The organism is Rothia sp. 27098_8_29, assembly GCF_041432785.1.
Lineage (GTDB): Bacteria > Actinomycetota > Actinomycetes > Actinomycetales > Micrococcaceae > Rothia > Rothia mucilaginosa.
On the sequence record NZ_JAPWAI010000003.1, the window covers coordinates 1 to 181,798 of the forward strand.

Here is a 181,798-nt window from a genome sequence, read left to right on the forward strand (position 1 = left end):
TCGGACACCCTGATGTCGCTTTCCGGAAGGGATAGCTACGCCGGTGGTTCCCTAAATCGCCGTGAGGCGCACCCCGTACTCGCCCGCCAGCTCCGCGTACGCCTGCACAAAGCGCTGTGCCCGTGCACCCGAGGCACAGAAAACGCCCACACGCTGATCACGCACCGACTCAAACAGGCTCAACAACTCCGCGGGTACGTCGGTTGCCGGCAGTAGCGACCCCTCCGCGTCACTCAGCTGCGACAACGGCACATGCAACGAGTCCTCATGCTTCACCGACTCCTCACGCTCGGGCACCTCACGCACATCCAACAGAACCTGCGGGACCTCATGCGCCGACAAATCCACCGGCACCACACGCGCCGGATCCGGCACCGCCCCAAACGACGTACACGTACCCGACAAGGCATCATACGTCAGCAGAGTACCCGCCGCAGTCGGCAAACCACTCACAAACTTGAGCACCTCCGTCGCCATCAGCGAACCAACCACAGCCGTCGTCGCACCCAACACCCCGGCAAGCGCACACGACTCAACCGTCTGCGGAATCGTCGGAAAAATATCACGCAAATGCGCGCCATCCGGCTCAAAAAGACTCACCGACCCGCCAAAACGCAAAACCGTGCCCCACACCAGCGGCAAACCCGCAACCTGCGTAGCATCCGCAATCAGATACTTCGACGCAAACGTATCCGTACAATCCACCACACAATCCGGTGCCGACGCGGCGAAAAGATCCAAAATCCAGGACGCATCCACATGCCGAATCGTTGTCTCAACCGTCAACGACGGGCACAAATCTAGGGCACGGCGCGCCGCAACCTCCGCCTTCGGCTCACCCACATCAGACACACCAAAAAGCGGCTGACGCTGAATATTCGACAGCTCCACCGAATCAGAATCCACAATATGCAGATACCCCACACCAGCCGCCGCCAACGCCTGCACCACCGGACAACCCAAACCACCAGCACCAATCACCAACACGCGGGCAGCCGCCACCGCATCCTGATCAAAGCCCGGCAGGCGACGCTGACGGTCCGTGCGCTCGCGATCCAGGCGCGCATGCTCCGGATTCACCGGGGTAGGGGAAAGGTTTACATCCACGAGACAAAACCCTCCGACGGCGACGACGCCTTCGCGTGCTCACGCACCGGAATACGGCCAGCCTCACGCGCCAACGCGCCCGCCTGCACCGCAAACTTCATCGCCTGAGCCATCGCCACCGGATCCTCAGCACGATTCACCGCCGACGCCAACAACACCGCATCACAACCCAGCTCCATCGCCAGCGCCGCGTCGGAGGCGGTACCCACGCCGGCATCCAGAACCACCGGAACCTGCGCGCGAGAAGCAATCAGCTCAATATTGTGCGGATTCAAAATGCCCAGACCGGTACCAATCGGCGCTCCCAACGGCATCACCGCCGCAACGCCCGCATCCTCCAGGCGAGCGGCAGCCACTGGGTCGTCAGAAGTGTACGCGAGCACCGTGAAATCCTCAGCGACCAGCTGCTCGCAAGCATTCAACAGCTCCACGGTGTCCGGCAACAGGGTGTCTTCGTCGTGGATAATCTCGACCTTCACCCAGGAAGTGCCCAGCGCCTCGCGGGCGAGCATCGCGGTCATCACCGCATCAGCTGCGGTGCGGCACCCTGCGGTATTGGGCAGCGGCGCAATATTGAGCTTCTGCAGAAGCGGAAAAATGGGGGTGCCTGCGGCGTGACGGCGCATAGCGACGGTCGTCATTTCGGTGCCGGAGGCGATGAGCGCCTGTTCGAGCAGGTCCATGCTGGTTGCGCCTCCGGAACCCATGATGAGGCGGGATGTGAAGGTGCGGTCGCCGATGGTGAGCGGTGTGAGGCTCATGGTGTTCTCCTCTGTGGGAACGTCTAGATAACGGGGTTTGCTGGTTGGTGTTGGGTACTACGGTGCGCCCGGTTTAGGGAACAAAAACCGAGAATATCTGTTCTTTTTACCGGGGGTATTTGCTGGTACAGGCTGAAAGATTAGCCACCCTGAACGGCGGTGAGGGCATCCACCCTATCGCCCTCGTTCAGCGGCACATCCAGCCACGTGGAACGCGGCACGATACTGCGGTTGAGCGCCACAGCCACGCCATTTTCGGTACCGAACTGGTCCATGACAAGGTCAAATACGGTGGGGGCGTTGGTGGTTAGCGGCTCGCCGTTGTAGGTGATGATCATGCGAAATCCTTTCGTGAGGGCGCCGGGGTGCACCCGGCGGGGACTGTGTTTAGTGGGTGAATCGTGCCGGGTCGCACGCCTGCATGATGGGCAGAATCTCAGCCCCGCAGGCGACCTCCGCACCAACCTTGCCGGCGAGCGCGGCAAGCAGAATGCCGTGGCGGAAATAGCCCGTGGACACGAGCTGGCGGGTGCCGTCAGCGCGAGTGCGGTACCCGAAGATGGGCAGGTCGTCCGGGGTGCCGGGGCGGGCGCCGACGTTCGCCTCCAGAAGCTCGCACTCTTCAACCGCGGGCACCAGGCGGATTGCGTCACGTAGCAGCTGGTGTACGCCGTCAATGGCGGGTAGCGTGCGGTGGTCTTCACGGCTGGTTGCGCCGATGCACAGCTCCCCGTCAGGGCGGGGAATGAGGTAGACGGGGCGGGAGTTCACGTAGCCGCGCACCACATGCTTGAGGATGGGCCGCGGGGTGCGCAGACGCAGAATGTCCCCGTAGACGGGGCGTAGCGGGTAGTCCCCGTGCAGTGTTGCCCCTAGTCCGGTGCAGATAATGTCGCCCGCGTCCGGGTCGGTGACCCGTTCGGTGCTGAAGGTGACGCCGCGGCGGGTGAGGGCGTCTTTGAGGGCGCGCCTCATGAGCCGCGGGTGCAGCTGATGGTCGCTGGGGATGCTCACGGCGCCGGCAATACGCGGCGCCAGGAGCGGTTCGAGGGTGCGCGCCTTCGTGGGAGTGACGGGGTCTGCGGGGCGGTTCATGTCCCGGTAGTAGGCGCGGGTGCGTTGCAGGTGCTCGGCGTCGGCGCGGTCGGCTGCGACAATGAGCGTGCCGGTGGTGTCGTAGCCGGTAGGCAGGTCGGTGGCGCGGCTGAGCCTCTCCATGAGGGAAGGGTAGGCGTCGGCGCTGGTGGTCATGAGCGGGAAGAGCGCGTCCTGCTGAAATTGCACTTCTGCGATGGGCGCGAGCATACCGCCGGCGTAGTGGCTGGCGGCGGGGTAGAGTGCCGTACCGTCGTCGGCGGTGCCGTAGTCGCTGGTTTCGGCATCGATGAGGTGCACGCTTTCGCCGCGTTCGGTGAGCTCAAACGCGGTGGTGAGGCCAATGATTCCGCCGCCAATGATGGTGATGGTCATGGCTATGCCTGTAGCGCGGGGTTGTCGACGAAGGCGCGGACCATGGCGATTCCGGCAACTCCGGTGGTGCGGATGGCGGGGCAGTCTTCGGGGGTGATGTCGCCGATAGCCACGGTCGGCACGGCGGACAGTTCGGCAAGTTCGCGGAGCCCGTCAATGCCCAGGGGCGGGCGGTTGGACTGCTTGGTGGGGCTGGGGCGGAACGGCCCGGTGCCAATGTAGTCGATTAGGTGCGCGATTTTGTTGGATTCTTCGACGAGCTGCCGGGTGCCGGTGGTCAGACCGATAATCGCGTCGGCGCCGAGGAGGGCGCGGGCGTCGGCTACGGGCAGGTCGTCTTGACCGATGTGCACGCCGTCAACGCGTACGCCGCGGGCACGCAGCGCGAGGGCGACGTCTACACGGTCGTCGATGAGGAGGGTCTGGTGCGGCTGGATGATGCCGGCGATAGCTTCGGTGAGCTGGTAGAGCTCGCGCGCGCTGATGGGTTTGGACCTGACTTGGATGCAGGTGGCGTGTTTGGCTGCCTGGACGGTTTCGAGGGGGTTGTCGCCTGTGACGAGGTAGAGGTTCAGGTCGAGGGGGCGTGCGGGGGTGGTGTAGGGGTGCGTTTCGCGGGTCATGCGGGTCTACGATTCCTCGTCGAGTAGATGTTTTTTAGAAATTCTCTCATTGAATTTCTGTGGTTAGGTTAGCACAACTGTGTGGTGAGTTGAACATCCTTCAAGCGTTTTGAGGTGTGTGCGCTTGGCTCGCTATACACTTCCTTCGCTCCTACAGGGGCACCCGCCCTCGCAGAGCTCGGGCACCCTGATGTCGCTTCAGGAAGGTATAGCTGTGCTGCGCGCTCGTATGGGGCTACAACAAGCCCTGTCTCGATGAGCCCTCGGGAAGGCGCCCTGACCTCCCATACGGAGTCACCGCAATGCCCTCAACTTAATGTTCATTCTTGGCGAGCTGTTTGCGGTACCTAACCCCAGTATTCCCCCTCCCCGTTCCCGCACACTCTTCCCAAGCCGAGTCGCCTGCGGTTAGCCCCCTTACCGCGTAGCCGCACCCACTACTCCACCTGTCCGGAGGAGGGAGAGAGAAGTAGGGGAGAGGCCGGTATGTTCCGTCGCGACATCAGGGTGTCCGACGCGAAGCGAGGACGGGTTCCCTGCAGGAGCAAGGAACATACCGCCTCGACCCGCTTGACCTAACTCAAAATAAAAAGCCTCCTACCGTAGGGTAGAAGGCTTGTAGAGCGGCTGACGGGAATCGAACCCGCGTATCAGGCTTGGGAAGCGTGCGCTCTACCATTGAGCTACAGCCGCATCTTTTTCAGTGTATCGCGCTTGCTTGCCGGGGGTGAAATGTGTCGCGGTTGTTTATGTGCGGGGTGGCGGGGTTGAAATGTGATGTAGGCCTGTGTGCTGGGGCTGGTGGATGCCTGCACGTGGGTGGTGTTTGCCAGGTATCCTTTAAGCGTGCTTATTTCAGATCGCGATATTCGTCAAGAGATTGCTGATGGGCGCATCGTTCTTGATCCGTTCGATGAGTCGATGATTCAGCCTGCAAGTGTGGACGTGAGGATTGATCGTTTCTTCCGTCTGTTCGATAACCATAAGTACCCGCATATTGATCCTGCTCAGCCGCAGGAGGATTTGACGCGCCTGGTTGAGGTGGCTCCTGATGAGCCGTTTATTCTGCATCCGGGTGAGTTTGTGTTGGGTTCTACGTATGAGAAGGTGACTCTGCCTGATGATGTGGCTGCCCGTTTGGAGGGTAAGTCGTCGTTGGGTCGTCTGGGTCTTCTGACTCACTCTACGGCTGGTTTTATTGATCCTGGTTTTTCGGGGCATGTGACGCTTGAGTTGTCGAATATGGCGACTTTGCCGATTATGTTGTGGCCGGGTTCTAAGGTTGGTCAGTTGTGCTTCTTCCGTTTGAGTAGCCCGACTGAGCATCCGTATGGTTCTGGTGCGTATGGTAACCGTTACCAGGGTCAGCGTGGCCCGACTGCTTCGCGTAGTTATTTGAATTTTCATCAGACGATGATTCCTGCGGATGGTTCTGTGGAGTCTTAGTCTTTCCCGCTTTGGGGTGCGGGCGTGCAGGCTGTGTGTTTGTGCGCCCGCGTTGGGCGGTTTTTTCGCCTGTTGTGCTCGTGCGTTCACTCGCGTGCGGGTTTTTATCTCTCACTCTCTAAGGATTTTTGATGAATCTGAAGCCTGTTGTTCTGCGTGTTGCTGGCGCGGAAGTTTCTTTGTATCTGATTGATATGTCGGACTCTTTTGTGGAGCGTTTTAAGAAGGCGTGGGAGCCTCTTGCTCCGGAGTTTTTTGATACTCCTGATGAGGCGTATGCTTCGTTGTCTCGTTTTGATCAGGTGATGCTGGTGCATGCGCCGACTGATGAGTCGGTGATGGATTTGGCGAATCCGCTGATGGGTTCGTTTGATAAGGTTTCGACGCTGCGTGTGGCTGATGACGATTCGGGTATGCAGGATCTGACGAGCCGTATTACGTTGGCGATGATTGAGCAGCTGGTTGGTCGCGGTGTGATGCTGCATGCGGCTGTTATTGGTGACCCTGAGTCGAAGCGCGCTGTTGCGCTGGTGGGTGTTTCTGGTAGCGGTAAGACGACTGCGTCGCGTTTCTTGGGTTCGAAGTTTGCGTACCTGACTGATGAGACTGCGATTATTTCGGATGAGGGTGTTGTGTCGCCGTATCCGAAGCCGTTGTCTGTGATTGTTGACCCGAATGCGCCGAAGGATCAGCAGAACCCGGTGGACCTGGGCCTGAACGTGGTTGATCGTGATGACCTCAGCTATGAGCTGTCGCGTATTGTGTTCATTTCTCGTGATGAGTCGGCTTCGGAGCCGTATTTTGAGCGTGTTCCGCTGCACGAGGCTCTGGTGTTCTTGAGTGAGCAGAGCTCGGGCCTGGCGCGTCACCCTGAGGGTGTTGTGTCGCTGGCTAAGCTGGTGGAGCGTTGCGGCGGCGTGTGGCGCCTGGTGTACTCGGAGGTTGAGGATACTCTGCCGCTGGTTCAGGATCTGCTGAAGGGTGGTGAGCTGCCGAATGCTGATGAGGTTGAGAAGCTGGAGAAGTACACGGTTGAGGATCACCTGCCGGGTGTGTTCTTGAACGGTACGATTGCGGTGTCTCGTATGCCGGGTACTTCGGGTGTGCGTGTGGGTGAGGACGGCCCGTTCTTGCTGCTGTGTGACACTGAGCTGAATGAGCTGTCTGATTTTGCGGCTGAGTGCTGGCTGCAGGCTGAGGGCGACATTTCGTACGATGACCTGTTTGCGCGTTTGGCTGAGATCTTCGAGGGTCTGCCTGCGGAGGCGTATGACGAGAATTTGAGCGCTATGGCGGCTGGTTCGATGCTGTGGGTTCGTGTGATTGATGATCCGCTGATTGATGACGCGACCTGGGCTCAGATGACCGGCGATGAGGTTCTGGATGAGGAGGAGCAGCAGAATGCGCTGGATTCCTCTGAGGATGCTGTCTCTGATGATGAGGATGACGTGGTGGAGGACTAGCCACCGTGGCTTACTGAGTTCCGATTGATAGGCACTGCTTAAGCACGAGGGAGGGGCGGGTAGAAGAATGATCTTCTACCCGCCCCTCCCTGTGTGTTTGCGGGCTTGTATTTGCGGGGGGGGGGGCAGGACGCTTAGCCCCGCGACGCCTTACTGAGCAGCGTTACCGAGCAGCCTTACTGGGCTGCCTTGTCGCGGCGCTTCTGTTCACGCTTCTGCTCGCGGCGAGCCGCACGCATACGCAGCGGACCGGGCGCCTTCACCGGCAGCAGCAGGAGCAGACCCGCCACCACAACGATCAGAATACCGAGCACACCCCAAATCTGCGCGCCCATGATGCTCACGCACAGACCGAACAGCATCGGCGCCAGGAAGCTGGTGGCACGGCCGGTGGTCGAGTACAGGCCGAACAGCTCACCCTCAGTGCCGGGGTCCGCCAGACGCGCCAGGAAGGTGCGGGACGCCGACTGCGCCGGGCCCACGAACAGGCACAGCAGCAGGGCGCATACCCAGAACACGCCCGGTTCGGGGAAGAACATCAGCGGGGTAGCCGCCAAGATAATGCCGACCAGCGAGATAACAATAATCGCCTTCGGGCCCAGGTAGTCATCCAGGTAGCCGCCCAGGATCGCGCCAGCCGCCGCGACAGCGCTACCGGCAATACCGAACAGGATCACCTCGGAAGTGCTGAAACCGAACGTGCCCGCCGCGAGAATACCGCCGAACGTAAAAATACCGGACAGACCATCACGGAACACCGCCGAAGCAATCAGGAACCACAGAGTCTGCGGGGACGTCATCTTCAGCCGCTTAATGGTGCGCCACAGCGCCTTGTAGGAGGCGAGCAGACCGCCCTGACGAGCCGGGGAGAGACGCTCCATACCGAGCTCCAGGAAACGCAGTTCGCGGGTGGGCAGCACCTCCGGCAGGAAGCGCTCGCGGGTGCGCATACGCACCAGCAGCGGCACGCAGAAGATGAGGCACCAGGCGGCGGCGAATAGCGCGACCGCACGGATATTCAGGGCGTTATCGGTGGTCAGGCCGAGCACTTCGGGGGTAAGCACAAAACCCCACAGCACCACAGCCAGCGCCAGGATGCCGCCAATGTAGCCGGCAGCCCATCCGGCGCCCGAAATCTTACCGATATTCTCCGGGTGGGAGATGCGCGGCAGTACGGCGTTATAGTTCACGTACGCGAACTCGCTGAACACGCTTGCCGCAGAAATCAGGGTGACACCCAGCCACAGGTACTGCGGGGTGGGGCCCACGAAGAAGCACGCCGCCATCGAACCGACTAGTAGCATGGTGTTCACACCGAGCCAGAAGATGCCTCTGCCGGACTTATCGTTACGCTGACCGGTGACCGGTGCCAGAATCGCAATGAGGAAACCGGCAACGGTCAGACCCAGCGACAGTGCCGACGAAGTCTCTTCGGGCGTGCCGAAGTAGCTGCTGGTCAGGTACACGGTGAAGATGAAGGTCGTCATAATCGAGTCGAAGCTCGACGAACCAACATCCCACATGACCCAGGACGCGACCGAACGGCGGCTGTTCGCGTGGTCAACGACCCTACGCTGAGCCTTCGTCTTACGGCGGGGAGAAGAAATAGTCATAGTTGTGCTTTCGGATGCCGAGGTGGCGCTTCAGCGTAGCGGCGGCGTGAAACCGGCTGAAGTGGGGAGGGCGTGCTGAAGAGGGAACACCAGGCGGTACGTACCGAGCGAAGATACGTACCGCCTAGTTCATGAACTTTCGCGCGGAAGGCGCAAAGTCTTAGTTGAAGAAACGACGCTGCAGGCGAGCAATACCGAAGCTCACCACAGCACCCACGACGGAGGTCAGAACGGTCCAGAGGATGACCTGACGCAGGGTATCTTCAGACTCGTGGGAAATGGCGGGAGGCTGGTTACCGGTAGCTTTGGTCCAGGCTGCGCCCAGGCCCTTACCAACCAGGGCAGCAGCGCCCATGTTGATACCCGCAAGAGCAAGCTTAGCGACGGGGTTCATATGTATCTCCTTAGCTGTATACGATGCGGCGTCCTGCCCGTGAACCCCTTCGGGGTTGGGTGAGAAAAGAGCGCCACTCCCTAGCGTATAGGGTTTAAGGCGTTCGTGCCGCCTTGGAGCCTCTCCGTCCCAAAATTGTACACCGTGCAATTCTGTAATGTGGGCAGAAGAACGAAACAAAAAGCGGCAAATTGGCACGAACAGCCAGACAAGCCTACAATCGAACCTGGGTTCCCACCCGCACCACAACGGTACGGACAAGGAACCCCACACGACAGGGGAGCGCCACCGAGGCGCTGAGAGTGCTAAGCAGACCCTCGAACCTGATCCGGTTAGTACCGGCGTAGGGAGTCGAATTTCTTCTCAATGCCCTCGTCCAATCAGAGGGCGAGGACATTCCCCTTCCAACGACGGAAGGACCACCAATGTCACAGAACGCAACCCCCGCCTCCCAGGCATCTACCCAGGAAGAAGCGAAGAAGCCGAACCTGCGCTGGCGAGTCAACGAAATCGTTATCGCCGCAGTTATCGCAGTAGCCTGCGCCGTCATCTTCTGGATCTGGGACATCGCAGTCGGCCCCGCCGCCAAAACCGCACTCGTAGCAGCACCCGAATTCCGCCCCATCGTCGCCGGCGCATGGCTGCTCGGCGGTACCCTCGGCGGCCTGCTCATCCGCAAGCCCGGTGCCGCGCTCTTCGGCGAAATCGTCGCAGCGTTCATCTCCGTACTCTTCACCGGCGGCGCGTGGAGCGGCGAAATCCTGATCGCAGGCTTCTTCCAGGGCGTCGGCGCTGAAATCGCCTTCGCAATCTTCCGCTACCGCCGCTGGAACGCAACTATCGCCATCTTCGCCGGTGCGCTCAGCGGCCTGTTCATGGGTGTTAACGAAATCTTCATCTACTACCCCGACATGGAACCGCTCAAGGCAATCATCTACGTAGCGTGCGCCGTCATCTCCGGTGCAGTTATCGCAGGTTTCCTCGCGTGGATTCTCGTGCAGAACCTCGCCAAGACCGGTGTGCTCTCCTCGCTGGCATCCGGCAAGACCCGCCGCTAACCACCAGCAACTAGCCACTCACCACTCGGCACACTACAGCAGCCACACAAAAGGCTAAGGAACCATCATGGAAGCAACACCGCGCGGGGCGCGCATCGAGCTCAACAACTTCAGCTGGCACCACCCCGGACGCCCAGAACCCGTCATCAGCGGACTCAACCTCACCATCAACCCCGGTGAAAAAGTCCTGCTACTGGGCACCTCCGGCGCCGGCAAATCGACGCTCCTGCACGCCATCGCCGGTGTGCTCCACGATGACGACGGCGAATCCGCCGGCGGCACCATCACCATCAACGGGCAAGCCCCCGCCGAAGCGCGCGGCACCGCAGGCATGATGCAGCAGGACCCCGAATCCTCCATCGTCATGGCAACCGTCGGCAACGACGTAGCCTTCGGCCCCGAAAACCTGCGCGTACCCCGCGAAGAAATCTGGGGCCGCGTCACCGAAGCCCTCACCGCAGTAGGACTCAACCACCTGCCCCTCGACCACCCCAGCAGCGCACTGTCCGGCGGACAGAAGCAGCGCCTCGGCCTGGCGGGCATCCTCTCGATGCACCCCGGCGCCATGATCCTTGACGAACCCACCGCCAACCTCGACCCCTCCGGCGTGCAGGAAGTACGCGACAGCATCCTTGCCGCCGCGCAAGCCACCGGAGCGACCCTGCTCGTCGTAGAACACCGCGTGAGCATCTGGGCGCCGCACATGGACCGCATTATCGTGCTCGGCGAAGGCGGCACCATCACCCACGACGGCGCACCCGATACCGTACTCACCGAAGCCCGACAAGAACTCATCGACGCGGGTGTGTGGGTACCCAACTACGTACCGCGCGCGCCGCAGACTGCTGCGGGCGGCGACGTTGCGGGCAATAGCGTGCACGGCGAGGCGCTACTGCGCGCCGAAAACCTCAGCATCACCCGCGCACAACCCACCCCCAAACAACGACGCGCACGCCGACGCACCATCAAACGCCTCGGCGACACCCCCGCACCTGCACCCACCGACCTGCCCGTACTGCGTAGCGGCATCAACCTCACCCTGCACGCCGGTGAACACCTCAGCGTGCTCGGCCCCAACGGCGCCGGCAAATCAACCCTAGCCCTCACCCTCGCAGGGCTCCTCACCGCACCCAACGGTACCCTCACCGCCACCGACGCGCTGCGCAACTACGACGGTGGCAACCACAGCGGCGGCGAGTCCGAAAACCGCGCCCACTGGGACGTGCCCACCTGGACCCCCGCCCAAATGCTCAGCCGCATCGGCTACGTCTTCCAAGAACCCGAATACCAATTCATCCGCGGAACCGTACGCGAAGAACTCGAACTCGGCCCCCGCCGACTCGCCGCACTCACCCGCAACCCCCTCGACGAAGACGACCTCACCGCCCGCACCAACGAACTCGCAACCCACCTACGCCTCACCCACCTACTCGACGCCAACCCCTTCACCCTCTCCGGCGGCGAAAAACGCAGGCTCTCCGTAGCCTCCGCACTCGCCACCGCACCCAAAATCCTCATCCTCGACGAACCCACCTTCGGCCAAGACGCACGAACCTGGGCAGAACTCGTCGACCTCATCCGCGAACTCCTCGCAGGCGGCACCGCCGTCATCTCCATCACCCACGACGAAGACTACACCGCCGCACTCGGCGGCAACCACATCACCCTACCCGCCCTAGAACCCTCCGAAGCCACCGCAACCCCCGGAAAGGAGAACGCATGAACACCGACTTCTTCGGCACCATCGACCGAACCAGCTACTTCAGCAACCTCAACGCCGGCGTAAAACTCATCGTCTCCTTCACCCTCATCATCGCCGCACTCATCGTGCGCGACCCCCTCACCTCCGGAATCCTCTTCGCCCTCGAACTGCTCGGATTCATCCTCGTCGGATTCCGACCCGTCAACGTCCTCGCCCGCTTCTGGCCCATCCTCATCGCCGTCATCACCACCGGCTGGTCCGTCGCCATGCTTAGCGCCAAAAGCGGCACCACCATCCTCGACCTCGGCTTCAACACCATCACCACCGACTCCGCCGCCGTCGGTGCAGCCATGATGATCCGCTCCCTCGCCATGGTCCTACCCACCCTCGCATTCGTACTCACCACCGACCCGACCGACCTCGGCGACTCCCTCGCACAAACCTTCAAACTACCCTCCCGGTTCGTGCTCGCCACCGTCGCCGCCCTGCGCCTCGTCGGCATTCTCTTCGCCGAATGGAACGCCCTCGGCCAGGCACGACGCGCCCGCGGACTCGGCGCAGGCCAATCCCTCATTGGGCGTGCACAAACCTTCGGCGGTCAGAGCTTCGCCCTGCTCGTGCAGGCTATCCGCCGCGGCTCCCGCCTCGCCATCACCATGGAGGCGCGCGGCTTCGGCGCAGGCGAACGCACCTGGGCTCGTGTGCCGTCCTATTCGCCGCGTGACGTGCACGTGAGCATTGCCGCCGCCGTCATTATTGCTGTTGCCTACGGTGCATCTATTGCGGCGGGTACAATCCAGTTCCTCTGGGGCTAGTTTGCTCTTGCTGTAGTTTGTTCCGTTTTTGGTTCCGCTCGGGAGACGGTATTCGCCCTCGTTCCTACAGGGAACCCGCCCTCGCTTCGCTTCGGGCACCCTGATGTCACTACGGGCGATACCTTCTCCCCACGCTGGGACACGGATAGGGAGGCGCTTGTACTCTTCCTTCACTCCTACAGGGAGGCGGGGTGCCGCATATTTCCTCCGCGCCTAGCCCCCCACTTGGGACATGAGTAGGGAGGCGCCCGCACTCTTCCTTCGCTCCTACAGGGGCACCCGCCCTCGCAGAGCTCGGGCACCCTGATGTCGCTTCAGGAAGGTACACGCACCTCCTGCCTACGGTTCTGCTGCGAACGTACAATAAGACTATGTCTAGTACCGTAATTCTTCTGAACGAGCAGAACCCACAGGGCATCTTCGTTGACCCGTCCGTGCCCCTCATCAGCGTTGATGATCAGGGCTTCACCCGCGGCGACGGCGTCTTCGAAACCATGCTGTCCGTCAACCGCCGCGTGCGTAAGCTCGGCATGCACCTGTCCCGCCTCGAATCCTCGGCGCGTATGCTGGATCTGCCCGACCCGGAACCCGAGATTCTGCGTTCGGCGGTGGAGCGCCTCATGCGTGAGGCGACCGCCGGTGCCGAGACTGCGCTGGGTGAAGAGCACATCGTGAAGATCATTATTTCGCGCGGCCCCACCCAGGCGGTGACCTCCATGCAGCCGGGCCCGTACACGCTGATTATGGCGTCGCCGGTGCCCGCCTCCATCGTGAAGCGCCGTACCGAGGGTGTGAAGGCGATGCTGCTGCCGCGCGGCCACGAGCCGATGGACAACAGCGCCTACCCGTGGCTGCTGGCGGGTGCGAAGACCCTCTCCTACGCGGTGAACATGGCGGTCTTGCGGTACGTGCAGGAGCGCGGCGCGGATGACGCTATCTTCATCACCGACGAGCGTCGCGTGCTGGAGGGTGCCACCTCCTCGGTGCTGGTCGCCAAGATTGAGGACGGCAAGAAGGTGCTGTACACGCCCGAGCCGAGCCACGGCATCCTCCCCGGCACTACGCAGGGTGCGGTGTTCGAGGCGGCACGCCAGGCCGGTTGGGAGCTGGGCTTCGGACCGCTCTACCCGCAGGATTTGTTCGAGTCGGACGGCGTGTGGCTGGCGTCTTCGGTGCGTCTGATTGCGCCGGTGACCCACCTGAACGGCACGGCGCTGGCGCATGACCCGGAGCTGACTGCGACGCTGCTGAACTACCTGGCGCAGCAGAGCTAAACGCGTACAAAAAGGGACGGTATTATCCGAGCGAGAATAATACCGTCCCTTTGTGCTGTCTATGGTCAAGGGCAGGAGGTGCCTGTACCTTCCTGAAGCGACATCAGGGTGCCCGAGCTCTGCGAGGGCGGGTGCCCCTGTAGGAGCGAAGGAAGAGTACGGGCGCCTCCCTAACTACTACAACAAATACAGCAAAGCCCCGGACGCGCACCCCTTAGCGGGTCGCCCATCCGGGGCTTTAGCTACACAAAAATCAACAACAGGCTAGTGACCCGCCGCCGGAGCACCCTGACCTTCACCAGCGCCGTGGCTCAGACCGTCCGCCGAGTAGTCCGAATCCTTACGCGGCGTAGTCCACAGCACCAGCGCCGTCAGGACCGCGAAACCAAAAATGGAGAAGCCCATCGGCAGGTACTCATGCTCACCGGCAAACGACACCAGCGGCGCCGCCAACGCACCCAGCATCGCCTGAACCGTACCCATCACCGCCGAAGCACTACCCGCCATGTGGCGCGCCTCGTTCAACGCCAACGCCGAAGCATTACCAAAAATCAGGCCGCACGAGCTGGTCAGCAGGAACAGCAGAACCAACGTCGGCACCAGCGAAATACCGACAAGGAAGCTAACCAACAGCAGCGAAGACACCACCAGCAGGCTCACCACGCCGACATTCACGATGCGACGCTGCGCCACACGACCCACCAGCTTCGTCGCAATCGCGCTGAACAGCACAATACCAATCGAGTTCACACCGAACACGATCGTGAACTCAGTCTCGGACATGCCCAGAATCTTCTGCAACACAAACGTCGAACCGGAAATATACGAGAACAGCGCACCAAACGCGAAGCACATCGTCAGCATGAAACCCAGGTAGCGGCGAATCTTGAAGACCTTCGGCAGCTCCGAGTACACGCTCAGGGCGGTGCCCTGGTAGCGTTCCTCCACCGGCAGGGTCTCCTTAATCACGAAGATCACGCCGAGCATCATGATCGCGGTAATCACGCCAAGCACATGGAAAATATCGCGCCAGTTACCCCACGACAGCACCCAGCCACCAAACAGCGGCGCAAGCACCGGCGCGAAGCCGTTAATCATCATCATGACGCCCATGAGCTTAGCGGTCGCCAGACCCTCAGTCGTATCAGCCACGATAGAACGCGCCAGCACCGCACCAATCGAACCGGTGAAGCCCATCATGAAACGCGCAAAAATCAGCAGCTCAATATTCGGCGCAAAACCACACGCCACCGTCGCAATAAAGCAGATGACCGCACCAATCAGCAGCGGCTTGCGGCGGCCCGTCTTATCCGATAGGGGACCCACAATCAGCTGGCCGAGCGCCATACCCACCATGAACCCGCTCAACGTCAGGGAGGCGTTCGTGCTGGTGGTGTTCAGGTTCTCAGCGACCGCAGGCAGCGCCGCCAGGTACATGTCCGTAGCGAGCGGTGCGATAGCGGTCAGCAGCGCCAGAACTACGATAAAAATGGGCGAGAGCTCGAATGAGGTCTTAGTCGACTTCGAAGACATATGTCTTAGTTTTTCTTTCTGTGTGATGCGCGTGCAACGGCGCCTGCGGCTCTACAAGACGTGGATGCGGCGGTACCGCTCCGGGGGTGAGTTTGCGCAGGCTGGAAGCACAACTTGTTCACGGTAGCAGAATCGGGGGCGGCTTCGTAAGTTAAATGTTTGATATTTTTTTGATCCGGGAGAGACAGGATTGCAGAGGGTCCGCAGAAGGGGCGGTGTTATCTACACTCCTACAGGGGCACCCGTCCTCGCTTCGCTTCGGATACCCTGATGTCGCTTACGGATAACACCGCCCCTTAGCGGCTTGTTTTAGTTTGCCGCTCAGTCCCCAGTGCTGAAGAAATATTTGAGAAATATTCTTGAGAAGCATTGCTCGGCTCAACCGCATAACTTACGTTGGTCATACCACGCGATACGACCGGAGGGAGCACCTCAGATGCGCAACCACTATTACAAATATTTGCTATGCATCCTGCTGCTCATAGCTTGCGTCTTGCTCATAATCTTTGCCGTGCTTTCTAGCAACAACCCGGGTAGCGAAAAAGACGGCATTACCTCCACGCACGCGCCGAGCAATACCTCAACCTACTGGGATAAAGACCGCATGGAATCCGCTAGCCCGGCTCCCATGCCCGAATAAAACAGCGCCTGAATAAAACTGCCTCTAAATAGCCGTAGGGCCCAATGCTTCGAGATACACAAAGCATTGGGCCCTACTGTCTTGTAGGCGGCTGCTACTGCGCCGCGCTGTCGTAGATGAAGTCCACGGTCGCGTAGTCCTCCGGGATTTCGGCGAGCAGCGCCTCCTCCTGCTCCGCCCAGCGCTCCCAGTGCGGGCGGAACGTGTCACCGTCACGAGCCATGGCGCGTTCGTAACGCACCTCGTCCGGGGCGGAGGCGAGAATACGCACCTCGCAGGCGCCCGCAATCGCGCCGACACCCTCACAGATGATGACCTGCGTAGCCGCCGGGTCGACGGTGCGCACCTCACCGGGGGCGCCCGCCTCCCAATCCCACGGGGTGTAGGTTCCGGCAATACCTTCGGTCAGTTGCACGGATAGCGCGTCCCACGCCTCCACGCCGTCGAAGAGGCCGTCCCAGCCGGGGTAGAAGTCGTCCAGGTGCAGCACGTGCACGCTGTGCCCGGCGGCGGTGAGCTTCTGCTCAAGCTGCGCGGCGAGGCTGGTTTTGCCGGTGCCGCTACGGCCATCAATGCCGATAATCAGCGGAATCTGCGCGAAATCCGCGAGGAACTGGGCACGGAATTCGGTGAATTCGGCGGTGTCCATGTCAAAGTCGTTGCCGATGCCGTGCTCCAGGCGCAGCATGTCTTTGCAGAGCTCCAGGATTTCGGTGGTGCCGGTGACGCGGCGGTTCTGGTTCAGGGGAATACGCTGACTCACTGCGCGTCGCCTTCCTGCTTGAGGTGGTTGATGAGGCCGCGTGCGGCAGCGTCAATGAGGCCGGTGGTGTACACGAAGTCGCGTTCGCTACCGTACCAGGGGTCGTAGATGCCGAGCTGGTCCAGGTGGGTGGTGGTGACCTTCGGGTCGAAGCTGCGCATCATGCGGATCTTGGCCTTGTCGTCCTCGTTGCGGGCGAGGGCTTTGAGACGCAGGTAATGGGGTGCGTCCATGGCGAGGATGAGGTCGTTGCGGTCGAAGTCCTCGACGGTGAAGACGCTGGCGCGGTGCGCGGACGGGTCGATACCGCGGGTGGTGAGCTGCGCGGCGGCGCGCGGGTCGATGCGGTTGCCTTCTTCTTCGTTGCTGATGCCGCTGGAGGTGACGGTGACGGGCACGCCGGCTTCTTGGGCGTGCTGGCGGATGAGGTATTCGCCGACGGGGGAGCGGCAGATGTTGCCGGTGCAGACAGTCATGATTCGGTACATGGTTCTAGTGTATCGGTGGGGTAGCGGGTGGTTGGGCGCGGTGGGTGCTCGGGGTGGCTTTGTAGGCGGCGCTGTGACGGGTGGATGCGCTCGCCTCGGGGGAGCTAATGCTACCGGTCCCGGGCGCGAAAAGGCCCCGCCGATGTGGGGCCGGCGGGGCCTTTTAACAATGAGGCCTTATTTAGCGGGCTTTTCTTCCTCAGCATCGGAATTTCCAGGAGGCTTTGCAGGGGCACTGACCCGAGTGTATTTCTGCTTTTCTTCATCCCAGGAATCGGGGTCGAAGAGACAAGAACCTGCTGGAAGAATTCTGGTAATTACCTCATTATTAAGATTGAGAAGACTTGCAAATCCATATTGTAATTTAGGTCCATCTTGTCTCCTTATAAACTTCCAGTTATGCTCGCAATTGCATGAAAATTTCGAGTTTGAAAAATCTATATCACAGAATATTCTTGAACTCTCAAAACTTACGCAACCTGTGGATTTTGAGTTGACGAAATCGGCGCCTGCTTCAAAGGTTGTATACGAAAAATCTGCCCCATTATTAAAATATGTATTGTTGAATGTAATTTCGTCGTTAAAACGTCCTCCTGCAAAAGATATTTTGCGAAGGAACTGTGACGAGTCAAAACCTGTATCTCCAATAAAGATTGCGAATGAAAAGTCAGCTTCGGAGAACGAAAGGTTCCTGAGTGGGTAAAAAATCACTGACCTTGAAAAATTGTATGAAAAATTATTCCAATGTTTTTGGTTGCTTTTATTGAGAATCTCATCATTTATTCTTGAACTTATCTCTTTAAAAATTGATATTCTAGTGTCTTGCTCATCTATAAGTCTTGCTTGGTCTCCTCTATAATCACCTTCGTAATCTTCTGGGGGCATGTCGTAATTGATTCCGTCGTAGGCCATAATATTTCCGTCGATAGCAAGAGAGAAAGGTGAACGGATATAAGAGCAGAGGCTGTTGATAATAACCTGGCCTTCCTTCTGCTGATTTTCTGGGGTGAGAGTTTCATCAGTAATCCACTCATCAACCAAACCCACAAGGGTATAGATACCACCGAGGCGAACGGCCGCATTCTCGTTAGCCAGCTGTTCCACAGCCTTGGTGTAGCGGCTACGGCGTTCAGCGTGTACCTGGCGGGTATGGTCGTTCTCGTTTTTCTCTTTCTCTTGGTTATTCTTTCGGTGGGTTTCACCAAGAGTAATGACACCTAGAAGGCCGCCTGTTGCGTACAACAAAATTTGCCGGAGAACTGGCCCATCATCATCCTTGCGGAACCCTGAGTCTATCGCAATGGGAAGAAGGAACGACCATGTAGCGCCAATGATCGCTACAGCTGCAATCAAGTAGTAGAAGAAACGTGTCTTTCGATTGTTTTTCTTGAGCCTGTTCCAGACCCAACAAGCAGAAGGGGCGACAATAAAGAGAACAAATGTAAGGGAAGTTATCCACAAAATTGTCGACCACGCATCACCATATGCAAAGAAAGAGCTGGCAGAAGACATAAATGCTAGAGATGGTAGCTGCTCCATGAGAGCCTCCTATCTACTTTGAGAGGAACGATCACCTTTCAGCATAGTGCAAAGTGGCCTGTAGTGAGTCACCCTTGAACAGAAGTGAAGGCCCCACCGACGAGGGGCCGGCGGGGCCTTTTAGAGGTGAATATTATTCAGTAGAATCTTCGGGTTTGGGTGCGGGCAAAGGTTCGGGGTCGAAAAGCTCGCAACCCACCGGAACCGTGAATACTCTGCCGTCAGCTACGGTAATCTGCTCAATCTCAAATAGGGAACTATTTACTGATGACTTGAATTCATAGTCCCTTGGGGAGACTTTCGAAGAAAAGCAGGTCCGACCTGAAAAAGATATAGACTGCGTAACGCCATGATGTAAAAGTTTTTCTACGAAGTGTGCCGGGGCAGAAAAAATAATATTCGAAAAAACTACTGGGCTTTTGAAAATGCAATTGATGAAGTGTGTCTCTCCTCCGAATATCATGCGACCGAATCGTGGAGAATCTTTGAACGTAGATTTTTCAAAAAATGCGGAGTCCTCGAAGGTCGCATCAAAGAAAAATGCAGAGTCTTCGAACTTAGTGTGGAGAAATAAGGTCTCGTGTTTGAAGTTCGTCTCAACAAATGATGTTAATTTTTTGAAATTGCTAGAAATGAAGGATACGGCATCCATGAATTTTGCCCCTCTAAAAGAAACGGGGCTTTTGAAAGATGTAAGACTATACGATAAGGAGTCTTTGAAAATAGATTTTTCGAAGGAAACAAATGCCTCGAAGACACTTAGATTAAAGGAAACTGATTTCATGCCGTGCGGGTTAGTGTGTAGTTTATCCTTTTCAAAGGTAGTTTCCTCGAATGAAACGTAGCTTTTAAAAGTAGAGTTGTGAAAAGAAACCGTCTTACTGAACACTGCTCCCGAAAAAAGAAGTGGAGAGTTTATGATGCTATCATCAAAATTAACTTTATAAGGGAAAGATGCCCGAGAGAAATCGTAAGTAAAATCTGACCAGGGTCCTTCCTCTACAGTAGTTTCTTCTTCAATAACATCAAAGCTTCTAACGCCGAGTCGCGCTACAATTTCCCTCATAATTGCGCCACGTACGTCTTGCTCTTCGCGGAACTGTGCCCGCTTAGCTAGAAAACTATCCTTATGTTCTTCTGAAATTTGATTCTCGGCTTCTTTTTCTTCAAATAGCTGTCGATAATCTATATGAGGAAAGGGGGAACGAATATAAGCGCAGAGGTTATTGATAATAACCTGCCCTTCTTTTTGCTGTTCTTCTGACTCGAGGGTGTCGTCAGCAAGCCACTCATCGACTAAACCTACAAGGGTATAGATACCACCCAGACGAACAGCAGCTTTCTCGTTGGCTAGTTGCTCTACAGCAGTGGTATAGCGGCTACGGCGTTCAGCGTGCACCTGGCGGATGTGGTCATTTTTGTTCTTTTGGATATCATCTTCGACCTTGCGGCGGTCAACCTGGTTCTTCCAATTAGTCTGCAGAAGAGTCAGAATCGCAATAATTCCACCCGTGATGTAGAGGAAGTGCAAGCGTAAATCAGAGATAGATTTCTGCTCCGCTTCGCCGGATAGTCCACTCTGGCGTAGCCAATCAGTGCCGGAAGGAATCCAAAGAGCGGCTGCGCCTCCAATAAGCCCGAGTAAGACAAGTATTAGGAAGAAGCGCCGAATATAAAAAGGCGGTTTCTCTGTTGAGGTCTTATTGTCTGCCAAGACAATCTCCTATCGACTTTGAGAGGAACGGTCACTTTTCAGCATAGTGCAAAACTGTCTGACCTGTGCTTCTATCGGTCATGAACAGAGGCCCCACCACACGTTCAATGTGGCGGGGCCTTCGGGTATTACTTCGCAGGTTCACTGAAGCGGGTGTAATCCTGCTTATCTTCGTCCCATGAATCTGGGTCGAAGAGTATCGTTCCAAGAGGGACAGTGAACGACTTGCCGAGAAATGTAGCCATTCCGCACTTGATAGGTTTGCTTTCCGAAGAGACCGAGAAATCATAGTCTCGCGGCTCTGCCCCTGCGGAGAATTGAGCTTTGCGCTCTTCTGAATCAGCCATAGTGAAGATTGGCCCATATTGGGTGAAAGTTGTATGGAGGAAGATTACGCGGCGGGTGAAGGTTGCCTTACTGAAGCTCGCGATGCTGGTGAATCTCGCCCCCTGGAAGTCGGCGTTGCTGATAAAGGTCGTCCTGTGGAAGTCGGCGTTGCTGGTAAAGGTTGCCCAGCAGAAGTCCGCGTCGCTGGTGAATCTCGTCTCATGGAAGTCCGCGATGCTGGTGAAGGTCGCCGCGACGAAGTTCGCGTTGCTGGTGAAGGTTGCCCCGCTGAAGTTTGCATTGCTGATGAAGGTCGCCATGACGAAGTCCGCGTAGCAAGTGAAGGTTGCCGCTCTGAAGTCCGCGTTGCTGGTGAAGGTTGCCTCGACGAAATTCGCACCAGCGTAGAACCTTGCGCCCGAGAAATTACCCTTCTCAATTGTGAGGGTGTTGAGGGGGTAGAAGATGGGTGCTCGGCTGAAATCAAACTCGAAATCACTCCACATTCCTGGGAAAGTGTCGATTACCGTGCGAATCTCATCCCTAGTGAAGGTACTACTGCGCTTGCTTATCTCAACGAAGATAGTGCGGCGTACATCCTGTTCTTCGTGAAATGCGGCCTGATCTTTGGAGAAATCTCCTTCATAGTTATCAGGCTCTGAATCGCCCTCAAACATCTCTGCTTTTAATGCCAGAGGGAAGGGCGAACGAATGTAGGAGCAAAGGTTATTGATAATAACCTGTCCTTCTTTTTGTTGTTCTTCAACCTCGAGAGTGTCATCGGTTAGCCACTCATCGACCAAACCTATAAGGGTATAGATACCGCCCAGACGGGCAGTCGCTTTCTCGTTAGCCAGCTGTTCTACCGCCTTGGTGTAGCGGCTACGACGTTCTGCATGAACCTGGCGTATATGATCGCGTTCGTTCTTCTCTGCGTCCTGCTCATTCTTCTTGATATCGGCATCAATTTTGAGGCGGTCACCCTGATTCTTCCAGTTAGTCTGCAGAAGAGTCAGAACCGCAATAATGCCACCAGTGACGTACAGAAGATGCAGACGCAGCTGATCTGAACTGCCAGAGCTCATGCCGCAGAAAAACCACAACATCCAAGGCAGTAGAATCGCAACTGCACCGCCGCCCAGACCAAAGCCAATGAGGAGCTTAATAAAGTGCCGGATATACCAAGGATTCTCCTGAGCTTTCGGGATTACCGGGCTCTCTGGAGCGGATGATGCGTTATTGCGGGGCACTAGATTCTCCTGTCCTCTCTGATAGGAACGTTCACCTTCCAGCATAGGGTAAAGCTGCTTGCCGTGAGCCGCGCCCGGTCATCAACGAGGGGCCAGCCTGCTTGAGCTACGCGGATGGTGCTTCTGCTGTCCGCGGCAGGCAGTGAGGAATGGAAGTTTTCAAAATGACCGACATTGTTTCTCACGGTGGGTGCAATGGCTACGTAATTAGTGTTGCCGTGTTGTTATGTCTTAAGAAATGCGCTACATTATTAGGTATACGGTCATGCATATAGGGAATGTCCTTATGTGCAATGACAGTAAAATAAAAGTGGAGCCACCAGCGATGCGGCAACATCACCGGTAGCCCCACGAAAGAATGGTCTAGAAAAGACAGATAACCACGAACTGGATAGTCGCTACCAGACCAAGAAGTAGGGTAACCATATTGCTCCATCGTTCAACGAGGAGCCAGAAATGGTCCTTATCCATAGGAGTACACCTCCTCTCTATGCAATTAGAGGCAACGCGGAATTGCGTTGTCACTGCTGATTTTAGCAGATGACACACATTCCGCGGATTTTTGGTACCCAATTTAAGTTTTATTTATTTCAGACATGGCGTAATGCCGCTGGAAAGCGATAAACGAATCCGGGTAGATAAGATTCGAAAAACCCCGCTAGAGCCTACAGACTCAGCGGGGTTTTTCGCACCATTTTTATTTTTTCGATGCAGTTGCTCGGCAGCGTCCACCACGTGCGCGAAGGCCCCGCCACACGTTCAATGTGGCGGGGCCTCAAGATAATTACTGCGCGGGCTCACTCATGCGCGTGTATTCCTTCTGCCGTGCATCCCAGGACGCCGGATCGAAGAGTACCGCCCCGACCGGGATGCGGTAGCCCACGCCGTTCAGAATAGCCGTACCGAGCGGAATAGGCTGGCTATCCTCGTACATCGTGAAGTTATGCGCCTCCTGACCGGCAGACTCCGAACCAGCAGACAGCGCAGCGAACCGAGCCCGGCACATCTCGCCCGAGTCAGCATCCTCAATAGCGAAGACTGGCGGGCTCTTCACGAAAGACACATCGCAGAAATCTGCAACGCCCATAAAGGACGCGCCACTGAAGTTCGTATCCTGAGTGAATTTCACCCCGCTAAAATGCGCGTTCTGCATGAACTTCACCCCGTCGAAATATGCGCTCTGAACGAAGGAAGCTCCCCCGAAGTTAGCGCTCCGTGTGAAGGTTGCGTGGCTGAAGTTCCCCTCGCCAGCGAAGGTCGCGTCACCGAACCCCGCGATCCCTCCGAAGGTTGCGCGGCTGAAATCCACGGTTCCCACAAAAGCTGCCCCGCTGAAATCTGAACCGTTGCAGAACCTCGCCGCAGAGAAATTGGCGTTCTCAAGAGTCAGACCGTCGAGAGGGTAGAAGACGACCGCCCGGCTGAAATCGAACTCAAAGCCGCTCCACGCGCCGGGGACAACAGCCACCTCGCCCTTCTCATTTTCAGCAAGGGTGCTGCTGCGCTTACTCATCTCAACGAAGACGCTGCGGCGAACATCCTGCTCACCACGAAAAGCCGCCAGATCCGTAGCGAAATCACCCGCATAGTTAGCGGGCGGCGTATCGGAGTCAAAAGCTTCAGCCTTGAACGCCCGCGAGAACGGCGAACGCACATAAGCGCAGAGGGCATTGACGATGACCTGCCCCTCCTTCTGCCGCGCCTCAACGCTGAGCTGCTCGTCAGCGAGCCACTCATCCACCAGACCCGCAAGCGTGCTGATGGCACTCGCACGGACTGCCGGGTTCGGATACGCCAGCTGCTCAACTGCCTTGCTGTAACGGGTACGGCGCTCAGCGTGCACCCGCTGGGGGTGTTTCAGCTTTTTCTGGGCGTTCATGCGGTGGAACTCCCCAAGAAAGAGAACACCCAGCAGGGTGCCGGTGATGAAGAAAATGAACGGCTGAACCTCAAAATTGGCGATGTCAGTGCCAAAGGTGAAAGGCATAAAACCCGCCGTGACAATGCCCAAGAGAGCGATAGCCCAAACCCAGGTGCGGAAGCTCGACAGCTTCCCCTTGAGATTGCCGAACTGCGCGGCGAGCGGGAAAAACAGAATGACGACTGCGCAAGCTATCAGCCAAACCCACGCGGTGCTGGGTGCCAGATGCATGTGGTTCTCCTGTCATCGTTGAAAGGGGCGGGTCATACTCAGCATAGTGTAAAGCTGCCGGGCTTGGGCGGTTGTGGGTCAAAAGCAAGAACCCCGCCAGCGCTGGATGTGCGGGCGGGGTCTGTGTGTGGGAGCTTCCCCGGGGGGGGGGCTTCCCCGCTGGTAGGGGAGTGCTAGGTTTTACTGTGCAGGCTCACTAACACGGGTGTACTCCTGCTGCTCTTCGTCCCAGGAATCCGGGTCGTAAAGCACCGCACCAACAGGGAGAATGAACGTTCTATTAAGAAGCGTCGCCTCGCCGCAGCTGAAACCGTGCGGGCTCTCCGGGCGCGCCTCGAACAGGTAATCCTGCGGATCCGCCTGCGCCGAGAACCGTGCCCTCTGCAGCCGCCTATCCAAAGCCTCAAAGGACGGCTTAACATACATGAAGCTAGTCTGCCTGAAATCCGCCTTCTGACTGAACGTCGCATCCGCGAAGTAGGCGCCCTCAAAGCTCGCCTCGTTGAAGCTCGCCGCCCGCGCGAACGTCGCCTTGTAGAAGCCGACATGCGCCGTGAACGTCGCCTTACTAAAGTCGGCATCCTGCGCGAAGGTCGCGTTACCGAAGTTCGCTTGCTGCGGGAAGTCCATCTCATAGCGCGTCCTCGGAAGCGCGATAAAAGACGCCCGGCAGAACGTGGCGTCGCCGTCGAACCGCGCCCCACCAAAATCCTCGTACTGCGTGAAGGACGCCCCGCTAAAGTCCGCCGCGCTCGCAAAGCGTACGTTGCTGAACATTGCGGACTGCTTGGTGACTACACCGGTAAAGCGCGCGACCCCGCCGAACAGCGACTTGGAGAACACCGCCGGACGGTTGAAGACCGACGCGGCGAAGTGCGCTTCATCGTGGAACGTGGAGGCGGTGAATACTGCCTTTCCGTCGAAGGTGACCGCCGCGAAGCTGGCTATGCCCGAGGTGTTCAATCGTGAGAAGTTGGCGTCGGACTCGAAGGAGGCTACCGCGAAGTCAGCCGCAGCCGAGAAGACCGCGTCTGAGAAGTCAGCTTCGCCGGTGAAGGTTACGGTTGCGAAGCTTGCCGCGTCCGCAAAGCGTGCCCCGCTGAACTCTGCTGCGCCTGCGAAGTGCGCGGCGCTGAACCCCACCCAGTCGTTGAAGTTCGCGCTGTGGAAGGATGCGTCAGCGGTGAACTGTGCTGCGGAGAAGCTGGTGTCACCGTGGAAGGTTGCGCCGAAGAAATCCGCCGGGCCATAGAAGGTTGCGGAGGCGAAATCGGCGTTCTGAAAGTACAGCTGTTGTAGCGGGTAGAAGATGGGTGCGCCGCCAAAGTCGAAGCGCAGATCAGCCCATGTTGGCGATATTAGCGGCACCGCGTGCTGGCTTTCCTCGTTGCCAGTCTTGTTGCTTTCGGCGACGGCGGCGAGGCGACGGCTGAACTCCATGAAGACTGTGCGGCGCACCAGCTGCTCTTCGCGTAGCGCCTCCTGATCGCGCGTAAAGTCGCCTTCGTACCCTTCGGTGGCCTCGTCTGCTTCTAGGGCCTGCCGTTTCTGCGCGAGGGGGTAGGGCGTGCGGATGCACCCGGTCAGCGCGTCGATAATGGCCTGGGCTTCTTCGCGGCGTACCTGCTCGGGGAGGGATGCGTCGGTGAGCCATTCGCCTGCGAGGTTCGCGAGCGTGTACACCCCGCCGAGGCGTACGGCGGGCTGCCCGTCGAGGAATTGTTCGAGGGCGTGCGTGTAGCGTTCGCGCCGCTCAGCCTGCTGGTTGCGTGCCGGGGTGTTTTTGCGTTGCCGCAGCGCGGTGAAGAGTTTGTTTAGGTTCATGGTGGTGTGCCCTTCTTGCTCCGGTGCTGGCTTATAACCAGCATAGGGGAGGACCCACCCCTGTGCGCTTACGCTGGGCAAGGAGAAGCCCCGCCTGCACGAGATGAACTGCGCCCCGAAACTTGGACGCATTAAATAGTAGCCGCTATACGGCTTCCCGTAGGGCCTGAACCCGGTACTCTACCGGAGTCAGGCCCCTAAGCTTTACCTGGCGCCTTACCGTATTCCAATGCGTAATATAGGCGTCAAGGTCAGCTTTGAAACTCTCGAAGGTCTGCCAGTCCTGGCCGCGAAAAAACTCGTCCTTAAGGTGTCCAAAGACCTGCTCAGTGGCACCATTGTCGATGCAGTTACCCTTACGTGACATGCTCTGGATAAAACCATTATCGGCCAGCATACTGATATAGGTCTCGTGCTGATACTGCCACCCCATATCCGAGTGCAAAATCGGCTTAGCTCCCTCGGGTTTGGCCTCCATGAGTACCTGAAGCATCTCTTGCTGCTGGGCAAGATTAGGGCACATCGAGATGGAGTGGGCGACAATCTCTTTGCTGGCAAAGTCATAAACCGGCGCGAGGTAGGCCTTACCGAAGGAAAGCTTAAACTCGGTAACATCGGTGCCCAACTTCTGCCAAGGACCAGTCGCCGTGAAGTCGCGACCGATGATGTTCTCAAAACTTTGCCCCGCCTCCCCCTTGTAAGAGTTGTACCTGTGGTAGGCCCTCTCACGGCGTATACCGCAGCGCAACCCCATCTGACGCATCATCTTCAAGACCGTCTTATCGGCGATGCGCACCCCTTCCTCAGCGCGCAGGCACATAGCTACTTGTCTGTGACCGCACCCGTTGGGGGTTCGCGAAAAGATTTGCGCGACCTTGGGACGTAGCTGCACTCTGGTTGGCTGCTGGGGGTGAGCCAGTGCGTAGTAGTAGCTCGACCTGGCAAGGCCAGCCACCTCAAGGAGGTCGTACAGCTTGTGTCCCTGCCCTGAAAGCTCAGCGACCACTAGGGCTTTGTCCCGGTTTGGGAGCGCTTCTGCGCCTTCAGGGCAATCGATTTTTTGAGGTACGCCACCTGTGCCTCAAGCTTGCGCACACGCTCTTCGAGTTCCTCCTCACGCGTTGGTGGCACCGCCCGCACTGACCCCTTCGGCCTGCCCTTGGGCTTAGGCTTAAGCGCCTGCGCACCGCCCTGCCGGTACAGCCTGCACCACTGCTTCAACGGTGTCGCGCTTGCAATACCGAAACGTACCATCGCCTCAGGCTTACTCATCCCACCATCAACCACAGCCCTCGCTGCGGCAACCTTGGTCTCATAGTCGTATTTGGTGTGCTTTACTCCCATGGCAAGAAGCCCGCCCTTCCCGATGACGCGGTACATTTTCTGCCACTCTCTCACAGTCGCGGCAGACACACCAAGCCTGCTGGCGGTCAGACGATAGCCACGTCCCTTCTCAAACATTTGTACTGCCTGTTTCCGAAGCAAATGGTCATGCCTTGATCTCAGATGTTCAGACATGAAAAGCCTCCTGTTTCTTGGACTTTATTTTTGATGTCCAAGAAACGGGAGGCAGTTCAAGATGCGTAGACGGGGCTTCTTCATTTACCCACTTATTATGGGAGCCTTAAAATCTATATTGGCTTGTTCCAGGAACGGGGGTTTTTATAGAAAGGAGTTGAACTTTTATATACGCATTTTCCGCTGCTTGAGTTGTACCAATGTTTTGATTTATTAAATTTTTCAATATGGTACCCTTCTGTCGTTTTGACGTGAGTTTCAACAAGCTTGTTAGGATATAAAATTCCATCTTTCTTTTTTTCTGCGTACTTACCAGTATCTTCATTGCGAATAGGTGAAAATATATGTATTGATGAGTCTTTTGAGGATGCAATAATGCCAAATGCAATAGATTCAGACGAGTCTGGCTTGTCTAAAAATGCACATGAATAATATGTTTCTTCAGAATTATTTATAATTCTAGACGGGGATGAAATGGTTGCACCTAGGGAAGATAAATTTTTTACAATGGAATAAATTGTGGATTGGTGAAATACGAGTGAAAATATCACAGTGAAGAACAGTAAAAAGTTAAGGCATGATGAGTATAATATTTTTTTCACCTTCAATGGGTTATTTGATTTTTTTGATAATGCATTTATGTATGCATTTATGTATGCCGAAGCTGAAAATAATAGGATGTATACAGCTATGGACTGTGAAGCATTTACTGCTAGGATGCTTAGGATTACATGTAAAATAATTATGGTTATACTAATTAAAATAATGTTATTTAGTGTCGTCAAAATGATGCTGGAAAAGGCATGGTGTAATATCGGTTTGATATCACTAGGCAACTGAATGTAGGGGCTTTGTAGAGGTTTGAATAGCTGATTCTTCCAAATTGATCCGAAGCCCTCGTGTACAAGATTGAGGGCCAGCGAGGGGAGAAGGGTGGAATATATTATGAGAATTACTGTAAATAAAAAAGAGATCCATTCGTATTTACTTTGTGTAAATTCAATCGCAGTAAGATGTATTGCGTCACCTAAATTATTGTCTACCAATAATGTATTTTTAATCAATACAAACATGAATGATATTGAAATAATTATTGGTATTATTTGCGATGCTGATTTAATTTTCTCAAAAATGGTCTGGGAATCTTTTTTCGGGGAGGGTGGGATGTTTGTAATCGGTTGACTGTTTGATGTGTGGAAATGATATATTAGGATAGGTAAGAGGGGTACTAAGGATATTAGAAATATAGGGAGGTGGTAATCGCTGGGAATTTCGATATTACCTAGAGTAATGGTAATTGATGTATAGGTGAGTAAGGGGGCTAAAAAAAAGTTGAGTGTTTGTTTGACGGTTTCGTAGTGTAGATTTACGGTTTTATTTTTAAGTAGTTTTTCGTTTTCGGAAATTTTAGGGTGAATCGTCGAGGAGTTTAGGTGCAAGTCGATGATAAATAAGAGGATTATGAAAATTATTGAAATAGCAAATGGAAATATAGATGAGGAAAGGTCGGTATATATGATCCCTGAGGAGACTGCTGCAGCGATTACCGGAAACTTCCAATCTATAGTATTTGTGGTCTCCTCAACGGTTTGGGTTTCCGGGGTTAGGGATAATTGGGTGGAGCTCGTGTTTGTCTCCAGTGAAGTGTCTTGCTCTGACACAGGATTCTCCTATCTGCTTTGAGAGGATATGGTCGTAACCAGAATACGGCAGGTGGGTAGCCTCAAGCCACAGATGAGGGTTGGGGAATTACGGGCCGGACAAGCGGGGATACCCCATAAGGTGAGCGATGGAGCTCGCATGCAAGTCCTCTATATATAAGAGGAGCGAAACTCTGAGATCTCAGGCGTGTGCTCGTAGTTGAGGTGCCTGCACGAAGCGCACCCCTAGCAACGTTGCCAGAGGTCTAGCTTCCCGGCTCAAAAATCGCGCCTAAAAATTGCCCCGTATGCCCTATATAAGGTGCACCCAGGTCACCATCCAGCACCTCTCGCACTCCAATTTTTAGGTTTTCCGCCCCTCTTTTTAAAGATTTTTAAAAATTTTTCCGCCCCGAGTGCCCGGCACTGTCCGCCGTGCGCTGAATAGCCTCGCCGCACCCTCTCGCCACCCAAAAACCCCGGAATTCCGCGGCAAAACCGCCCATCCGCGCCTCGTTGCCGCCTCAAAATCGCCCGCAAAACACCCCTCCAGAGCCCCAAAAAACCCGCCCCTCACGCCCCTCCGCATAAAAAAGTTGAGTAAAGTTCGCTCAACCCTATTGACACACCCTCTGAGAGGGTGCATACTTGAGTACATGAGGCTCAAGGAAGCCGCGCAGACCACCCCACACGGGGCGGCACGCGTAGCACCGACCGCCTCCAAAACTTTCAAACTATCCCGCCTCGCATTAGAAGAAGCGGGGCACTGACACCTAAGGAGTGAATAAACATATGGCACGTGCAGTAGGTATTGACCTCGGTACCACCAACTCGGTCGTAGCAGCACTGGAAGGTGGCGACCCGGTCGTCATCGCTAACGCAGAGGGCACCCGCACCACCCCCTCCGTCGTCGCATTCTCCAAGGACGGCGAGGTTCTGGTCGGTAGCGTCGCAAAGCGTCAGGCAGTGACCAACGTCGACCGCACCATCTCCTCCGTCAAGCGCCACATGGGCACCGACTGGACTACCGAGATTGACGGCAAGAAGTACACCCCGCAGGAAATCTCCGCTCGTATCCTCATGAAGCTGAAGGGCGACGCAGAGGCATTCCTGAACGACAAGGTTACCGACGCTGTCATCACCGTTCCCGCATACTTCAATGACGCTGAGCGTCAGGCAACCAAGGAAGCCGGCGAGATTGCAGGCCTGAACGTCCTGCGTATCGTCAACGAGCCCACCGCCGCAGCACTCGCATACGGCCTGGACAAGGGTAAGGAAGACGAGCTCATCCTGGTCTTCGACCTCGGTGGCGGTACCTTCGACGTCTCCCTGCTGGAAGTTGGCAAGGACGACGACGGCTTCTCCACTATTCAGGTTCGCGCAACCAGCGGTGACAACCGCCTCGGTGGTGACGACTGGGACCACCGCGTTGTCGAGTGGCTGCTCGCACAGGTGAAGGCAAACACCGGTGCTGACCTGTCCAAGGACAAGATTGCTCTGCAGCGTCTGCAGGAAGCAGCTGAGCAGGCTAAGAAGGAGCTGTCCAGCGCTTCTAGCACCAACATCTCCCTGCAGTACCTGTCCGTGACCCCTGAGGGCCCCATCCACCTGGATGAGAAGCTGACCCGCGCAAAGTTCGAGGAACTGACCCGCGACCTGCTCGAGCGCACCAAGAAGCCCGTGCTCGACGTAATCAAGGAAGCTGGCGTGTCCATCTCCGAGATTTCTGAGGTCATCCTGGTCGGTGGCTCCACCCGTATGCCCGCTGTTGCTGAGCTCGTCAAGGAGCTCACCGGCCGCGAGCCCAACAAGGGTGTGAACCCCGACGAGGTCGTGGCAATGGGTGCAGCACTGCAGGCAGGCGTGCTGAAGGGCGACCGTAAGGACGTTCTGCTGATCGACGTCACCCCCCTCTCCCTCGGTATCGAGACCAAGGGCGGCGTGATGACCAAGCTGATCGAGCGCAACACCGCAATCCCGACCAAGCGTTCCGAGACCTTCACCACCGCAGAGGACAACCAGCCCTCCGTGACCATTCAGGTCTTCCAGGGTGAGCGTGAGTTCACTCGCGACAACAAGAACCTGGGTACCTTCGAGCTGACCGGCATCGCCCCCGCACCCCGCGGCGTGCCCCAGATTGAGGTCACCTTCGACATCGACGCAAACGGCATCGTCCACGTCTCCGCAAAGGACAAGGGCACCGGCGTTGAGCAGTCCATGACCATCACCGGCGGTACCTCCCTCTCCAAGGACGACATCGACCGCATGGTCAAGGATGCAGAGGCACATGCTGAGCAGGACAAGGCACGCCGCGAGGCTGCTGACACCCGCAACGAAGCCGAGTCCGTCGCATACACCACTGAGAAGCTCCTGAAGGAGAACGGCGACAAGCTGCCCGAGAACGTCAAGACCGAGGTCCAGGGCGATGTCGACGAGCTGAAGAAGGCACTCGAGGGCGACGACGACGCAGCAGTGAAGTCCGCATTCGAGAAGCTGCAGGCATCCCGATCCAAGCTGGGTGAGGCACTCTACGCAGCAGCACAGGCTGAGGCATCCGAGTCCAAGCCCGCCGCTGATGAGGATGTTGTCGACGCCGAGGTTATCGACGAAGACGAGAAGAAGTAATCATGGCTGAGCAGGAAAACATCACCCCCGACCCGCTGGAGGAGGCATTCAACGCCCCCGCAGCGGAAGGCCACCCCGAAGCTGAATCGGTCGAAACTGCCGAAGACGCTGCGGAAGCCGTCGAGGCTGAGCTCCAGGACGCCGTAGAAGCAGAATCTGCGGATGCGGCACTCGCCGCGGAGCGCCTGGACTCCCTGCTTCGCCTGCAGGCAGAGTTCACCAACTACAAGAACCGCACCGCCCGCGAAAAGGAGCAGCTGCGAAACTTCGTAATCGGTGACCTGGTCGGCGCACTGCTGCCGGTGCTCGACGACATCGACGCCGCACGCAAGCACGGCGACCTGCAGGAAGGCCCCTTCGCCTCCATCGCTGCGAAGCTCGAAGAGCTGCTCAGCAAGCAGGGCGTGGAGCGTTTCGGTGAAGTAGGCGACGCCTTCGACCCGAACATCCACGAAGCTGTACTGCAGCAGCCCACCGACGAGGTGGCCGAGGATCATGTCTCCATGGTTCTGCGTTACGGCTACCGCGTGAACGACCGTGTGGTTCGTACCGCTCAGGTGGCTGTGGCTGTCGCACCGTAAGGTGGTCGGCTCAGCAATGGCTGAATAACTAACGACGGGCGGGTGCTCTCCCTAGTGGGTGGGTGCCCGCCCTGTTGTTTGCCGGGGCTGCTTTACCCGGTGTGTTGGCGCGGGTTTCGGTGAGCTGTGGCGGCGGTTAAAAGGCTTGTAGGGGCGCTATTTTTTGGGCTCAACCCTTTCAAAATTGAGTCAAGTAGACTAAACTTTTATATAGAGCATTAAGACAAGCACGCGGTGCCCCTGCAAGCCGTCCCGTAACCGAGGAGGGCGGCGCATCACCGCAGAAGGAGAAACACAACATGGCAAGTGAAAACTGGCTAACCGACGACTTTTATAAGGCACTGGGTGTCAGCGAAGACGCAAGCGAAAGCGACATCAAGAAGGCGTACCGCAAGCTCTCCCGCAAGTACCACCCGGACCTGAACCCCGGCGACGCCGCAGCAGAGAAGAAGTTCAAGGAAATCTCGGAAGCATACGACGTGCTCTCCGATAAGAAGCAGCGCGAAGAGTACGACCAGATCCGCCGCTACGGCGCATCTGGTATGGGCGGCTTCGGCGGAGGTGGCTTTGGCGGTGGCAGCTACACCGGCTACCCCGGCGCGGACGCATTCGGCGGCTTCAGCAACGGCGGCGCAGGCATCAACATTGACGACCTGCTCGGTGGCCTCTTCGGCGGTAGCGCTGGCGGTTCCCGACGCTCCGCAGGCTTCACCAGCGCCGACTTCGGCGGCATGGGTGGCGGCTTCGGCGGTGCACAGCACGCAGCCCCCGAAGAAAGCACCACTAGCACCCGCGTCAGCCTCGCCCAGGCATACACCGGCGCAACCGTGACCGTGTTCCTGCCGGACGGCTCCCACACCGAGGCACGCATCCCCGCAGGCATTAAGGACGGCCAGAAGGTCCGCCTGCGCGGCAAGGGCCTGCGTGGCGGTGATCTGAAGGTCACCGTGCGCGTCTCCGATGACTCCGTGTACTCGCGCGAGGGTAACAACCTGATTATGCGCGCGCCCGTCACCCTCGCTGAGGCCGTCGACGGCGCAGTGATCGAGGTGCCCCTGCCCGACGCATCCACCGTGAAGCTGCGCCTGGCACCCGGCCAGGTTGGCCGCCGACTGCGCGCCAAGGGCCGCGGCTTCAAGGCTAAGGGCGGCGACGGCGACCTGCTGGTCATCCCGGAGATTGTACTGCCCACCGAGCTGAGCGCAGAGGCGCAGGAAGCATTCGATAAGTTCGTAAAACTGGCACCGCAGGAGAACCCGCGTAAGGATCTGTTGAAGAAGGCGAAGTAAACCATGGCATCTCGAGAATCATCATCTAAGTCCCGTAGCGGCAAGCCGTTGCACAGCGTGGACCTGCCGGTTTTCGTGATTTCTGTGGCGGCTGAGCTGGCGGGCATGCACCCGCAGACCCTGCGCCAGTACGACCGCATCGGCCTGGTCCAGCCTTCGCGTGCGCCCGGCAAAGCGCGCCGCTATTCGCAACGTGACGTTAACCGTCTGCAGCAGATTCAGCAGCTCTCGCAGGAGGGCGTCTCCCTGGAGGGTATTCGCCGCATTATTGAGCTGGAATCCCTCGTGGAGGAGCAGCAGGAGCAGATTGCGGCGTTGCAGCGTCAGGTTGAGGACGCGAAGGTGAAGTTGGGCATGGCGGAGCGCGTGTTCGCTGCCGGTACCAGTGGCGATGTGGTGCATATTGCTCGCGGTACCCGCCCGGCGCCTCGTCAGCGTTCTTCGGCTGTGGTGTTGTATCGTCAGCATCGCCAGCCGGCTACGGCGGATGATGCGAAACCGCAGCGCTAAACCGGCTAAACCCGCTACACTGGGATAAACGGTTCGGCTGTTTTAGCTCATTTGCGCTAGTCGGCCACCCATATAGGCTTGTGCGTCTTTGTGTATACGCCGCGAGAGGGAGGGTAGACCCCCGCCCGCATGCACTCAGACCCACACACAAGGAGGTGAGGCTCCCCGAATGATCGGGGAGCCTCACCTCCTTAACGTATATTCGCGCTAACCAGCTACACTAGGATAACGGCTCGGCTGTTTTAGCTCATCTGCGCTAGTCAGCCATCCATATAGGCTTGTGCGTCTTTGTGTCATACGCCGCGAGGGAGGTTGACTTCCTCCTCCTTGCGAGCAAAGAGGATTCCTGCCAGCCGCACACCCTATAGGTGTGCGGCTCTCGGTGGGTTAACAGCGTCAACAGTAACAGCGCCCGCAAGCAGGCGTCTTACGTCCCTCTTCTGTTCGTTTAGACTCTCCGCAAGCCCTGCGGCGAGCATAATATTCACACACGCATTCGTATCCCGGTCCAAGCACGTACCACACTTGGCACATGCCCATTCACGGATATTCAGCGGCTTTCTACCGCCCGGCTCGCCGCACACAGAACACAGCTGGGACGTGGGGGCAAATCGGTCAGCAAAGACCACCATGCGATGACGTTCAGTAGCCTTCTCTTCTATCAGACGGCGCAATAAACCCCATGAGGCATCCAATACGGACTTACCCAAACGGGTACGTGACAGACCAGCCACATTCAGGTTCTCCAGGGCGATGACTTGGTTCTCGTCCACCACCTTGTTTGCCACCTGATGCGCGTAATGGCTCCTTGTGTTGCGTACCTTGGCGTGAGCTTTGGCTACGCGGATTCGTTGCTTTTCGTAGCGGTTGCTACCGCGCCGTTTACGGGAGAGCTGACGTTGAAGCGTAGCAAGACGTGCCGCTGCCGCCTTCAAAGGGCGGGGGTTCTCGAAGAACATCCGTTCCCCCTCTGAATTGACAGCTGCTGCCAAGTGATTCAGACCTAGATCAACACCGACAGCGTACGCAGAAGGCTCCGGTACCTGAACATTTTCAGTAGGCATATCCACGACAAATGAGACGTAATACTTCCCATCTGGCTCACGGATGAGAGTGACCGAAGACGGCTCAGCAGGTAGAGGACGTGACAGTACGAACCGCACATTTCCAATTTTGGCTAAGCGCACAAAACCGACCCGATGAGTTGTTTCATGCACGCTAAACCCGGAGTTCTTCGTAAACCTTGCTGACTGGCGGTGACTGCGTTTCTTAAAACGTGGCGCATGAGCGCCACGCTTACCTTTGCGCTGACCAGTGACAGTATTGAAAAAAGCCTTGTAGGCTTTATCCAAATCACGTAAGGCTTGTTGTAAGGGCACAGAGGAGACCTCACTCAGCCAGAATCGTTCCTCGGATTTCTTTAACGCAGTCAGACGTGCGGACAGTTCAGCCGCTGAGGGTTTGACGCCAGTGAATCGGTAGGTCTCTGATGCGTAGGCTAAAGCGTCGTTGTAGGCTACGCGCACGCACCCAAAGAGCCGGGCAATAGGTTCGATTTGGCCCGGTTTTGGGTATGCGCGGTATCGGTAACGCTTCAACATAACATCTCCATTATATACTTGGTGTCATGACAGATAATGAAGACATTCGCACTGGAAGACAAGCTATCTGGGATCTTCACGTCCATTTGGTGTTTGTGACTAAATACCGTCGAGATGTCTTCATAAATGACATGCTGACAACCTGTGAAAACATCATGAGGGATGTATGTAAAAACTTCGGCGCAACCTTGGAAGAGTTCAATGGAGGACCCGACCACGTTCACCTGCTGGTGAGATACCCTGCAACAGTAGCTGTTTCCAAGTTGGTCAATTCTCTCAAAGGTGTTTCCTCGCGTGTCTTACGGCGAGATTACGCGGATGAGATTGCCCCATACCTACGGGGCGGGCATCTGTGGTCACGCTCGTATTATGCAAGCTCCGCTGGTGGTGCTCCACTGAGTGCAGTGGCGGAGTATATGAGGTCTCAGGCTTGTATTGAGGGATGATTAAATCTCTCCCCCAGAAAGGTGAAGCACTTCATGGCTGACAAAGTAGACCCCCGCCCCGCATGCACTCAGACCCACACACAAGGAGGTGAGGCTCCCCGAAAGATCGGGGAGCCTCACCTGCTTGGTTATATAGTTGGAGATAGCATAGTTGGACTAACAAGTTCGGGGTATTGAGATAGAGGAGGGGCTGGCAGAGTGAAAAATTTGTTCGTCTGGAACACCTTTATGCAGTGGAAGCCAGTAGCTATCAAAGAGCAGAAAGTTACTGAGAACCAGGCGAGGTCTGATGGCACGACAAATGATAAAAACCAGGCACCGGCTGAGACTCAAACACCAGCTCCGGTTGAGCAGGGTGTGAGTTATGAGGAGAGGTGGAGACTTGTTCAGTACTTCTCTGATTGGATTAAAAATGCTGACGTAAGAATCCAGATGCTGTTGGCTGTCCAGGGCTTTATCGTAGCGGCTTATGGCGCACTTATCCCGGCCACCGAGAAAGTCGGTAACTTTTGGAATTCATGGACATATATCTGGACTGCATTTTTTGTAAGTACTGTAATTATTTCATTTAAGATTGGTTTTTATCAGAGGCCAAATATGAGCGTTTCTGGCAGGGCTGGTAATATATTTTTCTACGGTTCTTATAATGCTGATGCGAAGATCCTGGATAGCATATCGCACACTGACAAGATGGAATACATCAATGATCAGATGTCTACTCTGGCCGGTATTGCTGATAAAAAATTTAAAAATGTTCAAAGGCTTCAGAGTTCTGTGTTTATGAGTTCAATTTTTCTAGTCTTATTCTCGGCTGGGTTTGTTCCGTGGTTTCATGAACATTCACTTCGAAAAGAAGAATGTTTGATTCTGTCTGTGATTGTCGCTGGTGTGCTCCTCCTAGTTTTATTTTACTCTGCGATTATGGATATGTGTCAGGGTTTGCTAGATGCTGATAAACAGTAAATGCTAAGGTGGATTATGGGTATTGGAAAAAATTTACCTGCATTTTTAGTGTGTGGTGTTGATATTAGTGAATCAACTGCTTTAAAAATTAAGTATCCTATTTCTGGTGTTGGCGTAATATCAACCTTTATGGAAAGCTTCGATAAAGGTCTGAGGGAGTCGAATCATCAGGTTGAATCTGCTGTTGATGCAGGGTGGTTCTTATGGAGAGTCAGGGGCGATGAGCTGGTGTATCTCCGAACGATACCTATTGGAGACGACGGCAAACCTGAGCCGGTAGCTATTGGAGAAGCGTTGCAGCAATTTATTGCATCTCTTGAATCAGTTTCTCCCAGTCAGATTCCTGGTTCGTCATACACCCTAAAACTGCGTAGCTATGCTTTTCTTCTTCATTCGCAAGGGAACCCCTGGGATTATCGCTGGAATCTTATGCCTAAGGATTGGAATAACAATCTAAAAGGTAAGGAGGGAGCAAAAAGTCTGGTAGGAAGTTTAGGTATTGAAGGTACCGTCGCACTGGAACTCTCCAGTCATCGTGGAATTAATCTCCGAGACATTCAAAAAGATTATTTCATAGATTTTATTGGGTGTGACGTTGATCTTGGATTTAGGATTGCAGAGCAATCTCAGGCACATCGAATGGTTCTGTCGCCCTATTTGGCTTACCTTGTAATGATGGGTCTTGAAAAAAATAAGATAAGTTCATTTAGTATATATTCTATGGGAGAACGTGAACTAAAAGGGTGCACCATTAAAGAAACTGGTCTTGTTGAGTACCCTCTGTATTATGTCCCTATAGGAAATTTCTCGATTCTTGAAGAACTCACTGGTGAACCCATGCCGATTAATATTTCGAAAGAAATAGAGAAATTGGAAGAGTTTGAAAAATTTAGAAATGACTCCTACCGATTTATCTACGAGAAGGCTTTGAAACATGCGTCGGCTGATGAATCCTAGGGTTTATCTATAGAAGATTTCGTATATGAACAAGCAGGTGAGGCTCCCCGAATGAACGGGGAGCCTCACCTGCTTTAACCTATATGCACTTTGCGCGCTGGCGGGAAACCACCTGGCGGTAACTGGCGCTGCTCCGCTTACTTGCGGCGGTGCTTACTTGCGGCGGTAGGTCAGATCGTGCGCGCGGCGGCCCGCCTCCTGAGCCTTACGCTCAAAGCTGGTGAGGGTACGACCCTCCCAACGCGGAGCCCAACCACCCTGCGGATCCTCCTCGGTCGCACCGGCGCCGGGGTTCACGTTCTCAAAGTCGGGGTGCGCCTCCAGAACCTCACGCATGACCAGGGCGTACTCCTCCCAGTCAGTCGCCAGACGCCATATACCGCCGGGCTTGAGCACGCGCGCAACCTTATCAGCGAACGCCGGGGACACCAGGCGGCGCTTGTGGTGGCGGGACTTGTGCCAGGGGTCCGGGAAGAACACCCACAGCTCGTCCACGGAGTTCTCCTCAAGCATGTTGTCGAGCAGTTCGGGTGCGTTCGCCTGAGCCACACGCACGTTCTCCACGCCGGCGTTACCCATCTTCAGCAGCAGGTCCGCGATGCCGGGGGTGTACACCTCAACGGCGAGGAAGTTCGCCTCGGGCACCTCAGCTGCGCGGTGCACGATTGCCTCGCCCAGACCGGAACCGATCTCGACGACCTGGTACGCCTCACGGCCGTAAATCTTCACCGGGTCGAAGGTCGCCTCGGGCGCGACGGAGGTGTCGGTGCGCAGGCGCGGGATGTCCAGCACGTGGGTGGGGGAGTAGGTGTCCCACGCCTTCTGGCGGCGCGCGGTGAGGCGGTCGCCGCGGCGGACGAAGGAGTAGGGCTGGCGGAAGAATTCCTCGGGAACCGGCTTCTTGGCCTTTTCTTCGGTGGATTCGGGTGCCTGGCTAGGCTGCGTGTTCTCAGTAGACATACCTAAAAGAATAGCGTAGCGCCGCTATACCGTGCGGTTTCGCGGCGTGCGGGGCTGGCGTGACGCTGAACTAGCCGGGCGTGAGACTGAACTAGCTGGGCGTATGCCGGTCTGAGAAACACAGAAATTCAGCGCGCAGACAAAAGTGCGGCGGGAGCGAATACTGTTCCCGCCGCACTTTCGTGAGGTTGTTGAGTGAGTTTAGTTTGTGGGGCTTACTTCTTGGAGCCCAGCAGTGCCAGACCCGCGCCGAGCATCACGATGTTGTTTGCGAGCTGCTGGCCGTCCTGGGTGGGGCGGAAGTACTTGTCGTGCATGTCCGGGTTGCGGAAGTACATGGTCATCAGGTTTGCCGCGAACGCGGTCAGGCCTACGCCCGCCAGGCGTGCGGGGATGAAGGGGGTCAGCAGGGTTGCGCCGAGTGCGGTTTCTGCGCCGGAGATGAGCTTGCCGAAGGTTGCTGCGTCCAGCTTGGAGACTGCGGGAACACCGGTTGCCGCCATCTGCTGCAGGAAGGCGTAGGTGCCTTCGTCTGCCTTGAGCTTCTTGACGCCTGCGTCGAGGATGAGCGCGCCGGCGGTGAGTCGCAGTGCTGCGTTGGAGAACTTGCCCATTGTTGTGTCCTTCTGTTCTGTAGTTGGTTGGTTAGGTTTTTGTTGAACGGTTTCTACTCTAGACCCGGTTTCTCGCTGTGTAAAGTTTTACACGTAAAGTTTCTATATATTTTTTGAAAACCCGGCAGAAGCGTGCAGAGAAGAGGTGCGATCTAAGAGCGGTGCGGGGCGTGTTCCGGGTGGAGGCTGAGAGATGCCGCAGACTCGCCCCGTCTCAAAAATCTGGTGATGTTGTATTCCTTGTACTTGTGTGGGTATGAGGGGGTAAAATTTGAAATTATGCATTCTCTGCATAACCCTTTATCGGCGATGCAAGAAAATCGGAAGCCCCGCGAAATCGGAGCCCACAAGCCCAAGCGCACCGCGCTGGCTCGGGAAGCGCGGGAACCGCCTCTTGGCGCGCCGTTCAGGATTATGCATGAATACCAACCACCCGGACTCGCCCCCGAGTGAAATTTAGGGCGAATCGACGCAGGAAAGAGAAATACGTGACACAGCAGCCAACGCAGCACAACTCCGTCACCGGCCTAGACTCTGAAGCTGAGCACTCCAAGCTTCAGCGTGGACTAAGCTACCGACACATCCAGCTGATCGCTATTGGCGGCGCCATCGGCACCGGCCTTTTCCTCGGCTCGGCAAAGACCATCGCCTTGACCGGCCCCTCCATCGTCTTTGTTTACGCCATTATCGGTAGCGTCATCTACTTTGTTCTGCGCGCCATGGGCGAGATTCTGCTCTCCAACCCCAAGTACAAGTCCTTCACCGACTTCATTACCGACATCCTCGGCCTGCGCGCCGGCTTCTTCGTCGGCTGGTCGTACTGGTTCTTCTGGGTCGTCACAGGTATTGCGGACGTCATCGCGATTACCGGCTACATCAAATACTGGTGGCCGGAAATCCCAGCCTTCATCCCGGCGCTGACCGTTATCGTGGCTCTGTTGCTGCTGAACCTGCCCTCGGTGAAGAACTTCGGTGAAATCGAGTTCTGGTTCGCCGTCATTAAAATCGTCGCTATTGTCGCCCTCATTATTGTTGGTGCGCTCATGGTTGCCTTTAGCTTCACTGCGCCCGACGGTACCGTCGCCTCTGTGGCAAATCTCTGGGATCGCCCCGGTCCCTCCGGTAGCGGTATCTTTACCCAGGGCCTGACGGGCTTCCTGGGTGCCTTCCAGATTGCGCTCTTTGCCTTCGTGGGCGCTGAGCTGGTCGGTACCGCCGTGGCGGAAACCGAACACCCTGAACGCACCCTGCCCAAGGCAATTAACGCGGTACCCTTCCGCATTGGCCTCTTCTACGCGCTGCCGCTGCTGACCATCCTCGCCGTCACCCCCTGGGACAAGCTGGATAAGTCCATGAGCCCCTTCGTGGGCATGTTCTCCCTGGCTGGCATTGGTGTTGCCGCCTCGCTGGTGAACTTTGTGGTGCTGACCTCGGCGGCGTCCTCGGCGAACTCCGGTATTTTCTCGACCTCCCGCATGGTCTACGGTCTGGCGCATGACGGTGCCGCCCCCTCCGCGCTGGGTAAGCTCACCAAGAACGGTGTGCCCGCCAACGCCCTGTACCTGACCACCGTGATGCTGCTGTTTAGTCTGGTCATGCTGTACGCCGGTAGCGGCATCATGGAGGCGTTCACCGTGGTGACCTCCGTGGCGTCGATGATGGGTATCTTCACCTGGAGCATGATCCTGATTGCGTACCTGGTCTACCGTAAGAAGTTCCCGGAGCGCCACGAGGCGTCCGAGTATAAGATGCCCTGGGGTATTGGCATGAGCTGGTTTGGTCTGGTCTTCTTCGCCGTCATGGTCTACGCCCTGAGCCTGTATCCGGACACCGCAATCGGTCTGGCGCTGACCCCCATCTGGTTCATCGCTCTGGCTATTGGCTACGAGATTCTGACCCGCCGTCACGCGGCGAAGCGTGCTCGTGCGCTGGCTGCTGGCAATGTTGTTGACAAGGCTGGTCAGCAGTAGTTTCTGTTCTTTCTGCGGCGTTTATGTAGTGTTTCTGCGGCGCTGTTGGTAAGCCCCGTTTCTGCATTCTTTTAGGATGCGGAGGCGGGGCTTTCGCGTGCCCTCGTGCCTGCCTGTTTACGTTCCGGGCGGCATTTTTTACACCGCTTGATATGACGTAAATAATAGAAACAGGTCACATTTTTGCCGTAAATCCTGTTTTCTTGCACTTAACACCTGTAGAATAACTATCCAAGTAGCTGTGAGGGCTCTCAGAAAAACTCCGCGTCAATCGATAGCGTGACACTTTCGAGCACCGCGCGGTAGCTGGTAGAGCCCCAGCCTCGCCCCGAAATCCGGGGACACCCCGCAAAGCAATGACCGCATATTCATGCACTAGCTATACCTCTGAATCTTAATGATTCTCATTACACTAGGGGTACATGCGGCACGGGGTACAACCGCTGAAAAGAGGACGTCGTGACTGAACAGAACAACGTCAGCCTGAATCCTAAAGCTCCCGAACAGGGAGAGCGACTGCACCGCGGTCTAAGCAACCGCCACATCCAGCTCATCGCAATCGGCGGTGCCATCGGTACCGGCCTGTTCATGGGCTCCGGCCGCGCTATCTCCATGGCGGGTCCCTCAGTTATTTTCGTGTACATGCTCATCGGCGCCGTCATCTTCCTGGTGCTGCGAGCTATGGGCGAGATTCTGCTCTCCAACCTGAGGTACAAGTCCTTCTCTGACTTCACCACCGACCTTGTCGGCCCCATGGCGGGCTTCTTCCTCGGCTGGTCCTACTGGTTCATGTGGGTGGTTACCGCCGTCGCGGACATCATCGCAATCGTCGGCTACCTGCACATGTGGTGGCCCGACCTGCAGCCATGGATCCCGGCGCTCGCCGTCATCGGCGTTCTGCTGACCCTGAACCTGGTCTCCGTGAAGAACTTCGGCGAAATCGAATTCTGGTTCTCCATGATTAAGATTGTCGCCATCGTCGCCCTGATTATCGTTGGTGGCGGCATGATCGCCGTCGGCTTCACCTCGCCCAGTGGTGCGCAGGCATCTGTCGCAAACCTCTGGAACGACGGCGGAATGTTCCCCAACCACCTGATTGGCTTCCTCGGTGCATTCCAGATTGCCGTCTTCGCGTTCATGGGCTCCGAGCTCGTCGGTACCACCGCCGCAGAAACCCAGGACCCCGAAAAGACCCTGCCCAAGGCAATTAACGCCGTGCCGGTACGTATTATGGTCTTCTACGTGGGCGCGCTCGCCGTCATCCTGATGGTCACCCCCTGGCGCCTGGTCAGCCCCGATAAGAGTCCCTTCGTCGCCATGTTCACTCTGGCGGGCTTGGGCATCGCCGCGCACATCATCAACTTCGTGGTGATTACCAGCGCAACCTCCTCGGCGAACTCCGGTATCTTCTCCACCTCGCGTATGGCATTCGGCCTGGCACGCGAGCGCAGTGCACCGCAGTTCCTGGGCAAGATCTCCAAGAACGGCGTGCCGCGTAACGCGCTGTTCCTTTCCGCCGTGATGCTGCTGTCCTCGATTGTGCTGCTCTACGCGGGTGACTCGATCTCTCGTGCGTTCAACCTGGTCACCACCGTGGCTGCGGTGCTCGTGATTTTTGCGTGGGCCATGATTATGGTCAGCTACCTGATGTACCGCAAGAAGTTCCCCTCGCGCCACAAGAAGTCGAAGTTCCGTCTGCCCGGCGGCCGTTTCTCCGCGTGGCTGGCTCTGGCGTTCTTCGCCTTCACCATTGGTGTGCTGACCATGAACGAGGAAACTCTCATGGGTCTGCTCGCGATGCCCGTCTGGTTCGTGATTCTGGGTATCGGCTGGGTCTTCAAGCGCCGCGCTGATGCCCGCCGCCACGAAGCAATCTCGACCCGCACCGCGCAGATTGCGATTGTGGAGGCGTCCGAGATTTTCTCGGCACGCTAAACACCCACGCTAAGCCACGCCGGCTATCGGTGCCGGTTATCTCGGTACCGGCTATCAGCGCATGCGTAAAGCCCGCGTCACCTGCTCCTCTCAGGGAGCGGGACGCGGGCTTTCGCTGTCTCTAGGGATGAACCCGACGAGAGGCTCGCGGGAGTGCGCGCTTAGAGGGGCGCCACCTCAGCCTCTTCGGCAAGCGGGTCGTTATCGTCATCGGTGCGGTAGAAATCCCAGCGTTCACAACCGCAACCCGAACGCATCGCCTCAATGACGGCGGCAGCTGCCTCCAGCGGGTCGAGCGCGTGCAGATTCCACAGCGCATGCACCGGTACCGGGTGCCTCCAGCCGTGCTCCTGCAGGAACTCCGGGTCGAAGGCGGGCAGCGCCTCGACGGTGGGTTCAAGCTCGCAGAGGAAACCGGTGGGGGAGCGGAAAACCGTCACCACGGGGGTCGGGTCGGCATCTTCCAGGCAGGCTCCGTCGAAGAAGTAGTAGGTGCTCAGGCGGCGGTTCCAGGCAAGCTGCGCGAGGCGTTCGCCGAAGACTTCCACCGTCTGTTCCCATTGGGTGCGGTGGTACGCCGCCAGGTCGGTGTGGGCGGTCTGCACCACGCCGATGCCCTGCTCGGTGAGTTCGCGGGCGCTCAGACGTGCGGGTTCTGCCGATTCTGCGGGAGCGCCCGCAGGGGAGCCGTCCGGGGTATCCAACTCTGCTAGTTCTGCTTCGGTGAGCTCCGCGTTAGCCAGCTCAGCGTCAGCATTAGTCAGCTCAGCGTCGAGGAGCTCAAGCTCCTCAGCGGCGCTCGCCTCGGCCTCGTTCGACTCAGCGGTGCTCGCCTCCACGGCAGCTACGCTGGCTTCGTTCTTCGTCCACAGGCGCAGCTCGCGGGCAATCTGCGTGCGTCCGCGATGCAGGGTCGTCTGCCAGGAGCCGAACTTGGCGCGTACCGCACCTAGCGGCGGCACCTGCTCAATGAGCGTGGGAATGGTAGACCAGTAGCCGTAGTTCAGCGCTGTCGGCTCGCGGTCGTAGCGGGCGCAATAGCTCAAGAACAGGCTCAGAGTCTTCGGCGCAAAATCCTCGGGTACCGCCGCGGCGTCAATGTACCATTCGTTTTCGAGTGCCTCCGCCGGGTAGATGCCGGTGCGGAGCATACCCAGGGACCAGTCGCCGTCGCCGAGGTAATCGTTGACCGTCTGTGCGGGGGCAGGCCACGCCGATTCGCCCTCCATACTGGAGGCGAGCAGGGTGTACAGGCTACCGCCCTCGGTGCCGATTTCTTCCAAGCCGCGCAGTCGGATGTCCTCGAGGGTCTGCGCGTAGGCTTCTTCCTCCAGCTGGGAGTAGGGGTGTGCGGCAAGGTACTTGAGCGTTGCGCCAATCTTCGCCAGAACGTGCGCAATGTCTTCATTGTTGAAGTGGCGTGCCTCCAGTGCGGACGGCAGGTCGTGAATAATATCGCAATCAAGAATTAGTGCCGCGTACTCGGGCTCCGGAGGCAGATCGTAGGCTTCCGCGAAAACGTACCAGAGGCCGCAGGCGAGCACCGTGTAGCTCGGGGCGTCTGCCGTGACCGGGCCAAACTGCCAGATGCCGGAGCTCAGCGCATAGTTCAGGTACTTCTTGTTGATGTGCGGGTACAGAAAGTTGAGGCGGCGGAGAACCTGGGTAGGGGTGAACCCAAGCGCGGCGAGTTCGGCGATGAGTTCCGCGTACTCGTCGTGAAAATCTAAGTAGCCCTCCGGCGCGTTTGATAGCGCGGCTTGTTCGCGCATGGGTCCCTCTTTCATCTGCGGGATGTGGCGGCACCATGTCGTACCGTGCCGCCGAAACCCTGAACGTGTGCACGCAGATAAGGGTGTTTGCGTGGTGTGAGGCCACCCCTTATCTGCACGAATAAGAGATATTTTTCAAAAAAATATGCTCTTTTATCTAAATTTATCGCTGAAACTTAGCACTATTCAAATATGTGAACCCCTAACACGGTTTCTTACGGAAAGATGACAATGTTTAGCGCACCCACAGGGCAAAATGTGCGTAAAGACTCGTAATCTGCGCTAGAAGATACGGTGGAAAAATACGCTTACCCGCACCCGCACAGGCGAGCAAAATACGCCCCGCGCTGACTCTTTCCTCAGCATTACCTGCCAACCCATGAGCCGCGGCGAAATATGCGAAACTGGAAGGATGAGCGAACACCCCCTCCCGAGCAGCATCCGCCCGCGCGCGGATCGAGCTGCATACCCCGCGCCCAGCAGCGCCGCCGGCAATGAACCCAGCAGCGCCGCACACCGTGAAAAACACGAAACCGGCGGCAAGACTGAGCAGCCCGCCGAGCACCTCATCAACGCGCTCGCCGTAGAAACCGGTATCGCGCCGCACCGCATCCGCGCAGCCGTGGCGCTGCTTGACGCCGACAACTCCGTACCCTTCATCGCCCGCTACCGCAAAGAAGCAACGGGCGCACTCACCGACACCCAGCTGCGCACCATCCAGTCGCGCCTGGGCCAGCTCCGAGCCCTCGAAGAGCGCCGCAACCGCGTGCTCGAAGCGCTCACCGAACGCGCCGACGAAGGCCTCATCGACCCGCTCACCCTGCTGCAGCTGCGTTCCTCGCTCATGAACGCCGCCACCATCGCAGACGTGAACGCCATCTACGCCCCGTACCGCAGCGAGCGTGTGACCCGCGCCCAGATGGCGCGTGCCGCCGGGCTTGATTCCCTCGTCGAAGACCTGCTGGAGGTGCCCCTCGCCGAGGCGCACGCCATCGCCGCCGCATACATTACCGACGGCACCGAAGACGACGAGGACGAGAGCATTGAGGTTGCAGAGGTGAACGAAGCCCTGCAGATTCACAGTGCCGAAGAGGCCCTTGACGGTGCCCGTGCGATCCTGGTTGACCGCGCCCTCACCGACCCGGTGCTGAGCGAAAAGCTCCTCAAGCGCCTGCGTGAAGGCGGCGTGATTGAGTCTCGCGTGATTGCCGGTCAGGAAAGCATTGGCGCGAAGTTCTCCGACTATTTTGCCTTCTCGGACCGTATTCGTTCCATTCCGCCGCACCGTGTGCTGGCGCTGCACCGCGCCAAGGACGCCGGCGTGGTGCGCCTCAAGGTGGATGTGGCACCCGCCCCCGTGGCGCTCAGCCGCCTGCGTGGTGCCGCCCGCGCCGAAGCTGAGGCCGCCGCAGAAAATTACGAGAACGTCCGTTCTGCATACGAGCGTGAAGTTGCCGCCGCGCTACGCATCCCCGTGCAGGTGCTCAACACCGTCGACGACGAAGACCGCGTGCTCGGCTGGCTTGCCGCGACCGTGCGCACCGCATGGCGCAGCCACCTGCGCCCGCGCCTTGCCGAACGCATCCGCCACCAGCTACTCGACGCCGCCGCACAGCACGCGACCGAGGTGTTCGCCTCCAACCTGCGCGATATTCTGCTCGCCGCACCCGCCGGACACAAGACCACCCTCGGCCTGGACCCGGGCCTGCGCCACGGCGTGAAATACGCCGTAGTCGACGGCACCGGTGAGCCGCTGCGCGTGGGCACCGTCTACCCGCACGCCCCGCGCAACCAGTGGGCAGAAGCACTGCGCGAGCTCGCCGCCGCCTGCCGCGAGCACGGTGTGGAACTCATCGCCATTGGCAACGGCACCGCAAGCCGCGAAACCGACAAACTCGCTAGCGAACTGATTCGCACCCTGCGTGAGGAAGGCGTAGAAGCACCCCAGAAGGTGACCGTCTCGGAGGCGGGCGCCTCCGTCTACTCCGCCTCCGCGCTCGCTGCCGCCGAGCTGCCCGACTACGACGTGACCGTACGCGGCGCCGTCTCGATTGCCCGCCGCCTGCAGGACCCGCTCGCCGAGCTCGTCAAAATCGACCCGCAGTCCATCGGCGTGGGGCAGTACCAGCACGACGTGCCGCCCGCTGCGCTGCGCCGCGCCCTCAACGACACCGTCGAAGACTGCGTGAACGCCGTGGGCGTGAACCTCAATAGCGCCTCCGTGCAGCTGCTCGCGCACGTGGCGGGAGTGGGCACCGCAACCGCCGAACGCATCGTCGCCTACCGCACCGAACACGGCGCCTTCGCGAACCGCCAGCAGCTGCTGAACGTGCCGCGACTGGGCGCGAAAACCTTCCGCCAGGCGGCAGGATTTATTCGCATCCGCGGCGGTGAGGAGCCGCTGGACGCCTCCGCCGTGCACCCGGAAGCCTACCCGCTCGCGCGCCGCATTATTGCCGACGCGCAGGCGCGCAACGGCGCCCACTGGGTTGCCGGCGCCCTGGGTACCTCGGATGGAACCGACCCGCTCGCCGGGCTGAACCCCGCCGACTACGTGCAGGACAGCCACGAGCAGGACGGCCACATGCCGGAGAGTGCGGAAGGCACCGCCGGCGTGTACACGGTCGAGGACATCTTCGCCGAGCTGCGCCGCCCCGGCCTGGACCCGCGCGGTAGCTTCCGCACCGCCCGCTTCTCCGAGTCCGTCTCGCATTTCGAGGACGTACGCCCCGGCATGGTACTCGAGGGCACCGTCTCGAACGTGGCGGCATTCGGTGCGTTCGTGGATATTGGCGTGCACCAGGACGGCCTCGTACACATCTCGCAGATGAGCCGCGGCTACGTGGCGAACCCGCACGATATTGTGCGTAGCGGCGACATCGTGCAGGTGCGCGTCGTGGAGGTCGACCCGGCGCGCCGCCGCATCTCCCTTTCCCTGCTGGTAGAGGACGAGAACTAGCGGGGGAGAGCACGAGCGTTCACTGACCTGTTGGGCAATCCGCGAATGATCATTCTCTAAAACCTTAGCTCCCGCAAGAGCACGCAAAAGCCCCGACAAGCACTATCCGTGCCTGTCGGGGCTTTATGTAGGTTCGATTCGAGCTCTACGTCCGAGCTGCACCTTAGAAGTCGATGTTCGCCGGGTCAGCGCCAATACGACCCTCGGGGGTGGAAAGCGCATCCACAGCCGCGATGTCCTCGGCGGTCAGCTTCACGTTCACCGACGCCAGGTTCTCCTCAATGCGGGAGGGGGTCACAGACTTCGGGATAGCCACGGTGCCCTTAGCCAGGTGCCACGCCAGCACAACCTGCGCGGGGGTTACGCCGTGGCGCTCCGCAATCTCAGCCAGCACGGGGTTCTGCAGCAGGTCACTACCGTTACCCAGCGGGCTCCACGCCTGGGTCGCGATGCCGTACTCGGCGTGAACGGCGCGCAGTGCCTCCTGCGAGAAGTAGGGGTGCAGCTCAATCTGGTGGATGACCGGAATTACGCCGGTCTCCTCGATAATCTCGCGCAGCTGCTCCTCGGGGAAGTTCGAAACACCAATGGAACGGACCTTACCCTGCTTCTGCAGCTCAATCAGCGCCCGCCAGGAATCCAGGTACAGGCCCTGCTGCGGCTTAGCCCAGTGAATCAGGTACAGGTCAACGTAGTCGGTGCCCAGCTTCTCCAGGGACGCCTCAAACGCCTCAAAAGCGCTCTCGTAGCCCTGATCGGAGTTCCACAGCTTGGTGGTGAGGAAGATGTCCTCACGAGCCACGCCGGAGTTAGCGATAGCGCGGCCTACGCCCGCCTCGTTGCCGTAAATAGCGGCGGTGTCGATGTGGCGGTAGCCGATCTCCAGGGCGGTGGCCACGACCTTCTCGGCGACCTCGTCCTCAACCTGCCACACGCCGTAGCCCAGCTGCGGAATGGATCGGCCGTCGTTGAACTTTACGTTGGGTACGTTGTAGCTCATGATGCTCCTTTGGAATCTATGGGGAGGCGGCGCCTCCGTAAGCAGTCCTTCAAGGCTACGCCTCAGAGCCCCCGTTGAGAAGGGCCGGGCCAGAATCGGGCGTGAATCTAGCCGGAGGCGTAACCAAATGACAAAAATGACGGGTGCCAGAAATACCGCTCAGACTCGAGGGCGGCTACCGCTCGACAGCCGGCACGAAGAGCTCGCGCACATCCTCAGCCGTCACCGCCGCGGAGGCGAACTCACCCTCACCGACCACCGCATCGAAGAGCGCCGCCTTCGACTCCTTGAGCTGCATGACCTTCTCCTCAATCGTGCCCTCGGCGACCAGACGGTAGACGTGCACCTCCTTGTCCTGGCCGATGCGGTGAATACGGTCCACCGCCTGCTGCTCGGCGGCGGGGTTCCACCACGGATCCATGATGAAAACGTGATCCGCCTCGGTCAGGTTCAGACCGAAACCGCCAGCCTTGAGCGAAATGAGGAACACCGGCTCCTGACCGCTCGTGAACGCCTCGATGACCTCGGCGCGGTTGCGGGTCGAACCATCCAGGTACAGGTGGCCGATGCCCTCCTCCGCCAGACGCGCCGAAATGCTCTTGAGGTAGCCGGTGAACTGGCTGAACACCAGCACACGGTGGCCCTTCTCGAGCAGATCGGGTAGCTGCTGAACCAGGTAGTCGCGCTTGACCGACGACACCCCGGCGTAGGCTTCCGGATCAATTAGCGCGGCATCAAGCGCCAGACGGCGCAGCAGGGTCAGTGACTGGAAGATCGTGAACCGGTTCTTATCCATATCCTCCAGCAGACCCAGCACCTTCTGGCGTTCACGCTGCAGGTGCGTGTCATAGATGCGGCGGTGACCGGGAGCCAGCGGCAGGTTCACGCGCGTATCGTTCTTCGCCGGAAGCTCCGCCGCCACCAGCTCCTTGGTGCGGCGCAGCATGAGCGGGCGGATGCGCTGGCGCAGACGAGCAGCCGTCGCCGCGGCGTGCGCCGGGTCCTCGCCGGATTCCGCCGGGCGAGCGTACAGGTCACGGAACGCACGGGCGGAGGGGAACAGGCCGTCCGCCACAATCGCCAGTAGCGCCCATAGTTCCATGAGGTTGTTCTCAATGGGCGTGCCGGTCATCGCGATTTTGGTGCGGGCGGGCATTGCACGGGCGATGGACCAGGCGCGGGTGCCGGTATTTTTGACGAATTGCGCCTCGTCCAGCAGGAGCGCACCCCAGCCTTCGGGGGCGGACTGCTCGCCCGTGGAATCGTCAACGGTGCACCCCAGCGTGCGGGCGTAGCCGGTGTAGGCCTCCTCGTCCATGCGTAGCAGCGTGTAGCTGGTCAGCACCAGGTGAGCCCCGGCGATGCGCTCAGCCAGCGGGGTCTTACCGGCGGTGGTTTCGGTGATGGTCACGACCTTAGCCTCGGGCAGGAAGCGTTCCGCCTCCGCCGCCCAGTTGGCGATGACGGAGGTCGGGGCAACCACGAGGAAGGGCGCGAACGGCTCGCCGGGAGCCGCGGTGCTGTGCTCCTCAATCGCGTGGGCGAGCAGGGCGAGAGCCTGCACGGTCTTACCCAGGCCCATATCGTCGGCGAGAATACCGCCCAGACGCTGCTCGTACAGGAAGGACAGCCACTGGAAACCCTCCACCTGGTAGGGGCGTAGGGTCGCCTGCAGACCGGTGGGTACCGGGCGCTGAGCGATAACCCGGCGGGATGCCTTCTGGGGTGCGGGAAAACCCTGAGCGCCCTTGTCAGAGGCCTTTTCAGCGCCCTTTTCGGGGTTCTCTTCGGCGCCCATTTCGGGGCTTTCCTCGGCATCCTCCAGGCCCTCAACCAGCTCCAACAGCGAACGCACCTGAGCATCCCACCGCGCGGTCGTATGCACGCTCGCCGCCAGCGACTCCAGCTCAGAGAACAGCCCCGCCTGGTGACGGTTAATGCGCAGCTCACCGCCCGCATCGTCGAGTTCGCGAGCCTCCGCAATGAGGGTGCGCAGGGTCTTAAACTCGGGTCGACGCAGCGAGAAATAGGTGCCGTTACCGAGCAGAATACGGTCCGCCCCGCGGTCGAGCGCCTCAAAAATCTGTGCGAACGGCACGGTCCAATTATTGACCTTTACCGCAATGCCCAGGCCGAACCAGTCACGAGAATTGCCCTCGCTCACGGTGATTTCAATCAGCGCGTCGGTTGCCTCCACGAACTCCGGTGGGGTGCCGTTAAAACGCACCTGAACAGCGGAAACACGGCGAAGCTTCGGCAGAATCGCGCTGAGCAGCTCGCGGGTTTCCCAGCCTTCGATGCGGCGCTCCTCCAGCCCGGAAAGCGCCGGGTGAGCGGCAAGAATGGCGCGCACCGAACGCAGTACGCGCGCCTCAAAACGCTCATCACGAATCTCGCCGCCCTCTTCACCGGGGTAACCGAAAACCGGCAGGGAGTACACGTCGGAGCCCGCCGCAGGATTCTGTGTGCTCGCCTCCTCTGCACTGTCCTCCGCGAAGGGGTTCAGCGGGTACTCCCAACGCCAGCTCAGCTGTGCGTCGTGGCGTACCTGCTCGTCAAAGCTGATTTCAAGCACCAGATGCGGCGGCTTCACGCGCGGCAGCGCTAGCGCCGGATCGGGGGTCAGCGAGGGAATGGAACGGCTGAGCGCGGGCAGATACTCCTTCTGGAACGTGGCGCGTTCCGCGGCGGGAACGTGCACGGTTCCGGCGCTAATGAGCGATTCGGAGGCGGCATCGAGCGGCTCGACCAGGGGAATGAGCGCCAGCTCCACGCCCTCGGGCAGTTCGGGCACGGCGGGGGAGTAGCGCACCCGTTCACCCTGCGCCGGGTTATTCTGAGCCGGGGCAATCGTCGGTGCGCTATTCTCAGCTTCCTCAGCCGGCGCCTCCTGCGCGTCCTTTTGCACGAAAGATTCGCGGCCCACTTCATCCAGCGCGCCGGGGCGCGCGGTCTTCCAGTGCACCGCCTTTGCCGCCTGTTCGTACTCCTGCTGGGCGAGCCCTCCCAGGGCAAAGAAGCCGGTGCGCGGGGTGCCGATGGGGTGGCAGTGCGCGGCGGGTAGCCAGAGCTGGCGCAGTAGTTCGCCTTCGCGTCCTTCCCAGCTGAGCGCGGCTTGAAGCTGCAGTCCGGCGCCTTCCGCGTGTTTCTCTTCGCTGGCGGCGGCGTGCAGGCGCACCTGTGCGGGGCTCAGCACGGCGTAGTTCACTTCGCGACCGTTGACGAGCAGGGGCAGGCCAATATCCTCCGCGCGGGCTAGTACATCCCAGAGCAGAGTGGAGGCAGAAGCGCTGATTGAGATCCAGTCGCGGTGCGAGGAGTACATGTTCTGCCAGGGGCGGGCAATCGAGTAGAGCTCGGCGAAGAATCGTTCGTGTTCGGGGTAGATTTCGTGCCGCCCGACGGGCCCGCCCACGCTGGAGGCGAAGGTTTCCCAGCTGAGTCCGCCCTTGATCCAGCGCCCGGTTTTGGACGCCATGAGCGGGCGGGCGAGCAGGTTAATGCTGGGGGTTGCGCCGGGCATATTGCGGCCGCGCGCGTAGGAACCGGAGACGCTCAGCGAGAAATCCAGGGCGCCGCTCACGCGCATCGAATCGATGCCCGCAAGGTCCTGACGTGCGGAAAGAATGGAGGAGAGGTCGCGCCGCCATGCCGAGATTTTGGTTGCGGATGCCTCTGCCTGCAGGCTCGGGGAGGCGCCTAGCTCGTTGAGTGCAAAGCTTCCCTGGGGGTTTGCGGGCTCGGCAGTCGCTGCATCGGGCGCGGGCAGTTTCGCCGCGGTGGTGAGCGCACCGGAGGCGCGCAGCGCCGCGAGCGGGTCGGCGGATTTCTTCGCCTCCGCAACGTCCGCGCTCTTTGAATCTGCGGGTCCCTTTGCCTCTGCCGCGTCCTTTGCCGCGGCACCGGGTACGCCGATCGGTCCGGGGTGTTCACTGAGTGCCTTTTTCGCTACGGAGGCGCGGTCGAGCGCGGTGAGCATGAGCGCTACGGCGTGCTTGCAGTCGGTGAGCACGGGGCAGGTGCAGCGGGCGGTGAAGGTTGCGGAGCCGCTGACGGCGGGGAAGAAGCGAATGGTCACTTCGTAGGGGATGATGGTGCTTCCGTTGACGAGCCCGGTGAGGGTTCGCTCGTCTTCGTCGTAGCTGTATCGGATGACTTCGCGGTTGCGCTGGTAGGCGAGGCCGCGCTGGTAGGTGCGGTGCCCGGCCTGGCGAATGATCTGCGGTACGGTGACGGGAATTTCGGGGAAGGGGTTGTTGGCGCTCACCAGCTCATTATCGCGTATTGTGCGGGTATGCGCCTTGTTGCCGGTCATTTGCTGGCGGCTGCCGGGCTGACTGTTGGATTGACTGTCGGGCTGGTTGCCGAGGCGACTATTGAGCGGTGGTTTGGGGTGTATTTCGTATTTGTGGTGGGGGAGTTTTTAACGCATAAAAACACCGGTATTCACATAAGATATTCCGCGCAGTATCAAAAATTCACGCCATTTAAAACGTTTTCACAAGCCAAAATGCTAATAATCTAAATCTCTTTCACAAAAAGCTTTACTTAACTTGAGAAAATGCTGTAAGCTAAACCCAGCTTCAAGAGTTTCGACTGATAAGCTCCGACTATGGTCGAACGCCAACCCCATGTTCACGGGTGGCTCGGATGACGAAGCGGTTTGTATTCACCACCGGAATAACCGGTGGTAATTGGTACAGACAAGAGCAACGCGAAAGGATCGCGCCACTCACGGCGCAGGTTGTCACATGTACAACGGCTCTGCAACCAAAGCAGCAATCTCTCTGAACCCCTCCCGCTCCTACCAGGAAAGCCTGCGTGCCGCAGCTGTCCCCGCGCGAGGCGGATACACCGCAGTCAGCATTGACGACTACTCCCGCATTTCTTCTAAGCGCGACGAGTTCCTGAACTTCCTTCTTCTGCCCAACCCCGAGGGCATCCCCGCTATTGAGTACGCCGGTCTGCGCGTAGCGTAGCATTAGGGGTATGAATTTCTCCGGTATGCTCCTGGACTCCGACGTTCTTGCGGAGATCCGTAAGGCGGATCCAGACCCCGCCGTGGTCGCTTTTCTGCGCCGCCGCTCGTTCCGGCACATGTACATTTCTGTGCTGAGCATTGGCGAGCTGAAGGGCCTGTACCCCTACCCGGAAACTGATCGCTGGATTACCGAACTTCTTGAGCGCTTTGGCGACCACGTTATTAATGTGGATGCGCGCGTGAGCCTCGAGTGGGCGGGCCGTCAGGCGCCGCGCGGCGTGCATGCCGTGGGTCGTGATGATGCCGGTCCGCTGCCTACCGCCGCCCTGGAGGGTCTGATGGCGGCGAGCGCGAGCGCCTATGATTTGGAGCTGATTTCTTCTAAGGCGCAGGTGTACCGCGCCTGGGGTGTTCAGGCTTCCAACCCGTGGACTGAGCAGTAAAACTTCGCCTGATACACGTCCTCGCGTGCGCGTCTGGATGAATACCTGTGTGAATAGTTGTGAGAACCCGCTTTCGAGTGTTAATCGGAGGCGGGTTTCGTCGTTAATTCGTGGCATGATTGAAGGACGATGAAAAGCACCTCACCTATCTCGCGTTATTCCATGCCCATGCCTCTGTGGCTTCAGGGTGTTGTTGAGCTAATTGTTACTGCCCTGTTCTCTGCGCTTGCTGTGTTTGCGGCGATGTCTGCCGTGTGGGCGACCAAGGGTTTTGGCGACATGGAGTTCTCCTCTGTGGCCGCCATGTCGGCGCACCTGTGGCTTCTGATTCACGGTGTTCCTTTGGATCTTGCGGCTGCTTTTGGTGCTTCTGCCGGCACGATGACGCTGGTGCCGCTGGGCTTGAGTATTCTGCCTCTGCTGCTCTGTTACCGTTCGGGTCGTCGCCTGGCGCGCGCCTCGTATGAGGGTGAGTTTTTGATTCCGGTGCTGTCCGGTTCGGTGACTTATGCGCTGATTAGTTCGGCGATGTACGGTTGGGCGAGCCCGCATCCGCAGCCTCTTCAGGCGTTGAATGCTGCCCTGGTGCCTTTGGGTATTGTGGTGGCTGGTCTGATGTGGGGTGGCTACCGTGAGGCGCGTTCGCTCTCGCGCATGGTGGGTGTTGATACTGCGGAGCAGATTTCGCAGATGAGTCAGTATTCGCGTTGGGCGGGTTCGTATGCCTGGGCTGTGGTGCGTGCTGCGGTGGTTGCTTTTGTGGCGCTGGTTGGTCTGGGTGCGGTGCTTTTGGGTATCGGTATTTTGGCGGGCTGGTCGCAGATTGTTGCCACCTACCAGGAGCTGCATGCGGGCGCTGTGGGTGATACTGCGGTGACTCTGTTGCAGCTGGGTTTCTTGCCGAACCTGGTGATTTATGCGATTGCGTGGTCGACCGGTGCCGGTTTCTCCTTTGGTGCGGGTACCTCGGTTGGTTTGACCAGTAGTGATGTTGGTACTTTGCCGATGCTTCCGATTCTGGGTGCTGTGCCCGAGTCAATGGGCACGTTCGGTCTGGTGGGTCTGCTGGTGCCGCTGGGTGCCGGTGCGATTGCTGGCTGGTGGTTCTTGCGTGAGGGTGAGGATCACCTGGATGAGTGGGTTGCCCTGAAGGTTCCGTTCCGCCCGCTGTCTGCGCTGATTTCTGCGGTGGTGCTGGGCATGATGACCGGTATTATGACGTCGTTTGGTGCCCTGTGGCTGGGCTGGATTTCGTACGGCTCTCTGGGTATTGGTCGTTTTACGGAGGTTGGTGCTGAGCCGCTGACTTTTGCGGCGCATACCGCGTTGACGGTGGGCGCCGGCGTGACGTTCGGTATGTTGCTGAGCCGCGCCCTGGTGCCGGATAGCAGCCGTGAGCTGCCTCGTTTTGCGGATGAGCGCCCGAACCTGGGTGAGCGTCTGATGAGTTTTACTGCCTCGACTCGTGAGCGTTTTGCACAGGGCCGTGAGCATTTTGCGGAGCGTCGTGAGCAGCGTGCGCAGGAGCGTGCGGAGCGTATGGAGCGTGAGGCTGAGGAAGCGGCCGCACGTGAAGCCGCTGAGCGTGAAGCTGCAGAGCGTGAGGCTGAGGAAGTCGCCGCTCGTGAGGCTACAGAGCGTGAAGCAGCTGAGCGCGAGGCGGAAGAGACGGCACGCGCGGAGGCTTCCGAGAACGTTGTTGAGGCCGAGCTGTCTGTAGCATCTGAGCAGTCTGTTGTATCTGAGGTAGCGACCGGTCATGTTCCGGTGCATCCGCAGGAGCCTGTGGTTGCCGTCCCCGTGGAAGCGACTGAGCAACTGGCGCAGCGTGCGGCGGCGGACGCTTTCGCAGACATCGTTGAAGAGCGTGGAGAGGCTGCTGAAGAGCCCGCCTCCGAAGAGGCTACTGCTGAGGAGAGCCCCGCTGAGGAGTACGAGCCGATTGAGGCCGTTCAGCAGGTCGATTACCTGCACTCTGCTCACGCTGACTCTGCACATGCTGAGGATTACGAGAGCATTGAAGCATCTGTTGAGCCTGCCTCCAACGAGTACACTGCTGACGAACACGGCACCTATGACCCCGCCGTGTACGCTCACGACCCCTCCGAGGAGGAGACTCGCGAGCTGATCCAGGAGCCTGTCTACGAGGCTGCCGAACCTGTAGCGGCTGAGCGTGAGAACGCTGTTGAAGAGCCCGCAGAGCAAGCGCCGCGTTCGAAGGGCCGCGCGAGCCGCATTATGGCGTACTTCGGTTTTGGTCTTGAGCAGCCCGCTGCAGCGCAAGGTGCGGAGCCGACTGAGGGTTCCCACGCTGAACCCGCCCCGCAGGATTCCGCTCAGGACCGCGCGCTTGAGCGTGCGCAGAAGCGCGAGGCGAAGAAGGCGGCTAAGGAGGCACGCAAGAAGCAGAAGAACGACCTAGAGCGTGATTTTGTGGATCGTGAGCTGGATGTCCTCTCTGCCGATCAGGCGATGAGCCGCATCTTTGAGGTTCGTAGCCAGACCGGCATTCTGCCGCTGGTGACCGATGAGGCGTCTACCGTGGAGCTGCCCCCGCTGGATGTCAGCTCCTCGAAGTCCCATGGCTCTAATGCGCAGGGTTCTAACGCCCGCAAGAAGAACTAGCGCGCAGAACCCCTAACGAGCTGCAGAAGAGCTAGAGCTGGACGTGCCGGTGAGCTTGTCCATCGTGCCCTGGAACTTCTGGTCGCAGCTGTACATGTCGGTCTGGGTCAGCGCGGCGGCGCGGCACTCGCGGTACTCCTGCGCGCCGGGCATGAGGGCAAGACCGACGCCGCCCAGCAGGGTCATTGCGCCGTAGATGATGCTGACGCCCGCGGCAATGTAGAAGAACCAGGGGCCGCGGTAGACCGCGGTGCGCACGATCGCAATAATGCTCAGGGTAATGCCGGCGAGCGCGAAGATGAAGAGCGCCAAGAAAAGCGGCATCGTGGAGAGTACGAAGGAAGACGCCGCAAAAATCACCAGCGCGGCAACAATCAGCATGAGTGAGGTGCGAATATTCGCTTTCTGCTGTTCGATGGGGTCGATGGGCTTGCTCGGCTTCTTGCCATGAGGTCCTCGAGGCTGCGGCATCATGTTCTGAGGTGCCTGCTGCGGCGCTCGCGGCGGAACCTGCTGGTTCTGCGGTGCACCGTTGTTCGGGGTGGGCTGCTGCGGTGCGTTGTTCGGTGCGTTGTTTGGAGTGTTCTGCGGGGGAGTAGACATACCTATAAGGGTACCGTCCCGTGCGCCCGCGACCTATTGAGTATGCGGCCTATTGAGTTCGCGACCTGTTGAGTTTGCGTCCAGTAAACCCCGGTGAACCCCCATAAACCCCCATAAACCCCCATGAACTCCAGTGAACCCCGGTGAGGATTTGTCCCGCCGGGGTTTCTTTGTGCTTACCTTTGGGCTTTGGGCCTGTTGTGAACCTCTTACCCCTTTGGATAAGGGTGTGAGATGGGTTATGCTAGTCGGGTGCGAATTGTGGTTATGGTATCCGGCTCCGGAACGAATCTTCAGTCCATCCTCGACGCTGTAGCAGCGGGCGAGCTTCCCCTCGACATTGCGGCAGTGGGCGCCGACAAGCCCTGTCTGGGTATTGAACGTGCCCAGGCGGCGGGTGTACCCACCTTCCTGGTTCAGCCCGGCGACTACGCCGACCGCCCCTCCTGGGACCGCGCGCTGGAAGAAAAGATCGCTTCCTACGACCCCGATTACATTGTGTTCGCCGGCTTCATGCGCATTGTTGACGCGCAGCTGGTCGAGCGTTTCAGTAGCCGCATCATCAACACCCACCCCGCCCTGCTGCCCTCCTTCCCGGGTGCGCACGGCGTGCGTGACGCCCTGGCGCACGGTGTGAAGATTACCGGCCTGACCGTCCACTTTGTGGATGCGGGCGTTGACACCGGCCCCATCCTCGCCCAGGCGGCAGTGCCCGTTCTGGACGACGATACCGAAGAGACCCTGCACGAACGCATTAAGGTGCAGGAGCGCCGCCTGCTCGTGCAGACCATCGCATCTCTCGCTGAATCCCACGGTGCTGTATCTGACGGCGCTGAATCCCGCGGCACTGCATCTGACAGCTAATTCCGCCCACTAAATTTTTCGCGGCGGAATGAGCCGAGCTCAAACCCCGCCGCCCATACACGTTCCGTTGTGCCCATTTGACGCGCTCACCTTAGCGTCACGCACAGCGGCGGGGAATACCCCCACACATATCCTGTCTATCCGGGCAGGCTACGTCCATCCACCAGCTGTGCCGCCGAGAACCGGCGTGCACGTCTAAAGCATCGGAGTATTTGTGTCTCTCATTGAGCTCGATCGCGTGCCCCTGCGCCGCGCCCTCATTTCCGTCTACGACAAGACCGGTCTGGAGGAGTTCGCCCGCGGCCTGCACGAGGCTGGCGTCGCGCTGGTCTCCACCGGCTCCACCGCATCCACCATCGCGGCAGCAGGCGTACCCGTCACCGAGGTCACCGAAGTGACCGGTTTCCCCGAGTGCCTCGAGGGCCGCGTGAAGACCCTGCACCCGCGCATCCACGCCGGTATTCTGGCGGACCGCCGCAAGCAGGAGCACATCGACACCCTTGAAGAGCTGGACGTTGAGGCGTTCGACCTGGTGGTTGTGAACCTGTACCCCTTCGTTGAGACCGTTGCCTCCGGCGCCGATCAGGACGCCATCATCGAGAAGATCGATATTGGTGGCCCCTCCATGGTTCGCGCTGCCGCGAAGAACCACGATGCCGTCGCTATTGTTGTAGACCCTGCCGACTACGCGCGCACCGTTGAGGCCGCTAAGAACGGTGGCTTCTCCCTGAACGAGCGCCGCCGCCTTGCCGCTGGCGCTTTCGCCCACACCGCCGCATACGACACCGCTGTGGCAACCTGGACCGCATCCCAGTTCCTGCAGGATGAGGATGCTAACTTCTGGCCCCCGTACGCTGGCCTGGGCTTTGAGCGCAGCGAGACCCTGCGTTACGGCGAGAACCCGCACCAGCGTGCCGCCCTGTACGTTGACCCCGCCGCTGCCCCCGGCATTGCTCAGGCGGAGCAGGTGCACGGTAAGGCGATGAGCTACAACAATTACGTTGATGCTGACGCCGCTCTGCGTGCCGCTTACGACTTCGACGAGCCGGCTGTTGCCGTTATCAAGCACAACAACCCCTGCGGTATTGCTGTGGCAACCTCCGGCGCGGCTGACCCGATTGCGGACGCTCACGCGAAGGCGCACGCATGCGACCCGCTGTCCGCATACGGTGGCGTGATTGCCGCTAACCGCCCGGTGACCGCCGCTATGGCTCAGACCGTCAAGGGCATCTTCACCGAGGTTGTCGTGGCTCCCGGCTTCGAGCCCGAGGCGCTGGAGATCCTGCGCGAGAAGAAGAACCTGCGCCTGCTGGTTCTGCCCGAGAACTTCGCCCGTGAGGCTATCGAGTACCGCCCCATTTCCGGTGGCGCACTCTTCCAGGAGGCTGACCGCCTGCAGGCTGAGGGTGACGACCCGAAGAACTGGACCCTGGTCGCCGGTGAGGCAGCTGACGAGGCAACCCTGCGCGACCTCGAGTTCGCCTGGCGTGCACTGCGTTCGCCCAAGTCCAACGCTATTCTGCTTGCCGATAACGGTGCCGCAGTGGGCATCGGCATGGGCCAGGTGAACCGCGTGGACTCCTGCAAGCTCTCGGTGGAGCGCGCGAACACCCTCGGCGGTGAAGGTAACGAGCGTGCCCGCGGTGCGGTTGCCGCATCCGACGCGTTCTTCCCCTTCGCTGACGGCCTGCAGGTTCTGCTGGACGCCGGCGTGCGTGCCGTCGTGCACCCGGGCGGTTCGATCCGCGACGAGGAAGTTATCGAGGCGGCTAAGGCTGCTGGCGTGACCATGTACCTGACCGGTACCCGCCACTTCTTCCACTAAACATGTGTAGCGGGCTCAGTACGCGCTGAGCTACCTGCTGTGAGCGGGGCATCCTGGGGTAAACCCGGGGTGCCCTGCTTTTATACCGGGTGCCCGTGCATCCGTATTGTGGGCACTCATATTTATAGAATTTTTGCTCTATTTTGCGCCGGATTTGCGCATGAGGGCGCGTCAACGGCGACCAGGATGCGCACGGATTGGCTAAAAGTTCGCTAGGATTAGGTTGTGCCTAAAGTCAGCGAAGAATACAAAAAGAACAGGCGTTCTCAGATTGTAGAGACCGCCCGCGAATGCTTCATCAAGCACGGTTATCAGAAGGCTTCGATGAGCGATATTATTGCGGCCACCGGCCTGTCTGCTGGAGCGATTTATAACCACTTCTCCTCTAAGGATGAGATCATCCTGGCGGCAGCCCGCATGGACATGGCGCCCTTCGACCGCATCCGCGCCGAACAGCCCTGGGACTACGTGTTCGGGTGCCTGAAGGTGCTGGACACCCCCAAGATTCGCCGTCACCTGCTCGTCACCTGGGGCGAGGCCGTGGCAATGCCGCAGCTGGCGACCGTGGTGTCTGAGCAGCTGAGCTACCTGCGCGATCAGTCCCTGGAACGCTACCGCGCCTGGGGTGCAGCTGAGCTGGACTTCACCGAAGAGGAGCTTGAAGAGTGGCTGACCGTTATCGGTGCCGCGGTGCTGTCGGTGCTGACCGGTTACGTGGTGCAGACCCAGCTGGTGGCTGGCGGTAAGAAGGAGAGCGCTCGTGAGGCGTACCTGGAGTATGCTTCCGCTATCCTGCGTCAGGCGTAGGGTGTGTAGACCCGCTTAACGGCCGCCGATAAGCCTGCCGGGGTGTGTTGTGCGCCCCTCGCCGGTGTTGCGCCGACGCCGTAAAAACTTCATCGTGATGCTTTGTAAAGCCCGTTTTCCTTCTCGAAGGAAAGCGGGCTTTACGGTATTATGAGGTGTAGCTCATATTTTTTCATTCAGGGTTTTCAACTGGATGCGCCCGCCGCCTCCTGAAGATCGCCCGGCGCATGCCGCGGCAACCCCGATGATGAGCGACCGAAGATAACGCAAAAACACTCCCAGGAGCGTAATGTCCGAGCAGAAGATCCTCGAGATGCCCCTCGCCGACCTCGACCCCGAGGTTGCAGAAGCCATTGAGCTGGAGCGCAAGCGCCAGCAGAACACCCTCGAGATGATTGCATCCGAGAACTTCGTCCCCCGTGCCGTCCTCGAAAGCCAGGGCTCGGTACTGACCAACAAGTACGCTGAGGGTTACCCCGGCCGCCGCTACTACGGCGGCTGCGAATTCGTTGACATCGTTGAGTCCCTCGCTATTTCCCGCGTGAAGGAACTCTTCGGCGCTGAGCACGCCAACGTTCAGCCCCACTCCGGTGCGCAGGCAAACAACGCCGTTATGCACGCGCTGCTGAACCCCGGCGACACCATCATGGGTCTGTCCCTGGCACACGGTGGCCACCTGACCCACGGCATGAAGCTGAACGTCTCCGGCAAGCTGTACAACGTTGTCGCCTACAGCGTGGACGAGAACGGCTACGTTGACATGGAGCAGGTGCGCGAGCTGGCCCTGGCCGAGCGCCCCAAGCTGATTATCGCCGGCTGGTCCGCGTACCCCCGCCAGCTGGACTTCGCAGCGTTCCGCGCGATTGCTGACGAAATCGGCGCGTACCTGTGGGTGGACATGGCTCACTTCGCGGGCCTGGTGGCTGCGGGTCTTCACCCGAACCCCGTCCCGCACGCACACGTGGTCTCCTCCACCGTGCACAAGACCCTGGGCGGCCCCCGCTCCGGCTTCATCCTCTGCACCGAGGAGCTGAAGAAGAAGATTGACTCCGCAGTGTTCCCCGGCCAGCAGGGCGGCCCGCTCATGCACGTGATCGCTGCGAAGGCTACCGCGTTCAAGGTTGCCGCATCTGATGCGTTCAAGGACCGCCAGAAGCGCACCGTTGAGGGCGCACAGATCCTGGCGAACCGCCTGCTACAGCAGGACATGAAGGACGCCGGCGTGTCGATCGCTTCCGGCGGTACCGACGTTCACCTGGTGCTTGTTGACCTGCGCAACCACGCCCTCAACGGCAAGGAAGCAGAAGACCTGCTGCACGATGCCGGTATTACTGTCAACCGTAACGCCGTGCCGAACGACCCGCGCCCGCCGATGGTGACCTCCGGTCTGCGTATCGGTACCCCCGCTCTGGCGACCCGCGGCTTCGATGCTGAGGGCTTCACCGAGGTAGCCGATATTATCGCTTCCGTGTTGCTGCCGAACCCGGACATCGCTGCGCTGCGTGCCCGCGTTGAGGCACTGTGCGCCAAGTACCCCCTCTACCAGGGCAGCGAGAACTGGTAGACCCATGAATGACCCCGTTCGCTCAACATTCCCTGTGGGTGCTGAGCGGGCGGGGTTATTTCGCCCTCTTACTTTTTGCCGCCCTGCCCGCTACATCCGTCGAGGGAGGTAGCGGGGGAGTGGCGCCCCTAGGCACACACCCTAGAACTCAACACACAGACCATCCGTTTCGGCGAACCCGCCGCAATCTATGGAAGGAAAAACAATGCCCCAGATTCTAGACGGTAACGCAACCGCCGCAGCCATCAAGGAAGAGCTGAAGGAGCGCGTCGAGGCGCTCAAGGCTAAGGGTATTACCCCCGGCCTGGGTACCGTGCTGGTCGGTGACGACCCCGCATCCCGCTCGTACGTGGGCGCAAAGCACCGCGACTGCGCAGAGATCGGTATTAACTCCATCCGTGTGGACCTGCCCGGTGACATCACTCAGGAAGAGCTCGACGCAGAGATCGACAAGCTGAACAACGACCCGGCGTGCACCAGCTACATTGTGCAGCTGCCCCTGCCCAAGCACCTGGACACCAACCGCGTGCTGGAGCGCATCGCCCCCGAGAAGGACGCTGACGGCCTGCACCCGACCAACCTCGGCAAGCTCGTGCTGAACGTTTCTGAGCCGCTGGATTCCCCGCTGCCCTGCACCCCCAACGGTGTCATTGAGCTGGTGAAGCGCCACGGCATCGACTGGAACGGTAAGAACGTTGTGGTGCTCGGCCGCGGCATTACCGTGGGCCGCCCGCTGGGTCTGCTGCTGACCCGCCGCGAGGTGAACGCGACCGCAACCCTGGCGCACACCGGTACCGAGAACCTGGACGAGGTGCTGCGCGAGGCTGACGTCATTGTTGCCGCTGTGGGTGTTCCTCACGTGCTGAAGGCTCACCAGGTCAAGGACGGCGCAATCCTGCTGGACGTTGGTGTTTCCCGCGCTGAGGACCCGGAAACCGGCAAGAAGAAGCTCTTCGGCGATGTCTCCCCGGAGGCTGCGCAGAAGGCATCCTGGGTTTCCCCGAACCCCGGCGGTGTGGGCCCGATGACCCGCGCGGAGCTGCTGGTGAACGTGGTTGAGACCGCGGAGCGTCAGGCGGCGTAAGGCCCGCAGCATTTTAGAGCTGAAATATTTCAGAGCTGATAACTCAAAAAGGGCGGTGCCCCGGTAGAACAATCTACCGGGGCACCGCCCTTCACACTGTCATCACAATCGAAAAGGCAGGTGCTAGAGAATCATCTCGTAGAAGTAGGCATCGGCAAGGTACAGGGTCTCTGCGTACTCTACGGGACTACCTTCTTCGGTGTAGCCGGTCGCGCAGACCTTGAACGCCGCCTCGCCCACGGGCACCTGCTGGTTGAACGCCTCGGCGTCGGCGTCGGTGAAGAGCGCCGCGCTGGTGCGTACGCGGGCGTGCTTAATGGCGTTGGGGGTGTCGGCAAGCTGGTCTAGCGAGCTCATCGCACCGGACATCTCCGCCATCATGGCGTCCAGGATGCTACTTGCGGCGGCCTTGACAAAGTAGGAACGCTCAAAGCCGATGACTTCGTGGTCGGCAAGACGCAGGCGGCGCACGAACAGCACCTGCTCGCCCACCGGCACGGATAGGTGGGTGGAGATCTCTTCGGTGGCGTCCACCCAGCGGGTCGCAATCATGCGGGTGGAGCCCTCAAAACCGCGGCGGCGCATATCGTCAACGAAGGTGTCCACGCGCGGAATGTAGGTGGCGTCGCTACGCTCGGCAACGTAGGTGCCGGAGCCCTGCACGTTGTAGAGCAGGCCGCGTTCAATCAGAACCTTCAGGGCGCTACGAACCGTCTGGCGGCTCACCCCAAAGTTCTGCTGAATCATGCGTTCGGTGGGCAGCTTATCGCCGGGCTTGCCGGGAATAATGTAGCGCTGCTCAATGTAGTGGATGACCTGCTCGTACTTCGGGCCGGGAATCGGGGGTAGCTCGTAGCGGCTCTCAGCGTTGTGAGCGGTACTTTCGGATGCGGTGGTGCCCGCAGAATGTGAGGGGGCACCGTGGTCGGTGGTCTGTGAGGAGTGTGAATTCATCACCCAATAGTTTACCGTTCAGCCAGAGAAAAAACGCGCACGAGTGAAAATTTCTCTTCCCTCAAACTGGCATAATTAAGACTATGCATTTTTCTAACACCCCTGCACCGCGCCCGAGCGGTCTGCTTCGCGTGGCAAGCGTGAATGTGAACGGTATCCGAGCCGCCTACAAGAAGGATATGGCGGCGTGGTTGGCGAGCCGTGACATCGACATTCTCTGCCTGCAGGAGGTGCGCGCACCCGACGCTATCGTGCGTGAGCTGCTGGACGAATCCCAGTGGCATATTCTGCACGCGGAGGCTGCCGCGAAGGGCCGCGCCGGTGTGCTGGTGGCGACCCGCCGCACCCCGAACTCGGCCGGTGAACTCCTGGAGAACCAGCCGGTAGCGACCCGTTCGAATATTGGCGAAGAGTACTTTGACGATTCGGGCCGCTGGGTTGAGGCGGACTACGTTCTGCCCAACGGCAAGACTCTGACCGTGGTCAGCGCCTATGTTCACTCCGGTGAGGTCGGCACCCAGAAGCAGGACGATAAGTACCGCTTCCTGGAGCGCATGCTGGTGCGCATGCCTGAACTGGCAAAGCACTCGGACCACGTACTCATCGTGGGCGATTTGAACGTGGGCCACACCGAGCTGGACATTAAGAACTGGAAGGCTAACCAGAAGCATGCCGGCTTCCTGCCGGAGGAACGCGCCTACTTTGACCGCTTCTTCGGCGATATCGGCTACCGCGATGTGGCTCGTGAGCTGGCGGGTCAGGTGCCCGGCCCCTACACCTGGTGGTCTTACCGCGGCAAGGCGTTCGATAATGACGCAGGCTGGCGTATCGACTACCACATGGCGACCCCGGCGCTCGCCGAAAGCGCCGTGGAAGCGGTCGTGGACCGCGCGGCAAGCTACGATGAGCGTTTCAGCGATCACGCGCCGCTCGTGATTGACTACCGCATCGGTGAGTAAGACGCGGACCCACCTACAGATAAGTTTTTTGAAGATGTGCTGCACCGTCCGCAGCACCGCACAGGAAGAACTGCACAGGAAATAACTATGGCAGACGAAAAGAAGCAGGATAAGTCCCTCATCCCTAACGCCTCTCAGCAGAAGGCGCGTATCTACTCGGGTGCACAGCCGTCGGCTGATTCGATGCACCTGGGTAACTACATTGGTGCTGTGAACAACTGGGTGGCGTTGCAGGACGACCCGAATAACGAATGTCTGTTCTTTATCCCGGATATGCACGCCATCACCGTTCCTCAGAACCCCGAGGAGCTGCGTGAGCGTACCCGCCTGACCGCGGCGCAGTACATCGCCTCCGGCATTGACCCGACCCGCACCCCGCTGTTCGTGCAGTCGCACGTGCCCGAGCACGCCCAGCTGGCGTGGGTTCTGAACTGCTTCACCGGCTTTGGCGAGGCGTCCCGTATGACCCAGTTCAAGGACAAGTCCCAGAAGCAGGGCGCCGAGAACGCCTCCGTGGGCCTGTTCACCTACCCGATTCTGATGGCTGCCGACATCCTGCTCTACCAGGTGGACGGCGTGCCCGTGGGCGAGGATCAGCGTCAGCACCTGGAGCTGACCCGTAACCTGGCTCAGCGTTTCAACTCCCGTTTCGGTGAGACCTTCGTGGTGCCCGAGCCGGTGATTCTGAAGGAAACCGCTAAGATTTACGACCTGCAGGACCCGACCTCGAAGATGTCCAAGTCTGCAGCGACCGACAAGGGCCTGATCAAGCTTCTGGACACCCCCAAGACAACCCAGAAGAAGATTAAGTCCGCCGTGACCGATGACGGCTCCGTCATCGCCTACGACCGCGAGGCTAAGCCCGGCGTCTCCAACCTGCTCTCCATCTACTCGGCAATGACCGGCGAGAGCATCGACGAGATTGTGGCACGCTACGAGGGCAAGATGTACGGCCACCTGAAGGTTGACCTTGCCGATATCGTGGTGGAGCGCCTCACCCCGGTGCGTGAGCGTACCCTCGAGCTTATGGACGACCCCGCCGAGCTGGACCGCCTGCTGGCTGTGGGCGCATCCGCTGCCCGCGAGATCGCTACGGTCACCATTGAGAACGTGTACAAGAAGGTTGGCTTCCTGCCTGCCGCAGCAATCTAGCGCGCTGTTCAGCCAAATCGGCTGAGACGCCGCATTACCTGCACGATTGAGATGACAGCACAAGAGAACTCTTTGAGCCCCACGACGGCTCCTGTATCCCCGACCCTGAAACCCGGTCGCCGCTACCTGAGCGTTATTGCGCACGTGAGCGGTGAGAATGCTCAGCGCCTGGAAAAGTGGAAGCGCGCGGTAGCCGGTGGTGCGGTGGCGCCTATCAGCACCCACGTGACCGTGTACCTGACGGAGCTGAACGAGTCTTTATTGGCTGCGGTGCAGTCCCCGCAGTTCCGCGAGGCACTGGACACGCCGCGTTTTGAGGCACGCTGGGGTTCGGTACACTCCTTCCGCCCGGTAACCGAGGTGGAGTACCTGAACCTGGAGGCGGGTAAAACCGAGTTCGAGCAGATTCACCAGAAGCTGGTTGAGCTATTCGGTGCCGGCGCGGCATCCTTCCCCTACGTGCCGCATGTGACCCTGGGCCACGGCTTGAGTGAGGAGCAGGTGGCGAACGCCCGCAAGGTGTTTGACGCTCTGCCCGCCGAGCAGCGTACCTTCACCGTGGATCACCTGCACTGCTACTCCTACGATGGGCAGAACTGGGAAGAAATTGGGGGTCTGCCGCTGCGTTAGTGGCTGGCGCATAAACCCTGCATGCACAAAGAGAGATGCGACCGATAGGTTATCGGTCGCATCTCTCTTTATGTTTTCGCTAGGTTTGCTTCAGCGTGAGAACCCTAGCGGGAGTGGCCCTCGTGAGGCTCGCCAGACTCGTGCGCGTCAGCCGAAGCCGAGGAGGAAGCAGCGCCGTGTGCCTCAGAACCGTGAGCCTCAGCCTCAACCGGTGCAGCGTTCGCAGAAGAAACACCCAGGATCTCGTTCGGGGTCTTCGGAAGCTCCACGCTCATCAGCTCCTTCGGAGCTGCCGGGTTCGACAGGGACACCGCAATGAGCTTCTTGGTCGCCGGATCGGTCACGTAGGCGGTCTTACCGTCCACCCACAGTGCCGGACGCTCGTCCTGCCACGTCTCAGACTCGGTCCACGCCTCCATGAGCTGTACGGAGCCCAGCTCCGCGCCGGTCGCCGGATCGAAGACGCGCAGCTTACCGTCGGTGGTCAGCAGCAGCGCCTCACCTTGAGGGCCACGAGCCAGCGAACGGAAGGTGTAGCTCACGCCAGAAGGCAGGGAGTAGACGGTGCGGGTTGCCGCAACGGTGTCGATAATGGAGAACTTCTCGGGGCGCTCCAGCTTAGCGTCCTTGTCGGTCTTGTAGTCCGCCAGAACGTACTGGGAGTCAGCCTTACCGGCCTGGTTACCCGAGCGGGAGTAGGGGTCCTCGGGGTTGGTGATCTTGGTGAACTTGCCGTCCTTGTAAACCAGCGCGCCGTCGGTGCAACCGATGGTGAACGCGCCGTCCTTAGCGATGGCTTCACCGTGAACGCCGGGGCAGGCGGGGCTCTCGGTGACGGTCTTGCCCTGAGCATCCACAACAGCGGCACCGGTGCGGGTCTTCGAGTCGCCGACCGCTACCAGGTACTGGTCATTGGGCAGCGGGATTGCGAAGCCGTGGTGCGGCTTCGGCAGGGTGACGATGGTGGTCTCCAGAGAGGAAGCGGTGCGCTTATCGTGGGTCAGCTTCGCCGGGTCGTACACGGCGAAGGAGCCGGTGCCGTCAGCGAATGCCGCGACCTTGCCGTTGTCCTTGATGACGTGACCGGTGTGGTCAGCCGCCAGAGACAGCGAGGACAGCGACGGGGAAGTGGTGTAGTAGTGCGAGTGGTCGCCGTGCGCTACAGACCATACGCCGGTGTCCAGGAAGGTGTAGCTGTTGCCGTCTGCAACGACGAGGTGGCGGTTATCGCCAGCGTCGGAGAGGCGCAGGAAGCCTTCCTTGGGGATGTCTGCGAGCAGCTTCATGTCCTTTGCGTCGTAAACGAGCACGCCGCCGTCGTAGGTGATGGCGACGCGGCTTGCCGCGCCCTTGCCTTCGGTGATGGGGGCGGGGGTTGCGCTCGCGGAGGTGGAGGCGCTGGGGTTGGTCTGTGCGTTCTGGGTGGTCTGTGCGTTCTGGGAGCCGCATGCGGCCAGGGCGAGGGCGGCTACAGCGCCGAGTGCACCGGCGCGGGTGAGGAAAAACTTACGGGTCATGTGCATGCACCAAGACTAACATGAGAATGGTTCTCTATAGCGGTTGATCCTTGGCTCGTATCAGACTCTGGAAGTGTAGCCCACGCCGGGTGCGTAAGGCATTCCGACCCCCGCCCAGCCGCAGGGAGCTTCCTTCCGCGCCCCACTAGGCAAAAGCCCTGAAACCGCCCGCAAAATGACCCATTAGGGCAAAAGAAAACCGGCTCCCTTCCGAAAAGAAGAGAGCCGGTCTCTAGAGGTATCTTTTGCTCGAGTAAGGCTCATGTGCCTACTCAGGGCTAAAAATTTAGAGGAGGTTGTTCAAGCCTCGCGCCTTGATCTCACCCACGGCATCCTTGACGGCCTGTGCCTTGGAGCGCGGTGCGACCAGCAGGGCATCGGGGGTGTCCACCACGACGATGTCGTCGAGGCCAATGATAGAGATCTTACGCTCGGTGTTTGCAACAACGATGCCGGAGCAACCGTGGTTAATGACGTTGTCCTTCTCGCCGAGGATAGTCAGCTCTTCGCCGCTCTTCTCGGTGTTCAGGCGTGCCACGGCGTCGAAGTCTCCAACGTCGTCCCAGCTGAAGGAGCCGGGAACCATTGCGACGTCGCCCGCTGCTGCTGCGGGCTCAGCCACAGCGTAGTCGATAGCGGTCTTCGGCAGGGTCTCCCACACGCGGTCCATAACAGCCTCACGCTCGGGGGTGTCCCAAGCATTAGCGATTTCCATAATGCCCGCGTACAGCTCGGGCTCGTTCGCCTCGAGGTGCTTGAGCATCAGGGCTGCCGGTGCCACGAACATGCCTGCGTTCCAGGTGTACTCACCGGAATCCAGGTACTTCTGTGCGGTAGTGGTGTCCGGCTTCTCCACGAAGGTGTCCACTGCGTGTGCATTGGGAGCACCCTCGATGCCCAGGGACTCGCTGGCATGAATGTAGCCAAACGCGCTGGAGGGCTCGGTGGGGGTAATGCCGATGGTGACAATCTTGCCGGTTGCCGCGGTGATGACAGCTTCGGTCACCACGCGGTGGAACTCGTCCACCGGGCTGATGACGTGGTCAGCTGCGAAGGAGCCGATGATGGCGTCCGGTTCGCGGCGGTGGATGATAGCGCAAGCCAGACCGATAGCTGCAGCCGAGTCCTTGGGGGAGGGCTCCAGTACCAGGTCAGCGGCACGCAGCTCAGGAATCTGCTGGGTAACCGCATTGGCGTGCGAAGTGCCGGTAACTACCATGACGGAACCGTTGCTGAGATCGATGAGACGGTCGTAGGTGTCACGCAACAGGGAATTGCCCGACGAGGTAAGGTCGAGCAGGAATTTCGGGGCATGCGCGCGGGACAGGGGCCACAAACGCGAGCCAACACCGCCGGCGGGAATAAGCGGGCGGAATCGAGTGAGTGCAGTATTCATCGCTTCAAGAATAGCGGGTGAATTTGTCATATATCGAATTCTTTTAGGTTTTAACAAAAAAGTGTCAGGCGGCTCTCATTTAGGTGATGTTTGAGGTTAGGTTAAGGTAAGTTCCGTACAAACACAGGGGATTAGGGGATATCGTAAAGAAAATGTGCCCTAATTTGCTTTTAGAACCTGTAAAAAAACCCTAAACAGGGTGTCAGTAAGCTGTGAATTTACCTGATATCTTGGAAGTAACAGACGAACAAAAGCAGTCGGTGAGCACACAGCTGTGCCTGGAAGCTGGGGCCTAAAAATGCGGTACCAGAACCCAGACGCTCGCCGTCGCAGCAGGAGGTTATTCAGTGTTGAATGGTTCTAAAGGAACCCTCTACCGCGGCCGCTGGGGCATGTGGTCCTGGGTTGCTCATCGCATTACCGGTATCGCGATTTTCTTCTTCCTTCTTGTACACATCCTAGATACTGCCGTCGTGCGTATCTCCCCGGAGGCCTACAACGGTGTACTGAGCCTGTACAAGAACCCCATCATGGGCCTGGGCGAGACCGCGCTTGTCGCCGCCATCGTCTACCACGCGTTCAACGGTATTCGTATTATCCTTATTGACTTCTGGGGTAAGGCAACCAACTCGCACGTGGAGCACATCCAGGCGAAGAACAAGGACGGCAACGTCGAAATCAGCCAGAAGGCAACCTACATGCACATCAAGATTCTCTGGGTTGTGCTTTTCCTCTGGGCAATCACCGTTGCTGGCTTTGCCGCACGTCACCTGCCGATCGTTTTCTCGCACATGGGAGGTCACTAAACTATGGCTACTCCGCTTAAGCCCCGCACCTATGTACCCCGTCTGCGTGACAACCGCATCGACGGTGTGAAGTACAACCGCTCCTCCTCCAAGCGCAACAACTTTGAGATGTTCGCTTGGCTGGGTATGCGCCTGTCCGGCGTCGTACTCGTCGTGCTGATTTTCGGTCACCTGTTCTCCAACCTCATGGTCGGTGACGGTATCCACGCCATCGACTTCGGCTTCGTGGGCGGCAAGTGGGCTAACCCCTTCTGGCAGGTCTGGGATCTGCTGTTGCTCTGGCTGGCTATGTTGCACGGTGCTAACGGCATCCGCGTCATCATCGATGACTACGCTGAGAAGGACCGCCTGCGCGTTTGGCTGAAGGTCATCCTCTTCGCAGCATGTGCATTCGTCCTGCTGGTTGGTACCCTCACCATCTTCGCGTTCGACCCCTGCCCCTCCGGCGCAGCGGCTGAACTGCTCCCCAGCTTCTGCTCGGCACGCTAACGGCGACGTATCCGAGACAAACGAAAACATCTAAAACACAGAAAGAACATCATGCAGGTACATAAGTACGATGTAGTGATCGTCGGTGCCGGTGGCGCAGGTATGCGTGCCGCCATTGAGGCCGGTCAGCGAGTTCGCACCGCGGTACTGACCAAGCTATACCCCACCCGCTCCCACACCGGTGCTGCACAGGGTGGCATGTGCGCCGCTCTGGCTAACGTTGAAGAGGATAACTGGGAGTGGCACACCTTTGACACCGTCAAGGGTGGCGACTACCTGGTTGACCAGGACGCAGCAGAAATCATGGCTAAGGAAGCTATTGACGCTGTGCTCGACTTGGAGAAGATGGGTCTTCCCTTCAACCGAACCCCCGAAGGCCGCATTGACCAGCGCCGCTTCGGTGGTCACACCCGTGACCACGGTAAGGCTGCTGTGCGCCGCGCATGCTACGCAGCTGACCGTACCGGCCACATGATTCTGCAGACCCTCTACCAGAACTGCGTTCGCCACAATGTGGAGTTCTACAACGAGTTCTACGTTCTCGACCTGATCCTGGTCAAGGACGAAGAGGGCAAGCCCCGCCCCGCCGGCGTTGTCTCCTACGACCTGGCAACCGGCGAGGTCCACGTCTTCCAGGCTAAGTCCGTGATTTTCGCATCCGGCGGCTGCGGCAAGATCTTCAAGACCACCTCCAACGCACACACCCTCACCGGTGACGGCATGGCTATCGCACTGCGCGCAGGCCTGCCCCTGGAAGACATGGAATTCGTCCAGTTCCACCCGACCGGCCTGGCCGGCCTGGGCATTCTCGTCACCGAGGGTGCTCGTGGTGAAGGCGGTATTCTCCGTAACGCTGACGGTGAGCGCTTCATGGAGCGCTACGCACCCACCATTAAGGACCTCGCACCCCGCGATATCGTGGCACGTGCAATGGCAAACGAGGTGCGCGAAGGCCGCGGTTGCGGTCCCCACAAGGACTACGTGCTGCTGGACCTGACCCACCTGGAGCCCTCCCACATCGACGAGAAGCTGCCCGATATTACCGAGTTCGCTCGTACCTACCTGGCAGTGGAACCGCACCACCAGCCCATCCCGGTGTTCCCCACCGCGCACTACGCAATGGGCGGTATCCCCACCAACAACGAGACCGAGGTCTACCACAACAGCGAAGAGACCATCCCCGGCCTCTACGCAGCTGGTGAGGTTGCTTGTGTGTCCGTCCACGGTGCAAACCGTCTGGGCACCAACTCCCTGCTGGACATCAACGTGTTCGGTAAGCGTGCAGGCCGCAAGGCTGCAGAGTACGCAGCATCCGCTGAGTTCGTGCCGGTTCCGGACGACGCTGCAGATCGCGTTCTCAACATGCTCAACGGCATCCTCGAAGGCAAGGGCACCGAGAAGGTCGGCGCTATCCGCGCAGACCTGCAGAAGGCTATGGAAGCTGACATGCAGGTGTTCCGTACCGACGAGACCATCCGCGCAGCACTGGCAACTATCGCTGAACTGGAAGAGCGCTACAAGAACATCGCCATCCAGGACAAGGGCAAGCGCTTCAACCTCGACCTGCTCGAGGCTGTTGAGCTCGGCTTCCTGATTGAGCTGGCAAAGGTCATGTCCGTTGGCGCGCTGCACCGTAAGGAATCCCGTGGTGGTCACTACCGCGAGGACTTCCCCAAGCGTGACGACGTTAACTTCATGAAGCACTCGATGGTCTACCTCGACCCCGAATCCGAGTTTGAGGGTGTCAAGGGTCTGCGATTCGAAACCAAGCCCGTTGTCTACACCCGCTACGAGCCGAAGGAGCGTAAGTACTAAAATGGCTGAAAACGAACTCCCCGAACCGGAATCCGTCAAGCTGTTTGAGGGTATGACCGGCGGCGACTCCGACTCCATCCCCACCTACGATGTGGTCATCAAGATTCGTCGCTACAACCCGGAAGTTTCCTCCGAGGCGTACTGGGACGAATTCCCGCTGACCATGTACCGCACCGACCGCGTGCTCGACGCTCTGCACAAGATTAAGTGGGAAGTAGACGGCTCCGTCTCCTTCCGCCGCTCCTGTGCACACGGCATCTGCGGCTCGGACGCGATGCGCATCAACGGCCGTAACCGCCTGGCTTGCAAGACCCTGCTGAAGGACCTTGACCTGACCAAGCCGATTACCGTTGAGCCCATCAAGGGTCTGCCCTGCGAAAAGGACCTCATCGTTGACATGGAGCCCTTCTTCCAGGCATACCGCGAGATCATGCCGTTCTTCATCAACGACTCGAACGAGCCTGAGCGTGAGCGCCTGCAGACCATTGAGGACCGTGCACGTTTCGATGACACCACCAAGTGCATCCTCTGTGCAGCATGTACCTCCTCCTGCCCGGTCTTCTGGACCGACGGTCAGTACTTCGGCCCCTCCGCTATCGTGAACGCACACCGCTTCATTTTCGACTCGCGCGACGATGCAGGCGACCTGCGTCTGGAAATCCTCAACGACAAGGAAGGCGTGTGGCGTTGCCGCACCACCTTCAACTGCACCGAGGCTTGCCCCCGTGGCATCCAGATCACCAAGGCTATTGCCGAGGTGAAGCAGGCAATCCTGAGCCGTTCGCTCTAATTTGAGTACGCGGTATCAGCTGATACAGCATTGACGATTCAAGCCGTCACCCACACCGGGTGGCGGCTTGAATTGTTTGACAGAACAAGTCTGATGGAAATGATGGAGTAGAGCATTTTCAGGGGATTGGGAGCGCACAAAAACTCTTCACAATCTGTCATAAAGTCATAGATATTCTCGAGTGCTGTCAGATAGGGGCAGTGGGTAGGTAAACCTCGGCGGGCGGCGTTATTCTACTGTGTATGGTTTTCGCTAATTCTCGCTACGATTTGTCCACCCCTGTCTTCGACGACTGGGTGGAGCGCATGATGGGTACCCTCGTGCAGTTCCGCCGCGAAGTGCACGCCAACCCGGAGCTTTCCTTCCGTGAAGTGGCGACCACTGAGCGCCTCATGAATCGACTGCGAGAAGCCGGCATGAACCCCGTCGCTTGCGAAGGTACCGGCTGCTACGTCGATATTGGAAGCGGCCCCTTCGCTGTGGCTCTGCGCGCCGATATTGACGCTCTGCCCATTGTTGAGCAGACCGACCTGCCCTACGCTTCTACCGTGCCCGGCGTGATGCACGCCTGCGGCCACGATATTCACCAGACCGTCATGCTCGGTGTGGCGCTGGCACTGCACGAGCTGAACGAGAAGACCCCGCTGGGCCGTAGCGTCCGCATTCTTTTCCAGCCCGCTGAGGAACAGCTGCCCGGCGGTGCGGTGCAGATGATTTCGCAGGGTCTGCTGAAGGACATTCCGCGCGCCTTTGCCCTGCACTGCGACCCGAAGGTGGACCTGGGCCAGATTGGTACCCGTATCGGTGCGATTACTAGCGCATCCGACACCATCAAGATTCACCTGAGCGGTCACGGCGGCCACACTTCTCGCCCGCACCTGACCGAAGACCTCATCTACGCCATGAGCCAGATTGCTGTGCAGGTTCCCGCCGTGCTGACCCGCCGCACCGACGTTCGTTCGGGTGTGCTGGTGGCATGGGGCCAGGTCAGTGCTGGCGTTGCCCCGAACGCTATTCCCGCCGAGGGCTACCTGGCGGGTACCATGCGTTGCCTGGACGTTGAGGTTTGGCGCCAGGCAGGCAACCTGCTGGACGAAGTGATCGAGCAGGTCGCTGTACCCTTCGGCGTGAAGGCGCGGGTGGAGCACATCCGCGGCGTACCCCCGGTCGTGAACACCGATCTGGAAACCACTATGCTCGAGAACGCAGCCCGCGCTGAGCTGGGCGAGGACTCCATCGTGCTGGTCGAGCAGTCCATGGGTGGCGAAGACTTCGCGTGGATGCTTCAGGAAGTTCCCGGTTCCATGTTCCGCCTGGGTACCCGTGCCCCCGGCGACCCCACCTATGATCTGCACCAGGGCGATTACGCCCCGAGCGAGCAGGCAATCGGCATTGGTGTGCGCGTCATGGCGGCAACCGCCCTGCGCGCCGTCCGCTTTGAACTGGCGAAGGCTGCGAAGGCTGCGAACCCCATCCGCGATGAGGCGCGCTAAAGAGCCACTCGAAAGCTTATGAGTCAGGTGTAAAGACGCGACTATTTCGCCACATCAAGCCTTGAAAGCTGTACAAGTTTCACCCCGTCACCTCTCACCGAGTGACGGGGTGAAACTCTATGCACGCGATAGAATTAAAGGGATTATGAGGACATTTGCGTTATGTTCCCGACCCCGTGCCCACACACCCTCGGGGGATGAAGGAAATGGCGCATCATCACACGGCGCACGCCGGAGGAGGACACCCAATGAGCTTCTTTGGAATCGGCAAGAAGAAGTTGGATGAACAGTCGCGCGAAGAACAGAGCGCCGAAACTGCCAAGGCTCAGAAAGAACAGGCAAGCGAAGACGCTCCCAAGAGCGCACGACTGAGCGAAAAGATTATGGAACAGCAGCAGTGGGAGGACTCCCTGCGCCGCTTCGTGAAGTCTGAGAGCGCACGCCACCAGAACCAGGACGATGAGCAGAGTGAAGAGCACCGTGCTGTTGAGGATCTCAAGCGTGCCCTCCTGCACGATGACGAACAGGTTGAAGAGAATCCCTCTGCTGAGGAACTGACTGAAGAGCAGGTTGAGGAGCAGGAGCGCCGTAGCCTGTTGGCGGCGCTTGGTGCTTTCCCCCAGGAATCTGAGGAACCTGTTGAGGTTGAGCAGGTCGCTGAGGTCCAGGACATTGAAGAAGATGCTGCTCCGGTTGCTGAAGCACCCGAGCCGGCTACCCCTGCGTTCCTGCGTGATGATGAAGAGGTTACCTCTGAGGCTGAGGAGCCGAAGGACGCTGCGGAGGATGCGCGATCCCAGTTTGAGAAGCACCTGCGTGCTGTGCGTGCTGAGAACACCGAAGATGAAGCCGATGAAGAACCTGAGGTGACTGCACCCGCAGCAGTAGAGGCAACTGAGGAAAAGTCGGAGAACACTCATTCTGTATCTGAGGCTTCTTCCGCCGATGCTGAGGAAACCCTGACTGTTGAAGACATGAAGGCAGCTCGTACCCGCGCCGCCGTCACCGAGGCACAGAACGCTGGTCTGGATGATTTGGCGGCAGCCTACGCGGCACGCCTGGGCATCACCCTCGATAGCGAAGAAGAGACCTTTAGCGAGGTTGCTTCCGACGAGGTGACCGCTGAGGAAACTACTACTGAGGTAGTTGCTGAGGATGCAGACTCTGCTGAATCCGCTGAGATTACTGAACCCGTCGAAGAGGCTGAAGAAGAACAGATTGAGGCTGTCGTTGAGGCACCCGAACTGTTGGCGGTTGAAATCACTGACGAGGAGAATGCGGTTTCTGACGAGACTGAGCTGATGTCTGCTGTATCCGTTGAGGAGGAACGTGAAGTATCCGCCTCTGAATCGTTCGAGGCTGAGAGCCTTGACGCTGAAGAAGAGAACACCGCTGAGCTAATTTTTGATGCTTCCGCTGTTGAAGAAAGCACAGCGGAAGAACCCGCTGTGGAAGAGACCGAAAAGGTAACCTCCGAGCCGGTAGCATTCGGAACCAAGGTTGAGGACTCTGCATCTGAGGAATCTGAAGACACCGACTCTGCGGACGACGAGCCCGCCAAGAGTACCTCTGCAGCTCCTGGTGTCGCGCTTGCCGCCGCTGTTGCGGCACCCGCCGCTGCGGTTGCTGCTTCGACTGCCTTCAAGAGCGAAAACGCGGATGAGAAGGCAGAGAAGGGCAACTCCCAGGGCGTCGCATTGACTGCAGAGGGCATCGACAAGAAGGAAGCCGAGAAGCACGAGGCTACCTCGGCTACCGGTGAAGAATCCGCTGAGGAATCCGCCGCTGAGCTGAAGGAAGCCGAGCAGAAGCTCAGCGAAGACGAAGCTGAACTGGTTGCCGAGTCCATCATCCTGAGCGAGCCCGCAGAGGGCGCAGCGACCCTGCCCGCTCTCCCCAAGCAGCGTGCCCTCTATGGCCTGGCGGAGCTCATGCGCACCCGCGGTTCGGGCACCATGAGCCTGGAACTGCGCCAGGTGGATGAGGATATGCACTACCGTCTGCTGCACCGCGGTCGCGAGGTCGAAACCGGCATTGTGGTGCCCGGCATTGACTGGTTCGCACCCGTGGCGGCACTGTACACCGAGGCTCAGCAGGCCGGCGCAACCTGGAACCGCGCGGCGGTCTCTCTGAACCCGCGTCTAGGTGACGGCCTGGAGGTTCACGCATCCTACCTGGGTATGGCGGACGGCCAGACCACCCGTGAGAGCTTCCTGCTGGAGGGCACCGCTGTCGAGGCTAAGCCCGTTGCAACCGCTGAGGCTGCTGAGGCTACTTCGCAGGAGGAGACTCAGGAAGCTGCTGTTCAGCGTGCTGACTCGGTTGAGGCTGAGCGTGAGGCTATCGAGCGTGAGCTGGAGGCTGAGCTTGCTCAGAAGCAGGCGGCTAACGAGGCTGAGGCCGCTGTTGAATCCACTGAAGAGCCTGTCGTTGAGGCTGCTGAAGAGGGTACCTCTTCGGGTCTGCTGCCTGCCGCCGGTCTTGCTGCGGCCGGTACCGTAGCGGCTGGTGCCGCTGTCGCCTCCGCACAGGAGAAGGAAGACGTAGAGGAATCTGTCGAAGCTTCTGACGAACCTGCTCAGACTGAGTTTGCGCCGGTTGAAGCTGAATTCGAGCACGATTACGAGAACGACCCGGTCTTCGGTGCGGCTACCGTAGAGCCCGAGACTGAGCAGGCTGAAGAGTCTGCCGCTGAGGCATCTGAGGCTTCTGAGACCTCCGCTGAGGAGCTTGATGAGTCTGGCGAAGACATGGAAGCCGCCCTGGCTGCCATCGTTGCCAACGCTCAGAAGAAGCTGGATGCAGAGGAAGAAGCTCCTGCCGCTGAGGAAACTGCCGCAGTTGCTGAGGAAGCACCCGCTGAGGAAGCTTCGGCTGTCGAGGAGCAGAAGGCTGCCGCTCCCGTGGTCGCAGAGTCCTTCACCCTGGACCGCACCCAGCCCGTTGAAGAAGCTGCAGAAGAGCCGGTCGCAGAGAAGGCTGAAGAGCCCGCCTTGCCCGCGTTCCTGGACGACTCTGAACTGCTGGCTGAGCAGGAGACCTCCGCTGCTTCCGCTGAAGCGCACGCTGAGGCACCTGCCCTGGAAGACGCTGAGCCCGTCGCTGAGAGCGCATCTGTGGCACCCGGCCTGGCTGGTGCTCTTGCCGCAGCTGCCGCAGTGGGCACCGCCGGTGCCGCTGCGAAGGCTACCGGCGTTCAGGAAGAGCCCGCTGAGAAGGTCGCTGAGCTCAAGATCGTTGAGGTGACCCCCGCAGCTAAGATTGCTGAGGCTCCCGTAGCGCTTGCGCCCGCCTCCGAGGCTACCGCTCAGACTGCACCGGCAGCACCTGTAGCAGAGGCGGCACCCGCTGCGGCGACCACCCCGGTTGCCCTGCCGGAGAGCACCCCGGCAGGTATCTCCTCCAGCATCTCGGCATCCGCGCTGAGCGAGCTCAACCAGCTGCCCACCATCGTGGCTGAGCCGGACACCCCCTCCGCCGCGGTGCAGAGCCCGCTGGTTCCCTCGGAGACTCAGCTGGCAGCCGGTAACCTGGTTCTGACCGAGGCTCAGGTCGCTCAGCGTCTGGCGCCGGTCGTCGAGCACCTCTTCAGCGAGAACGGCACCGCAAAGGACGCCACCACCGTGCTGATTCGTGTACGCGCTCTCGGCTCCTACTACGACGCCCTGACCCACGTGCGCCGCAACGGCTTCTGGGAGCAGGTCCGCACCTTCGAGCTGATTCCCGAAACCCTGCTGGACATTCCGGCACTGAAGACCGACTCGTACAGCGAGGGTGAGGGCTCGCCGCTGGCTATGAGCCTGACCTTCACCCCGGGCGTGCCGGTTCAGGCGGCATTCGATTATGCGAATGAGCAGGCGTTTGTCACCTACCCGCGTCCGCTGGATGCTGAGCGTTACGTTGAGGAGCTGCGCATGTTCCCGCGTCTGGGTTCGAAGATCCCGGCTCATATGACGAGCGCGCTTTCGCACTGGAACCTCTAAAACCTTGTAAGGTGCGCCGCGCCGGCTCCCCGTGTGGGGGTCGGCGCGGCGCGCTATGTTTGTCATTTTTTCGACGAGGAAGATTGTTATGACTGATACCCCTAATACTCCTGAGGCTTCTGCGGCGCAGAACGTTCAGGACACTGCTGCCCGCGCGGCTGAAGCTTTTGGCGCCCTGGTGGAAACCATGGCGCTGCTGCGTGCACCGGGCGGTTGCCCGTGGGATGCTGAGCAGACTCATGCCTCCCTAATCCGCTACCTGGTGGAGGAAGCCTACGAGGTTGTCGAGGCGGTAGAAACCGGTGGCGCGCCGAATATGCCGCTGTTGCGTGAGGAGTTGGGCGACGTGCTGCTGCAGGTGGTGTTCCATTCCGATATTGCTGCGGCAAACCCGCAGGGCTTCGACATTGTGCAGGTGGTTGAGGGCCTTGTGCAGAAGCTTCGTTCGCGCCACCCCGATGTGTTCGCAGCTGAGTCTGAGAGCTCTTCGGAGGCGCCCCGCACCGCAGCTGAGCAGCAGGCGGCGTGGGATGCGTTGAAGAAGAAGGAGAAGAGTGACCGTGGCGCGCTGGACGGTATTCCGCCGCATCTGCCGGCGCTCGCTATGGCTGAGAAGACTGCTGTGAAGGCACGTAAGGCGGGTATTATTCTGCCGCCGGAGCCTACGAGCATGGAGGACGACCTGCGCTATATGCACACTGAAGAGGAGTTCGGCGAGCTGCTCTTTGCGTTGGTGAGCCGCGCACAGCGTAATGGTTTGGATCCGGAGCGTGCCCTACGTTCGTACACTCGTCGCTATATTGCTCAGCATACGCATGATGAGCCGAGCTATTAGAAACGGTGGTTGAGTTCTTCTGTGAGGCGCTTTGAAATCTGTTCTCTGAGGGAATAAGAGGTTTCAAAGCGCCTTCTGTTTGTTTGGGGTTGTGTTGGGTGGCCGTGAGGATGCTCGTGGCACATGCCCCGGCATTTGGGCTCATGTTGTGCTTTGGTCGAGTACCCACACCCTCCCAATGTGGGGGAGTGTGGGTCTTGTTCCGCTTTGTAGCGCCTGACTAAGGGTTATTTAGACCTTCAATAAGGCAATAAAAAAGCGGTGGCAACTAGTGTGTTTGTGTGGGAGTTTTGCTAGAATTTAGGGGACGCGACTTGTCCACTACCGGGTGAGCCGTTCACATCCTTGACATCTCATAAGGAGAACAATTCATGGCTGTTATTACCGCAGTTCACGCACGCCAGATCCTGGATTCCCGTGGCAACCCGACCGTTGAGGTTGAGGTTCTGCTCGAAGACGGTGCTTTCGCACGCGCAGCTGTGCCCTCGGGCGCATCCACCGGTGAGTGGGAAGCTGTTGAGCGCCGCGATGGCGACAAGTCCGTATACCTGGGCAAGGGTGTTCTGGGCGCAGTGAAGTCTGTTATCGAAGAAATCGCTGAAGAGGTCATCGGCATTGAGGCTTCCGACCAGCGCGCTGTTGACGCAGCCATGATTGCTCTGGATGCAACCAACAACAAGGGCAAGCTGGGCGCAAACGCAATCCTGGGTGTCTCCCTGGCTGTTGCTAAGGCAGCTGCTGAGTCCGCTGATCTGCCCCTGTACAAGTACCTCGGCGGCCCGAACGCTCACGTTCTGCCCGTCCCCATGATGAACATCCTCAACGGTGGTTCTCACGCAGACTCCAACGTTGACATCCAGGAGTTCATGATTGCTCCCATCGGCTTCGACAACTACTCTGACGCTCTGCGCGCAGGTGTTGAGGTTTACCACTCCCTGAAGTCCGTGCTGCACGACCGCGGCCTGGCAACCGGCCTGGGCGACGAGGGTGGTTTCGCACCCAACCTGGAGTCCAACGCAGCCGCACTGGACCTGATCGTTGAGGCAATCGAGAAGGCTGGCTACAAGCCGGGCGAGCAGGTTGCACTGGCACTGGACGTTGCATCCTCCGAGTTCTACAACGACGGCGCATACGAGTTCGAGGGCCAGAAGAAGTCCGCAGCTGAGATGAGCGCATACTACGCTGACCTCGTTGCAAAGTACCCCCTGGTTTCCATTGAGGATCCCCTGGATGAGAACGACTGGGAGGGCTACAAGACCCTGACCGAGCAGATTGGTGACAAGGTCCAGATTGTCGGTGACGACCTGTTCGTGACCAACCCCGAGCGTCTGGCTCGCGGTATCGAAGAGGGTGCAGCTAACGCTCTGCTCGTGAAGGTGAACCAGATTGGTTCGCTGACCGAGACCCTCGACGCAATGGAGCTGGCACAGCGCCACGAGTACCGTTGCATGGTTTCTCACCGTTCCGGTGAGACCGAGGACGTCACCATCGCTGACCTGGCTGTTGCAACCAACGCTGGCCAGATCAAGACCGGTGCTCCCGCACGTTCCGAGCGCGTTGCTAAGTACAACCAGCTGCTGCGCATTGAGGAAGAGCTGGGCGAGGCAGCTGTTTACGCTGGCAAGTCCGCATTCCCCCGCTTCAAGGCATAAGTTACTGAAGCATCCGACCGCGTAAGCGGTTAGACGTCAAGGAGGCGGTGCTACCCCGTAGGGGAGTGGCACCGCCTCCTTCTCTGTGCGCGATCTATCAGCTCAGGTATGCCGTGGCAGGGTAGAATGTATCGCTTGCAACATAGAGCTGGGGAAGCCCTCCGAACCCGGTAGAATATGAAGGAAGCGTTTAGCGGCACAGAACGGAACGAGGGATAGAGCAATGAGCCAGCGAGCAAACCAGCAGACCCGGTCGCACTCTACGAGTTCCACTGCACCCGCTCAGGGCGCTACCGCCTCCGATGCGCCGCGTGGCGCCGCTAAGGAAGCCCGCACCTCCCTGATGAAAAAGGCTAGTGCCCTTTTCTTCGGCGTGGGCTTGAACCAGCGCCACCCTGAACGTGAACGTCAGGCGCAGGCTCGCCGTGAGGAGCGTGCCCGCCGCCGCGCCGCAGCCCAGCAGGGCAGTGAAGAGGGCGGATACGACGCCCCCGTGGCGGCTCATATGTTCTCCGGTCGTAGCTTCCTGACCGCTGTTGTGGTGGGCGTGATTGCGCTCGGTACCGCTTACCCGGTGGTCACCTACATTGACCAGGATCGGGAAATCAAGCAGATCAACACGCACATTTCCCAGCTGCAGCAGGAGAACGCCCAGCTGAAGGCGGAGCAGACCTGGTGGAACGACGACAACTACGTTCGTCAGCAGGCACGTAGCCGCCTCTACTATGTGAACCCCGGTGACACCCCCTACGTTGTCACCGGCATTACCGAGGACTCCACGAAGGCTGACGGTACTTCTGCGAATGCGAAGAACGCCCCCGAGGACGCCTGGACCACGAAAATCTGGGATTCTCTCGAAAAGAACTAGCTCCAGCCACCGGCAGGAACCCTGCCTTGGCAAGCACCCGGCACAAGCGGACGAGGTGACCCCTCGTTCCAGGAACTTAGGATTATGAGCACCGAAAACACCATTGAAGAGCTGAAGGCACGCACCCCCGGCGGCTTCGGCGTAACTGTTGAAACCCTGACCCCCACCGAGCAGGACATCCGCGTTCTCTCCGCGCAGCTGGGCCGTAAGGTCCGCGACGTGGTTGAGATTCCGGCACGCTGCGTGTGCGGTAACCCGCTTGTGGCTGCGACCGCGCCGCGCCTGAGCAACGGCACCCCCTTCCCGACCGTTTTCTACCTGGCGCATCCGGTGATTACCGCTGCGGCTTCCCGTCTGGAGGCGGGCGGCCTGATGTACGAGATGACCGACTCGCTGGCTGAGGACGCCGACTTGGCGGCACAGTACGCTGCCGCACACGAGAACTACCTGGCTGAGCGTGAGCGCATCCGCCTGATCAGCGGCACCGAAGAGGTCCCGGAGATTGACGGTATCTCTGCCGGCGGTATGCCGACCCGCGTGAAGTGCCTGCACGCTGTTATCGGCCACACTCTGTCGGTGGGTCGCGGCGTGAACCCGATGGGTGACCGCGGCCTGGACGCTATCGCCGAGTGGTGGACCCCCGAGGTCTGCTCCTGCGACCCCGCGTGGCGTGAAGAAGCCTAAATATTGATTCTGGTGCGCCCGCATCGTCTTGAAGGACGGTGCGGGCGCATAATAGATAGAAGAAAGAGCGCCGAAAAGCGAAAATTTTTCGCCTACGGCGCTCGCGTTGCCTTTTGGCACTGATTGGTATTGAAGACCTGAAAGGAACCCACCGTGCGCGTTGGAGCGATTGACTGCGGTACGAACTCTATTCGCCTGCTGATTGCTGATTCCACTACTGAGGTGGTGGACGGGGTCGAGAAGACCGTCCTGAAGGACGTTGTGCGTGAGATGCGCATTGTGCGTCTGGGTCAGGGTGTGGACGCGACCGGCTGGCTGGCGCAGGAGGCGCTGGACCGTACTTTCGCTGCGGCTCGTGAGTACGCGCAGTTGCTGAAGGAGCACGGCGCTGATTCGGTACGTTTTGTGGCGACCAGTGCGACTCGCGATGCGGGTAACCGTCAGGTGTTTGTGGACGGTATCCGCGAGATTTTGGGTATTGAGCCCGAGGTTATCAGCGGTGATGAGGAAGCTGCTCTGTCCTTTGCTGGTGCGGTGCGCGCTGTTGGTTACGGCGACGGTGACACCCTGGTGTTCGACCTGGGCGGCGGTTCGACTGAGTTCGTGCTCGGTGACGAGTCGGGTGTGAAGGCTTCCCGCAGCGTCAATATTGGTTGTGTGCGTCTGACTGAGCGTCACATGATGAGCGCCCCGTCGACTGACTCGCAGATTGCCCGTGTTGAGGCTGATACTGACGAGGCTCTCGAGGTGGCTCGTAAGACTGTGCCCCTGCAGGATGCACGCCGTGTGGTGGCTGTGGCTGGCACCGCGACCACTGTGGCTGCCGCTGCGCTGGGTCTGGACCGCTACGATTCTGAGGCTATTAACGCTCAAAGCTTCTCCGTAGAGACCGTTCAGAAGACCGCCCGCTGGTTGGCTTCGCTGAGCCGAGCCGAGCGTGAGGAGCTCGGCTACATGCACCCCGGCCGGGTGGATGTGATTGGTGCCGGCGCGACGATTTACGCTCGCATCCTGACCCGTCTGAATGAGATGACTGATGGTGCCGTGGATTCGGTGACCGTCAGCGAGCACGACATTCTGGACGGTATCGCTCTGTCCCAGCTGTAGGCTTGAGCGCTCGCGCCGTGAACCGATGGTGGTTCGCGGCGCGGCTCAGCTTGAGGAGTTTTAATGTTCCATTCTGAGCGTCGGCGAGGTATGCCCCTGCCCGGCTGGTCTGTTGCGCCGTCTTTCGCCTGTGCGTCTCGTGTATTTGGTGTGCGCGCTTCGGTTGGTTCTGACCGAGGCGCTACTCGCCGCATCCCTAAGGTTGCAGCTTTGGGCGCTAGTGCCGCGTTGACTCTTCTGCCGTTGTGGACTCCGCTGGCGCCTGCCGCTTGGGCGACTGACCCGACGCCTTCTGCTTCTGCGTCGCCGAGCCCTAAGAGGGAGGTGACGGCGACTCCTTCGCCGTCGGGTACTGCGGTGCCAAAGACTTCTGCGACTCCGAGTCAGGGCGCGTCAACCACGAATGGTGATGATGTCCGTCAGCGTGAGTACTGGCTGAAGGAGTACGGCATTACGTCCTTGTGGTCGCAGGCTACGGGTAAGGGCGTGACGGTTGCTGTGATTGATACGGGCGTGGACGGTACCCACCCGGATCTTGAGGGTAATGTTCTGCGCGGTTATGACGCCTCGGGCGTGGGCAGTGAGGACGGCTGGAAGGGCCTGGGCGCTGAGCCGATGCACGGCACGGAGGTCGCTTCTCTGATCGCCGGTCACGGTCACGATACGCGGGGCTATTCTGCAATTGCAGGTCAGCCGGGTAAGCCGACCGGTGTGATTGGTGTAGCTCCCGATGCGAAGATTCTGCCGATTTCGCTGAATATGGGTACGACCGGCGGTAAGAGCATTGATGAGCAGATCCCGGCGGCGGTGCGTTACGCGGTCGATAATGGGGCTCAGATTATTAACATGTCCATTGGCTCGAATAAGACGAGCTGGCCGCAGAGCTGGGATGAGGCGTTTGCCTACGCTGAGCAGAAGGGCGTGCTGATTGTTGCGGCTGCGGGTAACCGCGGTAGCGGCTTGACGCAGGTTGGTGCTCCGGCGACGATTCCTGGCGTGTTGACGGTGGGCGGTATTAACCGGAATAAGCAGGTTTCTGAGGGCTCGTCGACTCAGGGCATTTCGATTGCTGTGGTTGCTCCGAGTACGGATATGATTGCGGCTGCTCCGGGTAACGGGTACATGATTTGGTCGGGTTCTTCGGCTGCTGCTCCGTTGGTGACAGGTGTTGCTGCGTTGTTGAAGCAGAAGTATCCGAAGGAGTCTGCGGCTCAGTTGGCTCAGCGTTTGATTGCTTCGGCTGATGATGAGGGCGCTACGGGTCGTGATCCGCTGTACGGCTACGGTGTGTTTAACCCGCAGGATGCGATGGCTTTGGCGGCGCCTACGGTGACGGCGAATCCGTTGGGTTCTATTTCTGAGTGGATTGTGGTGCACCGTAAGCAGCAGGTGAGCGATCCGACTCCTAGCGATGCTGCGCCGGTCCATGAGGAGGGTGAGAGCATTGTGAAGGCGGCTGCGCCGGATGCGCGTCGCCCTCCGGAGGATCGTGGCTGGTTGCCGCCGGTGATTTTGGCGGCGCTGGTGTTGTGGCTGACGATTATTACGGCTGGTTCGGTGCATCGTTTGCACAGGATGCATGTGAGCGCGGGGCAGGCTACGCGGATGGCTCGTGCGGCGGCGCATCATCCGGGGTCTCATCGGGGTACTCGCCGCGTGTCGAAGAAGTCTCAAGAAGCTGCACGGAAGAGTGCTCGCCGGACCTCTCGTTAGTACTGTTTGATGACGTTTTTCTGTTGTACAGTGGCTTTTCTGTTCGCCCGGGGCTGACTTTTGAGTTGGCCCCGGGCTTTATTGTTTGGGTTGGGGGTTCTGGCAGGATAAGCAGTAATAAACGAAAATATCGAACACGCCGCGTAAAAATCAGAAAGGGTGTTTTTGACCGTAACCACCATTAAGGGGTGAACCCCGTTCAGATGCGCAAAACTTTTAACTTAGGGTGCGCCCTGAGACGGCATAAGTGCGAAATTACCTAAACAAAGGCGTAAAATAGAAGATAACAGGTATGTGATAGACAGGCTCGTGCTGCTAGCCACTTCGCGTTGCGCAAGGACTTCCAGAGCGGGCCGCTTTGTTCGTCAGGGGAGCTTTCGGAACGACCCGAAAGTTGCACATACCACCCTACCGGGGCTACCGAACCTCGGTACCTAAAGACTAGGAAGTAACAAAATGGCATTCACTAAGGTGGCACAGGACCGTCCTCGCGTCCTGATCGTCGGTGGCGGCTACGTCGGCTTCACCGTTGCTAAGAAGATCCAGAAGGCTATCAAGGAGACCGGTGGCGTTGTCACCATCGTTGAGCCGAACCCCTACATGACTTACCAGCCCTTCCTCCCCGAGGTTGCAGCAGGTTCCATGGAAGGCCGTAACGCAACTGTGCCGCTGCGCCAGCACCTGCGCGACACCGAGCTGATTCCCGGTCGCGTTGTCTCCATTGACCACGCAAACCGCACCGCTGTCGTGGAGCCCACCGATAACGGTGAGCCCTTCGAGCTGAAGTACGACGAGATCGTCCTCGGCGCAGGCGCTGTGACCCGTGCATTCCCGATTCCGGGTCTGGCAGAGGTTGCTATCGGTCTGAAGACCATTGAAGAGGCAGTCTCCGTTCGTAACTGGGTTCTGGACCGCATCGAGGTCGCGTCCATGCTGTCCGACGCTGAAGCACGTCGTCGTGCCCTGACCTTCGTCATTGTTGGTGGTGGCTTCGCTGGTGTTGAGACCATCTCCGAGCTCGAGGACATGGCACGCGTTGCTGTGGAGCGCAACGAGCGTCTCTCCGTTTCCGACCTGCACTTCGTCATGGTTGAGGCTGCACCGCGCATCATGCCCGAGGTCCCCGCAGACCGTGCAGAGAAGGTTGTTGCAGAGCTGCGTGCACGCGGCATCGAGATCCTGCTGAACACCTCCCTCTCCGACGCAACCGACGGCAACCTGCAGCTGATCAACATGGCTGACAAGTCCCCCGCAGGCGAGATCAAGACCGACACCCTGATCTGGACCGCAGGTGTGGCAGCATCCCCGATGCTGAAGAACACCGACTTCCCGATCGACGAGCGCGGCCGCGTTCGCGTGAGCGCAGACCTGCGCGTCACCGGCGACGACGGCGTGGTCGAGGGTGCTTGGGCTGCAGGCGACAACGCAGCTGTTCCGGATCTCTCCGGTGGCGGTGTGGGCGGCTTCTGCGTTCCCAACGCTCAGCACGCTTCCCGCCAGGCTGTTGTTCTGGCTAAGAACCTGCTGGCTGCTCGCCGCGGCGAGCCCCTGACCGACTACTACCACGAGACCATCGGTGTTGTGGCAGGTCTGGGCCTGTGGAAGGGCGTTGCAAACTTCAAGGGCAAGACCATTGGCGGCCCGCTGGCATGGATTATGCACCGCGGCTACCACGGCTCTGCAATCCCCACCACCGAGCGTACCGTTCGCGTTATGACCACCTGGGCTCTGAACCAGATCTTCGGTCGCGACACCTCCTCGATTCGCCACCAGCGTTCCCCGCGCCTGGCATTCCAGGAAGCAACCGGTACTGCACCGGCACGCCAGAAGGCAAAGCTCTAAAATAGCCTGACTTAGGGGTACGCCCCTGGGATAGCGCATTTGAGATAAAAGCAATGGGCGGTGCGGAAGACTTTGGTCTTCCGCACCGCCTATTTTGCGCCTGGATGCTTGCGAGCTGTCTAGCTTAGCTCCCCACCAGCGCTTTTGCGTGATGCTTGCTGCGGTGGGGTGCGGGGAACTGTTTGAAATGTGTCTCTGCTTAGATTCGGGTGCGTTTTCGTGGAATAATAAATATTTGTGTCCCGGACTGTTCGGGATACGCCCTCATAGTCCAATTGGCAGAGACAGAGGACTTAAAATCCTTGTGTTCTGGGTTCGAGTCCCAGTGGGGGCACTGCATAGACACGCGTAGATGCGCGGTATAGATAGGCGGCGGCTCTTCCCGTAGGGGAGGAGTCGCCGCTCGCGTGTTTGAAGGTTTACATGTCTGGGTTTTTTTGGGGGGGGGGTAAAAGACGATGCCCCCGACCAGTTCGGTTGCCATGGGGATGCCCACCTGCTCGAAGGAAGCGATGGTACCCGTGGGCTCCACTCTCAAAAACGCCCGCATACCGTCTTCTGGAGCCCAAAAACATGAGACCCTATATAGAGACACAGCCACAGACGCACCTCCGCCTGAATGGGGTAGTAGAGTCAGAAAGGCACAACATGCAGACTAAGCCCTCCATCATTGCCGTCGATATGGATGGCACCTTCCTCACCGACTCCAAAACGTTCGACACCGAACGTTTCTCGCGCATCCTATCCCGCCTGCAGGCGCAGGGCATCCACTTTGTTGTGGCGAGCGGAAACACCTACGCCAAGCTGCAGGACTATATGCGCGGCTTCGAGAACCAGGGTCTCATCTATATCGCTGAAAACGGTGCGTATCTTGCCGATGAGAGTGGCAAGCTTGCCGTGCATCCCTTTCTGGACGAAGATGTGCCGCGCATTATTGAGGTAGTGCAGGGATTGGACCGGATCGGTCTGCTGGTTTGCACCACCGAAGGTATCTACCTGCCCAAGGACCGTTGCGACCAGATTGTGCACATGATTCGCGGCTATTTTGAAGACACCGGTCAGGAGCTTCCCGAAACCCTCACGTTGGAGGACTTTGCGGCGTTCTTCTTCCCCGGCTCGGTCATGGTTGACTCTGTTGAGGATTTTGAGGGCGCACCCATTAAGTTCCCGCTGTTGACTCCGCCTAAGCAGACGCAGCAGTTGAGCGTTTACCTGCGTGAGGTTCTTCCGCAGACCGTCACTCCGATGGTTAGCGGCTTCGGTGCCATTGATCTGGTGCGTACCGGTGTCAATAAGGCGACCGGTCTGGAGGACCTGTGCGAGCGTCTGGATGCTGATCCGGCGGGCATTCTTGCCTTCGGTGACGGTGAGAACGACATGGAAATGCTCCGCTACGCGGGCTGGGGTGTTGCCATGTCTAATGCCCCGGAGGTTGTGCGAAATGCTGCTGATGAGGTGATTGGCTCGAACGAGGAACAGGCAGTTCTGGAGTATCTGGAACAGCTCCTGGACCGTTTGGAAGCTTCGCACTAGACGCTTCACAAAGAGACGCGCAGAAGCCTTTGCATGCGGGGCGGCGCGGGCCTGGGTGAACCTCAGGTAAACACCGCCCTGAAATATTCTGGCAAGGTCGCTAGAAGCCCATGCTGGTAACGAACAGCGCCCGTGAGCACAGAATCTATCCGATATAATTAACAGAATTAGTTTTGTACCCGTTTAAGGAGAGAAAGATGGCGGGAAACCCGCTTCTGAATTCAATGACGAAGAATGTCACTCAGGGTGACTCTCGTTTCGGTCGTTTTGGTGCGCAGCCGCAGCAGACCAGCCAGCAGGCGCAGTACGGTCAGCAGGCACAGTACGGTCAGCAGCAGACCTATGGCCAGTACGGTCAGCAGTATGATCAGCAGGGCTACGGCCAGAACACCTACGGCCAGCAGCCCTATGGCCAGCAGTATGGTCAGCCCCAGTACGGTCAGCAGGCACAGTACGGCCAGCCGTACGGTGAGGCTGACTACGGCGTAGCAGCCCCCACCTACTCGGAGCCCATCCCCGCCGGTGAGCGCCTGACCATGAACGATGTCTTGGTTAAGACCGGTATCAACCTGGGCCTGGTCGCTGTCGGTGCCGCTGTTGCATGGAATGCACCGGTGCTGCTGCTCCTGGGCATGGTTGGCGGTCTGGTCCTGGGTCTGGTGAACTCCTTCAAGAAGAAGGTTTCCCCGATTCTGGTCATGACCTACGCGCTCATGGAAGGTCTGCTACTCGGTGGTCTGTCCGCTGTTGTGGATATGCGCTACCCCGGCGTGGCAGTTCAGGCGGTTCTGGCAACCCTCGTGGTTGCGGGTGTGACCCTGGCTCTCTTCGCCAACGGCAAGATTCGCACCACCCCCAAGCTGAATAAGATTTTCATGATTGGTGCGCTCAGCTACCTGGGTTACGGCCTGGTGTCCATGCTGACCGCGGGTATCTTCGGTTCCTCGCTGAACAGCTTCTCCATCGGCGGTATTCCGCTGGGTCTGGTCGTTGGTCTGTTCGCTGTCGCGCTGGCAACCTACTCGCTGCTGCTGGACTTCACCACCACCTCCGAGGCTGTGGAGGCGGGCCTGCCCGAGCGTGAGTCCTGGCGCCTTGCTTTCGGCCTGACCGCTTCTCTGGTCTGGCTGTACGTTGAGATTCTGCGCGTTCTCATGTACCTGGCAAGCATCTTTAGAAACGACTAAAGCTCACTTTGAGGCGGCGGTACCGTGATGGTGCCGCCGCCTTTGCCGCTTTACTTCCCCGGTGCATCGAGGCGCGGGGAGAGCACACAATAACAACACCACACACCGCCTCCGATGGGGTAGCTGAAGCTACCCCGCACGAGTGCGACACCGATAACGATTTGGAGACACCGTGAAAATTACACCTGTTGCAGAAGAACATGTAGCCGAGGAGGAGCGCGGCTACCGGGTTCCTTTTGCCATGGAAGTTGCCGGTGCTTGGGCGTGGCGCATCATTATGATTGCCGGTGCCGGCTGGATCCTATGGAAGGGTCTGGGGCACGTCTCCCTGCTGGTTATTTCTCTTCTGGTGGCTTTGCTTCTGGCGGCTCTGTTGAGCCCCGCCGTGATGCTTCTGCGTAAGAAGGGTGTTCGTGCCGGTGGCGCGGCGGCTATTGCCGAAATCGGTATGATTCTGGTGCTCGCCGGTATTATTTCGCTGACCGGTCAGCAGATTCTGCGTGGTTTTGTGTCCATGGCGGATAAAGCGGTGCAGGGCTACCAGCAGCTGATTGGTTGGTTGAAGAACCTCGGCTACGAGTTCGGTGCCGACCAGATGAACCAGCTGTTGGATCAGATGGAGAGCGCTGTAACCAATAACCCCAGCTCCGTGCTGCACGGTGTATCTCAGGTGGGTTCGACTGCGGCTGAGGTTGCGACCGGTACCCTGCTGACCCTGTTTACCCTGGTCTTCTTCCTGATGGAGGGCGAGCGTATCTGGCTGTTCGTCACCCGCCTCTTCCCGAAGGATGCGCGTGCCGCAGTCAACGGTGCGGGTCGCGCGGGCTGGAAGTCCCTGGGCGCGTACGTGCGCGTTCAGATTCTGGTGGCGGCTATTGACGCTATCGGCATCGGTATTGGTGCCGCAATTCTGGGTGTTCCGCTGGCTATCCCGCTGGGTGTGCTGGTCTTCCTCGGCTCCTTCGTTCCGGTGATTGGTGCCCTCATCTCCGGTGCTGTGGCTGTGCTGTTGGCGCTGGTTGCTCTGGGGCCGGTGCAGGCGCTGATTATGCTCGGTATTGTTCTGCTGGTTCAGCAGCTCGAATCCCACATTCTGCAGCCGCTCATTATGGGTAAGGCTGTCTCCCTGCACCCGCTGGCGGTTATTTTCTCGGTGGCTGGTGGATCCATGATTTTTGGTGCCGTGGGCGCGCTGTTCGCGGTGCCGACGCTGGCCGTGGTGAACTCGGTGGTGCGCTACCTGGCGAATCGCGGTTGGGAACACGATCCCAGCCTGCGCGATGAGGAGTTCCTCTTCCCGCACGAGGTGGCTCGCCGCGAGCAGGCTGAGGAGAAGGCCCAGGAACGGCAGGAGAGCGTCAAGAATCTGGCCTCCCGGGTGCCGAGCCGTCAGAAGGCTGAGGAGCCTGAGAACCAGGCTTCCGAGGCTTCGGACTCCTCCGAAGACTAGGGGCCTGCATCGAGCGGGAGGTTTTGGCGTAGGGCACCCCGCCACCCTCGATAACGCACCGCTAACTCGTCCCGGCGATACCGCCGGCCGCGATGCCGTCTACGGCGGTGTCTCGCCAGGGGGCTACTTGCGACCGGGTAGCCCCCTTCGCTGTACCCATCCTCTAAAATGGGATGAGCAATACATCACCATCCCGCGCCCGCGGGACAACGCACCGTCAGAATGGAAAACCCGTGAGCGTAGATCTCGACTCCCTGCCCGTGACCATTACCGATATTGAACGTGCCGCAGAGCTGCTCGAAGGCGTTATTGAACGCACCCCCGTCGCTCATTCGCGTGCGCTGAGCCAGCGCCTCGGTTCAGAGGTTTTCTTCAAGTGCGAGAACCTGCAGCGTGCCGGTTCCTTCAAGGTGCGCGGCGCGTACGTGCGTATGGCGAAGCTTTCCGAGGAGGAGAAGAAACGCGGCGTCGTGGCGGCGAGTGCGGGTAACCACGCTCAGGGTGTGGCTCTGGCTGCTGACCGTCTGGGCATTAAGGCCCGTATTTACATGCCGCTGGGTGCGGCGCTGCCGAAGATTACCGCGACCCGCGATCACGGCGCGGAGGTTGAGCTGCACGGCGTGACCGTGGATGAGGCTCTGGCGGAGGCGAAGCGCTACGCCGAAGAGACCGGCGCGGTGTTCGTGCACCCCTTCGACAATGAAGACATTATTGCCGGCCAGGGCACTATCGGCCTGGAGATTCTGGAGCAGGTTCCGGACGTTGACACCGTCATTGTGGGCGTCGGCGGCGGTGGTCTGCTGGCTGGTCTGTCCGCTGCTATCCGCGCGAAGGAGCAGAAGCTCGGTAAGAAGATCAAGATTATTGGTGTTCAGGCGGAGCACGCGGCGGCGTACCCGCTGTCGCTGGCTGCGGATGCTCTGGTGCCGCTAAAGAAGGTTTCCACCATCGCTGACGGTATTGCGGTGGGCCGCCCCGGCCAGATGCCTTTCTCCATCATTAAGGAGCTGGTAGACGATGTGGCGACCGTGAGTGAAGACGATATCGCTCGCGCCCTGATCTTCCTGATGGAACGTAACAAGCTTGTGGTGGAGCCTGCCGGTTCGGTGCCCGTGGCGGCGCTGATGAACGGCAAGTTGAAGGAAGAGTACGGCGACCTGGGTACCGTCGTGTGCGTGCTCTCCGGCGGCAATATTGATCCGATGCTGATGCTGAAGGTAATTCAGCGTGGTCTGTCTGCGGCTGGCCGCTACATGACCGTGAAGATGATGCTGTCTGACCGTCCGGGTGAGCTGGCTACCATTTCCCGCATTATTTCTGAGAACGACGCGAACGTGACCGGTGTGGATCACACCCGTGTGGGTGGTTCGCTGTCCATGGGCGATGTGTCGATTACCATCGACATGGAAACCAAGGGTGTGGAGCATTGCCGCCAGGTGATTTCTGCCCTGGAGGATGAGGGTTTCAAGCCCATCATCGTCTACTAAGCCGATGAACTGCAATAGTTGCACCTGAGCCTTATAGGTAGAACGCAATTCAATAGATAAAAAACAGTGCGGGGTGCTGACCGTTATAGTCAGCACCCCGCACTGTTTGTTTTAAATCTAGCGCTGTCTCGCAGCCTAGCTTCTTAGCTAGTCTCTTAGCCCTGGTAGGGGGTTGCGGAGATAATCTTGGCGCTCAGTTCCTTACCGTTCGGAGCGGTGTAGGTGACTTCGTCACCCTGCTTAGCACCCATAATTGCTGCGCCGAGGGGGGACTTCTCAGAGAAGACCTTCAGGTCGCTACCTGCAGGCAGAGTGTCCTCAATTTCGCGGGAGCCGAGCAGGAACTTCAGGGTGCGGCCTGCAACCTCAGCTTCGATGACCATGCCGTGGCTTACCACGCCGTCATCAACGGGCGCCTCACCAATCTGTGCGGTTTCGAGCAGGTGCTTGAGCTGCTTGATACGCGCCTCGTTCTTAGCCTGCTCATCGCGTGCTGCGTGGTAGCCGCCGTTCTCGCGGAGGTCACCCTCATCGCGTGCCTGCGCGATGCGGTCAACGATTTCCTGGCGGTACGGGCCGGAGAGGTGCTCCAGCTCCTGGGTGAGGCGGTCGAAGGCGTCCTGAGTGAGCCATGCACCGGTGTTTTCAGCCATGCGTGTCCTTTGCTTATGCGCCGGCTCTGCCGGTGCGAAACGAATAAACCCGCTACCGCGTGCCGCGTTCAATGCGCGGCGGTGCCGGTAACGGAATGAATCAACAGACCTATTCTAGAGCACCGGAGGATTTTCGGCTGTTATGCCGGTCGTATCTTCCCCTCTGAACGCATCTTCGTCGGTACGCACGCCGGTAGCTGAACACTCCGCCAGCATCAGCCTGTTTCATGCCCGTGAATCTGCTGATATGACGGAACGTTTCACGACGTCACACGGCGTCATCTGCGCTAGTACACCGGCGCTATCCTTGGGTATCATACGAGAAGCTACAACCGTAAAATTTCTGCCGTGTAGCGCTCGCATTCGCGAGTCACAGACACATCATCGACCCCTGGCGCATCACCTAAAGGAGACCACCGTGAGCGAAGCCATTGAACAGCTGAAGGCAAACCTGCCGACTCACCCTCCCGTGGACTCCCTCAAACCGCTGGAGGAGGACTACACCGGTCTGCGCATCCTCGCGGTGCACGCCCACCCGGACGACGAGTCCTCCAAGGGCGCCGGTACCGCCTCGGCGTATATTGCCCGTGGCGCCCGCTTCATGGTGGCGACGATGACCGGCGGCGAGCGCGGTGACATCCTGAATGAGGAGATCGATAAGAGCCCGCGTGCGCACCGTGACCTGCCGGGTCTGCGCCGTGCTGAGATGGCGGCTGCCCGCGAGATTATGGGTATTGAGCACCGCTGGATTGGCTTCTTCGACTCTGGTCTGCCCGAGGGCGACCCCATGCCGCCGCTTCCCTTCGGTAGCTTTGGCACCATGCCCCTGGACCGTGCCGCCGCGCCGCTCGTGCGTCTGGTGCGTGAGTACCGCCCGCACATCATCATCACCTATGACGAGATTGGCGGCTACCCGCACCCCGACCACATCATGACCCACAAGGTTGCCGTGGAAGCATTCGAGAAGGCAGGCGACCCGGAAGCCTACGTGGGTGAGGGCGAGCCCTGGACCCCGCTGAAGCTCTACTACGACCGCGCATTCAACCCCGAACGCACCCTCGCCCTGCACGAGCATCTGCTCGATACGCACGGTGAGAGCCTGCTGAGCGGCTGGATTGAAAACATCGCGCACCGTGCCTCCTCGGGGGAGGCGCCTCGCCATGAGACTACGACCCGCATCCTGGTTCACGAGCACTTTGAGCAGCGCGATCAGGCTTTGCGCGCGCACGCCTCGCAGGTGGACCCGAACGGCGTGTTCTTCGCCGTTCCCAGCGAACAGCTGAAGGACATTTGGCCCTGGGAGGACTACACGCTGGCCGCCTCGCACGCTGAGGTTCAGCTGCCCGAATCTAGCCTGGACGAGGGCCTGAGCGACTACTACGTTATCTAGGCTGGGGCGCAGCGCCCCGCGCGTTACAATGATGCCCTTCACCCACGATATGAGTCGTAGGTGAAGGGCATCAACCATTCTTAGGCGCGCGATGCGTGCAGCCCCTGTACGCAACCCTGAATGCCGCCACCAGCCGCCACAAATTTTGAGCCGATTCTCAGCCCAACCGCGATGCCGATTGCCGCGAAGGTACGGCGCGGCGGCGTAGAATAAGAGCTTGGACTCTTTCGTTAGAGCCCGCTGAATTATCTGCCACGACAGCCGAATGAGGTATGAGCTATGAGCGCCAACGCCCTGCCCGTGATTACTGTGCACGGCCACGCCAGCAACCCCGGCACTGTCACTGAGCCTACCGTCTATGAGCAGGCTCTGGCGCGCTCGCTGAGCCCCGCATCCCTGCCGGCACATATTGGAGTGCTGGTGGACGGTAACCGCCGCTGGGCGGCTCAGCGCGGCTTGAGCACCCGTGAGGGCCACGCCGCCGGTGCGGAGCGAATTATTGATTTTCTGGCCTGGTGTACTGAGCTGTCGATTCCGCAGGTGAGCCTGTACATGCTCTCCACTGAGAACCTGAAACGCCCCGAGAAGGAGCTGACCGGTCTGGTCGCTGTGATTGATGCGTTCTTGGTGCGTCTGGTGGAGTCCGCCTGCGGTCCGGTGCGTGCCATCGGCAATATTCACCTAATTCCTCCTCAGCTGCACGAGCGCCTGGACTGGGCGATTGAGCAGACCGCGCACCTACCCGGTGTTCGCGTGAACATTGCGGTCGGCTACGGCGGCCGCCAGGAGATTGTGGACGCGGTCCGCTCGGTTCTGCGCGAGGCTGCCGCTGAGGGGGCATCCTTGGACTCGCTTGCCGAACAGCTGAGTGTGGAGGATATTTCTTCGCACCTGTACACCGCCGATATGCCCGACCCGGACCTGCTGATTCGCACTTCGGGCGAGCAGCGCCTGTCCGGTTTTATGACCTGGCAGAGCGCGTATTCTGAGTTTTATTTCTGCCGCGCCCTGTGGCCGGATTTCACGCGCGTTGATTTTCTGCGTGCTCTGCGGGATTACGCGAACCGTTCCCGCCGCTTCGGTTCCTAGAACTTGGATGCCCTAGCGCCATCGGTGCATGTTTCTCGGCCGGCCGGCTGGCTGGTTCCTGTCTAGCAGTCTCCGGTAGTACAGCCTCCAGCAATACAGAATGGACGTTCTATGCTCGCTGAGCTTTCCCGCCTCTACAACGCTGGAGGCGCCTCCGTTATTGCCGCTCTGGTGCTCGGCAGCTACCTACTGTATTTTCTGTGGTGCACCCTGCGGCTGTGGCGTATTGACGTGCGGGAGCACCGCCTGCCGCACCGCATCCTGATTCCTTTGGCTATTGCGACCTACACGGCACTGCCGGTGTCTTTGCTTTTTGCCGGTCGCCCCGCCGATATTTGGCGTGTGATTGGTGCCGGTCTGGTGCTGTGGTTCTGCTACCTGCTTCTGCGTATCCTGTCTTTTGGCGCGCTGGGCCGCGGGGATGTGAAGCTTGCCGGTATTCTGGGCGGCGTGCTCGGGTACCTGTCCTGGGCGAATCTGGGCTGGGCGTCGCTGGTGACGTTCCTTGCCGGTGGTCTGGTGTCTTTGGCTCTGGTGCTGTTTACGAAGGCGCGCGGTAGCACCCGCATTGCCTTCGGTCCGTTTATGCTTCTGGGTGCGCTGGTGGCGTTGGCGGCTCCGGCGTATTCTCTGTGGTAGATTCCGAAGTAGGGTAACCGTCCGGCTAAGTGGCGGGCTCGTTCTTCGTGCGGCTCGCGACTGTTCGCTCTGCTCTCTAGCACCTATTTCTCGGCGGAACTGCCGGGGCTTTTGAAAGGTTAATGTTATGCCTACTCCTCCCTATATCCGTAAGCTGCGTGAGCAGATTGGATCGGATTACCTGTGGCTGTCCGGTGCGACGGCTGTGGTGTACCGTGAGCAGGATTCTAAGGTGCTACTGGTGCGCCGTAGCGATAACGGGGCGTGGACCCCGATCACGGGCATTGTGGACCCGGGGGAGAGCCCTGCACTGACCTGCCTGCGTGAGGCGCAGGAGGAAGCGAACGTGCAGATTGAGGTGCTGGAGCTGGCGCAGGTGAAGGCTGACCCGCCGATGCAGTTCGGTAATGGTGACCGCTGCCAGTTCTTGGATCATACGTTCTTGTGCCGCTGGGTTTCTGGTGAGGCGAAGGTGAATGATGAGGAGTCTTCGCAGGTGCGTTGGGTGGATGTGTCTGACCCGGCGGAGCGTGCGTTGCTTTCGGAGCGGATGCTGGACCGTATTGATGCGGCGCTGAACTATGACGGCCACTGCCGTTTTGGTTTGGAGTCGGTGCCGCCGGAAGAGCTCTAGACCGGTTACTGGGGATGAGTAAAAGCCGCCGAATGAGGCACATAGATACAGAAGGAGGGGCGACCCGCCGTCATGGCGAGTCGCCCCTCCCAGTATTTTTATGACAGTTTGTTACATGTTATTGGGTGGTTCTTCCTGTTTTTCTGTGGGAGTGGGGGACTGGAAGCCTAAAGGTTGCCGCGGTTTTATTTTGTTTTTGTCTTTTTTACCTTAAGTTGTGCCTGCGTATCGAGCTATGAGTGGTGTACATGAGATGCTTTATATATGACACGGGTTACATTGGGAGTGACGGCCCCGTATTAGTCAGTAACCCGAGAAAGATTCGTTCACGTGATGTTCTGGTGAGCGTAGTCGCTTTCCTTTTACTCTGCCTATAAATCTTTAAGGCATGCCATTTTTCTGTGAACTAGGCTCATTGTGTTCATCGCAATTCTTGGGCGCTATTTTGATGCGTCCTGGAAGGAGCAAAGCATGACAACACATAAAATACCCTGGAGAATCTACGTAGCCCTTATTGGCTCTCTGGTAGGTACAGGAATATATTCCTTCGCCCTACCCATTGCGATTCTCGCTAGTACAGGCGAAATTGGGCTGGCTGGCGTAATGGCGGTAGCCATGCAAATCCCCAATATCGCCTTGGCATATCCACTAGCAACCCTATCGGATAGTCTGCCTCGAAAACCTATGATTGTGATTGCCGGGGCAGTAAACATCCTCAGCATCCTTACCTTGGCGTTGATGATTGAGCAGCATATGCTGTCATGGTTCGCCATCGCCGCACTAGGATTTGTGAGCGGTGTCTTCTCCGAACTGGCTGCTGCCTCAGAAGCAGGATATATTCCGCAGCTTCTCGGACGAGAAAACCTTCTTTCGTACAATGCACGTCGTGAAATTTGCGAGGGAATATCCGCAATCATTGCACCCCCTACAGCAGGATTTATTGTTCTTGTCGCGGGTGCAACGGTCGGTCTTATCGTCCCGGTGCTCCTTTTCGGAGCGGCAACTATTTCATACGCAACGTTGCCATCCGTAGAGATGGAAACTAAAACTGAGCAACGCGAAACCGCACAACATGGGTTTATTCACCGCATGTTTGACGGTATCCAATACATGTTCTCCGGCGCCCCACAGAGACTTATCTTGTCTACACGTTCTTCTTAGCGGCAGCTACGGCATCGTATTCACTTATCATTATTTACCGTCTGTATGAGGAACTCACTTTTGAAGCCTCAGTGGTAGGCATGATTATGGCCTGCAGCGGTATCGGTGGTATCGTCGCGGCGCTCATCATCGATCGTTTCCTCTCTTTCGAGAACACACGAGGAATGCTACTGGTTGCCAACGTCGTATCCCTGCTTGGAATACCGCTCGTCACCGTCAGCAATAACCCCGTAGTGCTCGGCGCCCTGCTCTTCATCCTGGACGTAGGATGGGCATCAGCTTTCATCTTCTCCAACAATCTGCGTGACTGCATTACACCGAATGAGCTACTGGGGCGTGCCAGCTCCCTTGACGGTGCCGTGTTTGGATTAGGAACGCTGTACTCCATGGGCGCGGTAGCACTGATGCTTGACCATCTCGGCTCCTTCAACGCTGCGCTTGTCGTTAGTATCCCGGCTGTACTCTGCCTCATCTACACGCTGGTCCACTATAAACAGTTCAAAGTGTTTAATATCGTTGAACAATAGCGAGAACCCGCTACCAACTCATTGACGGAGCAGAGAACACATACAGAGGGAGGGGCGACCCGCCGTCATGGCGAGTCGCCCCTCCCTCTATGGTTAAGCCGCGAACCTCAGAGGAGGTTCAGGCGGGGTGAGATTAGAAGTTGCCCAGCATCTTGGTGACGTCCAGAGCCGCATCCAGCTGCTCCTCAGTCACTTCGCCGCGCTCCACATAGCCCAGAGCCACAACTGCCTCACGGACAGTCACCTTGTGAGCCACCGAGTACTTAGCGATCTTCGCAGCAGCCTCGTAACCAATCAGCTTGTTCAGCGGGGTCACGGTCGACGGCGAAGCCTCAGCCAGGAAGCGGCAACGGTCAACGTTAGCGGTCAGACCGTCAATCATCTTCTCCGCCGAAACACGGGAAACGTTAGCGAGCAGGCGGATCGACTGCAGCAGGTTAGCAGCCATCACCGGGATACCCACGTTCAGCTCAAACGCGCCGTTAGTGGAAGACAGAGCAATGGTTGCGTCGTTACCGATAACCTGAGCGGCAACCATGATGGTAGCCTCACAAATCACGGGGTTGACCTTACCGGGCATAATCGAGGAGCCGGGCTGCAGATCGGGGATGTGTAGCTCGCCCAGGCCGGTGTTCGGACCCGAACCCATCCAGCGGATGTCGTTGCTGATCTTCATCAGACCGTACGCCAGGGTGCGCAGCTGACCGGAAACCTCAATCAGGCCGTCACGGTTAGCCTGAGCCTCGAAGTGGTTACGAGCCTCGGTCAGGGGCAGGCCGGTCTCCTCAGCGAGCAGCTCAATCACGCGAGCGGAGAAGCCGTCCGGGGTGTTAATGCCGGTACCCACAGCGGTACCGCCCAGGGGAACCTCAGCCACGCGGGGCAGGGAAGCGTTCACACGCTCAATGCCGTAACGCACAGTTGCGGCGTAGCCGGAGAACTCCTGGCCCAGGGTGATGGGGGTTGCGTCCATCAGGTGGGTACGACCGGACTTCACAACGTCCTTGAACTCTGCAGACTTGCGCTCCAGGGACTCAGCGAGCACCTCGAGAGCGGGAATCAGGTCCTTCACCAGAGCCTCGGTCACAGCAACGTGCACGGAGGTGGGGAAGACGTCGTTGGAGGACTGGGAAGCGTTCACGTGGTCATTGGGGTGAACCTCAATGCCCTTGGACTCCAGGGAACGGGATGCCAGGGTTGCCAGAACCTCGTTCGCGTTCATGTTCGAGGAGGTACCGGAACCGGTCTGGAAGACGTCAATGGGGAAGTGGGCGTCGTACTTACCGGTTGCTACCAGATCCGCTGCGTCGCGGATAGCCTGGGCGCGCTCAGCGTCGAGCACCTTGAGTTCCTCATTGGCGGTCGCGGCTGCCTTCTTCACGAGGGCAAGCGCACGAATATGGGCGGATTCGAGGGTCTGACCCGAAATCGGGAAGTTCTCGACTGCGCGCTGGGTCTGTGCACGGTAGAGTGCATCAGCCGGAACGCGAACTTCGCCCATGGTGTCATGTTCAATGCGGTATTCAATGTTTTCAGCCATACCTCTAGGATAGGCGTTCAAAGTGGCTTACGTCGCCTCGAAAAGGTGTCAAAAGAGGAAAAACGCTCATAAATTTTGAGGCGTGAGAAGGCGCGTAAAAACCCCGCCCCGGTAGATGTGCGAACATGCTACCGTGGCGGGGGTATCCCATAGAAAAATCTGTTGTTAAGTGCGAGCATGTGGGTTCTCGCGCTAAGGCTCGTAATGAGCGGAGAAGAGGAAACCTAGTCCAGGTTCTCCGCAACCACAACGCGCGGGGGAGTCTTCACGACCACCGGAAGCGCCTGAGTCGGCGGGTTCTGCGAGTCGTTCTTCTCCTCCGGCAGGGTCAGGTCCTGCGAGCTGAACACCAGCTCCGCCTTACCTTCCTTCAGATGGTAGAAGACACCAATCACGGCGACCTTACCCTCAACCACCGCATCCGAAATGATGTGGGACTGCTCAATAATGCGGATGGCGGTCTGGCGGGTGTGCTCACGCACCATGTCGTTAACGACCGGGTTCTCCGGCAGCTTCGGAGACATCACCGAAGGCAGGATGTGCTGCACCAGGTTACGGATGAAGCCGTGCGGCATCTCACCGGATTCCAGGGACTTGCTGGCCGCAGTCACAGCACCGCAGGAGTCGTGACCGAGAACCATCACGATAGGGGTCTTAAACTCCTCAACCGCGTACTCCAGCGAGCCGAGCGCGGCATTCTCCAGGACGTGGCCAGCGGTACGCACCACGAACGCGTCGCCCAGGCCCAGATCAAAAATAATCTCTGCCGCGAGGCGAGAGTCACCGCAACCGAAAATCGAGGCGAACGGGAACTGACCCGATGCCAGGTCGGTACGGCGAATCGTGTCCTGATTGGGGTGCTCATTGCTACCCTCAACAAAACGGCGGTTACCGTCCTTCAGACGCTTCCATGCTTCTGCGGGAGTCGGTTGGATGCCAGCCATGTGATGCTCCTTAGCGGACAAATACAGATAACGCGTGCCGTCGGAGGCAACGAATCTGCGAACGGGTATGTGGGGCTTCAGGCGCTCGCACTGAAGCTCAGCTCCTTGCCGGGAGCCTCCCGGAGAAAGAACCTACCTCAAATATGCCTTAAATATGCGAAAAATAGCTAGTTTGGCACGCCTTCACAACACCCAAAATCAGCGCCTCAGAGCGTATGAAGTGCCGAAGAGAGACGCAGCCCTCACCAATTTGCCGCATCTGCTCACCTTAAAGTCAACACGCACGCAAACTCGTTCAGAACAAGAAAAACGAAGCCTGCGCGCGCTATCCTGAAAGGAGCACTACTGCGTCGGCGACTTCGTGCTGGAAAGAACCAGCCAGCCGACGGTGTATTCAGAAATCTCGAAGGTGAGTCTATGACTACGAACAACAACCACGGCGATCGCAACCTCGCAATGGAACTGGTCCGCGCGACTGAAGCTGCAGCAATTGCTGCAGGCCCCTGGGTCGGCGCAGGCGAAAAGAACCTCGCAGATGGTGCAGCCGTAGACGCAATGCGTTACCGCCTCTCCACCGTCAACTTCAACGGCACCGTCGTCATCGGTGAAGGCGAGAAGGACAAGGCTCCCATGCTGTACAACGGCGAGAACGTCGGCGACGGCTCCGGTCCCTCCCTCGACGTGGCGGTTGACCCCATCGACGGTACCCGCCTGACCGCACTCGGCATGGACAACGCCCTCTCCGTGATTGCTGTGGCAGACGGTGGCACCATGTTCGACCCCTCCGCAGTGTTCTACATGGAGAAGCTGGTCACCGGCCCCGACGCCGCAGAGTTCGTCGACCTGCGCTTGCCCGTCAAGCAGAACCTGCACCTGGTCGCTAAGGCTAAGGGCAAGAAGGTTAGCGAGCTGACCGTATGCGTGCTGGACCGCCCCCGCCACGCCAAGCTGATCCAGGAGATTCGCGAGGCAGGTGCCCGTACCCGCATCATCCTCGACGGTGACGTTGCCGGCGCTATCGCAGCCTGCCGCGAAAACACCGGCGTGGACCTCATGCTCGGCACCGGCGGCACCCCCGAAGGCGTTGTCGCAGCATGCGCTATCAAGGCAACCGGTGGCGTTATCCAGGGCCGCCTGGCACCGACCGACGAGGCAGAGCGCGAAAAGGCACTGGAAGCCGGCCACGATCTCGACCGCGTGCTGACCACCAACGACCTGGTCACCAGCGACAACTGCTTCTTCGCCGCAACCGGTATCACCGACGGCAAGCTGCTGCGCGGCGTGCGTTACAGCAAGAACGTTGTGACCACCCAGTCGCTGGTTATGCGTTCCTCCTCGGGCACCGTGCGTACCGTTGAGGCAGAGCACCGCCTCTCCCGCCTGCGCGAGATCCTCTCGCACACCAAGAGCCCCGGCGAAGCCTAAGCCTTTGAGGTAGCCACCAAACATAAGGAGCCGCCCCCGACCGAATCACTCGGTCGGGGGCGGCTCCTTATGCTTATCGCCGTTACCGGCAGGCGTTAGCGCGAACGCAAGGAACGCAGCTTCTCCTTCGCCTTCGACACTGCATCGCGAACCGCCGGACGAGCCTTGTACGCCAGGGTGTAGGCGCGGTAACCCAGCGAGGTCACCGGAACATCCCAGGTACCCGGGTACTCCACAGACTCGCCACCGAAGGACTTCTTGAACTTCGTGAAACCAGCCCACTCGTGATCCGGCTGATCCTCCGGCGCAATACCGAAGAGGTCAACGTACTTCAGACCCTTACGCTTAGCGTCCAGGATAAAGTTCGTCACCACCGGAATGCCCGCGGACAGGCGGCGATGCTCGAAGGAAGCAGCCGCGTGCGCGTAGGTGCGGGTGTCGTCCGAATCGTACACGAACGCCGCCGCAATCGGGGTGCTCTCGCCGTTCTCGTCGGTCAGCTTTGCAATGTAGAGCGACGCCGCGTCGGCGGGCATCAGCACGCGAGCCACCTGCATCAGGTACTCATCCTGCTGACGGTTAAAACCGTTACGGTCCGCAGTCTCATCCAAGAACGCGAACAGGATTGACAAATCCTCAGGATTCGTCGACACCTCAATGGTCACGCCCTTCTTATGGATATTGCGGTGCAGGTTGCGGTTATTGGACTTCATGCCCTTGAGGATCTCGTCCTCAGAGCCCGAAAGATCAATAATCTGAGTGTGCGAAGGCTGCACCTGGCGAGGAGCCAGAACCGCACCGCGACGAGCCAAGAAAGCAGCCGCATCCTGATCGCCCCAAATAGCGGATTCAGTCGGCTCAATGCGCACAAACAGGCAACGATGCTTCGCGGCCTCTTCCTTCAACGACGTGAGAGCCTCATCAAAAGCCACAGCGCTGGAGGCGACCGGTCCGTACGGGCTGTACAGGTAGCGGCCAGTAGCGCCGCCCTCAACGGTCGCAAGGTACGACCAGCCGTTACCGCTCTTACGAATCACGGTGTGACCATTAGATTCCTGAAAACGTGCCCAAATATCGGACTGAAGAATATTGCTCATCCTTCTAGTGTATCCGAGCTTAGGGAACGTAAGCCTGGGGCTCCGACGAAGCTTCGGGTGCAGGAATGGGGCGGGGTGCGGAGGAACTTTCCTCCGCCTCGCGCTCGGCCGCTGCCTTTGCCTTCGCCTCGGCAACTCGGGTGCGCAGAGCGGCTCCCTTGTCCATTGCGGTCTGGCGCAGATTCTGAGAGAACTGACGCAAATCAGCGTGAACCTGCTGAGCAAACGCATCGGTGCCCGAACCCAGAATACGCAGAGCCAGCAGACCCGCATTGCGAGCACCGTTAATGGAGACGGTAGCTACCGGAACACCGGCGGGCATCTGAACAATCGACAGCAGCGAGTCCATGCCCTCGAGGTTCTTCAGACGCACCGGAACACCAATCACAGGCAGAGCGGTGACGGAAGCGAGCATACCGGGCAGATGAGCGGCGCCGCCGGCACCGGCAATAATCACGCGAATACCGCGGCTGTGAGCCTTCTTGCCATACTCAATCATGTCCTCGGGCATGCGGTGTGCAGAAACAACATCAGCCTCGTAAGGGATGCCGAACTCGTCCAGAACCTCGGCTGCGGCCTCCATGACCGACCAATCCGAATCCGAACCCATCACAATGCCAACAATGGGCTGGGAAGAATTATAGGGAGACTGAGACATAATCCTCATATCCTTTCAGGATGCGGTGGCGAACCACCATCAATAGGGTGCGTCGGATACGCAGGATGCTCTCACCCCACGCACCGGCTAAAAATAGGGCTACAGGGGGCGGCCGTCACGCAAAATGGAGGCGGCATTCGCGGCGCTATGACGCAACGCCTCAAGCTCAGCCACCGTGCCAGAAATATTCACGTGACCAATCTTGCGGCCCGGACGGGTTTCCTTGCCGTAGAAGTGGATCTTTGCGCGCGGCTCAGCCGAAAGCGCCAGCGGGTAGACACCGAAAATATCTTCGTTCTCACCGCCCAGGTAGTTCTTCATCACGGCAACACCCTCCAGCACGGAGGTATCACCCAGCGGCAGATCCAGTACCGCACGCAGGTGCTGCTCAAACTGGCTGGTCACCGAGCCGTCCTGAGTCCAGTGGCCGGTGTTGTGCGGGCGCATCGCCAGCTCGTTGATGTAGAAGCCGGCGGGGGAGCCGGGAACCTCGAAAAGCTCAGCCGCCATTACACCGGTCACGCCCAGCTCGGAGGCAATGGTCACCGCAGCGGCTGCGGCAGCCTCAGCAATCTCGGGGTCCAGGTCCTGCGCGGGTGCAATAACCTCATCACAGATGGAGTTCACCTGGATGGTCTCAACAACCGGCCAGGGGCGCACTTCGCCGCTTTCACGGCGAGCCACTAGAGCGGAGAGCTCACGGGTGAAGGGCACTTTCTCCTCGGCAAGTAGAGCGGAGAAATCAGTGCGGGAAGGCAGCTGCTCGAACCACTCGGCGCTGCGCTCGCGAGCCTCCTCGGGGGAATCCAGAACGAGTACGCCCTTGCCGTCGTAGCCGCCGCGCGGGGTCTTCAGCACAACGGGCCAGCCGATTTCATCGCCGAAGGCGAGCAGCTCGTCCAGGGTAGAAACCTTAGCCCAGCGGGGGTTCGGCAGGCCCAGACGCTCAATAGCGGCGCGCATCAGGAGCTTGTCCTGAGCGTACTGGAGAGCTTCGGGACGGGGCTGAACATTCACGCCCTCCGCCATGAGGGTGCGCAGAAATTCGGTGGGCACATGCTCATGGTCGAAAGTGATGACATCCTTGCCGCGAGCAAATTCGCGGAGGGTGTCCAGATCTTTGTAGTCCCCGACGGGGGCGGTACGTACCGCTGCCACGGCGCCGACGGTGGGCGCCTCCGCGAGAATCTGCAGGTTCAGGCCAAGGTTAGTTGCTGCGGGTGCCATCATGCGGGCCAGCTGGCCTCCGCCGATGACGCCAATTACGGGTCCAGTCACAGGGTAAGTCACAGCACCTAAGTGTACCGGGTTTGGAGAGCCTGTGGGAGCAAGACCACATTAAGGTCACAGAATGGGTTTAACTGGGCGGCAGAGCCCAATATTTGGGCGTAAAAGCCGGAAGAAATCGTAAAAACCTGCCTTCTGCCCAGTCAACGTGAGATGAAAGGGAATGTCTCGTTAGCTGGGAGGTCTGTGGAAAAACTCTCAAAGGTACAAACAACCAACCGGGACTGTAATAACATATAAGAGCTTGTAAAAGAGGGGGAAACAACCGTCGGACATTGCGTTTCCAACGCCAACCGGCGCTAATCTTCCCTTTTTCCCAATAAATCTCTGCTAGATAGGTCCCGCATGAGCGCACAGATGAAACCGACCCTCACCGAACGCTTGAAATCCCTCTGGGACAGCTACGGTATTGAGGTTCTCAAATTCGGTACCGTGGGCGGCGCCGCCTTCATCGTGAACTCTGTGACGGTGTGGGTGCTGATGATGACCGTCATGTCGGAATCCCACACCAAGGCGAAGGTTGTAGCGAGTGTTGTCGCAACTATTTTCTCCTGGCTCATGAACCGTCTGTGGACCTTCCGCGACTCCCGCTCCGAAAACTGGAAGCGCGAAGCCATCGAATTTGGCCTGGTGAACCTGCTTGGCATCCTCGTTGAGGCAGGCTGTGTGGCATTCAGTACCTACGTGCTGAACCTGCGCACCCCCGAGGCGTCCTTCATCTCCGGTACGATTATCGGTACCATCCTGGGTACCATTCTTCGCTACTTCCTCTACCGCTTCTGGGTCTACGGTTCGCACCGCCAGAAGGTTGACGAAGGTGAAGGCACCGACCACGAGGAGCTCGGCCGAATGTTTGACGAAGCTGCCGCCATTCTCGACGGCGAAGAGCCTGCAGCACGTAAGGCTACCTCTGAAGCAGCCGCACCCGAGTCGCAGGCGAAGCCCGGTTCGCAGAAATCCTAGACCCCGCCTAACACCGACTATCAGCTAAGACGTGTTCTAAAAACTTATCCCCCGATACGGCGCGTATCGGGGGATAAGTTTTTTAAAATCCAGGAAACTTGGAAGAATCACTCGCCGCGGGGAATCTCCGCCGCACGCTCGGACGCCATCAGGGATGCAAGCTGCTCACCTTGCCAGTCCACACTCGGGTCAGCCACAAACACCGCATGACCGGAGAGCAAAATCGCCAGAACCTCCAGCAGGGCGCTCAAGGTCGCCTCCGAGGCATCAAAACCGTAGTCGGGGCTCAACTCCAAAGCGAGCGCACGCTGCCCCGAAGGTAGCGTATAGCCCGCCGTACGATAGGCCTGTGCCTGCGTGAGAGCCTGCTCGTAGGCTTCCGCGTAGCTGAAACCCTCAATGATTTCTACCGAATCATCGGGAAGTAGACCCGAGTACTGGTCGCCAAAGCTACGCACCAGAGCGCAGTAATCGAGCACCTCCTCGGCGTGCGGAGCCAGCGACTGCAGATCGCCGGCGTAAGAAAGAGCCAGCGGTGCACGGTCAACCGCCAGAAGGTACGCGGGGTCATTCGTATAGCCCGCCTCCTGCTCAGAGCAGACCGCAGCAACCAGCGGCTCATCCCGCTGTAGCAGAGCGCCCACGCGCAACGCCGCTAAGCCCAGAACAATAGTGCGCCAGTGCAGGGGTGCCTGCAGATCAAAACCCTCACCGGGCTCCAGCTCGCATTCTTCAACCAGCAGGTTTGCGCTCTTATCAACCCAATTCATGAGGACCCTGCCGGAGAGCTCGATGCGCTCGCCGTTTGCTGAGTACCAGATGAGGGCGGGGGTCTGCTGGCTGCTGAGCTTCTCAAAGAAGCGATTCAGAGTTGTGGGCATGGATGCGCCGGCGGGGGAGAGAGTAACCATGTGTTTCACTCTACCGCACCGGGGGTGGAGCGGTCAGGGAGAATGTGCGCGGTGCTAAAAGATGCAAAGGTAAAGTAAAAACGCCTAGGGTGCCCTAAAAACCTAATGGTTCAAAATATTTGACAGTCCTAAAGCCTCATTTTGGTAATGTGGCATAAAAATAAGTTGGAAATGTAAATGCTTCGCAATGCCTCGGAAAAATATTCAGAAACTGCATAGTGAAAAGATAAGTTTTTCTTATCTAATTATTAGATTCTTTCCCTGAGCTCGAGATGGGATGGGTGGGATGGTTGCCGTAAGCCCTTATATTTGCAGTCAGGATGCGAATTTTGCAGGCGGTGGAAAATAGCCCTGGAGAAGGGGAAACTTAAGGTGCTCCTTAGGTGTGAGTGAGGGCAAGTGGTGCGTGCGAAAATATATAAAGGTCAAATTTACATTAAATATGACGCCCCTAACACATACATCTAAATATTGTTTAAGTCTAGTTTGACGAAACGGCGTGTCGCACGTCTAATAGATATATAAGCGTGTTTGCTCTGGAAGGGACCGTAGAGGCCAAAGCAAACCATGCCACACCATACACACTAAGATTCCGTCCACGACGGATCCGCAGACTCATTAAACTCACAATGAGAACACGGAAGGAAAACCCATGGGCTCCTACATTGCATCGGACCGCTCCATCGCGGCCGCGCGCGCATCAGGCGCTCAGCACCGTAGCATGAATCCCACTCAATCTCTCGAAAAAGCCGCCGACGCCTTTCTCTCAGACGCTGAACGAAACATGCCTGCCTGCACCGACGTATGGACCGCAGCGGCAGGACTCTACGGAACCGAAGGCGAAGACGGAGAACTCGCCTGGCAAGCTGAAGCACTCTGCGCCCAGACCGATCCCGAAGCCTTCTTCCCCGAGAAGGGTGGCTCCACCCGGGACGCCAAAAGGGTATGCGGTGTATGCCCCGTGCGCGAAGAATGTCTACAATATGCAATGGACAATGACGAGCGCTTCGGAATCTGGGGCGGCCTGTCAGAACGTGAACGCCGCCGACTGCGTAAGCAGGCGAACTAAGCCAGGAAGGTACCACCCACATGCAGACCGCACGACTGTGCTCCCGCCAGACCTGCCAGCGAGAGGCGACTGTTACTCTCCAGTACTCCTACGCAGACTCCACGGCCATCATTGGCGCTCTCTCTGAATTTCGTGAGCCCCACGCCTACGACCTCTGCGATGATCACGCTGCACGGCTGACGGCACCGCAGGGTTGGCGAGTGGTCTACAAGGTACCCGTCCAGGGTTCGGACACCACCGAATCCTAGAATTCGAACCCAAGAATTTAAACACCCGAATGCAAAGAACCTTCCGTGAATTCATGCGGAAGGTTCTTTGCGTATGAGAAACTGGCAGATAGTACAGACACCCGCAACTCACTCAAACACCATTCACTCGAAAAGAACGCGAGATCCATGAGCAAAGAAACACACCGAGGAATGTGGGGCGCACTGCGCCCGGCCATCCGTCGAAATAGCGCCGAAGAACTCCTCAAAGCTCGCCGAGCAGAGACCGTGACCAGCGAACCGGCACCGCACACCGGAGCCTTCGGACGCATCGTAGCAGACGTACCCACCGTCGCCGAAGAACCCGACCTGCCTACCGGTTCCGTACCCGTTGTCCCCGCACGTAGCAAACTCCGCGAACAGGGCGTCGGCACCCGCGTACGCACCCGCACCAACGTCTCCACCGGCTTCGTGCCCCTCGTGCGCGATTCGCAGAGCACCCCCAAAAACCCGACGCTCAGCGACCTCAACCGCGAAACCATGCAGAGGGCAGCCGAAGCAGAAGCAGCTGCAGCAGCAGAAGCCGAAAATGCGGCTGAAGCAGAAACCGTCGCTACCGCGGAGGCGGCAAGCGCCTCCACCGCCGGACGCAAGTACCGCACCGAAACCACCCGCACCGGTCACACCCACGCGGTCGCGGACCCCAACGCACCGCTATCTTCCCTGGCTGCCTCGCCCGAAGCTGCAGAACGCGCCGCAGCCCGCGAAGACGCCGTGGAAGACACCCCGCGCTTCCTCAAGCTCCGCGCAACCCTCATCGCGCTCACCGTACCGCTGACCGTACTCATGATCGCAATCCGCGCTGTAGCCTCCGCGCCCTTCCTCTGGCTCGAATACCACCGCCCCGGATTCCCCGAAGACAGCTACGGCTACTACCTCGTCGAGAGGATGCGCCTGGGCTCCTACGGCGTGGACTACATCAACAACTTCGCGCCGCGCGAATACCTCGCCCGAGTCACCACCGGTGCCGACAACACCCTCGCCTTCACAGAAGCAGAAGTGAACCACATGCACGACGTGAAATGGGTACTGCTCATCGCCACCGTAGCCGTTGCCGCACTCTTCCTGCTGACGCTCTTTAGCAGCATCTCCCTGCGCGAGCGCGCCCCCGGCACCATCCGCCGTAGCCTCTTTGCCGGCGCATGGATTACCCTGGGACTCATTGCGGTGCTCGGTGTCGTGGGCGTCTTCGGTTGGGAATGGCTGTTCACTACCTTCCACCAGGTGTTCTTCCCGCAGGGCAACTGGGAATTCTCCGTACGAAGCTCCCTGATTCGCCTCTACCCGCCGCAATTCTGGATTGACGCGGCAATCGCCGTAGCGGTCCTCGTAGCAGCGCAGATTACGCTCCTGCTCGTGACCACCTGGCCCACCAAATACCGCAAGCTCAAGGCAGAACGCCGCCGCCAGGAACGCCAGGAACTGCGCGTCAAGCTCGCCTCCGCACGAGTCGGCGACAATTAAAATCATCAGCCACTTCACCGTGCAAACCAGCGCGGAAAGGGTGCAACAAAGGGGGCTGGGCTCTACCACACGGTAGAACCCAGCCCCCTTCGCTATACCCAAGCTCGTATCGCTCGAGCCCTAAATCCAGGACTTAAACCACATGTGCGAATACCACTGCTCATACGGAATCACCTGAGCAGTCCACAGCGGCATAAAGTACGCACTCAACATGAGCACACCCACCAGGTAAATCGCCACCAGCGTCACGCCCAAACGGGCACGCAACACCGAACCGCGAGCACCCGACAGCGCCAGACCCAAAACACCCGCCAACAGCAGGATCAGGAACGGCTCAAAGGACAGCGCGTAGAAGTAGAACATCGTGCGGGTCGGGTACATAAACCACGGGAAATAGCCCGCACCGAACACAACCAGCAGCGCACCAAAACGCCAATCACGCTTCAACAGCAGGACCAGAAGCGCCACAATAATCGCCGGAATAAACGCCCACCAAATCGCCGGGTTACCGATATTCAAAATAGCCTCGGAACAGGACTTCACGGTACAACCCGAAGAACCCAGCTTCGGCGACTCATAGTAGTACGAGGTCGGGCGACCCAAAACCAGCCACTGCCACGCCTGCGAAGCATACGTATGCGGGCTACTCAAACCAGAATGGAACTTAAACGCCGACACATGGTACTCCCACAGGGAACGCAGATCCTCAGGAAGCCACATGACACCCTTGCCCGGGTTCTCAACAGCCCAACGGCGGAAATACGCATTCGACGACTGGAACCAGCCTGCCCAGGTGCTCAAATACACCAGCAGACCCACACCAATCATCTGGAAGAACGCGGGGATGCCGTCACGCACCAGCGCCGTCAAACCCCACTTGTCCAGGCCCACAATACGGCGAGCATTAATATCCCAGAACACCGTCAGCAGACCCATCGCCGCAACGAAGAACAGCGAATTCCACTTCACACCCACCGCGGCACCGGCACACACACCGGCAGCGAAACGCCACAGGCGCAGACCCATGCTCGGGCCCCACGGCATCGGCGGAAGCACACCGCTATTCTGGCGTGCCGCCTCCGCAATATTGCGCGCCAACACGCGCCGCGCCTGAATACGGTCAAGCACCAGACACACAAAAGTCGCCAAAATCCAGAACATCTGGAAAATATCCAGCAGAGCCAAACGAGACTCCACCAGCATCAGACCATCCACAGCAGCCAGCAGCGCCGCAATAGTCGCCACCGTCATCGAACGGAACAGCAACCAGCCAACATATGCAATCAACGCCACCGACAGGGTGCCAATCACCGCAGCAGAAACACGCCAACCAAAGGGATTATTATCACCAAAAATTGCCATGCCCGCGGCAATCATCCACTTACCCAACGGCGGATGCACCACATACTCCGGCGAATCCGTCAACAGACCCGACGGGTGACCCGCCGCAAAGGAAGCATTAGCGTCCTTCGACCAGCTCAACTCATAGCCATAATGCACATACGAGTAGGCGTCCTTGGCGTAGTACGTCTCATCAAAAACAATGGCATTCGGATGCGCCAAATTATAAAAACGCAGAATACCGGCAACCAGCACAATCAATGCAGGCGCCAACCAACCCCAACGCGGGGCACGAATATAGGCAACAGCGAGCGCATCCAGCAGAGAATCGAGGCCGTAACGGCCACGTTCAGACGAAGAACGGGTCAAATCGGCCGGACCAACCGGAGCAGCAGATGCGGGAGAAAGTAGCTTAGGTATCTTCACCCCATCAATCCTAAAGGGTCAGAACGCACGATGCACCATTTCAGCCCGTGAACGGCTTATATGAAGCACCCTGAACCTGCGCCTGACGCAGCGCCCCGCCCGGCAAGATCACCCGGCGCCGGACAGAGCGCGGGCGTTACACTTAGTGGGTACACGAAGACCAGACACAGACACGAGGCCTGCCATGACCGCACCCGCAGAATACACCGAAGAAACCACCGACCCCGCAGAAACGGTCGAGGCGCCCGATACCGCTGTCACCTCCGAAGAAGGCGGTGTGCTCATCCTCGGCGGCACCCCCATCGGCAACCTGGCCGACGCCTCCGACCGACTGCGCTCGGCTCTTGCCACCGCAGACCTCATCGCCGTTGAAGACACCCGCAAGCTACGAACCCTCGCTTCCGGGCTTGGCGTGCGCACTCGCGGTCGCGTCATCGTCAACCACGACCACAACGAAGAAGAACGTAGCGAAACCATCGTGCAGGCGGTACAGGACGGCCAGCGCGTGCTGTTGCTCTCGGATGCGGGCATGCCCACCATCTCCGACCCCGGCTACGTGGCCGCGGCAGCCGTCGCGGAAGCCGACCTGCCCGTCACCGTGGTGCCCGGCCCCTCCGCCGCGTTGACCGCGCTCGCGCTCTCGGGCCTGCCCACCGGACGATTCACCTTCGAAGGCTTCCTCGCCCGCAAGGGCTCAGAGCGCACCCGCCGTCTTGCATCGTTGGCGGGGGAGGAACGCACCATGATTTTCTACGAATCCCCGCACCGCACTGCCTCAACCCTGGCAGACTTCGTGCAGACCTTCGGCGCTGACCGCCGCGGAACGGTCAGCCGTGAGCTAACTAAGCTTCACGAAGAGGTTCGACGCGGTACCCTGGCTGAGCTTGCCGAATGGGCTGAGTCCGAACGCGTCCGCGGCGAAATCGTCATTATCGTTGAGGGCGCACAAGCCCCCGAAACCCCCGAAGCGCAGGACGTAGTGCAGCTGGTCCTCGACCGTGTGGCGGGTGGCGAGCGCCTCAAGAGCGCCTGCGCCGCGGTTGCCGCTGAAACCGGCACCTCCAAGCGTGACCTGTACGAGGCAGCCCTGGCTGCCCGCTCCGAATAACCCAAACACCCGCAGTTTTACCCCGCAGTTTTATCCCGAGGATTTATCAATGTGTCAGAGCCATCCCGGTCCTGAAATCACCCAGGAGTACCTGAACTCCCTCGCCGCCCTGGCGAACTACACCCTGCCCACCCCCGCGGTACTCCAGGCAACCACCCTGCCTAACGGCTGGGAGCCGGTGCCCGGTGAAGTACCCGCACCCTATAAGGCGGAACTCTACACCGGCATCAGCGACGCCGAAGGCGGAGAGGGAACCCGCCGCCGCTCCGCCACCGGCGAGAACGGTCGCAGCCGCAACCTGGTCTTCCCGCCCGCCCCCGAGCCGCTACCGTACCCGATTGTGGATAACCACACCCACATGGACCTGCTCGACGGCGAGGTAGAAATCAGTGCCCGCGATGCGCTCGATGCCGGTGAGAAGCTCGGCATCGGCGCCATCGTGCAGGTCGGATGCGATATCCCCTCCTCCCTCTACGCCGTGGCCGCCGCCCAGGCTGACGAGCGTGTGCTGGCCGCCGTCGCCATTCACCCGAACACCGCCCCCGAGCTGGCTGCAGCCGGACAGTTGGAGGCGGCGATCGCCACCCTCGACGAGCTTGCCACCGCCAACCGCGTGCGCGCCATCGGTGAGACCGGCCTGGACTACTTCCGCACCGGAGATGAGGGTAAGGAAGCACAGCACTACAGCTTCCGCGAGCATATCCGTCTGGCAAAGAAGCATAACCTGGCGCTGCAGATTCACGACCGTGACGCGCACGAGGACGTTGTGCGGATCCTGGATGAAGAGGGTGCGCCGGAACGTACCGTGTTCCACTGCTACTCGGGTGGCCCGGAGCTTGCGGCGATTTGCAATGAGCGTGGCTGGTACATGAGCTTCTCGGGTACGGTTACCTTCAAGAACTCGAAGGGTATTCAGGAATCGCTGGCGATGGCTCGTCCCGAGTTGATTCTGGCTGAGACGGATGCGCCGTTCTTGACCCCGCATCCGTTCCGTGGTCGCCCGAATGCGTCTTATATGACAAATTACACAGTGCGTTTTATGGCGGCTCACCGCGGTGAGGAGCTGGAGGCGTTGTGCCGCCGCATTCGCGAAAATTCGGAGCGGGTTTACGGTCAGTGGTAGGCGCGTACAGCCTGTAGCGGATAGTTACTCTGGGCAGCTTCGCGGTGCGTGGCTGCGTGCTAGACTGTAGCGACTACAAATAACTCACTCAAACAGCTATGCCATGATTTGGTTTGCAGTATTTAGGTGCGTATATTGCCTCAATAATTGGTGCTGCGAACATCCCGACAAGAGTTTATGTATAGCACCCCATGGCTGGTGTTTTAGGAGGATACTATGGCAAAGATTCTGAAGTATGTTCTGGGCCTGGATGGCGCGAATCGTTTTGAATCGTTCTATTCGGTTGGCGTACCCGCGAAGGATTTCGTGCCTTATTCTGCGGTGGATAACCGTGATGATCACGTCACTGATGAAGAATTTGATGTTGAGGTGTTCCGTAAGCGCTGGCATCGCGATCCTAGTCCCGCGGAGAAGGGCTGCATGCTGAGCCACTACAACATGTGGAAGGACTTCCTCGCTTCAGATGCCGACTGGGCTTTGCTGGCAGAGGACGATGTCCTCATTTCCCCTGACCTGCAGCCTGTAGTGGAGAGGATTATCGAAAAGTATCCTCACGTGCAGATGGTTAACCTGTGCGATATCTACGCTTCTGAAGCTGGCAAGCTCAACCCGCAGGTTGATTATCCCCGTCTTTCGTTGCTTTCTCCTTTTGTGTACGGCAAGTACCGTATGGGTAGTGCCTATGGTTCAAAGCCTCTGTATGGTGCTGCCTTGTATCTTCTTTCGCGTTCTGGGGCTGAACGACTCGTAGAATGTTTTGGGGAGACGGTTCCCGGAGTTGTTGCTGATGATTATTCTCTCTACCGAGAATGGGGAGTGGACGTATATTTGGTGCAACCCGGCCTGTGCGGTTGGGAAGGCACCAGCCTCATTCAAACTTCTGGCGTTCGTCACTTGGAAAGTCTCAAGAGTACGCAGCATGGCACCGGTTTCATCGACCGATTGCGCATCGCCCTGGCGCCGAAGAAGCGTATTGCGAACGCGAAGAACATCCTGGATGCCACTCTCGATGATGTGAAGCAGCGTTTAGGACGATAATCCAGAGATGGATTGGGGTACTGTCATCATATAAAAATGTATATGTGGGTCTTCTGCCCTGTCGTTTATCCCCTCTCTATTGTGTGTATATGGTAGGGAGAGGATTGTTTTTGCTGTGCACCGGTACGACGCGTGTCGTACCGCGTTTTAACCTGCGGACACCTGAGATTGGTGCATGGTGAATGATAGAATTCTTTCTACATTGCACAGTAGTGTGCGTATTTATCACACGCTCAATATTCAGACTTCACGCCATTAACGCACTGATTTTTAAGATGGATGACCCCTTCTGTCGTGCAGGTGGTCTGTTGTTCTGAAAACTCATCATTAACCTTTGCGATCTTCTATCGCTTAGGTTTTCTGGATGAGCTATTGAAAGGAAAAACATGGCAAAGATTCTGAAGTATGTTCTGGGTCTGGATGGCGCGAACCGTTTCGATTCGTTCTATTCGGTAGGTGCGCCCGCGAAGGATTTTGTGCCTTATTCTGCGGTGGATAACCGCGATAATCACGTCGCTGATGAAGAATTTGACGTTGAGTTTTTCCGTAGCCGCTGGCATTGTGACCCTAGCCCCGCGGAGAAGGGTTGCATGCTCAGCCATGTGAAGATGTGGCGTGACTTTGTTGCAAGTGACGCCGATTGGGCGCTGATTGCCGAAGACGACATCCTTCTTTCTCCGGATGCTGAGGCGGTGGTGAACGCAATCATCACGAAGTACCCGCAGGTGCAGCTGGTGAACCTTAGCGATTCTTTTGCGAATGAAGCCGGCAAGCTGAACCCGCAGGTGGAATACATCCGCCTGTCTCTGCTGTCTCCTTTTGTGCACGGTAAGTACCGTATGGGTAAGCCGTACGGTACCTGGCCCCTGATTTGCACCGGCTTGTATTTGATTTCCCGTTCGGGCGCTGAGCTGCTGCTCAAGCAGTTTGAGGACAAGGTGCCGGGTACTGTGGCTGATGATTACAAGCTGTACCAGCAGTGGGGTGTGGATGTGCGTTTTGTGCAGCCGGGACTGTGCGGCTGGGAGGGCAGTAGCGTCATCTTGGAATCCGGCAAGCGTCATCTGGATAAGGTGAATAGCCTCCAGCACGGTACTGGTCCTCTGGATCGAGTGCGTATTGCGTTGGCTCCGAAGAAGCGTATTACGAACGCTAAGAACGCTCTGGAAGCCACTCTTGATGAGGTAAAGCAGCGTTTCTCGCGGTAATCTAAACTGTAACCTCCCCACCATCCATCTATGTGAAGGAACGCTGTGAACGATCTGCCCCTGCTCGGCCCTGCTGAGATTCGCGAGCTTGCCGAGATGCTCGGTATTCGTCCGACGAAGACTCTTGGGCAGAACTTTGTGATTGACCCCAATACGATTCGTCGTATTGTCAACGCGGCAGAGATTTCACCGGAGGAGACGGTGCTGGAGGTCGGCCCGGGCCTGGGCTCGTTGACCCTCGGGATCCTGGATGCTGCGAAGGACATGGTGGCGGTTGAGATTGACCCGCCGCTGGCGCAGCAGCTTCCGCACACGATTGAGAAGTTCCGCCCCGAGAAGGCAGGCGATATTGACGTGGTGCTCATGGACGCCCTGAAGGTCACCGAGCTGCCTCGCACTCCGGATGCTCTGGTGGCGAACCTGCCCTATAACGTGGCGGTTCCGGTGCTTCTGCACCTGTTTGCGCAGTTCCCGAGTATCCGTCACGCTCTGGTGATGGTTCAGGACGAGGTTGCCGACCGTCTTTCGGCGACCCCGGGTTCGAAGATTTACGGTGTGCCCTCGGTGAAGGCTAATTGGTATGCCGAGGTGTATAAGGCGGGCGTGATTGGCAAGAACGTGTTCTGGCCAGCACCGAAGATTAACTCGGGCCTGGTGGGTTTCCGTATGCGCGAGGAGCCTCTCTCGACCGTTGACCGCGACCTGGTGTTCACGATTGTGGACGCCGCTTTCGCTCAGCGCCGTAAGACTCTGCGCGCTGCGTTGAGCTCCTGGGCGGGTTCGGGTGCGCGTGCGGAGCAGATTCTGGTGGCTGCCGGTATCGCTCCGACGGAGCGCGGCGAGAAGCTGGATATTCACGGTTTTATCCGCATTGCGGAGGCTTCGCTGACTGTCCCGGCTGAGCCTGTAGTGGAGTAGCTTCTTCCCGCTCTAAATTTTTCACTGACGTTCTCACGCGAGTTCCCGCGCGAAAGGTGTATGCGCTGATGAGTACCGCCTCCCAGGTCGCTATTTCGGTTGATGCTCCCGGTAAGGTCAATCTGTACCTTGTCGTGGGGGATGTCCGCCCGGACGGATACCACCCGTTGACTACGCTTTTTGCGGCGGTCTCTTTGATGGAGACCATCACGGTCTCTAAGGGGCAGACACCGGGGCTGAGCTTGAGTATGGATATTGTGCCCGGCTCCCTGGTGGATCAGCAGATGCAGGCGGGGCAGTTCGACCCTGCCGCTGTGCCTATGGATGAGCGGAATCTCGTGTACCGTGCCGCCGAGCTGATTCTCGCGGAACACGGTATTGAATCTGCCCCGGCGCTGCACCTGCATATCGCGAAGGCTGTGCCCGTGGCAGGCGGTATGGCGGGCGGCTCAGCGGATGCGGCTGCCGCTCTCATTGCTACGGACCGTTATCTGCACGCAACCGGCCGCACCGGTGCGCTCCTGACCCAGACGGATTATGAACGTCTTGCCGCGCAGCTGGGCGCCGATATTCCCTTTAGCGTGCGTGCCGCGCTCGGTCAGACCCTCGCCCTGGGGCAGGGGACCGGTACCGAGCTGCAGAATGTTGCGGCGCCTCGGGAACCTCTGCACCTGGTGATTGTTGCCGCGCAGTTTGGCCTCTCCACCCCCAGCGTATTCAAGCAGTTGGACGCGGGCCGTGCCGCCGGTGAGTATCCCGCCTCCGGCGAGCTGATGGAACCCGTAGAGCTTCTGGAAGCCCTGAACTCTTATGACGGTTCGGAGGCGGCGCTCGCCTCCTTGGCGCCGTTACTGCGTAATGATCTGCAGGCACCCGCACTTTCGTGTGCCCCGCAGCTGGAGCAGACTCTAAACCTGCGCGAGAACGAGGGCGTGTACGCCTCCCTGGTATCTGGTTCCGGTCCGACGGTGCTTCTGCTGGTTTCTTCGCAGGCTCGGGCGGAGGCTCTTGCGTCCACTCTTCGCGCTGCGGGCAACCACGCTGTGAGCACGGTTAGTGCGATTCTGTATTATTAGTATTTGACACATATACAAACTAATGTTCATTCGCTTCCGCTAGCTACTATCTATAAAAAAAGGGGGGAATGGATGAAGGTTAAAAACATTATTATTGCGCAGGATCGTTATAGCATTCTGGGCGGTATTAGTACCGTCAATAAGCTTCTGGGGCGTGCCTTTGACGAGGCCGGGTACAACGTCAGTTATATGGTGCTCTTCGACAATACCGCCGGTCATCCGGACGCTATTGAGCCGGATTTCGAAGGTCTTCCAATGTCTTTCTTAGAGGCTATGCAGGTGGGTACTCCTCTGATCTCCTATCCTTCTTCCAGCGCACTTCAAGAGATGGTGCCTGAAGTGGGGTATCTTGCAGCAGAGCCCAGCGTTGAAGCTCTGCAAGAGCAAATGCGTCTGGCGATGAGCGATGCTCAGTTGCGGGTTCAAAAGTCGGCGTTGTGTCGTGAAAAGTCTCACACTTTCTCGCCCGAATATGTTGTTCAGCATTGGGAGAAGCTTTTCGAATCTATTCACCGTTAGTAGACGCTGTAACGGAGAACTAAATATATGCGCAAATGCCGGTTCTAGATTCAATCTAGAACCGGCATTCCTTATCTCAGTAGACCTTAGCCCAGCAGTTCGGAGAGCTCGAGCCAGCGCATTTCTAGCTCGTCAATCTCATCCTGAAGTGCCTGCTGCTGCTCGCCGAGCGCCGCCAAACCGGCGTAGTCCGAGGCATCGTGCGCGCTCATCTGCTCGGAGAGCTTCTCCTGCTCTGTAGCGAGCTTGGCGAGGCGACGCTCAATCGCACCGGACTCCTTCTGCGCCGCACGCAGCTCGGCACCGGAGACCTTCGGGGTATCCGGCTCAGCAGAAGCCTGCGCCGAGGAGGCGGCACGCGCCTGCGCGCTACCGGCTGCAGAACCGCCAGCACCGGCTGCCGAGAGCGCCAAATACTCGTCCACACCACCGGGCAGGTGACGGAACGAGCCATCAATAACCGCGTACTGCTGATCTGTTACGCGCTCCATAAGGTAACGGTCGTGGCTGACCACCAGCAGGGTGCCGGGCCAGGTGTCCAGTAGATCCTCCATGGCTGCGAGCATGTCGGTGTCCAGGTCGTTGGACGGCTCGTCGAGAATCAGCACGTTCGGTTCACCCAGCAGAATCAGCATGAGCTGCAGGCGACGCTTCTGACCACCCGACAGGTCCTTGACCGGGGTAGACAGCTGCGCACTCGTAAAGCCCAGACGCTCCAGCATCTGCGAGGGGGACAGCTCCTTACCATCAGCAATGTAGCTACGCTTCTTGCGGCCAATCACATCCGAGACGCGGTCGTTAGCAACCTCGTTGAGCTCATCGAGTTGCTGGGTCAGGGTCGCAATCTTCACAGTCTTACCGTGCTTGACGCGGCCCTCGGTCGGCTTCAGATCGCCGGTCACCAGGGAGAGCAGAGTGGACTTACCCGCGCCGTTCACGCCCAGGATCCCGGTGCGCTCGCCGGGGGCAATACGCCAGGTGACTTTCTTCAGCACGGGACGCTTGCCGCCGGGCATCGAGGGGTCGTCGTAGACGACGGAAACGTTTTCGAGGTCGACCACGTCCTTGCCGAGGCGGGAGACCGCCATCTTCTTCAGCTCCACGGTGTCACGTACGGGCGGAACGTCCGCAATGAGGGCGTTGGCGGCATCAATGCGGAACTTCGGCTTGGAGGTACGCGCGGGCGCACCGCGGCGCAGCCAAGCGAGCTCCTTGCGCATCAGATTCTGACGCTTCGCCTCCGCTGCGGCTGCCTGGCGGTCACGCTCCACACGCTGCAGGATGTACGCCGCGTAGCCGCCCTCGAAGGGCTCGACGATGCGGTCGTGCACTTCCCATGTGTCGGTACAGATTTCGTCGAGGAACCAGCGGTCGTGGGTGACGACCATGAGGCCGCCGGCATTCTTGGACCAGCGGGACTTCAGGTGGTTGGCGAGCCAGGTGATGGCTTCAACGTCCAGGTGGTTGGTGGGCTCGTCGAGCATCAGCACGTCCCACTCCTGCGCGAGCAGGGAGGCGAGCGCTACGCGTCGACGCTGACCGCCAGAGAGCGAAGAGACGGGTGCATCCCAGGGCAGATCGGAAACCAGGCCCGAGATGACGTCGCGGATACGGGGTTGCGAGGCCCACTCGTATTCGGGGGTGTCACCCACAATCGCGTAGCCAACCGTGTGGTCGTCGTCAAGAACATCGGACTGGTCAAGGTAGCCGATGCGGGTGCCGCCGCGCACGGTAACGCGGCCGGAGTCCGGTTCGAGCCGGCCGGCAAGGATCTTCATGAGGGTGGACTTGCCGTCGCCGTTGCGACCGACAATGCCGATGCGGTCGCCTTCGTTCAAACCGACCGTGATGCCCTCAAAGATGGTTCGGGTAGGGAATTCGAGGTGCAGCGATTCGCCGCCAAGTAGATGTGCCACGCCTTCTAGGGTACAGGGTGAGTCTTCAGTTCAAGTAGCGTTCCAATCTTTGATGAGGGGGGGGGTACTTGGCGGTGCTGAGAAAAGCTGTGGGGATTGCGGGGTGCGCGGATAAGTTGAGCACAGATATTTGATAAACTGAGGAAAGCATTTCCTGCATTGCGCTGTTCTATGCCCAAAATGGCGGTCAATGACAATGGGGGCCCCGTAGCTGGGAACTCATATGAATGTATGGATAATCCGCCATGGTGTAATGGCAGCACAGCGGCCTTTGGAGCCGTTTGTCTAGGTTCGAGTCCTAGTGGCGGAGCGTAAGCACTCAACGGCACCGTTGATAGAGAGTTAGCGGTCCGCGCTCACTCCTCACTCTTACAACCTCGTCTAAGGAGTCTTCCCAGTGAACACTGAACTGGCACCCTCTGCAGTAATCGTTCTCGCCGCAGGCGCTGGTACGCGCATGAAGTCCGCGACCCCCAAGGTCATGCACGGCATTGGTGGTCGATCCATGGTTGAGCACGCTGTCGCTGCTGCACGCGATCTGAACCCTGAGCGCCTCGCTGTTGTGGTACGCCACCAGCGCGATAAGGTCTCTGAGCATGTGCTTGCGTTTGGCCCTGAGGTAACCATCGTTGATCAGGATGAGATTCCGGGTACCGGCCGCGCTGTTGAGGTCGGTCTGAACGCTCTGGATGCGCAGGCACCCGTCTCCGGCACCGTCCTGGTGACCTACGGCGATGTTCCTCTGCTGCGCCCCGAGACTCTGCGCGAACTGATTGCCTTCCACGAGGAAGACAAGAACTCCGTAACCGTCCTGACCACCCACATTGATGAGCCCGGCGCCTACGGTCGTATTGTCCGTAACCAGGCTGGCGAAGTGACCGCTATTGTTGAGGCGAAGGACGCTTCCCCCGAAGAGCTCGAAATTACCGAGATCAACTCCGGTATTTACGCTTTTGACGCCGCTGTTCTGCGTGAGGCACTGCTCGAGGTGACCACCAACAACGCACAGGGCGAGAAGTACATTACCGACGTTCTGTCCATTGCTCGTTCGAAGGGCCACCGCACCTCCGCTCTGGCTATTGAGGACCGCTGGGAGGTTGAAGGCGCTAACGACCGCGTGCAGCTGGCTCAGCTGGGTCGTATGCTCAACAACCGCATCCTTGAGGCGCACATGCGTAACGGCGTGACTATCGTTGATCCGCAGAACACCTGGATTGACGTTACTGTCACCATTGAGAACGATGTGACCCTGCTGCCCGGTGTGCAGCTGCACGGCTCCACCACCGTTGCTACCGGCGCTACTATTGGCCCGGACACCACCCTGACTGACATGACCGTCGAGGCTGACGCTACCGTCATCCGCACTCACGGTTTTGGTGCTGTCATCGGCGAAGGTGCAACTGTTGGTCCCTTCGCATACCTGCGCCCTGGTACCACCCTGGGCAAGGACGCTAAGCTTGGCACTTTCTGCGAGGCTAAGAACTCGCAGATTGGTGATGGCGCAAAGATTCCGCACCTGTCCTACGTTGGTGACGCCACCATCGGTGAGGGCGCGAACATTGGTGCAGGCTCTATTTTCGCGAACTATAACGGTCTGGTGAAGAACCGCTCCGTTATTGGTGCTCATGCTCGCATGGGCTCCGCGGGTATTTACGTCGCACCTGTTACCGTTGGTGACGGTGCCTACTCCGGCGCGGGCGCGCTCATCCGTAAGGATGTTCCTGCGGGCGCCCTCGCCTACTCTGAGACTTCCCAGCGCACCATCGAGGGCTGGGTCCTGAAGAACCGTGCTGGTACCGAACCCGCCGAAGCCGCCAAGGCTGCTGGCGCTCAGGAACCGGCAGAATCCTAATTCGAGGAAAGAACAACACCATGAGTAGCGAGATTACCAACCCCGGTGAGCGCAAGCTTGTAGTGGTCTCCGGTCGAGCACACCCCAAGCTTGCCGAGGAGATCGCACAGGCTCTTGACCACGACCTGCTGCCCACCTCCGCATACACCTTCGCCAATGGCGAGACCTACGTCCGTTTTGAGGAGTCGGTGCGCGGTGCGGACGCTTTCGTGATTCAGTCGCACCCGGCACCTATCAACGAATGGCTCATGGAGCAGCTCATTATGATTGATGCACTCAAGCGTGCATCTGCTCGCTCTATTACCGTGGTGTCTCCTTTCTACCCCTATGCTCGTCAGGACAAGAAGCACAAGGGTCGTGAGCCTATCTCGGCACGTCTGATTTCGGATCTGTACAAGACCGCTGGTGCTGACCGCCTGATGTGCGTGGATCTGCACACTTCGCAGATTCAGGGCTTCTTCGACGGCCCGCTGGATCACCTCTTCGCGATTCCGGTTCTGGCTAAGCACATCCGCGAGCGCGTGGAAGACTTGTCCAACGTGACCGTTGTGTCCCCGGATACCGGTCGTGTCCGCGTGGCTGAGCACTGGGCTGATCTGCTGGACGGCGCACCCCTGGCGTTCGTGCACAAGACCCGCGACATTAACGTCCCCAACCATGCTGTTTCTAAGACTGTTGTGGGTGACATCGAGGGTCGTACCTGTGTGCTGATTGACGACATGATTGACACCGGCGGCACCATTGCTGGTGCTGTGAAGGTCCTCATGGACAAGGGTGCAAAGGAAGTTATTATCGCAGCTACCCACCCGGTTCTGTCCGATCCGGCTGCTGAGCGTCTGTCTCAGTGCGGTGCTGTGGAGGTCATCGTGACTAACACCCTGCCCGTGCCGGAAGAGAAGCAGTTCGATAACCTGACTATTCTCTCCATTGCTCCGTTGATTGCTCGCGCTATCCGTGAGGTCTTCGACGAGGGCTCTGTGACCGAGATTTTCGATCACTAAGTTTTCTCAGAGCATGTAGAAAGTCCCCCGCTGACCGTGGTCGGTGGGGGACTTTCTTGTGCTGAGACTAAAGCTAACCCGGCTGGAGCAGAGGCCTGTTCCTGCCGGGTTAGTGCTGTATTTAGCGTCGTATGCTTAGCGGTGTGCCTGTGCGAGCCAGGGCAGAATCACGCGCAGGGACTGTTCCACTTCGTCCACTGCGACCTTTGCTGCTGCGGGGCCGCGACGGTAGGGGTCTTCCAACCTGTCGATATCGAGCGGGCGGGCACCGTAGGAGTAGAGGTAGGAAAGCGGCTCGGCGCGGCGCGCTTCCTCACGGATACGTGCGGTCTGCTTGAGCAGCTTGATCTTGGAGTGGTGCTGGGGCCACTCGCGCACGATCCAGTCGGCGTGTACCTTCTCAGCGACCAGGATGATGGTGGCGTTCTCAATAATTTGCTCGTTGAGCTGGCGAGATGCGAAGCCCTCCGGGTTGTAGCCTCGCTTGATAAGCTCGTTAGCTACGTGTTCGTAGACGCCGTGACCGACGAGGGCGCCGGTGCCTGCGCTGGAGAAAATCCATTTGTCTTCCAGGCCGTATTCTGCGGCAAGGTGCTTGGAAATTACCTCGCCGGATGCGCTACGGGCAATGTTTCCGGTGCAGACGAAGACTGCTTCGAAGGGGCCGTCACCGCTAGTGCTACCGGTACGGTTGAGGTTTTTGGGGGAGAGCTTGAACTGCGGGGTGCGTTCGCTGCGGGTGTTAGTAGCGGGGGAGGGCTGCGCGTTTCCTGCGCTCTGGCTGTTGGCTTCTTTCGGGTCGGCGAGCTCTTCGGCATCAACGGTGGGCGCGTTGTGCTGACCCACGCGGATAATGCTGGGTCCTGCGGGCTTGCCGTCTACGTCGAGGATGTCGCCGGGGGTGGCCTCGATGTCGGTGTGGGTGAGGGGCTGTGCGGAGACGGTTGCAGTGCCGTCGGCACTGAGCTCTTCCTCGGGAGTGACTTCCTGGCTGGCTACCTCGGCGGGGGAACGGACTTCGTAGTCTTCGATGGCTTCGCGGAGCGAACCGTCGGGGGTGATGGTACGGCTGGCTACCCCGCGGCGGTTCTTGCCCGCCAGTTCGGGGTTGCTCTTAATGAGGGAACGGACTCCGTCGGCAATATTTGCGGAGGAAGAAGCAACGGTCGCCGGGTGCTCCTCGGTGGTTTCTGCGGAGTTGGTTTTGTCCTCGGAGGAGCCCCACGCGTACTTGTCCTTGAGGGACTTAATGTTGAAGATGCCCATCAAAAAGCCTTTTCTAATTGACGTACCCAACAGTGAACAGGGAAGCCGGAAGTGTCGGGTTGGTTGAATGAATAGTATCTATCATACCGAGTTACTTGCACCTTCAGCGGTTCCTTTTCCTGTGTGTGGCAAATACGCCTCAACGTCTTATGCTTTAGGCGTGGAATGGATGTTCTTCTCCAACCTAAAGATGACCTAAAGTACAAGCTTGATGCCGAAAATGTTTAGATGCCACGTGCTAAAATTGGCGTGCAATGCTGGTCTTTTTCTCACTCAGGGGCCAGCGAGTACACTCACCAACGAGGACCAATGAAGAGTATTTACACTAAGCTTCGCTTGCTTTTCCCGGGACGAAGCTTTACGCTGCTTATCTTTAACCTAATCGGTCTGTTCCTCCTATCTTTGATGGAAATGATCGGTGTTGCAGCCATCCTTCCCATTGTGAATATTGCGATGGGTGCGGAACTTACCGGTTATCTGGCTGTACTTTCCGATATCTTCGGCAACCCTCAGCGTTCTGAATTGGTGGTCTACCTGGGTATCGTTCTGGTGCTCGCCTTTGTTATTAAGGGTGTTGCTGCGCTCCTCTTTAAGCGCTGGAGCCTGAAATTTACCGGTTACCAGCAGCTGGCGACGTCGACGACAATCCTCAATCATTACATGAAGGATAGCTACTTCAACCGCAAGAAGTCTCAGCCTGAAGAAACCGCGTACCTGATTAGCACCTACGTGGTGTTTGCATACCGCGGTTTTGTGGGATCGATTATTAACTTTGTGGGCGATTTCCTGTCTATCCTCGTGTTGCTCATCATGATTCTTTGCGTCATGCCGGTTCCGGCACTGCTTGCTTTTGCATACTTTGGCATCACCATCGCTGGCATGCAGTTCTTCTTGCGCCGCGGTAATGCGAAGTATGGTGAGGCATCGGCACGTGCGGGTCGAGACGCTTTGCGCTTCCTTTTGGATGACATCAAGGGCTTCCGTGAAATTCGTATTACGAATGCGCACAAGGCTGCTATCGAGCAGTACCGCGAGCCCGCAGTACGAAGCGTTAAAAGCGACGTTAACCTCTCGTTCCTGAATGACTTCCCCAAGTACTCCCTTGAAGTTATTTTCATCGTGGGTATCGCTGGTCTGCTGGCTCTGGTGACCTCGACTCAGGGTGCTGAGGGTCTTCCTTCCCTCATGCTTTTCGCAACCGCATGTATCCGCATCCTTCCGAATGCAACCCGTATGATTGCCAACCTGGGCAGTATTCGTGCGAACGAGTTCGCTAGTGAAGAAGTTGCAAAGGTTATCCGCTCGATGAGCCCCGAAGAGCAGCGCCTGCAGATGGTTGAATTCAAGGATGAAATTGATCCGGCAACCATCATCAACTCGGATATTGAGCCTGTGGATGTTCAGATTGATAACCTGGTCTACCGTTACCCGGATGGTGATAAGGATGTTCTCAAGGACATTCAGCTGGATGTGCCGGCTGGTACCTCGGTTGCTTTCGTGGGTGGTTCCGGTTCGGGCAAGACTACCCTGGTTGACCTAATCCTTGGCCTGCTCACCCCGACGAGCGGTACGATTTCCAGCCAGGGTAAGGACATCCATACTGATTTGCCTTCCTGGTACCAGAAGATCGGTTATGTTCCCCAGGACCCCTACCTGGGTAACGGCACCCTGCGTGAGGCAGTCGCCTTCGGCATTCCCAAGCAGTACATTGATGACGATCGTGTACTCTACTGCCTCAAGCTGGCGGAGCTGATGCCCGTTGTCGAGACCCTGGAAGATGGTATTAACACTTCGATTGGTGAGAATGGTAACCGTCTCTCCGGTGGTCAGCGTCAGCGTGTGGGTATTGCGCGTGCGATGTACCGCAACCCGAGCTTGCTGGTTATGGATGAGGCGACCAGCGCGCTGGACAATGAGACTGAGTACAAGATCACTCAGACCATTAACCGCATCTCCAAGGAGATTACCGTGATTATCGTGGCTCACCGTCTTTCTACGGTGCGCAACGTTGATCAGCTGGTGTACCTCTCCCAGGGCCGTATCGCCAACAAGGGAACTTTTAAGGAAGTTCAGATGGCCAACGAAGAATTCGCGAACCTCGTTCGCCTGGGCCAGCTGCCCGACTAATTGAAATGATGGGGGTGATCGTATGCAGCAGTTGAGTACGGTCGCCCCCATCTTTAGCCTTCTATAGCTTGTGATTTTCAAGCGCCTCACTCAAAGGACATATTGTGACTCATACTCCCCGCGTATCTGCGGTTATTCCTTTTTACGGTGAGCCGGAACCGGTTCTTGCCATTATTGACACTCTGCGCGCTCAGCAGGGTATCGATCCCGCCGATATCGAGATTATTGTCTCTGACGATGTTTCTCCCACCCCCTTCCCCGAGGTTGAGGGCGTGACCGTGGTTCGCCGCCCCGTTAATGGTGGTTTCGGTAAGGCTGTGAACTCCGGTGTTGCTGCCGCGACCGGTGAATGGGTTTTCATCCTCAACAGCGACCTGGAGCTGGATAACACTTTCGTCTCTCGCATGCTCGCAGCCGTGGAACGTCACGGCGAGATCCTGGCTAGCCCGCAGATCATCGGCCACGATGGCAAGCAACAGTGGGTGGCTCGTAAGTTCCCCACCGCAGCGCATGTGGCGTGGGAATGGTTCACCCCCCTGGCTCGTTTCAAGCCGACCAACTGGTGGCACCGCGGTGTTGGCCACGATGTTGAAGCGTGCACCGGCACCTCGGACGCGAAGGTCGACTGGGTTATGGGTGCATGCATGGTTGTTCCTCGCGCGACCTTCAACCGCATCGGTGGCATGGACGAGCGTTTCTACATGAACAGCGAAGAGGTGGACTTCCAGTACCGCCTCTCGAATGCTGGCGTGGACCGCTACCTGATTCCTTCGGTGACCGTAACCCACGAGGGCGGCGGTTCTTCGCCCTCTGAGCGCCGAGTACAGTGGCTAACCACTGCTCGTTTTATTTATGCCGATAAGTGGGGCTGGGAGAAGAAGCTTGCTACGGCTCTGCGCGCTACCAGCTACGCAAACTTCCTGGTGAACTCCGTGCGTGCTCTGCGCAATAAAGACGTGGACGCTCGCGGCTTCCTCGCCACTGAGCTGGAGCGTATCGCCAAGGCAGAGCGCCGTGAAAACTAAGTTGCGAAACCACCGGAATTTACCGTGATGGTTCCGTAAGATTTGTTGCCTTCTTCATAAGAAGGCTCACATAGAACGTAGGAGGCGACACAGTGCACTCGAGTGTGTCGTCTCCTGCTTTCGTTGTAAAATTTCAGTAGGTATGTTTTGCCTCAAGTTGCAGGTGAAACTTTCCGTTCCTCTTCACTCCAACACATAGCACCGCACGGTTCTACCCTGCGGGTTCTCATAGCAAACGCCGACAGGATTCAATCCTCATATGACTCAGCCCAAACTTCTACTGCTCTCACCCGCATTCCACGGGTACTGGAAGGCAATTCAGGCATCCCTGGAAGTGCACGGATACGAAGTGCGCACCCACATCTACGATGCGCCGGGTACTCTGCCCGAGCGTATCCTCAACAAGCTTGCCCACGAGCTGCCCGAGAAGTACCGCCCCGAAAGCTTCGCTGCTCAGGCTACCCGTAAGGCTATTGACGCTTTCAACGAATTCCGCCCCGATATTGTGCTGGTCATTAAGGGCGATATGCTCTCCCGCGAATGGTGGGACCTGCTGGAGACCTCCGGTGTTCGCTACGGCACCTGGCTTTACGACGAAATGCGTCGTATGAGCTACACCGAAGAGGACCTGTACCACCTGGGTGCGCTGGCAAGCTACAGCCCGCTGGATGCGCAGCACCTGCGTGAGCAGGGCTTCGAGGTGCTCGACATGCCTAACGCCTACGATACCCACTGCCCGGTTGTCCCCAAGCGTGAGGATTCCATCAACTTTGTGGGCGCTAAGTATCCCAACCGTGAGGAGACCCTGCAGGCGCTGGTCGCAGCCGGTTTGCCGGTGCGTGCTTACGGTCGTGCTTGGTCGCGTCACCCCTACGACATTCTGCGCACTAAGCAGTTCAAGGATTCCGGAGTGCCCGCAGGCCGCGATATTGACCGCTCTGAGGCGTACGGCATTATGGCGTCCTCCCCGGCAACGCTGAACATCCACAATAATCAGGATGGTTTCACAATGCGCACCTTTGAGGCTCCCGGCGTGGGCGCTCTGCAGGTGATTGACCGTGCCGATGTGGATCGCTACTACATTCCTGGGGAAGAGGTTCTGGTCTACGAGAGCATTGATGAGCTCATCGAGATTTGTACTCGTATTTTCCGTGAGCCGAAGTGGGCTCGTCAGATTCGTGAAGCTGGACAGAAGCGTACTCTGGCCGAGCACACCTTCGATCAGCGTGTAAAGATTTTGGAGCAGCTATGGGCCTGACGTATCCCATTGATATTGATGCCTGGGCGGCTTGGCAGAAGCGTCAGAACACCCTGCGCTGGGCTAAGACCGAGGCGCGCAGTCTTATTGGCCGTCTGCGCGGAGGCGCGGCTGAACAGGAAGGTCCCGTCGGCGGCGTGCTGTACACCCGCGGCGCCGTACCCCGCGTGCTCATCGTGCTCGATTCGTTCTCGCCGACGAGCCGTAACTCCCTATTGGAGCCGCTCAAGTACCTCGAAAACGTGGGTGTGGCCCTGTGGGTCCCTGAGGACGCTTCGGAATACCTCAACGGTCAGTACGCCACCGAGCGTTACGACCGTGATGCCTGGAGCGAGCAGGAAGCGACAGGAGACCAGTTGCAGGAGCTCCTGTCCGGTGTGCGTGTAGTTCTTTCCCTTGGTCACTACCTGGCACGTGGTGCAGCAGCTTATGAGTTCTCTCGTGCGATTGGTGCGGAGTACTGGGTGGTTCAGCACGGTCTGCTGGTGCCTCAGGCGCCGCCGCTACCGGTAGGATGCACCCTGCTGGCTTTCAGCGAAGCTGACGCCCAGTTCTGGGCATCGGGTCGCCGTGACGTCACCACTCACGCGGTGGGCTCGCAGCTGCTTTACCTTGCGGCTCAGAAAGCTGCCGGTGCTGAATCGCAGAAGCAGAACGACCTGGAACCGATCTTCCTAGGACAGATGCACGGTGCGGAACTGCCGCGCGCATCCTTCGCGTACGCTTCGCACTCCTTCTTGAAGAAGTTCGGCGGCGTTTACCGCCCGCACCCGAGCGAGAAGGATAAGCTGTCAGTACTGACCCATAAATTGTGGGAGAAGGAAGGCATCCGTATTGACCGCTCCGGCACCCCGCTCAACGAGGTGCCGAACCCGGTGGTATCCATCTTCTCTACCGGTGTTCTGGAGGCAGCAATCCGCGGTATCCCGGCGTGGGTTTACCACCCGGCACCGCCGGCATGGCTTGTGGAATTCTGGGACCGCTACGGCATGAACCAATGGGGTCAGGAACCGACCCCGGCACCGGTTCAGCCGAAGAAGGAACCGGCACAGCGTATCGCTGAACTCATGATTGAAACTTTGGAGGCATAATGCGTATTCTCTGCGTCATCCCCGTGCGCGGTGGCTCAAAGGGCATTCCGCGTAAGAACCTGCGCCCCATCGCGGGTAAGCCGCTGGTCGCATGGACCATCGAGCAGGCACTGGCTGCTAAGGAAGAAGTAGCCGGCGAGCACGAGCTGCGTGTTGTCGTCTCCACCGACGATGCTGAGCTGGCTGATATCGCCCGCGAGTACGGTGCTGAGGTGCCGTTCATTCGTCCGGCACACCTGGCTGAAGACACCACCGCAACCGAGCCGGTCATCGAGCACGCCATCGAGTTCTACACCGAAAACGGTTGGGAACCCGAGGCTGTCATGCTGCTGCAGGCAACCAGCCCGGTGCGTCTGCCCGGTACTCTGGCTCGTGCGGTCCGCCAGTTCGCGGAGAACGGTAAGGACTCCATGGTCGGTGTGATTCCGATTGGTCCGTTCATCTGGACTTGGCACGCTGACGGTGAGCCCACCGCGGCGTTCGAGATTATGGCTCGCCCGCGCCGCCAGGAGCTGACCAAGGAAACCTTCCGCTACCGTGAGAACGGTTCGATGTACATTACCAAGACCCACGTGTACATGGACCACCACAACCGCCTGGCGGGCTACCCCGGCGGTACCATTGACTTGTTCATGCTGGACGAGGTCGAGGGCGTCGACATCGACGCGCCGATTGACTTCTCCGTGGCAGAGCACCAGCTCACTCAGATCCTGGCCGAAGGCAAGTAACCTTCACCAGCGGCAGCACCTCGTCTGCCGCTCCCGGCTTGACCGGCACTCAGGCATTCAACTAAACACTCAAACGAAAAGGTCAAAATCGTGATTATTGAACGCAATATTGCCCCCTACGTGGTCTTCGCTGAAGACCCGATTCTCAACGCCCTGCAGAAGATTTCTGCTAACGGCCAGCGCATCATCTTCTTGGTGAACGAGTCCGGTATTCTGCGCGGTTCGCTCTCTGACGGTGACTTCCGTCGTTGGCTGATTGCTAACCCCACTGCATCCCTGGAGACCAGCGCCCTGGACGCTGCAAACACCAACCCGCAGACCGCACCGGCTGATGCTGATCCTGAGACCCTGCACGGCTACTTCGCGAAGGGTATCAACCACGTTCCGCTGACCGACGAGCGCGGTCACCTCGTGGCACTGGCAATGGACGAGCAGGACGTTCTGCGCATCGGTAAGCACACCATCAGCGAGGATTCCCCCTCCTTCATCATTGCTGAGATCGGTAACAACCACCAGGGTAGCGTTGATTTCGCTAAGGAACTGGTGGACCTGGCCGTTGAGTCCGGTGCCGACGCCGTGAAGTTCCAGCTGCGTGACATGGACGCCCTCTACCGTCAGCGCGGTGCCGCCACCGCGGGCGAGGACCTGGGCGTGCAGTACACCCTGGACCTGCTCTCCCGCTTCTCCCTGAGCGTGGACCAGATGTACGAGGTCTTCGACCACGTCAAGCAGCACAACATGGATATCATGTGCACCCCCTGGGATGCCCCCTCGGTGCAGGCACTGGTCGACTACGGTATTCAGGGCATGAAGATTGCTTCTGCCGACCTGACCAACCACGAGCTGCTGCGCGACGTCGCATCCCGCGGTCTGCCCATGCTGGTTTCCACCGGTATGAGCCGCGAGGAAGAGATTCGCGAGTCCGTGGCCCTGCTGCGTAACGCTGGCGCATCCTACGCTCTGCTGCAGTGCCAGTCCGCGTACCCGGCACCCTTTAAGGACGTCAACCTGGCGTACATGGACCGCTTGGCTGAGATCGGTCAGTGCCTGGTCGGTTACTCGGGCCACGAGCGTGGCTACCACGTGCCGATTGCCGCCGTTGCTCGCGGTGCAAAGATCATCGAGAAGCACTTCACCACCGACAAGACCCTCGAGGGTAACGACCACACCGTCTCTCTGCTGCCCGAGGAATTCAAGGCCATGGTCCAGCAGATTCGCGAGGTTGAGGCAGCTATCGGTTCTGCCGCTCCCCGCGAGGTGTCCACCGGTGAGCTGATGAACCGCGTGAACCTGGCCAAGTCCCTGGTCGCTACCCGCCACATCGCTAAGGGCGAGGTCGTGACCGAGGCCGACGTGGCTGTGAAGTCCCCCGGCCGCGGCCTGCAGCCGAACCACCTGCCGCAGCTGGTCGGCCGTACCATGCAGCGCGACGTTGAAGAAGGCTCGTTCTTCTTCGAGGGCGACCTGAAGGATGACCTGGTCACCCGCCGCGACTTCAAGTTCGATCGCCCCTGGGGTCTGCCCGTCCGCTACCACGACTACAAGCCGCTGATTGAAGAGGCTAAGCCGGACTTCCTGGAGTTCCACTTCTCCTACAAGGACCTGGACATCAACATCGACGATGTCTTCGACTCCAAGCTGGACATGGGCTTCACCACCCACCTACCCGACCTCTTCGCCGGCGACTTCCTCGTGGACCTCGCCTCGAAGGACCCCGAGGTGTGGGAACGCTCCATCGCCGAGGTGCAGCGCACCATCGACATCACCCGTGACCTGACCCGCTACTTCACCGTGGACGAGGACCCGATCATGGTTGTGACCATGGGTGGCTTCACCAAGGACAAGCACATCCCCGTCTCCGAGCGTGCCGAAAAGTACGAGCGCATCGGCGAGGCTCTGAAGCACCTGGACGCATCCGGCGTGCGCCTGGCCGCTCAGACTCTGCCCCCGTACCCCTGGCTGATGGGTGGCCAGCAGTACCACAACCTGTTCCTGGATCCGAAGGACACTGCAGAGTTCTCGCGTGCGTTCGACACCGCGCTCTGCCTGGACATCTCCCACACCATGCTTGCTTGCAACTTCCTGAACATTCCGCTGTCGGAGGCTGTTGAGCAGCTGGCACCGCTGTCCATCCACCTGCACCTGGTGGACGGTACCGGCGTTGACGGTGAGGGCGTTCAGGTCGGCGAAGGCGATGTCGACTGGGCATCCCTGGGCAAGCAGCTGCGTGAGCTGGCACCGAAGGCATCCTTCATTCCCGAAATCTGGCAGGGCCACATCAACAACGGTGAAGGCTTCTTCACTGCACTGGACCGCCTCGAGAAGTGGCTGTAGAAAGTAGACACTCACTTATGAATTCAAACGGAGTTCCCACGGCCCTGTGGGTCGTTCCGGTTCCCGAGTTTGGTGGAGTAGCTCGGCACGTTGTCGATATGGCACGTGCCGGGCTCCCCGGCTTTAACCTGGTGGTTCTCGCACCCGAGGGTAAGCTCACGAGCCGTCTTGAGGAACTGGGCGTCACCGTCATCAAGGCTGAGTTCGGTCCCGACTACGGTTTTAAGACTTCTTTTGCTTCTTTGCAGAAGGCTATTGAGCAGCTCCGCCCGGATATTGTCCACAGCCACCTGGCGTATGCAGACGTTGTCGCGACTGCTGTAGTCAACGCGCTACGCATCCGTAGCGTTATCAAGCGCGGCACCTGCGTGCCGAAGCTCCTGACCACTGAGCACGGCATTGCCGGTAATGACTCGGTGTACCACGGTAGCTCCTGGCGTTCTAAGCTCATGGAGACCGTGCACCGTGTGCGCCTGTGGGGTACCGATCAGGCGATTGCTGTTTCTCGTTCTACCGCTGATCAGATGCGTGCCAAGTGGGGCGCTCGTGGCGTGGAGCTGGTGTACAACGGCGTGGATATCCCTGAGGTACACGCGGCTGTTGAGCAACAACGTGTTCCCGCAGAGGGAGGTCCGCGTATTCTCTCGCTGTCCCGTCTGTCCCCTGAGAAGGGCATTGACGTGCTGCTGGACGCTTTTGCGCAGCTTCGTGCTGATTACCCGCAGGCTCATCTTGAGATTGCGGGCTCTGGCGATTTGGCGTCCGAGTTGCAGGCTCAGGCTCAGCGTCTGAACCTGGGGGAATCGGTGACCTTCAGCGGCTTCGTTAACCCGATTGAGGCGATGGGCCGTAGCGACATGATTGTTCAACTGTCGGTGTGGGAGAACTGCTCCTACACTCTGCTGGATGCTAAGGCAGCCGGTCTGAAGACGGTCGCTACCGCTGTGGGCGGCAACCCGGAGATCCTGGGCGCCGACGAGCTGGTGGACCGCCAGAGCGCAACCCTGACTCAGGATGTTCTGCAGGCTATGCGCGCGCAGCTACTGAAGGGCGAGTCTGAGCCTTTCACCTGGATTTCGAATGAGCAGATGGCTGCTCAGACAGTTGATATTTATGCACGTGTACTTCGAGGAGGCCGATGATGAGCCAGACTTCGCAGGTTTACGCGCACTTGAATGAGCCCGCTGAGAAACCGGAAGTTTCGCGTTTCTCTGAAGTTGTGTCTCGCGGTAACGATTACGTCCGCCACCAGAGTAGCCAGATTCGAATGCCGGAGTTCATCATGGCATTCCTCTTGCTTTTTGGTGATGCGTTACCGGGTCTTGGTCTGCCCTTCAACCAGGTGGTCGTTATAGTGCTGGCTGTGTATGGTCTGACTCGTAAATCGACTTTTGACGTAAGCCATTTTTCGGGTTTGCGCGCCATCATGTTTATCGCGATGGGTTATCTCGCAATCGTTTCAATTAACGGTGTGCACTCTGAGGACGCCTCCGACTGGACTCGTCGTCTGATTCGTCTAGTTGCTGCGACAGTGTTGATTTGGACTATTGCTGCTGGGCGTCTGCATATTCGTTCTATTGTTCTTGGATACTCGACGGCGATTCTTTTCAACGCGGTAGCTTACTTTGCTGGTTTTGCTCCAGTGACGGGATACTACGGTTACCTGACTGGTTGGCTGGGTGATAAGAACTTCGCGGGTCTGGTATATTGCCTCTTTGGTTTGCTGATTCTGAGCTTCGCCCGTAACAAGATCGAAGTCATTCTTGCCGTTGTGGTTTTCTCTGCTTTGCTGTGGGCTACAGGTTCTCGTACCTCTATTGCGGCGTATGTTGCAGGCCTGATTTGGATTGTCATCGCGAACCGTCTGAAGACTTTCGGTCGCATTGCCTTGGGTGTGGCCCTGTACTGGCTGATTGATATTTTGACCAGTGACTACGCACACTCCGGTGCCTTCGCAGATCGTACCGGTACGGATGCGCTTCGTTCGCTGATTGACCAGGCATCTGAAATTAAGGTTCAGGCAGCTGGCTTCTTCGGCCAGGGGTTGGGCGAGGCATACGTATACCTGGTTCATACTGGATCGAAGACCTGGTTCCTCCATAACTCGTACTGGTCTGCTCTGATTGAGGGTGGCTGGCCATGGATGATTCTCGTTGTCACCATTACCCTGCTCTTTATCGTGAACGTGTTTAGCGGCCAGAAGACACTACCTGCAAGGTTCTATGTTGTACAGGGCGCTGGTGTTGCCATCATGATTTGTGCTTCTCGTCTGGGCGAAGTGTTTTATACCTGGCCGTGGGCTGTTGCCTGTGGCTTGGCTCTGCGCGTGTTGTTGCTTGAACGCGAACAGCGTTTGGGCACTGGCCACGATGAGGCGAGTATCGAAGGCTTCGACGAACGAATTGAAATTCGTGAGGCGGAAGAGAAGTTGCAGCATGCTGCGCCGGTGTGGAAGGAAGAAAATGTCTAAGACTAATCGAGCTCCTGAAGTTAGCGTCATTATTTGTGCACTGAATGCAGCGTCAACTCTTCCCCGCCAGCTTAAGGCTCTGGAGAACCAGGAAACTGAGCTTCCGTACGAAGTGATTCTGGTAGACAACGGTTCAGATGACGACACCCGCGCCGTTATGGAAGCGTGGGCTCAGGAGCCCCGAGAGAATAAGTTCACGGTCAAGGTCGTGGACGCCTCCGCAACTCCGGGTATTCCCGCGGCCCGTAACACTGGTGCACGTGCCGCATCCGGTAGGGTCTTAGCATTCTGTGATGCTGATGATGAAGTATCTCCCCAGTGGGTTCAGGCGTTTTCAGAGGTGCAGGATAAGGAACTGGCAGGTGGCTGGATCCGCGCTTTTGACGCTAATGGCACCCCCCGCCCTGACGCCTTTGGCAAGGGTTTGATTGCTACTCCTTATCTGCCGCACGTAGGCAACTGTAACTGTGCTATTACCCGTGCACGCTTTTTCGAAATAGGCGGCTATGATGAGTCCCTTCCTCGCTACGGCTATGAGGATGTGGATATTTCGTGGCGCCACCAGGAAGCTGACGGCGTGATGCGCTTTATCCCTGAAGCAGAGATTCGTTTTACTCTCTCGGAGGGGAAGAGCTCTATCCGTAAGAAGTATGAGCTGGGTGTGGGACGTGTGCTGATGGCCCGTCGTTTCCCCAAGTATGATTCTGCAACGTATTCGTTGAAGTCTACTGTGACTGGTAGTGTTCAGCAGTTGCTGAATATTCTGCGTCAGGCTGTGACCCAACGTAAAGTTGTTCGTCGTGATGTTGCCAACTGGGTTGCTTCGTTGGGACGTATCCGCGGAAGTATCAAATATTCCGGTAAGAATTATGTACCTGCCCGTAAGCTGGTGAAGGAGTAGAAGGATGGAGAAAGAACTCTACATCGCCACCAATAACGGTGACATGGGTGGCGGCGAGGTCATGCTCCTGAACATTGCTCGTGCAGCCCGTAGCCTTGGCTACAAGGTCACTATCGTGGGTCCTTCCGAGCCGAAGCAGCTTGTGGAAGCTGCTGCGGATGAAGGCTTTGCACGTGTGGTACTGCCGGCTAAGAACCGCGCACAGTATATGGTGGCTCTGCGTAGCTGGCATGCTCGCCACAAGGACGTTCTACTGTGGTGTAACGGTCTGGTCCCGGCAGCGGCAACGGGCGGTCGTAAGAACCGTATCGTGCACTTGCACCAGCTTCCTACCGGTGTGAACGCAAAGCTCGTGCCCTTTGCCCGCCATAAGGCGTCTGTCACCCTGGTCCCGAGCCGCTATGTGGCTCGTGCCTGCCCCGGCAGCGAACTGTTTGCGAACTGGGTCAGCGGCGTATCCACCGAGCTGGATCACCGTGTGGGGGAGCGCCGACTCCGCGTCGGTTACCTGGGGCGTTTGACTCCGTCTAAGGGCATCGCGACCCTGTGCCAGGCGATGAGTTCCCTGAACGCTAACGGCATTGAATACGACCTGGTGATTGGCGGCGAGCCTGTCTTCGCATCTGATGAAGAACGTGCGGAGGTTGAGGATGCGCTAGCTCGTGTTGCTACCTTCAGCACGCGTCTGGGCTGGACTACCCCGGACCGTCTTTTCGGTGATATCGACATGCTCGTTGTACCTTCGATTGCCCCCGAGTCCTTTGGCTTGGTGGTCGCTGAAGCGATGAGTGCACGCGTCCCTGTAATCGTCAGTGACGCAGGTGCGCTATCGGAGGTGCTCGGCGGCGCCTCGTACCCGTACGTTGTGCCTGCTGACCAGCCGGTAGCTCTTGCCCAGGCTATTAAGAGCCTGGGTACTGAGCTTCGAGAAGATACGGATGTGCTGGCGGAGCGAACCTCCGAGCTGTTCTGGCGTTGGCAGGAAAACTACTCGCCTGAAGCAGGTAAGGTCCGTGTTGGTGAGATTCTGGAACGTTTTATCCGCTAAGGTGCTTCTAAACGTATAGGCCATTCTCAACGGATATCCTCTCACTCAAACCCCCGAAGGAAAATTATGACGACTACTCACCGCTACAAGGCTGCGGTTATCATTCCCTCTCGCGGTGGTGCAGATATTCTGCACTACCCGCTGGATGCGCTTGCCGCTCAGACTGAGAAGGACTTCCAGGTTATCGTGGTCCTCGACGGCGATATTGACAACAGCGAAGCTGTGCTTGACCGCTATATTGCGGAAGGCAAGCTGAACCTGACCAAGATTGTTTTCGAGGAGAACCGCGGTCGTGTGGCAGCGCTGAACGCTGGTCACCGTGCGGCTGATGCGGATATCCTCATCCGTTGCGATGACGATTTGGAACCCGATCCCAACTACGTTGCGAACCACCTCAAGTACCATGAGGCTCCCGGTGAGCACGGCGTAATCGGTATCTACTTGAACCAGTTCCCGGACACTCCCTACTCTCGTGTGTACGGTAACTACCGCGACCAGAAGTTCCGTGAAGCTGCGTACCAGGTTGCGCCTGAGAAACGCTGGATTTACTGGGCGGGTAACGTCTCTATGTCGAAGAAGCTCTTCGATGAGATTGGTGGCTACGATCCCGCGTACCGTCTCTACGGTTGGGAAGACGTAGACATGGGTTACGAGGTTGCTCAGCACGGTGGCGAAATCCATATTGCCCCTGAGCTGGCGACTAAGCACTACGTGGCTGCTACCACCACTGCAGTGCGTGCCCTGCGTGCCCTGCACTCGGGTTCTGCCCGCACCATCTTCGTGCGTAAGCACGGCGAGGAAGCGCACCCAGCCCCGAACCCGACGGGTGCATGGGGCTTGCTGGTCAAGGCCCTTGCTCGTTTCACCACGGAGAAGACCATTAAGGCTCTGGGCGATGCGAGCGATAAGATTCTGCTCAAGCTGCCCGCTAAGGCAGCTGAGAAGCTTGTGGCTTTGCAGGTTGAGGCTGCATCTTACGCCGGTATTCGCTATCCTGAGCGTGCTCAGAAAGTTTTCTAGGAGGAAAAGGAAATGTCACTCACTCAGCTCTTGACCTCCGCTCCGTTTACCGGGCCGAAGAACCCCGACGCGGTGCTCGCGGATATCCCGAAGAGCCTCAAGAAGCTTGGCCGCCTGGCGCGCCGTTACGTGCCGCTGGTCAAGCCTGAGGCTACTGAAGAGATCGCGATTGCCCATGACTACCTGACTCAGCGCGGCGGCGCGGAGCGTGTTGTTCTGGCGATGCACCGTGCGTTCCCGGACGCACCGATTTACACGACTCTGTACGACCCGGAGGGCACCTTTCCCGAGTTCAAGGACGCGAAGATTATCACGAGTCCTTTGAACAAGATTGGTTATCTGCGTCGTAACCACCGCATGGCTTTGCCAATTCTGCCGTTTGCTTCTTCTTTCATGAAGGTGCCGGCTGAGCGTACTGTGGTATCAACGACCGGTTGGGCGCACGGCTTCAACTTCGCCGGCCGCAAGTTCATCTACTGCCATTCGCCGGCGCGTTGGCTGTACCTGAGCGATCAGTACTTGGGGGAGAAGAGTACCGGCCCCGTACCTCTGTTGCTGAAAACCCTGCGTCCTGCACTGATGTTGTGGGATCACTGGGCGGCTCACCGCTCGGCGGTGTACGTGGCGAACGCGAGCGTGATTAAGAAGCGCATCGAGAACGTGTACGGCAAGAAGGATGTTCCGATTTTCTTCCCCCCGCACTCGGTAGACACCACCGCACCGGTTGAGCCTATTCCGGGTCTGGAAGAGTTTACCGAATCGGACGATTATTTCCTGATTGTTTCTCGCCTGTTGCCCTACAAGAATGTTGATAAGGCTGTTGAAGCCTGCAATGAGTTGGGCAAGAAGCTCCTAGTGATTGGCCGCGGTCCGGAAAAGGAGCGCCTGGAAGCGCTTGCCGGTCCGACCGTTCGTATCGTTTCGGGCGTTTCGGACGCGCAGCTACGTTACGCATACCGTCACTGCCTGGCACTGCTGGCTATCTCTTATGAGGACTTCGGCATTACTCCGCTGGAAGCGGGTGCTAGCGGCAAGGCCGTGATTGCGTACCGTGCGGGCGGCTTCCTGGATACCATTCAGGAAGGCAAGACCGGTATGTTCATCAACCAGCCGACCGTGGAGCAGCTGGTGGAAGCTCTCAAGGCTTTCAACCCGGACGACTGGGATGCCGACTACATCCGTGAGCACGTTGACGGTTTCTCGGAGGCTCGTTTTATCAGCCGCTTGAAGACCTACATGCAGGCTTTGCCCGAAGACTAAAAGAGCTCGGCCCATAGAAGAAGGCGGGGCGGTAGAACTATATAGTTCTACCGCCCCGCCTTCTTTATTCGTTCTGATGGCCTTAGCGGGCTTCTAAGAGCCCCTTGGAGAGCAGCTCAGGAATAAAACCCTCAATCTGCGGTCCCATGATCTCTATGGGCTGTTCATACATTTCGCAGAGCTCGTCGATAGCATCCTGCAGAGACATCGGGTCTTCAAAAATACTCCAAATAATGGAGGCAGAATCCTGAAGAACAGACAGCTCACCGTTGGCAAGATTCGCGAGATAAGTTGCCGTGGGGGAGTACTTAGCGAACTCTTCAGAATGAACATATGCGATGTTCTCTGGGATGCCGTATACGGTCTGAGGGGAATCTACCGGATTGCTCATTTCTTCACCTTGATTCCGAAACGTTCAAAGAACTTGGCGTACACCTCCGCGCGGGTGGGGGTGTGCCCCAGCTGCATGGCGAGGTGGTCCTTGTTCACAAGGAAAATATTTTTGAGGGTGCGCAGCTTATCGCGCAGGGTGGTCGCTGACTGCAGGCGTCCAATCCACTGAATATAGTGGGGGACGTCCTGCGAGACCGATAGCCACAGCAGGTAGTCGCGGTCGCCACGATACTGCTCCAAGCCGCCCATGGCCGCGCTATATGCGAGGGAGGAATCAAGTTCTTCCGCGCGGGCTCGCAGACGCTCCCAATCACTGTAGGAGAGCAGAGAGACCAGGTAGTTAATATCAGCGCTGTAGCGTGACGCTGCGCGGGCACGGTGAAGTACCACGAGAAGACGCGCATCCAGATCGCTGGGTACAGTGCAGGGACGGTGAGCGATCATACGGGTCTTACGCGCCGCCCAGATACGGTCAAACGCCTTCTCATAGTCGCCGTGGCGTCCTAGACCGGGGAAGAAACGATGAATATCAGTCAGACCCCACGAAGCGTGGTAGAGCGTCATTGCATGCTCGAAGACAGAGCCTGTTTCGAAGTGGGCTTGGATACGCCATCCATCTGCCAGAAGGATCTCTACAAAGCGGTCCACGTGAGAGGGACGGACGAGCAGGTCGGCATCGGAGCTGTACCTGCCCTTGCGGTAAATTTCCTGGGAGAAAGCGTAGCCTTTGACATGCAGAATATCGATGGAATGCATGTCGGCAATCCGCTGGAAGTAGGCGTGCGCAAGCCGAATCCGTGCCGCAAGAGGAGTGGTCTGCGGCTCCGGGGTATTGGGTGAGTGAGTGGTCACAATAGCCTTTCGGTGCACATATATACCAGATAAGTATAAGGCGGGATGGGCAGAAAATACTGCCCATCCCGCCCTAAGTCGCTCCCTATGATTTAGGGCGCTAATTACGTTATTACTTCTTAGCAGAGGACTTCTTCGACGACTTCTTGTCGCCGTCCTTGCCGTAACCGTAGTAGGTGGAGTAACCGACGTACGAGCTTGCGTAACCGAAGCCGTAGTAGGAGTTACCCAGGCCCTTACGGGGTGCACGGTTCAGAACCATACCGAAGAGGTTAGCGTTGACCTTCTTCAGGGTGCTTGCAGCCTCAGTCATCTGCTCACGGTGGCTTCGACCGATAGAAGCAACGAGGATTACGCCATCCACCGAGTGGGAGAGCAGCGAAGCATCGGTCACGGGCAGCAGCGGCGGAACGTCGACGACCACGATGAACTCTTCGGAGAGCTCGTTGATCAGCTGGCGCATCTTATCCGAGCCCAGAAGCTCGGAGGGGTTCGGGGGGATGCGGCCTGCGGGCAGGACGAAGAGGTTCGAATCGCCTAGCTGGTGTACAGCGTTAGCAATCTCAACCTGGCCAGCCAGAACCTGGGTCAGACCAACCTTAGCGTCGAGCTTCAGCTTCTTAGCCACGGTCGGGCGGCGGAGGTCGGCGTCAATGAGGATGACGGGCGAACCTGCGTCAGCCATTGCACGAGCCAGCGACAGCGACACGGTCGACTTACCTTCACCGGGCACCGCGGAGGTGACGATGAACGAACGAGGGGGAGTGTCAACGTTCACGAAGCGCAGGTTGGTACGCAGCTGACGGATGGACTCCTGAGCGATGTGGTCGTCGGTGTCACCGTTAACGATGTTCTCTTCGTTCAGGTCATCACTGACGGGTAGAACACCCAGGATGCTTGCGCCGGTTGCCTTGGTAGCGTCGTCACGGGTGCGGATGCGCTGATCCAGTGCGCGGCGCAGGAAGATAGCCAGGTACACCAGCGCCAGGCCAGCAGCGGCACCAACGAGTACATTCTGCTGGTAGTTCGGAGCCACCAGCGGCGGGTTCACGCTTGCGTTGTTCAGCGGAATCACACGGACGGTGTTGCTGGTGGTGGGGGATGCGCCAGTGTTTTCGCCGTTCACCAGTGCCTGAGCGTTACCGGGGTTCTGCTCAATTTCCTTAATGTAGTCGGCAGTAGCCTGCAGTGCACCGTTAGCGAGCAGCTGTGCGTTCTTCGGGGAAGAAGCCTGCGCGCTCACGGTAATCAGTGCAGCGTTGTCACCTGCGGTTGCGGTGAGGCTCGCACGAATCTGACCGGTGGTCAGGGAGAGCTCGGGGTTGTTCTGCTTAATCTTCTGTGCCACGGCCTCGGAAGAGACGATAGCTGCGTAGGAGCGAGCGCGTTCCTTAGCGGCGGAAGAACCCGAGAGGACATCCACAGTGCCGGACTCGCCCACGGTCACGTAGCCCGAGGACGATGCAGCGTAGACCTTCGGCTGGAGAGAGGCATAGCCGAAGCCCGCTGCGGCACCGACAACGATGCCAATGATCAGCAGCCAGAGGTTAGCCCTCGTGGTGCGGAAAAATTCCAAAATGGTCATGGTAGTGAGAATACTCCAGAAAGTTTGAGTTAGTGTACCTGCAAAGTGGAGTGTTGTTGCAGGCGGTGAAGGGATACGGAAATCCCCTGGTGTTTATTAGCGGAGCAATCCGAGCAGGTAGCTACCGTAACCGCTCTTGACGAGGGGGGTAGCAATGTCGCGCAACTGCTCATCGGAGAGCCAACCGTGGCGCCACGCAATTTCCTCCGGGCAACCAACCGACAGACCCTGACGGCTCTGGACAGTGCGGATGAAGTTAGTGGCATCAGCGAGTGAATCAAAGGTTCCGGTATCGAGCCACGCAGTGCCGCGAGGTAGAACCTCAACCTTCAGTTTACCCTGTTCCAGGTAGACGCGGTTGAGGTCAGTGATTTCCAACTCACCGCGCGGGGAAGGCTTGATCTGGCGTGCATACTCTACAACCTTCGAGTCGTAGAAGTACAGACCCGGAATAGCGTAGTCGCTCTTGGGGTTCTCAGGCTTCTCTTCGATGGACAGCGCGTTGAAGTCCTCGTCGAACTCCACCACACCGTAGGCGCGAGGGTCAGCAACCCGGTAAGCGAAGACGGTTGCGCCGTCCTTCTGCTCGTAGGTGGCAAGCTGAGTACCCAGGCCAGGACCGTAGAAGATATTGTCGCCGAGCACGAGCGCCACGGGGTCGTTGCCAATAAAGTCTGCGCCCAGAATGAATGCCTGTGCCAGGCCATCCGGAGAAGGCTGCACCTTGTATTCGAGATTAATACCGAAACGGGAACCGTCACCGAGCAGCCGCTGGAACTGCTCCTGATCGGTAGGAGTGGTAATAATCAAAATATCGCGGATACCCGCCAGCATGAGAGTGGACAGCGGGTAGTAAATCATCGGCTTGTCATAGACCGGAGTGAGCTGCTTGCTAATACCCTGAGTGATAGGGTGCAAACGGCTTCCGGTACCGCCGGCAAGAATAATTCCCTTCATAACATCTTATTGTGTCATGTTTATCTCGTTGTCGAGGCATAAAAATCACCATTTAGGTGGGTAAAATATACCGTATGGCTCACATTCTTGTTACCGGCGGTGCCGGTTTTATTGGTTCGAACTTTGTTCACCACCTCATCGATAACACTGATCACACTATTACTGTGCTGGATAAGATGACCTACGCTGCAAATGCTGCGTCTTTGGAAGGTCTTCCTGAATCCCGCTTTAAGCTCGTCGTAGGCGACATTGCCGACCGCGAGCTGGCTGACGAACTGGTCGGCAAGGCAGACGCTGTTGTTCACTATGCTGCGGAATCGCACAACGACAACTCCCTGTCCAACCCCGAACCGTTCATTCACACTAACCTCATCGGTACTTTCAGCCTCCTGGAAGCAGTCCGTAAGCACGGCACCCGCTACCACCACATCTCCACCGACGAGGTCTTCGGCGACCTCGAGCTGGACGATCCGGCAAAGTTTACCGAAACCACCCCCTACAACCCCTCTTCCCCCTACTCCTCCACTAAGGCAGGTTCCGACCTGCTCGTGCGCGCATGGGTCCGCTCCTTCGGTATTGAAGCAACCATCTCTAACTGCTCCAACAACTACGGCCCCTACCAGCACATCGAGAAGTTCATCCCCCGCCAGATTACTAACATCCTCTCGGGTCTGACCCCGAAGCTGTACGGCGAGGGCCTGAACGTCCGTGACTGGATTCACGCATCCGACCACTCTTCTGCTGTGCTGCGCATCCTGGAGCAGGGCAAGATTGGCGAAACATACCTCATCGGTGCAGACGGCGAAGAGAACAACATCACGGTTCTGCGCACCATCCTGCGCCTGATGGGTAAGGACGAGAACGACTTCGAGCACGTGGTTGACCGCCCCGGTCACGACCTGCGCTACGCAATCGACGGTAGCCGCCTGCGCGCAGAGCTCGGCTGGGAGCCGAAGTTCACCGACTTCGAGTCCGGTCTTGCCGACACTATTAAGTGGTACACCGATAACCGCGGCTGGTGGGAGCCCCTGAAGGCTGAGGTTGAGGCGAAGTACGCAAAGGCGGGCCAGTAATGACCAAGGAATTGAAGGTTACTGAAACCGAGATTCCCGGCCTGCTCATCATTGACCTGCCGGTTCACGGCGATAACCGCGGCTGGTTCAAGGAAAATTGGCAGCGCGAGAAGATGGTTGCAGCCGGTCTGCCCGACTTCAACCCGGTGCAGAACAACATCTCGTTCAACGCTTCGGTGGGTACTACCCGCGGTATCCATGCCGAGCCGTGGGATAAGTACGTATCTGTTGCGACCGGCCGTATCTTCGGCGCGTGGGTTGACCTGCGTGCCGGCGAGTCCTTCGGTAAGGTCGTCACCGTGGAGCTGGGCCCGGACACCGCTATCTTCGTGCCCCGCGGCGTGGGTAACTCCTTCCAGACCCTGGAAGAGAACACCGCTTACACCTATCTGGTGAACGACCACTGGTCGGCGGATGCAGTATCCGGCTACAGCTTCCTGAACCTTGCCGATGAGACCGTCGCAATCGACTGGCCTATCGACCTGGCGAAGGCAGAGCTCTCCGAGAAGGACCGCAACCACCCGCGTCTGAACGAGATTAAGCCCCTGGAAGCCGACCCGATTCTGATTATTGGTGCTGGCGGTCAGCTCGGCACCGAGCTGGTTCGCCAGCTCACCGAGCAGAACGTACCCTTCCTGGCTGTGGATCGCGACCGCCTCGACCTGGGCAAGCCCGAGCAGTGGCGTGACGCATTCCGCTGGCGCTCCTTCCGCGCGGTCATTAACGCTGCAGCGTACACCGCAGTGGATCAGGCAGAAACCCCCGAGGGGCGCCGCGACGCCTGGGCAGCTAACGCTTTGGGCGTGAGCGCTCTTGCCTCCATCTGTGAAGAAGCTAACCTGCCGCTGGTACACGTATCCACCGACTACGTCTTTGACGGTTCCCTGCCCCTGGGCGAGGAATACCCGGAGGATTACCCCCTGGCACCGCTGAGCGTCTACGGCGCGTCCAAGGCTGCCGGTGAGGTTGCCGCTGCTGCATGGCGTAAGCACTACACCCTGCGCACCAGCTGGGTTGTTGGCGCCGGCAAGAACTTTGTGGGTACCATGGCATCCCTGGCTGAGCGCGGTATCGACCCGTCCGTGGTCGCCGACCAGTGGGGCCGCCCGACCTTCACCCAGGATCTGGCCGCTGCTGCCCTGCACCTGCTCTTCTCCGGTGCAGAGTACGGCACCTACAACGTGTCGAACACCGGTGAAGTCATCAACTGGGCACAGTTCGCTCGTGCAGTGTACGAGGGTACCGGCCACGACCCGGCACGAGTCAGCGACACCACCACCGAGGAATACTTCGCCAACGCTGAGCTCTTCGCTCACCGTCCGACGAACTCGGCAATGGACCTGTCCAAGCTGATTGCTGCAGGCTTCACCCCGCGCGATCACCGCGTCGCATTGGAGAGCTATCTGAAGCAGTAAATACAGAATGCTCACTGATTATCCCCTCAAATTCAAGAGTATTAGTTATGTCTTGTGGACTCGGTAAGCGATACGCTCTGAATTTAAGAGGGTTTAAGTAATAGAGTGTATTGAATATTGATTTATGTAGATAAAAGTTCGCAAAATACATAAATTGTTGATTTAAAGTAATCTAATACCTGTACAAGTGTATTCAATCATGGTGGAGGAGACTATGGCTGTTGATAGTCTGGGCGAGATTGTTTTTGTTGACCCCGGAAATGCTTTTGAAGATTCTGCTGGTTTTTATATCTATGAACGTAGCTTCTTGGGATATAAAGCGTATAAGGATTTTCTTGAAAAAAACTATCCTGAGGTAAAGTGTAGCGTGGTTACTGAAGGAGGTGTTATTGATTTTAAAAAATGCCCAAATCCTTCGACCTGTAGGAGAATCTCAAAGGATGAGATCAATCTTAGAAAGGAATCTGCAGATGAGTATCTGCAGAACGTCAAGGGTAATGTTGTCGCCCTAGTTCTTGGTAAAAAGGGTGCAGAGCGTTTCCTGTCCATGCCTTGTAAGGTTGTCTATATCGCCGAAGTCACGCGACGGATTCGTTACGCTATCTTCCGTGCGGAATCATCGCGAAATGGAAAGATTGGAGTGGTGGATGCTCTTCGGGCATACCTTGGTTTCTGGAAGGGAGAACTTGCGACCCGAAAAATGATGCGTAAATCTGCGGGGATTCAGTGCAATGGTCCTGCGGCATTTGAATCATATGGCAACCTTTCCAGGAACTCATTCTTGTATTTTGATCATCGAGTTGAAACCGTTGCTAAAAAGAAAGATTTTAATAAACTTCCGAAGTCAATTGCATTTTCGGGGAATATATCTCCTTTGAAGGGGTCGAAGTATATGGCCGATATATCATGGGCTGTATATAACCTTAATCCTGAAATTGTTTTCTATCTCATTGGAGATGGGGTGGATAGACAGGATATTCTTGAAAAGGGAGCTCCTAATATTGTGTATAAAGGTTTTATGTCCTATAAGGATGAATGGGAGCCTTTTGTTCGAGAGAATATTGATTTGATGGTTATGCCTCATCTGCAGGGTGACCCCTCGATGACATATTATGAAACCCTTGGACAGGGAGTTCCCATTATTGGATTCTCGAATGAAACGCTAGACTTTCTGGTCTCTCAAAAAATGGCTTGGTCTGTTCCTCAGGGCGATGTTCAGCAACTAGCCCGGAAGATTGATGGGATTCTTCGCGCTCCTGGTGAATTGGCGGCTGCCTCAGCGCGGGCTCGTAGATTTATGACTGAGAATTTGTATTCCCAGGTACTTGCTCGAAGGATTGATCACCTTGTATCGATTCTGAAAGCGAACGCCTCCTAGAGTCAGCGGTCCAAGGTTCGTACTCTATGGTTAGTATCGCCGCGAGGGGGAGTGGACGTCCGCTGCTCTCTTGGGTGCTCATGTTGATGCGATTCAGCATAAAAGGCGTGAAAAACGCCATATCACAGGTTCCCGGCTCTTGAAGAAGAGCTGGGAACCTGTACAATAATGTCTTGGCCAAGGCGAGGGCCACCGCAAACGCGGTGAGCCGTTATCGACGAGGTGGCGTACGGATTCTTCATCCGCGCCGTTTCTCTTGGCGCGTTATGTACAAACTACAGAAATGGAGAACCCCATGGCTGAAATCAAGATTGTTGCAGAGCCCCGCGTTGACTTCGGTAAGGGCTACGCACGCCGTGCACGCGTTGCAGGCAAAATCCCCGCTGTCATCTACGGCAACGGCGCAGAGCCCAAGCACGTAACCCTGCCCGGTCACGAGACCACCCTGGCAGTTCGTCAGGCAGACGCAGTGCTGGCTATCGAGGTTGAGGGTGAGACCATCAAGGCTCGCGTTCAGGACATCCAGCGCCACCCCATCCGCCCCGAACTGCAGCACATTGACCTGGTGTTCGTTGCGTAAGTAGCGGATTTCAACGCTTATAAACCGGCATAAGCCGGGCTGGGAACGGCCCGCATCCTCACACGAGGTGCGGGCCGTTTGCATACCCTGCAGGCGCAGGGGCAGTCCCTTTGAACTCAGAAAGGTACACGAAGAGATGTCTGATACGTGGCTCATCGTGGGTCTAGGAAACCCCGGCCCCAACTACGCTAAAACCCGCCACAATATTGGCCAGATGGTTCTGGACGAACTCGCCAAGGAAGTGGGCGGCAGCTTCAAGAAGCATTCCAAGGCCTCCGCGGTTGTGGTGGAGGGGCGCCTCGGCTTCGGCGGCCCCAAGGTCGTTCTCATGAAGTCCCTCGGCTACATGAACACCTCAGGCGGCCCGGTCAGCGCCATCGCAAAGTTCTACGGTATTGACCCCGACCACGTCATCGTTGTGCACGATGAACTCGATATCCCCTTCGACACCATTAAGCTCAAGATTGGTGGGGGAGAGGGTGGCCATAACGGTCTGCGCGATATCACCAAGGCACTGGGCACCAAAGACTACTACCGTGTGCGCACCGGCATCGGTCGACCTCCCGGACGCATGGACACCGCAGACTTCGTGCTCAAGCCCTTCAGCAGCACCGAAGCGAAGGACCTGCCCTTCCTCATCTCGAACGCTGCAGACGCAACCATGATGCTCGTGAAGGAAGGCCTGCTGGCAACCCAGCAACGCTACCACGGCGCAGGCTCCTAGCCGTATGACCCGTGCCGGGTAAACGCTGAACTGGGGTAGCGCATGATGCGGGCCGATGCGTGAACTAGGCTCTACCTAACTATGCAAGAGCCCGGTGAGGGAATAAGCTAGAAAAGAATGACGTTATACGCTCCACGACGGGAAAATACCCGACCCGTGGAGCGTATGAGCGAGAGAAGAAGGTACCCGTGGCTGAATACTCCACCCCCGCCAACACCCCGCTGAGCGACGACCTCGTACGCCAGCTTCGCCAGGATTTCCCGATCCTCAACACTGAGGTCAACGGGCACCCTTTGGTCTACCTGGATTCGGGGGCGACCAGTCAGAAACCGCTTCAGGTGCTCGACGCTGAACGTAACTTCTACCTGCATGCTAACTCCGCCGTGCACCGCGGCGCCCACACCCTCGCGGTCGAAGCAACCGACCTGTTTGAGGATGCGCGCATCACCGTTGCGAACTTCGTCGGTGCCACTGACGAAGAAATCGTGTGGACCTCCAACGCAACCGAGGCACTGAACCTGGTCGCCTACTCCATTGGCAACGCCTCCCAGGGCATCGGCGGTCCCGCCGCCGAGCGTTTCGCACTCAAGCCCGGTGATGAAATCGTCACCACGGAGATTGAGCATCACGCGAACCTCATTCCCTGGCAGATTCTTGCTCAGCGTACCGGCGCAACCCTGCGCCACATCCCCTCCACCGAGGACGGACAGCTCGACTACGCGGCAGCCGAGGGCATCATCAACGAGAAGACCCGCATCGTGGCGTTCACCCACGTCTCGAACGTGACCGGCGCGATTACCGATGTGCCCCGCATGGTCGCCATGGCGCGCAAGCACGGCGCGCTCGTCGTGCTGGACGCCTGCCAGTCCGTACCGCACATGCCCGTAGACTTCCACGCCCTGGACGTCGACTTCGCGGCGTTCTCCGGCCACAAGATGCTGGCGCCCACCGGTATCGGTGCCCTCTACGGTCGTGCCGAACTGCTCGAAGCTCTGCCGCCCTTCCTGACCGGTGGCTCCATGATTACCCGCGTGGGTCTGCAGGATGCCGAGTACATGCCCGCCCCCATCAAGTTTGAGGCCGGTACCCAGCGAGTCTCGCAGGCAGTCGCTTTCGCTGCTGCTGTGCGCTACCTGCAGCACTTGGGCATGGAGAACGTTGAGGCGTGGGAACACGAACTGGGCGCCCGCCTCGTTGAGGGCGTTCAGAAGATTGAAGGCGTGCGACTGCTTGGCCCCACCGATCCCACCAAGCGTGCCGGTCTGGTCGCCCTCGCCATCGAGGGTGTACACCCGCACGATGTGGGTCAGCTACTCGACACTCAGGGCATCGCCGTGCGCGTGGGTCACCACTGCGCCCAGCCGTTGCACCGTTGCGCCGGTGTGACCGCCTCGACCCGCGCCTCCACCTATATCTACAACACCACAGAAGATGTGGACGCTTTCCTGAAGGCACTCGCCGAGGTACGCCCCTACTTCGGCCTCTAAAGCAGGCGCGTTAGACGCTAACGCCCCGAATTTTCAGACAACCAACTGACGGAAGAAGAACACCGTGTCTCTTGAATCCCTGTACCAGGAAATTATTCTGGAGCATTCTAAGCAGCGTAGCGGCGAGCACCTCGTAGAGGTACCCGCCGGTCACGCAAGTGCCGATAACCACCAGTACAACCCCACCTGCGGTGACGAAATCAACCTGCGTGTGGTGCTCTCTGATGAGCTGAAGGATGGCGAGAAGACCATCGAATCGATCTCTTGGGAAGGCGACGGTTGCTCTATCTCCATGGCTGCCGCTTCTGTGCTCTCTGAGATGGCTCCTGGCATGACCACCTCCGAGCTTCAGCGCCACGTGGATGCGTTCCGCGAGATGCTGCGCTCGCGCGGCAAGGTGACCCTGGACGAAGAAGAGTACGGCGATATGGCTGCATTCTCCGGTGTTTCGAAGTTCATGGCGCGCGTGAAGTGCGCGATGCTCTCCTGGGTTGCCGTTGAGGAAGCCACTAAGGAAGCAGCTGCGAAGAACTAAACCTTTGCTGAGAAGGTAGGCTGAACCGGTGGGGGAGTAGCTAGTATTTGAACGCCAATCGAAAATACCGAATGGCTACTGAACCTAAAATATTGCACAAGAACGTAAGCATATGCGGTCAAAGCGTGCAGAAAATACTGGCTAAAACTCTTCGCTAAAATCTAGCGGTTAATTGTTTATCTATATAAGCTTTCTTTGATTTCAAGCGACGTATAGAAAATATGAGGCGGATACTACACTGTATCCGCCTCATTTTTATATCTTTCTCTTTTTCCTCCAAAAAGGTGACTGGTAAAATAAAAGGACGAAGGGCGCCCAACCAGCACCCTCGAGAAACTCTTTTCGGACCCGCACACTCTGAGATGACAGCGAGAAGAAATAGGGCAATAATAAGAAAATATTTTCTCAATATTGCACATTCTTCACTTATTCTTAGGCTCTCACCCCAGACCGCGGATATGTTTCTCACCCCTCTGGTACCTCAACCACACCGGAATACCCATCGCCGCTACCAACCACAAGGAAGCCCCATGATTATTGGCTACGCCGCAGGCGCCTACGACCTTTTCCACTACGGCCACCTCGAGATTCTCCGCAAGGCCAAGGAAAACTGCGACTACCTCATTGCAGGCGTCGTGCACGATGACGTTCTGGAAGTGACCAAGGGCCGCCGCCCCGTCATCCCCATCGAAGAGCGTGCCGCCATCGTCAGCCACATCGACTACGTGGACGAAGTGCACGTCGAAACCACCCCCGACAAGCTCGAAACCTGGAAGCAGAAGCCCTTCAACGTCTTCTTCAAAGGCGACGACTGGAAGGGCACCGACAAGGGTAACGCCCTGGAAGCACGCTTCGCAGAGGTTGGCGTGGAAGTACACTACTTCCCCTACACCGAGCACACCTCCAGCACCAAGCTGCGCAAGGTCGTTGACCTGCTCGAAGCAGAGCACGACCTGCGCGTAGAGATGCGCCGCTTCGCCGAACTGCTCGGTGAGCGTGAGTACTCCGAGGCGATTGTCGCTTCCTAACGCTGTCCCCTCCTAATGCTCATACGTCCTTATCAGGGCTCTAGAGCTCGTAGAGACCCATAAAGAACAGAGGATCCCCGCCGTAATTACTTACGACGGGGATCCTCTGTATCTTGGCGTATCTAGCCGTATATCAGCTACACCTCAAAGGTGAGCGTCTAAATAGGCTTTAGCGCTGTGCCAGCCACTTCTCAGCGGAGGTGCCCAGAACCTTCAGCACGCGGCCAACCTGCGGCTCAGCAGCGGCTGCAATCTTCTTGCCCACCAGCGGGATGGAGCAGGAAACCTCGCCGTTGACGTCCAGACGGGTCTTGTCACCCTCGGGAATCAGGTGCTGGGTAGCCTGAGCGGACACGGGCACGCCGTTAACCTTCACCTCGGTAGAGACGGTGCGGGAGCCGTCAGCAGCCGGTGCGCTTACGGTGTCCACCTGGGTCATAGCAACGCCGTTGCCGACGAACTTACGAGCGATGTCCGGCACGCGCTCAGCGGGCACGGTACGTTCGGTGGTTGCGGTGAACTCAGCGGAGGTGTCACCGGAAACGGAGAAGCTACCGAACTCAACGCCAACCTCGGAGCAGACGAAGCGTGCGAAGTCCTCGCTGGAGAATGCCTCGATAACCTGCTCAACGTTTGCGTTGATAACGGTCGATTCCTGAACTGCCATAATTGTTCCTTTCGTAGTGCGCGAAAACCCCGCGCATTATCCCTTCTAAGGATACGGTGCGCGGGGTTTCGCAACCAATGTAAAGACGCGAATCCACCTGAGAATATGCCGTGAACAAGGGAAAACATCCACAGCTTCTCACAGGGTGGTTGGAGGATTCGCATGCCGGTCTAAAAATGAGGGAAACACCTTCGGGCGGCTCCCCACATCGCATCACTAAGGATGCGAGGTTTAGAAAGCTAAAGCTTTTTAGGCGCTGGGAGCCATCGCGTCGATGCGAGCCATCTCAGCCTTACCCGCACGGTGTGCGCGAGCAGCCTGCTTCAGGCGACCCCAGAAGGAATCCTTACGGTGGGTCTTGCCAGCAAGCAGATCCTGCAGTTCCTCGCTCAGCTGTGCGGCAGAAATCTCCGGGGTGGAGACGTACGGCTCAGCGGTGCGGAACAGGGAGGGATTGGCCAGAGCAAGATCCAGCTTAGCGAAAAGGTCTTCGCGGCTCTCAACAACAACAGCGTGGCCGCGCTTCTCCATCAGAGTGGTGAAGGGGACCTGGTGGTTGTCAACGACCTCGTCGAACTCTGCGCGGCGCGGAACAGCCAGGGGCAGAGCGCCGGTGCGACGTGCATCCTGGATGGAACCGGGGCCGCCCTGAACCAGCACTACGCGCGCGGTTGCGTAGTAGTCCAGCAGTTCGGAGGCGGGAAGAAGCTTGAGGTTGTCTGCGTGCTTAATGGGCGCAGTGTGACCATGCTGCACGAGGCAGGTGACCTCGGGATGAGCTTCAAGATAAGCCTCAACCCAACGCAGAAGACGATCAAAAGTGTGAACGTCGGTGCCGAGGGACACCACCAAATCGTAAGTCTTAGTAGGAATACGAACGGGCGCGACGGCAGGGGTAAATACGGGCAGGTCGAACTTGGAAGTATCAACGCTGACGCGGGGGAAGTTCTGAATAGACATCGCCTATTCCTCTCTATGTATTTATCGGTAGTAACCCCGTATACCTGACGCAAAAAATCCGGAGGGCATCATTGGTATACGCGGCGGCGTCGTGCCGGAGAAAATGGTGAGTAATCTCCGCATACGCTTCTCTGGCGAGTGGTTAGTTCGCTTGGATGGTGAGTCCACAGTGGAGCGCACGACTTATGCGTATCTGTATGTATTAATAAATACTATACCCTGAAAATAACGCCCTCAGCACACGCGAGGACGCTATTTTCAGGATAAATTCATCACTCTTAGAAAATGGGATGAATCACACGAGAATCAGGGAAATTCTTCTGCTGTTCCTCGCTCTGAACAATAATTCGATCAGCAAAGGTGTACAACATCTTGCCGGTCATCGTCGGCAGAGTCGGGCGGTCAAAACACTCAATATAAAGAGTCTTTACGCCAAAAAGTTTAGCTGCAACAAAGAAAGGAACAGCAACACCTGCACCCGCAGAAACAACCGCATCCGGACATTCCTTCGGGAAAATACGAAATGCCAAGAACAGATTACGAATAGCGTTCTTAATATTTCGGGTGGTCGGGTAATACGCCCAATAGGTCTTCTCATCAGCGAGAGAAGATTCAACATCGGGCTGCTTAAAGCTGACCCACACGCGGTCATAATCCTGCCACGCAGCAGAAGTAGCTGTCAGATGCTTCAAGTGTCCGCCACTGCTAGAAACCAGCAGAAGCTTCTTCTTCGGTGCCTGAGAGGAAGTTGCCTCAGTCATAGTGTTCTCCTAAAGCCCCAATACAAGAGAAAAATAAGAAGAGAAGATAAGGGTGAGCTGGTGGGCCCGGCGGAACCGGCATCAACAGACCTATCACAATAGATCCGCCTCAGCAGGTACCACCGCACCCTAAGCTCAAGGACGAAGGACGAACCCGCACAGAGGCGAGGCATCCATTGATAGACCCCGATTATTCGCGGTCCAATTACTCGCGATCCAGGAACACAGCCAGAGCGTTCACGCCCTCAAGCTGATCCAGCTGAGCGAAGAGCTCACGAACCTGCTGCAGCGAAGTAGCCGCAGTCACCGGAACCAGAGCCACGCCGCCAGCCTGAACGAAACGTAGCTGGGTCGACAGGGGAGTAGCGGTGCTCAGGCTAATCACCAGAGGAGTCTCGCTCTTCTCAACCAGCGACTCGGGGGTGTGGCGGGTCAGAGCGTCACGAACCGAAGCGTAATCGGTGAAACGTGCGTACTCGGTAGGCAGAACACGCTGCAGCATCTGGTACAGGTGCTCAACACCGCGGTCAGTACCGGGCAGAATGACAACGCCGGAAGCACCAGCGCTCTTCACATCGCCGTCGGGAGCACCAATGGTGCGCAGCAGCATGAACGCGTCATTCGCCTCAGAGGTGGAACCCAGCTCGTGAACGGGGATGCCAGCATCTTCCAGACGATCAGCGTAACCAACGTGACGCATGGTGCGGTCACGACCGTAAGCCAGTACGGCACCAATCAGCAGACCTGCAACAGCACCAACAATACCCATCTTCACCGGGCCAAGAGCCGAGGAAGAAGAAGGAACCTGAGCCTCGCTCATCACGCGGCCACCGGTAGTAGAAGTCAGCTGAATCTGAGCACGACGATCCTGCAACTGAGAGAGCAGAGCCGCACGGTTGTTATCACCTTCGAGGCCAGAAATCTGCTCATCAATCTGGTGAAGAGCAGAATCAACGCTGCTCTTCAGAGACTCGGAACGAACCTGCAGGTATGCGTTCGCCATAGCGTTAGCATAACGTGCAGCCTCCGTGCCGTTGGGGCGGGTTACCTCAATATCCAGAACCGCAGTCTGAGAGGTGCCAGTCACCTTGACGGAGCTCATGAGGCGGCTGGTCAGCTGAGCCTCAGAGAGGGTATCGCCATTAGCAATCAGAGCCTTAGCCGCGTTCTGCGCAACCTCGCGAGAGGAAGCAACGCGAGACTCGGTCGCAATATCCACCTTCGCGGAGTTAGCGCTACCGGTACCGGCGGGATCAACCACCAGCGGGTAAACAACCAGCGAAGCCTTAGACGTGTACTTGCTGTTGGTCATGTAGCCGTAGGCGGCACCCGCCACAGCGAAAATCACGACCGACAGCAGAATCAGCAGACGGTGTCGGAAAATGCGACGTACCTGGCTGCCCAGGGTAACCGAGGAGGTATGAGAGGTGTTATCCATGTGGACATCCTTGAGGAAGAGAAACGGACACTAAATATCGGAGAAAAACGTAGAAGAAGCGGAAGGCTAAGACTTCGCTCGGCGGGCGGAAAGGAAACGCTCAATGCCGAGTGCCTTGCGGAAGCGGAACAGCACCGCACCGTACACCGGCACCAGCAGCACCACGTACACGATGACACCCAGCACGCTCTGACCCAAAACGGCCAAAGACGCTAGAGCACACGCCGTCGGAACAGCTGCGCCCAAGAAGAGCGAAGGAGCCATCTCACGGACCGAAGCGCGAATACCCACCAAACGGAATACCTGGTAGCTCGCCAGGAAGGTATCAATCAGCAGAGCCGATGCCCACGCCGTCACTGCACCGTACAGGCCCCAAACCGGAACCAGCGTGAAGTTCAAAGTCACAGCCACCACTAGCGAGGAGAGCTTGTTCAACAGCTGCCAGCGGCTCTTACCGCTCATCAGCAGTACAGACTGCACGCCACCGGCACTCATCGACAGCATCGCCGCCGGGCAAATCACCCAGAGGATACCGGCGCCAGCCTCAAAGCCCTTACCGAAGAAATGCAACAGCACGGGACCAAAGAACGCCAGGGAGAGGTAGAACGGCCACGACAGAGCAGTCAATACACGAGTGGTCGACAAGAAAATCTCTCGAGCACGGTCCAGCTGACGGGTCGCCAACGCCGCACTAATCGACGGGCCAGTCACCACACGACCAGTGTGCTCAATCATGGTGCCCACACGAACACAACGGTTCACAGCACCATAGATACCACCGGCAGCGGCGCCCAAGAACGCCGTCACGACCAGCACGTCAATCCACTCCAGGATCGTCTCCACAACGGTAGCGACACCGCGTGCAGAGCTGAAACCCCAGAACGAACGGAACGTCTCAGTCGGAGAATCCTCAGAAGGAAGAACCTCCACATGCTCCTCGTTGGGGAACGCCCGCTCCAAAAGCCACAGAGCAACCACCGCAGTAATTGCCACCGGAATAGTCCAGGCGTACACCAGCTCCATGAGCTGGCCCGAGAACAGAACCACCAAACCCACAGCCGCAAAACGCAGAGTAGGAAGCAGAACATTCTGCAGAACCGTAAAAGTCACCACACGGTGCAGGCCACGCAGAGCACCGAAGAACACCGTCATCAGCGCCGCAACCAGAACGAAAGCCGAACTGACGCGCATAGCCGACTGATATTCAGGAGCCATCGGCACAACCTCGGTGTAGATGTACACACCCGCCACCAGAAGCACCGAAGTCACCAGCGAAGGAATCAGACCGTACTGAATCAGCTGCGGCAACACGCCGTAACGACCCAGCGCACGCTGAGCGCTCATCGTACGAACTAGACCCGTATCCGCGCCGAAGGTCACCAGCGAAATCGCAATCGCGAACAACGCCATCAGACGGAAAAACTCGCCCGAACCCTCAGCACCAATACCATTCGACACCACCATCGTGGTCACGAACGCGATACCGGCACCGTACATCACGCACAGAGAAGCGAGAGAACCGCTCTTCGCGAGGCTGGGCTGCTTACCCTTCGTAGGAGCCTTCTTCGCTGGAGCATCCTTCGCTGAGGCACTATCGGTCTGTGCCTTCGAATCGGCAGACTCAACAGTAGCTGATGCCGTCCTGCGAGAACCGGGCAGATGAGCGCCCACCACAGTGGCAGAGCTTGCCTCCGAAGAACCAGCAGTCGAAGTACCCGAAGAACTCGCTTCCAAAGAATCGGAGAGCGACTTCTCAGGAGCAAAGCCCTGAGCGGGAGGCACAATCGACAGCGCCGTGGTCGCAGGAAAACGACCGGAACGGATGTCATCCACCGTGGGAGCAAACTCATCAGCAGAAGACTCTGCCTGAGAATCAGACTGTTCCACTACCGGATCCACATACTCGCCGCTCTCACGCAGACGCGCACGACGGCTAGGATGACCACCCATCGAATACGCATCATCAAAAGACGAAACCGAAGCGGTATCTAAACCACGAGGGGACTGATCCTTCGTCATAGCCCCTCACCATCCCGAATGGAACGCATGCACGCCATCGAAGCGAGCATCAGAATCGTCAGCTGAGCAATATCGAAGCTGTAGAAAATAAAGACAACGCAGCACGCCACCGGCACACTATGCAACCAGTACCCGGAGGCGGTCTTCACTCGTGCGCCGCTTGCCACAGTGCACACCATGAAGAGTGCGAATAGTGCCAGACCTACGAAACCGAAGCAGAACATCAAAGTCCACAGGTAACCCTGGGTACCCATCGACACACCAATGCTCGGTTCCATGCGCGGAGTGCCATAACCGATAATCGGGGACTCCAAGGTCGCATTCCAGGTAGCACGGTAGAGCGCCGCACGACCGCCGGTCGAGTCAGAGTAATCCTGACGGCCCAGAATATTGTCCACAGTACCCGAAGCGAAAAGTGCCACGATGACAGCCGCAATCGCTGCAACACCCATGCCTACAGCACGCCAATTAGCTGCCAGGAACTGACGCAGCAAAACATATGCTGCGCTAATACCCAGACCAATAAACATGCCGCGGTTACTGGTCGCAATTGCCGGAACAGTAGAAAGAGCCATACCGATGAGCAACGCAACGCGCAGCCAGATGGAACGCAGACGCAACAGGCACGCCAGCATCACCGGGGTGAGCAGGGTGTACGCCAGACCCCAACTATTCGCGTAGGGGAACGGTGCGGAGGGGCGAATATACGCCTCAGGTGCACCCCACGGGCGCTGAACCTCCGCCAGAGGAGGAAGCATATAGTCACGCACCAGCGGGTTCTGCATGAAACCAGAAGGCATGATGAAGCTCATCGGGGTACGCAGACGGAACTCGGGGAAGAGAACGCCGCCATAACCCAGTACAATGAGGGTCACCCACAGAGTCGCCAGACCACCCAACAACCTGTTGAGGCTAATAGAGGAGCGCGCATTGTAGTAGTACAGGGCGTAAATGCCGGCGCTGAGAATGTTCACAAAGCGCAGACCCCAACCAATCATGTCGGTGGAACGGGTCAGAGCAAGTGCCGCAACAACAACCCATACGCAGAATGCGCCCCACACCCACAGGGAACCGGGCACACGCACATTACCTCGAATGATGAGGTAAAAAAGCATGATCGCTGCCAGTACCAGCGGCGCAATCTGAAGCAGCCCCAGAGCCCACAGCGCCGGGAAGCCGTACAGCAACGCCAGCAGAGGCCATGCGGGGAGCTTCTTCTGCGCTGTCGACATCGGACGGATGCGCGCGCGGGCACGCAGAATACCGCTGGGCGGCGTACTAGCCGACCCTGCGGAATCCTTCAGCGCAACAGGCGAAGCACCCGGATGAGAAAGAACGGAAGAGGAAACCATGTCTGTGCGATACCTGGTTAGAGACCTCGACCGGTCTTCTGGACGAGATCAAGAAGCGTAGCGGGCTTAATAATGCCGGTGGATACAACGTATGCTGCCCAAGCACGAAGCTGCTTGGGGTCACGGCGCAGAGCGGAGCGAGCGTACGCGCGCGCCTCCTTGTTGTTGCCCAAAGACGCCTGAGCGTACGCAATCTGACCGGCAATACGTGCCAGGCCCTTGGGGTCCTGCTCAAATTCGGGGAACTTACGCAGAATGTAGCTCAGACCGTCAACCATGGACTGCCACTTGCCAGAGAAGAAGGAAGGACGGTCCCAGAGCACCAGAATCAGCGGCTCGGGCACGCTCAGCACATCGCCGTGGCGGGTTGCGCGTAGCAGCAGGTCGTAGTCTTCACCGTAGGCGGCGGGCAACTCCTCATCGACCAGACCGATGCGGGCGGGCTGACCGTCAACGCCGAGCAGATCCTCGCGGGAGTACAGCATTGCGGAGGGGTGAATTTCGGTAATGCGCGAACGCAGGAAGTCAGCGAAGGTCGCGCGCTCGGGCGCCAGGCGCACGATGTCCTGACCGCCGGAACGCACGGTAATACCCGAAGAGATAGCGGCTGCTTCGGGGTTTTCGCGCCAGAGAGCAACCTGCTGGGTGAGCTTGGAAGGCATCCAGTAGTCGTCATCATCGCAGAAGCCAATCATCTCACCACTGGAGGCGATGATGCCGCTATTGCGGCCGCCAGCCAGACCGCCGGAACGGGTATTGGAGACAATCTTCAGGGCACGGTTTTCGCCGACCTCAATATCCTCGAGGCGGTCGGGCTCAACACGGTCAAAGACGACAACAACTTCAACGAAACCGCGGTAGCTCTGCTCAAGGATAGAGCGGACAGCCACGCGCAGCAGCTCGGGGCGCTTGCCGTTGGTCGCGATAACGGCGGAAACAGCAGGGTTGCGAGAGGTGAAGTGCATCATTGGGATTCTCCTTACTCAGCGGGGGTCGCGAGGCTAACGTACTTGCGACGCATGGACAGCAGGACGGTTGCGGCATTAGCCAGCAGAAGCAGCGCGTAGACGATGACGAATACGGGGCCGAAGCCAACAAAAATGTAAATCCAGCAGAGGGTGCCAGCGTCCATGTGCAGGTTGATGAAGGAGCGCAGGGGGCCACCGGTGGGCGGTGCTGCGGTCTTGCGGTTGTTGCGCAGCTGTTCAGCCAGAATCTGGCTCATGAAGTGACCGGCGGTCAGAGCGGTGAAAATCATGGGCATCGCAATGATCCAGCCGTTGAAAGCGCTAGAGCCGGTGAAGGAATAGTGTGCCGGGTACAGCAGGAAAGAGAGCAGAGTTGCCATGTGCACCGAGGGCACACGGATGGAATCGACCACATGGTCGAGCCACTCACCGGCGGGGGAGGACGCACCGGTCACGCGAGCAACCTGACCGTCAGCAGAGTCCAGGCCGTAACCGAGGGCGAAGAGTAGTGCAACGCAGATACCTACACCAACGCTGGGCGGGCACGTAATCAGAACGACGAGGCCTGCTGCGGAACATGCGGCGGAAATAGCGGTGACGCCGTTGGGGGTGATGCCCAGTGCGACAGCTGCCGCAGCGAAGTAGCGTGCTACTCGGCGGTTGACCCAGCGGGTGTAGGCGGGAACGCCAATGCCAGGCTTCTGCGCTGCTTCAAGAGAGCGCAGGGTGTGAGAAAACTTCGCAGAAAATCCCGATGCGGGCGCGGAGTTTGGGGTGTGAGGTGCCTCAGAGGTGGACATGCACATTCCTTTTAATCGGTGAGAGGAGTGAAGGAGAGTGAATTACTCCCTTTCGGGGCGGTTGCGAGAAAGTCCGGAAGTCCCGCACGCGAAAAAAGAGGTGGTTGGTCCCTTTTTCACATACACCACTATATAGATATTTTACAACGAGATAAAGTGCGACAGGGGGCGTGTGGTCAGGGTCAACAATTGTGTCGCAAAAAGCCGCTGACAATGCTCTATAGTGCAGATTGGCGGGTTTCTGCGAGCAGGGTAGGAGCCTAACAAACCGGGGGTATCGACGCCTTCATCCTGTGAATTATGGTTTTAGAATTCATATCTGAACATTGTGCTGAGATACACATAACAGAAACACAAATAACAGGAATAAATGATGCAAAAAACACAGAAAAACGGGTAGCACACGCAAATGGGGTTTGATTTCCTGAATCATTCAGAAAATCAAACCCCATTTAGCTGAGATTGTCTAGAAGGTATTAGTTCCTTCGAGCCTGCATCGGAACGCGGGTTCCGACTCCGTTATTGACGATGCGTCGCTCGCCCCGGTCGGCTGCCGCGTTGTTCGCGTTATCGACCATGGGCTGCTCAGCAACCGGCGCCTTAGCAGTTGCCTGCAGGTCGAAGCTTACATTCGGGCGAACGTTACGTCGACTAATGCCCGGGTGAACCTCAACTGCGATGAGGTTCTCGCCAACCTTCAGCTTGGACGCCGGAACGGTGAAGGTCACCGGAGTCTTCTGAGCCTTAGCGGTATCAATCGAGCTCGATGCAACCGCGCTATTCCACAGTTTGCCCCTGATGTTGAAGTTGGAACGGCCAACCTCTTCCCCGTTGACACCCACCGCAATAGCGTCATCCGCGTAGGTGGTCAGCACCAGGTCGCGGCTCGCCTGCTCACGAGTGAGCTGGATGGTGGTGTAGGCGTAGATATTTTGGCGGTTACGCACAAGCGGAACATGAACGGAGGTGTTGAGGTTACCGGTGCCGACACCAATCGGGGTCTTGCCGGTCTGCCATGCTTCCTGCGCGATATCTTCCAAGGTGAAGTGGAAGTTGTACTTCCAACCGTACTTACGGTTAGGAGCCTGACTGGAGACCATGTACTTCCACTCGGACGCGTAGGGCAGAACAATCTGGTCCTTAGCGGCCTCGTCCTTAGGATTCTCTTCCTTCGGGTCCTCGGGCTTGGGATCGGCAGGCTTCGGGTCCTCGGGCTTGGGCTCCTCAGTCTTCGGGTCCGGATCCTGGGCCTTCGGCGCCTCAGTAGTTGCTTCTGCACTCGGGGTAGCGCTTGCCGAAGCACTGGGGTCAGCAGTAGCGGTCGGATCAGCACTTGCCGTCGGATCAGCGGTAGGAGTCTCGGTCGCGGTCTCCGTGGGGGTAGGAGTCGGGCGAACCGGAGCTACCTGAACCGGAGTGGAGGCAGAGTAGTTATCCGAGCTGTCCGCAGCGCGTACAAAGTAACGTGCGTTATCGGTGTGGTCAATCTCGAACTTCGTACCCGAAGTACTAGCGATGACTCGGTCATCACGCAGAATCTGGTAGCGGACACTATCGGTATCCTGCACAGCGTCCCAGGTCAGAACGTCCTTATCGTCCTTCAGCTCTACCTTCAGGTTCTGCGGGGTAGCCGGAGGGGTCACATCGCGAGCCTCAAAGCGCGCAAAACCGACGGTATCCTGGGTGCCGTGAACACCTAGCGAACGGTGAATATCGCCGCCAACCCACAGAGTGCCCTTAGAATCAACGAAAGACTCCCAGATACCGAAGCCGTGGTCACCCTTAATAGCGGGGGAGAACTCCGGCAGCATCTTACCGCTGTCCTTATCGAACGCAGCAACCAGCTTGATCGAATGAATCACGCTTGAACCGCTCACCGGGAACGGCTTATTACGCGAATCCTGGTAGAGGAAGTCACCGCAGTGGCAGGCACCATAAATGGTGTTGCCGTTCAGATGCAAATCCTGGAAATCTCCACCATCACGGGTAATTGCAGTGTAGGTGGGGCTCAGGGATGCCTTGTCGTAACGAGAAATAAGGTGCTCAGTACCACCCACCCAGACGCCGGTACCGGCATCCTGAACGTCGAACTGGAAACCCCAAATCTTGGTTTCGCTACGCAGATCAGAGACATTAGCGCCGGTAGGAATCTCAGAGTGCTGGTACACCCACGGACTACCCTTCTGCATGTTCTGAGTAATATCAGCCACGCGGTAGGCAAGACCGCCGTTGAGCCAGGTGAAGTAACCGGCGACGTAAACGTGAGAGTTATCAGCGGAGGCGCTAATACCGTTGACAGTACCGTTGAACACCTGGCGCCAGTTACGGTCTATACTCACAATACCGGGCACGCCGTTAGAAGGTTCGCCCAACTTAAAACGGGCAATATTGCGTGAATACGCAGCACCCGCCTTTTCACTTTCATAAACGTGGGTAAAGGTGCCACCAATGTATACGTAGTCACCCTGACGATGGATGGTCTTCACCATCATGGGCTCGGTGAGAATACGATCTTCGACTCTAACCTGGGCCCATTCAGGGGCAATTTCACCGGTCGTGGCATCAACAACGACGAAGCTCTCATGCTTCTTACCGTTAACCAGGGTAAAGGCGCCACCAACCGCTAGACGGTTATTCGGCAGAGCCTCAACAGCCTTCACCTGACCATTAACAGTCAGCTTGAAGTCGCGGCGCAACTCGCCGGTTTCCGGGTCAAAAGCAGCAATATTAGATTGCGCAACATGCTCACCGGTAGAGGACTCAAGGTACTCGAAGTCGCCGCCAATAAACACGCTGGAGGTGCCGTTGCCGTGATTGACCTCGGTGATGGCCTCAACATAGGTGTTCATCTCGGTGGTTTTACGGGAGGCGGTCTTAGCACTGGTGCGCCAGCGCCAATCCGCCGAACGGCTACTGGGCAGGGCACGACGAGCGCTCGCCTGAGTACCGGAATCCGGGATAGCGCCCAGATGCAAATCGTTCTGGGTCAGCTTCGGGCGCAGGAACATCTGGGTGTAACCGAATGAGGTTTCACCCCTACCGTCCTTACCGTAAATGTAAGAGTTCTGAGCGTCGGTCATCGCCGGCTCAGAGCCATCCTGCCCAATGGGGGCGTTCGCACCGTAACGGAAACCCATACGGTAATCCTGCGAAGCCAACTCATCAAATATCAAAGCCTTGAAGCCGTTATTCTGGCCACGCAGAATGTGGTCTTCCCAGGTGTTGTTAGTCCAGTACTTGCGGCCCTCGTCGTTATAGGAAGAGAACTCCTCAGGGTTGGTGACGGTCGCATTCGACCAGACAGCGCTCGAACGCAGAGCCCAGGTCCATTCGGAGGTCTGGCGGCGATCCACCGTCGCCTCCTGCCACTTGGTGCCCGAAGTGTTCAGGGCGCGGCGGAAACGGTAACCATCGGGCAGCTGATCGGGACGAACACCATTAAGTAGCTGAGAAATAGTGGTACCCGAAAGCTGAATCGGGGTCTTCGCTGCGGGCAGGGAGCTCAGCGCCTTACCCTGCTCAAGCGTCAAACCGGACGATGCGGGTGCGGCATCGCTGTAGAGCTGAGACGTATCGCCCTGACCCTCGTAGTTTTCAGTCCAGCCGTCGCGACCCTCACCAATCTTGACCCAGCCGCCGCCATCAGTTTCCTGATCACAGTAGAACTGCGTCGGCTGGCTCATCGCGGGAGTGTACAGCCAGTATGCGCCGCTCTTTGCCTCGGGGTTAGCCTGCTTGGCTTCCCAACAGCTGGCGGCAGCACGCTCGGAGGTCGTGCCATTGTAGAAAGCAGAGTCCCTTTTTTCCGCAGTCTGTTCGACAGCGGTACTCGGCGTAATAGCGGGGATAGCTACGGGCAAAGCCAAAGCCGTAGCAATGCTCAAGCAAAGAGTTGAGCGGGTTATAGCAGAACGAGAAAAGCCTGAGCCCGTCATGCCAAAGTGGGCTTTCATAATATCTCCAAATGAATGCCAAGAAATGTTATCGAGTGCGCATCAACATTAATGCGCGATGGACGACAATGCGCGGTTTCCAGAGAATCATAGCTGGAAACCGGCATCTTTAATTAGACCCTAGCAATCAGGATTGTTCGGGAAGTCGTGGGTTGCGATCTTCCACTGACCATCGACCTGAACGAGGGTGTAGATATTGAGTGAACGCTTGGGAGAATTGTCATCCTTTACAGGCTGATTATTCTCGTCGTAGATCTTCACGGAGGAAGAATCCATGCATACTTCCAGCATGCGTGCGGGCTGGCCCTTGTACTGAGTTTCAGCCATACGGGGGTTACCCACTACAGTGGAAGAACCTTCATAGTGCCAGCCTGCCAGTGCGTATTCGGAAGCCTGCACAGCAAACTCAGCGGCAGCGGAGTCTACCGCTACGGCCTCGATGGAACGAATCGTCTCATCATCGAGAACAGCGCGGGCCTGCTCAACGTTCTGCTGCTCAGCCTCTTCGTCGCTACTCGGATCAGCGGTGCGTTCCGGGGAAGGCGCAGCAGAAGGAGCCGCCTTAATCTTGGTCAGAATGTTTTCGTAGGAATTGACCAGCTCGGTGGTTTTCTTAACTTCTTCAGTGTCCACGGGCACGGAAGAAGCCTTCTTCATTTCCTCCGAACCAGTGTAAATCTCTTCAAGCTTCTGGCCATCAGAAGAAGTAGCCTCAGCATCCGCCTTGGGGGATGCGTCGCCCGAAGCTTCAGAGGAGGCTTCAGCGGTGCCATGCTCGGAAACCTGGGGAGAGGTGCTCGAGGACTGAGCGGAAGAAGCGTGCCCAGAAGCGGAAACGCTGGCGGATGCAGAAGCCGAAGAAGAGCTGTCGGAGCTCGGGTTTTCAGTAGCGCAAGCGCTCAGAACCAGAGCAGATACTGCAAGGGTGCCCAAGGTGCCCAGAAGGCGGGACCGGGAGGGCTGCTTGAAGAATGCTGACATAGGAAGCCTCTTTAGTGGTTGGAGTGAGATTGACTATTTCCGGAAGATAATACCTTGCACGATGACAAAGCACCTAAAGGCTAACACGCAAAGCTGGGAGAATACTTGGACTCGCAAAAATAACGTTTTTATAAATGATGAGAATAGGCCCTAAATAATGCTCTATTTCGGGTCGAATAGAGGGTAAATATATATCTCTGAATGAAAAAACCTTCATGTAAATGAATGAAATAGATTCACAATGTGCAAAAAAGTCCCGGGCTGGTTATGGACCAGCCCGGGACAATAGGGCGAACATCACTAAAATTCTTTGTCACAAAAGCGCATATCGCCCTGATGAGGGGTTATGATGCCTGGACAGCCTCGGTACTTGCCGAATAGTTATCCGCAGTATCTACCGCGCGCACATAATAACGGGCGCCATCGCGGTGATCTACCGAATAGCTCGTACCCGTAACCGTCGCAATAGGACGATCATCGCGCAGAATCTGGTACTTCACATTACGTTCGGAAATACCCGACCAAGTCAGCTGATCCTTGGAGCCGTTCTTCGTCACCTTCAGATTGCTCGGAGTAGCCGGAGGCGCCACATCGCGAGGCGCATAACGAGCGAAGCCAATAGTCGGCTGCACACCATTAGCACCCAGCGACTTACGGATATCGCCACCAACCCACAGCGTGCCGGTCGAATCCACGAAGGACTCCCACACACCATAGCCGTAGGCGCCGTTCATAATCGGAGCCCACTCCGGTAGCACCTGGCCGGTATCCTTATCGAACGCTGCGACCAAACGAATCGTCTGGGCGTCCGTAGCGTTCACCCACTCCGAATCAACCTTGGTTGCACCCTGGTAGATGAAGTCACCGCAGTGGCACGCGCCGTAAATGGTATTGCCATTCAGGTGCAGATCCTGGAAATCGCCACCCTCGCGAGTAATCGCGCTGTAGGTGCGGCGCATGCTCGACTTTTCGTAACGGCTAATCATATGTTCGGTGCCACCCAGCCAGACGGAGGAACCAGCGTCCTGAACATCGAACTGGAAACCCCACATCTTACGCTCGTTCTTCAAATCCCAGGTCTGGGCACTAGAAGGAACGTACGAGGGCTCATGAGTCCAGTCGCCGCCGCTCTGGCGGGGATTGGTAATGTTGGCGATACGGAATGCCTCACCACCGTTAAGCTGCGTGAAGTAGCCGGCCACGTACACGTGGCTGTTACCCTCGGAAGCGCTCACACCGTTAACAGTGCCGTTAAAGACCGGACGCCAGTTCCAATCCACCTCACCATTGCTCAACTTAATGCGAGCCAGGTTCCTCGAGTACGCGTAGGTCGGGGAGGTCTGACCCTTCAAATGAGTGAATGAACCACCAATGTACAGGTAGCCGTCACGCACGTGCAGGGTCTTAATCTGAACCGGAACAGAAGCAATACGGCTGACCACACGGATATCCCAGTCCTTAGCCACCTGACCGGTCTTCGGATCCAGAAGCACGAAACCGTTATAGTACTCGCCGTTCACCTGGTCGAAAGAACCACCCACGGCAAGCAGGCCATTCGGTAGAGCCTCAACCGACTTCACCTGACCGTTAATCTTCGGGCGGAAAGACCGGCGTAGCTCGCCGGTACCTACCTCGTAACCCGCGAGGAAGGCCTGCTCGACCTTCTCGCCGCTTGCGGACTCAACGTACGCGAAATCGCCACCGGTAAAGACAGCGCCACCAACCTCGGTAATCGCCTCAACCTGGGTGTTCATTTCACCCTTCTTGCCGGTACCGGTGTCAGTACTCGTACGCCACTTCCACTTCTCAGAGTAGCTATTGGGCAGTGCACGGCGGCTACTTGCCGGAGCACCCTGCTGGCCGTAAGCGTGCAGACCCTTAGCCGCCAAATCGTTCTGAGTCACCTTCGGGCGCAAGAACATCTGAGTGAACACCAGGGGGGTGGTCGAATCATTTGCCGGGCGGTAGATATAGGAAGAAGTCCTATTCAACAGGTAATCCTGGAACCAACCCGTAATCTTAGCGCGCGAGCCATAGGTAAAGCCCAGCTTATAACCCTGCGAAGGCTTCTCCACGAAGTGCAGGGAACGGAAATCGTCCGAATAGTCGTAACGGAAGATATTGCCCGCCGTCTTCTCCTGACGGTAGTAGTTGTAACCACGGTACTGTCGCGGATGAGTAATCGAAATGTTCGACCAGTACATCGTTGAGCGAAGGGTCCAAGACCACTCGGTGCTCGCGGCACGCGTAGCCTTAAAATCCTGCCATGCGGTACCATTCACGTTCATGGCGCGATGGAAACGCACGCCGTCAGGCAAATCCTGCGGATGGGTGCCGTTCAGCAGCGCGTTCACCGTCTGGCCCGGCAACTGCACCGCATCAAAACCAGTGGGATTCTGGTGAAGCTGCTTAGCATCGCCACGACCGTTGTAGTTCTCGGTCCAGCTCTCACGACCGCGGCCAATCATGACCCAGCCGCCGCCGTCAGTTTCCTGATCACAATAGAACTGCTCAGGAGTGCTCATCTGCGGGGTGTACAGCCAGTACGCGCCGCTCTTACCCCGCGGATTATTCTGCTTAACTTCCCAACAGCTTGCTGCTGCGCGCTCACTCGACGAACCGTCATAGTAGCGAGCATCAGCAGCCTGAGCCCCCGAAGCAATCGGGCCCAAAGAAGCCGCAACCATCGCAAAAGAAGCAGCCGCAGCACCCAAAGCGCGGGAACCAGCACGAGAAGCTACTCGAGAGCCCTCAGAAGCGGACGAAGCAGCGCCCTGCGAACGCCCTCCACGCGCGAACGGAAGAAAATTCATTATGTCTCTCCTAGAGACCTCAACCGGTACACAACAGAAAAATGCAATTCACACAGCAACACCCACCCAACACAGGGCACAGCATAGTAACCATGCATCGGGGAGGGAAGAAGCGTTATGAACTGCACTAACAGAGAGTCTGCTGCCGGAATCAGTGAGTGTAGTTATCGGAAATTGAATGAATACGCCCCGCCCCTCACGCACGAAGCCAACAACGGCAACGCACCCGTAAGAAACAGAACGCTAAAAAATCTGTGAAGCTTCCCCTGTCGTACCAACAGTGAAAAAACACCACAGACCAAGATTCAGCCCATCATCGGAAGGATGGAAGCAACCCATCCGACGCAATGAATCCCAACCCATCATAGCCGCCGCAGAGGCGAAGCGATAGCAAACTGGGCAACTTGGGCTAAACCAAAACTATAGGGGGTATACACCCCGGGTGCGCCACCGCCTGATTCGAACCCCGCAAACCCAGCAGAGCCCAAATCAGGCGGCGGCTCAAAGAAACTAGATCAACAACCTGACCTAAGCCTGAGCAGCTCCTGTAGAAGCTGAGAAATTCTCAGATGCATCGATGGAACGCACGTAGTAGCGAGCGCCATCGGTGTGCTCAACTTCGTAGCTGGTACCCGAGACCGTAGCAATCACACGGTCATCACGTAGCACCTGGTAGCGAGTACCGCTCTCACGAACGCCAGACCAGGACAGCTTATCGGTCGAACCATCACGCTGAACCGACAGGTTCGACGGAGTCGAGGGGGCGGTCACATCGCGAGAAGCAAAGCGAGCGAAACCGACAGTGCGCTGCTCACCATTAGCACCCAGCGAACGGTTAATGTCGCCACCAACCCACAGATTGCCGCGAGAATCCACGAAGGACTCCCAGACACCGTAGCCGCTAGCGCCCTTCAGAACCGGGCTGAACTCACCGATAACCTCGCCGCTGTCCTTATCGAACGCTGCGACCAGGCGCATACGGTGAACTGCCTTCGACTCCTTCCAGTAGGTGTGGTAACCGGTAGAGCCCTCAAAGAGTACGTCACCGCAGTGGCATGCACCGTAAATGGTGTTACCGCTCAAGTGCAGATCCTGCCAGTCGCCACCGTACTTAGAAATCGACGAAGAAATACGGCCGTAACCATTCTTCGAGTAGTTCGCAATCAGGTGGTCAGCACCGCCAGTCCACACAGTCGAGCCGGCATCCTGAACATCGAACTGGAACGCGTACACAATACGGTCAGTAATGTTCAGCTTCAACGACGGCTCCCACTCCCACTTAATGTTCGAAGCGTTAGAACCATTCAAAGCAGCCAGACGGAACGCACGCTGGTTATTCAGCTCAGTGAAGTAACCCGCAGCGTGAACAGTGGAATTATCCGAGGCGGCAGTAATGCCGTTGACCGTACCGTTGAAGTTCGGGCGCCAGTTCCAATCCACCTCGCCGTTCGAAAGCTTAATACGAGCGGCACCACGCGAGTAAGCGTACGCCTTAGAAGTATTGCCCTTCACGTGGGTGAAGTTACCGCCAATATACAGGTAACCGTCCTGAACCAGCAGAGTCTTCACCTGTGCGGCATCGCCATTGCGACGCTGAATCTGAAGGTCCCAGGTGCGGTCAATCTGACCGGTGGTCGCGTCCAGAATGACGAAGTGGTTAACCTTCTCGCCATTCACCTCGGTAAATTCGCCGCCAACTGCCAGGCGGTTATTCGGCAGAGCCTCAAGAGCCTTAATCTGGCCGTTGAAAGTCGGGCGGAAGGAACGAACCAGCTCACCCGAATCCACGTTGTAACCAGCCAGGTACGACTGATCAACGCGCTCGCCGCCAGCCGACTCCACATACTTGAAGTCGCCACCGGTGAAGACGGTGTCGCCTACCTGAGTAATAGCCTGAACGTAAGTGTTCATCTCGTTCTTCTTGCCGGTGCCAGTCTGTTCACTGGTGCGCCAACGAACGGGCATCGTGTAGCTATTGGGCAGAGCACGACGGTTGCTGGCGGCAGAGCCAGAACCAATCTGCGAGAAGTTCAAGTCACGCTGAGTCAGCTTCGGGCGCAGGAACACCTGAGTGAAGGGGATAGAGTAACCGAAGGAACCGCGCTTCTGGTAAATGTATGAATCCGGATTCTCATTACCGAAGTTCACCAGCGCACCGTACGCAAAACCAATCTGGTAGCCCTGGTTCGGGTTCGCGAAGAAACGAACAGAACTGGTGGTAATACCCGGAGCCATCTCCGAAGCATGACGACCCATATGAGCGGTGCGGTTAATACCGGCACCGGTGAACTTCACGGTGCCCCAACGCTGACCGTAGCTCATCGCCCAGGTCCACTGCTCAGTCTGAGGACGCTGAACATAAACGTTCTGCCACTGGGTGCCCCTTGCATTGTGGGCACGATGCAGGCGCATGCCGTCGGGAAGGTCCTGAGGCTTAATGCCGTTCAGCAGTGCATCAACAGTGTTTGCGGGAAGCTGGACCGGAGTAAAAGCGGAAGGGCCAGTGGGGTTCTGGTGCAGTTGATTCGGGTCGCCGGTGCCGTTGTAAGACTCGGTCCAACCCTCACGACCGCGACCAATCATGACCCAGCCGCCGCCATCAGTTTCCTGATCGCAGTAGAACTGCGCCGGGCCGCTCATCTGCGGGGTGTACAGCCAGTAAGTGCCAGAGGAGGCAGAAGGATTAACCTGCTTGACCTCGTAACAGGAAGCAGCCGCTTTATCGCTGCTGGAACCGTCATGGGTTCCAGTCACAGCCGAGGCGGGAGTAGTAGGAGTAAGAGGTGCCGCAGTGAAAGCGGTACCAAAAGCGAGTGCGAAAGCGGCCCACTTTTTAGCAGACCATGAACGGGCATGGCGCTTTTCAGCGGGTTTGTTCGTGTATGTGGTTGTCATATGCGTCTTTCTGATGCGACGTTCCGGAAGAAACATCGAAAGATACGGTGAATTTAGCGCACTAGAAAAACCGCAGTAAATACTGAAAACCTGAGGTTGGTTGGAAGAGGTAAACAGAATCCGGAAGGGGATATACTGTCTGGTTTTTCTGTAAGCGTTAATGATTAGGGTACAGGATGAAGCTGTGAAAATAATGGTGCACAAAGTGCAAAGATGCCCGTGAGTGTGTGATTTGCGCCCCATGCGATGAACGTTGTGGCACAGGAACAGACACGGAAGAAAACCATACTCAAGTATCACCCACGAAAGCGACAATCGAGTGCAAAAAGGAATATATTCCATCGCAGAAGAACACCAGAGAAAAATGCCAGAAAAAGCAGACTAGCCCTACAATGGAAAAGCTGCATAAAACACACCCAAAACACATATAAAGCACCGTGAAATAAAGGCAAATTCACTCGGACACCCCCAACCGGCACCGCCCAATACCGACCATCCATAGCAGCCCTCCACCAGCTCAACCGCTGCAGGCGAAGACCCCAGATTCAGGAGAACCCGTGAGCACCACCCGAAAAGCTACCGCACAGCCCCTCGAGGCACCCCTGCACCCCCTCCTGAACACCCTCAACCAACTCAGCAGCTGGGCCGCAATCCGCACCGCCGCCTCCGCACAGCCCACCGAACGCAGCGCACGCACCCTCATCGGCGCCGTCGCCGGAACCCACGCCGCGCTCATTGCAGACATCTCCACCGCAGTACGCGATACCACCGCCGAAGCGCTCAGCCTCATCATCGCCCCCACCGACCGCCAAGCAGAAGACCTCGCCGCAGCCCTGCGCTCCTACCTGCCCGCCGCAGACATCGCGCTCTTCCCCGCCTGGGAAACCCTGCCCCACGAACGCCTCTCACCGCGCTCCGACACCGTAGGCCGCCGCCTGCAGGTACTGCGCGCCATGACCGGGGACGCAGATAAACGCCCCCAGGTCGTTATCGCACCCGTACGCGCCGTCATCCAGCCCATCGTCACCGGCATCGAAAAGCTCGAACCCGTGCACCTGGTCCGCGGCAAAGAATACCCCTTCAAAGATGTGGTGCGCGGCCTCAACGACGCCGCATACTCCCGCGTAGACCTGGTCGCCAAGCGCGGTGAATACGCCGTACGAGGCGGCATTATCGACGTCTTCCCGCCCACCGCAACTACCCCCGTGCGCCTCGAATTCTTTGGCGACGAACTCGACGAAATGCGCCACTTCTCCGTCGCCGACCAGCGCACCCTCAGCGGGGGAGAGGAGCTCACCGAACTCACCCTGCTGCCCTGCCGCGAACTGCTCATCACCCCCGAGGTCATGAGCCGTGCTGCACGACTGAAAGCCGACTACCCGGCAGCCGCAACCATGCTCGAAAAGATTGCCGGCGGAATCTACGTCGAAGGCATGGAATCACTCACCCCGCTACTCATCGAATCCATGAACACCCTCACCGAGCTGCTGCCGGCTGGGTCCATGATTATCAACGTCGAACCCGAGCGTGTGCGTGCCCGCGCCGAAGACCTCGTCGCCACCAACGAAGAATTCCTCGCCGCCGCCTGGGACACCTCCGCAGAAGCCGACGCAGTAGCACCCATCGACCTCGGACAGCTCCGCATGAGCGACAGCGGATTCCGCACCATCGACCAAACCACCACACAGGCACTCGAAGCCAAACTCAGCTGGTGGGAAATCACCGAACTCGTCACCGACGCAGACCTGCTCGAAGACGCCGTCGCAGGCGCACTCGAAAACCAGAACATCGCTGACGCCATCGAAGATGGCATCGACACCTACACTGTCAACGCCACCCCCGCAACCGCATTCAACGGATCCGTCGAACGCATGCTCAGCCAGGTCGGCGACCTCATCCAGCAACAGTGGACTGTCCTCGCCCTCACCAACGGCCGCGGCTCCACCGACCGCCTCATCGACCTCTTCCACTCCGGCGAAGGGGCACCCGCCGTACCCGCAGCCCGCCGAACCAGCCTCGAAGCCGACCCCGCCGGGGACCTCGAACACGGCATCGTTGAGGTCTGCGAGGCGCCCGCCTCCGCAGGCTTCCTCATCGAGGAGGCGAAGCTCGCCGTCTTCACTGAAGCCGAACTGCTCGGCCGCCGCGGCACCTACGCACCCCGAGGCGCCGCCGGACAGAAATTCAAGACGCGCCGCCGCCGCAACGCGGTTGATCCTCTCGCGCTGAACCCCGGCGACTACGTGGTACACGAACGCCACGGCATCGGTCGCTTCGTCGAGATGACTTCTCGCCCGGTGGCGGGCGCCTCCCCGGTCAACGGCGTGCAGCCCATGAAGGAATACCTGGTCATCGAGTACGCCCCCGCCAAGCGCGGTGGCGCTCCCGACCGTCTCTTTGTGCCCTCGGATCAGCTGGACCTGATCTCCAACTACGTGGGTGGCGAGAACCCGAGCCTGTCCAAGATGGGCGGCAGCGACTGGGCGAAGACCAAGTCCCGCGCCCGCAAGGCAGTCAAGGAAATCGCCGCCGACCTGGTGAAACTCTACTCGGCACGCCAGGCCTCGCGTGGTCACGCCTTCGCCGCAGACACCCCCTGGCAGCGAGAGCTGGAGGAGTCCTTCCCCTACAACGAGACTCCCGACCAGCTCACCGCCATCCACGAGGTAAAGGAGGACATGGAGAAAGAAATCCCCATGGACCGCCTCATTTCCGGCGATGTGGGCTTCGGCAAAACCGAGGTCGCCGTACGTGCCGCATTCAAGGCGGTGCAGGACGGCAAACAGGTTGCCGTGCTCGTACCCACGACCCTGCTCGCGCAGCAGCACTACGAGACGTTCAGCGAGCGCTTCTCGGGATTCCCCGTGAAGATTCGTGTGCTATCCCGCTTCCAGAAGGCGAAGGAAACCCGCCAGATTACCGAAGAAATCGCATCCGGCGCGGTGGACGTGGTGATCGGTACCCACCGCATCCTCTCGGATAGCGTGGTATTCAAGGACCTGGGCCTGGTCATCATTGACGAGGAACAGCGCTTTGGCGTGGAGCACAAGGAAAAGCTCAAGCAGATGCGCACCAACGTGGACGTGCTCGCCATGAGTGCAACCCCGATTCCGCGCACCCTGGAAATGTCGCTAACCGGTATTCGCGAGACCTCCACCCTTGCCACCGCGCCGGAGGAACGCCACCCCGTGCTGACCTTCGTCGGTCCGCGAACCGACAGCCAGATTACTGCCGCAATCCGCCGCGAGCTCATGCGCGAAGGACAGGTGTTCTTCGTGCACAACCGCGTGGCTGACATCGACGATGTTGCCGCGGAAATCGGCAAGCTCGTGCCGGAGGCGCGCATCGCCACCGCCCACGGCCGCATGAGTGAGTCGCGCCTGGAGCAGATTATTGTGGACTTCTGGGAGCGCCGCTTTGACGTGCTGGTGTGCACCACCATCGTGGAGACCGGCCTGGATATTTCGAACGCGAACACCCTCATTGTCGACCACGCCCAGAACTACGGTCTGAGCCAGCTACACCAGCTGCGTGGCCGAGTGGGCCGTGGCCGCGAGCGCGCCTACGCCTACTTCCTGTACCCGGTAGATAAGACCCTCGGCGAGATTGCGCACGAGCGTCTGAAGGCGGTGGCGACCCACAACGAGCTGGGCGCTGGCCTGCAGCTTGCGATGAAGGACCTGGAGATTCGCGGTGCCGGCAACCTGCTCGGCGGCGAACAGTCCGGTCATATTGCCGGGGTCGGTTTTGACCTGTACCTGCGCCTGGTCGGCGAGGCGGTCGCAAACTACCGCGGCGAGAAGGAAGAGCGCGAGGTCGAGACGAAGATTGACCTGCCCGTCAACGCGCATATTCCGCACACCTACATTGATTCTGAGCGTCTGCGCTTGCAGGCATACCGTCAGATTGCTGCCGCCGATACCGAAGAGAAGATTGCGGAGGCTCGCGAGGAGCTTGTCGACCGTTACGGCGAGCTGCCGGAGGCGGTAGAGAACCTGCTTGCCGTGGCGACGGTGCGCATGCACGCCCGTGCCGCCGGTATTCACGAGCTGGTGGTGTTGGGGCCGAAGGTTCGCGTGGTGACCGCTACGCCGCTGCCGGAGTCCCGCCAGATGCGTCTGAAGCGCGTGTACCCTGGCTCCACGCACGCCCAGCCGAAGGGTATGGACACCTGGCTGACGCTGGTTCCGCGCCCGAAGACCATGCCGGTGGGCGGTAAGGACCTGGTGGACGGCGCGATGCTGCAGTGGGCTGAGAAGTTCATCAACTCGATTTATGCCGAGAAGCCGCAGGCTCTCGAGGAGTAGAGACCTACAGGGGTAGGCGCCGCCCAGTCATATCGGGCTGCCGAACCATGAAGATGCTCGCCGTGCAGATTGCCACAATATGGCACATCTGCACGGCGAGTGCGTTTGCCCCGTAGGGGCGGCATAGCTCACAATTAAGGCATGACTTCAACGGTGAACTATGCATCTCAGCGAATTGTAATTATTGGTGGCGGCCCCGGCGGCTATGAGGCAGCGATGGTGGCTGCCGCATCCAACGCGGACGTGACCCTGATCGAACGCAACGCCATTGGTGGCTCCGCCGTTCTGACCGACGTTGTGCCCTCTAAAACCCTGATCGCTACGGCGGATATGATGACCCGCTTCTCCGAGGCGGGTAGCCTGGGCATTGAAAACACGAAGGGTAAGGCGCCGCAGCTTCGTGTTGATATGGACCGCGTGAACCGCCGAGTCCGCGACCTGGCCCAGCAGCAGTCTGCCGACATTAAGCGTGCCCTGGCCTCTGCAGGAGTGAAGATTATTCACGGTACCGGTAAGCTCCTTGACCGCCACACCGTGCAGGTGACTGATGAGGCGGGTCTGGTCTACCCCCTGCACGCGGACTTTGTGCTGTTGTCGGTGGGTACGCATCCGCGTGAAATGGCGACCGGTATGCCTGACGGCGAACGCATCCTGACCTGGACTCAGCTGTACAACCTCTCCGAGGTTCCCGAGGAGCTGATTGTGATTGGTTCGGGTGTGACCGGTGCGGAGTTCGCTTCGGCGTATAACGGTCTGGGTTCTAAGGTGACCCTGGTGTCTTCGCGTGACCGTGTGCTTCCGGGTGAGGACGAGGATGCAGCCCGCGTGCTGGAGGACGTCTTTGAACGTCGCGGCGTGCGAGTGATGCCGCGTTCCCGTGCGGCTGCTGTTGAGCGTACTGAGGACGGCTCCGGCGTTATTGTGACTCTGTCGGATGGTCGTAAGGTTTCTGGCACTCACTGCCTGGTCGCTATTGGTTCGATTCCGAACACTGAAGATTTGGGCCTGGAAGACGTCGGTGTTGAGCAGACCCCGAGCGGCCATATTAAGGTGGATGGTGTGTCCCGTACGAGCGTGAACAGCATTTACGCTGCCGGCGACTGCACGGGCGTGTACCCGCTGGCTTCCGTGGCTGCGATGCAGGGCCGTATCGCTATGGCACATATCCTCGGTGATGCGGTGCGCCCGTTGCGTACCGATAAGGTTGCCGCGAACATCTTCACCTCCCCGGAGATTGCGACTGTAGGCGTGAGTGAGAAGGATCTTGCCGAAGGCGCCTACCGCGGTGACGCGGTGACCCTGCAGCTGGGCACGAACCCGCGCGCGAAGATGATGGCGATGCGCGATGGCTTCGTGAAGATTTTTGCTCGCCGCCACTCCGGCACCGTCATTGGTGGCGTGGTGGTTGGTCAGCGTGCTTCTGAGCTGATTTACCCCATTGCCCTGGCGGTGGAGAAGAAGCTTGCGGTGGATGATCTGGCGGATACTTTCACGGTCTACCCCTCGCTCTCTGGCTCTATTGCTGAGGCGGCACGTAAGCTGCACACTCGCGGCCTGTAGCCCGCACATAGATACCCTGGGCTTGTAGAGAGCCGGTATCTCTGAAGCGCACAAAAGCGGTGGGGGTCGCCTCCTGAATCTAAGGAATTCAGGAGGCGACCCCCACCGCTTTGCTGTAGAGACGCTTTAGCCCCTGCGAAGTTTTACTTCGTGGTGCTGACGGCGTTCATGTCCACGTCACGGGTTTCGTGAGTGAGCAGGATGAAGACAACACTCAGGATCGAGGCGAATGCCAGGTAGCCGCCCACTGCAGCCACACCGTAGGAAGTGTTCAGCCAAACAGCCACGAACGGGGTCAGTGCCGCACCGAGGATGGACGCCACGTTGTAGGCGATACCGCTGGCGGTGTAACGCACGTTAGTGGGGTACAGCTCCGGCAGGTATGCGGACATGGAACCGAAGGACAGACCCATCAGGCACATACCGATAAAGATGAAGAGGGTAACCACAGCGGCGTTTGCGTTCGCGCCGGTACCAACAACGGAGGGGGAGATGAACAGACCGAAGGACAGACCGAAGACAGCCATCGCGATGGTGGTCCACAGCTGCTGGGTGCGGCGGCCGTACTTGTCAGCCAGCCAACCCGAGATCGGAATGAAGATCGCGAAGCCAATAATGGAGATCAGCTGAATGATCAGGAACTCGCGGTAGGGGATCGCTAGGCCGCCCTTATCCGCCTTGCCGATACCGTAGGAGAGGACCCAAGCGGTCATCAGGTAGAACAGCACGTAGCATGCCACCATGATGAAGGTGCCCTGAATCATGGGCCACCAAGCGACCTTGAACGCCTCAACGAGCGGGGTCTTCACCTTCTCATTGTTAGCGGCAGCCTTGGCGAAGACGGGGGTCTCCTCCAGCTTGAAACGCACGTACAGACCAACGGCGACCATCACGATGGACAGCAGGAACGGAATACGCCAACCCCAAATGAGGAAGGGGTGCTCGAGGTTCTTCGCGTCGGTTGCGGAGTTGAAGGTAATCCAGCTGGTCAGCAACAGCATGAAGCCGTTCGCAAGCACGAAGCCGATGGGTGCACCCAGCTGAGGCCACATCGCGGCGCGGGCGCGCTTGCCATCCTCAGCGTATTCGCTCGCGAGCAGCGCCGCACCGGACCATTCGCCGCCCAGGCCCAAGCCCTGGCAGAAACGCATAATGGTCAGCATGGTCGGTGCCCACAGACCAATCTGGTGATAGGTGGGCAGCAGGCCGATGATGAAGGTTGCCAGACCCATGGTGAGCAGTGCACCGACGAGGGTAGCCTTACGACCGATCTTGTCGCCGAAGTGGCCGAAGATCACGGAACCGAGGGGGCGCGCGATGAATGCGACGCCGAAGGTAGCGAAGGAAGCCAGAAGCTCGGTGGTTGCGTCCTTCGAGGGGAAGAACAGTACGGGGAACACAGCCACTGCTGCCGTGGCGTAAATGTAGAAATCGTAGAACTCGATGGTGGTACCAACGAGCGAGGCGAGAATAACTCGACTGCGAGGAGTCGTATTCTTCACCGGTGCAGCAGACGCTTTCGTGTCGGATGCAGAAGCGCTCATGAGGAAAACTCCCGAGATGGTGAATTTGTGTGTACACATGGAGCCTGAGGTAGGTGTTCCGTTGTCGGTCAGCGCGGGAGGCGGGTGTGCCGTAGGCGCGTACTGGGTGCCGTGACCGCACCGGGTGGGGTGCGGCAGGCGTCGGATTCTGAAAGGCTCCTCTAAAGTGCAACATTATAACTCTGTTCAGAAAAACCCAAACAAATACAGCCACTATCTGGACGCGAACACAAGGGTTAGCGGCGTAAATCCCACCTAAACAGGCAAGAGCAGACATAGAAAATCCCCCGGAAAGATACGAGACATTACCTCATACCCTTCCGGGGGATTCGTATAGCCTATGGCGCTCGCGGTATCGAGACCGCAGTAGCGAGATAGAGCGTTACTTGATGGTCGCCAGCACCGCGCCGGAGGTGACGGTATCGCCCGGCTTAGCCGACAGACCCGAAACCTTACCCGCCTTGTGTGCGGTAATGGGCTGCTCCATCTTCATAGCCTCCAGCACCAGAATCAGGTCGCCCTCAGCGACGGTATCGCCGTCAGAAGCCGCTACCTTCACGATGGTGCC

Annotated in this window: 143 protein-coding genes, 3 tRNA genes and 2 riboswitches; of the genes, 89 read left to right on the plus strand and 57 right to left on the minus strand. The window is 58.4% G+C overall.

What is annotated here, in order from left to right; translation table 11 throughout:
• Positions 1-51 precede the first annotated feature (51 nt).
• The 6 genes from O3649_RS05945 to O3649_RS05970 all read right to left on the minus strand — a co-directional run bounded on the left by O3649_RS05945 (position 52) and on the right by O3649_RS05970 (position 4,654).
• Entirely contained in the window at positions 52-1,107 is a 1,056-nt protein-coding gene (locus O3649_RS05945) for a ThiF family adenylyltransferase (protein ID WP_371573275.1), read from the minus strand.
• Positions 1,098-1,868, minus strand: coding sequence for a thiazole synthase (locus O3649_RS05950; RefSeq protein ID WP_005509016.1), 771 nt, complete (start codon positions 1,866-1,868; stop codon positions 1,098-1,100). The genes O3649_RS05945 and O3649_RS05950 overlap by 10 nt, the downstream gene beginning before the upstream one ends.
• A 140-nt stretch (positions 1,869-2,008) precedes the next feature.
• Positions 2,009-2,206 (minus strand): sulfur carrier protein ThiS, encoded by a 198-nt coding sequence (thiS, locus tag O3649_RS05955; RefSeq protein ID WP_049350535.1) that lies wholly within the window; start codon positions 2,204-2,206, stop codon positions 2,009-2,011.
• 49 nt (positions 2,207-2,255) lie between these two features.
• Positions 2,256-3,338, minus strand: coding sequence for a glycine oxidase ThiO (gene thiO / locus O3649_RS05960; RefSeq protein ID WP_371573278.1), 1,083 nt, complete (start codon positions 3,336-3,338; stop codon positions 2,256-2,258).
• A gap of 2 nt (positions 3,339-3,340) precedes the next feature.
• Positions 3,341-3,961 (minus strand): thiamine phosphate synthase, encoded by a 621-nt coding sequence (locus O3649_RS05965; RefSeq protein ID WP_371573281.1) that lies wholly within the window; start codon positions 3,959-3,961, stop codon positions 3,341-3,343.
• A gap of 622 nt (positions 3,962-4,583) precedes the next feature.
• Positions 4,584-4,654, minus strand: a tRNA-Gly gene (locus tag O3649_RS05970).
• A gap of 153 nt (positions 4,655-4,807) precedes the next feature.
• On the opposite strand from O3649_RS05970, the gene dcd reads away from it, so the two are divergent.
• Entirely contained in the window at positions 4,808-5,407 is a 600-nt protein-coding gene (gene dcd / locus O3649_RS05975; protein WP_005509013.1) for a dCTP deaminase, read from the plus strand.
• 131 nt (positions 5,408-5,538) lie between these two features.
• A complete protein-coding gene (locus O3649_RS05980) occupies positions 5,539-6,870 on the plus strand; it encodes a septin family protein (protein ID WP_371573283.1) in 1,332 nt (443 codons plus the stop codon).
• A gap of 176 nt (positions 6,871-7,046) precedes the next feature.
• On the opposite strand, the gene O3649_RS05985 is transcribed toward O3649_RS05980, so the two are convergent.
• Both O3649_RS05985 and O3649_RS05990 read right to left on the minus strand, forming a co-directional pair.
• A complete protein-coding gene (locus O3649_RS05985; protein ID WP_371573285.1) occupies positions 7,047-8,483 on the minus strand; it encodes an MFS transporter in 1,437 nt (478 codons plus the stop codon).
• 160 nt (positions 8,484-8,643) lie between these two features.
• On the minus strand, positions 8,644-8,877 hold the full coding sequence (locus O3649_RS05990) for a DUF4235 domain-containing protein (RefSeq protein ID WP_005509010.1): 234 nt from the start codon (positions 8,875-8,877) through the stop codon (positions 8,644-8,646).
• Positions 8,878-9,143: 266 nt separating this feature from the next.
• A riboswitch (TPP riboswitch) is annotated at positions 9,144-9,244 on the plus strand.
• Positions 9,245-9,302: 58 nt separating this feature from the next.
• Between O3649_RS05990 and O3649_RS05995 the strand changes: the two genes are divergently transcribed.
• The 4 genes from O3649_RS05995 to O3649_RS06010 all read left to right on the plus strand — a co-directional run bounded on the left by O3649_RS05995 (position 9,303) and on the right by O3649_RS06010 (position 13,726).
• Positions 9,303-9,935 (plus strand): ECF transporter S component, encoded by a 633-nt coding sequence (locus O3649_RS05995; RefSeq protein ID WP_049357963.1) that lies wholly within the window; start codon positions 9,303-9,305, stop codon positions 9,933-9,935.
• A gap of 67 nt (positions 9,936-10,002) precedes the next feature.
• Positions 10,003-11,658 carry an ABC transporter ATP-binding protein gene (locus O3649_RS06000; protein WP_371573287.1) on the plus strand — a complete coding sequence of 552 codons (1,656 nt, stop codon included), beginning with the start codon at positions 10,003-10,005 and terminating at the stop codon, positions 11,656-11,658.
• Positions 11,655-12,452, plus strand: coding sequence for an energy-coupling factor transporter transmembrane protein EcfT (locus tag O3649_RS06005; protein WP_070687989.1), 798 nt, complete (start codon positions 11,655-11,657; stop codon positions 12,450-12,452). Before O3649_RS06000 ends, O3649_RS06005 begins: the two co-directional genes overlap by 4 nt.
• Positions 12,453-12,823: 371 nt before the next feature.
• Positions 12,824-13,726: an aminotransferase class IV gene (locus O3649_RS06010; RefSeq protein ID WP_005509006.1), complete on the plus strand. Its 903-nt coding sequence runs from the start codon at positions 12,824-12,826 to the stop codon at positions 13,724-13,726.
• 264 nt (positions 13,727-13,990) lie between these two features.
• Here the strand turns inward: O3649_RS06010 and O3649_RS06015 are convergent, their stop codons facing one another.
• The 11 genes from O3649_RS06015 to O3649_RS06065 form a co-directional block, all read right to left on the minus strand.
• Positions 13,991-15,259 carry a multidrug effflux MFS transporter gene (locus O3649_RS06015; RefSeq protein ID WP_371573290.1) on the minus strand — a complete coding sequence of 423 codons (1,269 nt, stop codon included), beginning with the start codon at positions 15,257-15,259 and terminating at the stop codon, positions 13,991-13,993.
• Between the two features lie 734 nt (positions 15,260-15,993).
• Positions 15,994-16,662: a hypothetical protein gene (locus O3649_RS06020; RefSeq protein WP_371573292.1), complete on the minus strand. Its 669-nt coding sequence runs from the start codon at positions 16,660-16,662 to the stop codon at positions 15,994-15,996.
• The gene (locus O3649_RS06025; protein ID WP_246823713.1) at positions 16,659-17,138 is read right to left on the minus strand and encodes a low molecular weight protein-tyrosine-phosphatase; all 480 of its coding nucleotides are present in this window, start codon (positions 17,136-17,138) and stop codon (positions 16,659-16,661) included. The genes O3649_RS06020 and O3649_RS06025 overlap by 4 nt, the downstream gene beginning before the upstream one ends.
• 189 nt (positions 17,139-17,327) lie before the next feature.
• Positions 17,328-18,689: a pentapeptide repeat-containing protein gene (locus O3649_RS06030; RefSeq protein ID WP_371573294.1), complete on the minus strand. Its 1,362-nt coding sequence runs from the start codon at positions 18,687-18,689 to the stop codon at positions 17,328-17,330.
• A 133-nt stretch (positions 18,690-18,822) separates the two neighbouring features.
• On the minus strand, positions 18,823-20,403 hold the full coding sequence (locus O3649_RS06035) for a pentapeptide repeat-containing protein (RefSeq protein ID WP_371573296.1): 1,581 nt from the start codon (positions 20,401-20,403) through the stop codon (positions 18,823-18,825).
• Positions 20,404-20,531: 128 nt separating this feature from the next.
• Positions 20,532-21,980 carry a pentapeptide repeat-containing protein gene (locus tag O3649_RS06040; RefSeq protein WP_371573298.1) on the minus strand — a complete coding sequence of 483 codons (1,449 nt, stop codon included), beginning with the start codon at positions 21,978-21,980 and terminating at the stop codon, positions 20,532-20,534.
• Positions 21,981-22,764: 784 nt separating this feature from the next.
• Positions 22,765-24,132 carry a pentapeptide repeat-containing protein gene (locus O3649_RS06045; protein WP_371573300.1) on the minus strand — a complete coding sequence of 456 codons (1,368 nt, stop codon included), beginning with the start codon at positions 24,130-24,132 and terminating at the stop codon, positions 22,765-22,767.
• Between the two features lie 180 nt (positions 24,133-24,312).
• Positions 24,313-25,956 carry a pentapeptide repeat-containing protein gene (locus O3649_RS06050; RefSeq protein ID WP_371573302.1) on the minus strand — a complete coding sequence of 548 codons (1,644 nt, stop codon included), beginning with the start codon at positions 25,954-25,956 and terminating at the stop codon, positions 24,313-24,315.
• A 145-nt stretch (positions 25,957-26,101) separates the two neighbouring features.
• Complete coding sequence (locus O3649_RS06055; RefSeq protein WP_371573304.1) at positions 26,102-26,962, minus strand: IS3 family transposase; 861 nt, start codon at positions 26,960-26,962, stop codon at positions 26,102-26,104.
• Positions 26,962-27,474, minus strand: coding sequence for a helix-turn-helix domain-containing protein (locus tag O3649_RS06060; RefSeq protein WP_371573306.1), 513 nt, complete (start codon positions 27,472-27,474; stop codon positions 26,962-26,964). The genes O3649_RS06055 and O3649_RS06060 overlap by 1 nt, the downstream gene beginning before the upstream one ends.
• Positions 27,475-27,587: 113 nt before the next feature.
• Positions 27,588-29,135: a hypothetical protein gene (locus O3649_RS06065; protein WP_371573308.1), complete on the minus strand. Its 1,548-nt coding sequence runs from the start codon at positions 29,133-29,135 to the stop codon at positions 27,588-27,590.
• A 771-nt stretch (positions 29,136-29,906) separates the two neighbouring features.
• Between O3649_RS06065 and dnaK the strand changes: the two genes are divergently transcribed.
• The 4 genes from dnaK (at position 29,907) to O3649_RS06085 (ending at position 34,119) form a co-directional block, all read left to right on the plus strand.
• On the plus strand, positions 29,907-31,739 hold the full coding sequence (gene dnaK, locus O3649_RS06070; protein ID WP_070819007.1) for a molecular chaperone DnaK: 1,833 nt from the start codon (positions 29,907-29,909) through the stop codon (positions 31,737-31,739).
• A gap of 2 nt (positions 31,740-31,741) precedes the next feature.
• Complete coding sequence (locus tag O3649_RS06075) at positions 31,742-32,320, plus strand: nucleotide exchange factor GrpE (RefSeq protein ID WP_371573310.1); 579 nt, start codon at positions 31,742-31,744, stop codon at positions 32,318-32,320.
• 299 nt (positions 32,321-32,619) lie between these two features.
• Entirely contained in the window at positions 32,620-33,609 is a 990-nt protein-coding gene (locus O3649_RS06080; protein ID WP_371573312.1) for a DnaJ domain-containing protein, read from the plus strand.
• A gap of 3 nt (positions 33,610-33,612) precedes the next feature.
• Positions 33,613-34,119 (plus strand): heat shock protein transcriptional repressor HspR, encoded by a 507-nt coding sequence (locus O3649_RS06085; protein ID WP_371573314.1) that lies wholly within the window; start codon positions 33,613-33,615, stop codon positions 34,117-34,119.
• 362 nt (positions 34,120-34,481) lie between these two features.
• Here the strand turns inward: O3649_RS06085 and O3649_RS06090 are convergent, their stop codons facing one another.
• Positions 34,482-35,720, minus strand: coding sequence for an RNA-guided endonuclease TnpB family protein (locus O3649_RS06090; protein ID WP_314909616.1), 1,239 nt, complete (start codon positions 35,718-35,720; stop codon positions 34,482-34,484).
• 26 nt (positions 35,721-35,746) lie between these two features.
• On the opposite strand from O3649_RS06090, the gene tnpA reads away from it, so the two are divergent.
• The 3 genes from tnpA (at position 35,747) to O3649_RS06105 (ending at position 38,086) form a co-directional block, all read left to right on the plus strand.
• Complete coding sequence (tnpA, locus tag O3649_RS06095) at positions 35,747-36,166, plus strand: IS200/IS605 family transposase (RefSeq protein WP_314909614.1); 420 nt, start codon at positions 35,747-35,749, stop codon at positions 36,164-36,166.
• A 198-nt stretch (positions 36,167-36,364) separates the two neighbouring features.
• Positions 36,365-37,129: a hypothetical protein gene (locus tag O3649_RS06100; RefSeq protein WP_070614732.1), complete on the plus strand. Its 765-nt coding sequence runs from the start codon at positions 36,365-36,367 to the stop codon at positions 37,127-37,129.
• A gap of 15 nt (positions 37,130-37,144) precedes the next feature.
• Positions 37,145-38,086, plus strand: a complete 942-nt coding sequence (locus O3649_RS06105; protein WP_294633162.1) for a hypothetical protein — start codon at positions 37,145-37,147, stop codon at positions 38,084-38,086.
• Between the two features lie 153 nt (positions 38,087-38,239).
• Here O3649_RS06105 and trmB read toward each other — a convergent pair whose 3' ends face one another.
• Both trmB and O3649_RS06115 read right to left on the minus strand, forming a co-directional pair.
• Positions 38,240-39,046: a tRNA (guanosine(46)-N7)-methyltransferase TrmB gene (trmB, locus tag O3649_RS06110; RefSeq protein ID WP_049354968.1), complete on the minus strand. Its 807-nt coding sequence runs from the start codon at positions 39,044-39,046 to the stop codon at positions 38,240-38,242.
• A 215-nt stretch (positions 39,047-39,261) separates the two neighbouring features.
• On the minus strand, positions 39,262-39,660 hold the full coding sequence (locus O3649_RS06115) for a hypothetical protein (protein ID WP_070614728.1): 399 nt from the start codon (positions 39,658-39,660) through the stop codon (positions 39,262-39,264).
• Between the two features lie 488 nt (positions 39,661-40,148).
• On the opposite strand from O3649_RS06115, the gene O3649_RS06120 reads away from it, so the two are divergent.
• Both O3649_RS06120 and O3649_RS06125 read left to right on the plus strand, forming a co-directional pair.
• Entirely contained in the window at positions 40,149-41,630 is a 1,482-nt protein-coding gene (locus O3649_RS06120) for an amino acid permease (protein ID WP_294456240.1), read from the plus strand.
• 459 nt (positions 41,631-42,089) lie between these two features.
• Positions 42,090-43,565 (plus strand): amino acid permease, encoded by a 1,476-nt coding sequence (locus O3649_RS06125; RefSeq protein ID WP_314681198.1) that lies wholly within the window; start codon positions 42,090-42,092, stop codon positions 43,563-43,565.
• A 161-nt stretch (positions 43,566-43,726) separates the two neighbouring features.
• On the opposite strand, the gene O3649_RS06130 is transcribed toward O3649_RS06125, so the two are convergent.
• A complete protein-coding gene (locus O3649_RS06130; protein ID WP_294625540.1) occupies positions 43,727-45,337 on the minus strand; it encodes a dehydrogenase in 1,611 nt (536 codons plus the stop codon).
• 412 nt (positions 45,338-45,749) lie between these two features.
• Between O3649_RS06130 and O3649_RS06135 the strand changes: the two genes are divergently transcribed.
• Positions 45,750-48,296: a helix-hairpin-helix domain-containing protein gene (locus tag O3649_RS06135; RefSeq protein WP_294625542.1), complete on the plus strand. Its 2,547-nt coding sequence runs from the start codon at positions 45,750-45,752 to the stop codon at positions 48,294-48,296.
• Between the two features lie 163 nt (positions 48,297-48,459).
• Here O3649_RS06135 and O3649_RS06140 read toward each other — a convergent pair whose 3' ends face one another.
• Positions 48,460-49,296: an aldo/keto reductase gene (locus O3649_RS06140; RefSeq protein ID WP_049337484.1), complete on the minus strand. Its 837-nt coding sequence runs from the start codon at positions 49,294-49,296 to the stop codon at positions 48,460-48,462.
• A gap of 175 nt (positions 49,297-49,471) precedes the next feature.
• On the minus strand, positions 49,472-53,611 hold the full coding sequence (locus tag O3649_RS06145) for an SNF2-related protein (RefSeq protein WP_371573320.1): 4,140 nt from the start codon (positions 53,609-53,611) through the stop codon (positions 49,472-49,474).
• Here O3649_RS06145 and O3649_RS06150 point away from each other — a divergent pair.
• The 4 genes from O3649_RS06150 to O3649_RS06165 all read left to right on the plus strand — a co-directional run bounded on the left by O3649_RS06150 (position 53,591) and on the right by O3649_RS06165 (position 57,345).
• Complete coding sequence (locus tag O3649_RS06150; protein ID WP_102033977.1) at positions 53,591-53,821, plus strand: hypothetical protein; 231 nt, start codon at positions 53,591-53,593, stop codon at positions 53,819-53,821. The two genes, O3649_RS06145 and O3649_RS06150, sit on opposite strands and share 21 nt — an antisense overlap.
• Before the next feature lie 56 nt (positions 53,822-53,877).
• A riboswitch (SAM riboswitch) is annotated at positions 53,878-54,012 on the plus strand.
• 35 nt (positions 54,013-54,047) lie between these two features.
• Positions 54,048-54,275 carry a nuclease PIN gene (locus O3649_RS06155; RefSeq protein WP_070634187.1) on the plus strand — a complete coding sequence of 76 codons (228 nt, stop codon included), beginning with the start codon at positions 54,048-54,050 and terminating at the stop codon, positions 54,273-54,275.
• Between the two features lie 10 nt (positions 54,276-54,285).
• Entirely contained in the window at positions 54,286-54,720 is a 435-nt protein-coding gene (locus O3649_RS06160) for a plasmid stabilization protein (RefSeq protein WP_070507908.1), read from the plus strand.
• 129 nt (positions 54,721-54,849) lie between these two features.
• Complete coding sequence (locus O3649_RS06165; RefSeq protein ID WP_371573322.1) at positions 54,850-57,345, plus strand: DUF6350 family protein; 2,496 nt, start codon at positions 54,850-54,852, stop codon at positions 57,343-57,345.
• A 12-nt stretch (positions 57,346-57,357) separates the two neighbouring features.
• Here the strand turns inward: O3649_RS06165 and O3649_RS06170 are convergent, their stop codons facing one another.
• The gene (locus tag O3649_RS06170) at positions 57,358-57,948 is read right to left on the minus strand and encodes a 4-hydroxyphenylpyruvate dioxygenase (protein WP_371573324.1); all 591 of its coding nucleotides are present in this window, start codon (positions 57,946-57,948) and stop codon (positions 57,358-57,360) included.
• Between the two features lie 267 nt (positions 57,949-58,215).
• Between O3649_RS06170 and purN the strand changes: the two genes are divergently transcribed.
• The 5 genes from purN to O3649_RS06195 all read left to right on the plus strand — a co-directional run bounded on the left by purN (position 58,216) and on the right by O3649_RS06195 (position 64,092).
• The gene (gene purN, locus O3649_RS06175) at positions 58,216-58,812 is read left to right on the plus strand and encodes a phosphoribosylglycinamide formyltransferase (protein WP_371573418.1); all 597 of its coding nucleotides are present in this window, start codon (positions 58,216-58,218) and stop codon (positions 58,810-58,812) included.
• A gap of 214 nt (positions 58,813-59,026) precedes the next feature.
• The gene (gene purH, locus O3649_RS06180; protein ID WP_371573326.1) at positions 59,027-60,637 is read left to right on the plus strand and encodes a bifunctional phosphoribosylaminoimidazolecarboxamide formyltransferase/IMP cyclohydrolase; all 1,611 of its coding nucleotides are present in this window, start codon (positions 59,027-59,029) and stop codon (positions 60,635-60,637) included.
• Between the two features lie 225 nt (positions 60,638-60,862).
• Entirely contained in the window at positions 60,863-61,444 is a 582-nt protein-coding gene (locus O3649_RS06185) for a TetR/AcrR family transcriptional regulator (RefSeq protein WP_005506809.1), read from the plus strand.
• A gap of 289 nt (positions 61,445-61,733) precedes the next feature.
• Positions 61,734-63,008 carry a serine hydroxymethyltransferase gene (gene glyA, locus O3649_RS06190; RefSeq protein WP_304268794.1) on the plus strand — a complete coding sequence of 425 codons (1,275 nt, stop codon included), beginning with the start codon at positions 61,734-61,736 and terminating at the stop codon, positions 63,006-63,008.
• A 205-nt stretch (positions 63,009-63,213) separates the two neighbouring features.
• On the plus strand, positions 63,214-64,092 hold the full coding sequence (locus O3649_RS06195; RefSeq protein ID WP_005508973.1) for a bifunctional methylenetetrahydrofolate dehydrogenase/methenyltetrahydrofolate cyclohydrolase: 879 nt from the start codon (positions 63,214-63,216) through the stop codon (positions 64,090-64,092).
• 123 nt (positions 64,093-64,215) lie between these two features.
• Here O3649_RS06195 and O3649_RS06200 read toward each other — a convergent pair whose 3' ends face one another.
• Complete coding sequence (locus tag O3649_RS06200; protein WP_049327895.1) at positions 64,216-65,049, minus strand: GntR family transcriptional regulator; 834 nt, start codon at positions 65,047-65,049, stop codon at positions 64,216-64,218.
• A gap of 80 nt (positions 65,050-65,129) precedes the next feature.
• Between O3649_RS06200 and O3649_RS06205 the strand changes: the two genes are divergently transcribed.
• From O3649_RS06205 to O3649_RS06215, 3 genes are all read left to right on the plus strand, one after another.
• A complete protein-coding gene (locus O3649_RS06205; RefSeq protein ID WP_371573329.1) occupies positions 65,130-66,005 on the plus strand; it encodes an exodeoxyribonuclease III in 876 nt (291 codons plus the stop codon).
• Positions 66,006-66,092: 87 nt separating this feature from the next.
• Positions 66,093-67,157, plus strand: a complete 1,065-nt coding sequence (gene trpS, locus O3649_RS06210) for a tryptophan--tRNA ligase (protein ID WP_005506815.1) — start codon at positions 66,093-66,095, stop codon at positions 67,155-67,157.
• 72 nt (positions 67,158-67,229) lie between these two features.
• A complete protein-coding gene (locus O3649_RS06215) occupies positions 67,230-67,787 on the plus strand; it encodes a 2'-5' RNA ligase family protein (RefSeq protein ID WP_005508969.1) in 558 nt (185 codons plus the stop codon).
• Positions 67,788-67,891: 104 nt separating this feature from the next.
• On the opposite strand, the gene O3649_RS06220 is transcribed toward O3649_RS06215, so the two are convergent.
• Complete coding sequence (locus O3649_RS06220; protein ID WP_371573333.1) at positions 67,892-69,310, minus strand: hypothetical protein; 1,419 nt, start codon at positions 69,308-69,310, stop codon at positions 67,892-67,894.
• 280 nt (positions 69,311-69,590) lie between these two features.
• Positions 69,591-70,700, minus strand: coding sequence for a mannose-1-phosphate guanylyltransferase (locus O3649_RS06225; protein ID WP_314359994.1), 1,110 nt, complete (start codon positions 70,698-70,700; stop codon positions 69,591-69,593).
• 347 nt (positions 70,701-71,047) lie between these two features.
• Between O3649_RS06225 and sdhC the strand changes: the two genes are divergently transcribed.
• The 18 genes from sdhC (at position 71,048) to ilvA (ending at position 94,434) form a co-directional block, all read left to right on the plus strand.
• On the plus strand, positions 71,048-71,506 hold the full coding sequence (gene sdhC, locus O3649_RS06230; protein ID WP_005508964.1) for a succinate dehydrogenase, cytochrome b556 subunit: 459 nt from the start codon (positions 71,048-71,050) through the stop codon (positions 71,504-71,506).
• 3 nt (positions 71,507-71,509) lie between these two features.
• On the plus strand, positions 71,510-71,995 hold the full coding sequence (locus O3649_RS06235) for a succinate dehydrogenase hydrophobic membrane anchor subunit (RefSeq protein WP_005506820.1): 486 nt from the start codon (positions 71,510-71,512) through the stop codon (positions 71,993-71,995).
• Positions 71,996-72,046: 51 nt separating this feature from the next.
• Entirely contained in the window at positions 72,047-73,810 is a 1,764-nt protein-coding gene (gene sdhA / locus O3649_RS06240) for a succinate dehydrogenase flavoprotein subunit (RefSeq protein ID WP_005506821.1), read from the plus strand.
• A 1-nt stretch (position 73,811) separates the two neighbouring features.
• The gene (locus tag O3649_RS06245; RefSeq protein WP_005508960.1) at positions 73,812-74,600 is read left to right on the plus strand and encodes a succinate dehydrogenase iron-sulfur subunit; all 789 of its coding nucleotides are present in this window, start codon (positions 73,812-73,814) and stop codon (positions 74,598-74,600) included.
• A 242-nt stretch (positions 74,601-74,842) separates the two neighbouring features.
• Positions 74,843-76,093: an amidohydrolase gene (locus O3649_RS06250; protein WP_294646013.1), complete on the plus strand. Its 1,251-nt coding sequence runs from the start codon at positions 74,843-74,845 to the stop codon at positions 76,091-76,093.
• A gap of 248 nt (positions 76,094-76,341) precedes the next feature.
• Positions 76,342-80,076 carry an ornithinee aminotransferase gene (locus O3649_RS06255; RefSeq protein WP_371573335.1) on the plus strand — a complete coding sequence of 1,245 codons (3,735 nt, stop codon included), beginning with the start codon at positions 76,342-76,344 and terminating at the stop codon, positions 80,074-80,076.
• An 88-nt stretch (positions 80,077-80,164) separates the two neighbouring features.
• Positions 80,165-80,911, plus strand: coding sequence for a MazG nucleotide pyrophosphohydrolase domain-containing protein (locus tag O3649_RS06260; protein ID WP_371573337.1), 747 nt, complete (start codon positions 80,165-80,167; stop codon positions 80,909-80,911).
• A gap of 371 nt (positions 80,912-81,282) precedes the next feature.
• Positions 81,283-82,563, plus strand: a complete 1,281-nt coding sequence (gene eno, locus O3649_RS06265) for a phosphopyruvate hydratase (protein ID WP_005506838.1) — start codon at positions 81,283-81,285, stop codon at positions 82,561-82,563.
• 223 nt (positions 82,564-82,786) lie between these two features.
• Entirely contained in the window at positions 82,787-83,431 is a 645-nt protein-coding gene (locus tag O3649_RS06270; protein WP_049358310.1) for a septum formation initiator family protein, read from the plus strand.
• A gap of 84 nt (positions 83,432-83,515) precedes the next feature.
• Complete coding sequence (locus tag O3649_RS06275) at positions 83,516-84,115, plus strand: DUF501 domain-containing protein (protein WP_049352121.1); 600 nt, start codon at positions 83,516-83,518, stop codon at positions 84,113-84,115.
• 153 nt (positions 84,116-84,268) lie between these two features.
• Positions 84,269-85,222 (plus strand): exopolyphosphatase, encoded by a 954-nt coding sequence (locus O3649_RS06280; protein WP_049338698.1) that lies wholly within the window; start codon positions 84,269-84,271, stop codon positions 85,220-85,222.
• A gap of 63 nt (positions 85,223-85,285) precedes the next feature.
• Complete coding sequence (locus O3649_RS06285) at positions 85,286-86,935, plus strand: S8 family serine peptidase (protein WP_371573340.1); 1,650 nt, start codon at positions 85,286-85,288, stop codon at positions 86,933-86,935.
• A gap of 456 nt (positions 86,936-87,391) precedes the next feature.
• A complete protein-coding gene (locus O3649_RS06290) occupies positions 87,392-88,777 on the plus strand; it encodes an NAD(P)/FAD-dependent oxidoreductase (protein WP_005508952.1) in 1,386 nt (461 codons plus the stop codon).
• 260 nt (positions 88,778-89,037) lie between these two features.
• Positions 89,038-89,111, plus strand: a tRNA-Leu gene (locus O3649_RS06295).
• Positions 89,112-89,425: 314 nt separating this feature from the next.
• On the plus strand, positions 89,426-90,310 hold the full coding sequence (locus O3649_RS06300) for a Cof-type HAD-IIB family hydrolase (RefSeq protein WP_049358312.1): 885 nt from the start codon (positions 89,426-89,428) through the stop codon (positions 90,308-90,310).
• Between the two features lie 197 nt (positions 90,311-90,507).
• Complete coding sequence (locus O3649_RS06305; RefSeq protein WP_049346804.1) at positions 90,508-91,497, plus strand: Bax inhibitor-1/YccA family protein; 990 nt, start codon at positions 90,508-90,510, stop codon at positions 91,495-91,497.
• Positions 91,498-91,669: 172 nt separating this feature from the next.
• Positions 91,670-92,947 carry an AI-2E family transporter gene (locus O3649_RS06310; RefSeq protein WP_049346801.1) on the plus strand — a complete coding sequence of 426 codons (1,278 nt, stop codon included), beginning with the start codon at positions 91,670-91,672 and terminating at the stop codon, positions 92,945-92,947.
• Between the two features lie 233 nt (positions 92,948-93,180).
• Positions 93,181-94,434, plus strand: coding sequence for a threonine ammonia-lyase (gene ilvA / locus O3649_RS06315; protein ID WP_049350045.1), 1,254 nt, complete (start codon positions 93,181-93,183; stop codon positions 94,432-94,434).
• Between the two features lie 155 nt (positions 94,435-94,589).
• On the opposite strand, the gene greA is transcribed toward ilvA, so the two are convergent.
• Entirely contained in the window at positions 94,590-95,087 is a 498-nt protein-coding gene (greA, locus tag O3649_RS06320) for a transcription elongation factor GreA (RefSeq protein ID WP_371573344.1), read from the minus strand.
• 418 nt (positions 95,088-95,505) lie between these two features.
• Here greA and mca point away from each other — a divergent pair, with 418 nt between their 5' ends.
• From mca to O3649_RS06350, 6 genes are all read left to right on the plus strand, one after another.
• Entirely contained in the window at positions 95,506-96,477 is a 972-nt protein-coding gene (mca, locus tag O3649_RS06325) for a mycothiol conjugate amidase Mca (protein WP_303990532.1), read from the plus strand.
• A gap of 279 nt (positions 96,478-96,756) precedes the next feature.
• A complete protein-coding gene (uppS, locus tag O3649_RS06330) occupies positions 96,757-97,566 on the plus strand; it encodes a polyprenyl diphosphate synthase (RefSeq protein ID WP_371573346.1) in 810 nt (269 codons plus the stop codon).
• Positions 97,567-97,677: 111 nt separating this feature from the next.
• Positions 97,678-98,205: a prepilin peptidase gene (locus tag O3649_RS06335; RefSeq protein ID WP_371573349.1), complete on the plus strand. Its 528-nt coding sequence runs from the start codon at positions 97,678-97,680 to the stop codon at positions 98,203-98,205.
• A gap of 127 nt (positions 98,206-98,332) precedes the next feature.
• Positions 98,333-98,839 (plus strand): NUDIX domain-containing protein, encoded by a 507-nt coding sequence (locus O3649_RS06340; protein ID WP_070614673.1) that lies wholly within the window; start codon positions 98,333-98,335, stop codon positions 98,837-98,839.
• A 417-nt stretch (positions 98,840-99,256) separates the two neighbouring features.
• Positions 99,257-100,000 (plus strand): MFS transporter, encoded by a 744-nt coding sequence (locus tag O3649_RS06345; RefSeq protein ID WP_371573351.1) that lies wholly within the window; start codon positions 99,257-99,259, stop codon positions 99,998-100,000.
• A 41-nt stretch (positions 100,001-100,041) separates the two neighbouring features.
• Positions 100,042-100,527, plus strand: a complete 486-nt coding sequence (locus O3649_RS06350) for an MFS transporter (protein WP_371573420.1) — start codon at positions 100,042-100,044, stop codon at positions 100,525-100,527.
• A 133-nt stretch (positions 100,528-100,660) separates the two neighbouring features.
• Here O3649_RS06350 and O3649_RS06355 read toward each other — a convergent pair whose 3' ends face one another.
• Together O3649_RS06355 and O3649_RS06360 are read right to left on the minus strand one after the other, a co-directional pair.
• Entirely contained in the window at positions 100,661-102,067 is a 1,407-nt protein-coding gene (locus tag O3649_RS06355) for a class II fumarate hydratase (RefSeq protein ID WP_044146069.1), read from the minus strand.
• 224 nt (positions 102,068-102,291) lie between these two features.
• The gene (locus O3649_RS06360) at positions 102,292-103,011 is read right to left on the minus strand and encodes a carbonic anhydrase (RefSeq protein ID WP_005506870.1); all 720 of its coding nucleotides are present in this window, start codon (positions 103,009-103,011) and stop codon (positions 102,292-102,294) included.
• Positions 103,012-103,428: 417 nt separating this feature from the next.
• Here O3649_RS06360 and glpX point away from each other — a divergent pair, with 417 nt between their 5' ends.
• A complete protein-coding gene (glpX, locus tag O3649_RS06365) occupies positions 103,429-104,436 on the plus strand; it encodes a class II fructose-bisphosphatase (protein ID WP_049342937.1) in 1,008 nt (335 codons plus the stop codon).
• A 95-nt stretch (positions 104,437-104,531) separates the two neighbouring features.
• On the opposite strand, the gene O3649_RS06370 is transcribed toward glpX, so the two are convergent.
• From O3649_RS06370 to O3649_RS06380, 3 genes are all read right to left on the minus strand, one after another.
• Positions 104,532-105,533, minus strand: coding sequence for a lipid II:glycine glycyltransferase FemX (locus O3649_RS06370; protein WP_371573354.1), 1,002 nt, complete (start codon positions 105,531-105,533; stop codon positions 104,532-104,534).
• 19 nt (positions 105,534-105,552) lie between these two features.
• Positions 105,553-106,191 (minus strand): 5-(carboxyamino)imidazole ribonucleotide mutase, encoded by a 639-nt coding sequence (gene purE / locus O3649_RS06375; RefSeq protein ID WP_200963298.1) that lies wholly within the window; start codon positions 106,189-106,191, stop codon positions 105,553-105,555.
• Positions 106,192-106,290: 99 nt separating this feature from the next.
• Positions 106,291-107,421: a 5-(carboxyamino)imidazole ribonucleotide synthase gene (locus tag O3649_RS06380; protein ID WP_246823560.1), complete on the minus strand. Its 1,131-nt coding sequence runs from the start codon at positions 107,419-107,421 to the stop codon at positions 106,291-106,293.
• Positions 107,422-107,823: 402 nt separating this feature from the next.
• On the opposite strand from O3649_RS06380, the gene O3649_RS06385 reads away from it, so the two are divergent.
• A complete protein-coding gene (locus O3649_RS06385) occupies positions 107,824-108,441 on the plus strand; it encodes a GtrA family protein (RefSeq protein WP_371573356.1) in 618 nt (205 codons plus the stop codon).
• A gap of 107 nt (positions 108,442-108,548) precedes the next feature.
• Here O3649_RS06385 and O3649_RS06390 read toward each other — a convergent pair whose 3' ends face one another.
• The gene (locus O3649_RS06390; RefSeq protein WP_294625598.1) at positions 108,549-109,352 is read right to left on the minus strand and encodes a TIGR03089 family protein; all 804 of its coding nucleotides are present in this window, start codon (positions 109,350-109,352) and stop codon (positions 108,549-108,551) included.
• A 652-nt stretch (positions 109,353-110,004) separates the two neighbouring features.
• On the opposite strand from O3649_RS06390, the gene O3649_RS06395 reads away from it, so the two are divergent.
• The 3 genes from O3649_RS06395 (at position 110,005) to O3649_RS06405 (ending at position 112,151) form a co-directional block, all read left to right on the plus strand.
• A complete protein-coding gene (locus O3649_RS06395; protein ID WP_070819030.1) occupies positions 110,005-110,421 on the plus strand; it encodes a WhiB family transcriptional regulator in 417 nt (138 codons plus the stop codon).
• A gap of 20 nt (positions 110,422-110,441) precedes the next feature.
• Positions 110,442-110,669 carry a DUF3499 family protein gene (locus O3649_RS06400; RefSeq protein WP_070614652.1) on the plus strand — a complete coding sequence of 76 codons (228 nt, stop codon included), beginning with the start codon at positions 110,442-110,444 and terminating at the stop codon, positions 110,667-110,669.
• 147 nt (positions 110,670-110,816) lie between these two features.
• Positions 110,817-112,151, plus strand: a complete 1,335-nt coding sequence (locus O3649_RS06405; protein WP_070819031.1) for a TIGR01906 family membrane protein — start codon at positions 110,817-110,819, stop codon at positions 112,149-112,151.
• Between the two features lie 120 nt (positions 112,152-112,271).
• Here the strand turns inward: O3649_RS06405 and O3649_RS06410 are convergent, their stop codons facing one another.
• Entirely contained in the window at positions 112,272-113,918 is a 1,647-nt protein-coding gene (locus tag O3649_RS06410; protein WP_294632992.1) for a dolichyl-phosphate-mannose--protein mannosyltransferase, read from the minus strand.
• 184 nt (positions 113,919-114,102) lie between these two features.
• Between O3649_RS06410 and rsmI the strand changes: the two genes are divergently transcribed.
• The 7 genes from rsmI to O3649_RS06445 all read left to right on the plus strand — a co-directional run bounded on the left by rsmI (position 114,103) and on the right by O3649_RS06445 (position 120,908).
• Positions 114,103-115,026 carry a 16S rRNA (cytidine(1402)-2'-O)-methyltransferase gene (gene rsmI, locus O3649_RS06415; RefSeq protein ID WP_371573359.1) on the plus strand — a complete coding sequence of 308 codons (924 nt, stop codon included), beginning with the start codon at positions 114,103-114,105 and terminating at the stop codon, positions 115,024-115,026.
• Between the two features lie 49 nt (positions 115,027-115,075).
• Positions 115,076-116,149 (plus strand): TatD family hydrolase, encoded by a 1,074-nt coding sequence (locus O3649_RS06420; protein ID WP_371573361.1) that lies wholly within the window; start codon positions 115,076-115,078, stop codon positions 116,147-116,149.
• A 216-nt stretch (positions 116,150-116,365) separates the two neighbouring features.
• Positions 116,366-117,187: a glycosyltransferase family 25 protein gene (locus O3649_RS06425; RefSeq protein WP_371573363.1), complete on the plus strand. Its 822-nt coding sequence runs from the start codon at positions 116,366-116,368 to the stop codon at positions 117,185-117,187.
• 386 nt (positions 117,188-117,573) lie between these two features.
• Positions 117,574-118,395 (plus strand): glycosyltransferase family 25 protein, encoded by an 822-nt coding sequence (locus O3649_RS06430; RefSeq protein WP_371573365.1) that lies wholly within the window; start codon positions 117,574-117,576, stop codon positions 118,393-118,395.
• 45 nt (positions 118,396-118,440) lie between these two features.
• Complete coding sequence (rsmA, locus tag O3649_RS06435; RefSeq protein ID WP_070667115.1) at positions 118,441-119,313, plus strand: 16S rRNA (adenine(1518)-N(6)/adenine(1519)-N(6))-dimethyltransferase RsmA; 873 nt, start codon at positions 118,441-118,443, stop codon at positions 119,311-119,313.
• A 68-nt stretch (positions 119,314-119,381) separates the two neighbouring features.
• Positions 119,382-120,389, plus strand: a complete 1,008-nt coding sequence (locus O3649_RS06440; RefSeq protein ID WP_371573367.1) for a 4-diphosphocytidyl-2C-methyl-D-erythritol kinase — start codon at positions 119,382-119,384, stop codon at positions 120,387-120,389.
• A gap of 72 nt (positions 120,390-120,461) precedes the next feature.
• The gene (locus tag O3649_RS06445) at positions 120,462-120,908 is read left to right on the plus strand and encodes a glycosyltransferase (protein WP_371573369.1); all 447 of its coding nucleotides are present in this window, start codon (positions 120,462-120,464) and stop codon (positions 120,906-120,908) included.
• Between the two features lie 86 nt (positions 120,909-120,994).
• Here O3649_RS06445 and O3649_RS06450 read toward each other — a convergent pair whose 3' ends face one another.
• Positions 120,995-122,824, minus strand: coding sequence for an ABC-F family ATP-binding cassette domain-containing protein (locus tag O3649_RS06450; protein ID WP_371573371.1), 1,830 nt, complete (start codon positions 122,822-122,824; stop codon positions 120,995-120,997).
• A gap of 239 nt (positions 122,825-123,063) precedes the next feature.
• Here O3649_RS06450 and O3649_RS06455 point away from each other — a divergent pair.
• The 3 genes from O3649_RS06455 to O3649_RS06465 all read left to right on the plus strand — a co-directional run bounded on the left by O3649_RS06455 (position 123,064) and on the right by O3649_RS06465 (position 125,677).
• Positions 123,064-123,134: transfer RNA gene (locus O3649_RS06455), tRNA-Gln, on the plus strand.
• 87 nt (positions 123,135-123,221) lie between these two features.
• Positions 123,222-124,676, plus strand: a complete 1,455-nt coding sequence (gene glmU / locus O3649_RS06460; RefSeq protein WP_371573373.1) for a bifunctional UDP-N-acetylglucosamine diphosphorylase/glucosamine-1-phosphate N-acetyltransferase GlmU — start codon at positions 123,222-123,224, stop codon at positions 124,674-124,676.
• Between the two features lie 20 nt (positions 124,677-124,696).
• Positions 124,697-125,677: a ribose-phosphate diphosphokinase gene (locus O3649_RS06465; RefSeq protein WP_005508913.1), complete on the plus strand. Its 981-nt coding sequence runs from the start codon at positions 124,697-124,699 to the stop codon at positions 125,675-125,677.
• A gap of 135 nt (positions 125,678-125,812) precedes the next feature.
• Here the strand turns inward: O3649_RS06465 and O3649_RS06470 are convergent, their stop codons facing one another.
• Positions 125,813-126,943, minus strand: coding sequence for a phosphotyrosine protein phosphatase (locus O3649_RS06470; RefSeq protein WP_371573376.1), 1,131 nt, complete (start codon positions 126,941-126,943; stop codon positions 125,813-125,815).
• Positions 126,944-127,252: 309 nt separating this feature from the next.
• Between O3649_RS06470 and O3649_RS06475 the strand changes: the two genes are divergently transcribed.
• From O3649_RS06475 to O3649_RS06530, 12 genes are all read left to right on the plus strand, one after another.
• A complete protein-coding gene (locus tag O3649_RS06475) occupies positions 127,253-129,070 on the plus strand; it encodes an ABC transporter ATP-binding protein (protein ID WP_005508910.1) in 1,818 nt (605 codons plus the stop codon).
• Between the two features lie 104 nt (positions 129,071-129,174).
• On the plus strand, positions 129,175-130,095 hold the full coding sequence (locus O3649_RS06480; RefSeq protein ID WP_303933773.1) for a glycosyltransferase family 2 protein: 921 nt from the start codon (positions 129,175-129,177) through the stop codon (positions 130,093-130,095).
• 259 nt (positions 130,096-130,354) lie between these two features.
• Complete coding sequence (locus tag O3649_RS06485; protein WP_371573379.1) at positions 130,355-131,353, plus strand: glycosyltransferase; 999 nt, start codon at positions 130,355-130,357, stop codon at positions 131,351-131,353.
• Positions 131,344-132,444 carry an RNA-binding protein gene (locus O3649_RS06490; RefSeq protein WP_371573382.1) on the plus strand — a complete coding sequence of 367 codons (1,101 nt, stop codon included), beginning with the start codon at positions 131,344-131,346 and terminating at the stop codon, positions 132,442-132,444. Before O3649_RS06485 ends, O3649_RS06490 begins: the two co-directional genes overlap by 10 nt.
• Positions 132,444-133,172 carry a cytidylyltransferase domain-containing protein gene (locus tag O3649_RS06495; protein WP_049327940.1) on the plus strand — a complete coding sequence of 243 codons (729 nt, stop codon included), beginning with the start codon at positions 132,444-132,446 and terminating at the stop codon, positions 133,170-133,172. Before O3649_RS06490 ends, O3649_RS06495 begins: the two co-directional genes overlap by 1 nt.
• Positions 133,173-133,262: 90 nt before the next feature.
• Entirely contained in the window at positions 133,263-135,506 is a 2,244-nt protein-coding gene (locus O3649_RS06500) for an N-acetylneuraminate synthase family protein (RefSeq protein ID WP_371573384.1), read from the plus strand.
• 17 nt (positions 135,507-135,523) lie between these two features.
• Positions 135,524-136,648, plus strand: a complete 1,125-nt coding sequence (locus O3649_RS06505; protein WP_371573386.1) for a glycosyltransferase — start codon at positions 135,524-135,526, stop codon at positions 136,646-136,648.
• Complete coding sequence (locus O3649_RS06510; RefSeq protein ID WP_371573388.1) at positions 136,645-137,976, plus strand: hypothetical protein; 1,332 nt, start codon at positions 136,645-136,647, stop codon at positions 137,974-137,976. The genes O3649_RS06505 and O3649_RS06510 overlap by 4 nt, the downstream gene beginning before the upstream one ends.
• Complete coding sequence (locus tag O3649_RS06515; protein ID WP_005508902.1) at positions 137,969-138,877, plus strand: glycosyltransferase family 2 protein; 909 nt, start codon at positions 137,969-137,971, stop codon at positions 138,875-138,877. Before O3649_RS06510 ends, O3649_RS06515 begins: the two co-directional genes overlap by 8 nt.
• Positions 138,878-138,881: 4 nt before the next feature.
• Positions 138,882-139,925 carry a glycosyltransferase family 4 protein gene (locus O3649_RS06520; RefSeq protein ID WP_371573391.1) on the plus strand — a complete coding sequence of 348 codons (1,044 nt, stop codon included), beginning with the start codon at positions 138,882-138,884 and terminating at the stop codon, positions 139,923-139,925.
• A gap of 66 nt (positions 139,926-139,991) precedes the next feature.
• Positions 139,992-140,945: a glycosyltransferase family 2 protein gene (locus tag O3649_RS06525; protein ID WP_303970352.1), complete on the plus strand. Its 954-nt coding sequence runs from the start codon at positions 139,992-139,994 to the stop codon at positions 140,943-140,945.
• A gap of 12 nt (positions 140,946-140,957) precedes the next feature.
• Positions 140,958-142,205, plus strand: coding sequence for a glycosyltransferase (locus O3649_RS06530; RefSeq protein ID WP_371573394.1), 1,248 nt, complete (start codon positions 140,958-140,960; stop codon positions 142,203-142,205).
• An 82-nt stretch (positions 142,206-142,287) separates the two neighbouring features.
• Here O3649_RS06530 and O3649_RS06535 read toward each other — a convergent pair whose 3' ends face one another.
• The 4 genes from O3649_RS06535 to rfbA all read right to left on the minus strand — a co-directional run bounded on the left by O3649_RS06535 (position 142,288) and on the right by rfbA (position 145,992).
• On the minus strand, positions 142,288-142,596 hold the full coding sequence (locus O3649_RS06535; RefSeq protein WP_371573396.1) for a PqqD family protein: 309 nt from the start codon (positions 142,594-142,596) through the stop codon (positions 142,288-142,290).
• Entirely contained in the window at positions 142,593-143,450 is an 858-nt protein-coding gene (locus O3649_RS06540) for a nucleotidyltransferase family protein (RefSeq protein WP_044143501.1), read from the minus strand. The genes O3649_RS06535 and O3649_RS06540 overlap by 4 nt, the downstream gene beginning before the upstream one ends.
• A 112-nt stretch (positions 143,451-143,562) precedes the next feature.
• On the minus strand, positions 143,563-145,035 hold the full coding sequence (locus tag O3649_RS06545; protein ID WP_371573398.1) for a polysaccharide biosynthesis tyrosine autokinase: 1,473 nt from the start codon (positions 145,033-145,035) through the stop codon (positions 143,563-143,565).
• A gap of 96 nt (positions 145,036-145,131) precedes the next feature.
• Positions 145,132-145,992, minus strand: coding sequence for a glucose-1-phosphate thymidylyltransferase RfbA (gene rfbA, locus O3649_RS06550; protein ID WP_005508895.1), 861 nt, complete (start codon positions 145,990-145,992; stop codon positions 145,132-145,134).
• A gap of 74 nt (positions 145,993-146,066) precedes the next feature.
• On the opposite strand from rfbA, the gene rfbB reads away from it, so the two are divergent.
• The 8 genes from rfbB to O3649_RS06590 all read left to right on the plus strand — a co-directional run bounded on the left by rfbB (position 146,067) and on the right by O3649_RS06590 (position 154,212).
• The gene (gene rfbB / locus O3649_RS06555) at positions 146,067-147,065 is read left to right on the plus strand and encodes a dTDP-glucose 4,6-dehydratase (RefSeq protein ID WP_044142793.1); all 999 of its coding nucleotides are present in this window, start codon (positions 146,067-146,069) and stop codon (positions 147,063-147,065) included.
• A complete protein-coding gene (locus O3649_RS06560; protein WP_371573400.1) occupies positions 147,065-148,480 on the plus strand; it encodes a sugar nucleotide-binding protein in 1,416 nt (471 codons plus the stop codon). The genes rfbB and O3649_RS06560 overlap by 1 nt, the downstream gene beginning before the upstream one ends.
• A gap of 214 nt (positions 148,481-148,694) precedes the next feature.
• Complete coding sequence (locus tag O3649_RS06565; RefSeq protein ID WP_371573402.1) at positions 148,695-149,858, plus strand: glycosyltransferase; 1,164 nt, start codon at positions 148,695-148,697, stop codon at positions 149,856-149,858.
• A gap of 295 nt (positions 149,859-150,153) precedes the next feature.
• Positions 150,154-150,438, plus strand: coding sequence for a 50S ribosomal protein L25 (locus O3649_RS06570; RefSeq protein WP_005508891.1), 285 nt, complete (start codon positions 150,154-150,156; stop codon positions 150,436-150,438).
• Between the two features lie 136 nt (positions 150,439-150,574).
• Positions 150,575-151,162, plus strand: coding sequence for an aminoacyl-tRNA hydrolase (gene pth, locus O3649_RS06575; protein WP_371573404.1), 588 nt, complete (start codon positions 150,575-150,577; stop codon positions 151,160-151,162).
• 188 nt (positions 151,163-151,350) lie between these two features.
• Positions 151,351-152,649, plus strand: a complete 1,299-nt coding sequence (locus O3649_RS06580) for an aminotransferase class V-fold PLP-dependent enzyme (RefSeq protein ID WP_371573406.1) — start codon at positions 151,351-151,353, stop codon at positions 152,647-152,649.
• 64 nt (positions 152,650-152,713) lie between these two features.
• Entirely contained in the window at positions 152,714-153,184 is a 471-nt protein-coding gene (sufU, locus tag O3649_RS06585; protein ID WP_049327952.1) for a Fe-S cluster assembly sulfur transfer protein SufU, read from the plus strand.
• Between the two features lie 530 nt (positions 153,185-153,714).
• Positions 153,715-154,212 carry an adenylyltransferase/cytidyltransferase family protein gene (locus O3649_RS06590; RefSeq protein WP_005508886.1) on the plus strand — a complete coding sequence of 166 codons (498 nt, stop codon included), beginning with the start codon at positions 153,715-153,717 and terminating at the stop codon, positions 154,210-154,212.
• A gap of 169 nt (positions 154,213-154,381) precedes the next feature.
• Here the strand turns inward: O3649_RS06590 and O3649_RS06595 are convergent, their stop codons facing one another.
• From O3649_RS06595 to O3649_RS06650, 12 genes are all read right to left on the minus strand, one after another.
• Positions 154,382-154,879, minus strand: coding sequence for a DUF2505 domain-containing protein (locus O3649_RS06595; RefSeq protein ID WP_005508885.1), 498 nt, complete (start codon positions 154,877-154,879; stop codon positions 154,382-154,384).
• A gap of 249 nt (positions 154,880-155,128) precedes the next feature.
• A complete protein-coding gene (locus tag O3649_RS06600; RefSeq protein ID WP_102033937.1) occupies positions 155,129-155,839 on the minus strand; it encodes a glycosyltransferase in 711 nt (236 codons plus the stop codon).
• A gap of 278 nt (positions 155,840-156,117) precedes the next feature.
• The gene (locus O3649_RS06605) at positions 156,118-156,600 is read right to left on the minus strand and encodes a UDP-N-acetylglucosamine--LPS N-acetylglucosamine transferase (protein ID WP_102033936.1); all 483 of its coding nucleotides are present in this window, start codon (positions 156,598-156,600) and stop codon (positions 156,118-156,120) included.
• 205 nt (positions 156,601-156,805) lie between these two features.
• On the minus strand, positions 156,806-158,038 hold the full coding sequence (locus O3649_RS06610; RefSeq protein ID WP_314359901.1) for a Wzz/FepE/Etk N-terminal domain-containing protein: 1,233 nt from the start codon (positions 158,036-158,038) through the stop codon (positions 156,806-156,808).
• Between the two features lie 66 nt (positions 158,039-158,104).
• The gene (locus O3649_RS06615; protein ID WP_005508879.1) at positions 158,105-160,057 is read right to left on the minus strand and encodes a lipopolysaccharide biosynthesis protein; all 1,953 of its coding nucleotides are present in this window, start codon (positions 160,055-160,057) and stop codon (positions 158,105-158,107) included.
• Entirely contained in the window at positions 160,054-161,409 is a 1,356-nt protein-coding gene (locus tag O3649_RS06620) for an O-antigen ligase (RefSeq protein WP_005508878.1), read from the minus strand. Before O3649_RS06620 ends, O3649_RS06615 begins: the two co-directional genes overlap by 4 nt.
• Positions 161,410-161,426: 17 nt before the next feature.
• Complete coding sequence (locus tag O3649_RS06625) at positions 161,427-162,377, minus strand: glycosyltransferase (protein ID WP_005506972.1); 951 nt, start codon at positions 162,375-162,377, stop codon at positions 161,427-161,429.
• An 11-nt stretch (positions 162,378-162,388) separates the two neighbouring features.
• A complete protein-coding gene (locus O3649_RS06630; RefSeq protein WP_070616762.1) occupies positions 162,389-163,177 on the minus strand; it encodes a CDP-alcohol phosphatidyltransferase family protein in 789 nt (262 codons plus the stop codon).
• Positions 163,178-163,653: 476 nt separating this feature from the next.
• Positions 163,654-167,037: a fibrinogen-like YCDxxxxGGGW domain-containing protein gene (locus O3649_RS06635; RefSeq protein ID WP_371573411.1), complete on the minus strand. Its 3,384-nt coding sequence runs from the start codon at positions 167,035-167,037 to the stop codon at positions 163,654-163,656.
• A gap of 213 nt (positions 167,038-167,250) precedes the next feature.
• A complete protein-coding gene (locus tag O3649_RS06640; RefSeq protein WP_070616766.1) occupies positions 167,251-168,111 on the minus strand; it encodes a hypothetical protein in 861 nt (286 codons plus the stop codon).
• Between the two features lie 344 nt (positions 168,112-168,455).
• A complete protein-coding gene (locus O3649_RS06645) occupies positions 168,456-170,924 on the minus strand; it encodes a fibrinogen-like YCDxxxxGGGW domain-containing protein (RefSeq protein WP_070616767.1) in 2,469 nt (822 codons plus the stop codon).
• A 528-nt stretch (positions 170,925-171,452) separates the two neighbouring features.
• Positions 171,453-173,819 (minus strand): fibrinogen-like YCDxxxxGGGW domain-containing protein, encoded by a 2,367-nt coding sequence (locus tag O3649_RS06650; RefSeq protein ID WP_200963275.1) that lies wholly within the window; start codon positions 173,817-173,819, stop codon positions 171,453-171,455.
• A 557-nt stretch (positions 173,820-174,376) separates the two neighbouring features.
• Between O3649_RS06650 and mfd the strand changes: the two genes are divergently transcribed.
• Positions 174,377-178,126, plus strand: coding sequence for a transcription-repair coupling factor (gene mfd / locus O3649_RS06655; protein ID WP_371573414.1), 3,750 nt, complete (start codon positions 174,377-174,379; stop codon positions 178,124-178,126).
• 141 nt (positions 178,127-178,267) lie between these two features.
• Entirely contained in the window at positions 178,268-179,686 is a 1,419-nt protein-coding gene (locus O3649_RS06660) for an NAD(P)H-quinone dehydrogenase (protein WP_044142785.1), read from the plus strand.
• Between the two features lie 143 nt (positions 179,687-179,829).
• Here the strand turns inward: O3649_RS06660 and O3649_RS06665 are convergent, their stop codons facing one another.
• Both O3649_RS06665 and O3649_RS06670 read right to left on the minus strand, forming a co-directional pair.
• The gene (locus O3649_RS06665; RefSeq protein ID WP_005508870.1) at positions 179,830-181,230 is read right to left on the minus strand and encodes an MFS transporter; all 1,401 of its coding nucleotides are present in this window, start codon (positions 181,228-181,230) and stop codon (positions 179,830-179,832) included.
• Positions 181,231-181,612: 382 nt separating this feature from the next.
• Positions 181,613-181,798 (minus strand): acetyl-CoA carboxylase biotin carboxyl carrier protein subunit (locus O3649_RS06670; protein WP_371573416.1); only part of this gene is annotated, 186 nt, incomplete at its 5' end.

Coding starts and splice junctions, on each gene's coding strand:
- O3649_RS05950 (WP_005509016.1), bottom strand. CDS start 1,868: ATGAGCCTCACACCGCTCACCATCGGCGACCGCACCTTCACATCCCGC.
- thiS (WP_049350535.1), bottom strand. CDS start 2,206: ATGATCATCACCTACAACGGCGAGCCGCTAACCACCAACGCCCCCACC.
- thiO (WP_371573278.1), bottom strand. CDS start 3,338: ATGACCATCACCATCATTGGCGGCGGAATCATTGGCCTCACCACCGCG.
- O3649_RS05965 (WP_371573281.1), bottom strand. CDS start 3,961: ATGACCCGCGAAACGCACCCCTACACCACCCCCGCACGCCCCCTCGAC.
- O3649_RS05980 (WP_371573283.1), top strand. CDS start 5,539: ATGAATCTGAAGCCTGTTGTTCTGCGTGTTGCTGGCGCGGAAGTTTCT.
- O3649_RS05985 (WP_371573285.1), bottom strand. CDS start 8,483: ATGACTATTTCTTCTCCCCGCCGTAAGACGAAGGCTCAGCGTAGGGTC.
- O3649_RS05990 (WP_005509010.1), bottom strand. CDS start 8,877: ATGAACCCCGTCGCTAAGCTTGCTCTTGCGGGTATCAACATGGGCGCT.
- O3649_RS05995 (WP_049357963.1), top strand. CDS start 9,303: ATGTCACAGAACGCAACCCCCGCCTCCCAGGCATCTACCCAGGAAGAA.
- O3649_RS06000 (WP_371573287.1), top strand. CDS start 10,003: ATGGAAGCAACACCGCGCGGGGCGCGCATCGAGCTCAACAACTTCAGC.
- O3649_RS06005 (WP_070687989.1), top strand. CDS start 11,655: ATGAACACCGACTTCTTCGGCACCATCGACCGAACCAGCTACTTCAGC.
- O3649_RS06010 (WP_005509006.1), top strand. CDS start 12,824: ATGTCTAGTACCGTAATTCTTCTGAACGAGCAGAACCCACAGGGCATC.
- O3649_RS06015 (WP_371573290.1), bottom strand. CDS start 15,259: ATGTCTTCGAAGTCGACTAAGACCTCATTCGAGCTCTCGCCCATTTTT.
- O3649_RS06025 (WP_246823713.1), bottom strand. CDS start 17,138: ATGACTGTCTGCACCGGCAACATCTGCCGCTCCCCCGTCGGCGAATAC.
- O3649_RS06030 (WP_371573294.1), bottom strand. CDS start 18,689: ATGGAGCAGCTACCATCTCTAGCATTTATGTCTTCTGCCAGCTCTTTC.
- O3649_RS06045 (WP_371573300.1), bottom strand. CDS start 24,132: ATGCATCTGGCACCCAGCACCGCGTGGGTTTGGCTGATAGCTTGCGCA.
- O3649_RS06050 (WP_371573302.1), bottom strand. CDS start 25,956: ATGAACCTAAACAAACTCTTCACCGCGCTGCGGCAACGCAAAAACACC.
- O3649_RS06060 (WP_371573306.1), bottom strand. CDS start 27,474: ATGTCTGAACATCTGAGATCAAGGCATGACCATTTGCTTCGGAAACAG.
- dnaK (WP_070819007.1), top strand. CDS start 29,907: ATGGCACGTGCAGTAGGTATTGACCTCGGTACCACCAACTCGGTCGTA.
- O3649_RS06075 (WP_371573310.1), top strand. CDS start 31,742: ATGGCTGAGCAGGAAAACATCACCCCCGACCCGCTGGAGGAGGCATTC.
- O3649_RS06080 (WP_371573312.1), top strand. CDS start 32,620: ATGGCAAGTGAAAACTGGCTAACCGACGACTTTTATAAGGCACTGGGT.
- O3649_RS06085 (WP_371573314.1), top strand. CDS start 33,613: ATGGCATCTCGAGAATCATCATCTAAGTCCCGTAGCGGCAAGCCGTTG.
- O3649_RS06090 (WP_314909616.1), bottom strand. CDS start 35,720: ATGTTGAAGCGTTACCGATACCGCGCATACCCAAAACCGGGCCAAATC.
- tnpA (WP_314909614.1), top strand. CDS start 35,747: ATGACAGATAATGAAGACATTCGCACTGGAAGACAAGCTATCTGGGAT.
- O3649_RS06105 (WP_294633162.1), top strand. CDS start 37,145: ATGGGTATTGGAAAAAATTTACCTGCATTTTTAGTGTGTGGTGTTGAT.
- trmB (WP_049354968.1), bottom strand. CDS start 39,046: ATGTCTACTGAGAACACGCAGCCTAGCCAGGCACCCGAATCCACCGAA.
- O3649_RS06115 (WP_070614728.1), bottom strand. CDS start 39,660: ATGGGCAAGTTCTCCAACGCAGCACTGCGACTCACCGCCGGCGCGCTC.
- O3649_RS06130 (WP_294625540.1), bottom strand. CDS start 45,337: ATGCGCGAACAAGCCGCGCTATCAAACGCGCCGGAGGGCTACTTAGAT.
- O3649_RS06135 (WP_294625542.1), top strand. CDS start 45,750: ATGAGCGAACACCCCCTCCCGAGCAGCATCCGCCCGCGCGCGGATCGA.
- O3649_RS06140 (WP_049337484.1), bottom strand. CDS start 49,296: ATGAGCTACAACGTACCCAACGTAAAGTTCAACGACGGCCGATCCATT.
- O3649_RS06150 (WP_102033977.1), top strand. CDS start 53,591: ATGCGCCTTGTTGCCGGTCATTTGCTGGCGGCTGCCGGGCTGACTGTT.
- O3649_RS06145 (WP_371573320.1), bottom strand. CDS start 53,611: ATGACCGGCAACAAGGCGCATACCCGCACAATACGCGATAATGAGCTG.
- O3649_RS06155 (WP_070634187.1), top strand. CDS start 54,048: ATGTACAACGGCTCTGCAACCAAAGCAGCAATCTCTCTGAACCCCTCC.
- O3649_RS06160 (WP_070507908.1), top strand. CDS start 54,286: ATGAATTTCTCCGGTATGCTCCTGGACTCCGACGTTCTTGCGGAGATC.
- O3649_RS06165 (WP_371573322.1), top strand. CDS start 54,850: ATGAAAAGCACCTCACCTATCTCGCGTTATTCCATGCCCATGCCTCTG.
- O3649_RS06170 (WP_371573324.1), bottom strand. CDS start 57,948: ATGTCTACTCCCCCGCAGAACACTCCAAACAACGCACCGAACAACGCA.
- purN (WP_371573418.1), top strand. CDS start 58,216: ATGGTATCCGGCTCCGGAACGAATCTTCAGTCCATCCTCGACGCTGTA.
- glyA (WP_304268794.1), top strand. CDS start 61,734: ATGTCCGAGCAGAAGATCCTCGAGATGCCCCTCGCCGACCTCGACCCC.
- O3649_RS06195 (WP_005508973.1), top strand. CDS start 63,214: ATGCCCCAGATTCTAGACGGTAACGCAACCGCCGCAGCCATCAAGGAA.
- O3649_RS06205 (WP_371573329.1), top strand. CDS start 65,130: ATGCATTTTTCTAACACCCCTGCACCGCGCCCGAGCGGTCTGCTTCGC.
- trpS (WP_005506815.1), top strand. CDS start 66,093: ATGGCAGACGAAAAGAAGCAGGATAAGTCCCTCATCCCTAACGCCTCT.
- O3649_RS06220 (WP_371573333.1), bottom strand. CDS start 69,310: ATGCACATGACCCGTAAGTTTTTCCTCACCCGCGCCGGTGCACTCGGC.
- O3649_RS06225 (WP_314359994.1), bottom strand. CDS start 70,700: ATGAATACTGCACTCACTCGATTCCGCCCGCTTATTCCCGCCGGCGGT.
- O3649_RS06235 (WP_005506820.1), top strand. CDS start 71,510: ATGGCTACTCCGCTTAAGCCCCGCACCTATGTACCCCGTCTGCGTGAC.
- sdhA (WP_005506821.1), top strand. CDS start 72,047: ATGCAGGTACATAAGTACGATGTAGTGATCGTCGGTGCCGGTGGCGCA.
- O3649_RS06245 (WP_005508960.1), top strand. CDS start 73,812: ATGGCTGAAAACGAACTCCCCGAACCGGAATCCGTCAAGCTGTTTGAG.
- O3649_RS06250 (WP_294646013.1), top strand. CDS start 74,843: ATGGTTTTCGCTAATTCTCGCTACGATTTGTCCACCCCTGTCTTCGAC.
- O3649_RS06255 (WP_371573335.1), top strand. CDS start 76,342: ATGAGCTTCTTTGGAATCGGCAAGAAGAAGTTGGATGAACAGTCGCGC.
- O3649_RS06260 (WP_371573337.1), top strand. CDS start 80,165: ATGACTGATACCCCTAATACTCCTGAGGCTTCTGCGGCGCAGAACGTT.
- eno (WP_005506838.1), top strand. CDS start 81,283: ATGGCTGTTATTACCGCAGTTCACGCACGCCAGATCCTGGATTCCCGT.
- O3649_RS06270 (WP_049358310.1), top strand. CDS start 82,787: ATGAGCCAGCGAGCAAACCAGCAGACCCGGTCGCACTCTACGAGTTCC.
- O3649_RS06275 (WP_049352121.1), top strand. CDS start 83,516: ATGAGCACCGAAAACACCATTGAAGAGCTGAAGGCACGCACCCCCGGC.
- O3649_RS06285 (WP_371573340.1), top strand. CDS start 85,286: ATGTTCCATTCTGAGCGTCGGCGAGGTATGCCCCTGCCCGGCTGGTCT.
- O3649_RS06290 (WP_005508952.1), top strand. CDS start 87,392: ATGGCATTCACTAAGGTGGCACAGGACCGTCCTCGCGTCCTGATCGTC.
- O3649_RS06300 (WP_049358312.1), top strand. CDS start 89,426: ATGCAGACTAAGCCCTCCATCATTGCCGTCGATATGGATGGCACCTTC.
- O3649_RS06305 (WP_049346804.1), top strand. CDS start 90,508: ATGGCGGGAAACCCGCTTCTGAATTCAATGACGAAGAATGTCACTCAG.
- greA (WP_371573344.1), bottom strand. CDS start 95,087: ATGGCTGAAAACACCGGTGCATGGCTCACTCAGGACGCCTTCGACCGC.
- uppS (WP_371573346.1), top strand. CDS start 96,757: ATGAGCGCCAACGCCCTGCCCGTGATTACTGTGCACGGCCACGCCAGC.
- O3649_RS06335 (WP_371573349.1), top strand. CDS start 97,678: ATGCTCGCTGAGCTTTCCCGCCTCTACAACGCTGGAGGCGCCTCCGTT.
- O3649_RS06340 (WP_070614673.1), top strand. CDS start 98,333: ATGCCTACTCCTCCCTATATCCGTAAGCTGCGTGAGCAGATTGGATCG.
- O3649_RS06355 (WP_044146069.1), bottom strand. CDS start 102,067: ATGGCTGAAAACATTGAATACCGCATTGAACATGACACCATGGGCGAA.
- O3649_RS06360 (WP_005506870.1), bottom strand. CDS start 103,011: ATGGCTGGCATCCAACCGACTCCCGCAGAAGCATGGAAGCGTCTGAAG.
- glpX (WP_049342937.1), top strand. CDS start 103,429: ATGACTACGAACAACAACCACGGCGATCGCAACCTCGCAATGGAACTG.
- O3649_RS06370 (WP_371573354.1), bottom strand. CDS start 105,533: ATGAGCAATATTCTTCAGTCCGATATTTGGGCACGTTTTCAGGAATCT.
- purE (WP_200963298.1), bottom strand. CDS start 106,191: ATGTCTCAGTCTCCCTATAATTCTTCCCAGCCCATTGTTGGCATTGTG.
- O3649_RS06380 (WP_246823560.1), bottom strand. CDS start 107,421: ATGATGGCACCCGCAGCAACTAACCTTGGCCTGAACCTGCAGATTCTC.
- O3649_RS06385 (WP_371573356.1), top strand. CDS start 107,824: ATGAGCGCACAGATGAAACCGACCCTCACCGAACGCTTGAAATCCCTC.
- O3649_RS06390 (WP_294625598.1), bottom strand. CDS start 109,352: ATGGTTACTCTCTCCCCCGCCGGCGCATCCATGCCCACAACTCTGAAT.
- O3649_RS06395 (WP_070819030.1), top strand. CDS start 110,005: ATGGGCTCCTACATTGCATCGGACCGCTCCATCGCGGCCGCGCGCGCA.
- O3649_RS06400 (WP_070614652.1), top strand. CDS start 110,442: ATGCAGACCGCACGACTGTGCTCCCGCCAGACCTGCCAGCGAGAGGCG.
- O3649_RS06405 (WP_070819031.1), top strand. CDS start 110,817: ATGAGCAAAGAAACACACCGAGGAATGTGGGGCGCACTGCGCCCGGCC.
- rsmI (WP_371573359.1), top strand. CDS start 114,103: ATGACCGCACCCGCAGAATACACCGAAGAAACCACCGACCCCGCAGAA.
- O3649_RS06420 (WP_371573361.1), top strand. CDS start 115,076: ATGTGTCAGAGCCATCCCGGTCCTGAAATCACCCAGGAGTACCTGAAC.
- O3649_RS06425 (WP_371573363.1), top strand. CDS start 116,366: ATGGCAAAGATTCTGAAGTATGTTCTGGGCCTGGATGGCGCGAATCGT.
- O3649_RS06430 (WP_371573365.1), top strand. CDS start 117,574: ATGGCAAAGATTCTGAAGTATGTTCTGGGTCTGGATGGCGCGAACCGT.
- O3649_RS06440 (WP_371573367.1), top strand. CDS start 119,382: ATGAGTACCGCCTCCCAGGTCGCTATTTCGGTTGATGCTCCCGGTAAG.
- O3649_RS06445 (WP_371573369.1), top strand. CDS start 120,462: ATGAAGGTTAAAAACATTATTATTGCGCAGGATCGTTATAGCATTCTG.
- O3649_RS06465 (WP_005508913.1), top strand. CDS start 124,697: ATGAGTAGCGAGATTACCAACCCCGGTGAGCGCAAGCTTGTAGTGGTC.
- O3649_RS06470 (WP_371573376.1), bottom strand. CDS start 126,943: ATGGGCATCTTCAACATTAAGTCCCTCAAGGACAAGTACGCGTGGGGC.
- O3649_RS06475 (WP_005508910.1), top strand. CDS start 127,253: ATGAAGAGTATTTACACTAAGCTTCGCTTGCTTTTCCCGGGACGAAGC.
- O3649_RS06485 (WP_371573379.1), top strand. CDS start 130,355: ATGACTCAGCCCAAACTTCTACTGCTCTCACCCGCATTCCACGGGTAC.
- O3649_RS06490 (WP_371573382.1), top strand. CDS start 131,344: ATGGGCCTGACGTATCCCATTGATATTGATGCCTGGGCGGCTTGGCAG.
- O3649_RS06495 (WP_049327940.1), top strand. CDS start 132,444: ATGCGTATTCTCTGCGTCATCCCCGTGCGCGGTGGCTCAAAGGGCATT.
- O3649_RS06505 (WP_371573386.1), top strand. CDS start 135,524: ATGAATTCAAACGGAGTTCCCACGGCCCTGTGGGTCGTTCCGGTTCCC.
- O3649_RS06510 (WP_371573388.1), top strand. CDS start 136,645: ATGATGAGCCAGACTTCGCAGGTTTACGCGCACTTGAATGAGCCCGCT.
- O3649_RS06515 (WP_005508902.1), top strand. CDS start 137,969: ATGTCTAAGACTAATCGAGCTCCTGAAGTTAGCGTCATTATTTGTGCA.
- O3649_RS06520 (WP_371573391.1), top strand. CDS start 138,882: ATGGAGAAAGAACTCTACATCGCCACCAATAACGGTGACATGGGTGGC.
- O3649_RS06525 (WP_303970352.1), top strand. CDS start 139,992: ATGACGACTACTCACCGCTACAAGGCTGCGGTTATCATTCCCTCTCGC.
- O3649_RS06530 (WP_371573394.1), top strand. CDS start 140,958: ATGTCACTCACTCAGCTCTTGACCTCCGCTCCGTTTACCGGGCCGAAG.
- O3649_RS06535 (WP_371573396.1), bottom strand. CDS start 142,596: ATGAGCAATCCGGTAGATTCCCCTCAGACCGTATACGGCATCCCAGAG.
- O3649_RS06545 (WP_371573398.1), bottom strand. CDS start 145,035: ATGACCATTTTGGAATTTTTCCGCACCACGAGGGCTAACCTCTGGCTG.
- rfbA (WP_005508895.1), bottom strand. CDS start 145,992: ATGAAGGGAATTATTCTTGCCGGCGGTACCGGAAGCCGTTTGCACCCT.
- rfbB (WP_044142793.1), top strand. CDS start 146,067: ATGGCTCACATTCTTGTTACCGGCGGTGCCGGTTTTATTGGTTCGAAC.
- O3649_RS06560 (WP_371573400.1), top strand. CDS start 147,065: ATGACCAAGGAATTGAAGGTTACTGAAACCGAGATTCCCGGCCTGCTC.
- O3649_RS06565 (WP_371573402.1), top strand. CDS start 148,695: ATGGCTGTTGATAGTCTGGGCGAGATTGTTTTTGTTGACCCCGGAAAT.
- O3649_RS06570 (WP_005508891.1), top strand. CDS start 150,154: ATGGCTGAAATCAAGATTGTTGCAGAGCCCCGCGTTGACTTCGGTAAG.
- pth (WP_371573404.1), top strand. CDS start 150,575: ATGTCTGATACGTGGCTCATCGTGGGTCTAGGAAACCCCGGCCCCAAC.
- O3649_RS06590 (WP_005508886.1), top strand. CDS start 153,715: ATGATTATTGGCTACGCCGCAGGCGCCTACGACCTTTTCCACTACGGC.
- O3649_RS06595 (WP_005508885.1), bottom strand. CDS start 154,879: ATGGCAGTTCAGGAATCGACCGTTATCAACGCAAACGTTGAGCAGGTT.
- O3649_RS06600 (WP_102033937.1), bottom strand. CDS start 155,839: ATGTCTATTCAGAACTTCCCCCGCGTCAGCGTTGATACTTCCAAGTTC.
- O3649_RS06605 (WP_102033936.1), bottom strand. CDS start 156,600: ATGACTGAGGCAACTTCCTCTCAGGCACCGAAGAAGAAGCTTCTGCTG.
- O3649_RS06610 (WP_314359901.1), bottom strand. CDS start 158,038: ATGGATAACACCTCTCATACCTCCTCGGTTACCCTGGGCAGCCAGGTA.
- O3649_RS06615 (WP_005508879.1), bottom strand. CDS start 160,057: ATGACGAAGGATCAGTCCCCTCGTGGTTTAGATACCGCTTCGGTTTCG.
- O3649_RS06620 (WP_005508878.1), bottom strand. CDS start 161,409: ATGGTTTCCTCTTCCGTTCTTTCTCATCCGGGTGCTTCGCCTGTTGCG.
- O3649_RS06625 (WP_005506972.1), bottom strand. CDS start 162,377: ATGATGCACTTCACCTCTCGCAACCCTGCTGTTTCCGCCGTTATCGCG.
- O3649_RS06630 (WP_070616762.1), bottom strand. CDS start 163,177: ATGTCCACCTCTGAGGCACCTCACACCCCAAACTCCGCGCCCGCATCG.
- O3649_RS06640 (WP_070616766.1), bottom strand. CDS start 168,111: ATGTCAGCATTCTTCAAGCAGCCCTCCCGGTCCCGCCTTCTGGGCACC.
- O3649_RS06645 (WP_070616767.1), bottom strand. CDS start 170,924: ATGAATTTTCTTCCGTTCGCGCGTGGAGGGCGTTCGCAGGGCGCTGCT.
- O3649_RS06650 (WP_200963275.1), bottom strand. CDS start 173,819: ATGACAACCACATACACGAACAAACCCGCTGAAAAGCGCCATGCCCGT.
- O3649_RS06660 (WP_044142785.1), top strand. CDS start 178,268: ATGACTTCAACGGTGAACTATGCATCTCAGCGAATTGTAATTATTGGT.
- O3649_RS06665 (WP_005508870.1), bottom strand. CDS start 181,230: ATGAGCGCTTCTGCATCCGACACGAAAGCGTCTGCTGCACCGGTGAAG.